This is a genomic window from Micromonospora sp. NPDC005205 (assembly GCF_040608275.1).
Lineage (GTDB): Bacteria > Actinomycetota > Actinomycetes > Mycobacteriales > Micromonosporaceae > Micromonospora.
Map to the genome: position 1 here is coordinate 66,077 of NZ_JBEXHV010000003.1, position 224,020 is coordinate 290,096.

The window sequence follows — 224,020 nt, forward strand, 5'->3', positions numbered from 1 at the left end:
CCAGCACGGCCGGGGGCATCAAGGTGTCCACGTTCTTCCTGCTGGCGTTCACCATCTGGGCGGAGCTGCGCGGTGAGCCCGACGTGACGATCGGGCACCGGCGGGTGGCCACCGCGAGCCAGCGGCAGGCGATCACAGTGGCGCTGCTCAGCGTCGCGTTGGTGATGGCCGGAACCATGCTGTTGCTGCTGCTCACCGAGGGCGTCCGCTTCGTCGCGGCCCTGTTCGAGATCACCTCGGCCTTCAGCACCACCGGTCTGACCATCGGTCTGGCCGCCGAACTGCCGCCCGGCGGCCAAGTGGCGCTGACCGTGCTGATGTTCATCGGCCGCGTCGGGACGCTCACCCTCGGGTCGGCGATCGCCCTGAACACCCGACGCCGGCTCTACCGCTATCCCCAGGAGCAACCCATTGTCGGCTAGGGCGTGGTTCGGAGGTGTCGGCCGGCCCGCACACCGGCGACACGCCATTGGAAGCAGGGAGGGCCGAGGTGTCGGCTAGACGGGCGGACAGCGGCGGCATCGTGGTGATCGGGCTGGGTCGATTCGGTTGCCACCTGGCCGGGTCGCTGAGCCGGATGGACCGCGAGGTGTTGGCGATCGACCGCAGCCCGGCGAAGGTGCAGCGGTGGTCGGCGCAGCTCGACCGGGTGGTTCAGGCCGACGCGACCGAGGAGGGAGCGCTGCGGCAGCTGGGCATCACCACTTTCGGGCGGGCGGTGGTGGCCATCGGGGCTTCGGTGGAGGCGAGTGTGCTCACCGTGTTGGCGCTGGTCGAGCTGGGCGTACCCGAGATCTGGGCGCGGGCCACCTCGCAGAAGCACGCCAAGATCCTGGCGTCGGTGGGCGCCCACCACGTGATCTTCCCGGAGGCGGAGACCGGGGACCGGGTCGCGCACCTGCTCGTCAGCCGGTTGCTCAACTTCATCGAGTTCGACGACGACTTCGCCATCGCCACCGTCCGGGTGCCGCAGTCCCTGGTCGGGCGCACCCTGATCGACCTGAGACCGGAGGAGCGCTTCGGGGTACGCGTGATCGGCGCCAAGCTGCCGGGCGAACGCTTCCGGTACACCTCCGACGACACCACGCTTCCCCAGGGCGGGGTGCTCATCGTCGAGGGTGGGATCGACCAGGTGCAGCGATTCGCGGGGATGCGCTGACCTGCTCCGGCCCCTACCGATCTCGCCCGTCGGACCAACTGGACCGACGGCCCCCTGAGCATGGCGACACGGTGGCCTGCTCACTTTCGATGACCACGCGGCCCCTTGGTCACCTTCACACTTTTCCCGGGCCACCACCGGCGGCCTTCGCGGGCTTCGCCGGGGCCTTCGGAGGCTTCGGTGGCTTGGCCTTCGACGCGCCGCCGCCCGCGCCGGAGCCGCCGCGTGCCGTCGTCTTCTTCGGCGGGGCCTTCACCGTGGCGGCCTTGGCCGGCGGGGCCGTGGAGGGCGCGCTGCCGGCGACGCCGGAAACCCGAACCCCGCAGGTCGCCTCGCCGAGTCGGAACTCGACAGGCAACGGGTTCGCCCCGCTGTACTTGCCGGTGAGGGTCACCTTCTCGGCCGCACCGGGGGCCAGCGTGGTGCGTTGGGCCGCCGGTCGGATCAGCACCGTGCTCCCCTGCTGGTGCACCGGCGCGGGCTCCGCCTTCGTCACCTTCTGCTGCCCGGGGAAGGTGAAGCTCATGGCCCAGTCGCGCAGCTCACGGCCACCGGTGTTGGTCAGGGTCAGCTCGGCGGAGAAGTCAGTGCCGGAGTCGGTGCGCAACGCGTACGCCACCTCGCAGGGCGCCGCCGTCGGCAACCCCATCCGAGCCTCGGTCGTCGGCCGGTCCTCTCCGCTGGCCGGGCTGCGCGAGGTGAACCCCCACATCGCCCCGGTGACAGCGATCAGCCCGACGGCGGCCACGCCGGCCTCCACCCGCCGACGCCGGGTCACCCGCTGCTGCGTCCGACGGTTACGGGTCCGCGACAGCGGCAACGCGTCGGTCGCCGCCGACCAGGGCAGGATGGTGGTACGCGCACTGCCGAGCATCGCCGCGTCCAGCGGGCCGGCAGCCGGGGAGACCGGCACCGCCGCGAGCATGCCGGCCGCCTCGGCGAGCGTCCGGGTCAGCTCGGCGGTGGCCGGCCGGTCCGCGGGACGCTTGGCCAGGCAGCGTCCGACCAGGTCGGCCACCCCGTCGGGCAGCCCCGGGACGGTGGGCATCGGCTCCGGGTCGTTGTACATGTGGGCGCGCAGCATCTGGGTGGTAGTGCTGGCCAGCCACGGCAGTCGACCGGTGAGCATCCGGTAGAGCAGCAGCCCAACGGCGTACACGTCGGTGGCCGGGGAGACCTGGCCGTTGTCCAGCCGCTCCGGGGCGAGGTACGCGGGAGTGCCCAACAGCGCGCCGTCCGGGCCCTTCTCACTCTCCCCGACGAGCGCGGAGATGCCGAAGTCGACCACCTTGACGCCGGTCGAGGTGAGCATGACGTTGCCCGGGGTGACGTCGCGGTGCACCACTCCGCGAGCGTGCGCGGTGGCCAGCGCGGAGCTGACCTCGGCGCCGATGGTCACCGCCTCCCGCCACGGCAGTTTGCTCTCCCGACCCAGCCGGCTGGCCAGCGAAGCGCCGTCGACAAGCTCCATCACCACGTACGGCACGGTGAGACCGACCTGCTCGGACTCGCCGTAGTCGTACACGTTGGTGATGTTGGGGTGGCAGAGCCGCGCGGCGGCCTGCGCCTCGATCCGGATGCGGTGGCGGAAGGCCCGGTCGCTGGCCAGCCGGGAGGCCAACACCTTCACCGCGACCTGGCGACCCAGCACCTCGTCGTAGCCACGCCAGACCACCGACATGCCACCCGCGCCGAGCTGCTCGATCAGCCGGTACCGCTCATCGAGCAACTGCGCGCCGTTCCGGTCCCCACCGCCCATGGTGAGCGATGTTGCCCAGTAACGGCCCGCCTACACCTGGAGTATCGGAATCGGTCAGGATTGTCACCCGATCAGGCGGTGGCCAGCAGTTGGTCAACCGGGGCGTAGTCGTCTGTCAACACCATCGCCTGACCGACGAAGTCCGTCAGCGCCGCACCGGACAGCAGGCTGACCTTCGGGTCCACCTCGGCCAGCCGGGCCCGGACGGCTTCCAGCGGCAACGGCGCGTCGGAGCCGACGATGAGGAAGTTGGAGCCCTGCTCCTCGGCGAGCGCTTCCGGGGGCGCGATCAACGCGACGTGCCCGAACTCGGCGGCCACCGTGGCCAACTCGGCGCGGATGAACCGCAGCGGCGGGTAGTCGATGACGTTCTGCACGTACACGCCGCCGGGGCGGGTCACCCGCCGGACGTCGGCGGCCATCTCCCGGGTGGCCAGGTGCCAGGGCACCACCAGGTGCCCGAACGCGTCGCCGACCACCAGGTCACGGCTGTCGGTCGGCTCGGCGGAAACCAGCATCCGGGCGTCGCCCACCACCGCCCGCAGGTCCGGCCCCGGCCGTACGCCCAGCTCCTGCTCACCCAGCTCGACCAGCCCGCCGTCGATCTCGAACACCAGGTTGTCGGTGCCCGGTCGGGTCGCGGTCAGGTAGCGCGGCACCGTGAACCCACCGCCGCCCAGGTGCAGCGCGTCCAGGCGCTGACCGGCCGGCGCGGCGACGTCGCCGACCGCGCCGATCCACTTCGTGTACGCGTACTCCAGGTGTTTCGGGTCGGCGAGGTCCACGTACGAGTGCTGGGCGGAGTTGAGCAGCAGCGTCCGTCCGCTGGGCCGGGAGGGGTCCGCGGTGACCCGGGCGCAGTGGTACGCCGTCTCGATGTCGCACGGGTTGGGCGCCACTGTGCTCAGCCCCGCCCCGGCCAGGCCGAGCACGGCCAGCGCGGCCCGGGCCCGGGCCGGACCGGGCAGTTCGGTGGGCTCCTCTCGGCGCAGGTACCAGCCGAGGCCGATGCCGACCAGCCCGAGGGCGAGCGCCAGGGCCAGCAGGATGACGGTGCTGCGCAGCGCGGCGACCAGCACGAACCCGGTCAGCAGGGTCGCGGTGATGCCGCCCAGGGTGCCGATCCCGGAGAGTCGACCGACCACCTGGCCGGTGCGGCGCAGGTCGGCCAACTGGAGCTTCACGACCAACGGGGTGACCGCGGCCAGCAGCGCGGCCGGCACGAACACCGCCAACGCCACCAACAGCAGGATCGCGCTGGCCGCACCGCCGCGCAGCACCTCACCGGCGTACCGGACCACGGGCAGCGTGATCGCGGTGGCGATGCCGGCCAGCACCAACGCCGGCGCGAGCAGGCCGCGCGGGTCACGCCGGTCGGCCAGCCAGCCGCCGGTCCACGCCCCGTAGGCGATCGCGGCCAACGCGATGCCGATCACGGAGCTGGTCACCTGAAGGGTCACCCCGACGTACGGGCCGACCAGGCGCAGCGCGACGGTCTCCAGCACCAGCACGGCACCGCTGGAGAAGAAGACCAGGAACGCGGCCAGGCCGTTGGGCAGCGCCCGGCCGGTGATCGGCACGGGCTGGGCCGGGGGCGCCGGAAGGGCCGCTACGTCGGACGGTGGGGAGCTCATCGTCGCGATGGTACGCAGCGAAGCTGGTGCTCCGGGTCAGTACATCGAGAGATGAACATGGTTCGTGTGGGACGCCGCCGGAGAGCCGCTTCCACTGTACGAGCGCCAGCCGGTGCCGGGATGCCAGATCTGCCGGTACCAGATCACGTAGAGCACGCCCAGCCGATCGGCGTTGCGTACGTGCCAGGCGGCCAGGCTGTCCCCGTACGCCTTGTCGCCGCCCGTCGCGTTCTTGTCCTCGAAGCCGTTCGTGGCGGCCGAGAAGTCGCAGGCACGGCCCTTCGGATGCTCGCCGCCGCCACCACTGCGCTTGCAGGAGACGTGCCGCTTGTAGCCGGCCGCCTGGGTCTGCTTGAGCGCGTTGAGGGTGCGCGGAGTGATGCACCCGGAGGTCGTCGGGTCCTTCACCGAGCAGGATTCCGACGGCCAGGACCCGTCGGAGTTACGCGGGGCCGGCTTCGCCGAGGTGGAGCTGCCACCACTGAAACCGTTGCTGCCGCCGGAGCTGACCTCGGCGAGCGCCTCCTCGGCTTCCTTCTTCTTCTTCGCCATCACGGCGAGTTGCTTCTGCTGCTCGCGAACCTCGGCGTCCATTGCCACCTTGGCCTGCTGCGCCTGCTGCCGGGCCTCGGTGAGGTCACGCAGCCGCTTGCTGTCCCGCTGAGCCATCAGGTCGAGGTCGCCCGCGCGTTCCAGGAACGCCTCCGGCGTGGCCGTGTTGAGCAGCATCGAGACAGCGCTCAGCCGACCCACCCGGTACGACTGGGCGGCCACCTCACCCACCTGGCTGGTGAGCCCGACCAGCCGACCCTCGATCGTCGTCAGCTCGCCGGCCAGCGCGGTCTGGCGACGCTTGGAGTTGTCCAGCTTGGCCTTGGCCTCGATGTGGCCCCTGGCGGTCAGCTCCAGCGCGTCCCGCAGCTTCTTGCTGCCACCCTCGTCCGGCTCCGCGTACGCGGGCACCGCGGCACCGCCGAGCACCAGCGCGACGGCGGCGAGCACGGCGAACAGAGCGCGGCGACCCAGCCGCGGGCTGAACCTGTTCCTGGGCACGAAAGCGTCCTTCCGTCGACCGCCGGCCCCCGATTGAACGCTGCATGGCGACGCCGGTCGGCGGCCCGCTGGCGGAGACCGCCGGTCACGATACCGGATCGTGGGCGGGTGACCAGCCTGCTGAACCTCAGGCTGCCTCGATGTCGACGCAGCGTTCCAGCGCGGTCGCGCAGCGCGCGGATCAGGGGCTGAGGAGCGCCTCGCGCACGTCGGCCCAGACCTGCTCGTTGGCGGCGACGAGCAGACCGCGGCCGTCGTCGGCGGGGTGGTAGTCGACGCCGTCGAATCGGCGGGCGACGCCCCCGGCGGCACGGACCAGCACGGTGCCCGGGCCGTGGTCCCAGGGCAGGGTGCGCCAGAAGAGGACGAACTGCTGCTCGCCGGTGAGGATGTCCAGGTACTCCCGACCGGCGCAGTGCTGGCCGGGCAGCAGCTCACCGAGCCGCCGCCCGCCGGCGCGGACCCGGTCGCGGGTCTCCGGCGGCAGGAACCGGGTCATCGCCGCGCCGCGCAGCTCGCCGAGCGGCGGCACCGAGCCGGTGCCGTCCACCGGTCGACCGTTGAGCAGGGTGCCCTCGTCCGCCGAGCCGGCGGCGAGAGTGCCGGCCAGCGGGTCGAGGATCCAGCCGGCGGCCGGTCGCCCGTCGGTTAGCAGCGACACCATCAGGGCGAACGGCCGGCGACCGGCGGCGAAGTTGGCGGTCCCGTCGACCGGGTCGACCAGCCAGACGTCCCCGCCGTCGCGGAGGTGCCGCAGCAACCCCGGATCGTCGGCGACACCCTCCTCGCCGACCACCTTCGAGCCCGGCCGCAGCCGGCGCAGCCCCGCCGAGAGCAGTTCCTCGGCCCGGCGGTCCGCGACGGTGACCACCTCACCGGGCGCCTTCTCCGACACGTCATCGTCGTCGAGCTTGCGGAACAGTGGCAGCACGACCTGGTCGGCGGCCTCCCAGAGCAGGCCGCTGACGTCGTCCAGCAGGGTGTCAGCCACGCGGCGGCAACTTGACCACGCTGACGAAGAACTCGTCGATCTGACGGACCACCGAGATGAAGCGCTCGAAGTCCACCGGCTTGGTCACGTAGGCGTTGGCGTGCAGCTGGTAGCTGCGCAGGATGTCCTCGTCGGCCTGCGAGGTCGTGAGCACCACCACCGGGATCCGGCGCAGGTTCGGGTCTTTCTTGATCTCTTCCAGCACCTCCCGGCCGTCGCGCCGGGGCAGGTTGAGGTCGAGCAGGATCAGGTCGGGCGCCGTCACGTCGGCGTACTGACCTTCCCGGCGCAGGTAGGCGAGCGCCTCGGCCCCGTCGGAGACGACGGTCAGCCGGTTACGCAGCTTGTGTTCCTCGAACGCCTCCTGGGTCATCAGCACGTCACCCGGGTCGTCCTCGACGAGCAGGACCTCGATCGGGCTCTTGCCGTCCGCCGGCGCGGTCATCCCACCGTCTCCTTCATGTCACCCGTTCTACCGCTTTCCAGCGTCCGGTCGGCCCGGTCCGGCTGGTCCGGTCCGTCGGCCTGCTCCGTCAGCGCTGCCGGAGCCTCGGTCGAGGGTGCCGCGTCACCATCGGTCGGCTCCCCCGCGGAATCGGCGGCGGCAGCCGCCGCGACGTCCTCGGGAAGTGCCGGCAGGGTGAAGCGGATCGCGGTGCCCTCGGGCACGTCGGTGTCCACCCAGACGCGGCCGCCGTGGTACTCGACGATCTTCTTGACGATCGCCAACCCGATGCCGGTGCCCGGGTACGCGTCCTTCGAGTGCAGCCGCTGAAAGATCACGAAGATCTTGTCGGCGAACTCCGGCTCGATCCCGATGCCGTTGTCCTGGCAGGTGATCTCCCACTCGGCACCCACAAGGCGGGCCGAGACGTGCACCTTCGACGGCACGTCCGGGCGGCGGAACTTGATCGAGTTGCTCACCAGGTTGGCCAGCAAATTGGTGAGCAGCGGTTCCTCACCCGAGATCGTCGGCAGCTCGGCCCAGGTCAACTCGGCGTCCGCGTACTGCCGGGCGGCCTCGGTCTGGCCGGCCACGTCGCCCATCACCTTGTTGAGGTCGACCTCGACGAAGCCGGTGGTGAGCCGCCCGATCCGGGAGAACGCGAGCAGGTCGTTGATCAGGCGCTGCATCCGTTGCGCGCCGTCCACGGCGAAGGCGATGTACTGGTCGGCCCGCTCGTCGAGCTGCCCGGCGTAACGGCGCTGGAGCAACTGGCAGAAGCTGGCGACCTTACGCAGCGGCTCCTGCAGGTCGTGCGAGGCCACGTACGCGAACTGCTCCAGGTCCCGGTTGGAACGGGTCAACTCCTCGGCCTGCTTCTGGAGCTGACTGTTCACCCACTCGATGCGCTCGCGGGCGGCCCGGACCTCGGCCAGGTCGGCGGCGATCTTCTGCCGCATCGCATCCACGTCCTCGCCGAGCTGGATGAACTCCGGCGGGCCAACGGTGGCGATGCGGTGCTGGTAGTCGCCTTCGGCGACCTCGCGGACCTGGTTGGCGAGGGCGGTCAGCGGCCGTACCACCATCCGGTCCAGCGAGAGCAGCAGCACCGCACCGGCGATGACCACCACCAGGGCGGCCACGATCAGCAGGACGACCAGCGCGTTGCTGCTGGTACGCACGTTGGCTGCGGTCTGCTCCCGGGCGGCCAGGACCTCCTCCTGGAGGTCGTTCACCGCCGAGCGCACCTCGTCGAACTGTTGCCGGGCCGATTCGGTGACCAACGCCTGCCCGGCGCTGGTGCCGCTCTGCTCGGTGGTGACGATCACCGGCTCCGCTACCGACCGCCGCCACTGCGTGACACGCTCCTCGACGGTCCGCAGCTCCTGGCTGATCCCCGGATAGTCGTCGAGCAACGACCGCATCGAGGCGGTCACGCTCTGCTCCTGGGCGAGCCCTTCCCGGTACGGGCTCAGGTCGTCCTGGTTGCCGCTGACCGCGTACCCGCGGATCGCCGTCTCCTGGTCGAGCAACGCGTTGAGCAGTTCCTGGGACTGCACCCGCAACGGGCCGGTCTCGTTCAGCACCGCGTCGATCTGGGTGCGGTTGCGGGCGGCCACCGCCGCTTCCGCGCTGGCCAGCCCGATCAACAGAAAGCCCACGACGGAGAGCAGGGTGATCACCCGGCGGCGGAGACTCCAGCCGCCGATGACCGGCCTCACCGGCCACCGCCCCGGCTGACAAGCAGCATGGCCACGTCGTCGGCGAGCGGACCACCGTTGAGCCGCTCGGCCCGCCCGACCAGCCACGCCGGCAGCTCGGGCAGCGACACCGAACGGTTGGCCGGCTCGCCCAGCAAGCCACTGAGGCCCGGCACGTCGAGCCGTTCGTTGCCGGCACCCACCCGCCCCTCGATCAAGCCGTCGGTGTACATCAACAGGGACCAGTCATCGGTGTCGAACTCCAGGTCGTAGGCGATCGGCCGGCGAGGTCGTACGCCCAGCAGCAGGCCGCCGGGCGCGGGCACCGGGGCGACCCGGCCGCCGGAGAGCAGCAGCGGTGGCGGGTGCCCGGCCAGTCGGACGGTGGCCCGGTTGGCGTCCAGGTCCAGTCTGACGGTGGCCACCGTCGCGAAGATCTCCTGGAGGCGGCGCTCACTCATCAGCACCTGCTCCAGGGCGGGCAGCACCTCGTCGTCCGGCACCCGGGCGAGCACCAGGGCGCGCCAGGCCACCCGCAGCTCGACCCCGAGCGCGGCCTCGTCCACCCCGTGCCCACAGACGTCGCCGACGATCAGGTCGAGGCGGTCCGGGTGGGTCTGCACCACGTCGAAGAAGTCCCCGCCGATCAGGGCGGCGTGCCGGCCCGGCCGGTAGAAGGTGTGCACCGCCACCTGGTCGGTGGTCATCAGCGGTTGGGGCAGCAGACCGCGTTCGAGTCGGGCCGACTCGGCCTGGCGCAGCTCGACCTCGCGCAGCCGGCGGGCATTCTCGTCGGCGCGCTTACGCTCCACGGCGTAGCGCAGCGCCCGGGTCAGCAGCACCCCGTCGACCTGGCCCTTGACCAGGTAGTCCTGGGCGCCCTCAGCGACCGCCACGACGCCCAGGTGCTCGTCGGTGCGGCCGGTCAGCACGCAGACCGCAGCCCCGCTGGACATCTCCAACACCTGGCGCAGCCCGTCCAGCCCCTGCGCGTCGGGCAGACCCAGGTCGAGCAGGACGCAGTCGACGTCGTTGATCCGCTGCCGCGCCTCCCGCAGGCTGGTGGCGACCAGCAGGTCGATCATCGAGTTCGTCTCGGCCAGCAGCTCACCGACCAGGAAGGCGTCGCCCTCGTCGTCCTCCACCAGCAGCACCCGCAGCCGCTCACCCGGCGGCAGGTTGGCGTGCCGCGCCAGACCACCGTGCGGGTACGGCACAACTGGGGAACCGGCCGAGCCGGCCCCCCGGTGCGGCCGGGTCACCGCCGCGAGACGCGGGAGTTCGCTGGTGATGTCGGGCTCCTTCCGAGTGCCCCGCTGATCCTGTATTAGACAACGGTCGCACACAACACGATGCCTCCGGCGCGGGCGGGGATGGAGCGCATCACTGCCCGGCCGCGGACAAACCGGGCGGCTGATGGACGCCTGACGTACCGGCCATCCCCTCCGCGGCCACCGACGGGCAGGATGATCCCACCCCAGGCCCCACCACCCCCCGAGGAGTTCCCGTGGGAGCACCCACCACCCCGGCCACGACGGGCACGCCACCCCGTCCGGTCCCGGGCGTACCCCTTGCCGACCGCGCGTTGACCCGGCCGCGCCGGCGGCTCGTGGCCGCCGCGGCGGCTCTGGTCGCGCTGGCCGCGGTCGGCGCCGGCAGTCTGCTCGACCTGCGCACCCCCGCCCCGAAGTCGGCCGATGCCCCGGCGGGCGCGTTCAGCGCCGGCCGGGCGTACGAGGACGTCCAGGTGATCGCCGCCCGGTCGCACGTCGCCGGCAGCCCGGCCAACGAGCAGGTCCGCGCTCACCTTGAGCAGCAGTTGCGGGGGCTGGGCCTGGAGACCGAGGTGCAGGACACCGTGGCACCGGAGGCCGGTCAGCTCAGCGGGGCGGCGGGAGGGGCGACGCTGGCCCGGGTCCGCAACGTGGTGGCCCGGATGCCGGGCACCGACTCGACGGGCCGGGTCTTCCTGGTCGCCCACTACGACTCGGTGCAGACCGGGCCGGGCGGCAACGACGACGCGGCCGGCACGTCGACGATCCTGGAGGTGGCCCGCGCGCTGACCACCGGTCCCCGACCGCGCAACGACATTGTCTTCGTCCTGACCGACGCCGAGGAGGCGTGCCTCTGCGGCGCGTCCGCGTTCGCCGCCAGCCACCCGCTGGCCGCCGACGGCGGTGTGGTGCTGAACCTGGAGGCGCGGGGCTCCACCGGGCCCGTGATCATGTTCGAGACGTCCCGGAACAACGCGAAGCTGGTGGACATCTTCGGCCGGGCCGCCCCACACCCGGTCGGCACCTCGTTCGCTGTGGAGATCTACCGCGCGCTGCCCAACGACACCGACTTCACCGCCTTCCTCGATCAGAAGTTCATCGGGCTGAACTCGGCGTACATCGACGGGGGCGCGATCTACCACACACCGTTGGACACCCCGGCCGCCATGGACCGGGGCAGCCTCCAACAGCACGGGGACAACGCGTTGGGCCTCGCCCGGGAGTTCGGTGGCACCGACCTGACCGACCTGCGCTCCGGGCACGACGCCACCTACTTCCCCGTCCCCGGCGGGCTGGTCCGCTACCCCGGCTGGCTCACAGTGCCGCTGGCCCTGCTCGCGGTGGCACTGGTGGCCGCCCTGGGCTGGCTGACCCGCCGCAGCGGCCGGGCCAGCACCGGCCGGCTGGCCGCCGGCTTCGCGCTGGCCCTGGTGCCGATCGTCGCCGCGCCGGTCGCCGCCCAACTGCTCTGGCTGGCGATCACCACGATCCGACCGGGGTACGCGGAACTGCTCGACCCGTACCGGCCGATCTGGTACCGGCTGGCCGTCCTGGCGCTCGCCGCCGCCATCCTGTTCACCTGGTACGCGCTGACCCGCCGCCGGATCGGCCCGGCCGCGTTGGCCGTCGGCGGGCTGGCCTGGCTGGCAGTGCTCGGGGTGCTGCTCGCCGTGGCGGTGCCGGGTGGGGCGTACCTCACCACAGTGCCGGCGCTGGCCGGCGCCCTCGGCGGGCTCGTCGCGCTGCGTACCCGGCAGACCGGACCGTGGCCGGTGGTGGCGGTGACGGCCGCCGCGGCAGTGGGTGTGGTCATCCTGCTGCCCACCGTGGTGCTGCTCTTCCCCGCGCTGGGGATGGCCATGGGCGGGGTGGCCGCGCTGGTCGCGGTGCTGCTCGGCCTGGTCGCCCTGCCGGTGGTCGACCTGCTGCACCCGCAGGCCGGCGGCCAGCGTGGCCTGCTCGCGCTGCGGGCCAGGCGGCTCGCGGTGCTGCCGGCCGGCGCCGCCGCCGTGGCGGCGGTGGTGCTCGCCGGGGTCGGCCTGGGCGTCGACCGCTTCGACGCCGCCCACCCCGCTCCCACCCACCTGATGTACGCCCTGGACGCCGGCACCGGCCAGGCCCGTTGGCTCAGCCACGAGAGCGACCCGCAGCCGTGGACGGACGGCTACGTGGACGGGGTCACCGATGTCGGCGACGACTTCCCCGGGCTCGGCGACGGTGAGTTGCGGGCCGGGCCGGCGCAGTCGGCGAACCTGCCGGCGCCGAAGCTGGAGGTGGTGGCCGACGCCACCGCGGGCGGCGAGCGCACGCTGCGGCTGCGGCTCACCCCGCAGCGGGTGGCCCGGCTCGCCACCCTGCACGTCGACACGTCGACCGCCACCGTGCTGCGCGCCGACGTGGCGGGGCGGTCGGTGCCGGTGGAGCCCCGCGCCGGGAAGTGGGGCTTCGGGCTGGTGTTCCACGCCCCGCCGGCGGAGGGCATCGAGGTCGTGCTGACAGTGCGCCCGATCGCCGGGCAGGTGTCGCTGCGGGCGATGGACGCCAGTGACGGGTTGGACGCGCTGCCCGGCTTCCGCCCCCGGCCGCCGGCCGTCGGCGTCGTCGGGTCGCACAGCTCGGAGATGCTGGCGGTCGCCCGCACCTATCCCCTCTGACGGTTGGAGGTGGTCCGGCTAGTGATTCGTCGCCGGACCACCTCCTCCTCCGGTCAGCTCACCGGCTCCGGTTGGCCGGCACCGATCCGGTGCCAGCGATTACCGTCGTGGTCGGTGAAGGTGAGCTCCACCAGAACGGTGTCGGCCGGGCGCAGCCGATGCTCCGCCGCGACGGTGACGAAGAGGTCGTGCACGTCGCGGCCGGCAATCCGTCGGACCTGTTTCGCCGCCGCCAGCCCGACCGGCGGGGCGTCCGAATCGTCGGGCGGGGCGAGCCGGGCCAGCACCACCACGTCCAGCACCGGGGCGTCGCTCTCGTTGGCCACCGCGACCCGTAGCACCGAGGTGCCACGAATCTCGGCCACCGCCGAGACCAGCCGAGCCTGGGTGGCCCGGACCCGCAGATCGTCGTCGCGACGGGCACGGATTTCCCGTCGCAATCCGAGGTAGACGAAGAGCACGCTGGCAATGGAGCCGACCGCGCCGAACCAGTCCGGCACGGAACCCCAGTCGACGACGTCCTGGATTGGTGACCAGTTCATAAGTCCATCGTGGATGCCCGTGTCGAGTGCCACGCACGGCGGATCGGCCGGAATCAGCGGCGAATTGGGAATTCCGGCGCTGATTTTGGTCAGCCTGGTGGCCTGAACGGAGAGTGTGCAACCCAGTACGGGGATGGATACGCTTGCGGTCGACATGGTGCGGATGGCAATCCCTCCGACTGTCCATCAGATGGACAGGATCTTTCGCCGCCGCCCCATTGTGAATTCGCCACCGAAGGGGGACCGCATTGACTGCGGACGTTCCACCCGAGGATGCCGGCGTGCCTCGGCCTGCGTACGACCGGCCGAGTCGGGTCTCCGTCGATCCACCGCTCGGGCGACTGGACAGCCCGCTGCACGGGCGTGACGACCTGATCGACGAGATCATTCAGCCGGGGAAAGATGCCGGGGGCCGACCCGCGGTGCACATCCTGTGCGGCATGGGCGGGTCCGGCAAGAGCCACGTCGCGCTGGAGATCGCCCGTCGGGCCCGCGCCGACGGCCGGACGGTCTGGTGGGTGCAGGCCGGGCGGCTCAACTCCGGGATGCGGGAGGTGGTCAGCCAACTCGGCGCGTCGGAGACCCAGGTCGACCAGGCCTGGGCCGGCATGATCAGCGCCACCGACCTGGTGTGGCGCTACCTCAACCAGGCCGCGCAGCCCTGGCTGTTGATCTTCGACAGTGCGGACGAGCCCGCCAGCCTGGGCCCCACCGACGGAGTGCTCGCCGACGGCACCGGCTGGCTTCGCAGCCCGGAAGCCGAAGACGGCATGGTCATCGTGACCAGCCGGGACGGCAACCGGGCCACCTGGGGCACCTGGTCGGTGCTGCACCAGGTGCGTCCACTCGACGCCGAGGCCGGCGCGAAGGTGCTCATCGACCGGGCCGGCGCCCAGGCCGGCGGCCTGGCCGACGCCCGGGAGCTCGCCCGGGAGCTGGGCGGGCTGCCTCTCGCCCTGCGCGCCGCCGGCAACTACCTGAGGTCGGTAAACGCCAGCCCGGTCTGGCGCGGCTCATCCACGATCACCACCTTCGCCGAGTACCGCACCGCTGTGCAGCGTCGGTTCCGCTCACCCCGCGACGCCGCCGACGTCGACCTCGACGAGTCCCTCGGCCTGGAGATCGTCCGCGAGGTCGACGACATCTCACTGGACCTGCTGGCCCGCCGCCAACTCCAACAGAGCCGACCATTGCTCAACGTGCTGGCCTGCCTGAGCATCTCCCCGGTGCCCTACGAGGTGGTGCTCAAGCCGGCCATCCTGGCCGAGTCGCCGCTCTTCAAGGGGCTCACCGGCCGGCAGCGGGTGAAGGTGCTGGAGGGCATCGGCAACCTGGCCCTGGTCGACTTCGACGTGCAGGAGGAGGTCACCGATCCTGCGTTCGCGCACGTGCTCTCGCTGCACCCACTGGTGCACGCGATGTTCCGCGACCGCGACGAGGTGCGTGAGCAGATCGCCGAATACCACGGGTTGGTCATGAAGCTGCTGCTCGCCGCCACCGCAGGGCAGAACCCGGACGACTCCGCAGCCTGGACCAACTGGGACGTGCTGGTGCCGCACCTGGTCGAGGCCGTGCGGGAATACCTCGTGCCGCAGAAACACAAGCACGACCCCGAGACGGTACGCCGCGCGCTGGAGCTGACCCGACTCACCGCCCGCTACCTCATCGCGATCGGCCTACCGGGCTCGGCCTTCGACATCCTCGACCCGATCGTGCGCGGTTGCACCGCGTACGACCACGACCTGGACCGGCCGCAGGTGCTGGCGCTGCGCCACGAACTGGGCCGCACCTGGCTGGAGCGCAACCAGCCGGAGATGGCCGACCGGGTGCTCCGCGAGGTGATCGCCGACCGCACCAGGGTGCTGGGCAGCGACGACGCCGACACCCTCGCCAGCCGGCACAAGCTCACCAAGGCGATCATGGCGCAGCGGCAGTGGCCGGAGGCCGAGGTGGAGCTGCGGCAGATCGTCGCCGCCGAGGATCAGGTACGCGGCCCGGAACACTGGGACACCATGATCGTGCGGCACAGCCTGGCGCTGGCGGTGCTGGCCCAGCAACGGGCGCCCGAGGCCGAGGAGATGCTGCACGCCATCCTGGAGGTCCGCTACCGGTTGTGGCCGCTCAACCAACCGGAGACCTGGCAGGCCCGGCACACGCTGGCCCGCTGCATGCAGGCGCAGGACCGGTTCGCCGAGGCGGAAGCCGAGCTGCGCGCCACCCTGGCCACTGTGGAACCCCGGCACGCCGACCGCAGCGAGGTGCTCGCGATCCGATCCACCCTGGCCCTGGTGCTGCTGCTCGAGGAGCAGGTCGACGCGGCGATCGAGGTGTACGAGCAGTTGCTGGCCGACCGCCGGCGACTCCTCGGCGACACCCACCTGGACACCCTCCAGGTGGAGCACGCGCTGCGCCGGCTGCGCGACGGCGACTGACCGGTGCAGTGCGGCGCGGCCGGTCAGTGCGGCGCGGCCGGTCAGTGCGGCGCGGCCGGTCAGTGCGGCGCGGCCGGTCAGTGCGGCGCGGCCGGGCCCAGGTCGCTCGGGTCGGTGTTGCCACCACAGATGATCACTGCCACGCGCTCCCCCGGCTGCGGCACGTACGCGCCGCCGACCAGCGCGGCCAACGCGGCGGCGCCACCCAACTCGGCGGCGACCCGCAGCTCCGACCAGAGCAGCCGGCGCGCCCGCACCAGGTCCTCGTCGCGGACCAGCACGGACACCACCTCGGTCCGACGGGCGGTGTCGAAGGCGATCTCGCCGATCCGCCGGGCACCCAACGAATCGGTGGCGATGCCACCCACCTCGATGTCGACCGGACGACCCGCCTTCAGGGCCGAGTGCAGGGTGGGGATCTGCTCCGGCTCGACCGCCACGACCCGTACCGAGCCACCGAACCAACTGGCGATGCCGGACACCAACCCGCCGCCACCGACCGCCACCAGCACGGTGTCGATCCCGTCCACCTGCCGCTCCAACTCGCGGCCGACGGTGCCCTGACCGGCCACCACCTCCGGCTGGTCGTACGCGTGCACCACCAGCGCGCCGGTCTCTGCGGCCCGCTGCGTGCTCGCGGCCAGGGCCTCGGCGTAGTGCTGGCCGACCTGGCGCACCTGTGCGCCCAGCCCGGCCAACCGCTGCACCTTCACCGGCGAGGCGGTGACCGGCACGAAGACCTCCGCCGGCACGCCCAACGACCGGGCCGCGTACGCGACGGCGAGGCCATGGTTGCCGCCCGACGCGGCGATCACCCCGGCCGAGGGCAGGGACCCCTGGAGCATCCGGTTGAACGCGCCGCGCGGCTTGAACGAGCCGGTGTGCTGATGCAGCTCCAACTTGAGACTGAGCTGCCCCGGCACACCCAGATCGGCGCCGTCGACGGAGATGACCGGGGTTTCCCGGACCCGCCCCTCGACAAGGGCCGCGGCCGCCTCGACGTCGCTTCTGTCCACCATGGGGAAACGCCCTTCACTACGACCAGAGGGCCAGTCGACCATCGTCGGTAAGCCCGACGAAACATCCTATGGAGATCCGTCGGCCATCCGACGCCTGACGCACCGTGTGATAGTGCCGCGGATCAAACAGAAAGCCCTCCCCGAGCGTGGGGCGCAACGTCAACGACTGCGTGTCGGCGACGACCGCCTCCTGGAAGCCGTACCCGCCGGGGATCCGCAGCGGCTCGTCGTCCGGCTGCCAGCGCCGCCGCCACAGCACCGTCTCACCACCGGCCGGTGGCACCCGGATGTAGATGTTGAACGCCAACTGGGCCACCACCTCGCTGTCGAGCAGCCGGCCCGCGTACTCCCGTACCGCGTCGTCGAAGTGCACCTGGAGCCCCGCGTTGATCTCGCGGACGACGCCGACGTGCATCTCCCGACCCTGCCGACGCCCAGGTGCCACATCCGGCCAGGCACCGCGGAACGCAGCCAGGCACAGGTCCCGGGGCGAGTCCGACACGCCCAGCGTGGACCAGCTCTTCTCGGCCGCGCTGGCCGCGTCCCAGTAGTCCTCGCGGAGCTCCCCGGCGGACCGGTGGTCGTTGATGGCCGGACCGAACTTGGCGACGACGGGAAAGACCCGGCTCTCGTCGTAGCGGTCCATCGGCGCGTTGGCGAGGGCGGCGGTGATCGCCTGACAGCGCGCCACGGAGAGCAACCCCGGCACCCGAACGGCGGCCAGCCGCCCCGCGATGAGCCCGGCGACATCCGCTCGGGTGATCGATTCTGATTCGACGGCGACGAACAAGGGATCGGTAGTGCTCGAATGCTGCACGGCGGTCCTCCCGTAACGAAGATCCCTCACCGGACTTGTCGCGCCCCCCGACCCGCGCACCGTGCAATGTACAAACCGCAGGCAAGACAAGGTATCCGTAGTTCCGGGCGACGTGGCGCGGCCACCGCTACCATCGGCGCAACCGGGGTAAGTGACACCGAACCGTACGGCGGAAGCTTTCCACCGATCGGGGAATGGTGACGATTCTCGGCGTGACGCATGATGCGACTAGTTCGAACGCTGACAAGGAGTTCGAGATGGCAGGCGCCGGCCCGACGGATCTTGACATGCACGTCGACCGCCTGGAAATGGCGCGTCGAATAGCCCGGGAAATGATCGAGTCCGACCATCTGGCCCTGGAGCTCGCCGTCAGGCAGCGTCCACAGTGCTGGTCCCGACGCCCGGCCGGCCACGGCACCCGAGCCGACACCCTCGCGGGCTGACCCCTCCTCCCGCAACAGCGGATACTCCGGCGATGCCCCGGTCACCGCCGGGCCGATGCCGTGATCATGTGATGAGAAGTAGGTCAAACTCGCTCCTGGAACCTACTTTTCATCACATGATCATGGGTCGATCGAATGAGTCGGCAAGCGGCACCGAGCCTCGTAGCGTTCCGGGGATGAGCACGGGCGACGAGCGTGACGTGGTCCGGCGCGGGTACGACTCGCTCTCCTACCACTATCGATCGGACGACGCTGACGACGGCCAGTACGCTCCCTGGCTCGCCGGCCTACACCAGCGCCTACCTGCCTCAGCAGCGGTCCTCGACCTCGGGTGCGACTGTGGGGTGCCGGTTGCCCGATTCCTCACCAACGCTGGACACCGCGTGACAGGTGTCGATATCAGCGACGTGCAGATCGAGCGGGCGCGCCGCCTGGTGCCCAACGGCACCTTTCTCCGCGCCGACGCCACCCGGCTCGACCTGCCGCCAGCCTCCTTCGATGCCGTGGTCTGCCTGTACGCAGTCATCCACATGCCCCTGGCCGATCAACCGCAGCTCATCGAGAGCATCGCCACCTGGTTACGCCCCGGCGGCTGGCTGCTCGCCACCGTCGGCAACAGCGCCTGGACAGGCACCGACGACAACTGGCTCGATGGCAACGCCACCATGTGGTGGAGCCAAGCCGACGTCTCCAGTTACCGCTCATGGCTGCGACAGGCGGGGCTGGCAATCATCGCCGAGGACTTCGTCCCCGAGGGCGGCAGCGGGCACAACTCCTTCTGGGCACAGCGCCCAGAGAACTGACCAGGCCCGCGCCGCTGCTGCTCAGCCTGGCAATGCCCACGCTCCTCGTCGCCAGCCACTGACCGTCGCTGCTCCCATCAGATCAGCCGTTGGATGCGGACCTTCGGGCGCTCGTTTCGCAGGTGGCCGTGTTTGTGCTGGCGAATCTGCTCGTCCCAGACGTCCTGGTCGTAGTCGGGGTCCGGCGGGATCCACTTGTGGGAGCCGTCGCTGTAGTGGAACTTTTCGTCATCCGCACGAAGGATGCTCACCGCGTCCAACCCAGGAAGCGACAGTGCAGATGGCCGGCCGGAACGTGGGCCAGGTCCTGGGCGGCGTCAACCAACTGGGCGGCCAGGTAAAGGGCCAGCGACACCGGGGCTCCGTGGTACTCGGCTTGCAACTCCCGGCGGCGGGTATGGCAAGGCCAGTCGGCACCACAGCCAGCGCAGATCCAGGCCGGGATGATCGCGAGGTGGCTCGTCATTGCGTTTCGTCCTGCCTCGGCCAGTGACGGCGACTGATCGGGATCCGGTGGCGGCTTCTACACGGCAGGTCGGAACCGCAGCGACAGATGCGTCGCCAGTGCTGCCAGGACCAGATTGGTCGGTGGCGGCGCGCCAGGGTGAGCGCCACTGCGATGACGTACTCGTCGTAGGACACCCGCTGGTTGTTCGCCGCCCTTCGCTGCCGATCGTCGAGATCCCCAGCTGCACGGGCGAAGCCTCCGGTTGAGGCAGCATCGTTCGGTCTGGTCACTGTGCCTCCCGCCGACGCCTGGGGTTCCGTGGGCACCCGGCCAGCCGTGTCCGGAGACAGGGCACCCACGGCAAGGACGACCCGGCCGCCAAGCTGGGTAGCCCCACGAGCCAACTTAGGACGCAATGTGCGCAGGGTCAACAGCTACGACACATAGCGTTGTAAGTCGAGCCGAAGATGTGGTTCTCTTGCACCAGCCGCCAAGCTGGGAGCACCACCTATGTCTGAAGCTGCCTATCTACAGGTCGCCCGAGATATCCGCGAGCAGATCAGCTCCGGCACGTTGAAGCCGGGCGACAAGCTGCCGTCCTTCGCCGCCCTGTGCGAGCGCTATGACGTCAGCAACACCGTGATCCGCGCCTCGATGCTCGTACTCAAAGCCGAAGGCTTGATCGACGGGCGCCAGGGCAAGGGCGTGTACGTCGCCAACCCGCCTCACGAATAGACCACGGCACAGCAGGCCGAGCGCCCCCACACGTTCTCGGCCCTTAACTGGTCCGCAGACGGCAGGCCAGAGGAATGCCGTCCGCGGGTCGTCGGCCGCGTGTGGGACCCGAATGCTCCGGGCACATTCGAAGCGTGTCCGGCCGGACAGCGGTCGTCGCGTTCGGCGCTGATGTGCGATCCTCAGGCGGGGATGCCGAGGACCAAGAGGTGAGCCATGATCGACAAGTTCACGGTTCCACTGCTGACCCCCTTCGAGGCCGCCACACACCTGCAGATCCCCGAGCGGACCATGCGTCGCTGGCTACACCAGGACGCTGCAGGATCGCCGCTCGTACACAGCGTCAGGCCTGAGCGTCGAGGCTGGCCGTCAGTGCCCTTCATCGCGCTGGTCGAGGCTTACGTACTACGCGCTTTACGCGATCTGGGGCTTTCCCCGCACAGAATCGCTGAAGCGGCAGCAACGGTTAGAACCCAGTTCGGCACCGAGTACGGTCTGGCAACCCGCAAGATCGCAACCGACGGCATCGACGTGTTCGTGCACTATCTCGACAGCGACGAGATCGCCCGCGCACCCGACGGGCAGATGCCGATTCGACAGGTCGTCGAGAACTACCTGCAGTACATCGCATGGGACGACGACGGCTTCGCCAGGAGGCTGACCCTGCGGCGCTACGACCCCGCTGTCGCCCAGGTCGTCATCGACCCACGGTTTGCGTGGGGGGCCCCCATCGTCGAGTCCGCCAAGGTCACCGTTGACACGATCCTCGGCATGTGGAGAGGCGGAGAAAGTCCCGATGTCGTTGCCAGCGAATACGGACTGAGCGTTGAGCAGGTCGAAGCGCTCATCCGAGTCGCCGCCTGAGTTTTTCGCTGACCGCTGCCTGGGCAAACAGGCACCGGCGTTGCTGGTCAACCTGGGTTGGGTTGTTCACGTAGTTAGTGATCATTTTCCAGACGACGCTCAGGCGGTCAGCGATCCCGAATGGATCGAGTACGGGCTGCAGCGCGGGTGGTCACTTCTTACTCAAGACGAACGGATCTCCACGCAGCCGGCGGTCAAGGCGCTACTACGCGAGTACGGCGGGTGCATCCACTGCCTTGACAGCGCGAACCTCGCGATCCAGGCGCGGGTCGCTCGATTCGAAATCCAGCGTGGTGCCATCCATCAGAACGCTCGGGATCGGCGGGTGGGCTTCTTCCTTGTGCGCGAGCGCGGAGCTCCACGGCGCAAGCGGTAGCCGCAGAGCTTGACTGGCTGCTACGGCTCGCCGACGCAACCTGCCGTGATCGCAGCGACAGGTCGGGGGTCGTGCCTTCGCTACTTCCAGCGGAAGTGGACGAAGAGGCGGCCGAAGTTCTTCGAGTCCTTCTCGACGCGGTGGTAGAGCTGCTTGACGTCCTTCTGGTCGAGGAACCGCAGCACCCGCTTCTTGAGCTGGCCGGACCCCTTGCCGGGGATGATCTCGACGAGGGTGGCCTTCTTCGCCACCGCCTCGTCCATGATCCCGCGCAACGCCCGGTCGATGTCCTGGCCCTTGTTGAAGATCTCGTGCAGGTCCAGCTTGAGCTTCATGCCGCAGCCCCCGGCCGGTCAGGTCCCATGTCCGCCATCCTAGGCACGTCCGCCAGGTCGTCCGACGACGACGAAGGGGCGGCCCCGAAGGGCCGCCCCTGCCACGTCGACCCGCACGCTCAGCGCCGGCCGCCCACTCGGGTCTCCACCCGCTCCAGCGCGGTCCGGTAGTCGTCGTTGGCCGCGTACATCGCTGCGGCGATCCGCAGGTGCCGCAGCGCGTCGGTGTGCCGGTTCAGCCGCTCCAGCGTCCGACCGAGCACGTGGTGCGCGTAGTGGTCGCTCGGGTCCCGTTCGACCAGCTCACGCAGGTGCTCCTCGGCCCTGTTGAGCTGGGCCGACTGGAAGTACGCCCGGGCCAGCAGTTGCCGGACCGCAGCGTTGCCGGGTTCGGCGTCGATGATCGGCTCCAGCAGTCGGGCTGCACCGCTGGGGTCACCGGTCTCGAAGAACATGGTCGCCCGCCGGTAGTCCGCCAGAAGATCCATCTGCCACCTCCTCGGGTCGCACCGTCACCTGTTCCGACGCTGGCACAACACCGGACGTTTGGCGACTGTTCCCGGGGTCGAGATCGGGTCACTTCCGGCCGCCGATGGGCCGCCGAAGAGGCGTCGAATGGTCAGGTGCGGGCGTTGCGTCGTCCGGCGGACAGTTCCCAGGCGCGCACTCCGCCGACGATTCCGGCGGTGTTGGGCACCACCACCACGTCGTCGCCCATCCGGGCCAGCTGCTCGGGCCGGATCAGTCGGGAGTTGCCCCCACCCAGGTAGAGCCGGTCCCAGCGGAACACCGGGCGCAGCCCGTCCACCACCTGCCGGATCCGACGGGACCAGAAGGCGTCGCCGAGCCGCCGCCGTTCCGGCTCGCCGACGTACGTGTCGTAGGTGGTGCCCCAGCGCACCGGCGCGTGCGACAGCTCCAGGTGCGGTGCGAGCACCCCGCCGTCGAAGAGCGCGCTGCCCAGCCCCGTCCCCAGGGTCAGCACCAGCTCGCAGCCGGTGCCGGCGACCACTCCGGCACCGTGCACCTCGGCGTCGTTGAGCACCAGCGCCGGCACCCCGAACGCGTCGGCCAGCGCGCCGCGCGCGTCCCAGCCGGACCACTCGGCCAGCAGGTCCGGGTCGACCCGACTGCGGGGGCCGCTGCGGGTCACGTAGTGCGGCGTGCTCACGACCACTCCGTGCCGGATCATCCCGGGTACGCCGACAGTGAGCCGGTCCGCCGTTGGCAGGCGCCCGCCGAGATCCCGCAGGGTCCGGACAAACAGCGCGGGCGGCAACGGGTACGGGGTGGGCACCCGCAACGGCCGGGCCCGCATCGTTCCCGCCTCGTCGAGCACGGACGCCTTGATGCCCCCGCCGCCGCAGTCGATCGCCAGTGTGGTCACCACGTCGTTGAGTCTGCCCGCTGGGGAGCAGTGATATGCAGGCGGCCGGATAGGCTGCCGTCCTGATGAGCGCCACGATGATCGTCAAGGACCTGGCCGCCGGGCACGGCGACCGCCCGCTCTTCGCCGGATTGGACCTGGTGGTCGCCCCCGGCGACGTGGTCGGGCTGGTCGGGCCGAACGGGGCCGGCAAGTCGACGCTGCTGCGTACCCTCGCCGGGTTGTTGCCGGTCGAGGCCGGCAGCGTGCGACTCAGCCCGCCCACCGCGAGCGTCGGACACCTGCCGCAGGAGCCGGAACGGCGGCCGGGCGAGACGGTACGGGACTTCCTGGCCCGCAGGACCGGGGTGACCGCCGCGCAGGCGGCGTTGGACGCGGCGACCGAGGCGCTGACCGCCGGGGCGGCGGGCGCCGACGACGCGTACGGCGACGCGCTGGAGCGCTGGCTCGCCCTCGGCGGCGCGGACCTGGACGAGCGCGCCGAGCAGGTGAGCGCCGACCTGGGGCTCGCGGTCGACCTGGACCACCCGACGACCGGGCTCTCCGGCGGTCAGGCGGCCCGGGCCGGGCTGGCGTCGCTGCTGCTCAGCCGGTACGACGTGTTCCTGCTCGACGAGCCGACCAACGACCTGGACCTGGCCGGGCTGGAACGGCTGGAGGAGTTCGTCACCGGGCTGCGCGCCGGCACGGTGCTGGTCAGCCACGACCGGGAGTTCCTGACCCGCACGGTGACCCGGGTGTTGGAGCTGGACCTGTCGCAGCAGCAGGTCAACCACTACGGCGGTGGCTACGCGGCCTACCTGGAGGAGCGCGAGGTGGCCCGTCGGCACGCCCGCGCGGACTTCGAGGAGTACGCGGAGACCAAGGCTGGGCTGGAGGCTCGGGCCCGGACCCAGCGTGGCTGGATGGAGAAGGGCGTGAAGAACGCCCGCCGCAAGGCCACCGACAACGACAAGATCGGCCGCAAGTTCCGAGCCGAGTCGAGCGAGAAGCAGGCCGCCAAGGCCAAGCAGACCGATCGGCTGATCGAACGGCTCGACGTGGTCGAGGAGCCCCGCAAGGAGTGGGAGCTGCGCATGGAGATCGCCGCCGCGCCCCGCGCCGGCGCCGTCGTGGCCACGCTGCGCGGAGCCGTGGTACGCCGTGGTGGCTTCACCCTCGGCCCGGTGGACCTCCAGATCGACTGGGCGGACCGGGTCGCGGTGACCGGGGCGAACGGCTCGGGCAAGTCCACCCTGCTGGCCGCGCTGCTCGGCCGGCTGCCGCTGGACGAGGGCACCGCCTCGCTCGGGCCCGGCGTGGTGATCGGCGAGGTGGACCAGGCCCGCGGGCTGTTCCTCGGCGACATGCCGCTGATCGACGCGTTCGAGGCGGCCGTACCCCACCTGTCGCCGGCGGACGCGCGGACCCTGCTGGCCAAGTTCGGCCTGCGGGCGGCGCACGTGCCCCGACCGGCGGCCACCCTCTCCCCCGGTGAGCGGACCCGGGCCGCGCTGGCCCTGCTCCAGGGCCGTGGGGTGAACCTGCTGGTGCTGGACGAGCCCACCAACCACCTGGACCTGCCCGCCATCGAGCAGCTCGAATCGGCGCTGGCCAGCTACCCCGGAACGCTGCTGCTGGTCACCCACGACCGGCGGATGCTGGCGGCCATCGAGACCAACCGGCGACTGCGGGTCGACTCCGGGCGGATCGCCGAGGATTGATCCGTGTCCGCGGGCCGGCGCGGGGTGAGAATGACGCCATGCTCAAGTGGGAGTACGCCCTGCTGGTCCGCCGCCGCCAGGCCGCGACCACCGACCTCGGCTGGGAGGTCGTCTTCGTCTGGTACGGCCCGGACGGCTCGATGGTCGACGTGACGCCGTACGGCGACACCTCGCTGGCCCACCTGAACCGGGCCGGCGACCAGGGCTGGGAGTTGGTCGCGATGAGCGAGGACCCGTCCCTGCCCGGCAACCACGAACTGCACCGCTACCACCTGAAGCGGCCGAAGCCCGCCGACCCGCCACCCCGCCAGCGAATGCGCGGCGGCCGACGCACCGTCTCCGGCTGATCCGACCGCTCCGGGCCGAGGCGGCCGGCGCGAGACCCGTGCCCGCGCGAGACCCGTGCCCGCGCGAGACCCGTGCCCGCGCGAGACCCGTGCCCGCGCGAGACCCGTGCCCGCGCGAGACCCGTGCCCGCGCGAAGCCCGTGCCCGCGCGAAGCCCGTGCCCGCGCGAAGCCCGTGCCCGCGCGAAGCCCGTGCCCGCGCGAAGCCCGTGCCCGCGTTGACCGTGATGTCGTGGAGTCATCGTGATGACTGTGTGGCATCACGATGACTGCGACTCGGCCCGCGACCCGCGACCCGCGCGTGGGCGGACCTCGCCTCAGCGGGCGGCGAGGTGGACGAGTGGGGCATAACGGGCGGGATTGCGGGTAACGCGCGGCGGGAGGTGGCCCGAATGGTCGCTTTGGCACAGACTCCGCCCTCGGCCGACCGGCTGCGGGCGATCGATGATTTCCTCGCCCAGGCATGGGCGGATCAGGTCCGCCACGATGATCGGTTGCGGGACCTGGCGGTCGAGGTGCGGTTCGACCGGGGGGTGGCGCATCTGAGCGGCCAGGTGGCCGAGCCCGCCCAGCTACGGCTGGTGCGGGAGCTGGTCGGACGGCTGGCCGGTGTCTACGGCGTCTGGTGCCGGGTCGGCATCGGCGGGCGGGCGCCGGTGGTGGTGGACCTCGGTTGTGGGCCGACCAAGCAGTGGTCGAGCAACCTGGGGCTGGACATCTACCCGGCGCCCGGAGTGGATGCGGTGGCGGACCTGTCCGGCTCGCTGCCGCTCGCCGACAACTCGGTGGACGTCCTCTTCGCGGTGCACATCCTGGAGCACCTGATCGACTTCCTGCCGCTGGTCGACGAGTGTCACCGGGTGCTCCGCCCCGGTGGGGTGCTGCACGTGATGAGCCCCTGGTGGGGGCATGTGAACGCGGTGGCCGACCCGACTCACGTCCGGCTGATGGACGTGCAGACGTTCAAGGGGATCTGCCAGCTGCGGCCACCGGGCACGCCGCGCTGGTACCCACTGCACGCGGGCTGCGACGGCGCCTCGATCTTCGCCGACCTGACGCCCCTTCCCCCGGACGCCGACCCGGCACCCCAGTCCCACCTGGCCCGCTTCTTCGACTAGCGGGTCTGGGTGGACTCGCGGAGTTCCAGGCGGTGGGGGGCGCGGAGTTCCTGGGCGGGGCCGGTGCGGTCACCGTCCAGGCGGTTGGCGAGAAGTTGGACGGCCAGGCGGGCGACCTGCTCCTTCGCCGGGGCGACGGTGCTCAGGGTCGGGGTGGCGAACCTGCCGTCCTCAATGTCGTCGAAGCCGGCCACCGCCACGTCCTCGGGGACCCGCAGGCCAGCCTCGTGCAGCGCCCGCAGGGCACCGAGGGCCAGTGTGTCGTTGAAGCAGAAGACGGCGTCGGGGCGTACACCGGAGGTGAGTAGGCCCCGCATCGCGGCCGCGCCGTCCGCGCGGTGCCAAGCCGGCGCGGACGCCACCAGGGACTGGTCGTGGTCGAGCCCGGCGGCGCGCAGCGCGTAGCGGTAGCCGGCCAGGCGCAGCCGGGCGCTGGCACCCCCGTCGGTGCGCTGCGAGCCGACGGCCGCAATGCGGCGGCGACCCGACTGGATCAGGTGGCTCGTGATCTCCCGGGCCGCTGCCACGTTGTCGATCACCACGCGATCCGCCGAGCACTGTTCGATCCGCTCGCCGAGCAGCACCATCGGGGTGCCGTCCAGACCGGCCAGGTCCGCCGCGGTGAGCGCCGACGGACTGAGGATGAGCCCGTCGATCAGGTGGTCGGTGATACCGGCGGCGAGCACCCGTTCCTGGTCACGCCGGCCGCCGGTCTGGTCGATGAGCACCGTCCAGCCGTGCTCGGCGGCGGCGCTGACCACGTGACGGGCCAGCTCGGCGAAGTACGGGATGTCGAGTTCCGGAACCGCCAGCGCGATCACGCCGGTGCGTCCCTTGCGGAGGTGACGGGCGGAGAGGTTCGGCCGGTAGTTGAGTTCGACGATCGCCTCCTCGACCCGGGCGCGGGTGTCCGGTCGCACGTGCACGTGGCCGTTCACGACGTTCGAGACGGTCTTGACGGAGACGCCGGCCCGTTCCGCAACGTCCTTGAGTCTGTGCCGCACGCCGCAACCTCCCCGATGGACCCAGCGCACCATAGCTGCGCGGGTCGCGCGGAAGGGCCCCGCCGATCGGGCCCTTCCGCACCTTCGGGTCAGGCAGTCGGCTCACGGGGGGTCGGAGCGACGGCGGGCTCGTGCTGGGCCAGCCGGTTGCGGCGGTACCCGTAGCCGAAGTAGATCAGCGCGCCGAGCAGCATCCAGGCCAGGAACCGCAGCCAGGTCTCCACTGACAGGTTGAGCATCAGGTAGAAGCAGGCCAACGCCGAGACGATCGGCAGCACCGGTGAGAACGGCACCCGGAACGGCCGCTCCAGGTCCGGCCGCTTGCGGCGCAGGATCGGCACCGCCAGCGAGACGAGGACGAACGCGCAGAGCGCGCCGATGCTGACCAGGTCGGCCAGCGCGGACAGCGGCAGGAAGCCGGCCAGCAGCGCGACCGCCACCGTCATGATCGCCGAAATCCGGTACGGGGTGCCCCAGCGCGGGTGCACCTTCGCGATCGAGGGCGGGATCAAGCCGTCCCGGGCGATGGCGAAGCCGATCCGCCCCATCGCCACCAGGTCGACCAGGATGACGCTGGTCAGGCCCGCGACAGCGGCGATGGAGACCAGCACTGCGGCCCAACCCGCGCCGACCGACTCGAAGGCCGACGCGATCGGGGCGCCCCGGTCGATCTCGGTGTACGGCACCATCCCGACCACCACCAGCGAGACGCCGATGTAGAGCACAGTGGAGATCAGCAGCGTGCCGAGCAGACCCAGGGTGAGGTCCCGCTTGGGCTTGCGCGTCTCCTCGCCCAGGTTGGCCACGGCCTCGAAGCCGGTGTACGCGAAGAAGACCACGGCGGCGGCGCTGAGCACCCCGACGAAGCCGAAGACCGACGGCTCAAGCCCGAAGAGCGCCTGCGTGACCGGCTGCTTGATGCCGTCGTCGCCGCTCCCGGCGGGCTCGGCCGGCGGGATGAACGGGGTGAGGTTGGCGGCCTTGACGAAGAACAGCCCGGCTACCACCACGAAGACGCAGATGGCCACCTTGACCAGCACCAGCAGGTTGGTGATCCGGGCGGATTCCCGGATGCCGACGATCGCCACGACGCCGAGGATCAGCACGATGGCGATGGCGCCCACGTTGACGGTGCTGCCCTCCTCGCCGAACCATCGGGTCGGCAGGTCGAGCAGTTCGGCGAGGTAGCCGGACCAGCCTCGGGCCACCACCGCGGCGCCGAGCGCGAACTCCAGCAGCAGGTCCCAGCCGATGATCCAGGCGACGATCTCGCCCATCGTGGCGTAGGCGTAGGTGTAGGCGCTGCCGGCGGTCGGCACGCTGGAGGCCAGCTCGGCGTAGCAGAGGGCGGCGAGCAGGGCCACCACGCCGGCGATGGCGAAGGAGATCACCACGCCCGGCCCGGCGCTGTCCCGGGCCTCGATCCCGGTGAGCGTGAAGATGCCGGTGCCGATCACGATGCCGATGCCGAATCCGGTGAGGTCGATCGCGCCGAGCCGTCGCTTCAGCCCCAACTGGCCGTCGCTGCCGTCCGCCTCACCCTGGGCTATCACGTCCTTGATTGGTTTTGTGCGCAGCACGGACACCCGGTCACCCCTTCCACCGTGCGACCACCCCGTGGCGGCCGGTGACCGGCGTTGCTACCCAACGGAGCGATTGGTCAACCACGAACTCTTGCGGCGTCGGCCAGATTGTGAAAATTTCCTACCAGCAACGCGGAGATCGACGGCGAATCTTGCCGCGCACCGCGCGAAACATCCGGGAGCCCCAACGAAGGGACACACCGCATGAAAGCCACCCGACTCGGAGTCGCCGGGCTGGTCACAGCCCTGCTCGGTACGTTCGTCACCGCCACCCCCGCGAGCGCCGCGCCCAGCGCGGCCGACACCACCACCACCACATGCGCCACCGACCCGGCCACCCCGAAACGGCAGTTCCGGGCCATGTGGATCTCGTCGGTGGTCAACATCGACTGGCCCAGCAAGGCGTCCCAGACCAGCCCCGACCGGATCGCCGCGCAGCAGACCGAGTACCGCGAGCTGCTCGACCTGGCCGGGCGACTGAACCACAACGCCGTCGTGGTGCAGGTCCGGCCCACCGCCGACGCGCTCTGGCCCTCGCCGTACGAGCCCTGGTCGGAGTACCTGACCGGGGTACGCGGCCAGGACCCGGGCTGGGACCCACTGGCCTTCCTGGTCGACGAGTCGCACAAGCGGAACCTGGAGTTCCACGCCTGGTTCAACCCGTACCGCGTCTCCATGCCGGCCCCCGGTGGCGCCGGCGCGGACCTCGCCCAGCTCGCCCCCGGCCACCCGGCTCAGCAGCACCCCGACTGGACCTTCGCCTACCCACCGGCCGGCGTGGCCGGCAGCCGGCTCTACTACAACCCCGGAATCCCCGAGGTACGCGAGTTCGTCCAGACCGCCATGATGGACGCCGTCAAGCGGTACGACATCGACGGTGTCCACTTCGACGACTACTTCTACCCCTACCCCAGCGGCACGTACCAGGTGCCGGACGATGCGACCTTCGCGGCCCACAACCGGGGCTTCACCGACCGGGCCGACTGGCGGCGGGACAACATCAACCTGTTGATCCAGGAGATGAACGGCAAGATCAAGGCGGCGAAGCCGTGGGTGAAGTTCGGCGTCAGCCCGTTCGGCATCTGGCGCAACAAGACCGCCGACCCGCTCGGTTCGGACACCACCGGCAGCCAGTCGTACGACATCATCTCCGCCGACACCCGTAAGTGGATCAAGCAGGAGTGGATCGACTACGTGGTGCCGCAGCTCTACTGGTACATCGGCCAGTACCCGGCCGCCGACTACGCACGCCTCGTGCCGTGGTGGGCCGAGACGGTGCGCGGCACCCGCGTGCAGCTCTACATCGGCCAGGCCGACTACAAGAGCGGAGACCCGGCGTACGGGCCGTACTGGCAGAACCCGCGTGAGCTGTCCGACCACCTGACGCTCAACCGGTCGTACCCGGAGGTGCAGGGCAACGTGCACTTCTCCGCGGTGCAGGTGCGGGCCAACCGGCTCGGCGCCACCGACATCTACGCGGGTGAGCACTACTCCCGACCGGCGCTGGTGCCGGCCATGCCCCACCTGCCGGCCCGGCCGCTGCTCTTTCCGGTGGTCACCAAGGCGACCCGGCAGGCCGACGGCGTCCGGCTCACCTGGCGGCAGCCCGCCGACGGCGTCGGCCCGCTCGGCACCGCCACCTCGTACGCGATCTACCGATTCGACGGCACCACGCTGCCCGGCCGGTGCGCCACTGCCGACGCCGCGCACCTGGTCGACACTGTCCGGGCCACGCCCGGCAGCGTCCAGTCCTGGGTGGACACGTCGGCCGAGCCCGGCCGGCGCTACACCTACCAGTTGACCGCGGTGGACCGGTCGGCCAACGAGAGCGCCGCCAGCCCGCCGGCATTCGTCCTGCGCTGACCGTCTCTCTGAATGCCCCGGACGCCTCGCGCGTCCGGGGCATTCGTCTGTTTCGACGTATGTCACCAATAGTTGGCGATGCGCATACCACCTAGTTGATCAGCTGATCGACACTCATCGACATCCGGTAACCCGCCGGTAACTTCCGTCCCACCCGCTCACCCCCGCGGAGGTAACCCGTGCCCCGACGTCTCGCCACCCTGCTCGCCTCGGGCGCGTCAGCGCTGCTCGCCACCCTCGCCATCGCCTCACCCGCCGCCGCCGTCACCCCCGCCCAGAAGCTCTCCGTGCTGTCCAGCTGGACCCAGACCAGCGCGTCCAGCTACAACTCGTGGAACAGCGCCCGGGTCAACCGGGCGCCCTGGGCCGAGTACAACTTCAACTGGTCCACCGACTACTGCTCGTCCAGCCCGGACAACCCGCTCGGCTTCACCTTCAACCTGGGCTGCTACCGGCACGACTTCGGCTACCGCAACTACAAGGCGGTCGGCCAGTTCTCCGCAAACAAGTCCCGCCTCGACAACGCCTTCTACGAGGACCTGAAGCGTGTCTGCACCACGTACAACTCGGTCGTCCGACCGGCCTGCTACAGCCTGGCCTGGACCTACTACCAGGCGGTCAGCATCTTCGGTTCGGTAGCGGCCGTCCAGCAGGCCGACATCGACCGCGCCGCCCGCATGAAGGCCCAAGCCGAAGCCAACGCCGCAACCCACTAACCCCCACCCCCCGCACTCCCCACCCCACGCCCTCGCGCCCCCACGCCCTCGCGCCCTCGCGCCTCGCCCGCCCGCCCGCCCGCCCGCCCGCCCGCGATCTTGCACTTTCGGTTGTCGGTTTGCCGCTTTGGCACCGGTTCCTCACGACAGAAAGTGCAAGATCGGCGGGGCAGGGCGGGGGCGCGGGGGCGCGGGGGCCGGCGCGAGGGCGCGGGGCCCGGGGGAGGAGGGCAGGGGCGAGGGAGGGCAGGGGCGAGGCAGGGCAGGGCTGGGCGGGTGGGGTTAGGCGCGTTCGGTTCGGGTGGCTGGGTGGCGGTCGGGGTCGGCGGGACGGCGGGGGGTTGGTTGGGACAGGCCGGTGCTGAAGCGGGTCGAGTCCGCCGCCAGGTCCGGGTGTTCCACGTCGAGTGCCAGCGCCGCGGCCTCGTCCAGCCCCAGCTCCGCACCCTCGCCGTACGCGTCGTCGAAGGCCGCGTCGCCCAGCACCGCGCGCAACTCCCCCTGCTGCTCGGCCCAGTAACCGCCGAAGATGCCGGGGGTGGCCCGCATGCTCGCCCGGGTGGCCTGCGCCGCTCCGAACAGGCGGGCGGCGGTCAACCGCTCCCCGCCGATCGCGCAGCGCACCGCTACCGCGTTCAAGGTGTCGCACGCCCGCCCGTGGTAGCCGTGACCCATCCGGGAGCGCAACGCCACCAGCAGATGCTCGTGTGCGGCGATCACGTCGCCGCGGGCCAGCGCGACCATGCCGAGCAGCATGTCCACCGAACGCCGTCCCCGCTCCACGGGCCGGGCCGCCTCCACCGGACGCACCGCGCCCAGCAGCTCCGCGGCCTCCTCCAGGGCACCCCGCCGCCACAGCAGCTCGGCCAGGCTGAAGACCGCGAACAGAGCCTCGCCGACCACGTCCTGCCCGTGCGCCCAGTCGATGACCTCCCGGCACACCCGTTCGGCCTCGGCGAACTGCCCCATGTCGACAAGCGGTGCCGCCCGGCCGGCGAGCACCCGAGCCAGCAACCCGGCGTCGCCGGCCTGCCGGGCCGCCGCCTCCGCCCGCTGGGAGAAGCGCAGTTCCTCGGCGAACTCACCGTCGGCGCTGGCATGCAGCGAATGCATGTGGTACGCCGCCGCCAGCTCCGCCTCCGGGATCCGCTCCCCCGTCTCCGCGATCCGTCCGTACAGCCGGAACAGCCACAGCCGCCCCTCGCGGGCCAGGCCCCGCTCCAGCCACCACTGGTCCAGCCCACCCGCCAGGCCGAGCCCGGCACGGGCGCTGCCGCCGGTGGCGCACCACCGCAGCGCGGCGCGCAGCTCCCCGGCCAGTGGATCGAGGGCATACAGCGACAGCGTCACCGGCCGGCCGTCCTGGCCCAGGTGGGCCCGGTCCAACGCGTGGGCCGACCAGGCCACGTGCCGGTCCCGGGCGGCCTGCTCCTCGCCCGCCTCGGCCAGCCGTCGCGCCGCGTACGCCCGGATGGGGTCGAGCATCCGGTAGGTGCTGCCGGAGGCCCGCGGCTCGGCCAACACCATCGACTTGTCCACCAGGACCGACAGCGGGTCCAGCGGATCGTCACCCAGCAGCCACTCCACAGTCGCCAGATCCACCGGGCCGGCGAAGACCGCCAGCCACCGCAGCAGGCGGGCGGCCCGGGGCCCCAGCGTCCGGTAGGACCAGGTGACGGTGGCCTGCATGGTCAGATGCCGTTCGGTGGCCGAGCGCTGCACCGCTCGGCTGGCCGGTGAGGGTGGCGACGCTCCGGCCGCTGCGGCGACCAGGTCCACGGTGTCCTGCTGGTTGCCGGACCAGCCCCGCTCCACCGGCGGCGGATCCGGGTCCTCCCGGCCGGCGTCCAGGGTGCCGAGGACGTCGTCCAGGCGCTCGGCGAGCTGACCGACCGAGAGCACCCGTAGCCGGGCGGCGGCCAGCTCGATGGCGAGCGGCAGGCCGTCCAACCGCTGCACGACCCGACGCAGGTCGGCGGACTCGGCCGGGTCCGGCTGCCGACCACCACGGGCCGCCGCCGTACGGTCCAGCAGCAGCGCCACCGCGTCGCTCTCCGCGCCGTCCGCGCGCGGGTCAACAGAAAGCGGCGGAATCCGCCACACCACCTCGCCGGGCAGGCTGAACGACTCGCGACTGGTGGCCAGCACCCGTACGCCGCTTCCACCGGACAGCAGCCGCGCGATCACCTCGGCGCAGGCGGCAGGTTGGGTGTCACAGGTGTCCAGTACGACCAGCATCCGACGGCCGGCCGCGTACTCGACGAGGGTGTCCAGCATCGGCCGACCGGGCTCGGGACGCAGGCCGAGCACGGCGGCGATGGCGAACGCCACCAACCCCGGGTCGGTCACCGAGGCGATGTCGACGAACCAGACCCCGTCCGGGTAGGCCTCGACGACTCCGCTGGCCAACTCCACCGCAAGCCGGGTCTTGCCCGCGCCGCCGGCGCCCAGCACGGTGACCAGGCGGTTCTGACGCACCAGCAGGCTCAGCTCGATGCGCTCGGCCTGCCGGCCGACGAACGAGGTGACCTGGGTGGGCAGGTTGTGCGCCACCGCGTCGGCGGTGCGGGGCCGGGGGAACTGTCGCTCCAGACCCGGTGCGACCAGTTGGAACAGCCGTTCACGGTCGTCAAAGCCGCGTAGCCGGTGCAGCCCCAGGTCGAGCAGGGTCGCACCCGGCGGCATCGGCTCGGCCCGACGGGCGGTGGACGCCGTGCAGAGCACCTGCCCGCCGTGCGCGGCGGCCGCCACCCGGGCGGCCCGGTGCACCTCGGCGCTGGCGTACTCGCCGTCGCGTGGCTCGGCATAGCCGGTGTGCAGGCCCATCCGCACCCGGGGCGCGGCCTCGGGGGTGGGCCAGTCATGGCTGGAGAGTGCCCGCTGAGCGGTCAGGCACGCGGTCATCGCCGCGGAAGCTTCCTCGAAGGCCAGGAAGAACGAGTCGCCCTCGGTCAGCAGCTCCGCGCCACCGGTGCTGGCCAGCGTGCGGCGCAGCAGCCGTCGATGCTCGGCGAGCACCGGGCGGTAGTCCGGGCCGAGCAGCTGAGCCAGCCGTGTAGAGCCCTCGATATCAGTGAATACGAAGGTCACCCAACCGCTCGGGAGCTGGATCCGTGGCGACATGCGAGGAACCTCCGCCCGTGACGTCGGGTTCATGCTGCCTGAGTCCGAACGATCACACATCGTGAGAACGGCCGGGCAAGTGCCGCCAACGTGCCACTCGGACCCGCTCCCGAACAAGGCTGGCCCACCAGGCGGCGGCGAATTGGCCCGATCAGCAGCCGCAGGCGCCGCCGCAGCAGCCACCACCACCACCAGCGGCGGGTGCCGGGGCACCACCACTGCGACCGGTGACTGCGACCGCGGAAAGAAGCTTGACCGTGTCGGCGTGTCCCTGAGGGCAGCTGGCCGGCTCACCGGCCGCCGCCATCGAACGGTTGACCTCGAAGGTGTCGCCGCAGGCGCGGCAGCGGAACTCGTACCGGGGCATGCCACCCAGGGTACGTGGATCTGACGGTTCGCGGAGCATGGGTGATACTCGACAGGTGGTGGACGGCGAGGACGACACGCGTGTGCAACCGTTACGACCGGCCGCGCCGCTGGACGGGCCGCTCGAAGGCTCCGGGGCCGCGCCCGACCAGGCGCGCAAGGTGCCCCGCCCCCGCCGCCCCTGGCTGAGCGGGCGTTCCGCCGGCGCGCCGAGCACGCCAGCGACCACCACGCCACCAGTCGCCACGGCGGTTCCGCCAGCGGCGAAGTCCTCCGCAGCCGACTCCGCCGGGTCCGAACCGGACTCGCGCGCCGCCGGCCCGGAGGTCCCGGCCGAATCTGTCCCGACCGCAAGCCCCGCAGCCGACCCCCTGGCCGCGGCATCCAACGCCGAGACGGGCAAGGCCAAGGACGCGAAGGCCGAAGCCGGTAAGGCCGACACCCCCGAGGCCAAGGACGCGAAGGCCGACGCCGCGGAGGCGGACGGCAGCGCCAGTGGCCCGGCCTCGTCGAAGGCGGCCGGCGCGTCGAGCGCCGACGCGCCCGCCGACGACGCGAAGACCGACGCCGCAGATCCGGCGAAGACCACTGTGGATGAGATCCCGGCCGTGCCGGCGTCCGACCCGGCCCGCCGACGGCGGGTGCAGTTCGCGCACGCGGTACGGCTGCCGCCCCGTCGGGCAGCAGCCGCAGCGACGCAGGCGACCCGTGCGTGGGCGCGCCGGCCGAGTGGTCGGCTGACCCTGCCCGGTGTCTTCCTGCTGGCACTGGTGGCAGCGACCGGCGCGGTGGGAGCGCTGCTCGTACCGGCCACGATCCGTGCACCGCGCCCGGTCGCCGTCGACGCCTCGGCCGCGCCGAGCGGGGTGGCAGCGCCTGGGATGCCGTCCGGCCTGCCGACCAGCCCGCTGCCCACCGGGCCGCTGCCGACCGGACCACTGCCGACCCTTCCGCTGCCCTCCGGCGGGTTGCCCGGCAACGGGCTGCCGACCGGGTCGGTGATCGGTGGCCGACCATCGGATGCCCTGGCCGGCTGGGCGCAGCAGGTCGGTGCCAAGGTCGGTGTCCCGGCGGTAGCCATGCAGGCGTACGGCTACGCCGAACTGGTGCTCGCCCAGACCAACCGCAGCTGTGCGCTGAGCTGGACCACGCTGGCCGCGATCGGAAAGGTCGAATCGGATCACGGGTCGACCAACGGGGCCCAGTTGGGGCAGGACGGCAAGGCGGTGCCCAACATCTTCGGGCTGCCGCTGGACGGCAAGGACGGCCGGATGCGGATCATCGACACCGACCGTGGGGCGCTCGACGGGAACTCGACCCTCGACCGCGCCATCGGGCCGATGCAGTTCATCCCGACCACCTGGCAGGAGATCGGCGCGGACGCGGACAACGACGGCGTCAAGGACCCGCACGACCTGGACGACGCGGCACTGGCAGCGGGGAACTACCTCTGCAAGGGCGGCCGGAACCTGAGCATCGCGGGCGACTGGTGGAACGCGATCCTCTCCTACAACGACGTACGGCGGTACGCCCAGGACGTCTACGACACCGCGAACCGGTACGGACGGGCCAGTCGGTAGTGAAGTGATCGTCTCGATACGTTGGAGAACTGGACACTTCCCCCGGGCCTCTGTTAGCGGCAAGCTAGACGGGTGATGGTGCGCGAGTGGGACCCCAGGACCGCGTCGTCCGCCGAGATCGCGTCGCTGTTGGCCACGCTGAACGCGGTCCTGGCGGCCGATCTGCCGCAGGATCCGCCCTGGCGGGAGGCTTCGCTGCGGGAGTACCTCGCCGAGGTGATGCCCGGCGAGCGGCGGATCTCCTGGATCGCCCAGGCCGAGCCGACGGATCCGGGCGACACGGGCGCTGTGATCGGCCAGGTGCACGTACTCCTTCTGGGTGACATCGGCGTGCTCGAGGTGCTGGTGCACCCGTCCGCGCGGCGCACCGGCCTCGGCCGTGACCTGGTGCTGCGCGCCGCGCGCCGGGTCTACCAGGAGGGTTTCCAGTCGATCGGGGTCGAGGTTGTCGGCGACACGCCGGCGGTTGGGTTCTACGAGTCGCTCGGCTTCACCAGGGAGTACGTGGAGACGCGCAGCGTGCTCGACCTGACGGCGGTGGACTGGGCCGAGTTGGCCGAGATGGCCACCGGCATCGGGGCGGGCTACCAGTTGGAGTTCTTCCCGGGCGGGCCGCCGGACGACCTGATCGAGGCGTACGCGCGGGCCAAGGCCGAGGTTCGCGACGTCGACGACGGTGAGCTGCGCCCCAGCTCCTACGACCCGGAGCGACTGCGGGACAGCCTCGACACGCTGCACCGGCGGGGCATGAAGCCGTACATCGTGCTCGCCCGGCACGAGCAGAGCGGCGAGGTGGCCGGTCTGACCGAGGTGGTGGTGCCGGCGCAGCACCCGACCCGCGCCGACCAGTACGACACGATCGTCGCGCAGGATCACCGGGGCTACGGCATCGATCGGGCGATCAAGGCGCGGATGCTGCTGGAGTTGCGCTCCGCCGAGCCGGAGCTGATCGAGGTGCAGACCTGGAACGCGCAGGCCAACGAGGCGATGTTGAAGGTCAACGCTGAGCTGGGCTACCGCCCCGACCGGGACTGGTGCGAATACAGCGTCGACGTCGCTGAGCTGGTGCACCGCCTCGATCCACCGCGCTGAGAAATTCACGAAACTGTCCAATAGGGGATGGACGGTGGACAGTCGCGCACCTTAACGTGCGTTGACCCCCATCCACCCATCGTGGAGGCCCTATGCGCCCGCGCCGCTCATTCGCCGTGCTCGCGACCGCCACCGCCGCCGTGACAGTCACGGCGCTCGGCGTCGCACCCACCGCGGCCAGCGCCGCGCCCACCGACCTGTTCATCTCGGAGTACGTCGAGGGTTCGTCGAACAACAAGGCGATCGAGCTGTTCAACGGCACGGGCGCCGCCGTCGACCTGGCGGCCGGTGGCTACCAGTTGCAGCTCTACTTCAACGGCTCCACCACGGCCACCACTATCGCCCTGACCGGCAGTGTGGCGGCCGGTGACGCGTTCGTGTTCGCCAGCGCCTCGGCCGGGGCCGCCATCCTCGCCCAGGCTGACCAGACCACCGGGGCGAGCCTCTTCAACGGTGACGACGCGATAGTGCTGCGCCGGGGCACCGCAGTGCTCGACTCGATCGGCCAGGTGGGCGTCGACCCGGGCACCGAGTGGGGCGCTGGCGTCACCAGCACCGCGGACAACACCCTGCGCCGGCTGGCGAGCGTGGCCGCCGGTGACACCGACCCGTCGGACGCGTTCGACCCCGCCGCACAGTGGGCCGGATTCCCCGTCGACACCTTCGACGGGCTGGGCGCGCACACAGTGGACGGCGGCGGCCCGGTCGACGTGCCCGCCACGCTGACCTGCGGCGGGCCGCTGGTCACCGCCGCCGGCACTGCCGCGAGCCGCGAGGTGACCGCCGCCGACCCCGACGACACGATCGTCGACCTGGCGGTGACCGCGATCAGCCCGAGCCCGACCTCCGGCTCGATCACCCGTACCGCGTTCACCCCCGCCGACGGGGTGGGCGGCACCGCCCGCGCCACGGTCGGTGTGAGCGCCGACCTCGCCGCCGGGGCGTACACCGTCACAGTGACCACGACCGACGCGGGCGGTGGCACCGCGAGTTGCGCGCTGGCGGTGCAGGTGACCCGGGAGCTGACCGTCGGAGAGGTGCAGGGTCCGACCACCGACACCGAGGCCGGTCCGAGCGACCGGTCACCGCTCGCACCGGCGAGCGGCAACGGCACGAGCAGCGCCCTGTACGACGTACGCGGCGTGATCACCCAGTTGACCCTCGCCCGCACCTCGGCCGGAGCGGAGCAGCACGGCTTCTTCCTGCAGAGCCGCGTTGGTGACACCGACGGCGATCCGACCAGCTCCGACGGCATCTTCGTGTTCATGGGTACGTTCACCTCGCTGATCGGCGGTTACGTGCCGACGGTCGGCGACGAGGTCGTGCTGCGGGCCCGGGTGTCGGAGTACTACAACTTCACCCAGCTCTCCGGCGCGTCGCTGGTCCGCCTGATCGGCGGCGGGCTGGTCGTGGACACCGCGGTCGCGGTGGCCGACGCGGTGCCGCCGGCCGTGCTGACGGACGCGCAGCGCTTCTGGGAGCGGCACGAGGGCTCCCGGATGCGGGTACGCGCGGGCAGCGGCGCGGTGAGCGGCCGGGACGTCTTCTCCTCCACCGCCGACGCGGAGCTGTGGGTGGTCGACCGCGACGACCCGCTGCTGGACCGCGCCGATCCGTACTCCCGGCGGGTCTTCCGTGACTCGCACCCGCTGGACAACGACCCGACCCGCCGCTTCGACGACGGCAACGGCCAGCGGACGCTGCTGGGCAGCATGGGCGTGAAGGCCACCGCCGGGGACAGCGCCGCGCTGCTCCCGCCGGCGCACACCTTCGACACGTTGCGGGCGGACGCGGTGGGCGGGGTCTACTACTCGTTCGAGAAGTACGGCGTCCAGGTCGAGCGGGCGGAGTTCGCCGCCGGGGCCGACCCGTCGAAGAACAACCCGCCCAAGCCGGCCGACCGGTCGCAGGAGGTGGCCGTGGCCACCTACAACGTGGAGAACCTGTACGACTACCGCGACGACCCGTTCGACGGCTGCGACTTCGCCGGTAACGCCGGCTGCGTGGGGGTCTCCCCGCCGTTCGACTACGTCCCGGCCAGCGAGGCGGAATACCGCGAGCAACTGGCCGCCCTCGCCGATCAGATCGTCAAGGACCTGCACGCACCGGACCTGATCCTGGTGCAGGAGGCCGAGGACCAGGACATCTGCACGATCTCCGGGGCGGCGCTGAGCTGCGGCGACACCAACAACGCCGATGGCGCCCCGGACAGCATCCAGGAGTTGGCGCTCGCGGTGGCGGCGGCCGGTGGGCCCGCGTACGCCGCCGCCTATGACCGGACCGGCGCGGACGCTCGCGGTATCACCGCGGCCTTCCTTTACCGCACGGACCGGGTGTCGCTGGCGGACGCGACGGCGGCGGACCCCCTGCTGGGGACGACACCGACCGTTCAGTACCGGGCTGCGGGGCTGCCGACCAACGCCGACGTGCAGAACCCGAAGGCCCTCAACGCGGTGCTGCCGGCGGACGTGGACACCTCGACCGGTCGGGACGGCAGCAACGTCTTCACCCGTGCTCCGCAGCTGGGCAAGTTCAGCGTGGCGGCGGCGCCCGGCTCGACCGAGCGGTTCACCCTGTACGCGCTCAGCAACCACTACTCGTCCGGCCCGGACAGCCGGGTCGGGCAGCGGCGTGAGCAGGCGCGTTACGGTGCGGCGATCGTCACCGCGATCGAGGAGGCCGACCAGACCGCCCGGGTGGTCTACGGCGGGGACCTGAACGTCTTCCCCCGCCCGGACGATCCCATCGCGACCGGAGAGCAGCCCACGCCGTCGGACCAGCTCGCCCCGCTCTACGAGGCGGGCCTGCGCAACCTGTGGGACGACCTCGTCGCGGACGCGCCGGCCTCGGCCTACTCGTACAGCTTCGAGGGGCACGCTCAGACTCTCGACCACCTGTTCGTCAACGACGCGCTCCACAGCGACCTGGTGCAGGTGCGGGCGGCGCACATCAACGCCGACTGGCCGGCGGAGTTCGCCGGTGACGGGTCGCGAGGTTCCAGTGACCACGACCCGCAGGTGGCGCGGTTCCGGTCCCGGGCGTCGTTGACAGTGGCCGACTCGGCGGTGGCCGAGGGCAATCAGGGCACCCGGCAGCTCACCTTCACCGCGACCGTGTCTCGGCCGCTGTCCCAGTCGGTGCTGCTCTGCGCCGCGACCGTCGGCCTCACGGCGCAGGTGGGCTCGGACTTCGACCCGTACGCCGGCTGCAAGGTGTTGGCCGCCGGGCAGACGTCGGTGGCGTTCCCGGTGTCGGTGCGCGGTGACCGCAAGCGGGAGGCGGACGAGAAGTTGACGTTGCTGGTGGCCGGCGTGCCCGGTCTGCGGCTGGCTGATCCACTCGCGACCGGAACGATCACCAACGACGACTGATTCTGAAGTGGTCGTCGACGGCCCGCCGAACCCCGCCCGGGGGCGGCGGGCCGTCGTCCGTTCTGCCGGTCAGTCGTACCGCCAGCGCTGTGGCGGTGGTGGATCGCCGCGGTGCTTGGCTACCCGCACCTCCCATTGGCTTCGCCGACGCATTGCGTCACGGACCTGCCGGTTGCGGTAGAACGTCTCGGGTGGGCGGGCCAGCCCGTAGATGTCCGCCCACCACTCTCCCGGCTTCGGGTCGAGAATGGTGTCCAGGTGCGTCGGGTAGCGGCGCCCCGCGCCGTCACGCGTGTCTTCCCAGTCCCGCATCGGCTTGAGCACCCGGCCGAGGTCGTCGACGACGGCCAGCCGACACCCGACGACGTCGATGATCCGGCAGAGCAGCTCGATGCTCGGAACAGTCCGACCGCCCTCGATGCGGCCGATGGTGGCGTGGTGCACCCCTGCCCGTCGGGCCAGCTCACGTTGGCTGAGGTCGGCGTGGCGACGGACCGCCCGGACGATGCCAACGACCGGCCATAGGGTGTCGGAGGGCTCGCTCGGTAGGTCGTCCATGCCTCCACCGTCCCGGCTCGCCCCGTTTCTCGCAGTCCCGTTCGGCTGGCCTGTGGACAACGGAAGGACCTGTGGACAACGGGACATCCGTCATCGTGGCGAGGGTGGCTTCCGCTCAGGCGACGAAGTCGTGGGCTTTGAGCAGCACGTCGTCCGCGCGACGGAGCGGGGAGGCAATCCCCGACCTATCCCCTTTGCTCTGCACCCTGATACGCGCCACCCCGACGGCCCTTCTGAAGCGCGCCACCCCGACGGCCCCTCTGAAGCGCGCCACCCCGACGGCCCCTCTCGTGCGCCACCCCCGACACGCTTTGTCCCTGCTGATACGCGCCATCCTGGTCAGCGCCGGCCTAAAGACCGTGGCCGGCGCATCCGCGGGTGCAGAGCAAAGGCAGTCGTGGAGACATCGGAGCCAGCGATCCGCACAGTCAGGAGCCGGGATGCGCCGCGGTCAGGAGCCGGGATGCGCCGCGGTCAGGAGCCCGCACCCGCTGCGGTCAGGAGCCCGAACACGGCACAGTCGGGAGCCGGGATCCGGCTGACAAGAACTGGACCCCGCGCGAGCCGGGCCCCAGCGGTCACGGCCGCGTCAAGGTCCACCGGCGCGCCACGATCGGCGCACAGCGGGAGAGGACGGCCGCGGACGGGCCGCTCAGTAGCGCTGGCGGAGCAGGCCAGCGGCCTCCACGGCCCAGTAGGTGAGGATGACCTGCGCACCGGCCCGCTTGATCGAGGTGAGCGTCTCCAGCATCACCCGCTCGCGGTCGATCCAGCCGTTCGCGGCGGCCGCCTCGACCATCGCGTACTCGCCGGAGACCTGATAGGCGGCGACCGGGACGTCCACCGCGGCCCGCACCGCCGACACCACGTCGAGGTAGGGCAGCGCCGGCTTGACCATCACCAGGTCGGCGCCCTCGGCCACGTCCAACGCGACCTCGCGCAGCGACTCACGCAGATTGGCCGGGTCCTGCTGGTAGGTACGCCGGTCGCCCTCCAGCGCCGACTCCACCGCCTCCCGGAACGGGCCGTAGAAGGCGGAGGCGTACTTCACCGCGTACGCCAGCACGGAGACGTCCTGGTGCCCGGCGGCGTCGAGGGCCCGGCGTACCACGCCGACCTGGCCGTCCATCATCCCGGACGGCCCGACCATGCCGACCCCGGCGGCGGCCTGGGCCACCGCCATGTCGGCGTACGCGGCCAGGGTCGAGTCGTTGTCGACCTCACCGTCGGGGGTGAGCAGCCCACAGTGCCCGTGCGAGGTGAACTCGTCGAGGCACAGGTCACTCATCACCACTGTGGCGTCGCCCACCTCGGCCACCACGTCGCGGATGGCGACGTTGAGGATGCCGTTCGGGTCGATGCCGCCGGAGCCGGTCGGGTCCCGCTGCTCCGGCACGCCGAAGAGCATGATCCCGCCGACACCGGCCTGGACCGCCTCGGCCGCCGCCTTGCGGAGCGAGTCCCGGGAGTGCTGGAGCACCCCCGGGAGCGACCCGATGGCGCGGGGCTCGGTCAGCCCCTCCTTGACGAACATCGGCACGACAAGCTCGGCCGGGTCGACCCGGGTCTCTGACACCAGCCGGCGGACCGCCGGGTTGCGGCGCAGCCGGCGGGGCCGGATCTCGGGGTACGACATGGCAGGCCCTCCTCGAACGACTACCGGAAGCGCAGAGCGGTCGGGCCCTGCACCTTCGAGCCACGGCGCTGCTTGGCCGGCATGGCGGCCAGCTTCTCCCGCAGTTCGACGGCGTAGGCGGCAAGCGCCTCCACCAGGTCGGGCACCGAGGCGTGCGGCGGCTGGACGTCGACGCGCAGGCCGAACTCCGTCGCGGTCTCCGCCGTCTTGGGCCCAATGACGGCAACAACGGTCCGGGCGTGCGGCTTCCCGGCGATGCCGACCAGGTTGCGCACGGTGGAGGACGAGGTGAAGAGCACCGCGTCGAACCCGCCCGACTTGATCGCGTCGCGGATCTCGGCGGGCGGCGGAGCGGCCCGCACCGTCCGGTACGCGGTCACGTCGTCGACCTCCCAGCCGCGCTCGGTGAGCCCGGCGGCGAGCGTCTCGGTGGCGATGTCGGCGCGCGGCAGCAGCACCCGGCCCACCGGGTCGAGGATCTCGTCGTGCGGCGAGAACTCGGCCAGCAGGCCCTCCGAGGACTGCTCCCCGGCGGGGATCAGCTCCGGCTGGATGCCGAACGCGCGGACCGAGTCCGCGGTGGCCTCACCGATGCAGGCGATCTTGACGCCGCCGAAGTGCCGGGCGTCGAGGCCGTGCTCGGCGAACTTCTCCCAGACCGCGCGGACCGCGTTCACCGACGTGAAGATCACCCAGGCGTACCGGCCGTCGACAAGGCCCTTGACCGCCCGCTCCATCTGCGCCGGGGTACGCGGCGGCTCGACCGCGATCGTCGGCACCTCGCACGGAATGGCCCCGTACGCGCGCAGTCGAGCGCTCATCGCGCCGGCCTGCTCCTTGGTCCGGGGTACGAGCACCTTCCAGCCGTACAGCGGGCGGTTCTCCCACCAGCTCAGCTTGTCGCGCTGCCCCACGCCGACACCGACGGTGAGCACCACCCGGCCGGTGAAGCCGAGCGCGGCGGCCACGAAGCTGTCCACTGTCGACGTGGTCGTGTACTGGGTCTCGCCGGTGCCGTCGCCGGTCACGCCGACGCCGGTGGTGCCGTCGACCCCGGCGGCGAGCAGCCCGTCCCGGACGGCGGCGAGGTCACCGGCGTCCACGGCGAGCGCGAGCGAACCCCGGCCGACGGCCGTGGCCAGTGCCTCGAAGTCCAGCACGCTGACGTCCTCGACGTCGGCGGCCGTACGCACACCCGGCAGCGGGACCCCGGCGTAGGTGGCCACACCCTCGGCCTGGCCGACGCCGGGCACCACCTCGAAGTGGGCGGCGGTGCGGGCCACCGCCTGCACCTCCTTGACCACCGAGTCGTGCCCGAACGGGTCGCCGGCGACCAGGTGCACCGCGTTCAGCCCGGAGCGGGCCGCGGAGATGAGCACCTTCGCCACGTCCCCCGGCGCGCCCTCGGCCGGGGTGAACTCGGCATCAGCGGAGGCCTCGGCGCGCACAACGGCGAGCAACGACTCCGGGACTCCCCGGTCGTAGATCACCTGGTCTGCGTCGACCAGGGCGTCGTGGGCCCGACGGGTCAGCAGGCCCGGGTCACCGGGGCCAGCCCCGACGAACGCGATACGGCCGACGGGCTTACGGGTGCGGGTCATTCTGTGCTCCCAAATTGCTGGGTCCCCGGGCCGGTGTGTCCTTCGTGGCCGAGGATCGAGTCGGCGCCGAGGTCGAGGAGTTCGGCGGCGAGTGCCTTACCGATCTCCGCCGCGTCGGCGGGCGTTCCGGTGCGGGACAGCCGGAGGTCACGAGTGCCGTCCGGGCTGATCACCGCCCCGCGCAGGTAGATCTCATCGCCGGTCTCGCCTTCGGCGAGTTCGGCATAGGCGGCGACGGGTGCGCTGCACCCGGCCTCCAGGGTTGCCAGAAACGCACGTTCCGCGGTGACCGCGGAACGCGACGGTGCGTGGTCGAGCACGGCGAGCAGCTCGACCAGGTCCCGGTCGTCGACCCGGCACTCCACGGCCAACGCGCCCTGAGCGGGAGCGGGCAGCATGAGCATCGGGTCCAGCGACTCGGTGATCACGTCGAGTCGGCCAAGTCGGGCCAGACCGGCCCGTGCCAGGACGACGGCGTCGAGATCGGCTTCGGGGCCGAGCACCCGCCCCAGGCGGGTGTCGACGTTGCCGCGGATCGGGGTGACCTCCAGTTGCAGGCCGAGGGCGTGCAACTGGGCGATCCGACGCAGCGCGCCGGTGCCCACAGTGGCCCCGGGCGGCAATTCGGCGAGCGTTCGGCCTTCGCGGGCCACCAACGCGTCGCGCGGGTCCTGCCGGGCCGGCACCGCCGCGATGTGCAGCCCACCGGCGGCGGCCGTGGGCAGGTCCTTGTACGAGTGCACCGCGAAGTCGATCGTCCCGGCGGTCAGCGCGTCACGCAGTGCGGAGACGAACACCCCGACGCCCAGCCGGTGCACCGGCGCGTTGGAGCGGTCGCCTGCGGTGACCACCTCGACCAGCTCGACGGGGCGACCGGTGGCGACGGTCAACGCCTCGGCGACCTGGCCGGACTGGGCCATCGCCAGGGCGCTGCCCCGGGTGCCGAGGCGCAGTGGGGCGGTCATCGCGCACCTCCGCTGGGTGGGGTGGGCTCGGCGGCGTCGGCTCCGGACAACGGGTCGGTGCCGGGGAGCGCCATGCCGAGGTCGGGGGTCAGCACGTCCGGGACGGTGTCCACCGGCGAGGTCTGCGGCACCTCGAGGTCGAACAGCTCGCGCAGCAGTGCCGCGTACTGGTCGCCGCCGGGCTCCGCGGCCAACTGGCGGACCTTGACTGTGGGCTGGTGAAGCAGCCGCTGCACGACCCGGTGCACCGTGCGGGCCACCTCGGCCCGCAGGTCGTCGCCGAGGTCGGGGCGACGCTGGGCCAGTCGGCGCAGCTCGGCGGTGACCACGTCGTCGGCCCGGCCGCGCAGCGCGGCCACCGTGGGTGCCACGTCGGCACCGCGCAGCCAGGTGAGGAAGCCCTCCACCTCGCCGAGGACGATGCGTTCGACGGCTGCGGCGTCGGCAGCCGCCGGACCGTCGGCGAGCAGTGCCGCCATCCGGTCGATGTCGATCACCTCGACGCCGGGCAGCTCGGCGACGCCCTCCTCGACGTCGCGCGGAACGGCAAGGTCGAGCAGGACCAACGGGCCCCGGGACCTGTCGCGTTCGGCCAGCGCCGCGGTAACCACCGACCGGGTGAGGACCGGTTCGGTGGACGCGGTGGCGGCCACTACGATGTCCACTGTGGAGAGGGTGTCGGCCAGCTCGGTCATCGGCGCGGCACTCGCCCCGTACGACTCGGCGAGCCGGACGGCCCGGTCGGCGCCCCGGTTGCTGACGGTGAGCGGCCCGGCGCCCAGCCGGGACAGCGTGGCCACCCCGAGCGAACCCATCGCACCGGCGCCGACCACCAGGGCCGGGTGGCCGACGAGGTCGCCGTCGAGGTGCCCGGCGGCCAGCTCCAGGGCGGCGGTGACGACGCTCTGGCCGGCCCGGTCGATGCCGGTCTCGGCGTGGGCCCGCTTGCCGACCCGCAACGCCTGCTGCATCAGCTCGTGCAGCAGCCGGCCGGCCGAGTCGGCGCCGGTGGCCCAGTGGTACGCGTCACGCAGCTGGCCGAGGATCTGCGCCTCGCCCACCACCATCGAGTCCAGACCGGTGGCGACCCGGAAGACGTGGTCCACGGCCGCTGTGTCGTAGTGCACGTACAGGTGGCTGGCGAGCGCGGTCGGCGAGCTGCCGGCCTGCTCGGCCAGCACGGCGCAGACGTCGCCGAGCCCACCGTGGAAACCGGACACGGCGGCGTAGACCTCCACCCGGTTGCAGGTGGAGACGATCACCGCCTCGGCCACGTACGGCTGGGCTACCAGGCGGTCCAGTGTGCGGGTCAGGTCGGCGGGGGGCACGGCCAGCTGCTCCAGCGTGGCGACCGGGGCGGTCCGATAGGACGCGCCGACGACGAGCAGTTTCACGTGCCTATCGCCTCCTGGGTATCGGTGGCCGCGAACCCGCCCGGCAGGGCCGTGAGAGCGGACCCGCCGGTTGCGGGCAGCGCGGTCAGCGACGCCTTGCGGTGCTCGTGGAAGGACAGAATCTGCAGCTCGATGGCGAGGTCGACCTTGCGCACGTCGACCCCCTCCGGAACCGAGAGTACGCACGGCGCGAAGTTGAGGATGCTCGTCACGCCGACGGCGACCAGTTGGTCGGCGACCTGCTGGGCGGCGGCGGCCGGGGTGGCGATCACGCCGATCGCGAGGGATTCCTCCGCGGCGACCGTCGGCAGGTCGTCAACATGCCTGACCACCAGGCCGTTGATCTCCTCACCGACCCGTGAGCGATCGGCGTCGAGCAGTGCGGCGATCCGGAAGCCCCGGCTGGCGAAGCCGTCGTAGCCGGCCAGAGCGTGACCGAGATTACCCACGCCGACCAGGGCGACCGCCCGACGTTGGGTGAGCCCGAGCACATATTCGATCTGCTCGATCAGCAGCGCGACGTCGTAGCCGACGCCCCGTGTGCCGTACGAGCCGAGGTGGGAAAGGTCTTTGCGGAGCTTGGCGGAGTTGACCCCGGCGGCGGCGGAGAGACCCTCGCTGGAGACCGTCTCGTGCCCGGTGTCGGCGAGGTTGTGCAGCGCGCGCAGGTACTCCGGGAGCCGAGCGACGGTCGCCTCGGGCAGATCCGGGAGCGCCGGTACGGCACCGGCGCTGCCGGGCGCGCCTGGGTGACGGTGCTGACTCATGAGACTCCGTGCGGTGCGATCCTCGGCCAACTCCGCTGGTCGGCCGTTTGTGGACTCCCGCTGGCGACCGAGATTGCCGGCTGTGCTAGCAGGGCGCGTCGGAGTCACAGCGTAGGCGCTTGTGAAGACGTGCACAAATCGCGATCTTGTCGCTGCGTGGCGCGACCTCACCAGCCCCTCCATTCCACAAGATCGATTGAACGGCCTGGTCCGCTCACCGCCCGGGCGATTATTGCTCAATCCCGACTTCTCTGACCAATCCCGCGCCGGCCCTGGCCCGGGTCCACCGCCACGCCCCGCGATCTTGCACTTACTGCTCTCGCTTCTCGCCCATTCAGGGGCAATTCACCAACACAAACTGCAAGATCGACGCCAAAGGGCGGGGTGGGGCGGGGTGGGGTGGGGGTAGCACTACGGCGGAGAGGCGGGGTTTCGGGATGGGGTCGGCGAGGTCACATGCCTAGCCTTTGAGCATGACCGCCGTTGCCGCCACCAGCGCCCGACCGCCGCTGGCACCGAGCATTCCCCGCCAGCTCTTCGTCGACTCCGGGTACGTGCTGCTCGGCCTGCCCCTGGGGCTGACCAGCTTCATCGTCCTCGTCGTCGGCCTGTCGGTGGGCGTCGGCCTGGTCGTCACGGTGATCGGCCTGCCGATCCTCAGCGGAACGCTGTACGCCGCCCGTGGCCTGGCCGACATCGAGCGGCTGCGGATGGCCGCTGTGCTCCGGCAGCCCCGGATCCGGCCGAACTACCGGCTGCCCGAGGCGGGCGCGAACGCCTGGCGTCGGATCTTCGTGCCGATCCGGGACGCCCAGTCCTGGCTCGACCTGGCGCACGGCATCCTGCGGTCGATCGCAGCGGTGGGCACCTTCGTGGTCACGTTGTCCTGGTGGGCCGCGGCGATCGCTGGCTCGCTCTACTGGGCCTACGACTGGGCCATCCCCCACCCGTCCGGTGAGGGTGACCAGGATCTGGCGCAGATCCTCGGCCTGGGCGACTCGACCACCGCCCGGATCGGGCTGAACACCGCGCTCGGGGTGTTCTTCCTGATCACCCTGCCGATCGTGGTGCGGGGCTGCGCACTGCTCCAGGCGAGTTTCGCAAAGGCCATGCTGACCGGGGTGGCCGAGATGCGCGACCGGATCACAGTGCTGGAGGAGCAGAAGCGGGCCGCCGTGTCCGCCGAGGCCTCCGCGCTGCGCCGGTTGGAGCGTGACATCCACGACGGTCCCCAGCAGCGCCTGGTCCGGCTGGCGATGGACCTCAGCCGGGCCCGGATGCAGCTCGCCTCGGACCCGGACGCGGCCGGCAAGACCATCGACGAGGCGGTCAGCCAGACCCGGGACACGCTTGCCGAGCTGCGGGCGTTGTCCCGGGGCATCGCCCCGCCGATCCTGGTCGACCGGGGCCTGCCCAGCGCCCTGGCCGCGATCGCCGGCCGCGGGCTGATCCCGATCGAGCTCCAGGTGGACCCGCAGCTCGGCACCCCGGCCGGGCGGCTCGACCCGGCGGTGGAGAACACCGCGTACTTCGTGGTATCCGAGGCGCTGACGAACGTCGCCAAGCACAGCCGGGCCACCGAGGCCACTGTGACGGTGACCCGGCAGGGCTCCCACCTGCAGGTGTGGGTGGGCGACGACGGGCAGGGCGGCGCGCACCTGGCGAAGGGGCACGGGTTGGCCGGCATCGCCGACCGGGTCCGGGCCGCGGGTGGCGAACTGATGGTGGCCAGCCCGACCGGTGGCCCCACCGAGATCCGCGCCGAGCTGCCGCTGTGAGCGCGAGGAGTGAGCCGGGTCTGCGAGCCCCGCAGTCGCGAACCAAGAAGATGCTGTGAGCGCGAGGAGTGAGCCGGGTCTGCGAGCGAACCAAGAAGATGCCGTGAGCCGCCGGAAGCCGCCGCGATGGTGAGCGACGTGGTAGACACCACAGCCATGCGCATCGTGATCGCCGACGACGCCGTCCTGCTCCGGGAGGGGCTGGTCCGGCTGCTGACCGAGAGTGGGCACCAGGTGGTGGCCGCCGTCGGGGACGGTGACGCCCTGGTCGAGGCGGTGGTCGAGCACCGGCCCGACGTGTCGATCGTCGACGTCCGGATGCCCCCGTCGCACACCGACGAGGGGCTGCGGGCTGCGGTGGAGGCCCGCCGGCTGGTGCCGCGTACGCCGATCCTGGTGCTCTCCCAGTACGTCGAGGTCTCGTACGCCGATGATCTGCTCGCGACCACCGGCGGCGCCGGCGGCGGGATCGGCTACCTGCTCAAGGACCGGGTGGCCGCGATCGACGAGTTCCTGGACGCGCTGCGCCGGGTGGCGGGCGGCGGCACGGTGCTCGACCCGGAGGTGGTCGGTCAGCTCTTCGCCCGACGCCGCCGTGACGACCCGCTGCGGGAGCTGACCCCCCGCGAGCGCGAGGTGCTCGCTCTGATGGCCGAGGGGCGCTCGAACACCGCGATCGCGCGCGCCCTGGTGGTCAGCGACGGCGCGGTGGAGAAGCACGTGCGCAACATCTTCACCAAGCTCACCCTGCCGCCGGACACCGAACAGCACCGGCGGGTGCTGGCCGTCCTCACCTACCTGCGGAACTGACCTCCCGGGCCAGGGCCACCGCGTCGGTGAGGGTGTCGGCGACCGGGTGACCGGAGGCGCGCAGCCGGCCCGGGTCGGTGAACCCGCCGGTGTAGAGCACGGCACGGCCGCCGACCGCGAGCGCCGCGTCGGCGTCGTCGATGGAGTCGCCGATCAGCACCACCGAGGCGCCGTCCACGCCCAGTTCGGCCAGGTGCAGCTGGAGCGACTCGGCCTTGTAGCCGCCGCCGACCGTGGCCCGCAGCCCGTCAACGCGGGTGAAGTGGCTGGTCAGACCGTACGTGTGCACGGTCGGGACCAGTTCCTCGTGAAACCACATGGAGAGCAGGCTCTGGGTGCCCGGCCAGGAGGCCATCGCGCCGCGTGCGTCGGCGGCCAGCTCACAGGTGGTCAACCCGGTGCGGTACGCGTCGTGGAAGATCTTGTCCAGGCGACCGAACTCGTCGTCGTCCACTGCCTGCCCGAGCACGTCGGCGTAGTACTCGGCGATCGGCCTGCGGAACCGCACCCGGTGCTCGTCCGATGTGACAGTCGGCCCACCCAGGCTCGCGAACACGACGTTGGTGGCGGACACCACCAGGCTGAGGTCGTTGAGCAGGGTGCCGTTCCAGTCCCAGACGAGGTGCGGGTGCGCGGAGGTCATCCGAGCACCATAGGCACTCCTCAGAGCTGCGGCGTGGTCAGGTCCCGCAGCAGCCGGTCCTCCTCGACCCGCCAGTAGCCGTGCTCCTTGCCGTCGAGCATGACCACCGGTAGCCGGTCCCCGTACTCCCGCTCCAGCCCCTCGTCGCCGGTGACGTCCCACTCGACCCACTTGTCGCCGGTGACCGCGACCACCCGGTCGAGCGCCGCCTTGGCGTCGTCGCACAGGTGGCAGCCGGGTCGGGTGATCAGGGCGAGTCGGGCGTCACTGGCCATCGGTTACCTCCGTGCGGTCGGTCGGCGGCGCCGACCGGAGTTGGGTCTTGCGTACCTTGCCGATCGCCGAGTGCGGCAGGGCGTCGACGAACTCGACAGCGGTCGGGCACTTGAACCGGGCCAGGTTCCGGGCGCAGTGGGCGAGCAGTTCCTCGCTGGTCACCGGTCGGCCCTGCACCGGCACCACGTACGCCCGCACAGTCTCGCCGGTCCGCGGGTGTGGCACACCCAGTACCGCCGACTCGACCACCCCGGGGTGCCCGGCGAGCACCAGCTCGACCTCGTGCGGGTAGACGTTGAACCCGTTGACCAGGATCAACTCGCCGAGCCGGTCGACCAGGAAGAGGTCACCGTCCTCGTCGGCGTACGCGATGTCACCGGTGCCCCACCAACCATCGGCGTCCGGGCCGCCCCGACCGTCGGGCCAGTAGCCGGTGAAGAGGTTCGGGCCGGACACCACGATCTGCCCCGGGTCGGTGCCCGGAGCCACGTCGGAGATGTCCAGCTCGTCGGGGTCGTCGTCGGGGACGGCCAGCCCGTCCCGCCACAGGTCCGTCCCGTCGGCGCCGACCAGGCGCAGCCGCACCCCGGGCAGCGGCCGGCCGATCGAACCCGGCTTGGCCACGCCGCCGACCAGGGTGGAGGTGAGCACCGGCGCGGTCTCGGTGAGGCCGTACCCGATGTGGACCTGATGCCCGGTGACCTCGGTGAAGCGCGCCGCGACAGCGGGTTCGAGCGGTGCCGCGCCGCAGACCGCCACCCGCACCGACGCGGTCGCCGCGCGGGCCGTGGCCGCGCCGGCCCAGGTCAGGAACATCGACGGTACGCCGACCAGCACGCTGACCCGGTGCCGCGCGACCTCGTCCAGCCCCGCCGTCGGGCCTGGCTCGTCGAGCAGCACACCCGTCGCGCCGTGGTGCACGACCGCGCCGAGCCCCGAGTTGAGCCCGTACGCGTGGAACAGCGGCAACGCCAGGAGAACGGTGTCGGTCGGCCCGACCACCGGCGGCTCGATCCCGGCGACCTGTTCGTGGTTGGCGAGCAGGGCCTGGTGCGAGAGCATCGCCCCCTTGGGTCGTCCCTCGGTGCCGGAGGTGTAGAGCAGGACAGCCAGGTCGGTGCCGCCGCGTCGCGGGCGGGGTGCTGGTCCGGACGTGTCGGCGGTCGGTGGCGTGCCGTGCACCGAGGCGAGCGCGGGCAGTTCGGCGGCCACGTCGGCGACCAGGCCTCGAACGTGGTCTGTGGCGATGAGCACCGACGCGCCGGAGTCGGCGAGCACGTGCCGTAGCTCCGGGGCGGTGAGGCCGGGGTTGACCGGCACGGTGACCAGCCCGGCGCGGAGGGCGCCGAGCCAGGCGATCACGAAGTCCGGTGTGTTGGGCAGCGCGATGGCGACGCGTGGCGGCGTACCGCCGGGATCGGTGGGTGGCGCGGCGGCGGACAGGCCGCGGGCGGCGGCGTCCACAGCGGTGTCCAGTTCGGACCAGCTCACTGTGTGTTCACGCCAGTGCAGCGCGGGCCGGTCGGCGCTGTCGAGAGCCGCCCGGCGGACCCGGTCGGCGAGGTTCGGCGCGGGGCTTTCCGAGGCGTCCTGCACGGTGATCGAGTCTGGCACAGCGGGCCCGGGCGGGCCACGCCCGATGGTGGTGCGCCACGCCCGGAGGACGACACCGCGACAGTCCCATGTACGGGACTGTCCGGTGTGCCACCGGCGATCAGATCAGGTCCTGTCGATGGGACGTGCGACGCTGACCAAGGGCGGTTCGGCCGCCCCCGTCCGGCCGGCCGGCGCGGTGGGTCAGCCGAACGGGCGGAAAGCCTCCGACCTGGGGATCCATCCTGGAACACCGAGCCGACGGAAAGTCAATCGCACACGACGGACAACCGGTCCGCCACCGGTGCGACGGAGCGGGAAATACTTCCGCCTTGTGTAACGGACTTGCCACGCGCGGGTGACGTTGGCCCTATCATCACTCGGGTCGGCTCACCCCATTTGCCGTGAGTCGACACCCCTCAGCCCGAGGAGGCCCCCGTGCCTGTGAGCGCATTGGACCAGCACCTCCACGGGAATTGCCGCGCGTCGGCAACTCCCGTGACCGTCCTGCCCGACCGGTCACCCGGCCGGTCCGCCCCGACGAGACCCAGACCCGCCCGCCCGGCGACCGACGGGACGGGGGCGACGCGATGACCACCTTCGGATACGCGGAACGTCCGGTCGGCCTGACCGGTCAACCCGCCCGCTCCCACGTCAACGAGCGGCCCGCGGCCCGTGCCCCGTCCGACGAACAGCACGGCGGCGCCGTGCGGGGTGACGGCGCGGCGCAGCGGATCCGCAGCCGGCCACACCACAACGAGCCACCGCCGCGACCCGCGGTGCCCGGTGGAAACGCGAAGCCGGCCGGCGGCCGGGTCGCCGTACCGCCGCGACCCACGATGCCTGTGCAGGGTCGTCGGGTAAGCGACACACCGGCGGTCACCACCGACCCGGCGGCGGGCGAGACAGCGGTGATCCCGGCGGTGCCGGCCACCACCGCGACCACCCCGACCGGTTTCCCGAGCCGCCCGGACCCGTCCGACCCGGCGACCGAGGTCTGGACGCTGATCGAGCGGGCCCAGGCCGGTGAGTCCGAGGCGTTCGGTCTGATCTACGACCGCTACGTGGACACCGTCTTCCGGTTCGTCTACTTCCGGGTCGGCAACCGGCAACTCGCCGAGGACCTCACCTCGGACACCTTCCTGCGCGCGCTCAAGCGGATCGGCAGCTTCACCTGGCAGGGCCGCGACCTCGGCGCCTGGCTGGTGACGATCGCCCGTAACCTCGTCGCGGACCACTTCAAGTCGGGCCGGTACCGGCTGGAGGTCACCACCGGCGACGTGCTCGACGCCGACCGGGAGGACCGGGGCCCGGAGGGCAGCCCGGAGGCGGCGGTGGTGGAGCACATCACCAACGTCGCGCTCCTCACCGCTGTCAAGCAGCTCAACCCGGAGCAGCAGGAGTGCATCGTGCTCCGCTTCCTCCAGGGCTTCTCGGTCGCCGAGACGGCCCGCGCGATGGGCAAGAACGAGGGAGCCATCAAGGCCCTCCAGTACCGCGCCGTCCGCGCCCTGGCCCGGCTGCTGCCCGACGGCTTCCAGCCGTAGTTTGTTACGGCGGGACCGACGGACGTCGATCAACGTCTGCGCAGCTCAAAGTCGGTCCCGCCCGGTGATGACCATCACTTTCTGTAATTTCCGCCCCGCCCGGCCCGTAACCCGTGCCCGGTCCGCCGCGTTTCTCCGGGTGCGACCGGTGGATGTCCCGGCAGGCCCGGGTCACCGAGGTCCGACCGGCATGCCGGCGGCACCTCACCTCCGTGGTGTCACACTGCCGCCCGGTCGCTGGCAACGACGGCGGCCGACCGGCCGTGACCAGCGAGAGGAGGTGCCTGCGGTGGACAACACCCTCTTCTCCCGCCGGCGCGCGGAGCGCTTCGCGCAGCTTCTCGACGAGGCCAACGGCGCTCGACGACACCACGTGCGATCCCGGGTGGACGGCCAACTGGCGCCGCTCGTCGCAGTGGGTCAGCGGCTCAGCGTCGACCCCCCGGCTGTCGAGGTGGACCAGGACTTCCGTACCGGCCTGCGGGCGATGCTGCTCGCAACCGCCGAGCGGGAAGGGCTGGGCAGCACGCCGGCGGCGGTCAGCGAACCGGCCGCCACCACCACCCGCGGGCGGCTGCTGCCGGCGGTCACCGCACGGCGGGCCCGAGCCCGGGGCGCGATCCTGGTCGGCATCGCCGCCGGGGCCATCGCCGTCTCCGGAATCTCCGCCGCCAGCGAGAACGCGGTGCCCGGTGACGCGCTGTACGGCATGAAGCGCTCCACCGAACGGGCACAGCTCGCCCTGGCCAGCTCCGACATCAGCAGAGGCCAACTCTTCCTGGACTTCGCCCGGACCAGAGTCGGCGAAGCCGCCAAGCTGCGCGGCGACCGGATCGGCTACAGCGCGGTCCTCGACGACATGGACGCCGACAGCCGGCAGGGAGTTCGCCTGCTGACCTCCGCCGCCGTGCAGCGGGCCGAGCCGGGCAGCCTGGACACTCTCAACACCTTCGTGTCGAGCCAGCGCCGGGCCGTACGTGGTCTGCTCGACGGGAGCACCCGGGTCGACCGGGAACGGACCCAGCGGTCGCTGGTGTTGCTGGACAGCATCCGGGAACGCTCGGACGACCTGCGCGCTGCGATCGCCTGCGGCCTGCCGGCACCGACCGCCAGCGACGCCCTCGGGCCGAACCCGAACACCTGCCCCGGGGCCCGCTGACCCGCGTCCCCATACCGCACGTCCGACCGGCCGCGCCACAGTTCGCTGTGTGCCCGGCCGGTCGCCCGTCTACGGCGGATACGCTCGCGGGGGAGCATCCGTCGTACCGGTGAGGAAGGGATTCGCGTGGCGCGCAGCCGTAAGGTGACGGTCAGCACCGACGCCGAGGGGCACACCGCAGCCTGGGCGGAGACCGACCTGGCCCCGGTCAGCGCACCCGATCCGAGCGCCGCGGCGTTCTTCGACGTGGACAACACGATGATGCAGGGCGCGTCGATCTACTGGTTCGCCCGTGGGCTCGCCTCCCGAAACTACGTGACGACCGCCGACCTGGCCCGATTCGCCTGGCAGCAGCTCCGCTTCCGGCTGCTGGCCCGGGAGCACGCCGGTGACATGTCACTGGCCAAGGAGGCCGCGCTGGCCTTCGTGCAGGGCTGGCGGGTCAACGAGGTCGAACACCTCGCCGAGGAGATCTTCGACGAGATGATGGCCCCCCGGATCTGGGCCGGCACCCACCAGCTCGCGCAGCGTCACCTGGACGGCGGTCAGCGGGTCTGGCTGGTCAGCGCCGCCCCCGTCGAGATCGGCCGGGTGATCGCCGCCCGGCTCGGCCTGACCGGTGCCATCGGCACTGTGGCCGAGGTGCTGGACGGGGCGTACACCGGACGGTTGGTGGGTGACCTGATGCACGGGCCGGCCAAGGCTGAGGCGGTCACCCAGCTCGCCGCCGTGGAAGGGCTCGACCTGTCCCGCTGCGCGGCCTACAGCGATTCGGCGAACGACCTGCCGCTGCTCCGCGCGGTGGGCCGGGCGGTGGCAGTCAACCCGGACGGCACCCTGCTGCGGCAGGCCCGCCAGCACGGCTGGGAGGTGCGGGACTTCCGCAGCGGTCGCCGGGCTGCCAAGATCGCCGTACCGTCGACGGCGGCCGCCGGGCTGGTCGCGGGCGCGGTCACCGCCGGCCTGGCCCTCCAGCGCCGCCGCCGAGCCGGCTGACCTCACGCGACACGTCGCGCGCCGGCTGGTTCAGGGGCCGAACGGGTCGGGCCGTCGCTCCAGCAGCGTGTGCAGGGTCTGCTGGATGGTCTCCCGCACCTGGTCGGCGAGGTTGAAGACCACCAGCGGGTCGTCCGCCGAGTCGGTCAGGTGGGCGGTGGGGATCGGCGGGCAGAACTCGATCAGCCACTTACTGGGTAGCGGCACCATGCCCAGCGGGCCGAGCAGCGGGAACGTCGGCGTGACCGGGAAGTAGGGCAGCTTCAGCAGCCGCGCCAGGGGCTTGATGTCGGCGAGCATCGGGTAGATCTCCTCGCCGCCGACGATGGCGACGGGCACGATCGGGGTTCCGGTACGCAGTGCCGCCGAGACGAACCCGCCCCGCCCGAAGCGTTGCAGCTTGTACCGGTCCGCGTAGAGCTTGCCAATGCCCTTGAAGCCCTCGGGGAACACACCGACCAGATCGCCGCCGCTGAGCAGCCGCTCGGCGTCCGGGTTGCAGGCCACGGTGCCGCCGGTCTTGCGGGCCAACTCAGAGACCACCGGCATCCGGAAGACCAGGTCGGCGCCGAGCAGCCGCAGGTAGCGGTGGGCGGGATGCTTGTCGTGCAGCGCCGCCGAGAGGATCAGCGCGTCCAGTGCCACAGTCCCGGAGTGGTTGCCGACCACGAGCGCGGGCCCGTCCACCGGGACGTGCTCCACCCCACTGACCTCGGTGCGGAACCAGTCGCGGTGGAGCAGCCGCAGCAGCGGGTGGAAGACCGCGTCGGTCAGCTCCGAGTCGAACCCGAATTCGTCGACCTCGTAGTCACCGGAGAGCCGCCGGCGCAGGAACGCCAACCCGTTCGCGACCTTGCGGTCCCAGTGGTCCCCGGGCCGGTCCGACACCGCCGACTCGGTGCCGCCGGACAACCCACCGTCGACCCCGTCGGCCGGAGTCGGAGCTGGGGCCGGCGGTGCGGCCGGAGCCGGGGCCGGCGGTGTACTCGGGGTCGGGGCCGGAGGTGCGGTCGAGGCCGGCGGTGCGGCCGGGGTCGGCGCGGCCTGCGCGGCCTGCGCGGCCGGTCGATGTCCGTTGCGCCGCGCCGGCTCCGCGTCCGGAGCGGGCATCTGCTCGGGTACGTCAAAACGCCCGACCGACTGCGGGTCGCGCCCCTCCTCGAAGCCGCTCATGATGCCGCCTCGGTTCGCGACTGCGGGGCTCGCAAGACCGGCTCGCTCCTCGCGCTCATGATGACCGCTCCCGGACCGCTGAGCGCACCTGCCGGATGCCGTCCAGGACGAGTTGCTCGGCGGCGGCCAGCTGATCCCGGGTGACCACCACCCCACCGTGGTGGGCCCGGATGAAATCCTCGAACGCCGCGGCTGTCGACCGGGGCGTGAAGCCGTACTCCTGCTCGAGCCGGCTGGTGTCGACCACCCGGCCGTGCACGAAGAGGTCGACCTGGTCCAGGCCGTAGCGGCCGAAGCCCATGGTGCGGGCCAGCGCGGCGGCCCCGGAGAGACCCGGCTCCAGCACCGGCACGGCGACCCGGCCGGCGCGCCGGATCGCCTGGGAGAGCGACAGCACGCCGGGGCCGGCGACGTTGTAGGTGCCGGGATGGTCCTCCACGATCGACCGGTGCAGCACCTCCAACGCGTCGTCGAAGTGCAGGAACTGCAGGCGGGGGTCACGGCCGAAGACGGTCGGCACGAACGGCTGCGAGAAGTAGCGGGTCAGCGTGGTGTCCGCGGTCGAGCCGATGAACGGGGCGAAGCGCAGCACCGTCGCGGTGACGTCGGACCGACGGCGGCGGAAGCCGCGCACGTACCCCTCAAGGTCGAGGATGTCGCGGCCGAAACCGCCGCGCGGCACCTCGCGGGGTTCGGTCTCCTCGGTGAAGACCGCCGGGTCCCGGAACGACACCCCGTAGGCGGCGGTCGACGAGCGGACCACGAGCTTGCGCAGTCGCGGCGCCCGCTGGCAGGCGGCGAGCATCTGCATGCTGCCGATGACGTTCTGGTCCTTCATCCCGGACCGGCCGCCGTGCTGCGGGTCGGGTGAGGTGACGAGCGCGAGGTGCACCACCGCGTCGACGTCCAGGTCGGCGAGGAGGCCACCGAGGGAACCGTTGTCGACGCGGATCCGTTCGACCCGGTCCAGCAGGTCGGTGAACTCGATGCCGGAGTCCGGTGCGTCGACCCCGATGACTCGTTCGATGCGTGGGTCGGCGGCCAGTCGGGCCGCCACGTGGGCTCCCAGGTAACGACCCACTCCGGTGACGACGACGACCCCCGGAGCACCTGAGGTGCCACCGGGGGTCATCTGACGCACCTACGCCGGCAGGATGGACCGAGCCGGGACGACCACGGCCTGATCACCTGAGCCTCCGGAAGTCGACAGTTTGGCAAGTGACGCCGAACGCCGGGCCTGAGCCCGGCGGCGATCACTTGCCGAGACGGCGACGCTGGACGCGGGTCTTGCGCAGCAGCTTGCGGTGCTTCTTCTTAGCCATGCGCTTACGGCGCTTCTTGACCACCGAGCCCATACGACAGCCTTTCGATACAACGTGCGGGGCGGACCGGATGACACCACGCAGGTGGCGACGGCGACCGCTTGCGGACAACGGACCGGACCAGTCTGGGCGGCGGGGCGCACCGGTGGGGTCTCGGTCGGGTTCCAGGGTAGCCGCAGGGCCTCAGCCGGACCAACGCGCCCCCGCCGCAGCCGCCTCTGGCGCACGACCGCAGGACGCGCGAGCTGACTCCTCACGCCCACCGACGCCGGTCAACCGACGATCGGAGGGTGAGGCGGTGGCTCAGGCGGTCTCCTGAAAGGCACCCCGGAGATATTCGTGCACCGCATGCTCGGGCACCCGGAATGACCGACCGACCCGGACGGCGGTGAGCTCACCGCTGTGCACAAGGCGATAGACGGTCATCTTCGACACCCGCATGACCGTCGCCACCTCCGCAACGGTCAGGAACTTGACCTCCGACAGCCGTCCGTCGGACTGTGACCCGGCCATGGCTCACCGACCCATCCCATGCCCGGCGCGTGCCAACCCGACGGATGCTCCGGGCCGGGCCGACGACGCGCGTGTTACCAGTACGGTAGCGGGGCGGTTGTGACCGGCGCGATCCCTTCCTGCAACTGATCATGCTCAGGTGGCCGGTTCACCCGATCCGTGCTCCCGGTATCCGCCCGTCCGCGTCCGTCGTCCGGTTGTTCCTTTGCCGCTCATTCGGTGCGCAGCGCGACCACCGGGTCGAGACGGCCGGCGCGCTGCGCGGGAACCACCCCGAAGACGATGCCCACCACCGCCGAAACCCCGAAGGCGAGCGCCAACGACCACCAGGTGATCGCCGCCGGGATCGGCGACAGCGCGTCGACAAGCAGGGCGCTGCCCACGCCCAGCGCCATCCCGGTCAACCCGCCGATCGTGGTGAGCAGCACCGCCTCCAGCAGGAACTGCACCCCGATGTCGCGGGGACGGGCCCCGACGGCCTTGCGCAGCCCGATCTCCCGGGTCCGCTCCCGGACGCTGACCAGCATGATGTTGGAGACGCCCACCCCGCCGACGAGCAGCGAGATGCCGGCGATGGCCGCCAGCACACCGGTGAGGACACCGAGGATGTCGCCGAGCACGCCGAGGATCTGCTGCTGGGTGACGGCGCTGAACTCGGTGTCCGGGTGGCGGCGGTTCAGCTCGGCGACGATCCGTTCGCCCAGCTCGTCGATCCGCTCCCGGTCCGGCGCCTTCACCGCGATGCCGTCGACCCGCTGGGTGCCCCAGAGTCGTTGCGCGGCGGTCACCGGCACGTGCACCTCGTCGTCCCGGTCGACGCCGAGGCTCTGCCCGAGGGGCGCGAAGACACCGATCACCCGGAACCGCACCCCGGCCAGCGCCACCTGCTGGCCGAGCGGGTCCCGGTCGGGGAAGAGCGCACGGGCGACCGAGTCACCGAGCACCGCCACCCGGCGGCTGGTGTCCACGTCGGTGCCGGTGAGGTAACGTCCCCGCGCCAGCGAACGGGTGAACACCGCCGGGGTCGTCTCCAGGACGCCCTGCACGGTGGTGAAGTCGGAACGGGCGCCGGCCCGCGCGGTCGCCCCCGAGGCGACGGTGACCGCCACCCGATCGGGGTCGCCGACCACCCGGGTGACGGCGTCCACGTCCTTGAGGGTCAGCGGCGAGACGACTGGCGCGTTGCCCACCTCGATGCGGCCGGGGACGACCAGCAACAGGTTGGAGCCGAGCCCTTCGACCTGTTGCTCGACCTTCTGCTTGGTGCCGGTGCCGATCGCCACCAGCAGCACCACCGAGGCCACCCCGATGATCACCCCGAGCATCGTCAGCGCGCTACGCATCCGGTTGGCCCGCAGGGCGTCCAGCGCCACCCGCCACGCCTCGGCGACTCTCACGCCGTACCTCCGGGCCGCTCGACCCCGCGCGCGCCCGCAGCGCTCTCACGCGCCTCGCCCGGGTCGGCCTCGGGCCGCTCGACCTCGCGCGGAAGGCGCCCGGTGGCTCCGGCGGCGCCACCGGAGCCACCGGACGGGTGCCCCGGACCGCTTCCGGACGCGGACCGGGGCTCCGCGCTGGGAGCGGGGACCAGTGTCGCAGGTCGACCGTGATCAACGGACGGCGGTCGATCATGACCGGAGCGCGGGTCGCCGCTGTCCGCCACCACCACCCCGTCGCGCATGGTGATCCGACGATGGGCGCGGGCTGCCACCTCCTGATCGTGGGTGACCATCACCAGGGCCACCCCCGACTCCACGTTCAGTTGTTCCAACAGCCCCAGCACGGCAGCGCCGGTGGCACTGTCCAGGTTGCCCGTGGGTTCGTCGGCCAGCAGCACCGTCGGCTCGGTGACCAGCGCGCGGGCGATCGCCACTCGCTGCTGCTCACCGCCGGACATCTGGTTGGGCCGGTGGTCCAGCCGGTGCCCGAGGCCGACCCGGCCCAGCATCGCCGCGGCCCGCTCCCGCCGCTGCCGGGCCGGGACTCCCCGGTAGACCAGAGGCAACGCCACGTTCTCCACCGCCGAGGTACGCGGCAACAGATGGAACGCCTGGAAGACGAAGCCGATGGTCTCGTTGCGCAGGGTCGCCATCTCCGGTGGGGCGAGGGCGTTGACGTCGCGTCCGCCGATCACCAGACGGCCACCGGTGGGCCGGTCCAGCCCGCCTAGGAGGTGCATGAGGGTGGACTTGCCCGAGCCGGACGGGCCGACCAGGGCCACGTAGTCCCCCGGCTGCACGGTGAGCGACACCCCGCGCAGCGCCTCCACCGACACCCCGTCGAGCTGGTACGTCCGGGACACGTCCACCGCCTCGATCGCCGGAACGCGCTCCCCTGCCGGCGGATCGCCGCGCGGATCCGCGACTGCGGGTGCGCTCACCGGACTTCCTGGCCGTCGCGGACCTGGTCGGCGCCGCGCACCACGATCCGGTCGCCGGGCTGCACGCCGTTGAGGATCTGCACCAGGTCGGACCCCTGGACGCCAACGGTCACCGACGCCCGGCCCGCCTTGCCGTCACGGACCACCCAGACCGCGTCCCGGCCGTCGGCGGAGAACACCGCCGACGCGGGGACCGTCACCGCGTCGACGGCCTCGCGTACCCGCAGGTGCACGATCGCGTTCATGCCGGGGCGGGGCATCGGAGCGGGCTCGTCCTCGGCCAGCTTTCCGGCGCCCAGCGCCAGGCGGACCCGGTAGGTGACGCCGCCCTGCGCGGAGTTGGTGGGCAGCACGTCGACCGAGCGGACGACCGCGTCGTAGCTGGCGCCGGTGACGGCGTCCAACTCGACGGTGGCCGGCACGCCGGCCTTGACCAGCAGCACGTCGGTCTCGTCCACCTCGGCGAGCAGACCCAACTGCCCGGTGTCGACAACGGTCAGCACCGGGGTGCCGGCGGTGACCTGACCACCGACCGCGACGTCGTCGTCCACGCCGGGGGGCGGCCCACCCTGGCTGGGGGCCAGCACGGACGGGTCGAGGCCGGCCGCCTGCGCACCACCGGCCTGCTCCAACAGCCCGGCCAGACCAGCATTCGCCCCACCGCCGGCCCGGGTGCCGCCGGGCTGCACCACCCCGGCGATCGGGGCGCGCAGGGTCAGCGCGTCGACTGTCGCCTTCGCCAGGTCGTACGCCTGCTGGGCCTGGAGCCGTTGCGCCGCGGAGAGCGCGCCGACGGCGGAACTCAACCCGTTGATCCCCCGCTGCACGGAGCGGACCGCCTGGTCGGCGCTGCGCGCGGCGGCAGCGTACTGGCGTTGCGCGGACGTCACCTGGGTGAGCAGCGCGTCGCGCAGTTGCGGGTCGGCGATCTTCTCGGCCGCCTTGCGGGCCGCGTCGAACGCCTCGTCGGCGGCCTTGTCGGTGCCACGCCGGCTGCTGGTCAGGCTGCCCGCGCCGACGCCTCGGCCGGCGCGCTTCGCGGCGGCCAGCGCCTCCTTGGCCTGACGGAGACGCTGTTGCGCGCTCGGCGAGTCGACCACCGCCAGCACCTGACCGCGCTTGACCCGCTGTCCGGGTTGGACGCGCAGGCTGGAGAGGGTGCCGTCGGCGGGAGCGGTGAGGGTGGCGGCGGCGCGGGCGGTGACCGTGGCGGGTGCGTCGATCACCTCGGTGACCGGGTTCCGGGTGGCCGACGCCAGCGCGAGATCGGGGCCTCCGTCGCCGCAGGAGGCGGCGGTGGTGGCGGTGAGGACGACGACGGCGGTCAGGGCGATGAGCAGGCGGGGCCGCATGGTGCTGGCGGGCCGTGACGACTGGGAACGGCGCACCCATCGATGGTACGGCGCACCGCCGCACCACCTGCGAGCTGCGTCAGGCGGCGGTGGCGCGGACGTACGCCACGCACTCGTCGTGCAGCGTCGACCACTGCTCACCGAACGCCTTCTCGGAGGCCGCCTCGATGGTCCTGCCGTCGTGCACCACGGTCTTGAAGAAGGTGAGCAGCCGCAGCGGCCCGTACCTGTCGACGAGGTGCCGAACGGCCAGGTAGCCGATGCCGTAGCTGGCGGCGACCCGTTCGGCGGAGGCGTCGTCGGCGGGGTTGACGCCCTCCAACTTGCCGTCCCAGCCGCCCCGGACCATCTTGCGCACGTCGGCGATCCCCTCGTACCGGTCGACCGCCTGACCGCCGGCACCGGCGAACTCGGCCAGGCCCTCGACCAACCACCAGGTGAGCTTGCCCGGGTAGCCGCGCTCCGGCAGCGACGCCGCGTGGGTCAGCTCGTGCCGCAGCAGGTCGTCGGTGCCGCTGTTGGTGAGCCCTTCGGCGTTGAGCACCACCTCGTGGTGGCCGCCGCCCACCGTCACCGCGTAACCGCCGGTCCATTCCGGACGTTCCCCGCCGTACCAGCGTTGCCACTCGGTGCGCCCCGCGTAGAAGATCCGGTACCGGTCCGGAGGTGAGCCGGTCACCGCGTACCCGTCGGCGACCTTCGCCGCCGCCTCCGCCTGCGCGAGCAGGCCGGGCAGCTTGCCGCGCAGGGCCGGGGTGGTGGCGACGATGGTCCGCGCGCCGATGGCGACCGCCAGGTTGCTGATCTCCCACGGTCGGGTGCCGGTCTCCACCGACTTGGATTCCTCCATGGCGACCATCCGGGGCTGGTCGCCGTTCTCCCGCCACCGCGTGCCGATCAACACCGGGCTGGGCCGGCAGTTCGGCGTGACGAAGCAGTACTGGAAGCGCACCAGCAGCCGCCACTCGCCGGGCTTGCCGATGATCGGCACGGGCAGGCCACTCGGCTCCGCCCGCCAGCCGGTCACCTTGAGCTCGCGCAGTGCGGCGAAGCGTCGGCGCAGGTCGTTGTGGGCGGCGGGATCGGCGACAGCGAGGAACCCGGCGCGGTCGCCGCCCAGGAGTGCCGCTGACTGCCGGTGGAGCTGGGCGGTGATCCGGTCGGACAGCCCCCGGGCCACGGCGGTGGCCGGGTCGTCGGCCGCCGAGGCGCCGACCCGGCTGACAGTGGCGCGCGAGCCTGTCTCCCGGATCACTCCGACGACGAGCGCCGCCGGCAGGCCGCAGCCCAGCAGCAGGACGACCACCACGAGCACCGTCCACAGCGGCCAGAGCCGCCGCGGTGCTGGCTGCTGCACCTCGTCAGTCACCCGCCGAAGGGTACGACCACTACCTGGACGCGGCGAGGCCGCCCCGGACCGATCGGCCCGGTGGCTCGTTCACCCGCCGGTGCGCGGCCACGAGCGGAACGAGATGTCCATGCTCGCGACCAACTGGTGGTACGAGCGGTCGACGTCACGGGGCAGACCGAAGCCGCCGGCGGCCTCCAGGGTCACGAAGCCGTGCAGGGCGCTGCGCAGCGCGCGGGTCGCGTCCACCGCGTCGTCGCCGGTGAGCCCGTACCCGCGCAGCACCGCGAAGACGGCACCGACGGCCCGTTCGCCGGCCTCGACGTGTTCCGGGTCGGCCGGGTCCGGCACCCGCTGGGTGGTCGGGTAGCGGCCGGGGTGCCGGAGGGCGTAGCCACGGTAGGCGTCCGCCATGGCCCGGAGCGCGTCGCCACCGGAGCGGCCGACGGCGGCGGTGGTCATTTCGGTGGCCAGTTCGGCGGTCGCCAGGGCGGCCAGTTTCTGGGTCAACGCGTCCGCCCCCCGTACGTGCTTGTAGAGGCTGGGCAGCGCCACGCCGAGCCGGCTGGCGAGCGCGGCGAGGGTGAGCTGCTCGAAGCCGACCTCGTCGGCCAGCCGGGCCGCCTCCCGTACGACGGTCTGCTGGTTGAGGCCGACCCTAGGCACCGGCGCACACCGCCAGGAAGCCGAGCAGTTCCTCGGCGGTGCGTTGCGGCCGGTCGGCGTGCGGGTAGTGGCCGGACTCCTCGATCATCCGAGCTTCGGCGGTGCCGAAGAGCCGCCGGGCGGCCCGCGCCTCGGCTCCCGGGTCGGGGAAGTCCGGGTCCTTGGAGCCCATCAGCACCAGCACCGGTTGCCGCACCTGCGGGGCACGGGCGGTCCAGTGCGGCTCGGCCGGTGCGATCACGCCGCGCGTCGCGGCCATCCGACCGGGCTCGCGCAGGTTGGCCACCATCGAGCGGCGGTACGCCGCGTCGTCGACGGGCCGGTGCACCGGGAAGAGGGTGTTGTGGAACATCCCGAACAGTCGAGGGCTGTGCAGCACCGACCACATCGCCATCCGCAGCAGCGGGTTGAGCTTCGGCTGACCGACGAACGCGCCGATCTGCACGATGCCGGTGACCAGTTCGGGTGCGTCGGTGGCGGCGAAGACCACCGCCGCCGCGGCGGACGAGCTGCCGACCAGCACGGCCGGACCAGCGTCGAGGTCGCGGACCACGGCCAGCAGGTCCGCGCCGACCGCCGCCGGGGCGTACGTGGGCCAGCCGGCGCTGGACTCGCCGTGCCCCCGGACGTCGACCGAGGCGACCCGGTGACCGGCGGCCACCAGTAGCGGCACGAGGTGCCGGAAGCTCGCCCTGTTCTCGCCCATGCCGTGCGCGAGGACCACCAACGGCCCCTCGCCCCGCGCCTCGTACGCGATGTGTCCACCGTCCCGCCGCACCTGGCTAGCTGTCATAGCCTTAAAGCTAAGCTGCTTAGCCAAGGTTGGCAAGCCGGATACCCGAAACGGGCCGGCAGTGACCCGAGGGATCACCGCCGGCCCGTCGGCCGAACCGGGGGAACTACTTCTTGGAGATCAGGGCACGGCCGAAGAAGACCAGGTTGGCGGGGCGCTCGGCGAGCCGGCGCATCAGGTAGCCGTACCACTCGTCGCCGTACGGGACGTAGGTGCGCACCGTGTAGCCCTCGCCGGCCAACCGGGCCTGCTCCTCGGGGCGGATGCCGTAGAGCATCTGGAACTCGAAGCGCTCGGGACCCCTGTCGAACCACCGGGCCCGGTCCTCACCGATGGCGATCATCCGCGGGTCGTGGGTGGCCAGCATCGGGTAACCGTCGCCGGACATCAGGATGTTCATGCAGCGCACGTACGACTTGTCCACCTCACGGGCCGACTGGTACGCCACCGACTCCGGCTCCTTGTAGGCGCCCTTGCACAGCCGCACCCGGGACCCGGCCGAGGAGAGCTCCCGGCAGTCCGACTCGGTCCGCCGCAGGTACGCCTGGAGCACCGCGCCGGTCGACGGGAAGTCCTTGCGCAGCCGGCTCAGCACCTCCAACGTCGAGTCGGTGGTGGTGTGGTCCTCCATGTCCAGGGTGACAGTGGTGCCCGCCGCGTCGGCCGCCGCGCAGATCGCCCGCGCGTTGTCGTACGCCAACTGCTCGTCGAACATCTGGCCGAGGGCGGAGAGCTTCACGCTCACCTCGGCGGCCGGGGTGAGCCCAGCGGCACCGAGCATCCTCAGCAGTTTCAGGTATTCGTCCCGGGTGGCGGTGGCCTGCTCGGGGCGGACGGTGTCCTCACCGAGGTGGTCGAGGGTGACCGCGAGGCCGTCGTCGACGAGCCCGCGGGTCGCGCGCAACGCGTCGTCGGTGGCGGCGCCGGCGACGAACCGGCGGACGACGTCCCGGGTGTACGGGGCAGTCGCGACGAGCCGCTCGACCTGGGATGACCGGGAGGCGGCGAGGATGACGGAACGGAGCATGAGCCGAGCGTAACGCCCCTGCGAGGGGCTTCGCCGAGGGGCGGCCGGGCCACCTCGACCCGGGGGCGGGGCGGCGGCGGTGGCGTCGATCGGCTACAACGATGCCGTGGAACAACGCCCCCGCCGCCGACTCCGCTCGGCCTCCGTGCAGCTCGGCGCGCTCACCGCTCTCGCGCTCGCTCTCTCCGGCTGCAACATGACCTCGGACGACGACGATGACGACGACTGCGCCCTCGGGCCGGTCGGCGGCGGCGGCACCGTCGCGCTGGCGATGCGGGTCAGCGACCCGGCCGCCGGTCGCTCCGCCCCGGAGCCGACCACCGCCGCCCTGCCCGAACGCGGTGGATTCGGCACCCACCTCGCCTCCTGCGGCGGCTGACGTGCGCCGCGAGACGGTCACGCCGCGCCCCGACTGGGACGCCACCATCCGGTCGCAGGGTCTGGTCTACGTCGACACCGAGCTGCCCGACGGCGGGATCATGTCGTATTGGGACGAGACCGCCGCGTACGCGTTCGACCTGGACGAGGTGCTGCGGCTGGAGGAGGCCACCGAGGAGCTGCACCGGATGTCGGTGGCCGCCGCCGAGCACGTGGTGACGCAGCGCCGGTACGCCGAGTTCGGCATCCCGGAGTGGGCGGCCGAGGCGGTGGCCCGGTCGCTGCGGGAGGCGCCACCGACCCTGTACGGGCGCTTCGACCTCGCGTACGACGGCACCTGGCCTCCGAAGATGTTGGAGTACAACGCGGACACCCCCACCGCGCTTGTCGAGGCGAGCATCATCCAGTGGTACTGGCTGGAGCAGACCCGGCCGGAGCTGGACCAGTGGAACAGCCTGCACGAGCGACTGGTCGGCGCCTGGGCCAAGATCGGTGCGGGGCTGCACGACCCCCTGGTGCACGTGCTCTGGTCGAACGAGGAGGAGTCCGGCGAGGACCACATGACCGCCGGCTACCTCGCCGAGACCGCCCGGCAGGCCGGTCTGAGCGTCGAGCTCCAACCCATCCAGGAGATCGGCTGGGACGGCCGACGCTTCGTCGACGCCGACGATCGCCCGGTGACCACCTGCTTCAAGCTCTACCCGTGGGAGTGGATGCTGGCCGAGCCGTACGGGCCGGCGGCCCTGGCCCCGGGCACCCCGACCACCTGGATCGAGCCGGCCTGGAAACTGCTGCTCTCCAACAAGGCACTGCTCGCTGTCCTCTGGGAGCTGTACCCCGGCCACGAGCTCCTGCTCCCGGCGTACCTCGACTCGCCGCGCGGCATGACGGAGTACGTCGCCAAGCCGCTGCTCGGCCGCGAAGGCGGTTCGGTACGCATCGTCACCGCCGATGAGGAGATCACCAACCCGGGGATCTACGGCGACGAGGGCTGGTGTTACCAGGAGTTCCGGGCGTTGCCGCAGTTCGCCGGCAACCGGATGGTTCTGGGCAGCTGGATCGTCGACGGCGAGTCGGCGGGCGTGGGCGTGCGGGAGAGCGCCAGTCTGATCACTGACGGCTACGCGCGGTTCCTGCCGCACTACATCGACGCGCCGCGCACCCGCTGAGTCGTCTACCGTTGGGGGTGTGAACTTCGACGCGTACGCCCGGACCGGCGTTGACCTGGTCAACGCCCGCCTGGACGACCTCGACGACCTGCGGGCCCTCTTCCCCGACGAGAACGCCTGGATGCGCGACGAGGTCGCGGACCGGGACGTGGCGATCTTCCGCCGGGCGCAGAAACGGTTGCGCGACGTCTTCGAGTACGGCACCTCGGGGCGGGACGCCCAGGCGGTCACCGAGCTGAACGCGCTGCTCGAGGCGTTCCCGGTGCAGCCGCGCATCTCCGGGCACGACTCCAGCGACTGGCACATGCACGTCACCAGCCGGGGTGCCTCGGTCAGCGCCGAATACCTGGCCGGCGCGGCCTGGGGCCTGTCGGTCTGGCTCTGCGAGTACGGCAGCGCCCGGTTCGGGGTCTGCGCCGACGAGCGGTGCGGCAACGTCTACCTGGACACGTCGTCCAACTGCTGCCGGCGGTTCTGCTCGGAACGCTGCGCCACCCGCTCGCACGTCGCCGCGCACCGGGCCCGTAAGCGGGCGGCGGTCGGCGAGCAGGTGACCGTCGCCCCGCAGCAGACCTCCGCCACCGACTCCCTCTCACCGGTCAGCTGACCGACACCGCCCGATCGTGGGCGGGCGGGTCAGGCGTCGACAGGTGACGGCGCGGTCAGGTGCTGGCGGGCGAACTCCAGCGCGGCGCGCAGGTCCGCCTCGCGCACCGCGCGGCTCTTCGCGCCCCGGGTGGCGACCTCCACCGCCACCGCCCCGGTGAAACCCCGGCCAGCCAGCGAGGAGAGCAGCTCCCCGCAGGGCTGGGTGCCACGCCCGGGCACCAGGTGCTCGTCGCGGCCCTCGCCGGTGCCGTCACCGAGGTGCACGTGCGCCAGCCCGGCGCCCATCCGGTCGGCCATCTCCAGGGGGTCGCTGTGCGAGGCCGCGCAGTGCGACAGATCCAGGGTGTACGACGGGTACCCGGCGTCGGTCGGGTCCCAACCGGGCACGTACGGGACGAACTGCCGGCCCGCCATCCGCACCGGGTACATGTTCTCCACAGCGAAGCGCAGCCCGGTGAACCGGTCCGCGACGGTGGCCAGACCCTCGGCGAAATTGCGCGCGTAGTCGCGCTGCCAGGTGAACGGTGGGTGCACCACGACGGTCGGCGCGCCCAGCGTCTCGGCCAGCTCGGCGGCCTTGCGCAGGCGCTCCCACGGGTCCGGGCTCCACACCCGCTGGGTGACCAGCAGGCAGGGCGCGTGCACCGAGAGCACCGGCACGTCGTAGTGCGCGGAGAGGCCGCGCAGCGCACCCGCGTCCTGGCTGACCACGTCGGTCCAGACCATCACCTCGACGCCGTCGTAGCCGAGCGCCGCGGCCAGTTGGAACGCCGCCGCGGTCGGCTCGGGAAAGACCGACGAGCTGGACAGGAGCACGGGAACGCGGGAAGTCACATCAGCCAGCGTAGCCCGGCAGCGCCGCGGGCATCGTGACGAGCGCCGGCAAACCGGCCGAAACCGGCCGCCGGATCAGATCGGCTCCAGTTGATCGAGTCGACGGAGGATGACGCCCTCCCGCAGCGCCCACGGGCAGATGTCCAGCGAGTCCAGATCCAGGCGGCGCATCACCGCCTCGGCGACCACGGCACCGGCCAGCAACTGGTGGGCCCGACCCGCGCTGACCCCCTCCAACTCCATCAACTGCGCCGGCGGGATGTGCCTGATGAAACCGATCACCTGCCGCAGACCGGCCCGGGTGAGGCTGCGTCGCGCCCACAGCCCGGCACCGGACGGGGCGGCCCCGGCAAGTCGGGCCAGCGTGCGGAACGTTTTCGAGGTGGCCACCGTCCGGTCCCAGCCGACCTGGGTGATCTGGTCGACGACCTTGTCCAGCCGGCTGTCCACGTACTCCCGGAGCTTCTCGACGGCCTCCGCCGACGGCGGGGCCGCGCTGGCCGGGTCGACCCGCAGCCGCTCGCGGGTCAGCCGGCCGGCACCGAGCGGCAGGGAGACCGCGACGTCCGGGTCCTCGTCGATGCCGGCGGCGATCTCCAACGAGCCGCCACCGATGTCGAGCACCAGCAGCCGGCCGGCCGACCAGCCGAACCACCGCCGGACGGCCAGGAACGTCGACCGCGCCTCGTCCGCCCCGGAGAGCACCGCCAGGCGTACGCCGGTCTCGTCCCGGACCCGGGCCAGCACCTCGGCCGCGTTCGTGGCGTCGCGCACCGCGGACGTGGCGAAAGCGATCAGGTCGGCGGCCTCCAGCCCGGCGGCCGCCGCCTTGGCCATGCCCACGGCCTTGACCAGGCCGTCGGCGCCCGCCTCGGTCAGCTCGCCGTCGGGGCCGATCTGCTCGGCCAGCCGGAGCACCACCTTCTCGGAGTGCGCAGGCCACGGGTGCGCGCCGTGGTGCGCGTCCACCACGAGGAGATGCACCGTGTTGGATCCGACGTCGAGGACACCCAGTCGCATGGTGAAGACAGTAGGCGCAACACGTTTGCGCGGCTCACCGGCCTGCGGACGTCACCGCGCGTACGCTGGGCCGAGTGACGATGGAGCTCCGTGTGCTGGTGGACGACCCGGGTGACCCGCGCAGCCGCGAGGTGCCCCTGGACTTCCCTCGGGAATGGATCGAGTTCACCGACCCGGCCGACGAGACGCACCTGATCCGGGCCGACCTGACCTGGCTGCTCTCCCGCTGGACCTGCATCTTCGGCAAGGGCTGCCACGGCATCATCGCCGGCCGGGCCGCCGACGGGTGTTGCTCGCACGGCGCGTTCTTCACCGACTCGGACGACGAGAAGCGGGTTCGCAACGCCGTCCGGCGGCTCACCCCGTCGACCTGGCAGCACTTCCGGCGCGGGTTCAAGAACTGGACCGACGAGGACACCATCGACGGCAAGAACGCGGCCCGCCGCACCGCCACCCAGAGCCCCGACGCTCCGTGCGTGTTCCTCAACGACGCCGACTTCGCCGGCGGTGGCGGTTGCGCCCTGCACGCCCAGGCGCTGCGCGACGGGGTGCACCCGTTGGAATACAAGCCGGACGTCTGCTGGCAACTGCCGATCCGCCGCGATCAGGACTGGGTGAAGCGGCCGGACGACAGCAAGGTGCTGGTCTCCACCCTGTCCGAGTTCGACCGGCGGGGCTGGGGAGCCGGCGGGCACGACCTGGACTGGTGGTGCACCTCCTCGACGGACGCGCACGTCGGCACCGAGCCGATGTACCTGTCGTACGCCCCGGAGTTGACCGCGCTGATCGGCGCTGCCGCCTACGGGCGGCTGGCCGAGCTGTGCGCTACCAGGACGAAGCAGGGCATGATCGCCCCGCACCCGGCCGACCAACTCTAGCGGATCTTGGTAGCATTCCTGCTACCATTTTTGGCATGGCCATGACACTGCGACTTGACGACGACCGTGAACGGCGACTCCGTCTCGTTGCGGACGAAGAGGCACGGTCGATGCACGCCGTCATCGTCACCGCGATCGACGACTACCTGGCACGGCGGAACGCCAAGGAGTTCGGCGGCCTCGCAGACGAGATCATCGAGCGTCACGCCGCGTTGCTCGCTCGCCTGGCGGAGTGATGACGGAAATCCGTTACCCCACGCTCGCTGACGTGGCGGGCATCGCCCGGAAGCTGGGCGTGGGGATCAGGGACGCCGGGCTGGTGGAGTCGGCGGTAGCTCGGCCACAGACCAACCTGTTCGGCGAAGACGCCTACCCGGATGTGTGGACAAAGGCCGCGGCACTGCTCCACTCCCTGGTCAACAACCATCCGTTCGTGGACGGCAACAAGCGGATCGGCTGGATCGTCGCCATCGCCTTCCTGCTCCAGAACGGCGCCGTCACCATCGCTCAACTCGACGACACCAACCAGGACATCGCGCACGACCTGGTCATTGGCGTGGCCGAGAGCCGCCTCACGGAGGTGGCGGAGATCGCCGCAGCCTTACGCAAGCTGTTCTGACCCGCGTCCGGCGGTCGTCGCTCAGCGCAGGGCGTCGTCGACAAGCGTGCGAGCGCTGCGCTGGGCCGCGTCGGCGATCAGGGGGTCGCCGTCCAGCACCCCGGCGACGAGCCCGCCGTCCAACAGCAGGGTGAGCTGCTGGGCGAGCAGTTCCGGGTCGGCCGCGCCCGCCCGGCGGGCCAGCTCGGTCACCCAGGCACGGACCACTGTCTTGTGCTCGACCGTCCGGGCGTGCACCGGCCCAGCGGCGGACGACTCGGCCGCGGTGTTGATGAACGCGCAGCCGTGGTAGCCCTCCCGGCGACAGGCGCCGGTCAGCGCGTCGAACATCCCCACCAGTTGGTCGCGTGGCTCGTCGCCGGCATCCCGGGCCGCGGACCGCAACGCGCCGAACCACGCCTGGTCGACCCGATCGAGGTACGCCAGCACGAGGTCGTCCTTGCGCGGGAAGTGCTTGTAGAGCGTCGCCTTGGCCACGCCCGACTCGGCGATCACCGTGTCCACCCCCACGCCGCGCGGCCCGTGCGCGTAGAAGAGCCGGAACGCGGTGTCCAGGATCCGGTCCCTGGCCGAGCCGGCCGGAGTGCGGGGCGCGGGCATCGGTGCTCCCTCGTTCTGCTGATGACAGCCCTGATCCTATAGACGGCTTCGTCTACGGAGGCAGTGCCCTCGGCTCCGGCGACCCCGCGAGGGCCGCGCGACTACGGCACGACGGCCTCGCGACGACCTCGCGGACGAGGGGCGGGACATGGGTCCGGGGCGCTTTGGAGCTGAATCGCTTGTGACATCAGCGGAAGACACCGACTGGCGGCGGCGGATGACTCGTTTGTGACATCAGCTCCAAAGGACTGCCAACCGCACTGCCGCCCCTCCGGGCGTCCAGTGAGGGCTGCACGCCGACACCTCTGCGACTCGACGGGAGGGCTGCGGTAGACAGACCTGTCTGTTAGCCTGCTTGCGATCGGCACGAGCCGATTCGATGCCCCGACGGAGGATCGATCGACATGCGTATCGCAGTTCTCGGCACCGGCTCGGTCGGTCGAGCCATCGCCGCCCGCACGGCGGAGTTGGGTCATCAGGTGACCATCGGCACCCGCGACGTCGCGGCCATCCGGGCCGGCGACCACGCTCACTGGGCGGCGCAGCACCCCGAGGTCGGCCTGGCGACCCTCGCCGAAGCCGCAGGCGGCGCCGAGCTGGTGGTGAACGCCACAAACGGCAACGGCTCGCTCCCGGCACTGGCCGCAGCCGGCGCACCGAACCTGGCCGGCAAGGTTCTGCTCGACATCGCCAACCCGCTCGACTTCGGTGCGGGTTTTCCACCCACCCTGTCGGTGCTCAACACCGACTCCCTCGCCGAACGCATCCAGCGCGAGTTTCCACAGACCAGGGTGGTCAAATCCCTCAACACGGTGACCGCCGAGCTGATGGTGCACCCGCATCAGCTCGCCGAAGGTGCGCACAGTGTCTTCGTCTCCGGCGACGACGCGGAGGCCAAGCGGATCGTCACCGGACTGCTCGTCAGCTTCGGCCACACCGACGTGATCGACCTCGGCGACCTCTCCACCGCGCGGGGCACCGAGATGCTGCTGCCGCTCTGGTTGCGGCTCTACGGTCGACTCGACACCGCGAACTTCAACATCAAGGTCGTCCGCTGACCGAGCGGAAACAGCCCGAAGGGGGCCTGCGTCGAGCGCAGACCCCCTTCGCGTACGCCGATCACGGCTCGAACTTGTAGCCCAGACCCCGCACCGTGACGATGAAGCGCGGCGCGGACGGCTCCGGTTCGATCTTGGAGCGCAGCCGCTTGACGTGCACGTCGAGCGTCTTGGTGTCACCCACGTAGTCGGCGCCCCAGACCCGGTCGATGAGCTGGCCGCGGGTGAGCACCCGGCCCGCGTTGCGCAGCAGCAGCTCCAGCAACTCGAATTCCTTCAGCGGCAGCTGCACTGCCCCGCCGTCGACTGTCACCACGTGCCGCTCGATGTCCATCCGCACCGGGCCGGCGGCGAGCGTCGGCGCACCCGCCTCGGCCGCCTCCGGGCTCTGCCGGCGCAGCACCGCCCGGATCCGGGCGACAAGCTCCCGCGGCGAGTACGGCTTCGTGACGTAGTCGTCGGCGCCGATCTCCAGCCCGACCACCTTGTCGATCTCGCTGTCCCGGGCGGTGACCATGATGATCGGCACGGCGGAGCGCTGCCGCAGTTGCCGGCAGACCTCGGTCCCCGACATCTCGGGCAACATCAGGTCGAGCAGCACGATGTCGGCGCCGGTCCGGTCGAACTCGGTGAGGGCGTCGGTGCCGGTCGCGGCGACCGAAACCTCAAAGCCCTCCTTACGGAGCATGTACGACAAGGCGTCGGAGAACGACTCCTCGTCCTCGACCACGAGAACGCGGCTCAACGGGGATTTCCTTTCCATCTGCTGTCAGACCTGCCGTAGCCCAGTCGGACCGGACTCGATCCCAACCGGCGGCAGTGTCGCCAGGAGGTCATCCGGTGGACTGGCGGGCAGCCGGAGGGTGAACGTCGATCCACCACCAAGAGTGCTCGACACCTCGACCCGTCCGCCATGGTTGCTCGCAATGTGTTTCACGATCGCCAGGCCGAGCCCGGTGCCGCCGGTGGCACGCGAGCGGGCCTGGTCGGCCCGGTAGAACCGCTCGAAGATCCGGTCCACGTCGGTGGGGGCGATACCGATGCCCTGGTCGGCGACGGCGACCTCGACGTGCTCGTCGTCGCCCCGCAGGGTCACCCGCACCGTGGTGTCCTCGCCCGAGTAGTTGATGGCGTTCTCCACCAGGTTCGCCACCGCCGTGGCGAGTTGGGAGTCGCTGCCGTACACGGTCAGGCCACGTTGCCCGTCCACGGTCACCGCGACACCCCGGGCGGAGGCCGTGGTGCGGGTCCGGTCGACCACCTCGGCGATCACCCAGTCCAGCGCGACCGGTTCCGGTGGCGGCTGCGGCTCAGCCCCCTGCAACCGGGTCAGTTCCAGCAACTCCTGCACCAGCCGACCCAGCCGGGTCGACTCGTGCTGGATCCGTTCGGCGAACCGACGGGCGGCCACCAGGTCCTCGGAGAGGTCGGGCGCCGCGGCGTCGGCCGGCTCGGTCGCGTCCAGCAACGCCTCGGCGAGCAGTTGCAGGGCACCGATCGGGGTCTTCAGCTCGTGGCTCACGTTCGCCACGAAGTCGCGTCGTACCCGGGTCAGCCGGTGCGACTCGGTCACGTCGACCGCCTCGACCGCGATGAACCCGTTGCCGAGACCCATTGCCCGCAGGTGCACGCCGAGCGGGTTCTCCCCCGCGCTGTCGCGGCCTCGGGGCAGGTCCAGCTCGATCTCGCGCCGTACGCCGGTGCGTCGCACCTGCCCGGCGAGGGTACGGATCAGCGGGTGCGCGGCGATGGAGCCGGGTGTGCTGCCGGTACGCAGCAGCCCCATCGCGCGGGCGGCCGGGTTGATCAGAACGGGGACATCGTCGTTGTCCAGAACCACGACACCGGCCCGGAGGGAATCGATCGTCCGACGACCGAGCCCGGCCTGCTGCTCGTCGACTATCGCGGGCCTCCCCCTGTTCCAGCGGAAGCTGACGCTCCCCGTCGACGTGGAGCGACCGTCCCGCCTCGGCAGGAACCGGGGCAGCAGCAAGCCGGCGGCCATCCCGGCCACCAACGCCACGGCCACCACGACCGCCACCGTCCACTCCACCCGGCGATCGTAGGGTCATTGTTAACCTGGCTACCACACAGAACGGGACGAACTACCCTCACTTACGGAAGTGTTCACCCCCACGTCTGGCGTCGTTCACCGTGGTTCATCCGGGATCCGTCCGAGCGCCCTACCGTTGGCGTCGCACCTGCTCAACCCCCTGCGCCGGCACCCGTCGGCGGCGACCGACCACAGGACGTGATGATGCGCGACGAGTTCCGGGCCGACCTCCAGATCGTCAGCCAACTGCTGGTGGACATGGCGGAGGGCGTCCGCGCCGCCATGCGCCAGGCCACCCGGGCCCTGCTCACCGCCGACCGGCAGGCCGCCGAGACGGTCATCGAGCGGGACGCCGAGATCGACGACCTCTACCGGCACGTCGAGGAGCGGGTCTGTGACCTGCTCGCCCGACAGGCGCCGGTCGCCTCCGACCTCCGGGCGATGATCACCGCGCTGCACGTGGCCGCTGATCTGGAGCGGATGGGCGACCTCGCCGAGCACGTGGCGAAGACCGCGCTGCGCCGGCACCCCTCTCCCGCCGTCCCGGCCGAACTGCGAACGGTCTTCACCGAGATGTCCGAGATCGCCGACCGGATGGCCGTCAAGATCGGTTCGGTGCTGGCGAAGCCCGACGCCGACCTCGCCGGCGAGCTGGACCGCGACGACGACGCCATGGACGAGCTGCACAAGAACCTGTTCGCCGTGCTGCTCGGCGACGACTGGCCGTACGGGGTGGAGACGGCGATCGACGCCACCCTGCTGGGCCGCTTCTACGAGCGCTTCGCCGACCACGCGGTGAACGCCGGCGAGCACGTGATCTACCTGATCACCGGGGAGAGCGCGCCCAGCAGTAACTGACCGGCAGGCAGGGGGCCCCTCACCATCGCTGTTCGCGATGACGAGGGGCCCCCTTTTTCTGGTGGCTCAGCTCTTGGTGGCTCAGCGCCCCTGGTTGGCCACCGCCGCGGCGGCTGCCTTCGCGGCGGTCGGGTCGAGGTAGGTGCCGCCCAGGGTGAGCGGACGCAGCTGCGGGTCGAGGTCGTAGCGCAGCGGGATGCCCGTCGGGATGTTCAGCTTGGCGATCGCCTCGTCGGAGATCTGGTCGAGGTGCTTGACCAGGGCGCGCAGCGAGTTGCCGTGCGCGGCCACCAGCACCGTCCGGCCGGCCAGGATGTCCGGCACGATCGAGTCGTACCAGTAGGGCAGCATCCGGTCGACGACGTCCTTGAGGCACTCGGTGCGCGGCATCAGCTCGGTCGGCAGCAGCGCGTAGCGCGGGTCACCCACCTGCGACCACTCGTCGTTGTCGTCGATCGGCGGCGGCGGCGTGTCGTACGACCGGCGCCAGAGCATGAACTGCTCCTCGCCGTACTCGTCGAGGGTCTGCTTCTTGTCCTTGCCCTGCAGGGCGCCGTAGTGCCGCTCGTTGAGCCGCCACGACCGGCGCACGGCGATCCAGTGCCGGTCGGCGGCGTTGAGCGCCAGCTCGGCGGTGCGGATCGCCCGGCGCATCAGGCTGGTGTGCACGACGTCCGGCAGCAGGCTGTGCTCGCGCATCAGCTCGCCGCCGCGCCGCGCCTCGCCCTCGCCCTTCGCGGTCAGGTCGACGTCCACCCAGCCGGTGAAGAGGTTCTTGGCATTCCAGTCGCTCTCACCGTGTCGCAGCAGGACCAGCGTCCCGACGGTGGGCCCTTCGCTCGCAGTCATGCGGATCATCCTGCCTCAACCGCCCGGCGGACACGCGGGCAGCCGTCGTGACGACCACCACGTGAAAAAGCTGATGACCAGCGGATCCGGCCGCCACTAGGGTTGTAAGGCACGCCAGTCAGATCGGTCATTACTTGCAAGCGGGGCGCCATATGCGGACGATGCGGAGTTGGTTCCGGGACACCACCGGCGGCTTACCGACCACCTTCTGGTACCTGTGGTCGGGCACCCTGATCAACCGACTCGGCTCGTTCGTCCTCGTCTTCCTCGCCATCTACCTGACCCAGGAACGTGGCTTCTCGGCCTCGCAGGCCGGCCTGGTGATCGGCCTCTGGGGTGTCGGCGGGGCGTTCGGCACCACCGTTGGCGGCACCCTCGCCGACCGGTGGGGCCGCCGTCCGACGCTGCTCACCGCCCACGTGGGCGCGGCGGCCATGATGCTCGGGCTCGGGCTGGCCCGGGATCTCTGGGCGGTGGCGCTGGGCGCGCTGCTGCTCGGCATGTTCGCCGAGGCGGCCCGGCCCGCATTCGGGGCGATGATGATCGACGTGGTGCCGGCGAAGGACCGGCTGCGCGCCTTCTCGCTCAACTACTGGGCGATCAACCTCGGTTTCGCCTGCGCCGCCGTCCTCGCCGGCCTCGCCGCCCAGGCCGACTACCTGCTGCTGTTCGTGGTCGACGCCGCCACCATGCTGATCACCGCGTTGATCATCTTCAGCAAGGTGCCGGAGACCCGACAGGCCGGCCCCGCCACCGCCGTCACGGCAGCGGCTCCGCGCGGCGCCCTGCGCACCATCCTCAACGACCGGGTCTACCTCGGCTTCGTGGCACTCAACCTGTTCGCCGCGCTGGTGTTCCTTCAACACATCTCGATGCTGCCGATCGCGATGGGCGACGACGGTCTGAGTCCCGCCACCTACGGCACGGTGATCGCGCTCAACGGCATCCTCATCGTGGTCGGCCAGCTCTTCGTGCCCCGACTGATCCTGGGTCGGAGCCGCTCACACGTGCTCGCGCTGGCGTCAGTGGTGATGGGGGTGGGGTTCGGACTGACGGCGTTCGCCGGCACCCCCTGGTTCTACGGGCTGACCGTGCTGATCTGGACGGTCGGCGAGATGCTGAACTCGCCCTCCAACTCCACGCTGATCGCCGAGTTGTCCCCGGCCGAACTGCGCGGGCGCTACCAGGGTGTGTTCTCCCTCTCGTGGCAGATCGCCGGGGCCAGCGCGCCGATCCTCGGTGGCCTGGTGCGCGAGCACGCCGGAAACGACACCCTCTGGTACGGCTGCGCCGCGCTCGGCCTGCTGACCGCGGTGGCCCACCTGGTGTCCGGGCCGGCCCGGGAACGGCGTGCGACAGCGCTGCGCCACTCCGGCGAGGCACTGGCACCGACGACCGTCTCCCGCGCGGCACAGCCCGCCGAGGCGTAACGAGTGGCGCGGCGGTGCCGGTTTTCCTACTGTGCAGGTTGAATAGTTAACAACCTGAACTGTCGGGAGGTCGGGTGCACGCCCTGCGGCGCTGGTGGCACGACACCGCAGGCGGACTACCCGCCACCTTCTGGTACCTCTGGGCCGGCCTGCTGATCAACCGGGCCGGCGCGTTCGCCATGCTCTTCCTCTCGCTCTACCTCACCGACGTACGCGGCGCGAGCGAGGCGCTGGCCGGCACCGTGGTCGGCGCGTACGGGGCCGGGGGGGCAGCCGGCGTGCTGCTCGGCGGGGTGCTCGCCGACCGGTGGGGCCGCCGGGCGACCCTGCTCGCCGCGCACCTGGCCACTGTCGGCCTGATGGTGGCACTGGCCTTCACCCGACCCCTGCTGCTGATCGCGGTGCTCTCCGCGCTGATCGGCGTGGTCCACTCGATGCCCAGCCCGGCGTTCGTGGCGGCGATCGTCGACGTGGTGCCCGCCGAACGCCGCTCGCGCGCGTTCAACCTTCAGTTCTGGGCGTTCAACCTGGGCATGGCGGTCGCCTCGCTGCTCGCCGGGGTGCTGGCCGAGGCGAGCTTCACCGCGCTCTTCCTGGTCGACGCGGGCGCCACACTGACCGCCGCCGCCGTGATCGCCTGGAAGGTGCCCGAAACTCTGCGGCTGGCCCAGCCAGCGGCCGGACCCGCGCCCACCACCAGCGCGGCACCGAAATCCGTCCGGGCCCGTCGGCCCGGACTGCACACCGCGCTCACCGACCGCACCTTCCTGATCTTCGTCGGGCTCACCTTCGTGCTGGCCGTACTCACCATGCAGACGTCGACCATCATGCCGCTGGCCATGCGCGCGGACGGCCTGGGCCCATCGGCGTACGGGCTGGTGGTGGCGCTCGGCGGCGCGCTGATCGTGGTCGGGCAGTTGTTCGTGCCCCGGCTGATCGACAGGCACCGCAAGGACGTGGTGCTGGCCGCCTCCACGGCGCTGCTCGCGCTCGGTTTCGGGGCGCTCGCCATCGCCGACGAACTGGCCATCTACCTGGGTGCCGCTGTGGTCTGGACGGTCGGCTCGATGCTCGCCGCCCCGCCCAACGCGCAGATCAACGCGGACCTGGCGCCACCGCTGCTGCGAGCCCGCTACCAGTCGGTCTTCTACCTGACGTTCCCCGCCGCGGCGTTCGTCGCGCCCACCCTCGGCGGGGTGAGCCTCCAGCACCTCGGCGATCGGCACTGGCTGATCGTGGGCGGGCTGGGTCTGCTGGCCGCGCTCGGACACCTGCTCGCCGGACCACCCCGGGAGCGGCACGTCGCCGCGCTGCGCCGGGTTGTCGACCCGGAGCCGACAACCGACGCGGACCGCGTACCGATCGGATGACCGACGCAAAGCGCCCACCACGTCCCTGAGGTCGTGGTGGGCGCTCGAAGGCGGGGCCGGCGGCGGCGGGCAACACTCACCCCCGTAAGCATCGCCCGCTCACGCCGCCGGTCCAAACAGGTGGGAACCGTCCCCCAACGGTTATTCCACCCGTCCCCTCGCGCCTCGTCTGGTGCGCGGATCTGATCGATCCGCCGCTCCCCCGAACGTTTCCAAACGTGGCGCGGTGCAATAAAGCTAGTTCGCCCGGATTCTGGATTCAACCCAGAACGGCTGTCTCGCCGGTCACAACTGACGAGTATCCGCTGCTCCAGCCTCGTCCGTTGGCAACAGCCGGGTACCCGTCGGCCATTCCCGCAAACACCTCAACCGTCTTCCCGATCGGGTGACTCGGTCCGGAAGAAGCTGCTCTGACGGCCGTTCCGCAACTGTTCCTGATAAATCAGGTTCAGCCGCCGCAGGTCAAACGTGTAGAACCACTCATCCCAGGTGATCTCGCGAATCCGGCCACTTTCCCGGTATCCGGGAATGTTGAAGGTCAACACACCCGCCCGGCCATCCCGCTCGGTGCCGGCGATGGTCGCCGGCTTGGCCCCACGTTCCCGGGCCCACCGCTGGATCACCTCGTGGTTCGCCGTGATCAAACTCCGTCCCGGCCGCTCCGGCCGGTCCGTGATCGACGAGATCACCTGCGAACTGCGAACCGACCGCCCCGTACCCCGTCCGGTCCGGATCCCGCCGGCCGCCGTCCCGCCACCGGCCGACGGCGTCAACGTGCGCTTGGCCGCCGCGCTCTTGGCCGGTGCGGTGCGCTTCGCTGTCGTACGCTTCGCCGCCGCGCCCTTGGCCGGTGCGGTGCGCTTCGTCGCCGCGCTCTTGGCCGGCGTCGCGCGCTTCGCTGCCGGCCGCGCCGGCGCCTTCTTCGCCGGTGCCTTGCGCGCGGGCGCCGTACGCGCCGTCGCTGTCTTGCGGGCCGCCGTGCTCTTCCGCGCCGCAGCGGTCTTCCGGGCGGCGGTGGTCCTGCTCGCGGCCGTGGTCCTGCTCGCGGCCGTGGTCTTGCGGGCGGCCGTGGTCTTGCGGGCGGCCGTCGACGTCGCCGCTGTGGTCCTCTTCGCGGCCGTCGCCTTCTTCGCAGGTGCCCTCTTCACCGCCGCCGTCGACTTCCGCCCGGCTGTCGCCTTCGTAGCGGCGGCCCGCTTCGCGGGCGCGCTCTTGTTCGCCGGCGCGGCCTTCGCGCGGCTCGACGCCGGCCTGGCCGCCGACTTCCTGGTGGCGGCGGCCCGACCCGCCGACGCCCTGGTGCCGGCGGCCCGACCCGACGGGCCCGTGCTGCTCCGACCCGCGCCGGCCCGCATCGAACGCACCAACTGTTTCACCAGCTCCGGCTTGCGCAGAGCGGAGATCCCGGAGACGCCGCGTTTGCGCAGCTGCCCACGGATATCGTCCACCCGCATCCGGGAAATCTCCGACTCGGAGACTCCGGGCGTACCCGGCGTCTGATTGCCGGCCTGTCGCTTCGTCCTGGTCGCAGTCGCGCCGCGACCTGAGCTGTTCCGCTGAGCCATGGGACGCTCCGCTCCTTGGCACTCCGTCATCGGCGCGCGGGGGTCCCTTGCCGCACCGCGCGGAGCGGCATACCCGTCAGGAGCACTCCGAACCACCGCCAACTCGCCGTAGCGCCCCGCCCGCGCCGATCTTGCGTTTTCGGTCGCGGAAAAGCGAGGAATGCCCCCCTACGTCGGGACAGTAAGTGCAAGATCGCGGCTGAACAAGGTCGATCATGGAGTTGTGGTGCCCGTTTTAGTGTGATGCGAGGACTTTGTCACCCACCACAACTCCATGATCGGCGGGGCGGGGTGCGCGGGGCGGCGGGGTGCGGCGGGGCGGGGTGCGCGAGGCGGGGCGGGGTCAGGTTGGGTCGGGGGCGGGGGCGGTGGCGGAGGGTTCGAAGAGGTGGGCGAAGGCGGCCAGGTTGGCTGTCGACTCGCCCCGCTTCACCCGCCACTCGTACTCACGCCGGATCGAACTGCCGAAGCCGATCTCCAGCATCGTGTCGAACGACTCGTCGGCGTACGTGAGTACCGCGCCGAACAGTCGGTCCAACTCGTCGGCGTCCACGCCGGCCGGGTTGACCCGACCGGTGAGGTACACGTCGCCGACCGCGTCGGTGGAGAAGGAGACGCCGTACATCCGGGCGTTGCGCTGCAACAGCCAGGCCCACAGCTCCTCGCGGCGCTCGTCCGGCTGGCGCATCACGAACGCCTCGATCCGCAGCGCGTGCTCGCCGACGATCAGGTTGCAGATCGTCTTGAGTTTGTGGGTGCCTGGCAGCGTCACCGCGTACGAGCCGGGGCCGGTCGACTCCCAGGCCAGGTCCCGCTCGGCGCAGACCGATTCGATCAGGGTCGCAAGATCGCTCTTCGGGCTCACCGGACCCACTCTACGACCGACCCGGCTCACGCACCCGGTGACAACCGGGCCCCGGGGGTCACCAGGAGCAGGAGAGCGCCGGGCCACCCGCCAGGTCCGCCGCGAGCCGGGCTCGGTGCCCGGCGATGGCCTCGCCGTAGACCCCGAGCAGGCCAGCGACCGTGCGTTCCCAGGAGAAGTGCCGGGCGTGCTGCTCGGCACCTCGGGCCAGCACCGACCGCAGCGCCCGGTTCGGCAGCAGGCTGCCCATCGCACGGGCCCAGTCGACCGGGTCGTGACCATCGATCAGTACGCCACTGACCTGGTCCCGCACGGCGGTGACCAGCCCTCCGACGGCGGCGGCCAGCACCGGCGTACCGCAGGCCTGCGCCTCCAGGGCGACCAGCCCGAACGACTCGTTGTGCGACGGCACCGCGACCAGGTCCGCCGCCCGGTACAGGGCCGGAAGGTCGTCCCCGGTGAGCGGCGGCAGGAACCGCACCCCGTCGCTGACGCCGAGCTTGGCGGCCAACTCGATCAGGGCGGTTGGCCGATCCAGCCCACTGCCGCTGGGTCCGCCGCAGATCACCACGGTCACCTGATCGGCCAGCGCCGGATCGCGCTCCCGCAACGCGGCGATCGCGCGGATCAGCACGTCGGGGGCCTTGAGCGGCTGGATCCGACCGACGAAGGCAACCACGTACCCGTCGACTGGAAGCCCCAGCCGGCGACGGCCCTGGCGGGCGGCCGCGGACCTGTCGCCCGGCGCGGGCCGGAACCGGGCCAGGTCGACACCCGGCTGCACGACGGACACCCGGGTCGGGTCGGCGTCGTACCGGTCGAGCAGGTCGCTGGCCTCGACCCGGGTGTTGGCGACCAGCCGGTCCGCCTCGGCGACGACCTGTTCCTCGCCGATGACCCGGGCCTTGGGCTCCGGCCGGTCCCCGGCCGCGAGCTGGGCGTTCTTGACCTTCGCGAGGGTGTGCGCGGTGTGCACCAGCGGCACCCCCCAGCGCTCCTTGGCCAGCCAACCGACCTGGCCGGAGAGCCAGTAGTGGGAGTGGATCAGGTCGTAGTGGCCGGGCGGACGGGACGCCTCGGCGCGCAGCACCCCGGCGGTGAAGGCGCAGAGCTGACCGGGCAGCTCCTCCTTGGTGAGGCCCTCCAGGGGGCCGGAGGTGATGTGTCGAACCTGCACGCCGGGCGCCATCTCGACCACCGGGGGGAGGTCACCGGAGGTGGCCCGGGTGAAGATCTCCACCTCCACGTTGGCCTCGGCGAGACGCCGGGCGACTTCGAGGATGTAGACGTTCATCCCCCCGGCATCACCCGTGCCGGGCTGATGCAGGGGGGAGGTGTGTACCGACAGGGTCGCGATGCGGCGAGGCCGGGGCCACGGTTGGGCACCTCGCTGACGCCCGACACCGGTGTGCATTTCCGCCACATCCGCTCCTTCTTCACGGTTGATGCCGTCTCGCACGACCGGCGCTTCTCGGTCAACCTGTACGCCGGACGTCATCTTCCCCATCGGGCTTCGGAAATTCCCCGGCGCGGCCCCTCGGCGTGACGGACCTCATCACCGAACACGCGCCCAGGACTGCCGCACGCCCGGTCGGGGCGGGTCGTACGCCCGGGGTGACAATGTCGGGATGACCTCAGTCGCCATCGTCACCGGAGCGTCCAGCGGAATCGGCGCGGCCACCGCCCGCCGGCTCGCCGCCGAGGGCTTCCACGTGCTCGCCGCCGCCCGCCGCGCCGAACGGCTCACCGAGCTGGTCGCCGACATCACCGCCGCCGGTGGGCAGGCCACCGCCGTGACCTGCGACGTCACCTCGGACGAGTCGGTGGCCCGGCTGGCCGAGGCCGCCGCCCAGGCACCCGGGCCGGTCACCCTGCTGGTCAACAACGCCGGCGGAGCACGCGGGCTGGACCCGGTGGAGTCCGGCTCGGTCGCCGACTGGCAGTGGATGTACGACGTGAACGTCCTCGGCACCCTGCGGGTCACCCAGGCGCTGCTGCCGGCGCTGGAAGCCTCCGGCTCCGGCACCATCGTGGTGGTCTCCTCCACCGCCGGCCTGACCGTGTACGAGGGCGGGGGCGGCTACACCGCCGCGAAGCACGCGCAGACCGCCATCGCCGGCACGCTCCGCCTGGAGCTGTGCGGCCGGCCGCTGCGGGTCATCGAGATCGACCCGGGCATGGTGAAGACCGACGAGTTCGGACTGGTCCGCTTCGAGGGCGACGCGGAACGGGCCGCAGCCGTCTACGCCGGGGTGCCGGGGCCGCTGGTCGCCGAGGACGTCGCCGACTGCATCGCCTGGTGCGCCACCCGTCCCGAGCACGTCAACATCGACCGGCTGGTGGTCCGGCCCAGGGCACAGGCCGCCCAGCACAAGGTGCACCGGATCTAGCAATGCTGCGCGAGCAGTGAGCCGGGTTCGCGCGCCCCGCAGTCGCGAACGGAGATTGACCTTGAGGTCGACATGAGCCCTGCGGCGCGGCGCCGGCCGGTCGGCGTGGTCACGCGCGGCACGACGAACCCGAACCGGCTCCGTCGGGTCGACAACTGGATCGTCGCCACCTGCGCCGACCGGTTGTTGACGGCGGACGACCCCCTGGTGGTCGACCTCGGCTACGGCGCCACCCCGGTGACCGCTGTGGAGTTGCGCGCTCGACTGGCGGCCGGGGTCCGCCCGGACGTACGGCTGGTCGGGTTGGAGATCGACGCGGCCCGGGTGGCGGCCGCGGCGCCAGCCGCCGACCCACCCGGGCTGACATTCGCCCGGGGTGGGTTCGAGTTGGCCGGGCTCCGGCCGGTGCTGGTCCGCGCGTTCAACGTGCTGCGACAGTACGACGAGAGCGAGGTCGCCGAAGCCTGGCAGTCGATGACCGCCGCGCTCGCTCCCGGCGGAGCGCTCGTCGAGGGCACATGTGACGAGTTGGGGCGGCTCGCCAGTTGGCTGCTGATCGACGCCGACGGCCCGCGGACACTGACCCTGGCCGCGAAGCTCACCACGCTGGGCAGCCCTGCCGAGCTGGCCGAGCGGCTACCCAAGGCGCTGATCCACCGCAACGTTCCGGGTGAGCCGGTGCACGCGCTGATCCGCGCCCTGGACGACGCCTGGCAGGCCGCCGCCCCGTACGCCACCTTCGGCCCCCGCCAACGTTGGCTGCACGCGGTGACCCGCCTCCGCGAAACCGGCTGGCCCATCCTCGGCAACCCCACTCGCTGGCGCCAGGGCGAACTAACCCTCCCCTGGCCCCTCCCCTAACCGCCCCGCCCCTCGCCCCGCCCCGCCCGTCGCCCGTCGCCCGTCGCCCGTCGCCCGTCGCCCGTCGCCCGTCGATCATGGAGTTGTGGTGGGTGCTTTAACCATCTAGAAGGCAAATGTCCCCCACCACAACTCCATGATCGACGCGGTCAGGCGGTCAGGCGGTCAGGCGGGCGAGGCGGGGCGCGTGGGGCTGTCGCTGCGGCACAGGGCACGCGCACGCCACACGCCGATCTTGCACTTTCGGTCGACGGTTCGTTCTCTTATAGGGCCTATGTCCCAGCAGGAACTGCAAGATCGCCGGGTGGGGCCGGGGCCTGGGCGGCGGGGCTGGAACCGGGCGGGCCGGGCGGGGGCCTGAACGGGCTGGGCTGGGACCGGGCGGGCCGGGCTGGGACCGGGGCCGGAACGAGGCCGTGGCGGGCGGACCGGGGCCGGGCTGGGACCGGGCGGGCCGGGCTGGGACCGGGGCCGGAACGAGGCCGTGGCGGGCGGGCCGGGACCGGGGCTGGGCCGGGGACGCGCGGGGTGAGGTGAGGCGGGGCGGGGCCGGGGTACGGCCGTGGCACGCCGGGGGTGGTGGGGTGGGTTAGAGGGTGCAGTTGATGAGGACTGGTTCGGGATGCAGGGTCACGCCGAAGCGGGCGTGGACCTGGTCGCGGATGGTGCGGGCCAGGGTGAGCAGGTCGCTGGTGTGGGCGGTGCCGCTGCGGTTGGTCAACGCCAGGGTGTGCTTGCTGGAGATGGCCACTCCACCCTCGCCGGGATGACCCTTGGTGAAGCCGGCCTTGTCGATCAGCCAGGCGGCGCTCACCTTGACCAGGCCGTCCGCCCCGGGCCAGGCGGGCGGGTCGCCCAGCTCGGCGGAGCGTTCGAGGAGCTGTTCGTACGTCGCGCGGTCGAGCACCGGGTTGGTGAAGAAGGAGCCGACCGAGCGAGTGTCCGGGTCGTTGGCGTCGAGCACCATTCCCTTGCCCGCCCGCAGCCGCAGCACCACCGTCCGGGCGTCGGCCAGCGGCACCTGCTCGCCCACCTCGACACCGAGGGCTCGGGCCAGCTCGGCGTAGCGCACCGGCCCGGAGAGCGGAGACCTGGTGAGTCGGAAGTCGACCGAGAGCACCACCCAGCGGTCCACGTACTTGAAGATGCTGCCCCGGTAGGCGAAGCCGCACCAGGCTGCGGGGATGACCTGGCGGGTGCCCTCGACCCGGTCGTACACCTCGACGCCGGTGATCGTCTCGGCGACCTCCTGGCCGTACGCGCCGACGTTCTGGATCGGGGTGGCACCGGTCGAGCCGGGGATGCCGGACAGGCACTCCAGCCCGGCCCAGCCGTTGGCGACAGTGGCAGCGACGAGGTCGTCCCACGGCTCGCCGGCGTCGACTCGTACGGTGACCGAGGTCGTGTCCTCGGCGATGACCCGCATGCCACGGGAGCGCACCAGCACGACGGTGCCGGGGAAGCCGGCGTCGCCGATCACCACGTTGCTGCCTCCGGCCAGGATCAGGACCGGCTCCGTCGCGGCGCGTACCGCCTGGACGAGCTCGTCGGCGCTGCCGGCGGCCACGATCCGCTCGGCCGGTCCACCCGTTCGCAGGGTGGTGTAGCCGGCGAGTGGACCGGGGATGGCACGATCGGCGTCGGTTGTCGGCTGGGCGGAGGCGTCTGGCACGCCCTTCACCTTAGGCTGACAAGTAGCCGTGGCACCCACTGGTCGCCCGGCACCCCCGGGAGGATGGCGATGAGCAGACTGCAGGGCAGCAAGGATTTCTGGATCGGGGCGCTCCGGACGGAGGGTCCGGCTTTCGCGGCAGCGGTGGCCGAGGCGCCGCCGGAGACACCGGTGCTGTCCTGTCCGGGCTGGACGGTCAACGACCTCACACTGCACCTGGCCGGCTTCTACCACTGGGTGTCGTCGTTCGCTGGTTCCGGCCAGACGCGCCAACCGCCTCGGTGGGAGAAGGTCGAGGCCGACCCGGGTGTGAACGCGCTGCAGCTGTGGCAGCAGGGTTACGACCGGATGATGACCCTCTTCGACGGGCTCGACCCCGAGGCACCGGCGTGGAACTGGGCCCCGCAGCCGAAGAAGGCCGGTTTCTGGCCGCGACGGACGGCGCACGAGACGGCTGTGCACCGCTGGGATGCCCAGCTCGCCATCGCCGCCGGCGACCCGGTGGAGGCGAAACTCGCGGCCGACGGGGTGAGTGAGGTGCTGGACACCTGGCTGCCGGCGGGCCGGCGGCAGGTGCCGGGTGACTGGCACGGGGTGGTGCAGCTCTGCGCGACCGACGCGGCCCAGGAGTGGTATCTGCGGTTGCGGGGCGAGGGGGTGGCGCTGCTCGACACCGCGACCATCTTCGACCACGACGATCACCACGCGCGCGCCCAGGTCAGCGGCACCGCGAGCGACCTGTTGCTGGCGCTCTGGGGGCGGGTGAGCTTCGAGACGCTGGACGTCGTCGGTGACCGCAGGCTGTTGGACGGTCTGCGCACCGGCTGAGCGACGCACCACGAACGAGGGCGTCACCCCCATTGGGGGTGGCGCCCTTCGTCGATGTCGGGGGTTGCCTCGCCTGCCGGACGCCGCACTGGCGGTGAGCGTTCATCACGGGACCACAACGCCGAGAGAGCGCTCTCTTGACAGTGGGTTGGCGACACACCACAGTGTCGTGAGAGCGCTCTCTTAGCCATCTGCCATCACCCGCCCGCCTTGAGAGAGGTCGATAAACCATGGCTGTCTTCCCGCGCCGCCGCCTCGCCGCGGTGGCCCTCGTCGCCACCACCGCCCTGCTCGTCACCGCTGGCTGCGGCGGCGGCGACGAGCCGGGCGACGGACCGGTCACCCTGACCGTCGACGTCTTCGGCCAGTTCGGCTACGAGCAGCTCTACCAGGAGTACATGACAGCGAACCCCGGCGTGAAGGTCGTCGAGCGCGGCACCGGCACCAACCTCGACGAGTACTCGCCGAAGCTCACCCAGTGGCTCGCCGCCGGCCGGGGCGCCGGCGACGTGGTGGCCATCGAGGAGGGCCTTCTTGTCGAGTACAAGGCCAATCCGGCGAACTTCGTCAACCTGCTGGACCACGGTGCCGCCGAACTCAAGGGCAACTTCCTGGAGTGGAAGTGGAACGCCGGCCTGACCGCCGACGGCAAGCAGCTCATCGGCCTCGGTACCGACGTCGGCGGGATCGCCATGTGCTACCGCAAGGACCTTTTCCAGAAGGCCGGCCTGCCCACCGAGCGTGACGAGGTCTCCAAGCTCTGGCCGACCTGGCCGGACTACATCGCCACCGGTGAGAAGTTCGTCGCGGCCAAGACCGGGGCGTCCTTCCTCGACGCGGCCACCAACACCTTCAACACCATCCTGCTCCAGACCGCCGGCAACAGCAGCGGCTACAGCTACTACGACACCAGCGAGAAGCTGGTCGTCGACAGCAACCCGGCCGTGCGACAGGCCTACGACACCACAATGGACATCATCGACTCGGGCCTCTCCGGCAAGTACGGCTCCTGGTCCGAGGAGTGGGTGTCCGCCTTCAAACAGTCGAAGTTCGCCACCATCGCCTGCCCCGCCTGGATGACCGGTGTCATCGAGCAGAACTCCGGACCGAGCGCCCAGGGCAAGTGGGACATCGCCCGGGTGCCCGGCAACGGCGGCAACTGGGGCGGATCGCACCTCGCCGTGCCCAAGCAGAGCAAGCACCAGGCCGAGGCGATCAAGCTGGCCAAGTTCCTGACCAGCGCCAAGGGTCAGATCGGCGCGTTCAAGGCCAAGGGCCCGCTGCCGTCGTCGCCGCAGGCCCTCGACGACCCGGCGATCACCGGCGCGACCAACGCGTACTTCTCGGGGGCACCGGTCGGAGCCATCTTCGGCACCGGCGCGAAGAGCCTGAAGCCGGTCTACATGGGCCCGAAGAACCAGGCCGTACGGACCGAGGTGGAGAACGCCGTACGGACCGTGGAGCTGGGTCAGCGCAGCCCCGCGCAGGGCTGGACCGACGCGGTGACCAACGCGAAGAAGGCCGCCGCCAAGTAGCCCAACCAGCGTGCGGGCGGGCTCCGACGACAGGAGTCCCGCCCGCACGGCGGAAAGGAGTTTCCGGGCATGACCGTCCAGCTCGACGCCCGCCCGCCGGTCGTACCGGCACCCCAGCGCCCGTCAGGTCGGCTCAGCCGGCTCGACACCCGGTTCTCGCCGTACCTCTACATCGCCCCGTTCTTCCTGATCTTCGGCGTCTTCGGGGCGTACCCGCTGGCGTACACCTTCTGGGTCTCGCTGCACGACTGGGACCTGCTCGGAGTCGACCACCCCTTTGTCGGGGCGGAGAACTACACCCGGCTGCTGGCCGACGCCGACTTCTGGCACGCGCTGGTCAACACGCTGGGGATCTTCGTGATCTCGACCGTCCCGCAACTGCTCGCCGCGCTCTGGCTGGCCAACCTGCTCAACCGCGGCCTGCGGGCGCGTACCGGCTGGCGGATGGCCGTGCTCGTCCCCAACGTCACGTCCACGGCCGCGGTGGCGATCGTCTTCGGGGTGCTCTTCGGCCGCGAATTCGGCATGATCAACTGGATGCTCGACCTGGTCGGGCTGGACGCGATCGAGTGGAAGTCCAACCGGCTGGCGTCCTGGGTGGCCATCTCCGCCATGGTCGACTGGCGGTGGACCGGCTACAACGCGCTGATCCTGCTGGCCGCGATGCAGGCCATCCCCCGCGACCTGTACGAGGCCGCGGCGATCGACGGCGCCAGCCGGGCCCGACAGTTCTGGTCGGTCACCGTGCCGCTGCTCAAGCCGACGATCATCTTCTGCACCATCATCGCCACCATCGGCGGTCTGCAACTCTTCACCGAGCCCCGGATGTTCAACTCCGGCACCAACCCGATCCGCGGCGGGCCGCTGCGCGAGTCGCAGACGCTGACCATGTACATGTTCGAGAACGCCTTCGCCCCGCACTACAACTTCGGGTACGGCTCGGCAGTGGCCTGGCTGCTCTTCGCGCTCATCGCGATCGTCGCGGCGGTCAACGTGCTCATCCTGCGTCGCCTCGGTGGCGGGGACCGATCGCAGAAGGGAGCGGCGCGATGAGCCGACTCTGGCGGGCCAGCCCGCTCACCTACCTCGCCCTGGTCGTCGCCGCCGGCCTGTCGGTCTTTCCGATCTGGTGGATGTTCGTCGTCGCCAGCCGCAGCAACGACGCGATGGGCCAACTCCCACCCCCGGTCACCCCCGGCGGCAACCTGGGCGCGAACATCGCCCGCCTGTTCGACAACAGCGACGCGTACTTCCTGACCGGCCTGATCAACTCGGCGGTCGTCGCCACCACGGTGACCGTCTCCGTGGTGTTCTTCTCCAGCCTGGCCGGGTTCGCCTTCGCCAAGCTCAGGTTCCGCGGCCGTAACGCCATGCTGCTGGTGATCATCGCGACCATGATGGTGCCGACGCAGCTCGGCGTGATCCCGCTCTACCTGCTCATGAGCAAGCTGCACTGGAACGACCGACTGCCCGCGGTCATCGTCCCGGTGCTGGTCACCGGGTTCGGGGTGTTCATGATGAGGCAGTACGCCGGCCAGGCCATCAGCGACGAACTGATCGAGGCCGCCCGCATGGACGGCTGCGGGACCGCCCGGATCTGGTGGCACGTCGTGGTGCCCGCCCTGCGTCCCGCCGCCGCCGTCCTCGGTCTGCTCACCTTCATGACCACCTGGAACGACTTCCTCTGGCCGTACGCTGTACTGAACGACCCGGCGAATCCAACAGTGCAACTGTCCCTACGCGCACTGTCGGACGGGTATTACCAGGACATGTCGCAGGTGTTCACCGGAACGGCCATCGCGACGCTGCCCCTGCTACTGGTCTTCGTGTTGTTCGGCCGGCAGATCATCGGCGGAATCATGGAAGGTGCGGTCAAGGCGTGAACGAGCGGAGCGAGTCAACCAACCGACCCGGCAACGAGATCCGGTTTCCCGAACACTTCCTCTGGGGGACGGCCACCGCCGCGTACCAGATCGAGGGTGCGGCCCGCGACGACGGTCGCGGTCCGTCCATCTGGGACACCTTCAGCCGTACGCCCGGCAAGGTGTACCAGGGTCACACCGGCGACGTCGCCTGCGACCACTACCACCGGTACGCCGACGATGTGGCGCTGATGGCCGAGCTGGGCCTGCGGGCGTACCGGTTCTCGGTGGCCTGGCCGCGGATCCAGCCCGACGGCACCGGCCCCGCCAACCCCCGTGGACTGGACTTCTACGACCGACTCACCGACACGCTGCTCGACCGGGGAATCGACCCGATCGTCACCCTCTACCACTGGGACCTGCCGCAGGCCCTGGGCGACCGGGGTGGCTGGACCAACCGGGACACCGCCGAACACTTCGCCACCTACGCCACAGCGGTGTACGCCCGCCTCGGCGACCGGATCGACGTGTGGACCACGCTGAACGAGCCGTGGTGCTCGGCCTACCTCGGTTACGCCAACGGCCTGCACGCTCCCGGCGAGCAGGATCCGGCGGCGGCCTTCACCGCCGTACACCATCTGCTGTTGGGGCACGGCCTGGCGGCGCGGGCGTTGCGGGCGGCCGGCGCGCGCAGCGTGGGCGTCACCGTCAACCCGGCCGACGTACGCCCGGCCGACCCGCAGAGCGCGGCCGACGCCGCCGCGGTCCGCCTGGTCGACGGCCTGCACAACCGGATCTTCCTCGACCCGCTGCTGGCCGGCGGCTACCCGGACGACGTCCGCGAGCACGTGGCCCGGATCGTCGAGCCGACGTTCATCCGCGACGGCGACGAGAAGGTGATCGCCGCCCCGATCGACCTGCTCGGCATCAACTACTACGCCCCGACCTACGTCGCCGGTCGGCCCGACGGCGGCGGCAACGGCGCGTACCCGGGCACCGAGGGCGCTGTGCACTTCCTGCCACCGGCCGGGCCGCTCACCGACATGGGTTGGATGATCGAACCGACCGGGCTCACCCGGCTGCTGGAGCGGATCGCCGCCGACTACCCAGGTGTGCCGCTGCTGATCACCGAGAACGGCGCGGCGTTCCCCGACAAGCCCGGCGCCGACTCGCCCGACGGCCCGACGCAGGTGATCGACGCCGATCGCATCGCCTACCTCGACGGGCACCTCCGCGCGGCGCACGAGGCGATCTCCCGGGGCGTGGACCTGCGCGGTTATCTCGTATGGTCATTCCTGGACAACTTCGAGTGGGCGGAGGGTTACCGCAAGCGGTTCGGGATCGTGCACGTCGACTACCTGACCCAGCGGCGCACACCGAAGGCCAGCGCCCGGTGGTACCAGGAGGTGATCTCCCGGAACGGGCTGTGACGAGCGGGGGAAAAGCGCGATGACGACGGCGCAACGGCCGACGCTCGAAGCGGTGGCAGCGCGGGCCGGGGTGTCCCGCGCCACCGTTTCCCGGGTGGTCAACGGCTCCACCACCGTCGCCGAGCCGATCCGCGAGGCGGTCACCCGGGCGGTCGCCGAGTTGGGGTACGTCCCCAACCTGGCGGCCCGCAGCCTGGTCACCCAGCGCACCGACTCGATCGCCCTGGTCATGCCGGAGGCGGCCACCCGGGTCTTCTCCGACGACCAGGTCTTCCCCGGCATCATCCGGGGCGTCAGCCAGGAGCTGGAGGCGGCCGACAAGCAGTTGGTGCTGATGCTCGCCGGCTCGCCGGCCGGGCACCAGCGGGTCGAGCGGTACACCACCGGCCGGCACGTCGACGGCGTGCTCTTCGCGTCGCTGCACGGTGCCGACCCGCTGCCCGGCACGCTGGCCCGACTCGGCATCCCGGTGGTGGTCAGCGGCCGGCCGCTCGGCGACGTGCCCGTCCCGTACGTCGACGTCGACCACGTGGCCGGGGTGACCGCGGCCGTCCGGCACATGATCGACAGCGGTCGTCGACGGATCGCGACCATCGCCGGACCACAGGACATGGTCGCCGGGATCGAACGGCTCAGCGGCTACCGCAGCACGGTCGCCGACGCGGGGCTGCCCGAGCTGATCGCCATCGGTGACTTCACCAGGGAATCCGGGTCGGCGGCGATGCGCAGCCTGCTCGCCGAGCATCCCGACCTCGACGGCGTCTTCGCCGCCTCCGACCTGATGGCGCACGCCGCCCTGCGGACGCTGCGCGAGGCAGGTCGGCGGGTGCCCGACGACGTGGCGGTGGTCGGCTTCGACGACATCGAGACCGCCGCCTACACCGAGCCGCCGCTGACCACCGTCCGGCAGCCGATCGTGGAGCTCGGCCGCCGGATGACCCGCCAACTGCTCCGGCTGGCCGCCGGGGAGGAGATCGAGCAGGCGATCATGCTTCCCACCGAGCTGATCCGCCGCGCCTCCGCCTGACCGCGCCTCCGCCTGGGAGCACCACCGCACCCGCCCCGCCCGCCGCGCCGGACCTGCCCTGCAAGATCCGCACAACTTCAGGGAAATAGTGGTCTTCGAGCCCCGGGAGGCCACTATTTCCCTGAAGTTGCTGCCTGCTGGTCGGTGGCCGGCTGCGGGAGCACACGGTTAATGCGTCGCTCCGGCGGACGATCTTGGTTAGCCTCGCCGACATGCCGGATCCTGTCGCACTGCTCAGCCGCTCCCACCAACCCGCCGAGGTCGAGGCCGTCGTCGCGGCCGTACGGACGGGGGCCTGACATGGGCATTCGTGTGGCGCAGCCCGACGATGCCCCGGGCGTGGTGGCGCTGCGGGCGATCGTCTTCCCGTACCAGGTGCGCGGCGTCGAGTCCACCCGGAAGATGATCGCCGAGCCGGTACCGGGCAGGGACTGGGCCGCCTTCGTGGCCGAGGTCGACGGCCAGGTTGTCGGATGGGTGACGGCGCAACGCAACGACTCGACCTCGACGGCCGGCTTCGGTGACATCTCCCTCCTGCACGTCCATCCGGAGCACCGGCGGCGCGGCATCGGCACCGCGCTGCTGACGACCGCGACGGGTCACCTCGCACCGCTGGGCGTCCGCCGGCTGCGCGCCTTCGCCCAGCCGGAGGCGCTGCCGTTCGCCCGTCGGCACGGCTACGAGCCCAGTCGCGAGCTGCGCTTCTCGGCGCTCGAACTGAATCCGGCCCCCGCGCTGCCGGAGCCGCCCCCGGGCGTACGGCTGCTCCCGATCTCCGACCTCGACCCGCATCGCCTCTACGTGGCGGACGTGGCCTCGGCGCTGGACGAGCCGGGCGACGTGCCGGTCGACTCGATCAGCTACGAGAGCTGGCAGTACGACGTCTGGGACAACCTGGGCCTGGACAAGGAGTCCAGCACCGCTGTCGAAGTCGACGGGGAGGTGGCCGCCTTCAGCCTGGTGAAGCGGGACGGGGACCGGATGTGGTCGGACTTCACCGGCAGTCTCCCGGCGTACCGGGGGCGGGGCCTCGCCCGGCTCGCCAAGACGGCAGCGCTGCACCGGGCCGCCGCGAACGGCGTGCGCGTCGCGTACACCTCGAACGACGAGGCGAACGGGCCGATGCTCGCGATCAACACCCGGCTGGGTTACCGCCCGGTGGCAGCCGAGTGGTCCTGCCTGTCCGACCTGACCTGACCTGACGGCACACCCTGCGTCGATCTTGCACTTCCTGTCCCGACAAGAGGGACAAAGACCCTCATGTCGACAACCGAAACTGCAAGATCGGCGGGGCGGGGGCGGGGCCCGGGCGGGCGCGGGCGGGGGCGAGGGCGGGGTCAGGGTGTTTCGGAGATCTTGCGGGCGGTGGCGTACGTGTCGGCGCCTAGGAGGACCAGGCGGGCTTCGGTGACCGTGGCGGGGGTGGCCGCGCGCAGCACCGCCAGCGCCTGACCGACAGCGTCGTCGAGCGGCCAGCCGTAGATGCCGGCCGAGATCAGCGGGAAGGCCACAGTGCTCGCGCCCAACTCGTCGGCCACCCGGAGGCTGTTGGCGTAGCAGTCGCGCAGCAGCGCCGAGCGGTCCTCGCCTGCCGACCAGACCGGCCCGACGGTGTGGATCACCCAGCGGGCCGGCAGCTCCCCGGCAGTCGTTGCCACCGCCTGGCCGGTGGGCAGGCCCCTGCCGTAGCGGGACGCCCGCAGTGCCCGGCACTCGGCCAGGATGGCCGGCCCGCCGCGCCGGTGGATGGCACCGTCGACCCCACCGCCACCGAGCAGGGACGAGTTCGCGGCGTTCACGATGGCGTCCACCCGCTGGGTGGTGATGTCGCCCTCGACCAGGCTGATCTCCATGTCAGCTCTCCTCGATCGGCTGGCCGAGCGAGCGACGGGCCAGCAACGTGGCACCGGCGACCGCTGCCGGCATGATCAGCACGGCGCCGAGCGGGATCAGGAAGCAGAGGAAGACGGCCACTCCGAAGCCGAGCGCGGTGGGTCGGTCGGCCTTCAGGATCGTCCGGCGCTGCGGCAGCCGCATACCGCGCCGGTAGAACGGCGCCCCGACCAGCTCCACGGCGAGGAACCACCCGCCCACGGCCGCCCCGATGACCGGGACGACCGTCTGGCCGACCACCGGGATGAAGCCCGCGAGGAAGAGCGGGATGCCGACCAACGCCGTGAGCGCCAGCAGGCGTACCGAGTCGGCGAGGCTACGGCGCAGCGACGACCAGAAGGGCACGTCCACAGCGCCCGGCGTGCCGCCGTACCGCTGCTCGACCTGCTCGGAGATCTTCTCGTAGAACGGGTCCCCGATGACCAGGGTGACGGCGGTGAAGGTGAGCACGCCAAGCAGGCCGCCGACCCCCAGGAAGGCCAACCCGGCGATCACCCGGACCAGGCTGCGCCCGGTGCTCGACCAGTCGTCGGCGAACGGGGTGACCAGCGCGGCGAGATCGTCCACGAAGTACACCAGTGTGGCGAGCGCGGCCAGGAAGAGCACGCCGGAGATCAACGCCGGCACGATGCCGAGCAGCATCAGCCCCGGGCTGCGGACGTAGAGGCCCAACCCACGCAGGAGCAGCCCCGCCCCGGCGAGGAAGCGTCCGACGACCCCGGTCACCGGGCTGGCGATTCTGCTGGCATCCACGATCGAGCAGCCTAACCAGAGGTGATCGGATCCGCCGGGCGGAGCGCTAGCAGCGAGCCGCCGCTTACACATCAACCGGTTGACGGACGGCAGCGATCCACCGGGGACGCCGAGGTTCGTCGCTGACCGGTCGATTCGCCGGCGGGCCACCGCGACCACCCTTGAGGGGTACGAAGTCAGCGGCGGCGAAAGGCGACACGATGCCGGTCATCGAGGTGACCCACCTGAAGAAGCGGTACGGCGACCTGGTGGCGGTGGACGACGTGTCGCTCACCGTGGAGGCCGGGGAGATCTTCGGCGTCCTCGGCCCGAACGGCGCCGGCAAGACCACCACTGTGGAGTGTGTGGCCGGGCTGCGTGTCCCCGACGGGGGCGGGGTGTCGGTCCTCGGGCTCGACCCCCGCCGGGACGCGGCCCAGCTACGCCAGCGGGTCGGGGTGCAACTCCAGGAGAGCCAACTGCCGGACCGGTTGCGGGTGGCCGAGGCACTGGAGCTGTACGCCTCGTTCTACCGCAACCCGGCCGACCCGACCGAGCTGATCGACAAGCTGGGCCTCGGCGACAAGCGGAACACGGCGTACAAGAAGCTCTCCGGCGGCCAGAAGCAGCGGCTCTCCATCGCGCTGGCCCTGGTCGGCAACCCGGAGATCGCCATCCTCGACGAGCTGACCACCGGGCTGGACCCGCAGGCCCGCCGGGACACCTGGGGCCTCATCGAACAGGTCCGCGACAGCGGGGTGACCATCGTGCTGGTCACCCACTTCATGGAGGAGGCCGAGCGGCTCTGCGACCGGGTCGCGGTGATCGACCGGGGGCGGGTGGTCGCCCTGGACAGCCCGGCAGGCCTGGTGTCGACGGTGGCTCCGGAACAGCGGATCCGGTTCCGGCCCTCAGCTCCGCTCGACGACCGACTCCTCACCGACCTGCCCGAAGTGTCCGCCGTGCAGCGAACCGGCAGCCAGGTGGTGGTGACCGGAACCGGCGAGCTGCTGCACGCCGTCACGTCGGTGCTCGCCCGTCACCAGATCGTCGCGGCAGACCTGCGGCTGGAGCAGTCCACCCTCGACGACGCCTTCGTCGAGCTGACCGGGCACCGGCCCGCCAACTGAGAGGAAGCACAATGCACGCCTTCCGCCAGATCCTGAAGGTCGAGGCGCGGCTCTACCTGCGGGACCTACCGACGCTGCTCACCATAGTCGGGCTGCCCACACTGATCCTGGTGGTGCTCGGGTTGATTCCCTCGCTCCGCGAGCCGGATCCGAACTTCGACGGGCAGAACTTCGTCAATTACTTCGCCCCGTCGCTGTTGGTGGTCACCCTGGCCATGGTGGGGGTGAACGCGATGCCAATGGCGCTGGCCACCTACCGGGAACGCGGCGTGCTGCGTCGGCTGGCGACCACTCCGGCGCACCCGGGCGCTCTGCTCGCCGCCCAACTGGTGGTGGCCCTGGCCGCGATCCTGGCCAGCGCGTTGCTGCTCATCGTCGTCGGCCGGTTGGCGTTCAAGGTGCCGCTCCCCCGGCACCCGTTCGGCTTCACCCTGGCGTTCGTCCTCGGCACGGCGGCGCTGCTGGCGCTCGGCCTGCTGGTCGCCGCCGTGGCCAAAACCACTAAGGCGGCACAGGCCCTGGCCGTCCCACTGTTCCTGCTCACCATGTTCTTCGGCGGGGTCTACCTCCCCCGGTTCCTGCTCCCCGATGTCGTGGCGCGGATCGGCGACTACACGCCGCCCGGGGTGCAGGCGCTCCTCGACGCCTGGACCGGCACTGCGCCACAGCCGCTGCACCTGGGAATAATGGCGGTGATCGCCGTGGCGGCCGGCGCCGGCGCGGCGAAACTGTTCCGCTGGGAGTGAGCGGAGATGCGATGACCAGCAGCGGTGGGCACGACCGTCTGACCAGATGGCGAGAGCACGAGGCGATCCTTTACCGCGTCTTCCCCTTCGGCGGGCTGACTCTGGGCACCCTGCTGGCCCTCGTCGCACCGGCACCTAACCAGCCCGGGGCGCTGCCCACCCTCGCCGTCGCCGTGGCGGCCGGAGGCTGGGTCGCCTGGTTCGTCACAGTGCACCCCGGCTGGCAGAGCCGGCGCAGACCGATGGCGGTCTACTACGCCGGGCTGCTCACGTTCGCCGCCGCGCTGGTGGCCGTCAGCCCGTGGTACGGCTTCTTCGCCTGGATCGGCTACATCCACGCCTTTCCGGTGCTGCCCGGGCGCTGGCGCGTCGCGGGCGTGGTCACCACGGCCACCCTGGTCGCCACGTCGCAGGGCGGTGGTCTGTCGGTCGTGGCGTCGCACCTGCCGCTCTGGCTGTTGCTGGTGCTGTTCAACCTGGTGGTGGCCGGCTCGGCGAGCTGGTTCGCGGTGATCGCCGAACAGGAGGACGCCAGGCGCAAGCGGTTGGTGGCGGAACTCGGTGAGACCAACCGCCAGCTCACCGAGACGGTGAATGAGAACGCCGGGCTGCACGCCCAACTGCTCACCCAGGCCCGGGAGGCCGGCGTGCTGGACGAGCGGCAACGAATGGCGCGGGAGATCCACGACACCCTGGCGCAGGGATTGACCGGCATCATCACTCAACTGGAGGCGGCCGAGCAGAGCCGCGACCGGTCGGCCGACTGGCGCCGGCACGTCGACAACGCGCTCGCCCTGGCTCGGGAGAGCCTCACCGAGGCCCGCCGCTCGGTACAGGCGGTCCGCCCGGAACCGTTGGAGACGGCCCGGCTACCGGACGCCCTCGTCGATCTGGGCGGGCGTTGGTCGGCCCTGAACGGGGTACGGGCCGACGTGGCCACCACCGGCACGCCCCGCCCGCTGCACCCGGAGGTGGAGGTGACCCTGCTACGGGCCGCCCAGGAAGCGCTGTCAAACGTGGCCCGGCACGCCGCCGCGTCGCGGGTCGGGCTGACCCTGTCGTACATGGCGGACGTGGTCACGCTCGACGTCCGTGACGACGGGGCCGGCTTCGACGTCGCCGACCAGCCAGCGCCCCGTGAGCCGGGCGGCGGGTACGGGTTGACCGCCATGCGGCAACGGGTGACAAGGGTCGGTGGCGAGTTGGCAGTCGAATCCGAGCCGGGCAACGGCACCGCCATCTCGGCGTCCGTCCCCGCGCTACCCGGAGGTGCCGGTTGACCGCCCCGGTTCGGCTGCTGATCGTCGACGATCACCCGGTGGTGCGGGACGGCCTGCGGGGGATGTTCACCGGTGACCCCGATTTCGAGGTGGTGGGCGAGGCGGCGGACGGCTCGGAGGCGTTGGCCCTGGTCGCGTCGCTGCGACCCGACGTGGTGCTGATGGACCTGCGGATGCCCGGCATGGACGGGGTGACCGCCATCGGCAGGCTGGCTCGCACCGGCAGCACCGCCCGGGTGCTGGTGCTCACCACCTACGACACGGACGCGGACGTGCTGCCGGCGATTGAGGCAGGTGCGACCGGTTACCTGCTCAAGGACACACCTCGGGAGGATCTGGTTCGGGCGGTCCGGGCCGCGGCCCGGGGCGAGTCGGTGCTGGCGCCGAGCGTCGCCGGCAGGCTGATGGGTCGGCTGCGCGCTCCCGCCGAGGAACCGCTCAGTCAACGGGAGCTTGAGGTGCTCACCCTGGTGGCCCGGGGCGCCTCCAACCGGGAGGCGGCGAACCGCCTGTTCATCAGCGAGGCCACCGTCAAGACGCACCTGCTGCACCTGTACGCCAAGCTCGGGGTCAACGACCGGGCCGCCGCGGTGGCCACCGCGTACGACCGGGGGTTGCTGACGCCCGGCGGGCGGTGAGCGGCACCGGGCAGGATGGGCGGATGCGCGCGTCCCGACTGATCTCGTTGCTGTTGCTGTTGCAGTCGCGCGGGTCGATGACAGCGGGCGAGCTGGCACGGGAGCTGGAGATCTCCGAGCGGACCGTCTATCGGGACGTTCTGGCGCTCTCCGCGGCGGGCGTGCCGGTCTACGCCGACCGGGGGCGGGCCGGCGGCTACCGCCTGCTCGGGGGGTACCGCACCCGGCTGACCGGGCTGACCCGGGACGAGGCGGAGGCGCTCTTCCTCGCCGGGCTGCCCGGACCGGCCGGCGAGATGGGGCTCGCCGACGCCGTCGCGTCCGCCGAGCTGAAGGTGCTCGCCGCGCTGCCACCCGCCCTGCGCGACGCGCCGGCCCGGGCCGGGCAGCGGTTCCACCTGGACGTACCGGGCTGGTTCCGGCAGAGCACGCCACCGCCCTGGCTGCCCGAGCTGGCCCGGGCGGTCTGGGGCGACACCGTGGTGGAGCTGCGCTACCGACGCGGCGACCAGGAGGTGACCCGCCAGGTCCAGCCGTACGGCCTGGTGCTCAAGAGTGGGGTCTGGTATCTGGTCGGCCGCGTCGGCGACGATGTGCGCACCTACCGGGTGGACCGGGTCACCGGGGTCGAGGTGGGCGAGGAGAGCTTCGACCGCGACGAGGGCTTCGACCTGGCCGGGCACTGGCGCGAGCAGGCCGGGTCGTTCCTGCGGACCATGCTGCGGGCCGAGGTCGCCGTCCGGCTGAGCCCCGCCGGCCTGCGCCAGCTCCGGCACCTGGTCGATGCCCCCAACGTGTACGACGAACTGGTCGCCACCGCCGACGAGCCCGACGGGCAGGGGTGGGTCGTAACCCGGCTGCCGGTCGAGTCCGTCCAGGTGGCGTACCACCAACTGCTGGGGCTCGGCCCCGAGGTCGAGGTCATCGACCCACCCGAGCTGCGGCGGTTGTTCGCGGAGAGCGCCGAGCGGCTCGCCGCGCTCTACCGGTAGCCGGTCACGTCCGCCGGCTTGCCCGCGTCGACCACCTCGGTGATGTAGCGGAAACCCTCAGGTTGGCTGCCGTCGAGGTCGGTGAAGCCGTACACCTTGGACAGGCTGCCGGCGTCGACGGACCTGCCGTTCCAGCGGGCCTTCTCCTCGTCAGCGGCGAGCGCGGCCACCGCCCGGCCGACGAAGGCCGGGGTCTCCGAGATGAGGAAGTTCGGGTCGGTGGCGGCCCCGTCGCGCCAGTTCTCCTCGGTCACGCCGAAGTGCTCCAGCATCGCCTCGGAACGGATCCAGCCGGGGGTCAGTGCCACGGCCGTGCAGCCGTGCGGCTTCAGTTCGTGCGCCTGACTGAAGGCGAGCCGGTTGACCGAGACCTTCGCCAGGTCGTAGAAGACCGACAGCCGGTAGTTCTCGTCGTTGTACGCCTTGGTGCCGTCGCCCATCTCCACCACCAGGCCACCGGGCTTGCGGATCAGCAGCGGCAGGGCGAAGTGGCTGGTGATGATGTGCGTGTCGACGGCCAGTCGCAGGGTACGGAAGCCGGCGTCGAGCGGTTGCTCCCAGACCGGCTTGTCCCAGGTGACCAGTGGGTCGCCGCCCCAGATGTCGTTCACCAGCACGTCGAGTTGGCCGTGCTCGGCGTCGATCCGGGCGACCAGGTCGCGGACCTGATCGGGCACCAGGTGGTCGACCTGGACGGCGATGCCGGTGCCGCCGGCCGCGCTGACCAGCTCGGCGGTCTCCTCGATGGTCTCCGGTCGATCCATCTCGGAGCGGCCGGCCCGTGAGCTACGACCGGTGGCGTAGACAGTGGCCCCGGCCGCGCCGAGCTGAACGGCGATCTGCCGCCCGGCGCCACGGGTGGCACCGGCGACGAGCGCGATCTTTCCGGTTAGCGGTTGTGTCATGCCTGCGACGTTGTCAGGGATGACACAACCGACGTCCGAATTCGGTACTCGATCTAGTCGACCAGTCGGACCCGGACCCGGCGGTTGGCCCGGCCCTTGCTCTCCACCTTCACCACCTGGACCTTGCCGATCTGGGCGGTGGAGGCGACGTGGGTGCCGCCGTCGGCCTGCACGTCCAGCCCGACGATGTCGACGATCCGGACCTCCTGCTCATCCGGCGGGATGAGGTTGGACTGGGTACGGATGATGTCCGGCAGGGCCAGCGCCTCGGTGCGCGGCAGCACCCGGGTGGCGACCGAGCGGTCGGCGGCCACCTCGGCGTTGACCAGCTCCTCGATGCGACTCTTGAAGTCCGGGGGCACCTCGGGGAGGTTGAAGTCCATCCGAGCCTCGCCCGGTTCCATCGAGTTGCCGGTCACGAGCGCGCCGAAGTCGCGGAACACCACACCGCAGAGCACGTGCAGCCCGGAGTGGGTACGCATCAGCCGGGTGCGGCGCTCGTCCTCCACCGCGCCGACGACCTCGGTGCCGACCGGCGGCAGCGGGTCACCCTCGGCGGGAATCAGGTAGGGGTCGTCGCCCTTGCGGGTGCCGACGATCCGGGTCTGCACGCCCTGCCAGAGCAACACACCGTGGTCGGGTGGTTGGCCACCACCGCCCGGGTAGAACGCCGAACGGTCCAACACGATGCCCTGCTCGGCATCGGAGTGCAGGACCGTGCACGTCCATTCGCGCACTGTCGGATCGGCAAGGTCCAGCCGGTGCGTCCGGCCGTGCTGTGTGACGCCCATGACAGGGCAGGTTACTCGTTAAGGAAGCCGGAGATGCGGTCCCGCAGATCGGCGCGTTCCGACCAGAGCACGCCGGGCCGGTCGTACACGTGCAGGGTGGCCTGGGGAAGCGCCACGGCGAGCCGCTCCGCGACCTCGACCGGGTGCAGGTCGTCGCCCGCGCAACCGATCACCAGCGCCGGTGCGGTGACCGCCGTCAGGTCACCGATCTGGCGCAGCGGTGTCTGGTCGGTAAGCGTGGCCAGACCGTCGGCGAGACCGTCGCGGAGCAGTTGGTCGAGCCGTTGTCGCAGGTAGGCCCAGCCGGCCGGGGTGTTACGCACCGCCGGGGGCAACTCCAGCGTGACGATGTCGGCTACCGCCGAGGCGTCGCCGCTCTCCACCGCCTCCAGCAGGTCGGTGATGCGCTCCCGGGCGGCCGGCCCGCGTGGCTCGTCGAGGACCGCCGGCAGGAAGAAGACCAGCTTGTCGAAACGCTCCGGGCTCTCCACCAGGAGTCGGCAGAGGGCACCCGCGCCGAGACTCGCGCCGAACGCCCGGCTGGCGCCGCCAAGGTCGGCGATCGCCCGCAGATCCCGGGCCAGGTCCAGATAGTCCCACGGCCCGTCCGGGGCTTCGGAACGGCCGTGACCGCGGAACTGGAAGAACACCTTGCGACCGTTCACCCCACTGCCGAACGGTCGGGTGGTGGCGATGCCGTTGCCCAACCCGTGCGCGAACACGGTGACCGGATCACCGGTGCCGGTGACCAGCCGTTCCAGCCGCACGCCGTGCGGGGTGGTGATCAGCTCGGTCTCCGGCTCCGGCAGCGCCGGCCGGCCGGTACGCGGCCCACCCGGCCCGGGACCCCAGGTGCGGGGCCCGCTGTCGGGTGGGGGCGGCCAGCGAAAACCTCTCACCAGAACCCTTTGCCGTCACCGAGTTCGCGGAGGCCGATTCGGACATCGAGCAGGTAGATCAGACCGGCGGCGATGCCGACCAGTCCGAAGAGACTGATCGGACCGAAGCCGAGCAGGGTGAGCACGAGGCAGACCGCCAGGATGGCGATCCAGCCGCCCTTGGGCAGCGTCCCGATGGCGGGGAAGGCGTCGGAGCGCTGCGTGATCGCGTGCACCAGGGCGACACCCTGAACGATCAGCGCGAAGACGAGCAGGATCAGCTGGATCACTTCACGGACGGCGAAGGCGAAGATCGGCGCGGCGTTGGCCATGCCGGCCAGTTTATGTCCACGACCCCGGCTACGTCCGACAAGGACGCCACCGGGGTCGCGGCCACGTGAACTACTCGGCTGCCGGACGGGTCCGCTTGGTGGCCCGGGGAAGCTTCGCCGACGGGGCCTCGACCGGCTTGGCGGCCTTCGGCGCGCGGGCGGCCTTCTTGACGGCGGCCGGCTTGGCCTCGGCGATCTCCGCCACGTCGGCCGGGGTCGGCGCGTCGGTGGGGGCCGCAGCGGTGGGGGTGGCGGCAGCGGTGGGGGTGGCGGCCGGCGCCACGGCCTCGGTGGCCTCGATGTCGGCGTTGACCGTCTCGGCGGCCTCCAGCACGCCGGCACCGACGACCCGCTCGCCCCGGGCGACCAGCGCGCCGTACGCCGCGAACGCGCGCTCCTGGGCGACCTGGGCGCTCGCGACCACCAGGGCGGCGTTGCGGGTCGCGGCGGCGCGCAGCTTGTCGATGTCGGCGGCCTCGCGCAGCTTCGCCAGGTCGGCGGTCTCGTTGGCGGTGCGCAGCGTCTCGGTGGCCTTCTGCTTCAGCTCGAAGCCGGTCAGCACGGCCCGGCCGCCCAGGTCGGCGACGACCCGGGTGCTGAGGACGCCGACCACGGCCGGCAGCTTGCGCAACTGCTCGATGGCCAGCTCACCGGCGCCGGCTGCGGCGTAGATCGGGGCGGGGATGCGGTTGGTCTTCGGCTCGCTCATGACGTCTCCTCTTCGGCCGCCTCGGCGGCCTTCTTCTTCTGGGGGATGCTGGTGCTGCCCGGGGCGGGAGCGGTGCCCGCCTCGGTGACGGCGACCGACTCGAGCACGGCCTCGGTCGGGGTGCCGCCGACGGTGGTGGGGCCGGTGGCGGCCACGTTGGCCAGGTCGGCGGCCTGGCTGGCGGGCTGGTCGGCGGCCTGGTCGGCCTGCGCCGTCTCGGCTTCGGCCAGCCGGGTGTTCTCCCGGCGGAACGTCTCGTAGATCTGACTGAGCGACTGCTTCTGCGCCATCGTCAGGTCGGCGTCCACGGCGATGGCGGCGAGCACCCCGTGACCTTCCTTGTCGTCGAGCAGACCGGCGCGCAGGTACATCGCCGGCGTGGAGACCCGCAGCGCGCTCGCCAGTTGCTGGAGCACCTCGGCGCTGGGCTTGCGCAGGCCGCGCTCGATCTGGCTGAGGTACGGGTTGCTGACCCCCGCCTGCTCGGCGAGCTGCCGTAGCGAGATCTTGGCGTTGCGCCGAAGATCGCGGATGAACCCGCCGACATCGGGAAGGTCCTTGGGTGTGGCCATGGCAGCGACGCTAACCGCCCGCGCTAGCTGTTGCAAGCAAAACGCTAACCATAGTTAGCAAGGTCTCAGGACCCCGTTTGCGCGCCGCTCAACCGATCCGTACGGTCCGTCCGTGGACAAGATCACAGTCAATGGAGCAAGCATCGCGTACGACGAGGCCGGCACCGGTTCGCCCGTCGTCCTGCTGCACGCCGGCATCGCCGACCGGCGGATGTGGCGGGGGCAGGTGTCCGCGCTCGCCACCCGGCACCGGGTGATCGTCCCGGACCTGCGCGGCTACGGAGACTCCGAGCTCCCACCGACCCCGTTCACGCACCACGACGACGTGGCCGGGCTGCTGGACGCGCTCGACCTGCCCCGGGCTGCCCTGGTCGGCTGCTCCTTCGGTGGGGCGGTCGCCATCGACACCGCGCTGGCCCACCCCGACCGGGTGAGCGCGCTCGCGCTGTTCGACACGGCGGTCTCCGGGAACGAGTGGTCCGACGAGGCGAACGACCTCTGGGACGACCTGGTCGGCGAGGTCGACCCGGACGACTTCGTCGCCGGTGCGGCCGGTGAGGTGCGGTTCTGGGTGGTCGGCCCGCGACGCCAGCCGGAGGACGTCGACCCGGAGCTGGTCGCGTTCGCGCAGGAGATGGACCAGCGTGCCCTCGCCGCGGAGCTGGCGCTCGGCGCGGTCGAGGTGGGAGAGCTGTCGCCACCGGCGATCGGTCGTCTCGGTGAGCTGAAGATCCCCGTCCTGGTCACCGCCGGCGCGGCCGACGTGCCGGACATCAGTCGGCTCGCCGACCGGATCGCCGCCGAGGTCCCCGGCGCGGTACGACTGCCCGACGTGCCGGACGCCGCCCACCTGCTGCCGCTGGAGCGCCCGGAGCCGGTCAACGCCGCACTGCTCGACTTCCTGAGCTAGAGCGCGCTCACCAGAGCGGGCGGACCGCCCCGACCGGTACCCCACCACCGAAGAGCGGCACCTCGGCGTACTCGGTCAGCACCGGAGCATCCACGCCGAGCCGGCGCAGCGCGGAGACCAGTACCGGCATCCGGGCCCGGTCGGCGCCGTCGTCGATCTTCAACGCGACGGCGCCGACGCCCGGCAGCGCCACGGCGATCACGCCCTCGGCACCGACCTTGGCCAGCGCACCCGGGACACCACGCATCAGCCGCGTGTCGTCGGCCTGGGTGCCACCCACGATCTCCGGGTACGCCCGCATCGCGTCGGCCACCGTGCGCGGCACCGAGCCGGGCTCGGCGTCGACCAGCCGGAGGTACGCCCCGGCCAGACCGGCCAGCGACACCGCGAGGACCGGCGCGCCGCAACCGTCGACCCCCACCGCCGCCGCCTGCTCGCCGGTGAACTCCTCGATGGCGGCCCGCAGCCGCTGCTGAAGCGGGTGCTCCGGCCGCCAGTAGCCCTCCCGCGACCATCCGGCGGCCTCGCAGGTCAGCAGCATCCCGCTGTGCTTGCCGGAGCAGTTCATCTGCACCCGGGTCGGGCCGCCACCGGCCCGCAGCACCGCCTCCCGGGCCGCGGCCCCCACCGGCAGGTCGGGCGGGCAGTGCAGCGCCGACGCGTCCAGCCCGGCGCGCTCCAGCAGCGCACCGACCCGGGCCAGGTGGAACTCCTCGCCGGCGTGGCTCGCCGAGACCAGCGCCACGTCGGCCGGGTCGGTCAGGGCCAGGCCGGCCCGGAGCATCCCGATCGTCTGCATCGGCTTGCTGGCCGAGCGGGGAAAGATCGGCGAGGTCACGTCCCCGGCGGACGCCACCGCGACACCGGCGGCGTCAAGCACCACCACCGAGCCGCGGTGCGCACCCTCCACGAACCCGGACCGGACCACCTCGGCGAGCGGCGCGCCACCCTCGTACGTCTTCGTCACGCGCTGGACGGTACCGACGGTCCGGGGGTGCCCGGCGGCGGGGTGACCAGGAGGTCCACCGCCCGGGTGACAGGGGCGCGGGACAGACCTGCCCTTACAGCCCGAGCAGTTCGCGAGCCTCGATGGTGGTCAATGGCGGGCGCTGGGCGAGCTGGGCGAAACCCACCGCGCGGGCCACCAGTTGCATGTTCGACTCCACCGGACGGCCCTTCGCGTACGTCACGGTGTCCTCCATGCCGACCCGCAGGTGCCCGCCGGTCGACAGAGCGGCCAGCATCACCGGGATCGTGCTGCGGCCGACGCCGGTGGCCGAGAAGGTGGTGCCCTCGGGCAGGTCCCGCAGCATCCGGTGGGCCGCGACGAGGGTCTCGGTGGTGCCCGGCATCCCGCCCGGCACGCCCATCACGAAGTCGACGTGCACGTGCCCGCCGGCCGGCAGCCCGTACTTGCCGAGCAACCGCTGCAACGCGGACAGGTGGCCGAGGTCGAAGATCTCGTACTCCGGCACGATCCCGCGTTCCTGCATCCGGGTGTGCAGGTCGACGATGAACTCCCAGCGGTTGAGGAAGACGTCGTCGCCGAAGTTGACAGTGCCCATGGTGCAGGAGGCCATGTCCGGACGGGCGTCGAGCACGGCGAGCCGGGCGGCCTCCGGGTCGGTCACCGCGCCACCGGAGGAGAGCTGCACGATCAGGTCGGTGCTCTCCCGCAGCGCCGCCACGGTGTCGGCCAGCCGCACCGGGTCGAGCGTCGGTCGGGCCTCGTCGTCGCGGATGTGGACGTGGATCACGGCGGCGCCGAGCGCCTCGCACTCCTTGGCGGTGAGCAGCAACTCGTCGAGGGTCACCGGCAGCGCCGGCACCTCCGCCTTGGCCGACTCAGCGCCGGTCGGGGCCACCGTGATCAACGTCCCTGTCGTCATGCCGGCGATCCTAGACGGCCCGCTCAGGAGGGGTCGATCGCCGCCGCGGTCTCGCCGATCAGCAACGCGGCGTCGTCCGGGACGTTCCGCTTCACCACCGCGAGCGCGACCTGGCCCAGCTCGTGGTGCAGCACGGCGGTGCCGACGAAGCCGACCGCCCGGCCATCGAGCGTCACCGGCGTACCGGCCACCGGCGGCTGATCGGTGGTCACCCCGTCCAGATGCAGCAGTACGAGGCGACGCGGCGGCCGGCCCATGTTGTGCACCCGCGCCACCGTCTCCTGCCCCCGGTAGCAACCCTTGTCCAGATGCACCGCCGGGGCGATCAGGTCGACCTCGGCCGGAATGGTCCGGTGGTCGGTGTCCACCCCGACCCGGGGCTGCCGGGCGGCCACCCGGATCGCCTCGTACGCCCACAGCCCCGCGAGCGGCACGCCGGCGCCGCGCAACTCCGCCACCACCTGGTCCATCGCCGACCGGGGCACCAGCAGGTCCACCCCGAGCGGACCACGTCGGGCCCAGCCGCCGATCGGCAGCGGTCGTACGTCGTACCGTGCGCTCGCCCGTGGTGGCACGGCACCGTGCGGGAACTTCGGACCCGGCACCGCGACCACGTCCGGTGCGGCGAGCCCGGTCACGCCGAGCGTGCCGAGCGCCTCCATGGCAGCGGGCCCCACCAGCGACAACAGCGCGCGCTCGGCCGTCGCGTCGCGTGGCTCGACCTTGCTGAAGAACCGCATCTTCTCCAGGTAGGTCAGCAGGCCCTCGGTCGCACCGGGCTCGGTGTCGAGCCAGGCGGTCTCGCCGTCCTCGGCGACCATGGCGTGCTGCTCGACGTGGCCGTGCGGCGACAGCACCAGCAACTCGGTGCCCTCGCCCGCGGAGAGCGCGGTCAGGTGCTGCGAGGTGACAGTGTGCAGCCAGCTGGCCCGCTCTTCCCCGGGCACCGCGATGACCCCCCGGTGCGACCTGTCGACCAGCCCGACAGCGGTGTCGAGGGTGCGCTGCTCGCGCAGCGGGTCGCCGTAGTGCGCGGCCACCCCCCGCACCCCGGCCGCGACGTGTGCCGGATCCGGCTGGTCACGGCTGGCCTCGTCGATGCTCTCGACTGCCACCGCGCCCGCGATGTCGATCATTTTTCGTCCCCGTTCTCGCAGCGTACGCAGACGCCGAAGAGTGACACGTGCCCGATGTCCACCCGGAACCCGCGCTGCGCGGCCAACTGGTCGGCGAGCGGGCGGAGCAGCTCCGGATCGATCTCGTCGATCGCGCCACACTCCCGGCAGACCAGGTGGACGTGTTGGTGCTCACCGGCGGCGTGATAGGTCGGTGAGCCGTGCGACAGGTGCGTGTGGGTGACCAGACCGAGCCGTTCCAGCAGCTCGAGCGTGCGGTAGATGGTGGTGATGTTGACGCCGGCGGCCACCTCCCGGACTGCGGTGTGCACCTGCTCCGGGGTGGCGTGGCCCAGATCGAGCACCGCCTGGAGGACGAGCTGCCGCTGGGCCGTCAGCCGCAGCCCACGGGCCCGCAGCATTTCCGCGAGGGAGGATTCGGACACGCTCCGATCATAGTTCGGCCACCAGACTGTTCCCCGCACCGCGATCGATCACCGCTACGCTCGCGGTCATGGTGACGTCGTCCGTCGGCAATGTCCCGGCTGCTCCCAGCCCGCGGATCGCCGTGCTCGGGCGGGGCCTCATCGCGACCGACGAGCCCGTGCTCCGCGGCGACGACCTGGGCGTTCTGCACGGCGACGGGCTCTTCGAGTCCATGCACCTGCGCCAGGGCCGGCCGTGGTTGCCCGACGAGCACCTGGCCCGAATGACCACGGCCGCGGCGGCCGTCGACCTGGGTCTGCCCCCCGCCGACGCGCTCATCGACCTGCTCGACACGGTGCGTGCGGGCTGGCCCGCACCGGTGGAGGGCGCGCTACGACTGGTCTGCACCCGGGGCTCCGAGGCCGGCGGTCCGCCGACCGTCTACGCCACGCTGACCGAGGTGCCGGCGTCGTCGCGGGCGGCCCGGCAGAACGGGATCACGGTGGCCACCCTGCCGTTGGGGGTGCCCGCCGACGCGCGTACCGGGCTCGACTGGCTGCCGGCAGGGATCAAATCCACGTCGTACGCGGTCAACAGCGCCGCCCGCCGCTGGGCACAGCGGGCCGGCGTGGACGACGTGCTCTGGGTCTCCTCCGACGGGTACGCCCTGGAGGGGCCGATCGCGAACGTGGTGTGGCTCACCGAGGGCACGCTCTGCACCGTGCCGGCCGCGACCACCGGCATCCTGCCCGGCACGACAGCGGCCTGGCTGCTCGCCCACGCTCACGAGCTGGGCCTGGACGCCGCCGAACGGATGGTCACGCCAGCCGAGCTGCACGCCGCCGACGGGGTCTGGTTCAGCTCGTCCGTGCGCGGGCTCGCCGAAATCCGAGAGCTGGACGGGGTGCGCCGGAGCCCTTGCCCGCGCACCCCCGCCCTGCACTCACTGCTGGGCTTCCCCGTCGGGTAGCGGTCAGCCGCCGACCCGGACGAGTCGGGCGGAGAGGTGCGGGCTGAGCCCGTACCCCATGGCGGCCATCTCCTGGGCGTAGAGCAGCGCACCCTCGACGATGCCGAAGAGCCGGTGCCCGCCGGTGACCTCCTTGGCGGTCGGAGTCCGGATCACCGCGTCGGTGGCGAACTCGAGCTGCGTGCCGGTGCGCTTGCCCAGGTGCAGCTCCATCACCCCGGTCGGGGTGGTGATCAGCGCCTCCAGCTCGTCGGTCGCCCGCCCGTCCACCAGCACCGGTCGCCACCAGCCCGCCTCGCGGCCGGCCGGACGGACCGGCTTGCTCTGCTCGTCGAGGATCCACGCACGCGACTCGTAGTGCAGGAACGGTCGGCCGTCGTGGCTGATCCGGATCTCCTGCGCGTAGTCGAAGTCCTCGATGGTGGGAAAGCCGCCCTTGCCCCGACCGCGCCACAGACCGATGTACGGCAGCAGGGCGTCCAGCGCGGGGTGCAGCTTCGGCCCGACCCGCAGGTCGTGGCTCTCCTCGAACGGGTACTCCTCGACCGGCGGCGCGTTCAGCCACGGCGGCTGCAGCGGGTTCTCGCTCATCAGCGTCACCTCACCTCTTTCGTTCGCGACTGCGGGGCTCGCAAGCCCGGCTCACTCCTCGCGCTCACCAGCGTCCTCTCGAAATGCGTACGGCAAGGTAGACCAGGCCACCGGCGAGCCCGCCCAGGCCAGCGACCAGCAGGCTGACAAACCCGATCTCGGTAACCATCCCGGCCATCCTATGCTGGGCCACATGGCCCGCAATCTCGTCGTGAAGGCCACCGCAGGGGCGGACGCCCCGGAGCGGTGCGCGCAGGCATTCACCGTCGCCGCGACGGCGGTAGCGGCCGGGGTGGACGTCTCGCTCTGGCTGACCGGTGAGTCCACCTGGTTCGCGCTGCCCGGTCGCGCCCAGCAGTTCGACCTGCCGCACTCCGCGCCCCTGGCCGAGTTGTTGCACGTCATCCTGACCAGCGGCCGGGTGACCGCCTGCACGCAGTGCGCGGCCCGTCGGGAGATCGGCCCGGACGACGTACTCCCCGGCGTCCGGATCGCCGGTGCGGCGGTCTTCGTCGAGGAGGCGTTGGCCGAGGGCGCGCAGGCGCTCGTCTACTGACCGCACGACGGCGGCCTGTCGACCCGAGCGGAGTGTCGATACCGACCCGACATCTCGGACGACTGCCTACGATTCGGATGTGACCGAGGCGGCGGAGAGGTTCTTCGAGACACTGCCGTCGCGCGCAGCCGAGGTTCTGGGCGGCCTGGCCGACGGCACCCTCCAGATCGACCTCGGCGACGGCCACCGCACCGAACACTGGCTGGTCCGGATGCGGCCCGGGTCGGTGCAGGTCACCCGGGAGCGTGGGCCGGCCGACGCGATCTGGTACAGCAGCGCCGCCCTCTTCGACCGGCTGATCAGCGGCGAGGCCCAGGGGGTCGCGGCGGTACTGCGCAACGAGAGCACGTTCAGCGGGAACGTGGTGCTCTTCCTCGCCTTCCGCCGGTTCTTTCCGAACCCGCCCGGCACCCGCGACCCCCGCGAAACGGCCCGCCGAGCAGCCGGGCGACTTCGGTGAAGGACCTCGTCAGCATCCTGGACGGCAACACCTTCCTGGTCAGCGACCGGCGTGGCGACATCGAACCGTCCTACGACTTCCCCACCGGGCTGTTCTCCTTCGACACCCGCTTCCTGTCCACGTGGGTGCTCACCCTGGACGGCGAACGGCTGCACGCCCTCTCCATCGACGATGCCGAGTCGTACCGCACCCGGTTCTTCCTCGCCCCCGGCGAACCCACGCACTATCTGGACGCCAAGGCGTCGGTGATCCGCAGCCGGGCGATAGTGGGCAGCTTCGAGGAGGAGCTGACAGTGCTGAACCACCTCGGCGCGGAGGTCGAGTGCACCCTCCGGATCGAGATCGGGGCCGATTTCGCCGACCTGTTCGAGATCAAGAACTCTCGGCAGAAGCGGGGACGGACCACGATCACGGTCGCCGAGAACGAATTGCGGCTGTCGTACCGGCGGGAGGCGTTCCACCGGGAGATGGTGGTCAGCACCACCGCGCCGGCGCAGGTCGACGACACCGGAATGACCTTCCGGATCCGGATAGCCAGCAACGACAGCTGGACCACCAGACTGCACGTGTCCAGCGTCGTCTTCGGTGCACGGGGCGAGGACATCCGGGCCACCCTGCCGTACGGCGGCAGCCGCAGCGCGGACGCGATCCGGGCCGAACAGCAGGAGCTCATCGACCGGGCGCCGAAGCTCGGCTGCGACTGCGAGCCGCTGGCCGGGGCGTACCGGCGCAGCCTCAACGACCTGGCCGCGCTGCGCTACGAGTCGATCGCCCTGGGCGTACGGCTGATCGCCGCAGGACTCCCCTGGTTCATGACCCTGTTCGGCCGGGACAGCATCATCACCTCGTTGCAGGTGCTGCCGTTCCTGCCGGAACTGGTCCCGCCGACCATCCTGATGCTGGCCGGACTACAGGGGCAGCGGGTGGACGACTTCCGGGACGAGGAACCCGGCAAGATCCTGCACGAGCTGCGGTACGGGGAGACCGCCGGCTTCGAGGAGCAGCCACACTCGCCGTACTACGGGTCGGCCGACTCGACGCCCCTGTTCATCATCCTGGTCGACGAGTACGAGCGGTGGACCGGCGACGCGGCACTCGTCCGCAAGCTGGAACCGCAGATCCGCGCGGCGCTGGAGTGGATCGACACCTACGGTGACCTGCTCGGCACCGGTTACCTCTGGTACCAGACCCGCAACCCGGAGACCGGCCTGCAGAACCAGTGCTGGAAGGACTCCTGGGACGCCATCTCGTACGCCGACGGTCAACTGCCCGATTTTCCGCGGGCCACCTGCGAGTTGCAGGGCTACGCCTACGACGCGAAGGTCCGGGCCGCCCGGCTGGCTCGGACCTTCTGGAACGACCCGGAGTTCGCCGACGAGTTGGAGCGGCAGGCCGCCGACCTGAAACGGCGGTTCGACCGCGACTTCTGGATCGCCGACCGCGAGCACTACGCGCTCGCGCTGGACGCCGACGGCCGGCAGGTGGACGCGCTGACCTCGAACATCGGGCACCTGCTGTGGAGCGGCATCGTGGACGAGTCCCGCGCCGGCAAGGTGGTCGAGCACCTGCTCGGGCCACGACTGTTCTCCGGCTGGGGGGTGCGGACGCTCGCTTCGGACGAGGGGCGGTACAACCCGATCGGCTACCACGTGGGCACCGTCTGGCCGTTCGACAACTCGATCATCGCCTGGGGCTTGTGGCGGTACGGCTTCCGGGAGGAGGCCGGGTTGCTCTGCGAGACGATGCTGGCCGCGTCCCGGTACTTCGAGGGTCGGCTGCCGGAGGCGTTCGCCGGCTACGCCCGTGACCTCACCGACTATCCGGTGGAGTACCCGACCGCATGCAGCCCGCAGGCCTGGTCGGCAGGCACCCCGCTGCTGCTGCTGCGGGTGATGCTGGGGTTGCAGCCGCAGGGCGAGCACCTGATCATCGACCCCGCCGTGCCACCGGGCATGGGCCGCGTGGAGCTGCTGGACATCCCCGGCCGGTGGGGCAAGGTCGACGCGTTGGGCCGCAGCCGTGGCCCCGAGGACCAGCCGGACGGCCGCTGACAGGCCCGGCTCAGCTCGGGCAGCCGACGGTGGCGGCGAGTCGGGTGGCGTCCGGGCTGATCTCGGCCAGCACCGTGACCCCACCGCTGCGATACGCGTACACCGGGGGTTGGTCCAGCAGTGGGACGTTGCCGGCCAGCGGGGCGAGGGCGACCGTCGAGGCCGCCGGGCCCTGACCGTTGACGAACCAGGCGGTACGGGCGAGCCCGCCGCCCGGGCAGGGCGCGGTGGCCAACTCCGGCGCGGCGTCGCCCGGCCGGTCGAGGGCTTTCAGCGCGGCGGTCAGCGCGACGGCCTCCGGGCCGGCAGCGGTGGCCGGAGCCGGCGTGTAGCCGGCGCCGACGGGCCGGCAACCGGTGTCGACGACCAGTCGCACCCGGCCGTCGACGGTCGGCCGACCCTCGACGGCCACGAAGTCTCCAGCGTCGGCGCGCAGCTCGGGGCCGTCCACCCCGGGCCCGACCCCGGCCCGCCAGCTTGCCGGCAGCCGCTCGGCGATGCCGGCCAGCACGGCCCGCTCGTCACCGGTGGCAGCGAGCACCCCGACCTCGCGCCGCAACCTCGCCCCGTCGGCGAACGGGGTGACCCGGCAGCCGGACGCGACCCGCGCCGGGCTCAGTTCCAGCAGTCCGGCCGCACCGGCCGCGCGAGCCAACTCGCCGACCGCCCGGTCGACCACCGGGCCAGCCTGATCGAGGGAACGCTGCTCGCGGACTGTCGGCGGGTCGTTGCGCACCGATATCCAGGTGAGCCCGGCCAGAAGCACCGCCCAGGCCACTGTCACAGCCAGCAGCCAACGCCGCCGCGACCGGGCCGGTGTCGGCGCGGCGGGGCCGGCCGAAGAGGCCCAACCCGTCTGGACAGCACCGCTCACCCGGCCATGGTGTCACGCGCCCGCTGCCGGGCCGGCAGCGGAGGCGGTCGGCCCGACGGAGCGACAGCGGGTCAGTGGTCGTTCAGCCGGGGCGGCGGGTCGAGCCGGTAGCCGACGCCCCGCACGGTGTGCACCTGCGGGCCGCCCGGTAGACCCCGCAGCCTGCGGCGAAGCCGCCTGACGGTGGATTGCAGCGCTGCGGTGTCAGCGCCACCCAACGCGGCGACGCAGAGCCGTTCGTAGCTCCACACCACCAGCGGTGGGCCGATGAGCAGAGTGAGCAACTCCCGTTCGGTGGGGGTCAGCGGGAGCACCTCGCCGCGCCAGGTGACCCGATGTCCGGCCCGGTCGACGACCAGCTCACCCCACTTCACCAGGCCCCGCGCCTCGTTGAGTGGAAGGACCGTGGGACTGACCAGCGCCGGACCCGCCGGCGACGACAACAGCTCGCGTAGCTCGGTCAGATCGGAACAGCTGAGCACCGGGGCACGCCCGTCGAGTTGGCTCAGCACCCGCTCCCGCAGCGACATGTCGGTGCCCACGCAGAGGACGATGGGGACCGCTACGTCGGACCCGCCGCTTTCATCCCTGAAATTCACCAGTAGATAGTGACGCACGCCGATGGATTTCGGCACCCGCCCCCGGCGTGCCGGCACGCCGAGGACAAACGACCGGGGCCGGCCACCCCCGGGAGGGTGACCGGCCCCGGTCGATCAGAGCAGTGGGTCAGGCGACGGTGACGGCAACCTCGTTGACGCCTCGGCCGGCAGTGACGGCGGTGTCGCCATTGCCGTGCCGGGACAACGCCCGCAGCGTCCAGGAACCCGGTGCGGCGAAGAACCGGAACTGCCCGGCGGACGAGGTGACCACCTCGGCGGTGAACTCACCTGTCGAATCGAGCAGCCGGACGTACGCGCCGGGCACCGGCTCGGCCTCGGCGGAACGGACGATGCCGGTGATCACGGTTTCCTTTTCCAGGTCCAGGCTGGCCGGCAGCGGCGCGGCCTGGTCAGGTGCGGCGCAACCCGCGGCGGTGGGAAGAGTCATGATCATGCCTCCCCGGGTTCGTCGCCGAGCGCGACCGGCACACCGACCAGCGAGCCGTACTCGGTCCAGGAGCCGTCGTAGTTCTTGACGTTGCGGTGACCCAGCAGCTCTTGGAGCACGAACCAGGTGTGCGACGAGCGCTCACCGATCCGGCAGTACGCGATGGTCTCCCTGCCGTCGTCGAGCCCCGCGTCGCCGTAGATCCTGCGCAGCTCGTCGTCGGACCGGAAGGTGCCGTCCTCGTTGGCCGCCTTGGACCACGGCACGCTGATTGCGGTGGGGATGTGGCCGGCCCGCTGCGCCTGCTCCTGCGGCAGGTGGGCGGGGGCGAGCAGGCGACCGGCGAACTCGTCGGGGCTGCGCACGTCGACCAGGTTCTTGGTGCCGATCGCCGCGACGACCTCGTCGCGGAACGCCCGGATCGAGGTGTCCGGCTCCTGCGCGACGTACTGCGTCGCCGGGCGGGACACCGCGTCGGTGACGAGCGGACGGGCGTCCAGCTCCCACTTCTTACGGCCGCCGTCGAGCAGCTTCACGTCCCGGTGGCCGTAGAGCTTGAAGTACCAGTAGGCGTACGCGGCGAACCAGTTGTTGTTGCCGCCGTACAGGACGACGACGTCGTCGTTGCTGATGCCCCGCTCGGAGAGCAGCGCCTCGAACTGCGACTTGTTGACGAAGTCCCGGCGGACCTGGTCCTGGAGGTCCGTCTTCCAGTCAATCTTGATGGCGCCGGCGATGTGGCCGGTCTCGTAGGCCGAGGTGTCCTCGTCGACCTCGACGAAGACGACGCCCGGGGCGTCGAGGTTCTTCTCGGCCCACTCGGCCGAAACGAGTGCGGTGTCGCGACTCATCGAATCACTCCCTGGTGAGGATGGATGGTGAGCCAACGCGCGGAGATCGATGGATGCAACTGTCGCACCACGCGCGGGACCCAGCGGAAGGACGGGATCACGGGTTCGTGCGACGGCGCCGCTGCCGGGCGTTCGGTGGGATGACCGGAGGGTGTGAGAACCCTGTGCCGGTGGCCGCCGTCAGGCGGCCGGAGACAGCCCCGCCGTCAGATGACGGGGCGACACAGGCAGGTGGCCACGCGGCACAGGTCGACCGCGCGCCGTTTGGTGAGGTGGGTCCCCATGGCCAGGGAGCTTACCAGTCAGTGACCGCGCTGCCACTGGGCCGACCACCATCCGGGAATCGCCGGGATCGCCGGGGATTCCCGGCGTCCCACCGCGCCTCCGGTGTCAGCCAGCGGAGTTGATCGGGACGTTCTTCGCGTCGACGGTGACCGCCAGCCCATCCGGCAGCGGACGGACCTCGCGGACCGCGAGCTGGAACGGCAGCTCCGGCAGGGGCACGTCGATGGAGATGCTCTTGGCGTAGTTGCTCAGGAAGGCTCGGGCCAGCGGCAGGTTCGGCAGACCGGCGGCGTCCAGGTCGTTGAACCGCAGGGCGACAGCGCCGTTGTCGGCGACAGTGACGTCGGCGGTGCCGCTGATGGTGAGCTTCTGACCGAGGATGTCGGCCGGGGCCGTGACGGTGAGCTTGCCGTTCTGCTCGCCGAGGGTGAGACCTGGGCGCTTCAGCAGCGCGGCCAGACTCTCGTAGCTGATCGTGCCGGCGCCGTTGACGGTGTCCGCCACGATGTCACCCTGGCCGGTGCGCAGGGTGTCCAGCGAGGCCCGCACCTTGCGGGCGGTCACGTCGAGCACCGGGAGCCGAACGGCTTCGCCCTCGACCGGGGCCTGCACGTCCCGCAGGTTGATGGTGATCCGCTGGTAACGACCATCAAGCACCTGGGTGAGGAACGGAGTCCCGCCCACCTCCACCTCAGGAGCGGCGGACTGCGCGCCCTGCTTGGTGATCTCCTGACGGACACGGTCGGCGATCATCCGCTCGGCGACCCCGACCGCGACCCGGTCGGCGACCACCAGCAACCCCGCCAGCAGCAGGAGCAGCACGAACAGCCCGATGAGCAGCTTGCGGCCACGCCGTCGGGGTCGCGCCTGGTCCACCGGATAGTCCTGCGCCACGCCGCCTCCTGTCTCCGCCCGTCGCGCCGCGACGGGTCGTTCATACCGACGCCGCAGGGCGGCGCACCCGTAGGTACCCGACCGGCCCAGCGCTCAACCGCGACTCAGAGGAAGAGCATGCACATCGCGTACGCGGCGGGCGCCGCCAGGGCGAAGCCGCCGAGCGGGCCCTGCATGTGCCGGGCCACCCACATCGTGGGCGGTTCGCCGGCCATCAACCGGCCCGCCTCCGCGTACCCCACGGCGAGATCGGAGAGGACGGCGGTGACCGCCGCGACCAGGCCGATCACGGCGGCCCGGGTCGGCGTGAAGGGAGCCACCAGGTAGCTGCCGAGGAGGGCGCTGGTCAGCGTGCCGACCATCGCGCCGGCCACCACGCCGGCGGCGCCCCGGGGCACCTGCGGTGCGAGCCGGGGCCAGGGCAGGACGGCGTCGGTGAGCCGGGCGACGGTGAGCGCGACACCGCTCGCGGTCAGGCAGACGGTGATCGCCTGGGTGCCGGCCGGGATCCGGCTGAGCACGATCAGGGTGCCGAAGGCCACCACCCCGACCACGATGAGCAGTGTGGAACCGAGGGAGTCGGTGACGCGGACCCGGTCGACGCGACGAACCAGTTGACCGAGCACCGCGGCGAGGAACCCACCGGCGGCCAGGTAGCCCAGCGGCGCCAGCCCGGCGACGTCGGTCCGCACCGCCGCGATGTCGACCAGCGCCGCGACAACGGCGCTGATCCCGGCGACCACCAACAGCGCGGGCGGACGCATCGCCATCGTCCAGGCGAGCACGAAGAGCAGTTGGACGCCGAAGACGATGAAGGCGAACGGCAGCCGGTGACCGGGACCCGACGTCTGCGCGCCGAGCACCAGCCCGACGCCGAGCAGGGCGGCGAAGCCGGCGATGGTCAGCGCCAGTTGACGGTGCACCGCGACCGGGGGAATGACCTCCTCTTCCGGCTCGTCGATCTCGTCTTCGGATCGGCGGGCCGGCTCGCCGGAGCGGCGGGCACGGCGCGGCCCACCCCGTTCGCGGCGGTCGCCATCGGTGGTGGCCGGACCGGTACGCGGCGCGGGCGGTTGGCCGCGCGTCGCTGCGGCGGCCGGGCCCGGTTGGGGCCCGGCGGGCCACGATTCGCGGCCGGCCTCGGGCGAGGTGGAGGGGAACACGACCCGATCGTGCCAGACCGACGGCCCGACGCGGTGGTCAAGGGTTTCAGCGACGTTAAAAACCGGGCCACGATCAGGGGCAAGCTAGACAAACGGGAAATGGCCTGACGGCGCGGCCGAGGCGATCGGTTAGGCTCAACGCGTTACCCGCCCGTCAGCGACGCCGGGACCACGCAATTTCTCAGCGCACTCCTTGATGAGTGCGACTGGTCGCGTGCGGCCTCGCGCCGCCGGGACGGAGGTGATCGTGGAGATCCTGCTGCTGGTGACCGCGCGCGCAGGTGAACCGTCGGCTGTGCTGCCGGCGCTAGACCTGCTACCGCACTCGGTCCGCACCGCGCCGCGTGACGTTCGCACACTGGTCGCGGGCCCCAGCCCCGACGCGGTGATGGTGGATGCCCGATCGGAGTTGAGCGAGGCCCGGGCGACCTGCCGGATGTTGCACGCCACCGGGCTCGGCGTGCCGTTGGTCGCGGTGGTGACCGAGGCCGGCCTGATCGCACTCAACGCCGACTGGGGCGTGGACGACGTCATCCTCGCCTCGGCCGGCCCCGCCGAGGTCGAGGCACGGCTGCGGTTGGCTGTGGGCCGGCTCAGCAACGCGACCGCTGGCGCGGGTGGCTCGATCCGGGCCGGCGAGTTGACCATCGACCCGGACACCTACGCGGCCAAGCTCAAGGGCCGCCCGCTCGACCTCACCTACAAGGAGTTCGAGCTGCTCAAGTTCCTGGCCCAGCACCCGGGCCGGGTGTTCACCCGGGACCAGCTCCTGCGCGAGGTCTGGGGCTACGACTACTTCGGCGGCACCCGCACGGTGGACGTGCACGTCCGGCGACTGCGCGCCAAGCTCGGCTCGGAGTACGAGTCGATGATCGGCACCGTTCGCCAGGTCGGCTACAAGTTCGTCGTGCCCCCGTCGCGGTCGCTTGCCGAGGCGGAGCACGCGCCCCTTCCGGTCTGATCCGGAGACGACTCCGGGCGATTTCCCATATGCCCTTTTTGCGCAGCTTGGCAGCTCTATTCTGACTGCCGGGTTTGTCGGAGAAAGGGGCGACGGTGCGCGCACTGACCACGGGGGCGACGGGCCGGCGTGACCGGCAAACCAGGCGGAAGCCGTGACGCGGGGCAGCACCACCGCCCGGGCCGCGGGGATCGTGACGCTGGTGGTGGCGGGGCTGCTCGGCTCCGCGTACATGCTGGGCCGCAGCCTCGTCCCCGACCAGACGCCGCGGCATTCCACCGGTGTCACCACGAGCGCCGACGGACCGCACTACGCCGACCAACCCAGCGTCGGCGAGCCGGGCGGAGCCCCGAGCGCCAGCGCCAGCGCGAGCGCGGTTCAGACCGGCCCGGCCGAGACGGGCCAGGACGGGTCCGGACGGGTGGCCGGAGGCGACAACCTGTTCGGCGCGCACGCCACCACCGGCACCCCGCGGCTCGCGCTGACCTTCGACGACGGGCCGGACCCGCGCTACACGCCGCAGGTCCTCGCCCTCCTGCGCGAATACGACGTGCGCGCCACGTTCTGCGTCGTCGGCGAGAACGCGCAGAGCCACCCCGACCTGATCCAGTCGATCGTGGACGACGGGCACACCCTGTGCAACCACTCCTGGCACCACGACGTCGGCCTGGGCACCCGGTCGGCCGACGCGATCCGCTCCGACCTTCTGCGCACCAACGCGGCGATCCGGGCGGCGGTGCCGAACGCGCCGATCGTCTGGTACCGCCAGCCGGGCGGAGCCTGGACGTACCCGGTGGTGTCGGTGGCGCGGCAGCTCGGCATGACCCCGCTGCACTGGTCGGTGGATCCGTCGGACTGGGAGCTACCCGGCGCCACCAAGATCACCGCGACGGTGCTGAGCCAGGCCGCGCCGGGCTCGGTGGTGCTGCTGCACGACGCCGGTGGGGACCGACAGGGCACGATGGACGCGCTGCGCCGCATCCTGCCCGACCTGACCGCCCGGTTCGAGCTGGAGGCACTCCCCACCGACCCGACGTGAGCCGGGGCTTTACGGCGACGCTCCGGGCGTCACGACACGCAACGGATACGGTGGCGGGATGAGCAGCGCGGAGCCGACCAGCGACCAGGTGACCCGGAGCGACCAGCTGGCGCAGGCGGAGATCGCCGACGTACTCGCCCTCGCCGGCGCCGCAGGTGACACGGACGGAGCCGACCCGCTCGACGAACACGTCCTGCTGCGGCTGCGCGACCCCGACGCCCCCGCCGTGCATCTCATCGCCCGCGCCGACGACGGCACCCTCACCGGGTACGCGCACCTGGACACCACCGACCCGGTCGGTGGAATCGGGGTGGAGCTGGTCGTGCACCCCGCGTACCGGCGGCGGGGCACCGGGCGGGCGCTCGCCCGGGGCGTACTCGCCTCGGCCACCGGGCCGCTGCGGGCGTGGGCGCACGGCGACCACCCCTCGGCCGCCGCGCTCGCCGTCGACCTCGGCTTCGCCCGCGCCCGGGTGCTCTGGCAGCTGCGCCGGCCGTTGGCGGCCCCGCTGGGTGAGCCGCGCCTGCCCGACGGGGTGGCGCTGCGCGCGTTCCGGCCCGGGGCGGACGACGCGGCCTGGTTGGCCCTCAACGCACGGGCCTTCGCCGAGCACCCCGAACAGGGCCGGTGGACGTCGGACGACCTACGGGTCCGCCTCGCCGAGCCGTGGTTCGATCCGGCAGGCTTCCTGCTCGCCGAAGAGACCGCGACCGGCCGACTGCTTGGTTTCCACTGGACCAAGGTGCACGAGCGGCCGGGGTCGGCCCGGATCGGCGAGGTGTACGTCCTGGGGGTGGAGCCGACCGCGCACGGTGGCGGGCTGGGCCGGGCCCTGACCACCGCCGGGTTGGCACACCTGCGGGACAAGCGTGGCCTCGACCGGGTGATGCTCTTCGTGGACGACTCGAACACCGGAGCCGTCGCGCTCTACGAGCGGCTGGGCTTCGCCCGCTGGTCCGCGCACATCAACTACCACCTGGGCTGACCGTCGGCCGCCGCTCCGACCGCGTCACCGATGGGTAACGGGCGAGCGTCGGCGGGATAACGCCGAACCGGAAATATACCCATACTTCCGACAGGTGTATCCCGGTTCACTTAACGGACAACTCACCCTCAGCAAGCGGTCACCTCAGGGGCCGCACGTGTTCACCCTGCGTTCACTTGCGACCGGCGAACCGGCTACCTGGCACTTCTAACTTTCGTGTCAGCCGGTCAGTGCCGGTCCTCGGGCCCCGGGATCGGGGCGCCAAGTCAGACGCGAAGGGAAACCCCTCAGGTGAAGCTCCAGCGGTACGGCACTATTGCCTGCCTCGCTCTTGCCGCGACGCTCGGCCTCAGTGCATGCGGCTCGGACAACAACGAGCCCGCCTCCGGCGCGAGCGCCTCGGGCTCGGCCGCCGCGGTCGACTGCGCTACCGGCACGCTGAATGCCCAGGGCTCGTCGGCGCAGAAGAACGCCATGGCCGAGTGGATCAAGGCGTACCAGCAGAAGTGCCAGGGCACCACGATCAACTACGAGGCTTCCGGCTCGGGTGCCGGCATCCAGGCGTTCATCGCCGGGACCGCCGACTTCGCCGGCTCCGACTCCGCGCTCAAGCCGGAGGAGCAGCCGCAGGCGGACGCCAAGTGCGTCGGTGGCAAGGCCATCCACCTGCCGATGGTGATCGGCCCCGTGGCCGTCGCCTACAACGTCAGCGGCGTGGACAACCTCCAGCTCAAGCCGGCCACCCTGGCGAAGATCTTCGCTGGCAAGGTCACCAAGTGGGACGACGCCACGATCAAGGCCGACAACCCGGAAGCCAAGCTCCCGGCGACCACGATCCAGACCGTCCACCGTTCGGACGAGTCGGGCACCACCGACAACTTCACCAAGTACCTCTCGAAGACCGCTGAGAGCGACTGGACCCTGGGCAACGCCAAGGCGTGGAAGGCCCCGGGCGGCACCGGAGCCAAGGGCTCGGACGGCGTGGCCAGCCGGGTCAAGGGCGCCGACGGCTCCATCGGCTACATGGAGTGGTCGTTCGCCGAGAACGCCGGTCTGAAGATGTCGAAGATCGGCAACGGCAACGGCGAGTTCGCCGCGCTGACCGCCGAGGCGGCCGGCAAGACCATCGCGGGCGCTGCCATCGAGGGTCAGGGCGACGACCTCAAGCTGAAGATCGACTACAACACCAAGGAGGCCGGGGCGTACCCGATCGTCCTGGCCACGTACGAGATCGTCTGCAGCAAGGGCCTCGCGGCCGACAAGCTGAAGCTGGTCAAGGGCCTGCTGGGCCACGCCGCCAGCGCCGAGGGCCAGGCCTCTCTCACCGAGCTGGGCTACGCCCCGCTGCCGGAGACGGTCCGCACCAAGGTCGAGACCGCGGTCAAGAACCTCTCCTGACCCGATTCCACACCTCCGCAACCGAATCGAGCGAGCAGATGGGTGAAACCCCTCACCGCTCGGCCGACGCCGGCACCGGCGGGACGCGCGTGACCCAGAGTCACGAGTGGCCCGCCGGTGCCTCGGCGCGTGTGGCCGAGGCACCAGTCAGCACCCGTTCCCCGGGCGGCACCGGGCTGGGCGGCGGCGGCGCGCTGCCGCGCAGCCGCAAGTTCGGCGCCGAGCGGGCCTTCCGCGGCCTCACCCTGGCCGCCGGCACCGCCGTTCTGGTCATCATCGCCGCCATCGCGATCTTCCTGGTCGCCAAGGCGGTGCCGGCCCTACGCGCCAACACCGAGAACTTCTGGTCCTACGAGGGCTGGTCCCCCAACGACACCGAGCCGAAGTTCGGCATCGGTGCGCTGGCCTTCGGCACCGTGCTCAGCTCGGCGCTCGCCCTGCTCATCGCGGTGCCGGTGGCGCTCGGCATCGCGCTCTACCTCTCGCACTACGCGCCGCGCCGGTTGGGCACCGCGCTCGGCTTCCTTGTCGACCTGCTGGCCGCCGTACCGAGCGTGGTCTTCGGCCTCTGGGGGCGGGACGTGTTCAGCAGCCCCGTCCGGGACTTCTCGGTCTGGCTGAACCAGCACTTCGGCTGGATCCCGCTCTTCGGTGGCGACGGCCCCTTCGGGGCGTCCGTCATGCTCGGCGCCCTGGTGCTCGCGATCATGGTGCTGCCGATCATCACCTCGCTCTCCCGCGAGGTGTTCCTCCAGACGCCGACGGCGAACGAGGAGGCCGCCCTCGCCCTGGGCGCCACCCGCTGGGAGATGCTCCGCACCGCGGTGCTCCCCTACGGCCGTCCCGGCATCATCGCCGCGATGATGCTCGGCCTCGGTCGTGCGCTCGGCGAGACCATCGCCCTGGCGCTGACCCTCGGCATCACCTTCGGCATCTCGTTCAACCTGATCCAGAACGGCGGCAACACCATCGCCGCCAACATCGCCAACGCGTTCGGCGAGGCGAACGAGACCGGCCGGGGCGCGCTCATCGCCTCCGGTCTGGTGCTGTTCACCATCACGCTGATCGTCAACATCACGGCGCGGGCGATCATCTACCGCCGCCGGGAGTTCACGGAGTCGGCCGCATGACCACAACCGCCACCTCCCACCGCACCCGGCCGCCGGCCCAGCCCGACTCGCTGCGGGCAAAGCGACTTCCCTGGTACGCCGCCCCGGCCATCGCCGTGGCAGCCCTGGCGCTCTCCGCCGTGGTCGTCTACGGCACCGGCATCGGCGGCCCGGTCCTCGTGGTCGTCCTTGGCGCGATCCTCTACCTGGTCGGCCTCTTCGCCGCCGCCAACGCGGTCGAAGGACGCCGATCGGCCCGCAACCGCACCTGGAGCGCACTGATCCACTCCGCCTTCGTGCTGGCGGTGCTGCCGCTCGTGTCGGTGGTCTGGACGCTGGTCAGCAAGGGTGCCGACCGACTGGACGTCAACTTCTTCCAGACCTCGATGAACAACATCGGGGCCCGGGACGCCAACGGCGGCGCGTACCACGCGATCGTCGGCACGCTGGAGCAGGTCGGTATCGCCACCCTGATCACCGTCCCGCTCGGCGTTCTCTGCGCGATCTACATCGTCGAGTACGGGCGGGGCAAGTTCGCCTTCGCGATCCGGTTCTTCGTGGACGTGATGACCGGCATCCCGTCGATCGTCTCCGGCCTCTTCGTGCTGGCGTTCTGGGTGCTCATCGTGTCGCCGTGGTTCAACGACGGTCGGCCCAGCTTCTCCGGCTTCGCCGCCGCGCTCGCGCTGAGCGTGCTCATGCTGCCCACCATCGTCCGGTCCACCGAGGAGATGCTCCGCCTCGTACCGGCGCCACTGCGCGAGGGCGCGTACGCGCTCGGCGTACCCAAGTGGAAGACGATCCTGCGGGTGGTCCTGCCGACGGCGCTGCCCGGCATCGTCACCGGCGTCATGCTCGCCATCGCCCGCGCGGCCGGCGAGACCGCCCCGGTGCTGCTGGTCGCCGGTGGTGGCGCCGCGATCAACACCAACCCCTTCGAGAACAACCAGTCGTCGCTGTCCCTCTTCGTCTACCAGCAGGCCGGCGACGCGTCGAAGTACGCCCCGGCACGGGCGTGGACCGCGGCACTCACCCTGGTCGCCCTCGTGCTCATCCTGACGATCGCGGCGAAGCTGCTGGCCCGTCGCAACAGGCTCAGCCGATGAACCCCGGAGGTACCACCATGGCCAAGCGCGTCTCCGCCTCGAACGTCACCGCGTACTACGGCAGCTTCAAGGCGATCGAGAACATCAACCTGACGGTCGAGCCGAAGACGGTCACCGCTCTCATCGGGCCGTCCGGTTGCGGCAAGTCGACGTTCCTGCGGTCGATCAACCGGATGCACGAGGTGCTGCCGGGGGCCCGGGTCGAGGGCAGCCTGACCATCGACGACCAGGACATCTACGACCGGGACGTGGACGTCACAGCGGTCCGGCGCACCATCGGCATGGTCTTCCAGCGGCCGAACCCGTTCCCCACCATGAGCATCTTCGAGAACGTGGTGGCCGGGCTGAAGCTCAACGGGGTCCGCAAGAAGTCGATCCTGGAGGACGCGGCCGAGAAGGCGCTGCGCTCGGCGAACCTGTGGGACGAGGTCAAGGACCGGCTGGGCAAGCCCGGCGCGGGCCTCTCCGGCGGTCAGCAGCAGCGGCTCTGCATCGCCCGGACCATCGCGGTCGAGCCGCAGGTCGTCCTGATGGACGAGCCGTGCTCCGCCCTGGACCCGATCTCCACGCTGGCGATCGAGGACCTGATGTTCCAACTCAAGGACAAGTTCACGATCATCATCGTGACGCACAACATGCAGCAGGCAGCGCGTGTCTCGGACCGGACCGCCTTCTTCTCGATCGAGAAGACCGGCGACCCGGGCCGACTGATCGAGTACGACAACACCCAGAAGATCTTCAGCAACCCGAGCGTGAAGAAGACCGAGGACTACATCACCGGCCGCTTCGGCTGAGCCGACCTCGTCCGGTCACCGGCGCCCCGCCTCCCCGGCGTGGGCGCCGGTGCCATGTCCGCCGCCGACACCCCCCGGCCGGCCGGTGGGCCCCGTGGTGCGGCCGGCCATCACGCCGCCGGCCCCGTCCCAAGATCGCGGTGGCGGGCATCGAGGGCGCGCAGACAACGAACGGGGCCGGGCCGAGACTGCGGCACGGTGTGTGGGCTCAGCCCAGGACGAAGCGGGGTTCACCGTCCGGGGGCAGGTCCAGGCGTGGGATGACCGGAGTGACGGCGTCCCGATCGGCCGCCGCCCGCGCCACCCCGGCCAGGTCACCAGCAGCCGCCACCTGGGCCAGCGTGACCAGGGTCGGTGGCAGCATCGTCAGCTCGCCGGCCTGCGCGCGGGCCAGCGCGTCCGCCGGGCGGATCCACAGGGTGTGGTCGGCCTCGCCGGAGACGTCGCGGGTCCGCTGGCCCGCCGGCAACAGGGCGACGAAGAAGTACGTGTCGAAGCGGCGCGGCTCGAACTCGGGAGTGATCCACCGACTCCAGGGCAGCAGCAGGTCCGACCGAAGCGTGAGCTGACGGTCGGCGAGCAGCGCCGCGAAGCCCAGCCGGCGTCCCTCCAGGTCCTGTCGGGCCGCCTCCCAGTCGTCGCCGCTGACGTCGCCCACCACGGTCTCCCGGTCCGGGCCCGCGAGCAGCACACCGGCCTCTTCGAAGACCTCCCGCGCTGCCGCGCAGACCACCGCCTGCGCGGCCTCCGGGGCCACTCCGAGACGGTCCGCCCACTCGCCCGGCGTCGGGCCGGCCCAGTCCAGGTGCGCCTCCGAGTCGGAGCGGTCCACCCCACCTCCGGGGAAGGCGTACATCCCGCCGAAGGTCATCGCCGCGACCCGGCGGATGACGTACACCTCGAAGTCGGCGTCGGTCGGACGCAGCAGCAACACGGTGGCCGCGACCCGCGGCGTCGCCGGAGTGCCGCCCTCGGCCTGGAACCGGCGGGCGTGCTCGACCAGGGCGGCCGGGGCGGGGAAGCCGTCACTGTCGATCGTCATGCCCGCGAGCCTAGTTCCCGCCTGGGGAACGCCAGCCGCGCGCTGGGCGGTCGGCTCGGTCGGCGATTCGAGCGTGATGACCCTGAGACATCAACATGTCTCAGAGTCATCACGCTCATGACGGCGTCAGGCCCGGAAGCGCCGGGCCGGGATGTGGTCGCGTCGCAGGCCGGGCAGCGGGCGGTTCACCTGGCTGGGCTAGCGTTCCGGCATGACTCGTTGGGGCATCCTGGCCACCGGCCACATCGCCAGCCGTTTCGCCGAAGACCTCCGGCTGGTGCCGGACGCCGAGTTGGTCGCGGTCGGTTCCCGCGCCGCGGAGAGCGCACAGCGCTTCGCGGACACGTACGGCGCGAAGCGCGCCTACGGCTCCTGGGTGGAGCTGGCCGCCGACCCGGAGGTGGACGCGATCTACGTGGCGACCCCGCACTCCGCGCACTACGAGGCGGCGATGACCTGCCTCACCGCCGGTCGGGCTGTGCTGTTGGAGAAGCCGTTCACCCTCGACCTGGCCACCAGCACCGAGTTGGTGGAGACCGCCCGCGCCGCCGGTGTCTTCCTGATGGAGGCCATGTGGATGCGGTTGAATCCGATGATCCTGCGGGTCGTCGAGCTGATCGCGGACGGGGCGATCGGCTCGGTTACCGGCGTCCGGGCCGACTTCGGGGTGGCCGGGCCGTTCCCGCCGGAGCACCGGATGCGCAACGCGGCGCTGGGCGGGGGCGCCCTGCTCGACCTGGGGATCTACCCGATCAGCCTGGCCCACCTGCTGCTCGGGGTGCCGCAGCACATCAGGTCCTGGGCGCAGCTCGGCCCCGAGGGGACGGACGAGAACACCGGCATGCTGTTCGGCTACGACACCGGAGCCCTGGCGACCCTGAGCTGCGGCATGGTCGGGCTGAGCGGGCAGACCGCCTCGATCACCGGCACCACGGGGCGGATCGACCTGCCCGAGCCGTTCTTCCGGCCGGGTTCGGTGACCCTGCACCGGGCCGGCGCGGAGCCGGAGACGATCGTCGCCGACGGGGCAGGCAACGGCTACCAGTACGAGGCGATCGAGGTGCAGCGCTGCCTGGCCGCCGGACTGACCGAGAGCCCGGCGGTGCCGCACGCCACGACCCTCGAGGTGATGACCCTGCTGGACACGGTCCGCGAGCAGATCGGCGTGCGCTACGAGTGAGGGTGGTGCCCCAGGCGCCGTAACCGCGCGACCGCCTTCAGCGTGCAGAAGCGCCTGGCACGGCCACGATTGACTCGCGTGGCAGAGCGACGAGGTCCCGCGAAGCCTCGCCGGTCACTGCGACCACTGTGGTGGCCTGCCGCCCGGCTTCGTTGGTCTGCCGACTGAGCAGCAGGCCGTCAGCGTTGACGCCGAGAACGTTCCAGAACTCGCGGTTGTCGCGGGGCAGTTCGACGACGCGCTCAACGACACGTCCGTCGGCGGCCACCCGCAACACTCCGGTGGAGATGCCATCGGAGGTGCCCACCCCGAGGAGGTATCCGCCGGCGTCGGGGTCCACGAGGACCGACCCTGGGAAGAGACTCTCATTCTGGGCAAGGACCGCCGAGGCGTCGATGGAGACACTTCGCCCGGTCGCTTCACCGATGGCAGAGACCGTGAGCGTCAGCACCCGTATGGGCTCGGGTTGCTGGTCGCGGTCACGGGAAACGATCTTCCCCTCATCGGTCACCGCGAGGGGGGTACGAGCGGGCGGGATCACGGCCGGAGTCCTGCTGCCGGTGAGGACGTCCACGAGCGTGTAGGTGTTGTCATCACCTTCGCGGAAGTCACCAACCAACAGGCGCTTCGAGTCTGCGGACCAGACCCAGGCGGCCATGCGGCGGCCGGTTTCGGACGGCGGGAACGCCATCGTCCGGGTGCCGGTGAGGTCACGTACCACGTAACCGTCGCCCGCCGGGTAACCGACCCAACGACCGTCTGGCGACAAGCTCAGCAGCATGGCAGACGAACCCGGGTTGCGGTCCTCACCGGGGATGACGAACTGGCGGTCGCCCACCACCACAAGCCAAGGGCAACCCGACCGACATCCGGCATAGGCGAAGCTGGCCCGACCCACCGCTCCGGGCGGCAGGGCGGGTGCCGCCGGCGGCGGGCTGAGCGTGGGCACCGGCGTGGAGGCCGCTGTCGTCACCTCGGTCACCTGGTTGCCTGGCGAGCCCGTGGGCATTGGCGGACGCAGTGTCACCCAGGTGCCGACAGCGACGACGGCTACCGCGGCCGCCAACGCGGGGGCGGCAAGCATTGTTCGCCGCCTACGGTGCCCCACTGCCAATGCCCGCTCCGGGTCGGAGTAGTTCCGGGCATCGTCAGCCAACTCTCGGTAGACGGTACGGAAGTCGTCGTTCACTGATCCGCCTCCGCAGTGGTGGACTGGTTGGACAGACCGGGGCTGAGCCGCCGCAGGGTGACCAGCGCGTCGTGGCTGTGCCGCTTGACGGTCCCGACGGCACAGCCGAGTCGGCGCGCGGTCTCAACCTCCGACAGGTCCTCGAAGTACCTGAGGAACAGCACGGCGCGCTGCCTCGGCGGCAGGGACGCCAGGGCCGCCGCCAACACTTCACGTTGGGCGACCTCGTGCGCCACATCGCCCCGCGCGGGACGATCAGGTGCTCCGCCAAGGAGCTCGCCATGGGTACGGCGGCGCCGCCACGAGCGCAACTGATTGAGCATCGCCTTCCGGACGTAAGCGGCCGGGTTCCCGCCGGCTTCCACCCGTCGCCAGTGCACTGCTGTACGAGCGAGCGCCTCCTGCAGCAGGTCCTCGGCCGCTTGGTGATCGCCGGTGAGTAGGTAGGCGGCCCGGGACAGGGCGGCACCGTGAGCGTCCGCGAACTCCTGGAAACCCGAGTAACGGTCGGCACGACTCACACGACGCCCTCCTGTCACAACCCTCAACCTGATAAACGCACCTGGCATCAATTTGGGTTGCGTGATTCGACGGGCCACCGGCGGGCACGGTTTGCGGGAGGGGCTCCCTTCCCAACGTGAGACGTCGGGAAGGGAGCCCCTCAAGCCGCGCGGACCGGACGGGTGGGTCAGCCGAAGAGCGGCCGGACCAGCAGGTACGTGACGCACGCGATCAGCGCCGCGGCCGGGAACGTGATGATCCAGGCGAGCACGATGTTGCCGGCCACGTTCCAGCGAACCGCGGAGAGTCGCTTGGTCGCGCCCACACCCATGATCGCCGAGGTGATGGTGTGGGTGGTGGAGATCGGGGCCTTCAGGACCAGGGCGTTGAAGTAGAGCACCGCGCTGGCGACGGTCTCGGCGGCGAAGCCCTCCGGCGGACCCAGGTCGATGATCTTGCGACCGAGGGTGCGGATGATCCGCCAGCCGCCGGCGTAGGTGCCGAGGGCGAGCATCGTCGCCGAGGTCCAGAACACCCAGCCCGGGATGTGCGTCTTGCTCTCCTGGAAACCGCCGGTGTAGAGCGCCAGCACCACGATGCCCATGGTCTTGGCGGCGTCCTGCATGCCGTGGCCGACCGACATGGCGGCCGCCGAGGCGGTCTGCGCCAAACGGAAGCCCCGGTTGAGCTTGCCCGGCTGTCCCTTTCGGAACAGCCACAGGATGGCCAGCATCAGCAGGTAACCGAGGGTGAGGCCGACGATCGGCGACAGCACCATCGGCAGCAGCACCTTCACGCCGATGTTGCCCCACTGCACGATGCCGCCGGTGGAGAGCAGGGTGGCGCCGACCAGGCCGCCGAAGAGCGCGTGCGAGGACGACGAGGGCAGACCGAAGTACCAGGTGATCAGGTTCCAGGCGATCGCTCCGAGCACCCCGGCGAAGACCACGCCGAGGCTGCTCACCCCGGTGGGGAGGGTGACCAGACCGTCACCGACGGTCTTGGCGACGCCGGCGCCGAAGTGGGCGCCGATGAAGTTGCCGACCGCGGCGAGCCCGAGGGCGATCCGCGGTGTCAGCGCCCGGGTGGAGACGCTTGTGGCGATCGCGTTGGCGGCGTCGTGGAAGCCGTTGGTGTAGTCGAACGCCAGGGCCACCGCGATCACCGCCAGCACGGCGATGAGTTCAGGGGACACCGGCTCAGGACTCCTTGACGGCGATGGTCTCGACGGTGTTGGCCACGTGCTCGAAGGCGTCGCAGGCAGCCTCCAGCTCGTCGGCGACCTCCTTCATCTTCAGCACCGTCAACGCGTCGTACTCACCCGAGAAGAGGCGGACGAGCAGCTGCCGGTTGATCCGGTCGCCTTCGTTCTCCAGCCGGTTGCACTCGATCCAGTAGTCCTCGAGGTCCTTCATCGACTTCAGCCGGGGCATCGCGTCGGCGGTCAGCTTGGCCTGCTGGTCGAGCACGTTGACCATCTCGTGCAGCTCGCGGGGCAGCGCCGGAAGCTCGGTCAACCCGTACAGGTAGAGCAGGTCGCCCACCGCTTCCAGGTGGTCCATCACGTCGTCCAGCAACGAGCCGAGCCGGTAGATGTCCTCCCGGTCGAACGGGGTGATGAAGGTCGAGTTGATCTTCTTGTACAGGTCGTGGGTGATCTGGTCGCTGTCGTGCTCGACCTCGGTGAGCCGCTCGCTGACGGACTGCACGTCCACGCCGGGCAGGGCCAGTTCGTTGAGCAGCGCGGTGCCCCGGACCAGGTTCTGCGCGGCCCTGGTGAAGAGCTCGTAGAAGGCGCCCTCGGTGGGGCGGAAGGAAAACTTCACAGCACAGACCTCGTCGCGTCGGTGGAAGGGTGGCGGTGCCCGAGAGCGCCCGCTCGGTGAATGCTAGGAAACGGCGGAACCGGGAATTCGCCGGCCCACCCCTGGCCAGGCGTCATTCACCGTTCGTTCACCTGCCGTTCATCTCGGCCGCCCCACCAGCACCCGCTCCCCCAGCCAGGAGGCGCTTCCGCTCCCGCGCCACGTCGAAATCGGCAGCCGGATACCCCAGTTCGAGCGTGTCGAACGTCTCACGCAGCAGGTGGGCCACCGCCCAGTCCCGGTACCACTTGCGGTCCGCCGGCACCACGAACCAGGGTGCGGCGTCCGTGCCGCACCGGCTCAGGGCCTCGGCGTACGCAGCCTGATAGTCGTCCCAGTGCCCCCGCGAGTCGATGTCGGAGGGGTTGTACTTCCAGTGCTTACGCGGGTCGGTGAGCCGATCCATCAAGCGCTTGCCCTGCTCGGCGTACGAGATGTGCAGCATCACCTTGATCAGGGTGACGCCGCCCTCGGTCAGCTCCTGCTCGAACGAGTTGATCTCGTCATAGCGGGCTCGCCAGGTCGTCTCCGGCACCAGCGAGCCGACCCGGGCGATCAACACGTCCTCGTAGTGCGAACGGTTGAACATCCCCACGTAGCCCTGCGGTGGCAGCTCCCGACGGATCCGCCAGAGGAAGTCGTGCCGCAACTCCTGGCGGGTCGGCGGCCCGAACGAGCGGATGTGCAGGCCCAGCGGGTTCATCGCGCCGGCCACCCGCTTGATCGTGCCGTCCTTGCCGCCGCAGTCCATGGCCTGGAGCACCAGCAGCACCCGCTGCGCCGGCCGCTCCGACCCGGTCTTGGCCATCGCGAAGAGCATCTCCTGCTGCCGGCCCAGCTCCTCGCCGACCAGTTCCACCTGCTCCCGCGCCCAGGTCTTACGGTGCTCGCCGCGGCCTGCGGGCTCCGGTAGGCCGGGCATTGACCGCGGGTCGATCGCGCCGAGATCCACCGGCGCGGTGACCCGCAGCAGGTCCCGCACGGAACCGCCCTCGGGTGCCACGACCTGCCCTTGCTGGGGTGCGCTCATGCACGGATCATCGCCCACCCACCGCCGTTCCGCCCGCCGAGGCCCACCTCCGAACCTGGCCCGCCGATCGACACCGACCGACCTGCGCCCACGGCGAGCACCGGTTTGCCGGGCCGTCTCGGGGCAGCCGGCGAGCCCGCTCGGCGGGAGGATGTAGTCCGGGACGCCGACCGGAAGGGGTGGTGGGTCGTGCGGGAGCTGGCGACGGAGTTCGAGGCCGAGCGGGGCCGGTTGCTCGCGGTGGCCCACCGGATGCTGGGCAGCCGCAGCGAGGCGGAGGACGCCGTACAGGAGACCTGGCTGCGCTACGCCGGGGCGCTGGCCGACCCGGCGGCCCGCGCCGAGATCAGGGAGCTGTCCGCCTGGCTGACCACCACCTGCGCTCGGATCTGCCTGGACGTGCTCCGCTCGGCCCGGGTCCGCCGGGAGGCGTACCCGGGGCAGTGGCTGCCGGAGCCGGTGGTGAGCCCATTGGGCGGCCGGCCCCCGGCCGACGGCTACGCGCCCGACCCGGCGGAGCGGGCGGTTCGCACCGACGAGGTCGGCACGGCGCTGCTGGTGGTGCTGGAGCGGCTCGCGCCGGAGCAACGGGTCGCCCTCGTCCTGCACGACGTGTTCGCACTGCCGTTCGCCCGGGTCGCGGGGGTGCTCGGCACCACCGAGGTGGCGGCCCGGCAGCTCGCCTCCCGGGCCCGGCGGGCGGTCACCTCGCCGGACGTCCCCCGGCACACCGCCGACCCGGCCGAGCAGCGTCGGGTGCTCAAGGCGTTCGTCGCAGCCACCGAGTCCGGCGAGTTGGATCAGCTGCTTCAGGTGCTCGCGCCGGACGTGGTCTTCGTCGGCGACTCGGGCGGGCACTTCCCGGCCGCCCGCTGGCCGGTGCTCGGCGCGGACCCCGTGGCTCGCCTCACGCTCGGCCTGTTCGGCCGGACCGGCCGGTACACCGGCCGGGTGCTGGCTCGACCCGTGCTCGTCGACGGCATTCTCGGCCTCCAGCTGGAGACCACGCACAGCGACGGGCGACCGATCCGCCTGGTCACCGCGTTCGCTGTCGACCAGGGCCGGATCAGCGCCATCTACAACCAGCTCAACCCGGAGAAACTGACCGACCTGCCGCCACTGGGCGCCGACGACGGCTGGCCGCCACGCTGGTGAGCCGGCCAGACCGGCCCGTGCGGCCTCAGACCACCAGGGCCAACCACTTGCGGTACGCGGTGGCGAACGGCTCGGTGCCGTCGCCGAGCGCCCTCAGCAGCCGCTGTGCCGCAGCCTCGGCCTCGGCCACCACGTCGTCCGGGTAGCCGAACCGGGCCCGGTGCTCGGCGAACTCGTCCTCGTCGAGCAGCTCCACCAGGCCGGTGGCCCGACGCCTGACGACATCCAGATCCAGGTCGATCAGGTGGACCGTGTCGTCGGACTCCCAGCGGGCCGGGGTGGTGATGTCGCAGTAGACCTCGCTGGTGCGGGGCGGGGGGTTGAACATGCCCGTCCACCAGGCGCGGTGTGGCACCAACAGCACGAACGGGATCTTCTCCACCGAGGGCCGGCCGTGGTAGACCGACTCGGTGCCCTCGGGCACGCCGAGCCAGACGCCGAGATCGTCCTCGGTGAGTCGACGGGCCGGGTAGTCGCGGTGGGCGCTGCCGTCGTACTTGCGGTAGATCACTCGGACCATGTCGCTCGGCATGATTCGCACCCTAACCGATACAGCCCAACGCGTCGTAGCGTGGCCGTAACCGGACGGGGTCGACCGCGACACCCCGCCCCGGTCGGCATCGCGCCACGCGGCGGATGGGCGCGGTCGGTGTCGGCGGCGCCGGGTACCGTCGCACGGTGACTCCGCCCCGCACCGCCACCGGTTCCGCCACCCCGTCGGCCCGTGCCAAGGGCCGGCGGCGGGGTGCCCGACCCAGTGGCACCGAACTGCTGGCGGCGGCGGTCGGCGCGGTGCCCGGCGGCGCGGAGCGCCCCGGCCAACTGCAGATGACCACGGCGATCGAGGAGTGCGTGGCCGGCGGCGAGCATCTGCTCGTGCAGGCCGGCACCGGCACCGGCAAGTCGCTGGCGTACCTCGCGCCGGCGCTCACTGTGGACGGTCCGGTGGTGGTCTCCACTGCCACCCTGGCGTTGCAGTCGCAGCTGGTCGACCACGACCTGCCCCGGCTCGCCGACGCGGTCGAGCCGGTGCTCGGCCGTCGGCCCACCTTCGCCGTACTCAAGGGCCGCCATCACTACCTCTGCCTCGCCCGACTGGACAACTCCACCGAGGAGGAGCCGGAGGACACCCTCTTCGACGCCCCCGCGGCGCGCCCCGGCGGCGGGGTGAAGTGGCTCGGTGAGGCGGGCCGGCTGGGCAAGCAGGTCGAGCGGCTGCGCGACTGGGCCGAGAAGACCGCCACCGGCGACCGGGACGAGCTGGACCCGGGCGTCGAGGACCAGGCCTGGCGGCTGGTGTCGATGCCGGCCCGCGAGTGCGTCGGCGCGGCCCGTTGCCCGTTCGGGCAGGAGTGCTTCGCCGAGGCGTCGCGGGCCCGCGCCCGGGAGGCCGACATCGTGGTGACCAACCACAGCCTGCTCGCTGTCGACATGCTCGCCGACCGGCACATCGTGCCGCCGCACAAGCTGCTCATCGTCGACGAGGCGCACGAGCTGGCCGACCGGGTCTCCTCCGCCGCCCAGGCGGAGCTGGTGCCCGAGCTGATCGACCGGACCACCCGGCGGGCCCGTACGCTGCTGCGCCCGGAGACCGCCGAGGCGCTCACCGCCGCCGGGGACGCCCTCGCGGTCGGGCTGGCCGAGGCGCCGGCCGGGCGGATCACCGCGGGGCTGCCGACGCCACTGCGGGAGGCGTGCACGCTGCTCGACGCGGCGACCCGCTCCGCCCTGGACGCGATCGGCGACATCAAGGCCGACGACCCCGACCCGGTCCGTAAGCAGCAGGCCAAGGCCGCCCTGGACGAGCTCTCCACCACCGCGCAGCGGCTACTGGAGGAGGGCGACCACGACGTGGCCTGGGTGGAGAAGAACGACAGCGGCAACCGCCGGGCGCTGGTGGTCGCGCCGCTGTCGGTGGCCGGCACCCTCGCCACCCACCTGTACGACGAACGCACCGTCGTGGCCACCTCGGCGACCCTGGCGCTGGGCGGCCGGTTCGACACGGTCGCCCGCGCCCTCGGACTGGACGCGCCACCGCCCGCCCCGCCGACCCCCGCCGCGGCCGCACAGGCCGCCCGCACCGGCCCCGGCCGGCCGGCTGCCGAAGCGCCCGGCCGTCGCCTCGCCGGCGAGGTCACCCCGAACGCCGTCGTCCCGGCCACCGAGGGCCCCGGGTGGCGGTCACTCGACGTCGGTTCGCCGTTCGACTACGCCCGGCAGGGCATCCTGTACGTCGCTGCGCACCTCCCCCGCCCCAGCGTCTCCGGGTTGCCCGAGGCTGCCGGGGAGGAACTGCTCGGGCTGGTCGAGGCGCTCGGTGGTCGTACTCTCGGGCTCTTTTCCTCCCGGCGGGCCGCGCAGCAGGCGGCGGAGCTGTTGCGTGCGCGGACCGACCTGCCGGTCCTGCTCCAGGGCGAGGAGGCGCTGCCGCTGCTGGTGCGTCGCTTCCGCGAGGAGCGCGCCAGCTGCCTGTTCGGGGTGATGTCGCTCTGGCAGGGGGTGGACGTGCCGGGCGACGCCTGTCAGCTCGTCGTCATCGACCGGCTGCCCTTCCCCCGCCCGGACGAACCACTGGCGGCGGCCCGCGCGGCGGCGGTGGACGCGGGCGGCGGCTCCGGCTTCGCGGCGGTGAGCGTGCCGATCGCGGCGGTGAGGCTGGCGCAGGGCGTGGGCCGGCTGATCCGGGCGACCGGCGACAAGGGCGTGGTCGCGGTGCTCGACTCCCGACTGGAGACGGCGCGGGGCTACGGGCCGTTCCTGCGCCGCTCGCTGCCCCCGTTCTGGTACACGACCCGCCCAGAGGTGGCCCGAGGCGCCCTGGAACGCCTCGCCAAGTCCTGACCCTCGCCACGCCGCGCCGGGCCGCTCTGGCCGGCCCACGATCGCGCTACAACAAGGAAAGAGTGGTCTCCCGCTGGCGGGAGGCCACTCTTTCCTTGATCCTGCGTGATCGCGGCCCTAGGGGGCCTGGGAGGCGACGACCACGGCGTCGGGCGGGGTGTCCGGCACCCTGCGGGCGGCGAGCCGGCGGACCGCGGTGTTCAGCACCGCGATGAGCGGCACGGAGACCAGCGCGCCGGTGATGCCCGCGAGTACGACGCCGGCGGCGATACCGATGATCACCGCGAGCGGGTGTAGGGCGACCGCCCGGCCCATGATCAGCGGCTGGAGCACGTGCCCCTCGATCTGCTGCACGCCGATCACCGCGCCCAGGATGATCAACGCGGTGACCGGGCCGCTGTCGACGAGGGCCACCAGCACCGCCACGCCACCGGAGAGCGCCGCACCGACGATCGGGATGAACGCGCCGAGGAAGACCAGCGCGGCCAGCGGGAAGGCGAACGGGATGTCGAAGACGACCAGGAAGATGCCGATGCCGACAGCGTCGATGAAGGCGACAAGCACTGTCGCGCGGACGTAGGCGCCGAGCGTGTGCCAGGAGGCGCGGCCCGCGTCGTCGACCTTCCACCGGGCGGCCACCGGCAGCAGCCGGACCAGGAAGCGCCAGATCCGGTTGCCGTCGCGCAGGAAGAAAAACGTCGCGAAGAGCACCAGCAGCGTGCCGGTCAGCACCTCGGCCAGCGTCGCGGCGGTGCTCAGCGCGCCACTGGTGAATTTCGAGGTGTTGTCGTTGATCCAGGCCTGCGCCTCGTCGATGTAGCGGTCGAGTTGGGTGTCGGAGAGGTGCAGTGGGCCCGTCTTCAGCCAGTTCTGGATCTGCCGGACACCCTCCGACGACTTCTCGCTCAGCTCCGGTACACCACGGATGAACTCGTTGACCACCAGCGTCAGCGTGCCGATCACCGCGGCCAGGCCGCCGACCAGCACCACCGCGGTCGCCAGCGACCGGGGGAACCGGACTCGCAGCAGCCAGCCCACCGCCGGCGCGAGCAGCGCGGAGAGCAGCAGCGCGATGGCCAGCGGAATGATCACGATCTTGATCGTGCCGACGATCCGCAGCAGCGCCCAGGCCACCACGCCGATCACGATCAGTCGCCAGCACCACGCGGCGGCGATCCGCAGCCCGTGCGGAACGTCCGCGTCGTCCCGGCTGGAGGTGGAGCTGTGCAGGTCCACCGGAGGTTCAGCGCCGTAGACAGTGGCGCTCGGCGGCGCGGTCGGCCCCGGCACGGCCGGCGACGCCACCCGAGCCGCCTCCGACGCGTCGGTCAACGCGTCACTCACGGCGCCCTCGTCGGCAGGCGCCGACTCCTGTCGTGACTGGTAGGCGCGGCGAAGCCGCCCGCGTACCCGCTCGAAGCGGCTCAAGCGCACCTCCTGGCAGAGAAAACCGGCCCGCCGACGGCGACAGGTCGGACAGCATACGTCCGTTCCCAACACCGTAGGGCGGTTCCGCCACACAATGCCCCGACCACCTCCGGCGTAACCACCGGCCGGCCACCGTCGGCCACACGGTAGCGTCTGCGACGTGACCGCCGACAACGATCTCGACGCCGGCCTGCCGATCCGCCTGCTGCACGACCGCGTGCTGGTGCGGATGGAGGGCAGCGAGGGCGAACGCCGCTCCACCGCTGGCATCGTCATTCCGGCCACCGCAGCGGTCGGCAAGCGCCTCGCCTGGGCCACCGCGGTCGGGGTGGGGCCTAACGTGCGCGCCATCGTCTCCGGCGACCGGGTGCTCTTCGACCCGGACGAGCGCTCCGAGGTCGAGCTGCACGGCCGCGGTTACGTGCTGCTGCGGGAGCGGGACGTGCACGCCGTGGCCGCCGAGCGGATCGAGAACGACTCGACCGGCCTCTACCTCTGACGCACCTCCCTCGGCCGCTACCTCTGACGCACCTCCCTCGGCCATCAGGCCCCGTCGCGCACCGTTTGCCCAGCCGCACGACGGGAAGCCATCCGGCGACCGTGGCCCTGGGGAGGGACGATGCCGGTATTCGTGAAGAAGCTCTTGACCTGGGGCAGTGTCGCGTTCCTGATCTACTTCATGGCCTTTCGGCCGGACGGCGCCGCGCAGATGTTCCGGGCGATCGGAGCAGCGCTGATCGCAATGTTCCAGGGCCTCGGTGACTTCCTAACCTCGCTGATGACCTGACGCCCAGCCACGCCACGCCACGCCACGCCGATCATGGAGTTGTGGTGCCGGACAAAGTCCACAAGTAGTGCCAAGCCAGGCACCACAACTCCATGATCGACCGGAGTCGGCCGCGATCTTGCACTTACTGTCCTGGCGTAGAGGGCATTCCACGCTTTTCGACGACCGAAACTGCAAGATCGGCGCGTGCGAGGGCGAGGGCGGGGGCGGGGGCGGGGCGAGCAAGCCCCGCCTTGCCTTGCCGCGCTGCTTCGGTTGGGCGGTAGCTGGCGGTGTCAGGGGTGCGTTGGCGGCCAGGGAGAGGCCGGGCGCAGGCCGGGCCGACCGGGCGGGGCGTAACCCATCGGGGCCGGGGCGGGAGCCAGCACCACCGGGATCGGCACCACCGGCTCGTCCGGCGCGTCCACTGCGCGCTCGGTGCCGTCCGGGAAGCGCAGGTGGTAGCGGCTGCCGTCCCAGACCCCCGCCGGGGCCTGCGGGTCCCGACCCACGAAGAACGACCGGTATCCGGTGATCGCGTCCAGCAGTTCCCGCTCCTCGCGGGCGGTCCGCTCCTGGTCGGCGGGTTTGCGGTCCAGGCCGCGCAGCGCTCCGTCGCGCAGCAGGGCCAGTCGGGTGGCGGCGGACTGGTAACCCCGCATCGCCCGCACCCCGGCGTCGCCGGCCACCCGCCGCGCCCAACTGCGGGCTGCGTGCCGCCGGCCGAGACTGCTCAGCGCGGCCACCTCGGGCGGGCTGAGCCAGCCGGCGCGTACGTAGTCGGGCAGGACCCGCTCGGTGAGTCGCCCCTCCCAGGCGCGCAGCCACAGCGCCAGCCCCACGGTGCCGAAGAAGACCGGCACCATGAGGCCCAGGAAGCCGTACAGCATGATCATGGCCTCGCCGGTGGCCTGGGTCAGCGTGGGCAGCAGGTTCCACGTGCCGTGCAGCATCATCGCCAGCAGCAGGCCGGCGACCGGGGCGAGCACCCGGATGCGCCGGTCCGCCGTCCGGGAGGCGATGCCCAACCCCACACCGGTCATCGAGGTGAAGAGGGGATGGGCGAACCCGAACAGCAGGATCCGCAGGATGAAGATCGCGATGACCTGCTGGATGCCGGTGGCCGGGCCGTACCGGTCGGCGCCGGACGCGTAGCCCAACCCGCCCAGGTAGAGGATGTTCTCCACCATCGCGAAGCCGACCGCGGCGAGCCCGCAGTAGACCAGGCCGTCGGTGATCCCCGACCACTCGCGCCGGCGGAACACCAGCAGCAGGATCGGGCCCAGCGCCTTGGTCAGCTCTTCGATGAACGGCGCCACCAGTACCCCGGTGAGCGCCGACGGCAGGCCCCAGTCGGCGAAGCGGTTGGCCGCGAAGTCGTTGACGGTGAGCGAGGCGGCGGTGGAGACGAACGCCCCCCAGGCGAAGCAGAAGATCAGATACTTCAACGGCTCCGGTTCGTACCGGTCCAGCCAGAGGAAGCAGCCGACCAGCACCGGCACCGGCAGAATGGCGGCGACCACCCCGATCAGCAGGGCCTGCGCACCGAGCGACTGGCCGAGCGTGAAGACCATGAAGACCGCGCACGCCGCGATCAACAGCACCACCCCGGCCAGCACCAGGAACCGCCGCCAGCCCAGTCGGCGCAGCGGCATTCGCGGCGTCTCACCCATGGGAGGGCCGGCGGGCGCGGGCGGGGCGGCGGGCGCAGGCGGCAGCGGTGAACCGGGCGGGGTGTCGGCCATGCGGTCAGCGTAGCCATCCGCCGCCGGCTGGTTCGGTCGCATCGGTAGCCGCTATGCTGCCGGCAGGTCACGAGCGCCAGCGTCAAGCCCCGGCTTGCTGGCCGGCAACCCTCGTCGAGTTCGCGGTGGGGTGCCCCGGGTGATGACCGGGCCCAGCCCGATCGGTGTGCTGGGCAAGCGCGGACCCCGTCCCGATGTCGCACCCGGGGTCCCTGACCCCGGAGGTTCCGGCGTGTCCGTCACTCTCGTACCCTCGCTGCCCAGCCTGCCCACCGTGCCGTCCGCGTCGCTCGACGTCCTCGGCGTGCCCGGCGAGATCAACCTGGACTACGCGGCCACTGCGCCGTGCGCACGGGCCGCAGCCGACGCGGTGGCAGAGCTGCTGCCCTGGTACGCCAGCGTGCATCGCGGAGCGGGAGCGCTGTCGCGGCGCTGCACCCTCGAGTACGAGCAGGCCCGGCAGACGATCGGGGACTTCTTCGGCGCTCGCGCCGACGATCATGTGATCTTCACCCGCAACACCACCGACGCGCTCAACCTGCTGGCACGGGCCGTGCCGGCCGGCACCACCGTTGTCACATTCGCCGGCGAACACCACGCCAACCTGCTGCCCTGGCCGCGCGGGTCGGTGCGGCTGCCGGTGCCCAGCGACCCCGAGGGGGCGGTACGCGATCTCGCCGCCGCCCTCACCGAGCTGCGCCGGGGCAGCAGCCCGGCGTTGCCGGTGCTGGTTGCGGTGACCGGTGCGAGCAACGTGACGGGTGAGCGGTGGCCGGTCGCCGAACTGGCGCGGGTGGCGCACCGGCACGGTGCCCGGATCGTGCTCGACGCCGCGCAGCTCGCCCCGCACGCCCCGGTCGACCTGCTCGCGCTCGACGTCGACTACCTGGCCGTGTCCGGCCACAAGCTGTACGCGCCGTTCGGCGCGGGCGTGCTGATCGGTCGCGCCGACTGGCTGGACGCCGCCCCGCCCTACCTGGCCGGCGGTGGCGCCACCAGCCACGTCGGGCCGGCCACCCACGACGTGACCTGGGCGACCGGCCCGGCCCGACACGAGGGCGGCACCCCGAACCTGCTCGGAGCGGTCGCGCTGGCGGCGGTGTGCAGGGCGCTCGACGAGGCGGACCAGGGCGCGCTGGCCGCCCACGAGCAGGCCCTGCTGGCCCGGCTACGGACCGGCCTCGCCGCCCTGCCGCACGTCGTCGAGCTGCGCACCTTCGGCCCGGACGCGCCCCGGGTCGGCATCGTCTCGTTCGTGGTCGCCGGCTGGGACTCCACCGAGGTGGCCACCCGGCTGGCCGCCGAGCACCACATCGGCGTACGGGACGGGTTGTTCTGTGCCCACCCCCTGGCCCGGCGTCTGCTCGGCGAGGCGGCGGGGCGTACCGGCCGGCGGGACCTGCCGTCCACCGCGCTGCGGGCCAGCATCGGGCTGGGCAGCACGGCCGACGAGGTGGACCGGCTGCTCGCGGCCCTGGCCGAACTGGCCTGAGGCTCGCCCGGCGGTCGTTCCCGCTCAGCCGACCGGCGGGGCGGTGGGTGGCTTCGGCGTCTCGCCGGGCTCGGCGGGCTCACCGACCGGGCGCTCCTGCTCCCCGAAGGCGGTGCGGATCCACCGGTTCGCCTCCTCCTGCTCGATGCCGGAGGCGACAAGCAGGTCGCTCGCTGTCGTCCGGATCTGGGCGATCACCACGCTGCCGGAGAACCCCACCCCGGCGCCGTACGCCCGGCTGGACTCGCTGACCGCCCGCAGCGACCGCTCCCGGGCCTCCTCCGGCTCCTCACCGGCGGCGAACTCGTGCTTGAGCAGCCGGACCGACTCGGCGAGGTGACCGATCGCGTCCGGCATCGGATCGGGTACCGGTTCCTCGTCCTCGACCAGCGTGACGGACCGGCGGATCAGGGTGCCGCTGTTGCGCATCGCCCGGTCGATCGGGTCGGCGGCCTCGGCGTAGTGGGTCAGTTCGTCGCGGCGGTGCCAGCGGGCCGGGGAGAGGGTGGCGGTCTCCTTCGCCCCCTCGATCGCCTCGCCCAGCGTGGCCAGCTCCTCCTTGTTGTTGCGCAGCCTCTCCAGTGCGGCCTGGATGGTGGCGCGGTCCCGGTTGCGCAGCCCGTCGGCGGTGGCGTCGAGCTGGGCGGCGAGCAGGTCCAGGGCGGGGCGGGCCGCCCGGTTGATCACCCGGAGTGGGTTCAGTGGCAGCAGCACCGCCGTGACCAGCAGCGCGATCCCACCGCCGAGGAACGCGTCGACGAAGCGGGGGATCTCCAGGTTCTGGGTCGACGGGCTCAGCGTCACGATCAGCACCGCCGTGGCCGCCGCCTGGATGACGATGGCCACGCTCGCTCCGGCGAAGATGGTGAGCAGGATCGCCACGGTGACCACCAGGCCGAGCTGCCACGCCCCGGTGCCGAGCAGGTAGATCAGGAGGTCGCCGACGGCCACCCCGACCCCCACCCCGACGATCAGCTCCACCGTCCGGCGGAACCGCTGACCGACCGACGCGGCCAGGGTGCCGACCGCGGAGATCGGCGCGAAGACCGGTTGCGGGTTGCCGAGCACCTTGTGCGAGATCAGGTACGCGAGCCCGGCGGCGAGCCCGGCCTGCACCGCGAGTCCGCCGGCCATCCGTACCCGGTGCAGCCGATCGTGCAGGGTGGCCCGGCTGCGGTGGCGCAGTTGCTCGGTGGCCTCGGCGATCCGTGCGCCGTCGATGTCCACCAAACCGTCGCGCAGCGCGGTACGTCGCACCATCGGCTGTCGCTTGTCCCGGGCCACGGCCATGGGCGCGACTACCCGTGGTGGCCCCGCTGAACCCTCCCCACCCGCGCGTCGCGGGCGGATGCGGCAGACTCGGGCGGTGGTTGATCTGTTGGACCGGTGGCGGGCGGCGGCCCGGGGTGCCGGCGCGAGGCCCGAGCCGGAGACCACCAGGGCTGGCGAGCAGTTGATCGCCCGCTGGCGGGAGCCGCATCGGCACTACCACACGGTGGCCCACCTGGCGGCGGTGCTCGATGTGGTGGACCAGCACGCCGACCTGGCCGCCCGGGCCGATGCGGTCCGGCTGGCGGCCTGGTTCCACGACGCGGTCTACGACCCCCGGGCCAACGGCGACGCCAACGAACGGGACAGCGCCGCGCTGGCCGAGAGCGTGCTCACCGGGCTCGGGGTGCCAGGGCCCACGGTGGCCGAGGTGCGCCGGCTGGTGCTGCTCACCGCCGGGCACGCTGTGGCACCGGGCGACCGGGACGGCGTACTGCTCTGCGACGCGGACCTGGCCGTGCTGGCCGCGCCGCCGGCCAGCTACGAGCGTTACGCGGCGGCGATCCGCCGGGAGTACGCCCACGTGCCGGAGCCGGCCTTCCGGGCTGGGCGGGCCGCCGTGCTGACCGGCCTGCTGTCGCTGCCGGCGCTGTTCCGGTCGCCACCGCTGGCGAGCCGGTGGGAAGAGCCCGCCCGGGACAATGTGCGCCGCGAGCTGGCCACCCTCACCGGGGCACCGGAGAACGCGGGTTGACCAGGTGCTTCGGCCGACGCAGGTCGGCGGCGCGGAGTAACCGGACCAGCTCCCGGCTCGGCACCACCTGGGCACCGAGCCACACCGCCGCCGCGAACCGGTCCGCCGGGATGTCGTAGTGGTCCCGGTCGAAGCCGCGTCGGGGCGCGCCGAGCGCCTCGGCGAAGACGTGCAGCTCGGCGTACGAGACGTCACTGATCAGGTGCGACCAGAGCCGACCGCGCCACGGCCAGGCCGGCCGGTCCAGGTAGAGCATGGTGCCAAGTTAACCCGCTCAGTCGATCATGTTGATGATCGCCCGGTACCGCCCTAACCTCGGCTGCATGGCCCCCACCGCGCTCCTCGACGACCTGCGCGCCGCGCTCGGTGACGACGCCGTGCTCACCGACCCGGACCTGCTGCGCCTGCACCAGCGGGACGAGGCCGACCTGTGCGCCGCCGGCGTCCCGCTGGTGGTGACCCGCCCGCGCGACACCGAGCAGGTGGTCGCCGTGATCCAGGCGGCGGCGCGGCACGGCGTACCGGTGGTGCCGCAGGGCGCACGGACCGGGCTGGCCGGCGCGGCGAACGCGGTGGACGGCGCTGTGGTGCTCAGCACCGTCGCGATGACCGAGATCCGGGAGATCGACCCGGTGAGCCGGATCGCCGTGGTCCAACCGGGGGTGGTCAACGCGGCCCTGGCCGGGGCGGTGGCGAAACAGGGCCTCTGGTACCCGCCGGACCCCGGCTCCTGGCAGTCGTCGACGATCGGCGGCAACGTGGCCACCAACGCCGGCGGCATGTGCTGTGTGAAATACGGAGTGACCACCGAGTACGTGCTTGGCCTGGAGGTGGTGCTCGCCTCCGGTGAGGTGCTGCGCACCGGCCGGCGTACGGCCAAGGGGGTGGCCGGCTACGACCTGACCCGACTGTTCGTCGGTTCGGAGGGCACCCTCGGCGTGATCACCGAGGTGACAGTGGCGCTGCGTCCCGCCCCGGCTGACTCACTGACCCTGGTGGCGGTCTTCGGATCCACCGCCACGGCCGGCGCGGCGGTGGCCGAGATCGCGGCTCGCGGGCTCACCCCCAGCCTGCTGGAGTTACTGGACCAGACCCACCTGCGGGCGATCGAGGCGTACCGACCGATGGGGTTGCGGACCGACGCGCAGGCCCTGTTGCTGGCCGCCGCCGACACCGGCTCCCGGGCGGCGGACGACCTGGCCGTGCTGGCGGAGGTGTGCGAGGCCGTCGGCGCCGACGAGGTCTACGCGGCCACCGACGCGGTGGAGGCGGCGGCGCTGCTCCAGGCTCGCCGGCTGGCCCACCCGGCCATGGAGAAGTTCGCGGCGGACGCCTACCCGGGCGGCATCGGCGGTCTGGTGATCGACGACGTGGCGGTGCCGCGCGGCGCGCTCGCCGCGCTCCTGGACGGGGTCGCCCGGATCGCGGCCGAGTGTGAGGTGCCGATCGGCGTGGTGGGGCACGCCGGGGACGGCAACATGCACCCGAACATCGTTGTCGACCGGGCCGACCCGGCGAGCGTGGAGCGGGGTCGGCGGGCCTTCGACGAGATCATGCGGCTCGGCCTGGACCTGGGCGGCACGTGCACCGGCGAGCACGGGGTGGGGCTGCTCAAGCGGGACTGGCTGGCCCGGGAGATCGGGCCGGTCGGTGTCCGGGTGCATCAGGCGATCAAGTCGGCGCTCGACCCGGCCGGCCTGCTCAACCCGGGCAAGGTGCTCTGACCGGCTGCGGTCAGCCCTTGACCTCGGCCGGGGTCGCCTGGGTGAGCAGCAGCAGGATCTCCCCGGCGACCGGCGTGAGCTCCTCGCCCGGGCAGTCCTGCGAGGTGATCAGCCCGGTCGAGGTGATGAGGCTGGACGTCAGCGCGTCGATGCAGGTTGTCCGGTACCGCCGGGCCTGATCGGTCTCGTCGGCCAGCTTCGGGTTGGCGAGCAGCACCTGGAGCCGTTCGGTCAGCTCCGGTGCGAGGGTGCCCCGGGAGGTCACGCCGTCGCCGGCGCAGTCGACGCACTGCCACGCGCCGTTCCGCTCGACGCTCAGGGTGCGCATCGGCCCGTCCTCCCCGAGCCGCTGGAGCAGGCTGACCTGACCGGCGGCGACGGTGGTGGGGATCTCCAGCTGCGAGCCGCCGCCCGCCGTGCCGGGGGTTGGTTGCGCCACCGGGGTGCTCGGCTTGTCTCCGTCGAAGAGGGAGCACCCGGTCAGGGCACCGGCGAGCGCGACGGCGAGCAAGGGTAGGAGCAGATGAGGGCGCGCGCGGGCTAGCACGCGCGGAAACCTACCCCACCGTAGGTAGCGTCCGAAACCACCATCCGGGCCGGTATCGATGGTTACCCATCGGTAACGTCGCAATTCGTCATCGAGCGGACGAGCGCAGCTCCGCCTGGTTGTCGTCGCCCCGGTCGGCCGCGTAACCCCTGACGTCCGGAGCGCCGAGACGGGCCGCGTCCGCCGTCGCGTCGTCCGGCATCAACTGGGACTGCCGCTCCGCCTCCACCCGAACCCGGTAGTGCTCGACCTCCCGCGCCCGGGTGGCCGCGTCCCAACCGAGCACCGCCCCCATCAACTCGGCGGTGTGCTCCGCCGACTCCAGCCCCCGGTGGCTGGTCTCGAACGAGATGCGGGTCCGCCGGGTCAGCACGTCCTCCAGGTGCAACGCGCCCTCGGCCCGCGCCGCGTACGCGACCTCGGCCGCCAGATACTCCGGAGCACCAGCCAGCGGGGACGCCAGCAGAGGATCGGCGTCGACCAGCGCCAGAAGGTCCAGGGTGAGGGTGCCGTACCGCTCCAGCAGGTGCTCCACCACGCCCACCGGCACGCCGTGCCGGCGGGCCAGGTCGGCCCGGTCCCGCCACATGGCCGGGTAGCCGTCGGCGCCGAGCAGAGGCAGGTCGGCGGTGCGCGACGAGCGAGCGCCACCGAGTCGGCGAGCGGCCCGGTCGACCACGTCGGACGCCATCACCCGGTACGTCGTGTACTTGCCGCCGGCGACCAGCAGCAGCCCGAGCATCGGCTCGAAGACCGCGTGCTCCCGGGAGAGCTTCGAGGTCGAGTCGGCCTCGCCGGCCAGCAGCGGACGCAGCCCGGCGTACACGCCCTCGATGTCGGCGGTGGTCAGCGGCCGTTCCAGCACGGTGTTGACCTGCTGGAGGAGGTAGTCGATGTCGCGGGCCGAGGCGGCCGGGTGGGAACGGTCCAGCCGCCAGTCGGTGTCAGTGGTGCCGATGATCCAGTGCCCGCCCCAGGGGATGACGAAGAGCACCGAACTCGCCGTACGCAGGATGAGCCCCGTCTCGCCGGTGATCGCCGAGCGGGGCACCACCAGGTGCACCCCCTTGGAGGCGCGCACCCGGATGCCGGGTCGCAGGCCGACGTCGTTCAGCATCCGGGACATGTCGTCGCTCCACACGCCGGTGGCGGCGATGACGGTGCGGGCCTGCACCTCGAACTCCGCGTCCGGCGATCCCGGTGGCGCCTCCAGGTCCCGGACGCGGACGCCGGTCACCTCGCGCGCCTGCCGGATCAGCCCGACGGCGCGGGCACTGCTCACCACTGTGGCGCCGAGGCTGGCCGCGGTGCGGGCCAGTGTGACAACCAGCCGGGCGTCGTCGACCTGCCCGTCGTAGTAGCGGATCGCCCCGGCCAGCGCGTCGGCCCGCAGACTCGGGAAGATCCGCCGGGCGCCTTCCCGGGTCAGGTGACGGTGCAGGGGCATCCCCCGACCACCGCCGAAAATCCCGGCGAAGGCGTCGTACGCGGCCACCCCGGCGCCGTAGTACGAGCGCCGGAAGACCCGGGCCGGCAGGTCCCGCAGGCCCCGCCCGGCCGGCAGCGGCACCATGATCGGCACCGGGCGTACCAGGTGCGGCGCGAGCCGGGTGGCCAGCAGGCCGCGCTCGGTGAGCGCCTCGTGGACCAGGTGGAACTCCAACTGCTCCAGATACCGCAGGCCACCGTGGATGAGTTTGCTGGACCGGCTGGAGGTCCCGGCGGCAAGGTCACGTGCCTCGACCAGCGCCACCTTCAGGCCACGGGACGCAGCGTCCAGGGCGGCACCGGCTCCGGTCACCCCGCCCCCGATGACCAGCACGTCGAAGCGCTCGGCACGAAGTCGACGCAGGTCGGACGCACGGCGGACCGGTGAGAGCTGACCGGCGACGGATCGGGAGACATTGGGGTCGCGCACCTGTCCACCGTAACCGTCGAGCCACCGTGTCGACATTCGCCGCCCGGCCCGCACCGCGCCTACCTGCTCCGGAGCGCACGACACGTCCCGCCACCCGATCCCGGCCGACCCATCTGCACGGTTCCTCGACGCCTCGGAACCCGACGGTCGGGTCGAAACCCATCCTCGTAGTCGTAAGGTTCTCGGATGCAAGGTCAACCTGCGTACCAGGGCCCCAGCGATCGCAGTTCCCCGTGGCCGGTGGTCGCGGCCGTCCTGGTCGGCTGCTGGACGGTTGCGGTCACAGTGGGCACCCAGACCGGTGGCTGGCTCACCGATCAGGTGCTGCTGGGCTTCGGACGGGACCGGCTCGGCTGGCTCTGGCCGGTGCTCGGCCTGGCCACCGTCGTGCTGGCCGGCACGCCCGCCCTCCTGCTGGCAGTCCTGCCCCGGTCGGGCGCGGTTCGGGCCACCGGGCGGGCCTGGTTGATCGGGGCGATCGCGCTCGGCGTGCTCACAGTGCTGCGGGCCGTGCCGCCGGTGCACCATGAGGCGTACCTCGCCGCGCTGGCCGCCGCCGCGTCCCTCAGCGCGCTCGCCGTGCGCTGGTCGGCGCGCCGGTGGGCGTACCCCGGGCTGGTTGGCTCGGTCGGCGGCCCGGCACCCACCGGAAGCGGCGACACCACGCGGCCCGAGGCCACCGCAGGCGCCGACACCACGCGGCCCGAGGCCGCCAGAGACGGCGACGCCACCCCGCCCGAGGCCACCGGAGACGCCGACACCACGCCGCCCGAGGCCAACGGAGGCGCGGAGTCGGTCGGACGGCGCGCGCGCCGTATCGGCCCGGTGCCGCTGCTCGCGGTGGCCGCCGGGTTGGCGATGCTGCTGCCGTGGGCCTGGCTGGGCGCGCTCGGTGGCCTCCTGGAGACCGCTCTCGCGCTGGTGGCGGCCGCCGCGCTCGGGCTGCTTGCCGCGACTCTGCTGGACGCCCCCTTCTGGGCCCAGTTCGCTGTTGGGCGACCACCCCGGCCGGCTCGGCTGGTGCTGGTCGGCGGTCTGGTCGCCGGGGTGGCGTTGCTGTTGCTCGCGGCCGGGACCGGGCAGTCCGGCGCGCAGTTGCCCGCGCTGCTGACCCTGCCGCCGGTGGGTTTCGCGCTGGCCGCGCTCTGGGCCGCGACCTGGCGGCCCAACGCCGAGCCGGCCGAGGCCGCGCCTCGGGCCGCGACCCGACGGCCCACAACCGACCCGGCTGAGGCCGTGCGCGCCGGCCGAGCGGCGACCGGCTGGCTCGTGGGCCTGGCCGCGCTCGGTCCGCTGGCCTTCAGCGACCCGGAGGAGATCAGCCTGCTGCTGGTCGGCACCCGGGACATCCCGTTCTGGGTGGCGGCCGCCGCCGGCGTCGGGCTCGCCGTCGCGGTCCTGGTCGCCATCGGGTACGCGGTGCTGCTCGCCCGGCCGACGGCCCGCACCCCGAGCAGGCGCGTCGCCGCGCTGGCGGCCGTGGTGCTGCTGGTGGCGTTCGGGGCGGTCGACCTCGGCCCCGGCCAGCCGGGCCTGTACGGCGAGCGGCTGTTCGTGGTGCTGCGTACGCAGGCCGACCTGAGCGGTCTCCCGGCCGCCGCGCCGGGCCGGCCCGGACGGGACGCCCGCGCGGCGGAGGTCTACCGGCGGCTGGTGACGACCGCCGAGCAGAGCCAGGGCGACCTGCTCCGGGGGTTGAACCGGCTGCGGCTCGACCCGGTGTCGTACTACCTGGTCAACGCGGTCGAGGTGGACGGCGGCCCGGCGGTGCGGGCCTGGCTCGCCCGCCGACCTGAGGTGGCGCGGGTGCTGGTCAGCCAGCGCCTGCGACCGTTGCCGGCCCCGGCCGGGCAGAGCCGGGGCACCCTGCCCAAGCCGACCGGCCCGGAGTGGAACATCCGTCAGATCGGCGCCGACCGGGTGTGGTCCCAACTTCGGGTCACCGGCGCGGGCATCGTGGTCGGCAGCTCCGACTCGGGGGTGGACGGCGGCCATCCGGCGCTCCGAGCCGGGTTCCGTGGTGGGGACGACTCCTGGTTCGACCCGTGGGACGACACCCGGAGCCCGACCGACCAGGGCGGGCACGGCACCCACACGGTGGGCAGCGCGGTCGGGCGGGACGGCATCGGGGTGGCCCCGGACGCGCAGTGGGTGGGCTGCGTGAACCTGGACCGCAACCTCGGCAGCCCCGCGCACTACCTGGACTGTCTCCAGTTCATGTTGGCGCCCTTCCCGGCCGGCGGCGACCCGTTCACCGACGGCCGTCCGGAGCGCGCCCCGCAGGTGCTGACCAACTCGTGGGGCTGCCCGCCCATCGAGGGTTGCGACCAGCGCGTTCTGCGGCCGGCCACCGCCGCCCTCGACGCCGCCGGGATCTTCGTGGTCGCCGCGGCCGGTAACACCGGCCCGTGGTGCGCGTCGATCGACGATCCGCCCGCCCCCTACCCGGATGTGCTGACAGTGGGCGCGGTGGACGACCAGCGGCGCGTCGCCGAGTTCTCGTCGCGCGGGCCGGTGCCGGGCGGCTCGGGTAAACCGGACGTGCTGGCACCGGGGGTGGGTGTGGTGTCGGCCATGCCGGGCGGCACGTACGCCGAGCTGGACGGCACGTCGATGGCGACGCCGCAGGTGGCCGGGGTGGTCGCGCTGATGTGGTCGGCGAACCCGGCGCTGGTCGGCGACGTGACCCGGACCCGGCAGATCCTGCGGGACACCGCCACTGAGGTGACGCCCACCTATCGCTCCGACAGTCCCTCCGACGCCTGCGGCGCTCCGGCGAACGTCACCGGCGCCGGCGAGGTCGACGCCTACGCCGCCGTTCGCGCCGCCCAGGGGTGATCGTCGCCCCACGGGCGAGGATGCGGCTGGACATCCGGTGATCTAGGGTCGGCGACCATGGACGCCGAGATCACCGTCACCAAGCTGACCGCCGACCTGGTCACCAGCGTCGTACAGCTCTGCCAGCAGGCGCTCGACCTGCCCGAGGACTCCGCCGAGGCGGCTTCCATCGTGGACGTGCTCTGGACCCGGGCCGCCGCCGCCGACCGGCCCGTGGTCGGGCTGGGCGCGTACCGAGGTGCGGACCTGGTGGGGGTGCTGATCTGCTCGGTGTCGTCGGTCGAGCCGGGGATCGGCCACGTCGACCTGGTCGCGGTCCTTGCGGACCAGCGGCGTCGGGGCGTCGGCCGGGCGCTGCTCCAGCGGGCCGAGCGGGTGCTCGCCGACCGTGGGGCGACCGAGGTGCTGCTGGCCGGGAACCCGCCGTACTACGCGTGGCCGGGGATCGACGTCCGCTACACGCCGGCGGTCTGCGCCGCCCTCGCGCTGGGCTACCAGCAGGACCGGACGGCCTGGAACATGACCGCGGACCTGTCGTACGACGGGTCGCCGGCACTGCGGTCCACCGAGGCGACGGAGCGGCGGCTGGCCGACCAGGGCATCACGGTACGCCGGGCGGAGCTGGCGGACCTTCCAGCGTTGGCCGCGTTCGCCCGGTCCACCTTCGGCGGAACGTGGGACGGTGAGCTGGCCGGTTCGGTGGGGCGCGCCGACGCCGGTTGCCACCTGGCGGAGCGGGACGGCGAGGTGCTCGGCTTCGCCGCGTACGGGTCGTCCCGGCCGAGCTGGTTCGGGCCGATGGGCACCGCACCGGCCGCGGAGGGGTCGGGCATCGGTGGGGTGCTGTTGCGGCGCTGCCTGCGCGACCAGCGGGCGGCGGGGCTGGACCGGGCACAGATCGGCTGGGTAGGACCGGTGCCGTTCTACTCGGGCAGCGCGGGTGCGCGGATCGAGCGGGTCTTCTTCCTGTACCGGCGGACCCTGTCCGGGGGATAACCGGGGCAAACAGGACATAGATCCATTCGCCCGCATCGGCCAACGACGCCCCCTACCGTTTCGGTAGAGGAGGCAGCCATGACCACGGATGACAACCAGACCGAGGACGGCCCGCCGATCACCTGGAAACCGGTGGGTGAACTCCCCGGCCAACTGCCGTTCGACAGGCTCGACTACGGCGACGCCGAGCAACTGGCCGAGATGACCACCGACGGCGAGCCGCCGGTGGCCGAGGAGTCGCAGGAGATGGTGGACGCACCGATCCAGCTGCTCCCGCCGTACAGCCGGGCACACAAGCGGCGCAACCAGCGCCCACTGCCGACCTGACGACGAACGGGGCGGACCGCGTCAGCGGCCCGCCCCGTTCGGTGTCGGAACTGGACTCAGAAGTCCATGTCCCCGCCACCCGGGCCAGCCGGGGCAGCCGGGGTCTTCTCCGGCTTGTCCGCGACAACAGCCTCGGTGGTGAGGAAGAGCGCCGCGATGGAAGCGGCGTTCTGCAGCGCCGAACGCGTCACCTTGGCCGGGTCGATGATGCCCGCGGCCAGCAGGTCGACGTACTCGCCGTTGGCGGCGTTCAGACCGTGACCCGCTTCGAGGTTACGGACCTTCTCCACCACGACGCCGCCCTCAAGGCCGGCGTTGACGGCGATCTGCCGCAGCGGGGCGTCCAGCGCGACCTTGACGATGTTCGCACCGGTCGCCTCGTCGCCGACCAGGTCGAGCTTGTCGAAGGCGGTCTTGCCGGCCTGCACCAGCGCGACGCCGCCACCCGGGACGATGCCCTCTTCGACGGCCGCCTTCGCGTTGCGAACGGCGTCCTCGATGCGGTGCTTGCGCTCCTTGAGCTCGACCTCGGTGGCCGCGCCGACCTTGATGACCGCGACGCCGCCGGCCAGCTTGGCCAGCCGCTCCTGCAGCTTCTCGCGGTCGTAGTCGGAGTCGCTCTTGTCGATCTCGGCCCGGATCTGGTTGACCCGGCCCTGGATCTGCTCGGCGTCACCGGCACCGTCGACGATGGTGGTCTCGTCCTTGGTCACCACGACCTTGCGGGCGCGGCCCAGCATGTCGACGGTCGCGGCGTCGAGCTTGAGGCCGACCTCCTCGCTGATGACCTGGCCACCGGCGAGGATGGCGATGTCGGTCAGCATGGCCTTGCGGCGGTCACCGAAGCCCGGTGCCTTGACGGCGACCGACTTGAAGGTGCCACGGACCTTGTTGACAACCAGGGTGGCGAGGGCCTCGCCCTCCAGGTCCTCGGCGATGATCAGCAGCGGCTTGCCCGACTGCATGACCTTCTCCAGGATCGGGAGCAGGTCCTTCACCGACGAGATCTTGCTGTTGGCGATCAGGATGTACGGGTCGTCGAAGACGGCCTCCATACGCTCCGGGTCGGTCATGAAGTAGGCCGAGATGTAGCCCTTGTCGAAGCGCATGCCCTCGGTGAGCTCCAGCTCCAGCCCGAAGGTGTTGCTCTCCTCGACGGTGATGACGCCTTCCTTGCCGACCTTGTCCATCGCCTCGGCGATGATCTCGCCGACGGTGCTGTCACCAGCGGAGATGGAGGCGGTGGAGGCGATCTGCTCCTTGGTCTCGACGTCCTTGGCGAGCTTGGACAGCTCCTCCGAGACGCTCGCGACGGCAGCCTCGATGCCCCGCTTCAGGGCCATCGGGTTGGCGCCGGCGGCCACGTTACGCAGGCCCTCGCGAACCAGGGCCTGGGCCAGGACGGTCGCCGTCGTCGTGCCGTCACCGGCAACGTCGTCGGTCTTCTTGGCGACCTCCTTGACCAGCTCAGCGCCGATCTTCTCGTACGGGTCCTCGAGCTCGATCTCCTTGGCGATGCTCACACCATCGTTGGTGATGGTGGGGGCACCCCACTTCTTCTCGAGCACGACGTTGCGGCCCTTGGGGCCGAGGGTCACCTTTACGGCGTCAGCGAGCTGGTTCATGCCACGCTCGAGGCCGCGGCGCGCCTCTTCGTCGAACGCGATCATCTTTGCCATACGGTGTTGTCCTCCTGGACACTCACGGCCACCCGAGTGTGTGTCCCGGATGGGCCGCCTGGTGTACACACTCGGGACGTCGCCACCAGGCGACGACGACGTCCTTCGGCCGGGCCGGATAGCCCGCGACGACCGGCCATGTGCTGCCCCGGTGTCTCCACACCGGCACAACCTGGCCCCACCGTCCCGACCGTTGGCACTCACGGTACGCGAGTGCCAATGACTTGTTTAGCACTCTCCCCTGCCGAGTGCAAGCACGATGCCGCCGCTCAGCCGAGTTCCGCGGCCAGTCCAGCGCTGTTCACCGGCGCCTCATGGGCACGCTGCTCGACGTACGTCACCAGCAGACCGACCATCTGGGCGAGGTGGGCCGGCAGGGCCAACACCGCGGTGATAGCGATCACGACCACCGCCCCGGCTGCGGTACCCGCCGAGGAGAACGGGTCCGTTCCGAGCGCGCCGGTGCCGATCCCTTCCAGGGCACCGGGGATCAGCGTGCCGACGATCACCGCCACGGCCACCAGGGCCACCCGTCCGAGCAGCAGGCCAAGCCGGTCGTGGAACATCCGGAACGATCGACCGATCGGGTTGTGCCGTTCGAAGAGATAGACCGGGCCGGCCATGCTCAGCGCGAAGGCCAGGTAAATGCCCGGCAGTACGCAGAAGCAGACACCGACGCCGATGAGCAGACTGACCAGCAGGGTCCACGCCCACAGCCCGAGTGCCCGACGCAGGCCGTAGCGCAGCGCGGACTCCAGGCTGGCCGGCTGACCGGCCGCCTGCTGGGTGATCACCCAGGTGCCGGCGGCCCACCCGACGGCCTGCACCAACCCGACGACCAGGCTGCCGCCGAGCAACAGGACCAGGAGGCTCAGCAGTTCGGCGACGAAATTGTCCGGCAGCGCGGGGGTCGACGTCGATCCGGCCTGGGCGGACCACTTCGCCGACGGGTCCAGCCCGAGGGAGACCACCGAGAGCACCGCCGCGGGCAGCACCTGGGTGAGCAGCATGATCGGCACCAACTGCCGCCAGCCCCGGCGCAGCGCTCCCCCGCACCGGTTGAACCAGCCGCCGATACCCGCGCCGGGCGGCGTGACCAGGGCGTCGTTCGGGTCGGACCCGTAACCGGGCGGATACCAGCCGACCGGCGGCCCCGGGTACCACGGCTGCCCGCCGTAGGGACCCGACCCGGGCGGGTAGCCCCCGGTGGGCGGGAACGCCCAGCCCTGCGGTGGCGGGGCCGCACCCCAGGCACCCTGCGCGGGATCCCAGCCGGGCTGCGGACCGGCGGGGCCGGCCGGGGGCGTGCCCGGCCCCCAGCCGGGCGGCGGACCGGCGTGACCGGGGCTGCCGGCGGGCGAGGACGGGTCCGGCTCCCCCGGCCCGGAGGACGGAGTGGGCGGGGGTGGCTGGTCGGTCATGAACGCTCCTCAGCATCGGCTGGAACGGTTCACGATCTTCCCGGGTGCGCGCCCCTGCCGCAGCCCCGACTCACGGGGCCGATCGGCCAGGAAAGCTCAGTCGATGACGCGTACGTGCTCTGCCTGTGGGCCCTTCTGGCCCTGGGTGATCTCGAACTCGACCCGCTGACCGTCGTCCAGCGCCTTGTAGCCGTCCATTTCGATCGCGGAGAAGTGGACAAAAACGTCCTGCCCGCCGTCGACGGCGATGAAGCCGTAGCCCTTTTCGGCGTTGAACCACTTCACGGAGCCCTGTGCCACTGTGCACTTCCCTCACTCTGCCCGGCGTTGCCTGACTCGGCGCACGGCACGGCCGGGCGCCCCGGACCACCGACTCAGCGATCGATGACCGCCATTGAGAAAGGTGATCGAAATCGCACGCTACACGAGGACTGACGGCCGCGCACGGCCACAAAACAGACACACTCCGAGGCGCACCGGCCGCGCTGATCGGCCGGGTTCCCGAGCCACCGGATTCGCCCGCGTCATTGCGAGATGCAGGGACGGTCGCCGGGCGACCCCGAGATGACGGCGATCGGGCCCAGCTCGCGAAACGCCATCCCTGCCCTGTGGTAGGCATGCGGACATGACCACCGACATGGGCCCGCCGGCAGTGCGGCTCGCGGAGATCCGCCGGGTCCGGCCGGAGGACGCCGCCCGGATGCGGGCGCTGCGCCTGGAGATGCTGGCCGACGCGCCGTTGGCCTTCCTGGAGACCCTGGCGGACGCGGCGGCCCGACCGCACAACGAGTTCGCCGCCCGGGTCGCGTACACCTCGGCCGGTGCCGGTAACGCGCAGTTCGTCGCCGACCCTGGCGGCCGGCTGGTCGGGCACGCCGGTGGTACGACCCACCCGAACGAACCGGGACTGACCGTGATCTACGCCGTGTACGTCACGCCGACCTGGCGCGGCAGTGGCCTACTCGGCGAGCTGATCGACGGGGTGGCCGCCTGGTCGCGGGCCTGTGGCCGGCCGGAACTGCTGCTGGAGGTGGTGGTCGGCAACGACCGCGCCTACCACGCCTACCAGCGCCTGGGCTTCAAGGACACCGGGGTACGGGTCCCCCACCCGAACATCCCAGCCCTGACCGAGCTACAGATGCGCAGACCCGCCTAGAACAGAGAACCATCCCAAGGCAGAACCACTGGGATGCCCTAAAAAAGCCGGCAGCGACGCCACCGCCGTGCCCACGGCGGGTTTCCGGGGCAGCCCGACCCGCGCAGGGATCAAGCCTGACCGCCCGGAGCGGGTCGGGCTGCCCCGGAAACCCCCACCGCAACCACTACACGTGACGCCGCGACTGAACGATCCGGAACCGGTTGGCGACGTACGCCCCGTCGGTCAGCGCCGAGTTGGCCGCCGCGTTGGCTCCACTGCCGTGGAAGTCGGAGAACGCCGCCGACTGGTTCACGAAGACACCGCCGGTGAGGTTGCAGGACAGGTGCACCCCGACCTCGACCGCCACCGCCTCGGTGGCGTCCAGCACCGCCTCGTCGGTCGAGTAGACACCGGCGGTGAGCGCGCCCTTCTCGCCGACCGTCCGGCGCAGCAGCTCCAGGCTGTGCGTGGTCGAGTCGGTGGCGATGGCGAACGAGATCGGCCCGAACCATTCCCGGCCGTACGTTTCCGAGTCGTCCGCGGTCAGCTGCACGATCGTCGGGGTACGCACCACCGCGTCGGCGTACGACGGGTGGGCCACGGCCCGCGACTCCAGCACCGGCTCGCCGACCTTGGTCACCTCGGCCAGCCGCTCCAGCACCCCGTCGTTGACGATGGCGCCGGTCAGCTCCACAGCCCGGGCCGGGTCGGCGGTGAGCTTGCCGACGGCGGCGGCGATCCCGCCGGCCACCTCGTCGAAGCTCTTGTGCCCCTGGTCGGTCTCGATGCCGCCGGCCGGGATGAGGATGTTCTGTGAGGTGGTGCACATCTGCCCGCTGTAGAGGGTCAGCGTGAACCCGAGGTTGCGGCACATGCCGGCGAAGTCGTCGGTGGAGTCGACGACGACGGTGTTGAGGCCGGCCTTCTCGGTGTAGACCGATGCCTGCCGGGCGTGCGTCTCCAGCCAGTCGCCGTACTCGGTGGAGCCGGTGAAGTCGACGATCCGGATGGCCCGGTGCAGAGCCAGGTCACTCGCGAGCTTCTCACCGGGCGCCTCGGCCGCCAGCATGATCAGGTTCGGGTCGAACCCGGCCTCGGCGAGCACCTCCCGGGCGTACTTCACGGTGATGGCCAGCGGCAGCACCGCGCGCGGGTGCGGCTTGACGATCACCGGGTTGCCGGTGACCAGCGAGGCGAACAGCCCGGGGTACGAGTTCCAGGTCGGGAAGGTGTTGCAGCCGATCACCAGCGCCACCCCACGCGGCACCACGTGGAACGTCTTGGTCATCCGCAGCGGGTCACCCTTGCCGGCGGCCTTCTCCCAACCCGCCGTGCCCGGGTGCCGGGTCATCTCGGCGTACGCGTACGCCAGCGCCTCCAGCGCCCGGTCCAGCGCGTGCGCGCCACCGGCCTGGAAGGCCATCACGAACGCCTGCCCGCTGGTGAACTGCACAGCGTTGGCCAGCTCGAAGATGTGCTTGTGCAGCCGGTCGAGGATCTCCAGGCAGACGCCCACCCGGGCCTGCGGGCCGGCGTCGCGCCACGCCGGCAGCGCGGCGGAGGCGGCGTCGATCAGCTCACCGGGGCCGGCGTGTGGGTAACGCACCGCCAACTCCACCCCGAACGGGCTCGTCTCGGTGGCGACCCGAACGCCAGCGCCGGGTTGGTCGAGCGGAAAGTCACCGCCGAGGTACGCCTCGAAGGCGGCCTTCCCGTCGGCGGCGGCAGTCTCGCCGTACACCCGGGGACTGGGGGATTCGGGATAGGCGGACCAGTAGCCCCGCTCCGTGATCGCGGTCAGCGCACGGTTGAGGGTGTCGGCGTGCCTGTCGTACAGGGGATGCGGGGTCTCCGTCATGCCCGCCATCATGCCTGAGTCAGGTCCGCGAGCAGTAGCGCCGATACCCGTCAGAGGGTGAGCTGCCAGTCGGTCCACTGGTCCACCGGTCGGAAGCCGAGCTGCTCGTTGATCGACACCATGTAGCTGTTGCTGGCAGCGTTGAAGGTGTCGATCACCTGTACCGCCGGCTCGTGGGTGAGCAGGTGGTGCAGGTTCTCCGCCTTGGCGATGAGGCCGAGCCGGTGCCCACGGTGGGCCGGGTCGACGATGGTGATCTGCTGGAACGCGTGCCAGTCGGCGGCAGCGCCCACGTCCAGCAGGGTCCAGGCGACCAGTCGGCCGGACGCCTCGTGCCGCATCCCGAGGTGGTAGCACCGCCGGCCCCGGGCGTCCAGCGCCCGTTCGTTGCCGCGGATCCGCTCGGCGTCCACCTGCTCCGGTTCCCACTGCACGTCGCCCATGGGCGCGTCCATCAACAACCGGCCGTCCAGGTAGGCGATGTCGGCGACGTACTCCTGTGGGGTGGAGCCCTGCCAGCAGACCGAGTGATAGCCCTTGGCTCGGGGTTGCGCCTCGGCGAGCGCCGCCCGCAGAGCGAGCCGGTCGATGTCGCCGACGTCGAGCCGTCGGCGTACCTCGGCGAGAGCGGGCTGGGCTCCGGTCGCGGCGGCGAACGCGTCACCGGCCACGCTTCGGGCCGGCCCGCCGGGCAGCGCGGAGACGGTCATCGCCACCACCCGCTTGCGGCCGTGCTCACGGAGCAGGCGCAGCCCGTACTCGTGCAGGGCACGGCCAACGCCCCGGCGCCGCAGCTGCGGATGCACCAGCAGCTCGGCGGTGGCGTTGTCGGTGTTGTCGAGCTGCGGCAGGTCCAGTTGGAGGTAGCCGGCCGGCACGCCGTCCAGACGGGCCAGCGCCCAGAGCGACCGGGTGCCGGGCATCGGCGTGTGGAACAACGCGTCGAAGCGGCGCCGGCAGGAGGGCGGGAAGTCCGGCAGGTCGGCGTCGTTGGCCGCCGACCCGATCCGGTACGCCTCGTCGACCGACGTCCGGTCGGCGCCGTCGAACGACGCGATGGTGATGCTCATGCCGGTGAGCGTGCACCGTACAAAAGCGATCGGGCCAGCGAATTACTCGCTGGCCCGATCGAACGTTGGTCGGGAGGGACACTCGCACAACGCCTCCGGCGTTGGGTCGCAAGAACTTCAAAAGTCTTCGGCGAAATGCCCTCCCGCACGGAGCATCTTGCGCCGTCCGGTTCCTGCCGTCAAGTCCGTAGCGGCGGGTTTTCCACACTCACAGCGAAAACCCAGTTACCGACTGATCCACTCGGCCCCGGTGCCGGGCGGGCCGTTCAGCCCAGGAGGCCGGCGTCGCGGGCCGCCCGCAGCGAGGGCTTGATGTGGTGGGTCGGCCCGACCTGGCCGGCCACCGCGTCGATGGTCTTCAGACCCTCGCCGGTGTTGAACACGACGGTCTCGGCCGTCGGGTCGAGCCGACCGGACTCGACCAGCTTGCGCAGCACCGCCACTGTGACCCCACCAGCGGTTTCCGCGAAGACCCCGGTGGTACGGGCCAGATCGCGGATGCCCGCGCGGATCTCGTCGTCGTCGGCGTACTCCATCCAGCCGCCGGTGCGGCGGACCGCCTCCAGGGCGTAGAGGCCGGCCGCCGGGTCGCCGATGTTGAGTGACTTGGCGATGCCGGTGGGCTTGACCGGAACGATCGTGTCGGTCTCGCCGTGCAGTGCGACGGCGATCGGGTTGCAGCCGGCGGACTGCGCCCCGAAGACCTTCCAGCCGTCGGCCGGCGCTTCGACCAGGCCGATCTCCACCAGCTCGGAGAACGCCTTGTCAATCTTGGTGAGCAGCTCGCCGCTGGCCATCGGGATGACCACCTGCGCCGGGATCCGCCAGCCGAGCTGCTCGGCCACCTCGTAGCCGAGGGTCTTGGAGCCCTCCGCGTAGTACGGCCGGACGTTCACGTTGACGAACGCGGTGTCCTCGAATTCGTCGGTCTCCACCAGCTCACCGCAGAGCCGGTTGACATCGTCGTACGAGCCGTCGATGGCGACCAGCTCGCCGCCGTAGACGGCGGTGGTGATGACCTTGCCCTGTTCCAGGTCGCTGGGGATGAAGACCACCGAGGGCACCCCGGCGCGGGCCGCGTGGGCGGCCACCGAGTTGGCCAGGTTGCCGGTCGACGCGCAGGCGAACCGGCTGAAGCCGAGGGCCTTGGCGGCGGTGAGCGCCACCGAGACGACCCGGTCCTTGAACGAGTGGGTGGGGTTGGCGCTGTCGTCCTTGACCCAGAGCGGCGCGGTGATGCCCAGCTCGGCGGCGAGGTGCGGGGCCGCCACCAGTGGGGTCAGGCCCGGGTCGAGGGTGACCCGGGTGGCCGGGTCCTGACCGGCGGGGAGCAGTGCGGCGTACCGCCAGATGTTGTTCGGGCCGGCCTCGATCTGCTCGCGGGTGACGGTGGCCAGCGCGGCGGTGTCGTAGTCCACTTCCAGCGGGCCGAAACACTCGTAACAGGCGTGCTGGGCGGCGAGCGGGTAGCGGGCCGAACAGGCACGGCAGACCAGGGCGCGGGCGGGGCTGGCAGCGGTGTCGATGCCGGAGGCGACGAGCGTCGACGTCATGTCGAGAGTCCTCTCATCTTTCCCCGCATCGCACGGTGCGGCGGGGACGGAATTGGCACCTGCCCCGCGGGTCGCTCAGCGGTGAGCGCGCGGGGTGGTTGCCGGGGCGTCGTCGGGCCGTATCCCTCAGCCCCTCTGGATGAGGTATTCAGTTGTGGCGTCGAGTCTAGGACAACGCTGTCGGCCCCTGCTACCACTGATCCCAGCTATTGGGTCAGCGGAAACTCACCGCGACGGGGTCGGTCACCGCGATCGGGTCCGTCACCGAGCTCGGCCGGGGCAGCGCCGTGGCCCGGGGGCGGGCGGCGAGGTTCGCGGCGATCAGGGCGGCGATCGTGATGGCGGCCCCGACCAGCTCGACGGGCTCCGGGCGGTAGCCGCGGGCGATCTGCACCGCGAAGGTGGTCACCGGGACCAGGTTCATGAACAGCGCGGCGTTGGCGGCACCGAGTCGCTGTACGCCGGTGTTCCAGGCCAGGACCGCGATCACGGCACCCACCAGCACGGCGTACGCCAGTTGCGGGGCGACCGCCACGAGGTCGGCGGCGGCCGGCGCGTGCTGCCAGCCGAAGGCGTCGGCGCCGATGCTCAGGACGAGCATGGCGGCCGTGCCGGCGAGCGCGGTCAGTGTGGTGAAGCGCAGCGGCGACCACTCGCCGAACCGGCTGGCGCCGTGGGTGTAGATGCCCCAACCCAGCACCGCGCCGATCATCATGAGCCCACCGAGACCGAACTGGCCGAGCCCGGCCAGGCTCCCGCGCGTGATCACCAGACCGACGCCGAGGAGCGCCACCAGGGAGAGGGCCAACAGGACCGGCTTCGGGCGTACGCCGTCGCGAGCCCAGCGGACCAGCTGGGTGATCACCGGGGTGGTGGCCACGAAGAGGGAGATCTGCTGCGGGGCGGCGTGTTCGAGCGCCAGGTTGGTGAGCAGGTTGAAGCCCGCGAAGCCGACCACTCCGAGCACCACCACCTCCAGCGCCCGGCCGCCGTGGCGGAGCGCGCCGGCACCCTCGCGGAGCAGCAGGATGGCGACCAGGACGACGGCGGCCAGCAGGTAGCGCGCGGTGGTCAGGTTGAGCGGGTCGACCCGGTGAAGCGCGCTGGCCAGGATCGGGAACATCACGCCCCAGCCGAGCACGGCGACCAGTGGGTACGCGGTGGCGCGGGATCGCATCGGCAACTCCAATGTTCGAGTATCGTCGAACCAACGAGACTGACCATAGGGCTTCGTTCGAAGGTTGTCGAACAAGGGTTACACTGGTCACATGGAGCCGCACGAACCCGACCTGACCGCCGTACCGGTCACCAACGTGTTGGCCGCACTCGCCGACGACGTGCGGCTACAGATCGTCCGGGCGCTCGCCGAGGGCGGCGAGTCCGCCTGCGGCAGTTTCGACTTCGGCGTCTCCAAGGCGACCCGCAGCCACCACCTCAAGGTGCTGCGCGAGGCGGGGCTGACCCGGACCCGGGCGGCCGGCACCAGCCGACTGGTCCGGCTCCGCCGGGACGAGCTGGACAAGCTCTACCCCGGCCTGCTGGACGCGGTCCTCACCCAGCGCCCGCCGGCCTGACCCCGCCCCGCCTTTGCTCGGCGGCTGCGGTCCGCGTGGCCGCACCAGCGGGTTGGCGGCGGCACGTGACCTCGGCGGTCGGGACATGTCCCCGACGCTCGCTGTGGAGCTGAGTCGTCCACGACATCAGCGCAGAGGTGGCGCCGCGACCGGGAGTGTCGGGGCGGCACCGGGCCGGGGCACACATCGGCCGACCCCTTGACCGGGCGCGCCGCCGAAGCCGCCTCGTCGAGGCTTCGGCGGCGCGCGGTTCGGGTCTGATCAGACGGACACCCTGCCGGGCTCGGCCGCCGAAGCCGAGACCGAAGGGCTGTCGGTACGACGCCGGGCGAGCAGCGTGTCGAGGGCCCAGGCACCCGGGCCGAGCGCCGCGACCAGCAGGAACGCCCAGCAGAAGAGCGCCGCCAGCTCGCCTCCGTTGTGCAGCGGCAGCAGGGCATCCGGTTGGTGCACCACGAAGTAGGCGTACGCCATCGAGCCGGAGGCGAGCAGCGCGGCGGGTCGGGCGAAGAGCCCGACCAGCACCAGTACGCCGCAGACCAACTGGATCAGGGCGGCCCACCAGCCCGGCCAGGTGCCGAACGGTACCGCCTTGCCAGTCATCGGGTTGCCGCCGAACAACCCGAACACCGAGGACAGGCCGTGCAACGTGAACAGCAGACCGATCACGATGCGGAACAGGGACAGGGTCGGCCCGCCGAGCCGAGAGACGTTCATAGCACCTCCATCGAGGATATTGAATGGGTCTCAATGATCCTGAGGCACGCGGGCATCGAAAGTCATAACTTCCTTGCTGGTGGGAAAATCCCTCCTGAAAATGGTAGGACGTTTCCTCAGCCGGCCCGCCCTCTCTCCGCGATCTTGCGTTTTCTGTCCCGACACAAGGGACGCATCGCTTCATACCGACAGCGGAAAGTGCAAGATTGCCGTAGAAGCGCGTTCTCGCGCGGAGGCGTTCCAGGTCGGCGCTTACGCATCGGCCCATCAGGCGAACGCGGGGCGGCAACTCTGATGTGGTGTCGTCTCGCGGACTGCGGCAATTTTGCGGGGCAGCGACGAGGCGACGGTGTCCGATAGTGTCCGGCCAAACACACGGAGCGAGAGCCTCTCGCCTGTCAGCCGGAGGGGCCACATGGCGAGCATTGAGGAAGTCAAGGCCGCACTCGCTCAGGCCGCCGAGCAGGGCAACAGCACCCAGCAGCAGATCCGCGCGGCCATCGAGGCGACTGAGCAGACGCTGGCCCGGCTACGAGCGGTTGCCGCTGGCACCGGCCACCCGACGATCGCCGAGGCCATTTCGCGTGGCGAGCAGAGCAAGCAACGTCTCGTCGAAGCGATGGTCCTGCTCCAAGGCAGCTCACAGGCCGCGCGCAACTACATGAATGTACTTGGCTGATCAACGGACCCGCGAGCCTAGAAGAAGAGGAGGTTGCGATTCACCAGAAGTCTCGACTGCTGACAACCTGAGCACCCTAGCTCGACAAGGTGGTGCCCCACCGCAGCCTGCACTGCGGGCGTAGCTGGTCGTCAGCTCTCCGACGAAGCCACTGTGGGTTGTTTTTGTCGCTGGCCTTCCTCAGTCCCGCGACGCGAGTTGGGCTGCCTCCGCGAGCAGCGCCTCCAACTCGGCGTCAGCAAGAGCCTCGTCAGTGAAGACCTTCTGGACCGTTGCCGCTTGGATCCGTCCGATCATTTCCTGACTGATCGCATAGTCACGCGAGGGGTCGATGGTCGAGAGGATCAACGACTCGGCGTCCTCAGCTCGAATCTCAGGGCCACCCTCGTACTGGGCACGCAGATCTGCGACAAACCGGATCACTCCGGCTGGGTCTGCGGTCTCGCCAAATCGTCGGTCGACCGCAACGAAGAACAAAGCGGCAAGGAACCTGGGGAAGCCGTCCCAGCCGTCGGCATCGAGCCGGGCACCGACGGACTCGTTGGCAGCGTAGTCACTCCGGATCATCGTCCGGACGTAATCGATCAGGTCAGGCTTGATCATCGCTGTCCCGTCTCCTCGCTCGTCGAGTTTGGCCATAGTTCCACATCGCCTTGGCGATCACCGCCAGGGCACCCGCCGCCATCACCAACGCCGTCACAGGGTTGTCGATCTGAGCAGACTCCTGAGCTGGTCCGTGCGAGGCCGTGCTAGTGCTTGATCCGCCGCGATTGTCCTGTCTGAGGAACTTGTAGAACTGGTTCGCGCCACTTTCACTGCTTTTCAAGGCGTCTTCGGTGTCGTCCGCTTTCTGGACCTGCCGCCGCCACAGGATGTCGGCTTTGCTACCGCGGGCTTCCGCCTCGGTGACCAGGCGCTCGCCCGAGGGCGCGGAAGCGTCGACAGACGGTTCGATGGGTGCGACCCCGGGGGCGATGACGTTCACGTAGGCGCTGATGTGCCGGGCGGCATCCGCCAGCAACCGCGCGTACCGACCCGCTTTGTCCCTGGCGACTTCGGCATCTGCGGCGGCGTCCGCCAGCCGTTGGTTGGTGCCGCCTCGACGAACCTCGGCTAGATGCGCGAGCGCCTGTTCGGCGTCTGCCTGTGCACGAGATGCAGTCACAGCAGCGCTGTCGAGGTTCGCTCGTATCGCCACAAGGTGCGCGACTACCTCGCCAACGCTGGTCACCCGAGTTGAGAGCGGTAGTCGCCTACCTTCTCGACAACGGCATCGAAGCGTCGGCGAGTCGGTCCGACCTCAGCTTGGGCGGAACTGAGCGCGCTGTGAGTGCGGGTTACCTCAGCATGCTGGCTGCCCCGAAGGACTCGGGCCGCTTCACCGGTGGCTGATTCAGCTTGAGTAATCGCTCGATCGAGGGTTCGGCGACCTTGGCGGGCCGACTCGATGGCAGCACCAAGGGTCGCCTTCAGATCTGCGATGCTCATCTGGCCACCCGTCCCCGCTCGAAGCACATCGGGGATACGGTATCGGAGATCGACGCATATCGCAGTCCCGAATCAATCACCCTAATCAGCCACGAAGACACCGAGCCCCTGATGGCCGTACAACTCGCCAGTCTCGATCAGGATCGTGATGGCCTGCCGGACCGTCGACTGGCTACGCACTTCGTAGATATCCGCCAACTCCTTGGTCGAGGGCAGCTTGTGACCTGGCGGCCACTCGCCGTCGGCAATGCGCTTCCTGATGTCAGCGATGATCCGTCGGTAGTGCGGCTCGAACTTTCGTGGTGAGGGCATGCGAGGTACTCCCAGCTAGGCACGCCCATCTGACCACAACCACGCGAGATACCTCAAGCGCATCGTTGACTTTACTGGCATTATCGGTAAAGCTGCGGATGGAGCTTCCAGCTAGGCACTGGGTGGTTCCCCCGCCGGGGCGGCACCCCCCCTGTGCTGCCCCGGCACCCCCGTTAGCCCTTGAGAGGAGTCCATCCGTGACCGTGTCGGAGACCGAGACGGAAGTGCCGGCCGCGAGCGCGATCTGGTCCGTGGAGCAGGTGACGGCCGAGCTGCGCGAGACGTACCTCGCCGTCGCCGCCGCTGCTGTGCTGCTGGAACGGACCGGCGCGGGTTGCGCTCATCCGGCGATCCGGCTGGCGCGCCGCAGCGGCGAGGACGCACTCGACCTGGCCGGCGACGCCGAGCGGCAGCTCAGCGACGGCGTTCACCTGCTCCGGGCCGACGCCGGCCACCAGGATCGGGCCACCATCGGCGCTCTGGTCGAGGTGCTGGACACCGTGCGGGAGCAGTTGGCTGGCGCACGCGCCCGGATCGGTGCGCTCCCGGCCCGGATCGCCAGCGCCGGGCAGCAGCTGATCGGCCCCGAACAGCACGACCGGCCCAGCGACCCGGCGACCGAGACGGCAGCCGGGCAGTGGCACCGGGCCGCCGACCATCTCGGGCTGATGACCGAGAGCTTGTCAACGGCGGTCGCCGCGCTCACGTCGTACACCGATGGGTTGTCCGGCGCGGAACCCGCCACCACCTGAAACCTGCCCGCGGACCTCCGTGGGAGGAAAAGGCCCGGGGTGGGTGCCGGGCTCCGGCCGGTACGTCACGCGCGGTCGTGCCGGCCGACCCCGCCCGCCCCGGTGCCGCCTGGTACCAGCATCGACCGAAAAGAGGTCAACACCGTTGCGTCAGGCCGAGCGGCCGTTCGTCAACCCGCACTGCCTTGTCGATCATGGAGTTGTGGTGGGTGACAAATAATCCTCAAGATGAGCAAATCAGGCACCAAAACTCCATGATCGACAAGGTCGGGGGCAACCTCTCCGCGATCTTGCACTTTCTGTCCTGGCATAGGGGGCATCCCGCCTGTATCGACTGCCGAAAATGCAAGATCGGCACGACCCTCCGGCTCGGTGCAAATTGATCTGCCAGGAAGCCTGTTACCAGTCTCGGCAGGGGTTGCCGCTACGCCTCACGCCCTACGGCAACGGTGATGAAAGGCGGTTCAGTAGTGATCTACCAGACCATGCGGCGCCTGCTCCCCCAGCACGTCCGTGCTGCCACCTTCGACGTCCGCCGGTGGCGCGGCCTCGACCCCACACAGGTGTACGGCTACCTCACCCTTGTCGCCGACGAACTGGAACGGCTCACCCGGGATCTCGCCACCGCACACGCCGAGGGTGAACGCATCCGCCAGGCCCTGCGGCAGTGGCAGTCACGGCACACCGACTGTCGGCACACCTCGACCGCCCCGAACAGCAGGTGGCCCCGGTGACCGAACCGCACTGGATCATTCACCTGCCGACCACTCTGCGGAGGGTCGACGATGCGGCGGCGCTGGCCATGGCGCTGCGCCACTCTCTTGGCCACGTGCTCGCCATCGACTTCGGTGAGACGACGCTCAGCGAGGAGGACCGGCAGTTGGTGCGTACCCGGGTCTGGTGCGACACCAGGCTCGACGGGACCGGCCGCTGCGGGCACCCGGCCAACCACGACGGACCCTGCCTGGCACCGTAAGGCGGGCCTCGGCGGGTCGTTTCTGGGCCGGATCGGCGCCGGGCGCCAGCGAGACGCCTCCATACGCGAGGATCGGTGGATGATCTCTCCCAGCACCCCGGCCGGGTCACGGTTCGGCGCAGCGGTCTTGGCGACTCTCGTGCTCGGCGGCTGCACTCGTGACCATGAAGGCCAGGGTGGGGACCCGAGCGGACCGCCGCCCGCCGCGTCGAGGTCGGAAGCAGGCCCGACCGCCAGCACCGAGCCGCCGGCCGGGTGCCCGGCCAGCGGCGTCCGGATCCGGTCGACCGGCGGGGACGCCGCGATGGGCCTGCGCGCCCTCGGTCTGGAACTGGTCAACTGCGGCGAGAGCCCCTACCAGCTCAACGGGTACCCGGTGCTGCACGTGTTCGACGAGGAGCGCGAGCCGGTCATGCTGCGGGTGGTCAACGGCGCCAAGGAGATCACCTCGGGCTTCGACCAGCCGGCCCGGCCGGTCACCCTCCTCGCCGGGGAGCGGGCCACCGCCGTGGTGCTCTGGCGCAACCTGGTCACCGACTCGACGGTGGTGGCCACCAACGGCGAGTTCCTGACGGTGGCGCCCGCCGCCGGGCAGCCGGAGCAGGAGGTCGACCCGGACGGGCCGATCGACCTCGGCAACACCGGCCGGATCGGCGTCAGCGCCTGGAAGAAGGCTACGACGTGATGTCCTTGCGGGTGAAGCGCCAGAACGCCAGCCCCCAGAACAGCGTCGCGTAGCTGACCGCCGATATGCAGCCGCGCACCACATCGTCGGTCTGCACCGGAGTCGACAGCAGACCCAGCCAGGCGGTGCTGAAGTGGGTCGGCAGGAAGTCACGCAGCGCACCCAGGGCGGTGATCTGGTCCAGGATGCTGGACAGGATCCAGAGCAGAACCGCACCACCCACCGCGCCCAGCGCGGCGTCCGTGATCACCGACAGCAGGAACGCCAGACCGGCCACCACCAGCAGTACGACCGCCAGGTAGCCCAGCACGGCCAACAAGCGGAGCAACCCCTCGGTGGGTTCCAGCTCGGCGGCGACTGTGCTGCGTAGCGGCGACCAGCCGTAGCGCAGGGTGCCGGCCAGCAACGCGGTGCCTGCCAACAGCAGCAGGGCCAGTCCCGAGTACGCGAGCGCGACCACCAGCTTCACCGTCAGCAACCGCGCCCGGGGCACCGGGATCGCCAGCAGATACCGCAGGCTGCCCCAGCTCGCCTCACTGGCCACCGTGTCGCCGCAGAACAGCGCGACGACCACCACCAGCAGGAACGACGCCGACACGAAGATCGAGAACAGGGTGAAGTTGAGCCCGCCCGAGGTGGCCAGGTCGACCAGGCTGGCGAACTCGTTGTTGCCGTTGTCGTCGTCGCCACCGGAGTTGAACTGGAACGCGATCAGGATGATCAGCGGCAGCAGCACCATGAACCCGAGCGCCAACTGGGTCCGCCGCCGGGACGCCTGTCGACGGAACTCCGCCATGAACGGCATGGTGGCCGACGGCCGGTAGCCACGGGCCTCACCCGCGTCAGTAATAACCATCACCGGTCACCGCTTCCCCGAGAGTTCTCGCCCACCAGGGCGAGGAACGCGTCCTCCAGGCGCCGCCGGGGCACCACCCGGTCCACCCCGATGCCGGCGCGCACCAACTCCGCCACCACCTCGCTGCGGGCCGTGCCGTTGGTGTCGACAACCAGTTGGCCGTCGCTCTCCGGCAACACGGTGACCCCGTGCAGCCGGTCCAGCACCGCCCGCGCCGCCACCGGGTCGGTGACGTCGAAGAGCACGCTCGGCGACTCGCCCACGATCTCCTCCACCGGCCCGGACGCCACGATCCGACCCTTGTTCACCACCACCGCGTGCGTGCAGGTCTGCTCCACCTCGGCCAGCAGGTGACTGGAGACCAGCACCGCCCGGCCGTCAGTGGCGTACCGCTGGAGCACCCGGCGCATCTCGGCGATCTGCGGCGGGTCGAGCCCGTCGGTTGGCTCGTCCAACACCAGCAGTTCGGGGAGACCGAGCATGGCCTGGGCGATGGCGAGCCGCTGGCGCATACCGTGGCTGTAGTTCTTGATCCTCCGGTGCACCGAGTCACCCAGCCCGGCGATCTCCAGCGCCGCGTCGAACTGCGCGTCCTCCCACGGCCGCCCGGTGGCCCGCCAGTACGCCTTCAGGTTGTCCAGGCCCGACAGGTGCGGCAGGAAGCCCGGCCCCTCCACCAGCGCCCCGATCCGGGACAGCACCGGCGAGCCGGGCACCAGCCGACGACCGAAGACGTAGATCTCCCCGGCGGTCGGCTGGGTCAGCCCCATCAGCACCCGCAGGGTGGTGGTCTTACCGGCACCGTTCGGCCCGAGGAGACCCACGACCTGACCCGGGTGCACCTCGAAGTCCACGTTCGACACGGCGACGAAGCCGTCGGCGTACTCCTTGCGCAGCGCGCGCACGGCCAGCGGGGTGTCCGCGTACTCCGGGTGCACCGAGCGGTCCTGGCGGCGGTGCCGGCGGCGGACCAGGGCGACGACCACGACGAGCCCGATCACGATGGCGGCGAGCAGACCCGCGAGCACCCAGCGCCAGATCGTCGCCGCGGTGGGGATCGGCTCACCGCTGACCGTGGGCAGGCTGACCGCACCGTCAGCGGCAACCGTGTAGACGGTCGGCGCGGCCGGCGTGGTGTACGCCTGGTCGGAGGTGGCCACCACCAGGCGCAGCCGGTGCCCGGCCTCCACCCGGCGGACGATCCCGGGCAGCGTCACGGTGACCGGGCGGGCGTCCTGCACCTGCTGCGGCAGGCCGGTGAGCCGGATCGGGGCGACCAGGCCGTTCGGCAGGGTGGCCGCCCCGTCCTTGTCGACGTCGTAGAGCTTGACGAACAGCACCGCCTCGCCGGTCGGCGACGCGGCCCGCACTGTGACTGTGGGCGCACCGGCGACGTCCACGGCCTCGGTCAGCGGTGTGGACTCGAACTGGGCGTGCTGGCCGGGCACGTCACCGGCCACGCCGTCCAGCAGCGAGGCGAGCCCGCCCGCGAACGGAATCGAGGAGATGGCGGCCGGGTTGCCGTTCGGCGGGTTCGCGATCGGCTGCGCCGGGCCGGCGACCGTCACCTCCCGGCGGGCGTTGCCGGCGAGGCCCGGGTAGTCGGCGCGGCGGAAACCGGTGGCGACGAGACCCCTGTCGAGCGCGTCGAAGCCGGCGATCCGCGACCAGGTGAAGTCGTCGCCGGGCGCGTCCCCCTCGCCCTTGACGTAGTGGTCGAGCCACTGGACGGTCAGGAACTTCACCCGGTCGGAGTCCGACCGGGGCCCGCTGCCGCCGTCGTGCCCGCCGGTGAACCAGGCGACCCGTACCGGGGTGCCGGCGGCGGCGATGCCCCGCGCGTTCGCGTCCGCCTCACCGAGCGGGAAGAGGGTGTCCGCCTCGCCCTGCACCAGCAGGGTGGGGGCCTTGATCCGGTCCAGCACACCGGCCGGGCTGGAGCGGCGCAGCAGGTCCACGGCGGCCTGGTCGGCGCGACCGGTGGTGGCGATCCGGAGGTACGCGGCGCAGACGTCGGCGGCGAACCGACCGCAGGACGGGTCGGCGGCACCCGCCGGGGCGCCACCGGGACCGGTGCCAGGGCCGGCCCCCGGCCCGGGGCTGGGCGGGCCGGCCGACGCCGGTGCGCCCTGTGGCTGGGCGGCGACCGCTCCGGAGAGCCCCGCCGGGCCGGAGCCCACGTTGCCGCCCCCGCCGAAGAAGAGGCCGGCCCAGCCCTTCTTGAACACGCCCTCGGTCGGCGCTCCGCCGGTGCTCTCCGGCAGGAACGCACGGGACAGGTCGTTCCAAGTGATCATGGGCACGATCGCGTCGACCCGTCGGTCCTGGGCGGCCAGCAACAACGCCAACCCACCGCCGTACGAGCCGCCGACCACACCGACCTTCGGGTCGCCGGCCGCGTCGGTGCGCACCTCCGGCCGGGCGGCCAGCCAGTCCAGCAGTCGCTCGGCGTCGCGCACCTCGTAGTCCGGGTTGTCCAGGTGGATCTCACCGCCGCTGCGGCCGAAACCCCGCGCGGTCCAGGTGAGCACCGCGTAGCCGCGCCCGGCGAACTCCTCCGCGTCGGAGCGCACCGACTCCTTCGTGCCGCCGAACCCGTGCGCCAGCAGCACCGCCGGCACCTTCCGACCGGACGAGGCGTCGTCCGGCAGATAGAAGGTGGTGTCCAGGTTCACCGGTTCGTCACCGGACGGTCCGGAGCGGACGGTGAGCATCGCGCTCTCGGTGCGTACGCCCGGTCCCTGCGGCCACACCGCCCAGGTCACGGCGGCGGCCAACAGCACGACGACCACCGCGGCGGCGATCGCCCGGCGGCGGGTGGGCAGGGCACGCCGGAACCACGCGGCCGGCGACGGCGATGTCATGCGGCACACGGTACGGCCCACAGCCTGAGCGTTGGCTGAGATCCGCCGTACGTCCGTCCGGTTGCCCCGATCGGTGCCCGACGGGGTGCGAGCGCGCACCGTCCGACGCGGCACAGTGAGTTGAGTTCGGATCCCGTGAATTCCGATCTTCCGCAGATATCCACCTCGATCCCTCCATGTCACACCCACAGCGGACACGGAGCGTGGCGGTAACGCGGACAAATGGTGACATGACTCGAAGTGACGCGAACCTGACTCCCCGAGTGAGGTCTGACCAGGCGGCGGTTCGATTAGTTTTCCGGTCCGGTGCACGGGACTTGTCGGCCAGCCCGACGCCGCGCCGATCAGCGCCCCACGCCGGAGGAGACACACATGACAGTCCCCGCGCCGCGGGCCCGTCGACGGCCGTCCACGCTGGGCCGGCTGCTGCCCCTGCTGCTCATCGGAGCGCTGCTGGCACCGTTGGGCCTGCTCGTCACGTCGAACTGGCGGCAGGTCACCGACGACCGGGACCTCGCCGCCCGGGAACGGCTCGGCGTGCAGTACCTCACCGCGCTGGCGGCGGTCACCGACGCCCTCGTGGAGGCCCAGTCCAACGCGGTGAACGGTCGCCCCGTCGCCGGGGAGGCGTTGAACGAGGCTGTCGAGAAGGTCGCCGCGGTGGACGCCCGTATCGGCAAGGAGCTGCTCAGCCAGGAACGCTGGGCCGGCGTACGGGCCAAGCTGGAGGCGCTGCGCGGCCGCAGCGCCACCGACCCCGAGGCCGCCTACACCGCGTACGGCGAGGTCTCCGACCTGCTGCTGGCCCTGCACCGGAAGGTCCGGGAGAGTTCCGGGCTGGTCCGTGACCCCGAGGCCGACTCGTTCTTCCTCCAGGACAGCGCCGGCCAGGAGCTTCCCGAGGCGGTGATCGGCGCCGGTCGGCTGGCCGACCTGTCCACGCTTGTCGCCCGCCGGCCCGCCGCCGAGCAACCGCGCGGCCTGCTGGAGTTGACCGGCCTGCGGGTGTCCGCCCTGGCCCCCGCCGCGGACCTCGTCGACAACCTGCGCTCGGCAGTGGACGGTTCGGAGAGCACCGACCTCGGTGCCAACGTGCTGACCCCACTGGACACCTACCAGCGTTCGGTGGAGGCGCTCGCCGGGTACAGCCTGCCGGCCAAGGACACCGGCGTGGTCGACCCGGGCCAGTTGAGTGCCGCCGCGCTCAGCTCGCACCGCTCCGCCCGCCAGCTTCAGCCGGTCATCCTCACCGAACTGGACTCCCTGCTGGCCGAGCGCATCGATCGGCTCGACCGGGACCGCTGGCTGACCGCCGGGGCGGGTGTCGTCGCCCTCCTGCTGCTGGGCTGGCTCGCCGCGTTGCTGGTCGCCGCCGGTCGCCGGGCACAACGGCGGGCCGCCCTGGCCGCAACCCACGCGGAGAGCCCCGACTCCCCGCCGCAGCGCGACCCGTGGCAACCGCCCGCCGACGAGGCACGTGCGCTGCAACCGGTCGGCGCGACCCGTGACCCGGAGACCGCACAGTGGGGGGCGTTCGATGCTGCTCGGTAGGCTCCGGATCCGCGGCAAGCTCGCGCTGCTCGTGGTGATTCCGCTGCTCAGCATGGTCGGCCTGGCCGTGCCGGTGATGCTCGACCGGGTCGCCGCGGCACAGCGGGCCGGCGACACCGCCGAACGGGTCCGGCTCGCCAGCCGGGTCGGCAGCCTGGTCCAGGACCTCCAGCAGGAACGCATCCTCTCCGTCGGCTTCCTCCTCGGCCGGGTCGAGCGCGGTGAGCTGGTCCGTAAGTCCGCCGACGTGGACGACCGGGTGGCCGACCTGCGGGCGGAGCGGAGCGACGCGCTGACCGAGCAGGTCGACCGCGCCCTCGACGGCGTGTCCCGCCTCGTCGAGCTGCGCACCGCCGTCCTGGCCGGTGCCGCCAAGCCGATGCAGGTGATGGACGCGTTCGGCCCGGTCAACAAGGGGATCATCGAGTCGCTGCGGCTGGTGGTCGGGGTGGACACCGACACGTTGCCGGGCCGTCAGGTGCTCGCCCTCGACGGGCTGCTCCGCTCCGACGAGGGCCTGGGCACCTGCGCCACCCTGAGCCTGTTGGTCAAGGCGATCGGCACCCCGGACACCACTGCCGGGTACGTGGCGTGCATCGCCGCGCTCATGGTCGACAACTCGCGCTTCCGCAGCCTGATCACGCCCGAGCAGCTCAAGGTGGCCCAGCTCAACGACGCAGCCGTGGCCGCGCGTACCAGCCCCGACTTCCTGGTCAGGAGCGCTCGGGATCCGGCCGCCGCTGTCCGTCCCGTACCGATAGAGGCGCTCTTCCCGGCCGTCCGCACGATGATCCGGCTCGGTCAGTTCGTCGAGAAGAAGCTGATCGCCGACGTGCTCGCCGAGGTGACGGCCGAGCAGCGGCGCGCGCTGACCGCCGCGTACCTGGTCGGTGCCGCGGCGGTGTTGATCCTGACGCTGGTGGTGCTGCTCAGCGTGGCGGTGGCCCGGACGGTGGCCCGACCACTGACCCGACTCACCCGCTCGGCCGACCGGGTCGCCCGGGTCGCCGAGGCGGAGCTGGTCCGGGTCACCGACGACGAGGTGGAGAGACACCAGGCGGTCCGGCTGGAGCCGGTGGACATCCGCGCCAACGACGAGATCGGCGACCTGGCGCGGGCCTTCGACCGGGTGCAGAACACCGCGGCGCAGCTGGTCGAGCGGCAGGTCGCCGGCCGACGCAACGTGGCGCAGATGTTCGGCCACGTCGGACGGCGTACCCAGAACCTGGTGGGTCGGCAGATCGCGCTGATCGACCGGCTGGAGCAGCAGGAGGCCGACCCGGGCCGCCTGGAGCACCTGTACCGACTCGACCACATCTCCAGCCGGTTGCGGCGAAACGCCGGCAGCCTCGTGGTGCTCTCCGGCTCGGCCGGGGCCGACGCGCACACCGCGCCGGTGCCGCTGGCCGACGTGGTCCGGTTGGCGCTCGGTGAGATCGAGGACTACACCCGGGTGGAGGTGCAGGTCCCGGCGGGCGTCTCGGCCGCGCCGGCGGTGGTCGGTGACCTCGTCCTGACGCTGGCCGAGCTGATGGAGAACGCCACCGTCTTCTCCCCGCCGCACACACGGGTGCTGGTGGCCGCCGAGACGTCCGGCCTCGGCGTACGTCTCACAGTGGTGGACCACGGCATCGGCATGAGCGAGCAACGCCTGGCCGAGGAGAACGCCCGGTTGACCCGCCGGGAACGTCTCGACCTGGCCCCGACCGAGGTGCTCGGCCTCTTCGTGGTGGGCCGGTTGGCCCGTCGGCACGGCTGGCAGGTCGCCCTGGCCGCCACCGGCGGCGGAGGCGTGACCGCACAACTGGAGATCCCGTCGACGTCGCTGGTGCTGCGCCGCGCCGACCGCGCCGGAGCCACTGTGGCCCGCGCCGTGGTGCCGGACCGGGACCGGCGTACGACGGCGACGCCCAACCCCGAGCACGAAGCGCGGCCCAGCGCGGTGGCCATCGCCGCGCCCGCCCGCTTCGACTCGGACCTGCTGAGCCGGGCCACCCTCAGCCTGGACACCGGCCCGTCCTGGAACGCGTTCGGTCGGGGTCAGCCGGAGCAGGCCGCCCCGGAACCCCCGGACCCGGAGCCGGAGCCGGTGAGCAAGCCGGGCGGGCCACGGGTGCGGCAGCGGGTGCCCGGCGCCACGCTGCACGCCACCGCTCCGGCGACCCGGCCGGTGGACGCCACCAGCGCTGACCCCGCCGCCGCCCGTGCGCTGGTCGAGGCCTTCCAAGCCGGTGTACGCCGCGCCGAACTGCTCGTGGCACCGGGCCTCGACCGCGCGTCGACGCGGACGGCCGGCGACCCGTCGGCCGGCGCCGGGGCGGCCGTGGTGGACTTGGGCTCGACCGTCGACCTGCCCAGCACCCCGGGAGGCGCCGGCCCCATGGTGCCGCGTGGTGGTGGCTCGACCGATGCCGCACCGGAGCGGCCCCTGTTGAGCCGACGGGTGCCGGGAGCGAACCTCACGGCCATCCCGGTCTGCCAGCCGCCCAGCACCGACCTCGGTGACCCGGCCGAGGTTCGCGACCTCATCAGCGAGTTCGAGGCGGGCGTCGCCCGCGCTCTGCGCGAAGTCAGCCCCGACCACCGGAACGAAGAAGGATCATCACGGTGACCAGCCCCTTCCTGCACGACAACGTCGAACAGAGTCAGCCCAGCGCCAATGGGGACCTCAGCCCGGAGGCCCGTACGTTCAACTGGTTGCTGGACTCCTTCACCTCCAGCACCGCCGGGGTCCTGGAGGCGATCGCGGTCTCCTCGGACGGCCTGCTGATGGCCATGTCGGCGATCAAGGATCGGTCCAACGCGGAGCGGTTGGCCGCCGTCGTGTCCGGGATGACCAGCCTCGCCGGTGGTGCCGCCAGTTGGTACGCCCTCGGCGGCCTGAACCGGGTGATCGTCGACATGGCCGACGGCTACCTGCTGATCAGCGCGATCAGCAGCGGTTCCGTGCTCGGGGTGGTCGCCGACCGTTCGGCGAACCTGGGCACCGTCGCGTACGAGATGACGCTCTTCGCCGGGCGGGCCGGTGGCGCCCTGACCCCGCGACTGATCGTCGAGTTGAAGAACGCCGTTCAGCAGTGACCCCCGACGTCGCCGGTGAGGATCCGGACCCGGACCCGAGAGTTCGGATCCGGCCGTACCTGCGCACGTCACCCCCGACCGGGGTGGGCGCGGCGGCGACACCGGCGCTGCCCGAGCCGGAGCCGGACGCGGACCAGCCGAGCGGTCCCCGTCCGTTCGTGCTCACCTCCGGGCGGGTCGCGGGTGCCGACCCGGCGATCGGGTTGGAGACCCAGGTGACCGCCCGCATGGACAGCGGCTGGTGGGCCGGCCCACCGGGCGCGCTGCTGGCACCGGAACTTCAGACCATCATCGCGCTCTGCGCCGAGCCGATCTCGGTGGCCGAGATCTCGGCCCGGGCCCGACTGCACTTCGGCGTGACGCGGGTCCTGGTCGGCGACCTACGCGCCGCCGGGCACCTGGACGTGCACGTGACCGACACCGACGACGCTGTCGACCCCGATCTCATCCTGCGAGTGATTGATGGACTCCGTGCGATCTCCTGAATGGCCGGTCGCCCCGCTCGGCGGGGTCGCCGCGAACAGCGCCACCGCCCGTTACGGCATGTCCCCGGGCACCGGGCCGATAGTCGGGCGGGCCGGCCCGCCGCCGACCGCACCGCCTCCGTACCGGCCCCCGTCCGGGGCGGGGTCCAGCCCTTCGACAGGTAAGCCGGCCGCACCGCCGATCCCGGTCAAGATCCTGGTCGCCGGCGGGTTCGGGGTGGGCAAGACCACCACAGTGGGTGCCATCTCCGAGATCGCGCCCCTGACCACCGAGGCCGAGATGACCACCGCCGGGATCGGGGTGGACGACCCGGGTGCCCGGTCCACCAAGACCACCACCACTGTGGCGATGGATTTCGGCTGCGTGACGATCGACCGCAGTCTGAAGCTCTACCTGTTCGGCACGCCGGGGCAGACCCGGTTCGGCTTCATGTGGGACGACCTGGCCCGGGGTGCGCTCGGCGCGCTGGTGGTGGTGGACAGCGCCCGGCTGGACGACTGCTTCCCGGCCATCGACTTCTTCGAGCGGGCCGGTCTGCCGTTCGTCGTCGGGGTCAACGCCTTCGACGGGCGACTGGCCCTGGAGCTCGGCGAGATCCGTTGGGCGCTGGCCATCGGTGATCATGTGCCCCTGGTGCAGTTCGATGCCCGCGACCGGCTCTCGGTGCGGGACGCACTACTGATCGTCCTGGACCGCGCGCTGGACCGCGCCACCCGGGACAGGAGGGCCTGAGCCGACCAGCTCCGGCCGTGGCGGGAAGAGGTGATCTGATGAGGGGCGACCTGGACGAGACGCTGGCCCGGCTGGCCCGACGTGAGGAGGCGTCGCGCCGTCGGGCCGCCGACCGTGACGACACCACAGCACCGTCGGGCCCGCCCGGCCTCGGCGGCGACACCCGCAACGCCCGGTCGGGCCGGCACGCGGGGGTGGAGACGCCGAGCGAGGTGGCCGGATGGGGGCCTGTCGAGGAGGTGGCCGAGGCGGTCCGCCAGGTCGTCGGGGCCTACCCCGGGCTGGCGGTGACAGTGCAGGTGGAGCACGCCGGTCGGACGTACCCGATGCGGGTCTCCTGGGACGGGCCTGCCGTCACTGTCGGACCGGTTCCCCCGCCGACTCCGGTGGAACCCCCGCCGGTCTGGCCGCTCTCCGGCCGGACGGTGCCCGCCTGGGCGCCCGGTCCGGACGGGTTGACGCCGGACCCGGCGGCCCGGTTGGCCGAGCTGATCCGAAGCGACCCGACGCTGCTGGACGAGTTGGATCCGCGGCGCTGACCGGCGGGGCTGGCTGACGGCGGCTACGGTCGGGCAGTGGCGCAACCCGACCTGACCTTGACGGCGAGCCTGCGGCCGGCGGCGCTGGACGCCCGACGGGGCATCGTGCGCCTGCACCCGGAGGCACTGACAGCGCTGGGGCTGCGCCCCGGCGACCCGGTCCGCCTTGTCGGCCGCCGGGAGACCGCCGGGATCGCGGCGGCGGCCGGGCCGGGCGCGAGCAGCGCCCTGCTGTACGCCGACGACCTGACGTTGGGCAACCTGGGTCTGCGCGACGGGGGTCAGGTGCAGGTGAGCCCGGTGCCGTTGGTCCCGGCGAGCCGGGTCGTCCTGGCCGGGCCGGTGGGGGTCGTCGCGGCGGTCAGCCCGGAGATGCTCCGGCTCGCCCTGCTGGGCAAGGTGCTCACCGCCGGGGACGACGTGTCGCTGCTGCCGCAGGACGTACTGCCGGACGCCTCGGTCCGCAGCCTGGTCGAGGCGGCGCGACGCAGCCTCGCCAACACCGTCGGTTTCGCCTGGACCAGCACGCTGCTCAGCGTGGTCGAGGTCGAGCCGGCGGCCGGCGCGCTGGTCACCATGGGCACAGCGGTCGCCTGGGAGCACGGTGCGACGACCCACGGCGGGCCCGCCCCGGCCGGCACCGCGTCGACCCGGCCGGTTGCGAGCGCCGACGCCGTTGCGGCGGACGACGCGCCCGACGTGGACGAGCTGCCCGGGCTGCGGGCCCAGGCCGAGGAGCTGACCGAGCTGCTGGACCTCGGCTTCCACCACCGGGAGGTGCTGGGTCGGCTCGGCACCACCATCTCGTTGGGGGTGTTGCTCGTGGGTCCGGCGGGCTCCGGAAAGTCGGCCCTGGTCCGAGCCGTGGCCGCCCGGGTCGGTGCCCGCGTCCACCCGCTCTGGGCGCCGGAGGTGGCCGCCCTGTCCAGTCAGGCCGCCGCGGAGCGGTTGCGCGTCGCGGCATCGGCGGCCCGGGCCGAAGGGCCCGCGGTACTGCTGGTCACCGACGTCGAGGCGCTCGCGCCGGCCGACGATCCACCTCCGGTGGCGACGGTGTTCCGGCAGGTGCTCGCGGAGAGCATCCGCGCCGGCGTCGCGGTGGTCTGCACCACCGGCCGACCGGAGGCGGTCGACCCCGCACTGCGCGCGCCCGACCTGCTGTCGCTGCGGATCAGCGTCCCGCTCCCGGATCAGGCACTGCGCCGCGAACAACTCACCGTGCTGACCCGGCAGGTGCCGCTGGCCGACGACGTCCGGCTGGACGAGGTGGCCGCGCGTACCCCCGGGTTCGTCGCGGCGGACCTGGCCGCCCTGGTCCGGGAGGCCGGGGTACGCGCGGCGCTGCGGCAGAAGTCCGCCGAGACGCCGACGGTGTCGATGGCCGATTTCTCCGCCGCCCGGGAGGTGGTCCGGCCCACCACGATGGCGGCTTCCACGCTGGATCTGGCCTCGGTGACCCTGGACGACGTGGGTGGCCTGGACGAGGTCAAGCAGACGCTGACCGAATCGGTGCTGTGGCCGCTGACCTACCCGGACACCTTCGCCCGGCTCGGCGTGCAGCCGCCGCGCGGTGTGCTGCTCTACGGGCCACCGGGCTGCGGCAAGACCTACCTGGTCACCGCGCTGGCCGGGTCGGGGCGGGCCAACGTGCTGTCGGTCAAGGGGGCCGAACTGCTCTCCAAGTGGGTCGGTGAGAGCGAACGCGCGGTCCGCGAACTGTTCCGTCGGGCCCGGGAGGCGGCCCCCACGCTGATCTTCCTGGACGAGGTGGACGCGCTGGCCCCGGTACGCGGCCAGGCCACCGACGGGGGCACCACGGACCGGGTGGTCGCCGCCCTGCTCACCGAGTTGGACGGGGTGGAGACGCTGCGCAACGTGGTGGTCGTCGGTGCGACGAACCGGCCGGACCTGGTCGACCCGGCGCTGCTGCGGCCGGGCCGGTTGGAGCGGCTGGTCTACGTGCCACCCCCGGACGGGCCCGCCCGCGCGGAGATCCTGCGGGCCGCGTCCCGGCAGGTGCCGCTGGCACCGGACGTCGACCTGCCGGCTCTCGGCGACGAGTTGACCGGCTTCTCCGCCGCGGACTGCGCGGCGCTGATCCGCGAGGCGGCGCTCGCCGCGATGCGGGAGTCGCTCGCCGCCGCCACGGTCACCGCCCAGCACGTGTCGACCGCGCGGGCCCGGGTACGACCATCGCTGGACCCGGTCCAGGTCAAGTGGCTCGCCCACTACGCCGCCAACCGGGAGTGATCAGACCTGCACAACCTTTCGTCGCGCCCAGAACGTTCCTAAGACGTCACATTCCTCAGTGGAGTCATCCACTACGACGTCAGGTGGTGTTCCTTGCGCAAGCTGCTCTCTCTTCTCATCGTCCCCCTCGTGGCGGCGGCGACCCTGGTCTCGGTCGGTGCACCAACGGCGGCTCATCCGACGAAGCCGTTCCCCGCCCGGATCGCGCTGCCGAACGGGTTCACCCCGGAAGGACTGACGATCGGTCGGGGCACCACCGTCTTCGTGGGGTCCATTCTTGACGGTGCCGTGTGGCGGGGTGACTTACGCACCGGGCGCGGCTCGGTGCTGATCCCCGGCACACCCGGCACCGACAAGGCGGGCCTCAAGCTCGACCCCCAGGGCCGGCTCTGGACCGCCGACTTCTCCGGCGGGGGCGCGAGCGTGTACGACGCGGACACCGGCACCAGGCTGGCCCACTACCAGTTCACCGATGTTCCGGGCAGCTACGTCAACGACCTCGTGATCACCCAGCGAGCGGTCTTCTTCACCGACTCCGCGCGGCAGGTGCTGTACGTGGTGCCCCTGGGCCCGGGTGGTCGCCTTCCAGCCCCCACCGCCTTCCGGGTGCTGCAGCTCAGCGGTCCGGCGGGCACTCCAGACGTCTACCACAACGGGATCGTGGCGCTGCCGGACGGCGACCTGCTGGTCGCGCAGATGCTCACCGGTCAGCTCGTGCGCGTCGACCCGCGTACCGGCGGCAGCCGCCTCGTCGACCTGGGCGGCTACTCGGTGGACCGGGCCGACGGGCTGGTCCTGCGCGGACGCACCCTCTACGTGATCCGGAACCTGACCAACGTCATCGCTGTGGTCCGGCTGAACGCCGGCTACACCGCCGGAGTGGTGCAGCGGGAGATCACCGGCCCGCAGCTGCGTTCGCCGGCCACCGGCGACCTGCTCGGCTCGGCGTTGTACGTGGTGAACGGTCGGTTCGACGTGGAGTCCACGCCCAGCACCGACTACGACATCGTTCGGCTGCCGGCCTGACCCAGGCGGTCGGCGGCGACCCGTTGTGGTCGTCGCCGGCCCGACGGCCAGCTCAGAAGGCGGGCGGCGTCGAATCGAGGCAGATCTCGGCGCGTACCTTGCCGTCGTCCTCGCGCAGTTTCGCGCCACACTTCCGCAGGACCGCGACCGCGCCGATGTTGTCCGGGGTCGTCTCGGCGACGACCGCTTGCATACCAGCCCGCGCGGCGGCGTTCAGCAGCTCCCGCAGGGCGGCCGCGCCGATCCCCTGCCCCCGTGCCGAGCGCCCGAGCCACATCCCGGTCTCCACAGTGCCGGGCTCGTCACAGCGCGTCATCCGCACCATGCCCATCACCTCGCCGCCGACGAGGATGGCGTACATCTGCGAACCGGTCGGGCCGTCCAGCCCGCCGTAGCTCGCCCGGTGGAATTCGCGGAACGCCTCGCGACGGGCGAGCGACCAGCCGGCGGGTGCCTCGACCGGGGGCATCACGTCACCCGGCTCCGCCTCCGCCGCCGCTACGGAGAGCAACGGCTCCAGGTTGCTCTCGTCCACCGGCTCCAGCCGGACCGCACCCGCCACGTGCCGCAGTCTGCCGCCCTCATCGGCCGAAGTCCACCCCATTGGCCATCCACTGGCGGTCCGGACAGCGGTACCGGCCGGTCGGGCGGCCACGGTGTTCCACATCACGCTCTGTTGTCACCCGACCGGGTGTCGCAGGCCCAAAACGCCTACCCGAACTCGCAGAACACCACCGAGGCGTCGTCGCTGGACTTGTGTCGGCGCAGTCGGTCGGGGTGGTCGCGCTCGGCGTTGCGCACCCGGTCGATCAACGCCCCCGGACCGTCGGCGCTCAGCAGGTCGAGCAGACCAGCCCAGTCGGTCAGCGCGAACTGCTCCACCGCACTGGACGCGCCGTCACTGAGCAGCGCCGCCCGCCGCAGCGCACCGGGACCACGCCGGGGCGCGGTCCCGGTGACAGCGTGGAAGGCAGCGTCCGGGTCGGAGGCCGCCACCCAGTAGCCGTGGGTGCGGTTCATCCGCTCCCGCTGGACGCTCACGGCGTGCCGGAACCGGGTGACCGGGTCCGTCGCACCGCCTGGCAGGACGGCCACTGTCTCCCGCAGCTCCGCCATCGCCGCGTCCAACCGGTTGTCGGTGACCGCGCTGACCTGCCCGTCGACGTCAAGGACCAGCGGGCTGTCGCAGAGCACCAGGTAGTCCACCTGGTCGCCACAGTCCCGCAGGAGGCAGACCGTGCTGGACGGGGTGCCCGGGTGGTCGAGGTCGCACTGCCCGCCGTGGTCGGCGCGTACGGCGAGGATGGCCGCCGCCAGGTTGCTCGTCAGCCGGGCCGCCGGGCGCACCGCCTCGGCGACGCCGATCCGGGCCGCCAGGTGCCGGACGTACCACTCTGGCCCGTGCACGCAGCCGGTCTCGAAGCCGTCCGGCACCGTCGCGCCGTCCAGGACACCGACCAGCGGGCCGAACCGGAAGACCAGGTCCTCGTTGACCGGGCGGCCCGGGGCCGGCGCGGACGCGGAACGTACCCGCATCACCAGCGCCGGCCCCGGCAGACCGGTCGGGTCAACGCTGTCGAAAGTCGTCGACGGCCGCATGCGTCTCTCCCTGCAACTGACCGGCGGCCGAGCGGCCCTGGTCGCGTACCGTGGACACGCCCTGCTGGGCGTTGGACCGGACCGACTGCGCCGCCTGCTGGGCGGGCTCCCGCAGGTTGTCCTGCATCTGGTGGCCAACCTGGCTCGCCTGCTCGCGCAGCTCACCGGAGTGCTCACTCACCATGTTCCGCGCGCGCCCGGCGAGTTGCCGCTCACGTCCGCTCGGCGGGATCAGGGAAGCCGCCAGCAAACCGACTCCGAAGGCGACCAGGCCGGTGGCCATCGGGTTGCCCTGAGCCTGCTCGCGGGACTGCTGCCCGAGTGAACGGGTTTCGTCGCGTACCGAACCGGCCGCGTGCGACATCCGTTGGCCGGTTTCCTGGCCCAGGTGGTTCGAGCTGCCCATCATCTTCTCCTTCGCTCGGGTGAAAGCCCCGCGGGCCTGCCCGACGCGGTCACCGGCGATCCGACGCGGGTTGACCCTGTCGGTCAGCGCGTCGACGTCACTGCTCAACTCGTTGCGGGTGGTCTCGATCTCCCGCCGGATCCGATCCGGATCACTGGACATGACCTGTTCCCTCCCGACTCGTTCACCGACCCCGCAGGGCGTCCGGCAACTCCCGGGCAGTCTGCTTCGTCCGGGGCAGAACCGCACGAGCCCGCTTCAGCTGGGTCCGGGCGTTGATGAAGAGGCCACCGGCCACGGCGGCCCAGAGGACCGCGACGATCAGCGCCGCCCACCCCTGGTCCATCGTGTTGGACAGCCCCCACCAGACGGCGTACGACACGAAGAGCACAGCCAGGAATCCGGCCAGCCCGGCGGCGCCGAACATTCCGCCCGACTTGCCCACCTGGGTGGCTTCCTCGCGGAGCTCGGCCTTGGCCAGTTCGACCTCCTTGCGCACCAGAGTGGACATGTCCCGGGTCACGTCGCCGATCAGGTCGCCGACCGACGCCTGGGTCCGCTCCTTCTCCGGGGCGCTCACGGTGCCACCCCGCCGGGCAGGTCCCGCGCCTGCGCACCGGCAGGCGAGACGTTCTGCGCCCGCGCCGTACCCACGTACGGCTGCTGACCGGCGTCCGCCGGTACACCCTGCCCGGATGACGGGGCACGGGACGGACCTGCGGACTGACCGTTGCCCGAGGCCGGTGCGGTCAGGCCACGGGTGAGCCGCCCGACCAGCAGCCCGGCCACCGCCGCGCCCGCGAGGAACGTCGTCGGATGCTGCCGCGCGTACGTGCGCACCTCGTCGAGCACCTCGCCGGGTTCGCGCTCGTCGAGCCAACCGGCGGCCTGCTGGGCGGCGTCGGCCGCCTTGCGTACCACCTGACCGGCCAACCCGGAGTCGCCGTCCCGTTCGGCCATCGAACTGAGGTTCTGACCCAGGTCACGCAGGCCCGCGGCGGCCCGCCGCTGCTGCGTCTGTGCCTGATCACGAAGCTGCCCGGTGGCCTCACCTGTCAACTGCTGGGCCTGTCGCCGCGCCTCCGCGGCCACCTGACCGCCCTGCTCAGCTGCGGTATGGGCGACCTGCCCCCCGGCCTGGGCGGCCTGCTGGCCGACGCGCGACGCTTCCTGGCGGGCCTGCTGTCCTGTGCCGCTCTGGTTCGTTGCCGTCATGCCCCGCTCCTTTCCTGGGCCCGAGGTCGCGTGCGACCCCGGAACTCCTCCCGCGTACCCGCCGGGCCACCCGCCATGCGACCGCAACAGGCCCGCCCCGGCCCGCCGACCACCTCCGCGATCTTGCACATTCTGTCCCGACAAAAACCCCAAAGGCTGCTAATCAACAACAGCAAGTGCAAGATCGCCGGGGCAACGGGGTGAGGGGTGAGGGCGGGGTGAGGGCGGGCGGGGGGTTAGCGGCGGCGGTTGCGGGCTCGGGAGGAGCGCAGGCGACGGAGGCGGCTGATCAGCACCGGGTCGGCAGCGAGGGCTGCCGGATTGTCCAGCAGGCCGTTGAGCAGCTGGTAGTACCGGGTCGACGAGATTCCGAAGGTGTCCCGGACGGCCTGCTCCTTGGCACCGGCGTGCCGCCACCACTGCTGCTCGAAGGCGAGGATGGCCCGCTCCCGCTCGGTCAGCCCCGCCGCCGGATCGGCGGGCGGCGCCGCCTCGGCGGCGGGCGGCGCCGCCTCGGCGGCGGGCGGCGCCGCCTCGGCGGCGGGGGGCGCGTCGGCGGCGGCGGGGGGCGCGTCGGCGGTCTCGATGGACGGCGCCGGTCGGGGGTTCGGGACTGTCGGCCCGGCAGCACCCGCAGGCTCACCCGGACGAGCGTCGGTGGACGGCTCGGGGGCGGCCGGGGAGGTGTCGGCGGACATGTCGTTCAGCCTAGTCAGCGGCGACCAGGGACGCAGCAGGCGGCGCGGCCGGTCCGTACCGCCGGGAACCCCGACGGCCGGGCCGGCCGCGCCGCGTCACTTCGGTCCGGTCAGGTGATGTCGCGGCGGCGCATAGTCCAGAGCGCCGCCCCGAGGATCACCAGCACCGATACCGAGAGCAGGACCGAGGACTGCTGCCACGTGATGTCCATCGTGGCCGGTTTGCACTCCCCGTAGTAGGTCGCGTTGCAGGAGTTCCAGTCCTGCAGCGTGACCGTCTTCGTCATCCAGGCCAGGATGTACGTGGGCAGCAGCCAGGCCTCGGCGAACCGCACGCCCGCCATTCCCAGCAGGATGCCCAGACCGAACTGGCCGACGACCATCACCGCCACCACGCCACCGAGGGCCATCGCGGTGTGCCGACCCAACGAGGCGAGGGCGAAGCCGATGGTGGTGATCACCAGCACCAGCGCCACTCCGCGCAGACCGGTCAGCAGGAACGACTGCCAGACCCCGGAGGTCATCTTCTCGGTGCTGCCCCGGAACGTGGCGACCGCCCAGAACCCGGCGAACCACAGCACCGCGGCCGGGAGCGTCACCGCCAGGATGCCAGTGAGCAGCGCAGCCAGCTTGGTGAGCAGTACGGTGAGCCGCTTCGGCCGCCAGAGCAGCAGGTTCATCATGCCGCCGGTGCTCCACTCGGCCCCGACGAAGGACGCGCCGATGACGAACCCGACCAGCGCGAGGATCGCCGCGAACGGGATCAACGTCTCGTCGAACGTCTTCTTGAAGTCGAACGTCGAGGGCAGGAACCAGTCGGCCTGGATCTGGTCCCGGGACGGGGCGGTGATCACCGAGCAGTCGTCCGGGTAGCGGCCGTCAGTCGCCGTACCGGCCGTCTTGGCCTTCTCGCACTCCGCGCGTTCCTGTTCGCTCCAGCGCACCTGCTCCTGATACTGCTGGTCGGCCTGACGTTCGGCCCGAGCGAGCTGAGCGGCGTCGATCTTCTGGTTGGTGAAGAACACCCCGACCACCACCGCGACCAGCACCAGCAGGCCGAGCAGCGTCGAGTAGCGGGTGAAGCGCCGCTTGGTGAGCCGGCGCAGCTCCGTACGAAAGAGGCTCACGCGCCCCACCCTCCCCCGGCGGGACCGGGCTGACCCGTCCCGCCAACCTTCGTGGACTCGTCGACCTGCCGGTGCTGACCGGGTACCGGCGCGGTGGCGGTCAGTTCGAGGAAGACGCTCTCCAGATCGACGGCGATCGGCGCCAACTCGCTGACGTAGAGGTTCTTCTCGGCGAGCAGCCGCGTCACAGCAGCCGGCTTGTCGACGCCGGTCAGCATCAGGTGGTCCGGGTGACCGGTGACCCGGATTCCCGCCTGGGTCAGCGCCTCGGTGGCCACCGGCAGGTCGCTGACCGCCTCCAGCCGGATCCGGACCGCGCCGGACGAGTGCTGCGCGAGCACCTCGTCGACGGGACCGAACGCGACCCGCCGGCCCAGCGAGATGATGGTGACCGAGTCGCAGATCAGCTGGATCTCACCGAGGATGTGGCTGGACAGCACCACAGTCATTCCGGACTCGGCGAGGGTGCGCATCAGCGTGCGCATCTCCCGGATGCCGCCCGGGTCGAGGCCGTTGGCCGGCTCGTCGAGGATGAGCAGCTTCGGGTTCTTCAGCAGGGCCGAGGCCACGGCGAGCCGCTGCTTCATGCCCAACGAGTACGTCTTGACCCGCTCGCCGGCCCTGTCGCGCAGCCCGACGAGTTCCAGGACCTCGTCGACGCGGACGGCCGGCACCTCGCCCGCACCGGCGAGCAGGGACAGTGTGTCCCGGGCCGTGAAGTGCGGGAAGAACTGCGGGCTCTCCACTATCGCGCCGACCTGGCCGGCGACCGCGGGCAGCGCGTCGGGAACCTCGTGCCCGAGCAGCGCCATCCGGCCGCCGTCGGGTCGGATCAGGCCGAGCAGGGTACGCAGCGTGGTGGTCTTGCCGGACCCGTTGGGACCCAGGAAGCCGTGCACCTGCCCCGCGTCGACCCGCATGTCGAAGCCGTCGAGCGCGTTGCGGGTGCCGCGTCGACGACTCTTGTACGTCTTACGTAGACCTTCGATCTCCAGGACAGCTGGCAAGCTGCACCTCCCCCGATGTGTGGGCGTGACAGCCGACACCATACGCGGTATGCAGGAGCGCGCAATACCCGGTATGCATCGACTCGCCGATCAGGCTAATTCATCGACGGAGCGTGACCCCTCAGGCGCAGATGACCTGTACGCCGGCAGCGCGGAACGCGTCCACCACCTCCGGCGCGGCACCGGAGTCGGTCACCAGCGTCTCCACCCGCTCGACCGGGCAGATCCGGGCGAAGGCGTGACCGCCCAGCTTGGACGAGTCCGCGATGATCACCACGCGCTTGGCGCGGGCCACCATCAGGTTGTTCATCGCCGCCTCCCCCTCGTGGTGGGCGGCGGCGCCGAGCTGCGGGTCGATCGCGTCCACGCCGAGCAGGGCGACGTCCAGGGTGACCTCGCGCAGCAGCGCCCCGCCCAGTGGGCCGACCAGTTCGAACGACTTCGGCCGCACCACGCCGCCGGCCACCACGACCTTCATCCGGGACCGGACCAGCAGCTCGTTGGCGATGTTCAGCGCGTTCGTCACCACGGTGAGCTGGGCACCCTCGGCGCTGGTGTTCAGATCCGGTCGGACGGCGAGCGCCCTCGCCACCTCGGTACTGGTGGTGCCGCCGTTCAGGCCGACCACGGTGCCCGGCGTGACGAGCGCGGCGGCGGCGGCCCCGATCCGCTGCTTCTCGGCCGAGTGCTTGGCCGTCTTGTAGCGCAGCGGCAGGTCGTACGACACGCCGTTGGCGACCGCGCCGCCCCGGGTCCTCGTGATCATCTGCTGCTGCGCGAGCTGGTCGAAGTCACGCCGGATGGTGGCCTGGGAGACGTCCAGCCGCTCGGCTGCCGCCTCGACGCTGACCCGGCCGTTGTCGGTCAGCATTTCGAGCAGGGCGTTCCATCTGGCGTACCGGTCCACCGCGGGGGCCCTCCCAGCAACTGCACGGACGGTGATTGATTGCGTGCACACTAGTGCGCGAAACTAGGCTGGCGCAAAAGACTGACCTGCGCGATCGGCCGGCCGGTTGCCATGGTCACCCGCATTCGCGCAGAATAACGCGCGAAATGCGGGTCTAACGAGCCGTATTGCGCACCGATCGGCCCTGCGAGGAGTTTCCCATGGCGTACGTGGACGCGGAGATCGCGAGCCAACCCGACTGCTGGCGGGAGGCGGCCCGGCTGGCCGAGGTCGTGCGCGGTGACCTGCCGCGCCCCGGGGAGCGGGTCGCCGTCGTCGGTTGCGGCACGTCGTGGTTCATGGCGATGGCGTACGCGGCCCGCCGCGAGCAGGCCGGCCAGGGTGAGACCGACGCGTTCCAGGCGTCCGAGTTCCCCGCCGGCCGCCGCTACGACCGGCTGATCGCGATCACCCGTTCCGGCACCACCACCGAGGTGCTGGAGCTGCTCGCCGCGCTGCGCGGACAAACACCCACCACAGTGATCGTCGGCGACCCCGCGTCCCCAGCGGTCGGGCTGGCCACCGCCACCGTCGCCCTGCCCTTCGCCGACGAACGGTCGGTGGTGCAGACCCGCTTCGCGACCACCGCGCTGGCCCTGCTCAGGGCCCAGCTCGGCGACCCGGTGACAGCGCTCGCCGCCGACGCCGAGGTGGCGGTGCGGTCCCCGCTGCCGATCGACCCGGCCACCATCGAGCAGGTCACCTTCCTCGGTCGGGGGTGGACGGTCGGGCTGGCCCAGGAGGCGGCGCTGAAGTGCCGCGAGGCGGCCACCTTCTGGGCCGAGGCGTACCCGGCGATGGACTACCGGCACGGTCCCATCTCGGTCGCCGCGCCGGGCCGGCTGGTCTGGGCGTTCGGTGAGCTGCCCGACGGGCTGCCTGAGGATGTGGCGGCCACCGGCGCTGCCTTCGTGCACAGCCGCACGCACGGCTGGCGCACGGTGCTGGGCAGTTGGTCTGCCGGCCGTACCCCGGTCGACCCGATGGCCGACCTGATCCTGGCCCAGCGCTTCGCGGTCGCGCTGGCCACCAGCCGGGGCCTCGACCCGGACGCGCCCCGCCACCTGACCCGGTCCGTGGTGTTGGCGTGAGCGCGAGGAGTGAGCCGGGGTTGCGAGCCCCGCAGTCGCGAACCGAGGTGGCGCCGTGAGCGCGAGGAGTGAGCCGGGGTTGCGAGCCCCGCAGTCGCGAACCGAGGTGGCGCCGTGAGCGACGACCGCGTGGTCGTTGCGCTGGACGTCGGCGGCACCGGCATGAAGTGCGCCCTGGTCAGACCGGACGGCGTCGTGGTGGGCACCGAACGGCACCCCACCGACGCCGCACGCGGCCCGGCCGCCGTGGTCGGCACCATCCTGGACGTGGCCGGTGGGCTGGCCGACAAGGCCCGCGCCGACGGGCTCACCCCGATCGCGGTGGGCATCGCCGTGCCCGGGGTGGTGGACGAGGCACGCGGCGTCGCGGTCTGGTCGGCGAACGTGGGCTTCCGGGACGTACCCCTGCGGGACCTGACCGTGCAGCGGCTCGGCCTGCCGACGGCGCTCGGCCACGACGTGCGTGTCGGTGGTCTCGCCGAAGCCCGGCTCGGCGCCGGACGCGGCACCGGGCACGTGCTGTTCGTGGCCATCGGCACCGGCATCGCCGCCGCGCACGTCGTCGACGGCACGGCCGCGGTGGGGGCCCACGGCGCCGCCGGGGAGATCGGCCACATCCTGGTCCGGCCCGACGGTCCGCGCTGCGGCTGCGGCCGCCCCGGCTGCCTGGAGGCGGTCGCGTCGGCCGCCGCGATCGGCCGCCGCTACGCCGAACTCGCCGGCGACACCGCCGACGCCCTGGTGACCGCGGCCGAGGTGGCCGACCGGGCAGCGGCCGGTGAACCACTCGCCGGCCAGGTCTGGCAGGAGGCGATCGAGGCGCTCGCCGATGGCCTCGCGAGCGGGCAGGCGCTGTTCGACGTGGCGACGATAGTGCTCGGCGGCGGCCTGGCCCAGGCCGGGGACCGGCTGCTGACGCCGCTGCGGGCGGCGCTGCACGAACGGATGACCTTTCACCGGGAGCCGCAGCTGGTCGCGGCAGCCCTCGGCGACGAGGCCGGTTGCCTCGGTGCCGCCCTGCTCGCCCTGGACGCCGTGGGTGTCCGTGACCATCAGGAGAAGCGATGACCGTACGGGTGAACGGCCGAGTGGTGACCCCGACCGGAGTCGTCCGACAGGGCTGCGTCGAGTGGGACGGTGATCGGATCACAGCGGTGGCCGAGTATCCGTCGGTGCGCGACGGGCACTGGATCGTGCCCGGCTTCGTGGACATGCACACGCACGGCGGTGGCGGGCACACCTTCACCACCGGGGACGCCGACGAGGCCCGCGCGGCGGCCGACTTCCACCTCGCCCACGGCACCACCACGCTGCTGGCCAGCCTGGTCAGCTCGCCCTTTCCGCTGATGCGGACGGCCACCGAGGCGTTCGCCCCGTTGGTCGAGGAGGGCGTGTTGGCGGGAGTCCACTTCGAGGGGCCGTACCTGTCGGCCACCCGCTGCGGCGCACAGAACCCGGAGTACCTGCGCGACCCGTCGACCGACGAGCTGACCGAGCTGATCGAGCTGGGCCGGGGCGCGATCCGGATGGTCACCCTCGCCCCGGAACGCGACGGCGCGCTGGAGGCGATCAAGCTGCTCACCGCGCAGCGGGTGGTGGCGGCGGTGGGCCACACCGACGCCACGTACGAGCAGACCCGTGCCGCGGTCGCCGCCGGCGCCAGCGTCGGCACCCACCTGTTCAACGGGATGCGACCGGTGCACCACCGTGAGCCCGGGCCGGTGGTGGCCCTGCTCGACGCGCCCACAGTGATCTGCGAGCTGGTCGCCGACGGGGTGCACCTGCACGACGGCATGCTGACCTTCGTCACCGCGACCGCCGGCCCGGACCGCGCAGCGTTGATCACCGACGCGATGGCCGCCGCCGGAATGCCCGACGGCGAGTACGAGTTGGGCGGCCAGGCCGTCACCGTCGCTGACGGGGTGGCCCGACTCGCCCGCGACGGCGCGATCGCCGGCAGCACGCTGACCATGGACGCCGCGCTGCGGCACGCCGTGAACGCCGGAATCCCGATCGCCGACGCCGCACGGATGGTGGCCACCACCCCGGCGCGAGCCATCGGTCTGGGCGACCGGGTCGGAGCCCTCCAGGTGGGCCTGCGCGCCGATCTGGTGGTGCTCGACGACGACCTCAACGTGGTGCGGGTGCTGCGTGCCGGCTCCTGGGTGGAGTGACGCCAGGAACCAGGCTGGGTCTCAGCTCAGGCTGGGGACGTCGACGCCGAGGATGGCCTGCTCGTCGGGGCGGTGCACCAGCACGTCGGACAGGTACGACTGGACCGCGTGGCGCATCCCGACGTCCCGGCCGGCCTGCTCGGAGAGCAGCCACTTGTGCTCGATGATCTGGGCGAACAGTTCCTGCGGCTCCAGCTTGCGGCGCAGGTGCGCGGGAACGGCCCGGACCACCGGCTCGAAGACCTCGGTGAGCCAGCGGTGGGCCGCCTGCTGCTCGTCGATCAGGTCGCTCTCGGCACGGTAGGCGTCCAGGTCGTTGAGCAGCTTGCGGGCCTGGTTCTCCTCGGCGTCCAGCCCGGTCAGCCGCAGCAGCCGCCGGGTGTGGTAGCCGGCATCGACGACCTTCGGCCGAACCAGGAAACGCCCACCGTCGATGGTCGACATGGCCACCTCGGCGACGTCGAAGCCCAGCTCGTTGAGGCGGCGGATCCGGCCCTCGATGTCGCGCCGGGCCTCCCGCTCGATCGCCTGCTCATAGGTGATCTCGTGCCAGAGCCGCTCGTAGCGCTGCACGACCTCCTCGCACACCACCTCCGGGTCGATGGACTCGTGCAGCAGGCCAGCGGCCTGCAGGTCCAGCGCCTCACCGAAGATGTTCACCCGGGCGATCTCCAGGTCCTCACCGCGCTGACCGTTGGAGAGCGCGTTGTGCAGAGCGCCTGTCTCGGCGTCCACCAGGTAGGCGGCGAAGGCACCGGCGTCCCGTCGGAACAGCGTGTTCGACAGTGAGCAGTCGCCCCAGAAGAAGCCGGTCAGGTGCATCCGCACGATCAGGGCGGCGAGCGCGTCGAGCAGCCGGCTCATCGTTTCCGGGCGGAGGGTGTGCGAGAAGAGCGCCCGGTACGGCAGCGAGAACTGCAGGTGCCGGGTGATCAGCACCGATTCGAGCGGCTCCCCGTCCTCGGTCTGCCGGTCGGCGACGACCGCGACCGCCTCGACCGACGGGAAGTCGATCCGCTCCAGGGCCCGGAGCAGGTCGTACTCCCGCTCGGCGATCCGCTCGCGGGTCTCCTTGAACGCGTACACGTAGTCGCCCAAACGGACGAAACGGACGATGTGCCGGGAGATGCCCTGCGGCAGCGCCACCAGGTGCTGGGCAGGCCACTCCTCCAGCGGTGTCGACCAGGGCAGGTCGAGCAGCGCCGGGTCCACGAGAGCAGACGTGATCCGCACGGGCACAAGCATGACTGGTCGTCCCCCTCATCCGCCTCTGATCGTGGTTGGGCCCACAGCGCCGCACACCCCGGCCTCGCGCCGGGCCGGTAGCGTGGTCGCGTGCTCAAACCCACAGCGGTACGACGTGACCTGCGGCTACGGCCCGTTCGCCCGGCCGGCTGGTGGTTCGACGCGCTTCTACTGGTCGGTCTGGTCGGGTTGACGGTGGCGCTCGCCGCCGACCAGCTCTTCGGATTGGACCGGGCGGTCGCCGACTGGGCCGACGGGCACCGGCCGGCGGCCGCGTACTGGGTCGCCCGGGTGCTGAACTTCCTCGGCCAGGGCACCCCGCTGACCCTGATCGGCGTCGGGCTGGGCGTGCTGCTGGCCGTCCGGCTGCGGTCGGTACGGCCGATCCTGCTGCCGGTGGTCGGGTTCGTGATCACCACCTTCACGATCGGTCCGCTGAAGGTCTGGACCGCGCGGGCGGCACCGAGCGCCAGCGTCAAGGAGCCGTTCCTGGCACCCGAGCAGACCCTGCCGCTGTTCCACGACGACCTGCCGGTGCGGTTCGCCCAGTCCTACCCGTCGGGCCACGTCGCCAACGCGATCGTCTGGTACGGGGTCATCGCGCTGCTGCTCGCCCCACTGGCCCGCACTTTCGGCCGGCAACTCCCGAGCCGGCTCGTCACCGTGATCCGCGTCGTACCGCCGCTGGTCGTCCTCACCACCACCACCTACCTCGGCTGGCACTGGCTGACCGACTCGGTCGCCGGGCTGCTGCTGGGCCTGCTCCTGGACCGGCTGCTGCACCGGGTGCCCTGGGACGATCTGCCGCTCCCCGGCCGGTTACGCGCGTGGGACCGGCCGTTCACCTCGTACCCCTAGGTTCTGATTCATGGATCAACTGGCGCGGCGGCTGGGCGTACCCGATGCGGTTGTCATCGGGTTGGGCTCAATGCTGGGCGCTGGCGTCTTCGTGGTCTTCGGCCCGGCGGTGGCGGCGGCCGGCGGTGCCGGCCTGCTGCCCGCGCTGGCGCTGGCCGGCTTCGTGGCCTTCTGCAACGCGACCAGTTCGGCGCGGCTGGCGGCCCGGTACCCGGAGTCCGGCGGCACCTACGTCTACGGCCGGGAGCGCCTCGGGCCCTTCGCCGGTTTCCTGGCCGGTTGGGGCTTCGTGGTCGGCAAGACGGCGAGCTGCGCGGCGATGGCGTTGACCGTCGGGGCGTACCTCTGGCCGGGCCAGGCCCGACTGGTAGCCGTCGGCGCGGTGCTCGCGGTGACCGCGGTGAACCTTCGCGGCATCGGCAAGACCGCCACCGTGACCAGGGCGTTGGTCGCGCTGGTGCTGGCGGTGCTGGCAGTGGTCACCGTCGTCGGCCTGGTCGGTGGGCCGGTGCATCTGGGCCGGCTCGGCGAGCCCGGCGGCTCGGCGCGGGGCGTGCTCACCGCCGCCGGGTTGCTGTTCTTCGCCTTCGCCGGGTACGCCCGGATCGCCACGCTGGGCGAGGAGGTCCGCGATCCGCAGCGGACCATCCCGCGCGCGGTGCCGCTGGCGCTCGGGGTGGTGCTCGTGATCTACCTGGTGCTGGCGGCGGTCACCCTCGGCGTGCTCGGCGCCGACCGGCTGGCCGGATCCGCCGCGCCCCTGGTCGACGTGGTGACCGCCGCCGGGCTGCCCGGCCTGGCGTGGGTGGTCCGCGCCGGCGCCACCATCGCGGTCGTCGGGGTGCTGCTGTCCCTGGTCGCCGGGGTCGGTCGGACCACCCTCGCCATGGCCCGCCGCCGTGATCTGCCCGGTGCGCTGGCAGCGGTGCACCCGGTGCACCAGGTGCCGCACCGCGCCGAACTGGCGGTGGCCGCCGTGGTGATCGTGGTGGTGCTGCTCGGTGACGTACGCGACGCGATCGGCTTCTCCAGCTGCACGGTGCTGGTCTACTACGCGATCACCAACGCGTCTGCGCTCACCCTGGGGCGGGACCCGGACCGGCGGTTGCCGGTCCGGGTGCTCGCCGTTCTCGGGCTGGTCGGGTGCCTGCTGCTCGCGGTCAACCTGCCGCTGAGCAGCGTGATCGCCGGCTTCGGTGTGCTCGCCGTCGGTGCCGCCTTCCACGCCCTGCGGGCCCGCCGCTGACCCTGGCAGACGGCCGGAGTCAGCGGCTCAACCGTTGGTAGCGGCGCACGGCCAGCGGGGCGAACGTCGCGATCAGCAACACCGGCCACAGCACCGCCAACAGCATCGCGTGCTCCGCCGGCCAGGAGTCACCACCCAGGCCCGGGTTGCCGAACAGTTCGCGGATCGCCGCGACGGTGGCCGACAGCGGATTCCACTCCGAGATCGTCCCGATGACCGACGGCATCAGCTCGGGCGACACGAAGACGTTGGAGATCGCGGTCAGCGGAAACGCCGCCGGAAAGACGATGACGCCGACGGTGTCCGGATTGCGGACCAGAAGCGCCAGGTAGATCCCCATCCAGGTGATGGCGACCCGCAGCAGCAGGAGGAGCCCGACGGCGAGCAACGCCCTGCCCACACCCTCGCGCCACTGCCATCCGACGAGCAGGCCACACACCAGGAGGGTGGACATCTCCAGCAGTGCGCGCAGCAGGTCGGCGGCGCTACGACCTGTCATCAGGGCGGACCGTGCCATCGGCATCGACCGGAACCGGTCGACCACACCCCGGCTGAGGTCCAGCGCCACGCCGGTCGCTGTGGCCCCCAACCCGTAGAGCATCGTCATCACGAAGACCCCGGGCAGCAGGAACTCGCGGTAGTCGCCACCACCCGGCACCTGCATGCCGCTGCCGAACACGTACCCGAAGACCAGCACGAACATGATCGGCAGCGAGAAGTAGAGGATCAGCTCCTCCGGCGCGCGAACCACGTGGGTCATGTTCCGCCTGGTCATCGTCCAACCGTCGACGATCGCCGTCGTCATGCCATCTCCACAGTTCGTCCGGCCCCGACCGGCTCGCGGGCCTCATCCGGCCGGTGCCCGGTCAGGTGCAGGAATGCCTCGTCCAACGTCGCGCGCCGCAGGCCGATGTCCTCGACAGCGATCCCGGCGTCGTCCAGCGCGCGAACCACGTCGACCAGGCCGGCGACGCGATCGACCACCGGCACGCTGAGCCGTCGAACCTCCCTGTCGAGTTCGGGCTCCGCACCGCAGATCCGCGCGACGAGGCGGGCCGCCTGGCTCAGCTCGGCCGCGTCGCGGACCACCACCTCGATCCGGTCGCCGCCGGTCATCGCCTTGAGTTGGTCCGGTGATCCCTCGGCCACAACCCGACCGGCGTCGATCACCGAGATCCGGTCGGCGAGCTGATCGGCCTCCTCCAGGTACTGCGTGGTGAGCAGGACCGTCGTCCCGTCCGCCACGAGACCTCGGACCAGGTCCCACACCTGGTTGCGGCTGCGCGGGTCCAGGCCGGTCGTCGGCTCGTCCAGGAACAACACCCGCGGCGTACGGATCAGACTGGCGGCGAGGTCCAACCGGCGACGCATCCCACCCGAGTACTCACCGGCGGACCGGCTCGCCGCCTCGTCCAGCCCGAACCGTTCCAGCAGCTCATCGGCGCGTCGGCGGGTCTCCCGTCGGCCGAGCCGGAACAGCCGGCCGAACAGCTCCAGGTTCTGCCGGCCGCTGAGGATCTCGTCGACCGCGGCGTACTGCCCGGTCAGCCCGATCCGGGCGCGCACCTCGTCCGGCTGGCGCAGCACGTCGTACCCGGCCACCGTGGCCCTTCCCGTGTCGAAGCGCAGCAGCGTGGTGAGGATCCGTACGGCAGTCGTCTTGCCCGCGCCGTTCGGTCCCAGCAGTCCGTGGACCGTGCCGGGCGGCACGGTCAGGTCGAACGTGTCGAGCGCCCTGGTCGGGCCGTACCGCTTGCCCAGACCCTCGGCGACCACCTCGAATGTCGTCATGCCCCCACGGTGCGGCCCGACGCTGACCGGTCACGCACCGCCCGCTGACGGCGGCGCACCGGCCTTCTCCGCCTCGGTGATCTCCTTCAGGACGAGAACGATCTCCGCGCGGGCGGCCTCGCCGACGTACCAGCCGGTGAGCCCACCGGCCAACGCCTCCTCGCAGAACCGCCTCGCGGCGGCCAGGTCCCCTCGTACCCGGGCCACCTGGGCGAGGCCGAGCCGCGCGCTGGCCACGAACTCGGGCGCGCCGCTGCCCTGCGCGAGGAGCAGCGAACCGGTGAAGTCGTCGTGCGCCGCCGCGAGGTCACCGGCGCGCAGCCTGATCTCGCCCCGGGTACGCAGCATGTCGGCCTGGTCGACGGCCGATCCGAGTGCCTCGACCAGCCTCATGGCCTCGTCCATGTGGGCGCCGGCGGTCTCCGCATCGCCCTGCAGGGCGGCCAGTTCGCCGAGCGCACCGAGCGTGATCATGGTGCCCCACCGGTCCCCGGTGCCGCGGAAGCCGTCGAGCGCTGTGGTCAGCGCGGTCCTGGCCCGGTCACGTTGGTCGCTCCACATCAGGGCCGCGCCGCTGCCCATCGCGCCGAGCGCGTTGATCCACGCGTCCTCCGGGCCGACCAGCCGCCGCAGCTCCCCCATCAGCTCGTCGACATCCTCGGCGCCGCCGGACGGCGGCCCGGTCGAGATCCCCGACAGGTACAGCAGGAACGGCTGTCGCGGCGTCCGGTCGAGACTGCGGATCACGGACGACTGCGTCCCGACCGCCGGCAGGTGGCCGACGCCTGCGAGCGAGGCGTTGTAGACGCAGAGGGCGAACTCCTCACCCATCCCCGGCGGTGCCTCGGTGCCGAGCAGTTCGAGGACGTCCGCGGCGAGCCGCGCCCCTTCCCCGCGCATGCCGCCCAGCCACCAGTAGAACGACAGGGCCGCGACCATCCCGGCCGCGCCGGACGCGTCGCCGGCCGCTGTGGCCCGACGCAACGCCGCGTGCAGGTTGTCCCGCTCGGCGTCCAGCAGTCGCAGCCAGTGCAGTTGCTCCGCGCACCGGAGGTGGTCGCTGGCGGTCCAGGCGAACTCCAGGAAGTACGCGGTGTGCGCGCGACGCAGTTGGTCGGCCTCGCCGGCCTCGGCGAGACGCTCGGCGCAGAAGGCCCGCACCGTTTCGAGCATCCGGTACCGGCCACCCGTCATCTCCACGAAGGACTTGTCGACCAGACCGGTGAGCGCGTCGAAGAACTCGGCGGTGGGCAGGCCACAGACCCGCTCGGCCGCCTCCAGCGTGGCCCCACCGGCGAAGACGGTCAGCCGTCGGGCCACTTCCCGTTCGGCGTCGTCGAGCAGATCCCAACTCCACTCGACCACGGCCCGCAGGGTGCGGTGTCGCGGCGACGCGGCCCGGTTGCCCGTCGACAACAGCCGGAACCGGTCGTCGAGACGGGCGGCCACCTCGGCGACGGGCAACGCCCGCAGCCGCGCGGCGGCCAACTCGATCGCCAGCGGCAGGCCGTCCAGGCTTCGGCAGATCCGCAGCACCATCTCGACGTTGGCCGGCGTGACGGTGAAGTCGGGCGCGACGTCGGCGGCCCGTTGGGCGAAGAGGTCAACCGCCGCGTAGTCGTCGGCGTCCGGCGCGGACGCCCCGAGCGGTGGCAGGCTGAGCCCGGACAGCGGGCACAGCGCCTCACCGGCCAACCCCAGCGGCTCCCGACTGGTGGCCAGGACGCGCAACGCCGGGCACGCGCTCAGCAACCGGGCCGCCAGCCGGGCCGCGTCGACGAGGACGTGCTCGCAGTTGTCGAGCACCAGCAGCAGCCGCCGCTCGGCCAGCGCCTCGATCAACCGGTCGGTGGTCTGCCAGCCCGGCTCGGCCGGGGCGCGCAGGCCCGCGTCGCGCAGGCCGAGGGCGCTCAGCACCGCCTGCGGGACATCAGGACCGTCGGCCAGCCCGGCCAGCTCGACGAGACGGACCTCCCCGTCGACCCGGCCGGCCGCCTCGATCGCCAGGCGCGTCTTGCCCGCGCCCCCGGGACCGGTGAGGGTGACGAGCCGCCGCTCTCCGAGCAGGTCGCCGACGCGCTTGAGCTCCTCCTCGCGCCCGACGAAGGTGGTGAGTTGGCTCGGCAGCACCGGTTCGGCCGGCCCGCGTTCCGCACCACGCAGCACCGCCAGGTGAACGGCGGCCAGCTCCGCCGACGGGTCGACGCCGAGCTGCTCGGCCAGCGTGTGCCGGGCGTCCTCGTACTCGGCCAGCGCCTCCGCCGGCCGACCCAGTGCCGCCAGGGCACGCATCAGCTGGCCCCGCGAGCGCTCCCGCAGGGGATGCGCGACGACCACCTCCCGCAACTCCGCGATCAGGGCGCTCTGTGCGCCCAACGCCAGGTCCGCCTCGATCCGATCCTCGATGGCGGCCAACCGCAGCTCGTCCAGCCGGGCCGCCTGGGCGGGCGCGCCGGCTGCGCCGATGGCATCGGCCAGGGCGGGACCGCGCCACAGCTCCAGCGCCTCGCGCAACACCGCCGCCGCGCGGGGCCAGTCGCCGTCGACGAGCGCGCGGCGTCCCGACTCGGCGAGCCGTTCAAAGCGGTACGCGTCGACGTCGTCGGGATCCACCGCCAAGCGGTAACCGGCCGGGTGGAACTCGACCGGGTCGTGCCCGGCGGGCAGTGCCTGGCGCAGTCGCGACACCTGGGACTGGAGCGCGTTGGCCGCACCTCGGGGCGGGTGCTCGCCGTACAGGCCGTCGATCAGTCGGTCGGCGGAGACGACCCGACCCGCGTCGAGCAGGAGCAGCGCCAGCAGGGCGCGCAGCCGAGGGCCGCCCACGGGGACCTCTCGCCCGTCGGCCAGCACGACCTGGGTCGGACCCAGGATGCGGAAACGCATGCCATGGATTGTCGCCCACTGCCGGCCGGTTCCTGCTGACCGATCAACCGCTGAGCGCGCGGCGAAGGTCCTTCATCAGCAGCAACAGGTGCATGGAGTCGGTAGGGCTGGCCTCGAACTTCGCCAGACCCTGGTAGAAGTCGCGGGCGGCTTCTGCCTCGCAGTGAATGAGCACCGCGCGTACGCCGATGACCTCGGAGGCGGCGGCTATCCGCCGCAGTGCGTCGACCACCAGGGCTCGGCCCAGCCCAACGCCCTGGGCGCTGCGGTCGACCCCGAGCCGAGTCAGGATCACCACCGGTTGTTGGTAGCGGCCCGCCCCCTGCTGCAGGCGAGGCGAGGCGTCGGCGGGGGCGACGCTGCCGGCAGCCAGGGCGTAGTAGCCTGCCACTCGCTGATCGGGGCGCTCGTTGTCCCGCACCACGTACACCCGGGACAAGCCCGCCCGGTGGGCTTGCAGGGCATGCTCGGCCAACCACACCGACTGCGCGCGGGAGCCGCAGTCGAACCCGGTCACCGCGAACTCGGCCGACAGCGGCTCGACCGCCGAGAAGCGGGAACTCACCGTGGCGCACCATCAGTCGGCGGGTCGAGCACCGTCGGACCGGTCAACAGTTCCCGCAGCCCGGCCACGTCCTGCGCCGGCCCTTGCAACGCCTCGTCGAAGACCCGCCAGGCGTCTTCGTCCAGCAGGAACGCCCGCCGGTCGGCGAGCACATCCGCCGCGGCCTCGGTCGCCGCCTTCAACACGAACGTCGAGACGCTGTCCCCGGCGGCTTGACTGGCCGCTTCCAGCAACGCCTTCTGCTGCTCATCCACCCGCAGGTGCAGCCGCTCTGCCTTCGCACTCACACCGTGAGTGTACGCACAACGTACGCCACTGCAAGTCGACTACCTGACCTGTGCGTGCCGCACCGGCCGCCCCCGGCTGGCGTCAGCTCACCTCGCCGGGCCCGTCATGCCGGCGGGTCAGCTCACGTTCGTCGGGTTGAACACCGTTGGTCGTCGAGGGCGTGTCTCCACCCGAAGGGACGGGATGTGCCGCGTTGGCCCCCGGGCCCGTCTGCCCCGGCACGGGGGGAGACGCCGCCGCCGGGGTGTGCACTCCGCCGTGGACCGACCCGGCCGGTCGGGTTACCGGCTCCGGGTAGGCCGGCGGGGCGCACTGGCGCGTCAGCCAGTCCAGCCCGCGCCGCCGGGCGACGACGGTCAGTCGGTCGCCGGCGAAGATCACCTGGCGGGGGTCGAGGTCCTTCCACCAGATGGTCCTGGCACCGCCGGCCGGGGTGCGGGCGATCAACCGGACCTGCCCGTCCCGGTTGACCGCGTCCAACGGTCGACCGTCCAGCTCGGAGCCGGGGGCGACCGGCACCTCGGCGACCGGGAGCGCGTGCCGGTCGACCGGGATGGTGCTGATCACGGCGCGTTCGGTGAGCGCCCCGATGAAGGCCGGGGCGGCCAGGTAGGAGACCGAGCGGGACACCCCGAGCGCGAAGGTCTCCTCCACCCGTTCGGCGAAGTCACCGTCGAAGAGCCGCAGCACCACGCGCAGGTCGGCGCGGAGGTCGCGGGCGGCGAGGGCCGCCTCCAGGTTGGCCACGTCGTCGGTGGACGCCACCACCAGCGCCTGACAGTCGGCCACCGAGGCGGAGGCGAGTGTCTCCGGCAACGCGGCGTCGCCGACGATCAGCGGCACCTCCAGTTGGCGGGCCAGGGCGGCGCCACGCGGCTCCGGGTCCTTGTCGATGGCCACCACCTCGACGTCGTACTCGCGTAGCTGCGCCATCACCCGGGTGCCGACGTTGCCCAGACCGATCACCACCACGTGCCCGACCCGCGCGGGTTGCAGGCGGCCGGTGTGCAGGGCCAGTCGGGCGTTGACGATGCCGTCCACGACGACGGCGGTGATCAGTGGGATCAGCGCCAAGCCGGCCAGGTTGAGCACCACCTGCATGATCTGGGCGTCCGCCGCCTTGGTGGTGTCCGGGTCGGCGCCACTGAGCGTGGTGACCAGCGTCAGGTACAGCGCCTCCAGCGGAGAGACGTCCTCGGCCCGGGAGATCAGCGCCCCCAGCACCGCGATCAGCGCGAGCACCACCATCACCGCAATGCCGATCTTTCGGGTGGCGAAGCCGCGTACCGCCCCCACCACCACCGAGATCGGACGACGCCGCCGACGCGCCCGGACCAACCGGCGGGCGGCGACCTCGGTGCCCGGCGGCTGACCGGTCGCCTCGGCCAGCACCAGGTCGGCCCCGGCCTGCTCGGCCGGCAGCAGCTCCACCCCCCGCGCCTCGCTGAGGTGCGCCAACGCGCAGACCACGTCCTGCGGTCGGACGTCGGCCCGACGCGCCACCCGCAGCGTCTTGTCCCGGTGTTGGAAGGAGCTCGGGTCGACCTCGTTGAGCGCGGCGGCCACGAAGGCCGGCGCGGCCATCTCGGCGTCGGAGAGCACCTCGACCGGGGCCTTGAGCAGCTTGCGCACGCCGTCGGCGAGGGTGCCGTTGAACATCCGCAGCACCTGGCGAACCCGCTGGTCGACGGCCTGGGCGCAGAGCGCGGCGTGCAGGTTGCCCACGTCGTCCTGGTGCAACAGGGCCAGCCCGGTCGCGCCGGCCAGACCGGCGGCCTCGAAGGTGGCCACGTCAAGCCGGTCCGAGCGGACCACCCGGACCCCGCGCAGCCCGGCCACGTCCGGCCCGTTGCTGCGGTAACGCTCCGGCACCACGACTGTCACCCGGGCCCCACCGACCGGCAGCTCGGATTCGAGCATCGCCCGGGCCACGTAGTAGGCGAGCGCGTCCTTGCCACAGATCACGTAGTGCGGGCGCGGATCACCGACGGACCGCAGTCGCCAGTTCCACTCGACCGCCCGTCGCGCCCGGTCCCGCCACGGCTCCGCCATGCCCGGATCGTAATCAGCACGGCCACCCTGGGCGACCCCGTCCGGATCATCCCCGGGCCAGGTATGTCCGCCCCGGCGACGGGTAGAGCAGCGGCATGCAGACGTTCCTCCCGTACCCGGGCTTCCTGGCCAGCGCCCGCACGCTGGACCAGAAGCGGCTCGGCAAGCAGCGGGTGGAGGCCATCCAGGTGCTGCGCGGGCTCACCCGACCCGGGTACGGCTGGCGCAACCACCCGGCCGTGAAGATGTGGGCCGGGTACGAGGAGGCGCTCGTCCGCTACGGGCTGGACATGTGCGCGGTCTGGACCGAACCGGGGCGGGCCGACACCTGCGCCACCACGATGACCGTCGACCTTGCCGACGCCTGCGGGCCCGGCGTGGTACGCACCCAGGACGAGCTGGCCCGAGCGGGTGAGCTGCCACCGTGGCTGGGCCGCGACGACCTGCACCTCAGTCACCGCTCGTCGCTGCTGCGCAAGGACCCGACGCACTACCGCCCGCTGTTCGGCGACGACGTGCCGGAGGACCTGGAGTACGTCTGGCCGGCCTCCGACCGTCCCCGCCGTTGCTTGCCAGCCGACTGAGCCGAGGTGGGGCAGACTGGGCCCATGGCGCTGTCGCAAGTGGTAGGTCGACTGATCGGCGTAAGGCAGCACCAGGTGGACCCGGGCGGCGGTGGCGCCGACCGGGTGCCGCGACCGACCACGGCGCTGGTGGTGGGTGGCGGCATCGCCGGGATGTCGGCGGCGGTGGTGTTGGCCGAGCGGGGTGTGGCGGTCACAGTGCTGGAGGCGGCACCCACCCTCGGTGGTCGGCTGGGCGCCTGGCCCGAGGCGCTCGCCGACGGCAGCCAGCAGAACGAGCACGGCTTCCACGCGTTCTTCCGGCAGTACTACAACTGGCGGTCCATCCTCCGCCGGGTCGACAGTGACCTGGGCTTTCTCAAGCCGATTCCGGGCTACCCGATTCTCAGCGAGCAGTGGCCGACCGAGGAGTTCGGCAGGTTGCCGCCCGCGCCACCGGCGAACCTGCTGGCGCTGCTGCTGCGCAGCCCCAGCCTGCGCCTGGCCGACCTGCGACTGATGGACCGGGACGCGGCGCTGCCGCTGCTCAGCTACGACCCGGTGCGCACCTACGCGGACCTGGACGACACCACAGCCGACGAGTTGCTGGCGTCGCTGCGACTGCCGGACCGGGCTCGGGCGATGCTGTTCGAGGTCTTCTCGCACTCGTTCTTCAACCATGAGGCGGAGATGTCGGCCGCCGAGATGGTCGCCCAGTTCCACTTCTATCTGCTCGGCAACCCGGAGGGGCTGGCCTTCGACTGCCCCGACGAGGACTACGCCACGGCGATCTGGGAGCCGCTGACCCGGCACGTGGAGAAGCACGGTGGCCGGGTCCTCACCGGCTGCGCCGCCACCGGGGTGCACCACGATGGCGAGGGGTGGCGGGTGACGACCACCGACGGCGGCAGCCATCCGGCGGGTCACATCGTGCTCGCCGTCGACCCGCCGGCGCTCGCCGCGCTGGTGGCGGCCTCCCCGGACCTGGCCGAGCAGGCACCCGAGCTGGCGGCACGGATGCCGGCCTTCGGCACCCCCGGCCCGCCGTACGCGGTGGCGCGGTACTGGTGTGACGGGGACGTGTCCGCCGAGCGGGCGGTGTTCAGCGGCGTGTCCCGTCAGCCCACTCTGGACTCGGTGACGCTCTACCACCGGCTGGAGAACGAGTCGCGGCGCTGGGCGCAGCAGACCGGCGGCTCCGTCGTCGAGCTGCACGCGTACGCCTGCGAGCCCGGCGTGCCGGCCGAGGAGCTGGCCGAGCGGATGCGCCGCGAGCTGGTCGCGCTCTGGCCGGAGGCCGGCGACCTGCGGGTCCGCGAGCTGCGGGCCCGGGTGGAGGCGCAGGCGCCGGCTTTCACGCCGGGCAGCCACGCATGGCGACCGGGGGTACGCACCGACGCGACCGGCCTCTACCTGGCCGGCGACGGCATCGCCACGGACTTCCCGAGCGCGTTGATGGAACGCTCGGCCGCGACCGGGATCATCGCCGCGAACCACATTCTGCGCGCCGAGGGTGGCGCGGCCGAGCCGGTGCTCTCGATCCGACCGCGTGGCCTGCTGGCCGGCCGCACGAAGCCAAATCGACAAAACATGACATAAGCCACGGTACGCTGCCGTACGCTCGAATGATCAACCGTCGATCGGCCGGGCGGGAGGGCAGCGGGAGATGTCACCACTGCACCGCGCCGGCGCGGAGAACGACTCGTCGACGGACGAGATCGGCCGCGACGACGCGTACCCGCTGATCCGCGACGAGCGCGCCTGCATCGTCACAGCGCTCCGGCTGGGCTGGTGGATGGCGGACGCCTACCACCACGGGCAGCACGCGGAGCCCAGCGCCTTCGTCGAGGCCCGCCCGGCCGTACCGCCGGCCAAACTCTCAAACCTCACCGAGATGTCCGCCCACCGTCGGATGCGGATGTACCTCGACGGGGTGGACGTCGCCCTGGCCCAGATCGCCGACCTCACCCGGCACACCGGGCCGGCACCCGACACGTCGGCCGCCCGGGCCCTGCTCCCCGACCTGGGCCAGCCCGACCCCGCCGACCCGGTGCCGCTGCTGCTCGCCCTCGACGACCTCAACGTGGAGGTGCTGCGCTGGGCGATGGCCGCCAACCACCGGGTCGGGCTCGCCTACCGACTGGGCCGGTCAGTGGCCGACACCGTCCGAGCCGGCGACGTCACGCAGTTGCTGCGGCAGTTCGGCGGCCGGCAGGTCCAGATCAGCCGGTGGCTGGACGAGTTGGCCAGCGTGCTGCCGCCGTACTCGGCCGCTGTGGTGCGCCGCTCGCTGGCCGCCTGGGCGAGCGCTGTCGACCGCGCCGGTCACGGGGATCCGACCGAGCCGACGCCCGCCACCCTCAGCCGGGCGCTGCGCGGCCAGGGCGACCTCTGGCGCGACGTGCTCACCGGCGGCCTGCACCCGCGCGACCTGCTCGACGAGGAGGACTACGCGGTGATCGCCCGGAACCTGATCATCCGAGACCGGCGACTGGTGGCGCAGGCGGCCCGAGGCATCTTCTGGCCGGTGCTCGTACCCCTGCTGCTCGTGCTCTTCGCGGTCGTCGGGGTGAGTGCCGCCGCGGCCGCCGGCTCACCGACCACCCGGGCCACAGTGGCCCTGGTGGGCCTCGGCGCCGGGCTGGCCGCGATCTGGCGGTCGGTCTCCGGGCCCGCGCTGTCCGTCGCCGGTGAGGTCAACCGGCCGCTGCTGGACAGCGAACTCACCGCACGGATGGCACTGCGGCTGAACCGGCCGCTGACCACCGCCCAGGTCTCGGCCAAAGCAGTTCCCCGCACGCGCCGCCAGCGGCGTCCCGACGGGGCCAGCCGATCGAAATACGTTGCCCGTGCCTCCCGGGTCGACCTACCGTGAGCGCGCACTGTCAACCACCACCGCGGGAGCAGCTCATGACGATGTGGCACATCAGCATCGTGCTGTCGACGCTGCCCGGTGACGGTTACCGAGCGGAAGGTCCCCGGGCGGGCCGGCCCGACTGACGCGCGTCCGTACGCGCTGAGCCGCCCCGTCCGACAGCCGGACCGGGCGGCTTCTTGCTGTCCGTCACCATCTGGAAAGGAGTCCCGGTGGATGCCGTCCTCGTCATCAACGCCGACCTCGGCCCGCTGCACCGGGTCACCGTCCAACACGCCGTCCGGATGCTCTGCCGCCGGGTGGCCGAGATCCACGAGGCCGAGCCGGACCGGGTGATCGGGGTCTTCCCGATGCCCCGGGTGGTGCGGCTGGTCCGCTTCGTCGTCACCCGGTGGAGGTTCAACTCCGGGCCGGCCTGGTCGCGGGCCGGTGTGCTGCGCCGCGACGACAGGTGCTGCGCGTACTGCGGCGGCCCGGCCTCCACCATCGACCACATCCTGCCCCGCTCGCGCGGCGGCCGGAACACCTGGCGGAACACCACCGCCGCCTGTTACGCCTGCAACCAGCGCAAGGGGGACCGGACGCCGGCGGAGGCGGGCATGCCGCTTCGCCGGGAGCCGGTGAACCCGGGCTGGGCGGCGCTGACCGGGCGGTGACGGACCGGCCGGCGGGAACGGGGGGCCGCGTCCCGGGTACGACCCGGGCGCGGCACCCGCCGGCCCCCGATCAGGCGGCGCGTTCCTTGACCTTCGCCCTCAACTGGCCGTTGGGGCACTGAACCCGGATCTCGCTGCGGTGCTCCGGGGAGGTCAGCTCGACCACGATCTGCTTTGCCGGCCCCGGGTCGTACCCCTCGGCCCGGAAACCGGGTGCGAGCACCACGGTGAGCACCTCGACCGACTTTCCCACGCAGCGGGCGGTGACCGTTCCGCCGAGCGCGTCGACCGGTACGCCGACGCCAGGTGTCGGGGTCGGCGCGGCCGAGGTCGGGGGCGGTCCCGCGGTGGTGGCCGTCGGGCCCGGGACCGCTGTCACGCCCGGACCGGCCGGAGAGTTGGTCCGGACGGCGGGCGAGCTTCTCCTGGTCGTCGGTACGACGACCGGTCCGGCATCGGCCACGTCGGTCGGGTCCTCGGTGCGGGGCATCCCCACCGTGGTGGTGCCGGGGCCGCTGCTGGTCGGCGTGGCGCTCTGTCCCTGTCGATTGCTGAAGTCACCGAGCGACCCGGCGAGCGCCACGGCGGCGATCACAGCCCCGCCGACCGTCAGAATGGCTCGCCCTCGACGCCACGGCCCGCGCCTCATCCGCACCGCCGAATCACCAGTCGTTCCGGCACCCTCCGCCCTGGCTCTGGTCGGCCCGGTCCCGGTCTGCTCGGTGCCGGCCAGCTCGGGGCTGGTCTGCTCGGCGCTGGTCTGCTCGGTGCCGGTCTGCTCGGTGCCGGCCAGCTCGGTGCCGGTCTGCTCGGTGCCGGTAGGGCTGGTCTGCCTGGTTACGTCGGCCGCCGGTTGGGCGGGGACGGCAGCCGCCTCGGGGGCGGCCCCGCTGGCGGCGGCGAGCAGGATGCGGGCCGCGTCGGTGGCCGGCGGCCGATCGGCGGGGTCGGCGGCCAGGCACCAGCGGTAGAGCCGGTGCACCTCGGGCGGCACGCCGTCGATCGCGGGCAGCGGGTCCGGTTCGACGGGCGTGTGCGCGCGGACCATCCGGGTCTGCGCCTCGGCGGGCCACGGCAACCGGCCGGTGAGCACCCGGTACAGCAGCAGGCCGAGGGCGTACACGTCGCTGGCCGGCCGCACCTCGCCAGCCTGCAACCGCTCCGGCGCCAGGTACGCCGGCGTGCCCATCAGCCGCCCCTCGAAGTCGATCTCCGGCGCGCCGACGGCAGCCGCGATGCCGAAGTCGAGCACCTTCGCACCGGTCGGCGTGAGCATCACGTTGGCCGGCTTGATGTCGCGGTGCACCAACCCCTGGTCGTGCGCTGCGGCGAGCGCCGAAGCCACCTCGGCGCACACCCTCAGACCGGCGCGCGGGGGCAGCGGCCCGACCACCAACCGGCGCTCCACTGTGTGACCGCCGAGCAACTCCATCACCACGAACGGAACCTCGGCGCCGTCCACCACCGACTCGCCGTAGTCGTAGACGCTGGTGACGTGCGGATGCGACAGCCGAGCCGCGGCCTTGGCCTCGCCCCGGATCCGCTGCCGGGCGTCGGTGTCCGAGGCGACCAGCACCTTCACCGCAACGTCCCGTTCGAGCACCTCGTCGTACGCCCGATGCACCGCCGACATGCCGCCACTGCCGAGGCGCTCGAGGAGCCGGTAGCGGCCCGCAAGCAACTGATCACGCTGCACGACGGACAGCCTGCCGTACCGACCTGAGTCGTGGATACCCGGGATCGAGGTGTTGCGATGGGTGGGAGCGGGTTGCGGCTACCGTCCGCGCAGATCCGGGTGGGCGCGCAGGAACGCCTCGCCCCGACGGGCGTTGCGGACGACCGACACGATCAGCACCACCCAGAGCACCAGCAGCAACCCACCGATCATCGCGTGGAACGGCGCGAACCCCACGAAGACCTGACCGACGCTCGTCATCAGCAAACCGGCGCACAGCACCGCGAAGTACCGTTGATTGACGAACTGTCTGGCGGTTTCCACGAGCAGACCCGGGTCTTCATCGGCCTCCGGTGCGTCGCGTCGAACCTGCCGATCCAGCCGACGACGGCGCGACCAACCGAGCCCGATCAGGGGCGAGTGTCGTGCCGATCGGTAACGGCCGGTGCGTACGACCCAGACGGCTGCGGCCACCTCGACGATGACTCCGAGGATCACCAGGACGAGTCCCAGGTTGCTGGCCCAGCCCGGCGGGTCACCGTCGAAGATGCCGGTGTTCCGGCCACCCATCGCGACACCGACCGCGAGCGCGCCGACAACTGCGGGCAGCAGCACGAAAGCAAGAATCAGACGAAGTCGCCGGCCGCTCCGGTCCGGGTTCGTCGCCGTCTCGTCCATAGTGGTCCCCCGATCGCCGCGGGGAGGGGATCTACCCATCGACGACGGCGGCCGAACCCTGCCGACTCAGGCGTCGGTCGGGGGCCGCCAGGCGAAGCGGGGCGTACGCCGCTCGGTCACCGCCGCGACCCCTTCCCGGGCCTCGCCGGTCGTCGTCACCTTCCGGTGCCACCAGGCGATCCGCGCGGGCTCGGCGCGACCGTCGATGATCTCCTTGGCGGCGGCGATGCTCAGCGGGGACCGCATGGCGATCGTCGTCGTCAGTTCGTCCACCCGCGCGGCGAGCCGGTCGACCGGTAGCAGTTCGTCGACCAGGCCGATCCGCAGGGCGCGCTCAGCGTCGACCAGTTCGGCGGTGAACAGCAGGTGCTTGGCGGCGGACGGGCCGACGAGCCGGGCCAGCCGGCGCGTCGTCGGCGCCGGATAGACAAGCCCGAGCCGGGCCGGCGGTACGCCGAAACGGGCGTCGTCGGCGGCGATCCGCAGGTCGCAGGCGACTGCGAGCTGGGCCCCACCGCCGACGCAGGCACCCCGGATGGCCGCGATCGTCGGCTTGCCGAACCGGGCCAGCCGTTCCTCGGCGGCCACCGCGATGCTGGCGTCACCGGCGTCCAGCAACTCGGCCAGGTCACCGAGGTCCGCGCCCGCGCAGAAGGCGTCACCGGCACCGGTGAGCACCAACGACCGTACGGCCGGGTCGGACTCCAGCCGGTCGAGCAGTTCGGGGAGCTGACGCCACATGGCCGCGGTCATGGCGTTCCGCCGGGCCGGGTTGCTGATGACTACGGTGGCGACCGGCCCGGTCACCTCGACTGTCAACTCCGCGTCCGACACATCGGCCCCTTCCCGGCGTCACCTGTGCGGCGCCGCCGATCTGCCCGCCAGCGTCGTCGCCCCGCTGCCGCGACCATAACGACGCGGGCCCGACGACCACCGTGAGGGGTAGCCGTCGGGCCCGCGCGTGAGCCGTCAGGTCAGGAGACGTTGATCGCGGTGTCGTCGACCACGAACGACGTCTGGAGCGAGGAGTCCTCGACGCCCGTGAACTTCAGGCTGACAGTCTGACCGGCGTACGACGCCAGCGAGAAGGACTTCTGGCTGTAGCCGGTGGCCTTGTTCAGGTTCGAGTAGGTCGCCAGGGTGGCCAGAACCGTTCCGCTCGAGTTGAGCACCTGCACGTTGAGCTTGTCGTAGGCGACGCTGCTGGTGGTCTCGGCGGAGTCGATGTGCAACCAGAAGCTGAGGGCGTACGACGCGCAGCCGGCCGGCAGGCTCACCGACTGGGCGAGCGTCTCGGTGCGGGTGCTGCCGTACCCGTTCAGCCATGCCTTGTACGACCCGGTGCGAGCTGCCTGGCTGCTGGAGTTGGTGATGACGCCGGAGCTTGCCGTCCAGCCGGTCGCGCCGGATTCGAAGCCCGGGTTGGCCAGCTTCTGCCCCGGCGCGGTGCAGCCACCACCGGTGCCGTTCACGGTCAACGTGTAGGTGGCGCTGCGGGTGACAGCTCCCGCGCCGTTGACGGTGACCGAGTAGGTGCCGGCCGGGGTGCTCGCCGAGGTGCTGATGGTGAGGGTGGACGAGCCGCCCGAGGTCACCGAGGCGGGGCTGAACGCGGCGCTCGCCCCGCTGGGCAGGCCGGACGCGGAGAACGTCACCGTCTGCGCCGAGCCACTGGTGGTGGCGGTCGACACGGTGGTGGCGGCGGAGCTGCCCGGGTTGACCGAACCGGCGGTCGGCGAGAGCGACACCGAGAAGTCGTTGCCGGTCGAGCAGGCGGAGTCGCTGCCGGCCACGTTCACCGCGGTCCAGGCTGCCTGCACGGCCTTGTACTCGGTGGAGCAGCTGCCGTACAGGTCGGTGGCCGCCCGCAGGCTGTAGGCGCGGGCGGTGTTCGCCGGGTTGCTGGTGCTGACGTACGACGTGTTGGAGGTGAAGTAGACGTCAAGCGCCCGGTACCAGATTTTCTCGGCCTTGGCCCGGCCGATGCCGGTCACCGCGGGGGCGGAACCGCAGACCGGGGAGGTGCCGTACGAGGTGGCGCCGGTGCCCTCGGCCAGGTTGAAGAAGAAGTGGTTGGCCACGCCGGAGGAGTAATGCACGTCCTTGTTCTTGGTGCTGGTGGACCAGCAACTGTCGGACGAGCCGTCCAGCGACGGGTTGTACATGTAGCGCAGCGGCGTGCCGTTGTTGTTGATGTTGATCTTCTCACCGACCTGGTAGTCGCCCGGGTCGCTCGGCGCGGCGGCGTAGAACTCCACCATGTTGCCGAAGATGTCGCTGGTGGCCTCGTTGAGGCCGCCGGATTCGCCGGAGTAGACCAGGCCGGCCAGCGCCTCGGTGACACCGTGGCTCATCTCGTGCCCAGCCACGTCCAGCGAGACCAGGGGGCGGGAGTTGCCCGAGCCGTCACCGTAGGTCATCTGGGCGCCGTCCCAGAAGGCGTTGACGTAGTTGTTGCCGTAGTGCACCCGGCTCGGCACGCCGCTGCCGTTGCCGAAGATGCCGTTACGGCCGTGCGTGTTCTTGAAGTAGTCGAACGTCTTGGCGGCGCCGAAGTGCGCGTCCACCGCGGCGGACTGCCGACTGGAGGTGGCTCCGGTGCCCCAGGCGTTGTCGGCGTCGGTGAAGGTGGTGCAGCTCGACGTGCCGTTGTTCATGTCACAGGTGCGGCCGTTGCCACGCAACGGGTCGATCATCTGGTACGTGCTGCCGGAGAGCGTCGTGTCGATGCTGACCGTGCCGGTGTAGATGCCCTGGCCGCTGCCGGTCACCGACTCGATCTCGTCGTACGACCCGACGGTCGCGCCGGTGGTGGCGTCGGTGATCACGTGCAGCCGGGACGGGGTCTGCCCGTCGGGCTGCCACCCGCTGACCACGGTCTCCCAGGCCAGTCGACCCTGCCCGGAACTGGCGTCCACGAACAGTTCCGGCGTGCCCACCGCCTCGGCCTTACCGGCGAACCGGGCGCTGGCGGCCTTCTTCGCGGCCGCCGCGGTGGTCCTGGCCGAGGTGGCGAGGGTCAGCGGCGCGGCCAACCCGACCGAACTGCCGGCGTACGTGCCGTTCGGCGCGGTGTGGATGACGAAGTCACCGCCGTACACCCGCAGGCCCTGGTAGGTCCTGGTGTAGCGGGTGTGGGCCGCGCCGCTGGGGTCGACCTTGGTGCTGCGCACCTGGTAGGCCTCGGCGCTCGAACCCTGGACGGCGCCGGGGTTCGCTCGTAGGACGGTTGCCGCTCGGGCCGCGGCGGAGGCGTCCGGCGCGGGAGAGGTGGGCGGGGCCGCGTGCGCCGGGGTGATGACGCAGGTCAGCAGGCCGCTGGTGAGCAGCACTGCGCTGACGGCGGCAAGAGCTCTTTTCACGTGCGCTCCTGAGAGGAGAAGGATGTGACGGAGGTAGTCACGCATGTACATATAACTATGTGTTGAAGAAAAGAGAAGGTCTAAACCGATGTCAGACATCTACATTGACCGTTCGGATGAGTGGCTTGACGAGGGAACCAGTACCTTCCCCAGCACGTCCGACGGACATGAGACCCGCCTCGACAGCCGGCGTCACGTTCGCCCTACTGGGCGCGCTCCTGACCGGCTGCACCAGCGCTGACCGGGCCGGGAGCATCCCTGACCAGCCGCCGAACAGCCCCGGCACGAACCTGTCCGCTCCGACCACCGGCGCTCCGCCCCCGACCGCCGCCCCCACGGCAAGCGCCGGGGCCAGCGCTGCGGCCCCCCGAGTGACGTTGCGAATCTCCGGCGGCTTCGCCGGGCGCGGTGACTCCATCGCGGTCGAGCCGGACGGTAGGTGGACCGTGACGGACCGGGCCGGCAGCCGGCGCAACGGCCGGCTCTCACCTGCCGATCAGGCCACCCTCGCGGGCCTGACCGCCGACCCCCGGCTCGCCAGCGAGGCGCAGCGACCCACCACCGCGACCAACTGCGCGGACGTGATGAACTACCGCCTCACCGTGGCCAGCAACGACACCGCGTACGTCGACTGCCCGACCGACGAGCCGCCACCGCCTGCCACCCAGGCGGTGGTCAAGCTGCTCCTGCGGACCACCGCGGCCTAAATCAGATAGTCCGGGGGCAGGCCGGTGCCCCGCAGCTCCGGCGGTAGGTGGGCCACGTCGTTGACGGCGATCAGATTCGGCGGGCCGGCCGCGCTGTACCGGATGACGGTCAGCCCCGCGTTGTGCGCGTTCAAGCCCAGCCAGCGCCACTCCGGCGCGTCGAGGGCGTGCCGCACCAGCCAGGCGATCAGGAAACTGTGCGTGACGACCAGCTCGCGGACCGGTTCGCCGCCGGCGGGACCCTCGGCGACCGGGCCGGCGAACCGTCGCACCGCGTCCGCCGTCACTCGCGGCCCGCCGGCCCGCTCGGCCGCCGAGAACTGCGTCAGGAACTCGGCGTACGCGGGCGGCAGCCCAGCCGGGTCCGTGTCGTGTGGGAGGTGGTCGCCGGCCAGCTCCGTCTCGTACACCGGAACGTCGGGCAGCGACTTGGCGACCAGCTCGGCGGTCTGCGCGGCCCGGCGCAGCGGCCCGTGGTGGACGGCGGCGAACCGCCGGGCCCCCAGGCGTTCGCCCAGCAGGGTGGCCTGCCGCCGGCCGCGCTCCGACAGGCCGGTATCCGGTTCGCCGGCGTCCGGCCCACTCGGCTCGGAGAGATCCTGCTCGGCGTGTCGGGTCAGGTACAGCAGTCGGGTCACCATGATCCCCACCTCAACACACCGGGAGGTACGAGTTCGACCCCGTACCTCCCGGTCCTAACGCCGCGGCCCGGCTGATCGCACGCCCTCTACGCCCGGGGGAACATCTGGCCGATGCGGATCCGGTTGCCGAACGGGTCCCGGATGCCGAAGTCGATCCCGTACGGGCGCTCGGTCGGCTCGTCCGTGATCTCGACGCCCTTCGCCACAAGATCCTCGTGCGTCTTGCGGGCATCGTCAGTGGTCATGAAGAGGTACCCGCCGAGGGCACCCTTGGTGAGCAGCTCCCGGACCTGCTCGGCGGTGGCCGGGTCCAGCGCGGGCGGGCCGGGCTTCTCCAACAGGATCTCGCGCTCCGGGTCGCCGGGCAGGTTGACAGTGAGCCACCGCATGAAGCCGAGGTCCTGGTCGGTGTTGACCTCCATGCCGAGCTTGTTGACGTAGAAGTCAAGCGCGGCGTCCTGGTCGAGGACGTAGATCTGGGAGCGGCTGATCGCGTTCATCGTCATGCCCATGACGCTAGACGTAGCCCCTGACCTGCTGCTTATCCAAAACTGCTTGGTCGGGTCCAGGCTTTGGTGAAGCACGACGGCACGTTGGCCGGCGCGACGCGCTGACGCCGGAAATCCGAGGGCGACTCCCCGACGATCTGCCGGAACGTCCGGCTGAACGTGCCCAGGCTGCCAAAGCCGACGGCGTAACAGATGTCCGTGACGTCCCGATCGGTCTCCATCAGCAACGACATCGCCCGCTCCACCCGGCGGCGTTGCAGGTAGCGGTGTGGGGTCTCACCGAAGGTGGCCCGGAAGGTACGGATGAAGTGCGCCTGCGAGACGTGCGCGATCCGGGCCAACGCGGGGATGTCCAGAGGCTCGGCGTACGCCCGGTCCATCGCGTCCCGGGCGCGCAGCATCGCCCGGTTCGACTCCTCCACCGCCCGACTCATCTGTCCCCGCCCCGCTCCGCGCTGCTCGGCCCCAGGTTACCGTCGGGCACCGTGTCGTCCGATGTGGGACACCGTGCGCCAGCAGCGACACCGAACCGGTACGGCCGAGCTGTCACTTTCGGCTGTAGAAGTCGGCGGCCTCACCAGCGCGTGCCGGCGCGTTGATCTTCAAGGACTTTCCGTGATCTTGATGCTCGGTGCACCCACGGGGAGGAACGATGTGGCGTCCTTGTGATTCCCCCGTTGACCGCCGCCTGATGGCGGGACGGAGGCACGATAGCGAACTTGGTCGAGGTCCGGTTGCCCCTCGGGGCAACCGGCAGAGGCACAGCAGCGCCGATCGGAAAGGTCTGATGTAATTGGAGCCCCCGGCCGGGATCGAACCGGCGACATCTCGCTTACAAGGCGAGTGCTCTGGCCAGCTGAGCTACAGGGGCGCGCGCGTCGAGGTCAGCATAGCGACTGATCTCCGGTAATCCCGATCGCGAGGCCTCCCGAGCACGGGAATCGTCAACAACCCGACGCAGACTCGTTCGCCATGGCGTCGATTGATGTCTGACCGTGCCCGAGTGACCGGAATGCGTAGCCCGACTGGTGGGCTGGGCGACCCCCGCCTTGGCAGCAGGGGGAAACGCGTTTACGGTTCACACACGGACGACGACCGGGCGCCCCCGCGACCGAGCGCCGTCCGATGACCGGCACGGACACGTGCCGGTTGCTCCTTCACTCGGATCGTCCGGCACGTTCCTGCCGGTGAAAGGAAGCGCTTCACCATGGCTACTGTCACCTATTCCAAGGCATCCCGGGTCTACCCGGGCCAAGAGCGTCCCGCCGTCAACGAGCTGGACCTTGAGATCGGCGACGGGGAGTTCCTCGTCCTGGTCGGCCCCTCCGGTTGCGGTAAGTCCACCAGCCTGCGGATGCTCGCCGGCCTGGAGGACGTGGACGCCGGTTCGATCTACATCGACCAGCGTGACGTCACCCACCTTCCCCCGAAGGCCCGCGACATCGCGATGGTCTTCCAGAACTACGCGCTCTACCCGCACATGACGGTGTACGAGAACATGGCGTTCGCCCTCAAACTGCGCAAGACCTCCAAGTCGGAGATCGACCGGCGGGTCAAGGAGGCGGCCGCGCTGCTGCAGCTGGAGGAGTACCTCAGCCGTAAGCCGAAGGCGCTCTCCGGTGGTCAGCGTCAGCGTGTCGCGATGGGCCGGGCGATCGTCCGCGAGCCGCAGGTCTTCCTCATGGACGAGCCGCTGTCGAACCTCGACGCCAAGCTCCGCGTGCAGACCCGTACCCAGATCGCGTCCCTGCAGGCCAAGCTGGGCGTCACCACTGTCTACGTCACGCACGACCAGGTCGAGGCCATGACCATGGGTCACCGGGTCGCGGTGCTGCTCGACGGTGTTCTCCAGCAGGTGGACACCCCGCGGGCGCTCTACGACACCCCGGCCAACGTCTTCGTCGCCGGTTTCATGGGCTCCCCCGCCATGAACATCAAGACCGTTCCGCTGAACGAGCGGGGTGCCGAGTTCGCCGAGCTGCAGATCCCGCTGACCCGGGAGCAGGTCGAGGCGGCCCGCGCCGAGGGTGGCGACGGCAACGTCACCGTGGGCTTCCGCCCGGAGGACTGCGAGCTGGTCAGCCCGACCGAGGGCGGCATGCCGGTGGTGGTCGAGCTGGTCGAGGACCTCGGCTCGGACGCCAACGTCTACGGCCACGCCGCGCTGGGTGGCAACTCGGAGCGCTTCGTCGTCCGCACCGACCGGCGCAACATGCCGAACATGGGTGACACCGTGTTCGTCAGGCCGGTTGTCGGTCGCAGCCACTTCTTCCACGCCGCCACCGGTGGCCGGATCTGACGTAACGCCTTTACCGACAGGGGCGGTCCGCTTCGGCGGGCCGCCCCTGTCGTCGTACCGAAAACGGTTCTTCAGCCTGCCTGGGCACCTGACGACGAAGGCCCCCTCCCGCGCTCGGCGGGAGGGGGCCTTCGTTCGACGTGCGCTACAGCTCGACGGAGCGCCGGCGGGCGACCTCGGCCAGGGCGACCGCCGCCGCCACACTGGCGTTGAGCGACTCGACCTCAGAGATCATCGGGATGCTGACGGTCAGGTCGCAGGTCTCCCCGACCAGGCGGGAAAGACCGCGTCCCTCGGAACCGACCACCACCACCAGCGGACCGACGGCGGCCTCCAGGTTGTAGAGGTCGGTGTCGCCGTCGGCGTCCAGGCCGACGACCATGAAGCCGGCGTCCCGGCACGCCTTCAGCGACCGGGTCAGGTTGGTCACCTGCGCGACCGGCACCCGTGCGGCCGCCCCGGCGCTGGTCCGCCAGGCGGTCGCGGTGATCCCGGCGGCACGACGCTCGGGTACGAAGACACCCTGCGCGCCGAACGCGGCAGCCGAACGGATCACGGCGCCCAAATTGCGCGGGTCGGTCACACCGTCCAGCGCGACCAGCAGCGGGGCCTGCTGCTCCAGGGCAGCGGCGACCATGTCCTCGAACGGCTGGTACGCGAAGGGCGGCACCTGCAAACCGACGCCCTGGTGCAGCACCCCGCCGGTCATCCGGTCCAACTCGGCGCGGCTGATCTCGAGGTTGGCGATGCCCCGGTCGGCGGCGGTCCGGATGATCTCGTTGACCCGGTCGTCCATGTCGATGCCCTGGGCCGTGTAGAGCGCCGTCGCCGGCACGTTGGCGCGCAGCGCCTCCAGCACCGGGTTACGCCCGACCAGCAGCTCCGGGGTGTCCTTGGACGGGTTCGACTTGCGCCCCGGCGCGACCCGGGGGCCGGACCGCCCGCTGGGCTTGCCGCCCCGTCCGCCGGTGGCAGCACCCCGGCCCACCGGTACGCCCCGACCGCCGCCCCTGCCCCAGGTGGTGTCCTTGGAGCCGGGCTGACCGATCTTGGGGGCGCGCCCCTCCTCGGCCGCCGCGCGGCGCTCCTTGTCCTGCTTCCAGGCGGTGCGCTGGGGCAGCTTCTCGGTGCCCGAGTAGCCCTTGTGCCACGGCCGCTCGTCCGCGGGCAGGGTGCGACCCCGCCCGGCCAACGAATCCTTGTTCTTGCCGCCGGTGCCCTTGGGGGCGCCTGCCTTCGACGTCAGTCGCCGGCCACGGCGCTGCGAGTTGCCGGCCATCAGTCCTGCTCTCCAATAGTCCAACGGGGGCCCTGGGGGGTGTCCTCGACCACCACGCCGGCCAGCTTGAGCTGGTCACGCACGGCGTCCGCGGCAGCCCAGTCCTTGCGGCCCCGCGCCTGCGCACGCTGCTCCAGGGCCAGCGCGATCAGGGAGTCCACCACGGCACGAAGATCGTCCGATCGGCCGCCGCCGGTCCAGGCCGGGTCGAGGGGGTCGATCCCGAGAATATCCAGCATTGCCCGCACCACGGCCAGCGTGGTGCGGACGGTCACATCGTCGCCGACGCTCAGCGCGGTGTTGCCGTCCCGAATGTGCTGTTGCAGCACGGCCAGCGCGGCGGACGTGTTGAGGTCGTCGTCCATCGCCGCGACGAAGCCGGCGGGCAGCTCACCGAGCTGCCCGGCGCCCACCCGCTCGGCGGCCCGCTGCACGAAACCCTCGATCCGCCGGTACGCGGTGGCCGCGTCGCGCAGCGAATCCTCCGAGTAGTCGATCACCGAGCGGTAGTGCGCGGCGGCGTAGTAGTAGCGCAGCTCCACCGGCCGCACCCCGAGCGAGTCCACGTACGCCAGGCCCAGCGCGTTGCCGGCGGACTTGCCCATCTTGGCCCCGCCGATGCTCAGCAGCCCGTGGTGCACCCAGTAGCGGGCGAACGGCAACCCGGCCGCCTGAGACTGGGCGATCTCGTTCTCGTGGTGCGGGAACGTCAGATCCAGGCCACCGCCGTGGATGTCGAACTCAGGGCCGAGATAGCGCCAGCACATCGCCGAGCACTCGATGTGCCAGCCCGGACGGCCCAGACCCCACGGTGAAGGCCAGTACGCGTCCGCCGGCTCGTCCGGTTTGGCACCCTTCCACAGCGCGAAGTCGCGCGGATCCCGCTTGCCCCGATCCGGGGCGTCCCCAGCGGACTGCATGGCGTCCGGAGACTGACCCGACAGCGACCCGTACGCCGGCCAGGACGCCACGTCGAAGTAGACGTCGCCGGAGCCGTCACTCGCCGGGTACGCATGCCCGTCGGCGATCAACTTCGTGATCAGCTCGTGCATCTCGGGGATGTGCCCGGTGGCGCGCGGCTCGTAGGTGGGCGCCAGCACGTTCAACGACCGGTACGACTCGGCGAGCAGCAGCTCGTTGGCGTACGCGATCGACCAGAACGGACGACCCTGCTCGCCGGCCTTGACCAGGATCTTGTCGTCGATGTCGGTCAGGTTGCGAATGAAGGTGACCTCGTAGCCGGCGGCCAACAGCCAACGACGCAGGACGTCATAGTTGACGCCGGAGCGAAGGTGACCGATGTGCGGCGGAGCCTGAAGGGTGAGACCACACAGGTAGACCCCCACCTTGCCGGCTTCCCGCGGGACGAAGTCCCGCACCGATCGGGTGGCGGTGTCATACAGGCGTAGCGTCACCGTACAAGGGTAGCTGTCCGTGCCTGTCCGGGTCCGCCGGTGCCGGGTCGTACGCTGCCAGGCGTGGATGCGACCGCACGCTCCGGTGGCTCCGGTGACCCGCCAGCCAACCCCACCACCCCCGCCGACCCGGCCCTCCACCGGGCTTCCGGGCCGGCCGACGCGGTTGCGGGGCGGGGTGGGGAGACGTCGCAGACGCTGGACCGGGGGTTGCGGCTGCTGCACCTGGTCGCCGACGTCTCCGGCGGTCTGACCGTCACCGAGGCCGCGAATCGGCTCGGCATTGGCCGGGCCGCCGTCTACCGACTGGTCACTGCGCTGACCGGGCACGGCATGCTGCGTCGCGACGGAGACGGTCGGCTGCGCCTCGGTGCCGGGTTGCTGCATCTGGCCCGACGGGCCCAGCCGCTGCTCGCCGAGGGTGCGCTGCCCGCGCTACGCCGCCTCGCCGAGCAGGCCGGCGCGACCGCACACCTGACCGTCGTCGAAGGTGGTGAGGGCGTCGCCCTGGCCGTGGTCGAGCCGAGCTGGACGTCGTTCCACGTCGCGTACCGGGCCGGGGCACGACACCCACTGGAGCGGGGGGCGGCCGGACGGGCGATCCTTGCCGGTCGCGCCGGGTCGGCCGAGCCGCTCAGTAGCAGCGGAGAGTTGCAGGCCGGGGCGTACGGGGTGGCCGCACCGGTGCTCGGCGTACCCGGCCTGGAGGCCAGCGTCGGCGTGGTCGCGCTCGCCCCGCTGGACGTCGACTCCATCGGCCCCGAGGTGCTGGCCGCCGCCCGCGCGATCGCCACCGCCCTCAGCTGACCTCTGACCGCCGCGCGCTCGCCGCGCGCCCCGCCCCGGCTTGATCAACTCGGGTTCACGTAAGTCGCGGTGTCCCAGAGCCAGCGACCGCCCGACTTTCAGGAACGCGAGTGGATCACCGCCCGTGGGCGGCCCGAATGCCTGATTGGTCGGCCGCCCTGGCCGGTGCCATAGCACGATTGGCTGGCGGATTCGTGGTTGTCCACAGGGCTGGCGGCACCCGCGGGCCGGGTTGTCCACAGGGGTTTCGGAGGCCAGTCGGTGGTCGGCAGGCTGCGTGGCATGCCCCCACGTCCGCATCGCCCCGATGCCCTGACCTGGCAGGTCTTCCGCGGCTCCGACGCTGTCCGAGGCGGCCTGCTCACCGAACATCAGTTGCGCAACTCCGCCTGGGTGCGGTTGCGCCACGACATCTACGCCGATGCGCGGTTGGATCGGGACCACGCCCTAGCGTGTCGCGCCGCCCTCCTCCGACTACCGCCCGGCGTGGTGGTCGGCGGTCCGTCGGCCGCCTACCTGCACGGCGTCCAACACGCCGCGAGCTTCACCGACGACGTCCACGTCCTCGTACCCCGATCGTTACGGGTCGGCTCACAGCGCGGCCTCCGCGTGCACGTCAACGCCATCACTCCGCTCACGGCGAGCGAGACCGCTGAGCCGACGGCGTCAACCACGCGACGACCGGCAGGCACAAGACGACCACCAGACGCAGGACGACAGCCAGAAGCGAGCTGTCCGTCGACCCCAGGGAACCAGCCAGACGCAGGACGACCACCAGACGCAGGACGAATGCCGGTCGCCGGACGACCGCCGAGCGCGGGGGGTCCACGTGATGCAGCGCGACCCACGGGAGTGGGCCGCCCACCTGCCGGCGGAAGGTCACCACGCCCAGCACGGCAGCTGTCCCGCCCGGCGGCCGTGTCCGTCGGAGCCGCGGGCTTGGTGGTGGCCGGCCGGGGCGGTGGATGGGCGGCGGGCGGGCCGCCCAGGACCAGGGAGCGGGACCTCCCGATCCCCCGGTCAGATCCCGGGCGGGCCGCTTGGGAGACGGCTGTCTGGCTCGACCCGATCCGGGCGGTCGCCATCGTCGATTCGCTGCTCGGTCAGGGGCTTGCCGACCGCGACACGCTCAGCACCATGGCTGCCCGCAACGCTGACCGCCCCGGTGGCCGACGAGCGCGCTGGGTGTTTGACCTGGCCGACGGCGGAGCCGAGTCTCCGCCCGAATCGCACCTGCGGGTGCGGTTGGTGCTGGGCGGGCTACCGCGCCCGGCGGTTCAACATCCGGTGCGCCTGCCCACCGGCGTTGTTCTGCATCCCGATCTGGCCTGGCCGCAATACCGGGTGGCGGTGGAGTACGACGGAGAGTGGCACTCCGGCGTGGAGCAACTGCACCGCGATCGCCGTCGGCTGAATCAACTGGTCGGCGCAGGTTGGCTGGTCCTGCACGTGACCAGCCGACGGCTGCACGGCGAGTTTCCGACGGTGCTTCGAGAGGTACGCGAGGCGCTGGTCAGCCGAGGCTGGCGACTGGGATCGTCCAGATGACCGGGATCAACTCGGGTTTCTGGAAACCGCGCCATCCTCCAAGGCACCAACACC

General features: G+C 71.6%; 219 protein-coding genes, 1 tRNA gene and 2 riboswitches (1 of these 222 only partly in view). Of the genes, 98 read left to right on the plus strand and 122 right to left on the minus strand.

The features are described from left to right. Both ABZU43_RS07645 and ABZU43_RS07650 read left to right on the plus strand, forming a co-directional pair. A protein-coding gene (locus tag ABZU43_RS07645; RefSeq protein WP_355005717.1) for a potassium transporter TrkG crosses the window boundary here: on the plus strand, positions 1–422 show its final stretch. 913 nt of this gene lie to the left of the window's left edge; the window shows 422 of its 1,335 coding nt (coding positions 914–1,335); its start codon lies off the left edge, out of view; its stop codon occupies positions 420–422. A gap of 68 nt (positions 423–490) precedes the next feature. Further along, complete coding sequence (locus ABZU43_RS07650; RefSeq protein ID WP_355005718.1) at positions 491–1,159, plus strand: TrkA family potassium uptake protein; 669 nt, start codon at positions 491–493, stop codon at positions 1,157–1,159. Between the two features lie 115 nt (positions 1,160–1,274). Here the strand turns inward: ABZU43_RS07650 and ABZU43_RS07655 are convergent, their stop codons facing one another. From ABZU43_RS07655 to ABZU43_RS07685, 7 genes are all read right to left on the minus strand, one after another. Then, positions 1,275–2,918 (minus strand): serine/threonine-protein kinase, encoded by a 1,644-nt coding sequence (locus ABZU43_RS07655; protein WP_355005719.1) that lies wholly within the window; start codon positions 2,916–2,918, stop codon positions 1,275–1,277. 71 nt (positions 2,919–2,989) lie between these two features. Further along, complete coding sequence (locus tag ABZU43_RS07660) at positions 2,990–4,552, minus strand: fused MFS/spermidine synthase (protein ID WP_355005720.1); 1,563 nt, start codon at positions 4,550–4,552, stop codon at positions 2,990–2,992. 36 nt (positions 4,553–4,588) lie between these two features. Further along, entirely contained in the window at positions 4,589–5,605 is a 1,017-nt protein-coding gene (locus ABZU43_RS07665; RefSeq protein ID WP_355005721.1) for a hypothetical protein, read from the minus strand. 181 nt (positions 5,606–5,786) lie between these two features. Next, positions 5,787–6,596 (minus strand): inositol monophosphatase, encoded by an 810-nt coding sequence (locus ABZU43_RS07670; protein WP_355005722.1) that lies wholly within the window; start codon positions 6,594–6,596, stop codon positions 5,787–5,789. Then, the gene (locus tag ABZU43_RS07675; RefSeq protein WP_355005723.1) at positions 6,589–7,041 is read right to left on the minus strand and encodes a response regulator; all 453 of its coding nucleotides are present in this window, start codon (positions 7,039–7,041) and stop codon (positions 6,589–6,591) included. The genes ABZU43_RS07670 and ABZU43_RS07675 overlap by 8 nt, the downstream gene beginning before the upstream one ends. After that, positions 7,038–8,762, minus strand: a complete 1,725-nt coding sequence (locus ABZU43_RS07680) for an ATP-binding protein (protein ID WP_355005724.1) — start codon at positions 8,760–8,762, stop codon at positions 7,038–7,040. The genes ABZU43_RS07675 and ABZU43_RS07680 overlap by 4 nt, the downstream gene beginning before the upstream one ends. Further along, a complete protein-coding gene (locus ABZU43_RS07685) occupies positions 8,759–9,958 on the minus strand; it encodes a fused response regulator/phosphatase (RefSeq protein ID WP_355005725.1) in 1,200 nt (399 codons plus the stop codon). The genes ABZU43_RS07680 and ABZU43_RS07685 overlap by 4 nt, the downstream gene beginning before the upstream one ends. Positions 9,959–10,350: 392 nt before the next feature. Between ABZU43_RS07685 and ABZU43_RS07690 the strand changes: the two genes are divergently transcribed. Beyond that, the gene (locus ABZU43_RS07690) at positions 10,351–12,669 is read left to right on the plus strand and encodes a M28 family peptidase (protein ID WP_355006075.1); all 2,319 of its coding nucleotides are present in this window, start codon (positions 10,351–10,353) and stop codon (positions 12,667–12,669) included. A gap of 53 nt (positions 12,670–12,722) precedes the next feature. Here ABZU43_RS07690 and ABZU43_RS07695 read toward each other — a convergent pair whose 3' ends face one another. Beyond that, positions 12,723–13,211: a hypothetical protein gene (locus tag ABZU43_RS07695; RefSeq protein WP_355005726.1), complete on the minus strand. Its 489-nt coding sequence runs from the start codon at positions 13,209–13,211 to the stop codon at positions 12,723–12,725. Between the two features lie 281 nt (positions 13,212–13,492). On the opposite strand from ABZU43_RS07695, the gene ABZU43_RS07700 reads away from it, so the two are divergent. Next, positions 13,493–15,643, plus strand: a complete 2,151-nt coding sequence (locus ABZU43_RS07700) for a tetratricopeptide repeat protein (RefSeq protein WP_355005727.1) — start codon at positions 13,493–13,495, stop codon at positions 15,641–15,643. Positions 15,644–15,720: 77 nt separating this feature from the next. Here the strand turns inward: ABZU43_RS07700 and ABZU43_RS07705 are convergent, their stop codons facing one another. Both ABZU43_RS07705 and ABZU43_RS07710 read right to left on the minus strand, forming a co-directional pair. Continuing rightward, positions 15,721–16,662: a threonine/serine dehydratase gene (locus ABZU43_RS07705; protein ID WP_355005728.1), complete on the minus strand. Its 942-nt coding sequence runs from the start codon at positions 16,660–16,662 to the stop codon at positions 15,721–15,723. Positions 16,663–16,678: 16 nt separating this feature from the next. Beyond that, on the minus strand, positions 16,679–17,479 hold the full coding sequence (locus ABZU43_RS07710; protein WP_355005729.1) for a proline hydroxylase: 801 nt from the start codon (positions 17,477–17,479) through the stop codon (positions 16,679–16,681). Positions 17,480–17,673: 194 nt separating this feature from the next. Between ABZU43_RS07710 and ABZU43_RS07715 the strand changes: the two genes are divergently transcribed. Together ABZU43_RS07715 and ABZU43_RS07720 are read left to right on the plus strand one after the other, a co-directional pair. Then, entirely contained in the window at positions 17,674–17,922 is a 249-nt protein-coding gene (locus tag ABZU43_RS07715; protein ID WP_355005730.1) for a hypothetical protein, read from the plus strand. 176 nt (positions 17,923–18,098) lie between these two features. Further along, positions 18,099–18,725 carry a class I SAM-dependent methyltransferase gene (locus tag ABZU43_RS07720; RefSeq protein ID WP_355005731.1) on the plus strand — a complete coding sequence of 209 codons (627 nt, stop codon included), beginning with the start codon at positions 18,099–18,101 and terminating at the stop codon, positions 18,723–18,725. Between the two features lie 77 nt (positions 18,726–18,802). On the opposite strand, the gene ABZU43_RS07725 is transcribed toward ABZU43_RS07720, so the two are convergent. Together ABZU43_RS07725 and ABZU43_RS07730 are read right to left on the minus strand one after the other, a co-directional pair. Further along, positions 18,803–18,976 carry a hypothetical protein gene (locus ABZU43_RS07725; RefSeq protein ID WP_355005732.1) on the minus strand — a complete coding sequence of 58 codons (174 nt, stop codon included), beginning with the start codon at positions 18,974–18,976 and terminating at the stop codon, positions 18,803–18,805. Next, entirely contained in the window at positions 18,973–19,191 is a 219-nt protein-coding gene (locus ABZU43_RS07730; RefSeq protein ID WP_355005733.1) for a flavin reductase, read from the minus strand. The genes ABZU43_RS07725 and ABZU43_RS07730 overlap by 4 nt, the downstream gene beginning before the upstream one ends. A gap of 492 nt (positions 19,192–19,683) precedes the next feature. Here ABZU43_RS07730 and ABZU43_RS07735 point away from each other — a divergent pair, with 492 nt between their 5' ends. From ABZU43_RS07735 to ABZU43_RS07745, 3 genes are all read left to right on the plus strand, one after another. Then, positions 19,684–19,908 (plus strand): winged helix-turn-helix domain-containing protein, encoded by a 225-nt coding sequence (locus ABZU43_RS07735; protein ID WP_355005734.1) that lies wholly within the window; start codon positions 19,684–19,686, stop codon positions 19,906–19,908. 216 nt (positions 19,909–20,124) lie between these two features. After that, positions 20,125–20,772, plus strand: coding sequence for a DUF433 domain-containing protein (locus tag ABZU43_RS07740; RefSeq protein WP_088987489.1), 648 nt, complete (start codon positions 20,125–20,127; stop codon positions 20,770–20,772). 40 nt (positions 20,773–20,812) lie between these two features. After that, positions 20,813–21,148 (plus strand): hypothetical protein, encoded by a 336-nt coding sequence (locus ABZU43_RS07745; protein WP_355005735.1) that lies wholly within the window; start codon positions 20,813–20,815, stop codon positions 21,146–21,148. An 80-nt stretch (positions 21,149–21,228) separates the two neighbouring features. Here ABZU43_RS07745 and ABZU43_RS07750 read toward each other — a convergent pair whose 3' ends face one another. The 3 genes from ABZU43_RS07750 to ABZU43_RS07760 form a co-directional block, all read right to left on the minus strand. After that, positions 21,229–21,483 (minus strand): Smr/MutS family protein, encoded by a 255-nt coding sequence (locus tag ABZU43_RS07750; RefSeq protein ID WP_007465523.1) that lies wholly within the window; start codon positions 21,481–21,483, stop codon positions 21,229–21,231. A gap of 119 nt (positions 21,484–21,602) precedes the next feature. Beyond that, on the minus strand, positions 21,603–21,971 hold the full coding sequence (locus ABZU43_RS07755) for a tetratricopeptide repeat protein (RefSeq protein ID WP_355005736.1): 369 nt from the start codon (positions 21,969–21,971) through the stop codon (positions 21,603–21,605). Between the two features lie 131 nt (positions 21,972–22,102). After that, a complete protein-coding gene (locus ABZU43_RS07760; protein WP_355005737.1) occupies positions 22,103–22,873 on the minus strand; it encodes an ROK family protein in 771 nt (256 codons plus the stop codon). A gap of 62 nt (positions 22,874–22,935) precedes the next feature. Between ABZU43_RS07760 and ABZU43_RS07765 the strand changes: the two genes are divergently transcribed. The 3 genes from ABZU43_RS07765 (at position 22,936) to ABZU43_RS07775 (ending at position 26,037) form a co-directional block, all read left to right on the plus strand. Further along, positions 22,936–24,573 (plus strand): ABC-F family ATP-binding cassette domain-containing protein, encoded by a 1,638-nt coding sequence (locus tag ABZU43_RS07765; protein ID WP_355005738.1) that lies wholly within the window; start codon positions 22,936–22,938, stop codon positions 24,571–24,573. A gap of 38 nt (positions 24,574–24,611) precedes the next feature. Further along, positions 24,612–24,920 (plus strand): hypothetical protein, encoded by a 309-nt coding sequence (locus ABZU43_RS07770; protein WP_355005739.1) that lies wholly within the window; start codon positions 24,612–24,614, stop codon positions 24,918–24,920. A gap of 391 nt (positions 24,921–25,311) precedes the next feature. Beyond that, entirely contained in the window at positions 25,312–26,037 is a 726-nt protein-coding gene (locus tag ABZU43_RS07775) for a methyltransferase domain-containing protein (RefSeq protein WP_355005740.1), read from the plus strand. On the opposite strand, the gene ABZU43_RS07780 is transcribed toward ABZU43_RS07775, so the two are convergent. After that, positions 26,034–27,041 (minus strand): LacI family DNA-binding transcriptional regulator, encoded by a 1,008-nt coding sequence (locus ABZU43_RS07780; protein ID WP_355005741.1) that lies wholly within the window; start codon positions 27,039–27,041, stop codon positions 26,034–26,036. The genes ABZU43_RS07775 and ABZU43_RS07780 overlap by 4 nt on opposite strands. 89 nt (positions 27,042–27,130) lie before the next feature. Beyond that, complete coding sequence (locus ABZU43_RS07785) at positions 27,131–28,627, minus strand: amino acid permease (protein WP_355005742.1); 1,497 nt, start codon at positions 28,625–28,627, stop codon at positions 27,131–27,133. 201 nt (positions 28,628–28,828) lie between these two features. Here ABZU43_RS07785 and ABZU43_RS07790 point away from each other — a divergent pair, with 201 nt between their 5' ends. Both ABZU43_RS07790 and ABZU43_RS07795 read left to right on the plus strand, forming a co-directional pair. Further along, the gene (locus ABZU43_RS07790; protein WP_355005743.1) at positions 28,829–30,487 is read left to right on the plus strand and encodes a family 10 glycosylhydrolase; all 1,659 of its coding nucleotides are present in this window, start codon (positions 28,829–28,831) and stop codon (positions 30,485–30,487) included. Between the two features lie 179 nt (positions 30,488–30,666). Further along, the gene (locus ABZU43_RS07795; RefSeq protein ID WP_355005744.1) at positions 30,667–31,203 is read left to right on the plus strand and encodes a phospholipase; all 537 of its coding nucleotides are present in this window, start codon (positions 30,667–30,669) and stop codon (positions 31,201–31,203) included. Between the two features lie 282 nt (positions 31,204–31,485). On the opposite strand, the gene ABZU43_RS07800 is transcribed toward ABZU43_RS07795, so the two are convergent. Together ABZU43_RS07800 and ABZU43_RS07805 are read right to left on the minus strand one after the other, a co-directional pair. Continuing rightward, the gene (locus ABZU43_RS07800; protein WP_355005745.1) at positions 31,486–34,326 is read right to left on the minus strand and encodes an NB-ARC domain-containing protein; all 2,841 of its coding nucleotides are present in this window, start codon (positions 34,324–34,326) and stop codon (positions 31,486–31,488) included. A gap of 151 nt (positions 34,327–34,477) precedes the next feature. Further along, the gene (locus tag ABZU43_RS07805; protein WP_112670364.1) at positions 34,478–34,693 is read right to left on the minus strand and encodes a zinc ribbon domain-containing protein; all 216 of its coding nucleotides are present in this window, start codon (positions 34,691–34,693) and stop codon (positions 34,478–34,480) included. Between the two features lie 37 nt (positions 34,694–34,730). On the opposite strand from ABZU43_RS07805, the gene ABZU43_RS07810 reads away from it, so the two are divergent. The 3 genes from ABZU43_RS07810 to ABZU43_RS07820 all read left to right on the plus strand — a co-directional run bounded on the left by ABZU43_RS07810 (position 34,731) and on the right by ABZU43_RS07820 (position 40,735). Then, positions 34,731–36,272, plus strand: coding sequence for a lytic murein transglycosylase (locus ABZU43_RS07810; protein ID WP_355005746.1), 1,542 nt, complete (start codon positions 34,731–34,733; stop codon positions 36,270–36,272). 75 nt (positions 36,273–36,347) lie between these two features. After that, a complete protein-coding gene (locus tag ABZU43_RS07815) occupies positions 36,348–37,364 on the plus strand; it encodes a GNAT family N-acetyltransferase (protein ID WP_355006076.1) in 1,017 nt (338 codons plus the stop codon). Positions 37,365–37,456: 92 nt separating this feature from the next. Further along, complete coding sequence (locus ABZU43_RS07820) at positions 37,457–40,735, plus strand: lamin tail domain-containing protein (protein ID WP_355005747.1); 3,279 nt, start codon at positions 37,457–37,459, stop codon at positions 40,733–40,735. A gap of 69 nt (positions 40,736–40,804) precedes the next feature. Here ABZU43_RS07820 and ABZU43_RS07825 read toward each other — a convergent pair whose 3' ends face one another. The 6 genes from ABZU43_RS07825 to ABZU43_RS07850 all read right to left on the minus strand — a co-directional run bounded on the left by ABZU43_RS07825 (position 40,805) and on the right by ABZU43_RS07850 (position 47,656). After that, on the minus strand, positions 40,805–41,293 hold the full coding sequence (locus ABZU43_RS07825; RefSeq protein WP_355005748.1) for a helix-turn-helix transcriptional regulator: 489 nt from the start codon (positions 41,291–41,293) through the stop codon (positions 40,805–40,807). Positions 41,294–41,945: 652 nt separating this feature from the next. Next, entirely contained in the window at positions 41,946–42,929 is a 984-nt protein-coding gene (gene hemB, locus ABZU43_RS07830) for a porphobilinogen synthase (RefSeq protein ID WP_355005749.1), read from the minus strand. Positions 42,930–42,949: 20 nt separating this feature from the next. Next, positions 42,950–44,530 (minus strand): uroporphyrinogen-III synthase, encoded by a 1,581-nt coding sequence (locus tag ABZU43_RS07835; RefSeq protein WP_355005750.1) that lies wholly within the window; start codon positions 44,528–44,530, stop codon positions 42,950–42,952. After that, entirely contained in the window at positions 44,527–45,495 is a 969-nt protein-coding gene (gene hemC, locus ABZU43_RS07840; protein WP_355005751.1) for a hydroxymethylbilane synthase, read from the minus strand. Before hemC ends, ABZU43_RS07835 begins: the two co-directional genes overlap by 4 nt. Next, positions 45,492–46,889 carry a glutamyl-tRNA reductase gene (locus ABZU43_RS07845; RefSeq protein WP_355005752.1) on the minus strand — a complete coding sequence of 466 codons (1,398 nt, stop codon included), beginning with the start codon at positions 46,887–46,889 and terminating at the stop codon, positions 45,492–45,494. The genes hemC and ABZU43_RS07845 overlap by 4 nt, the downstream gene beginning before the upstream one ends. Next, entirely contained in the window at positions 46,886–47,656 is a 771-nt protein-coding gene (locus ABZU43_RS07850; RefSeq protein WP_355005753.1) for a redox-sensing transcriptional repressor Rex, read from the minus strand. The genes ABZU43_RS07845 and ABZU43_RS07850 overlap by 4 nt, the downstream gene beginning before the upstream one ends. Before the next feature lie 473 nt (positions 47,657–48,129). On the opposite strand from ABZU43_RS07850, the gene ABZU43_RS07855 reads away from it, so the two are divergent. Together ABZU43_RS07855 and ABZU43_RS07860 are read left to right on the plus strand one after the other, a co-directional pair. Beyond that, the gene (locus ABZU43_RS07855) at positions 48,130–49,434 is read left to right on the plus strand and encodes a sensor histidine kinase (protein ID WP_355005754.1); all 1,305 of its coding nucleotides are present in this window, start codon (positions 48,130–48,132) and stop codon (positions 49,432–49,434) included. Between the two features lie 156 nt (positions 49,435–49,590). Next, a complete protein-coding gene (locus tag ABZU43_RS07860) occupies positions 49,591–50,244 on the plus strand; it encodes a response regulator transcription factor (protein ID WP_030329744.1) in 654 nt (217 codons plus the stop codon). Here the strand turns inward: ABZU43_RS07860 and ABZU43_RS07865 are convergent. From ABZU43_RS07865 to ABZU43_RS07875, 3 genes are read right to left on the minus strand one after another with little or no spacing between them, the layout of a single operon-like run. Then, entirely contained in the window at positions 50,225–50,887 is a 663-nt protein-coding gene (locus tag ABZU43_RS07865; protein ID WP_355005755.1) for an HAD hydrolase-like protein, read from the minus strand. The genes ABZU43_RS07860 and ABZU43_RS07865 overlap by 20 nt on opposite strands. Positions 50,888–50,907: 20 nt before the next feature. After that, on the minus strand, positions 50,908–51,162 hold the full coding sequence (locus ABZU43_RS07870) for a glutaredoxin family protein (protein WP_030490173.1): 255 nt from the start codon (positions 51,160–51,162) through the stop codon (positions 50,908–50,910). Continuing rightward, positions 51,152–52,759 carry an AMP-binding protein gene (locus tag ABZU43_RS07875; protein ID WP_355005756.1) on the minus strand — a complete coding sequence of 536 codons (1,608 nt, stop codon included), beginning with the start codon at positions 52,757–52,759 and terminating at the stop codon, positions 51,152–51,154. Before ABZU43_RS07875 ends, ABZU43_RS07870 begins: the two co-directional genes overlap by 11 nt. Before the next feature lie 587 nt (positions 52,760–53,346). Here ABZU43_RS07875 and ABZU43_RS07880 point away from each other — a divergent pair. The 3 genes from ABZU43_RS07880 to ABZU43_RS07890 all read left to right on the plus strand — a co-directional run bounded on the left by ABZU43_RS07880 (position 53,347) and on the right by ABZU43_RS07890 (position 56,458). After that, positions 53,347–54,303, plus strand: a complete 957-nt coding sequence (locus tag ABZU43_RS07880) for an ECF subfamily RNA polymerase sigma factor, BldN family (RefSeq protein WP_355005757.1) — start codon at positions 53,347–53,349, stop codon at positions 54,301–54,303. Between the two features lie 289 nt (positions 54,304–54,592). After that, a complete protein-coding gene (locus tag ABZU43_RS07885; protein WP_355005758.1) occupies positions 54,593–55,462 on the plus strand; it encodes a DUF5667 domain-containing protein in 870 nt (289 codons plus the stop codon). Positions 55,463–55,588: 126 nt separating this feature from the next. Next, positions 55,589–56,458, plus strand: coding sequence for an HAD-IB family hydrolase (locus ABZU43_RS07890; RefSeq protein ID WP_355005759.1), 870 nt, complete (start codon positions 55,589–55,591; stop codon positions 56,456–56,458). 30 nt (positions 56,459–56,488) lie between these two features. Here ABZU43_RS07890 and ABZU43_RS07895 read toward each other — a convergent pair whose 3' ends face one another. The 11 genes from ABZU43_RS07895 to ABZU43_RS07945 form a co-directional block, all read right to left on the minus strand. Beyond that, positions 56,489–57,370: a lysophospholipid acyltransferase family protein gene (locus tag ABZU43_RS07895; RefSeq protein ID WP_355006077.1), complete on the minus strand. Its 882-nt coding sequence runs from the start codon at positions 57,368–57,370 to the stop codon at positions 56,489–56,491. A 316-nt stretch (positions 57,371–57,686) separates the two neighbouring features. After that, a complete protein-coding gene (locus ABZU43_RS07900) occupies positions 57,687–58,763 on the minus strand; it encodes an NAD-dependent epimerase/dehydratase family protein (protein ID WP_355005760.1) in 1,077 nt (358 codons plus the stop codon). A 121-nt stretch (positions 58,764–58,884) separates the two neighbouring features. Then, on the minus strand, positions 58,885–58,986 hold the full coding sequence (locus ABZU43_RS07905; protein ID WP_007465623.1) for an AURKAIP1/COX24 domain-containing protein: 102 nt from the start codon (positions 58,984–58,986) through the stop codon (positions 58,885–58,887). Positions 58,987–59,256: 270 nt separating this feature from the next. Beyond that, positions 59,257–59,466 carry a helix-turn-helix domain-containing protein gene (locus ABZU43_RS07910; protein WP_007465625.1) on the minus strand — a complete coding sequence of 70 codons (210 nt, stop codon included), beginning with the start codon at positions 59,464–59,466 and terminating at the stop codon, positions 59,257–59,259. 212 nt (positions 59,467–59,678) lie between these two features. After that, on the minus strand, positions 59,679–60,863 hold the full coding sequence (locus ABZU43_RS07915) for an ABC transporter permease (RefSeq protein ID WP_355005761.1): 1,185 nt from the start codon (positions 60,861–60,863) through the stop codon (positions 59,679–59,681). Then, complete coding sequence (locus ABZU43_RS07920; RefSeq protein WP_355005762.1) at positions 60,860–61,846, minus strand: ABC transporter ATP-binding protein; 987 nt, start codon at positions 61,844–61,846, stop codon at positions 60,860–60,862. The genes ABZU43_RS07915 and ABZU43_RS07920 overlap by 4 nt, the downstream gene beginning before the upstream one ends. After that, positions 61,843–63,198, minus strand: a complete 1,356-nt coding sequence (locus ABZU43_RS07925; RefSeq protein WP_355006078.1) for an efflux RND transporter periplasmic adaptor subunit — start codon at positions 63,196–63,198, stop codon at positions 61,843–61,845. Before ABZU43_RS07925 ends, ABZU43_RS07920 begins: the two co-directional genes overlap by 4 nt. Before the next feature lie 79 nt (positions 63,199–63,277). After that, positions 63,278–64,567, minus strand: a complete 1,290-nt coding sequence (locus ABZU43_RS07930; RefSeq protein ID WP_355005763.1) for a hypothetical protein — start codon at positions 64,565–64,567, stop codon at positions 63,278–63,280. Positions 64,568–64,636: 69 nt separating this feature from the next. Then, positions 64,637–65,212, minus strand: coding sequence for a WHG domain-containing protein (locus ABZU43_RS07935; protein WP_355005764.1), 576 nt, complete (start codon positions 65,210–65,212; stop codon positions 64,637–64,639). Beyond that, complete coding sequence (locus ABZU43_RS07940) at positions 65,205–66,005, minus strand: alpha/beta hydrolase (protein WP_355005765.1); 801 nt, start codon at positions 66,003–66,005, stop codon at positions 65,205–65,207. The genes ABZU43_RS07935 and ABZU43_RS07940 overlap by 8 nt, the downstream gene beginning before the upstream one ends. Positions 66,006–66,111: 106 nt before the next feature. Beyond that, positions 66,112–67,032, minus strand: a complete 921-nt coding sequence (locus ABZU43_RS07945; RefSeq protein WP_355005766.1) for a proline dehydrogenase family protein — start codon at positions 67,030–67,032, stop codon at positions 66,112–66,114. A 106-nt stretch (positions 67,033–67,138) separates the two neighbouring features. Between ABZU43_RS07945 and ABZU43_RS07950 the strand changes: the two genes are divergently transcribed. From ABZU43_RS07950 to ABZU43_RS07960, 3 genes are read left to right on the plus strand one after another with little or no spacing between them, the layout of a single operon-like run. Continuing rightward, positions 67,139–67,411, plus strand: a complete 273-nt coding sequence (locus tag ABZU43_RS07950; protein WP_355005767.1) for a hypothetical protein — start codon at positions 67,139–67,141, stop codon at positions 67,409–67,411. A 1-nt stretch (position 67,412) separates the two neighbouring features. Then, complete coding sequence (locus ABZU43_RS07955; RefSeq protein ID WP_355005768.1) at positions 67,413–68,579, plus strand: glutathionylspermidine synthase family protein; 1,167 nt, start codon at positions 67,413–67,415, stop codon at positions 68,577–68,579. A gap of 19 nt (positions 68,580–68,598) precedes the next feature. Further along, the gene (locus tag ABZU43_RS07960) at positions 68,599–69,186 is read left to right on the plus strand and encodes a CGNR zinc finger domain-containing protein (protein WP_355005769.1); all 588 of its coding nucleotides are present in this window, start codon (positions 68,599–68,601) and stop codon (positions 69,184–69,186) included. A gap of 29 nt (positions 69,187–69,215) precedes the next feature. Here the strand turns inward: ABZU43_RS07960 and ABZU43_RS07965 are convergent, their stop codons facing one another. Continuing rightward, positions 69,216–70,022, minus strand: a complete 807-nt coding sequence (locus tag ABZU43_RS07965; RefSeq protein ID WP_355005770.1) for a sugar phosphate isomerase/epimerase — start codon at positions 70,020–70,022, stop codon at positions 69,216–69,218. 75 nt (positions 70,023–70,097) lie between these two features. Beyond that, on the minus strand, positions 70,098–71,042 hold the full coding sequence (locus ABZU43_RS07970; RefSeq protein WP_355005771.1) for a Ppx/GppA phosphatase family protein: 945 nt from the start codon (positions 71,040–71,042) through the stop codon (positions 70,098–70,100). Positions 71,043–71,122: 80 nt separating this feature from the next. Between ABZU43_RS07970 and ABZU43_RS07975 the strand changes: the two genes are divergently transcribed. From ABZU43_RS07975 to ABZU43_RS07985, 3 genes are read left to right on the plus strand one after another with little or no spacing between them, the layout of a single operon-like run. Then, positions 71,123–71,920 carry a hypothetical protein gene (locus ABZU43_RS07975; protein WP_355006079.1) on the plus strand — a complete coding sequence of 266 codons (798 nt, stop codon included), beginning with the start codon at positions 71,123–71,125 and terminating at the stop codon, positions 71,918–71,920. Positions 71,921–71,955: 35 nt separating this feature from the next. After that, positions 71,956–72,156 carry a hypothetical protein gene (locus ABZU43_RS07980; protein WP_355005772.1) on the plus strand — a complete coding sequence of 67 codons (201 nt, stop codon included), beginning with the start codon at positions 71,956–71,958 and terminating at the stop codon, positions 72,154–72,156. Beyond that, the gene (locus ABZU43_RS07985) at positions 72,156–72,539 is read left to right on the plus strand and encodes a type II toxin-antitoxin system death-on-curing family toxin (RefSeq protein WP_355005773.1); all 384 of its coding nucleotides are present in this window, start codon (positions 72,156–72,158) and stop codon (positions 72,537–72,539) included. The genes ABZU43_RS07980 and ABZU43_RS07985 overlap by 1 nt, the downstream gene beginning before the upstream one ends. 21 nt (positions 72,540–72,560) lie before the next feature. On the opposite strand, the gene ABZU43_RS07990 is transcribed toward ABZU43_RS07985, so the two are convergent. Further along, a complete protein-coding gene (locus ABZU43_RS07990; RefSeq protein ID WP_355005774.1) occupies positions 72,561–73,139 on the minus strand; it encodes a TetR/AcrR family transcriptional regulator in 579 nt (192 codons plus the stop codon). 404 nt (positions 73,140–73,543) lie between these two features. Here ABZU43_RS07990 and ABZU43_RS07995 point away from each other — a divergent pair, with 404 nt between their 5' ends. Further along, a complete protein-coding gene (locus ABZU43_RS07995) occupies positions 73,544–74,197 on the plus strand; it encodes an NAD(P)-binding domain-containing protein (RefSeq protein WP_355005775.1) in 654 nt (217 codons plus the stop codon). 61 nt (positions 74,198–74,258) lie between these two features. Here ABZU43_RS07995 and ABZU43_RS08000 read toward each other — a convergent pair whose 3' ends face one another. Both ABZU43_RS08000 and ABZU43_RS08005 read right to left on the minus strand, forming a co-directional pair. Beyond that, complete coding sequence (locus ABZU43_RS08000) at positions 74,259–74,942, minus strand: response regulator transcription factor (protein ID WP_328369886.1); 684 nt, start codon at positions 74,940–74,942, stop codon at positions 74,259–74,261. A 24-nt stretch (positions 74,943–74,966) separates the two neighbouring features. Next, complete coding sequence (locus ABZU43_RS08005) at positions 74,967–76,250, minus strand: ATP-binding protein (RefSeq protein WP_355005776.1); 1,284 nt, start codon at positions 76,248–76,250, stop codon at positions 74,967–74,969. A 204-nt stretch (positions 76,251–76,454) separates the two neighbouring features. Between ABZU43_RS08005 and phoU the strand changes: the two genes are divergently transcribed. Continuing rightward, positions 76,455–77,108 carry a phosphate signaling complex protein PhoU gene (gene phoU, locus ABZU43_RS08010; RefSeq protein WP_091403559.1) on the plus strand — a complete coding sequence of 218 codons (654 nt, stop codon included), beginning with the start codon at positions 76,455–76,457 and terminating at the stop codon, positions 77,106–77,108. 81 nt (positions 77,109–77,189) lie between these two features. Here phoU and ABZU43_RS08015 read toward each other — a convergent pair whose 3' ends face one another. After that, positions 77,190–77,957 (minus strand): phosphoglyceromutase, encoded by a 768-nt coding sequence (locus ABZU43_RS08015; RefSeq protein ID WP_355005777.1) that lies wholly within the window; start codon positions 77,955–77,957, stop codon positions 77,190–77,192. 152 nt (positions 77,958–78,109) lie between these two features. On the opposite strand from ABZU43_RS08015, the gene ABZU43_RS08020 reads away from it, so the two are divergent. Together ABZU43_RS08020 and ABZU43_RS08025 are read left to right on the plus strand one after the other, a co-directional pair. Next, the gene (locus ABZU43_RS08020; RefSeq protein ID WP_355005778.1) at positions 78,110–79,387 is read left to right on the plus strand and encodes an MFS transporter; all 1,278 of its coding nucleotides are present in this window, start codon (positions 78,110–78,112) and stop codon (positions 79,385–79,387) included. 74 nt (positions 79,388–79,461) lie between these two features. Then, the gene (locus tag ABZU43_RS08025) at positions 79,462–80,757 is read left to right on the plus strand and encodes an MFS transporter (protein WP_355005779.1); all 1,296 of its coding nucleotides are present in this window, start codon (positions 79,462–79,464) and stop codon (positions 80,755–80,757) included. 365 nt (positions 80,758–81,122) lie between these two features. On the opposite strand, the gene ABZU43_RS08030 is transcribed toward ABZU43_RS08025, so the two are convergent. The 3 genes from ABZU43_RS08030 to mshA form a co-directional block, all read right to left on the minus strand. Next, a complete protein-coding gene (locus tag ABZU43_RS08030) occupies positions 81,123–82,211 on the minus strand; it encodes a hypothetical protein (RefSeq protein ID WP_355005780.1) in 1,089 nt (362 codons plus the stop codon). 454 nt (positions 82,212–82,665) lie between these two features. Then, the gene (locus ABZU43_RS08035; RefSeq protein WP_355005781.1) at positions 82,666–83,187 is read right to left on the minus strand and encodes a YbjN domain-containing protein; all 522 of its coding nucleotides are present in this window, start codon (positions 83,185–83,187) and stop codon (positions 82,666–82,668) included. Between the two features lie 58 nt (positions 83,188–83,245). Beyond that, the gene (gene mshA, locus ABZU43_RS08040; RefSeq protein ID WP_355005782.1) at positions 83,246–84,610 is read right to left on the minus strand and encodes a D-inositol-3-phosphate glycosyltransferase; all 1,365 of its coding nucleotides are present in this window, start codon (positions 84,608–84,610) and stop codon (positions 83,246–83,248) included. On the opposite strand from mshA, the gene ABZU43_RS08045 reads away from it, so the two are divergent. The 3 genes from ABZU43_RS08045 (at position 84,566) to ABZU43_RS08055 (ending at position 86,438) form a co-directional block, all read left to right on the plus strand. After that, entirely contained in the window at positions 84,566–84,733 is a 168-nt protein-coding gene (locus ABZU43_RS08045) for a hypothetical protein (protein WP_355006098.1), read from the plus strand. The two genes, mshA and ABZU43_RS08045, sit on opposite strands and share 45 nt — an antisense overlap. An 82-nt stretch (positions 84,734–84,815) precedes the next feature. Beyond that, positions 84,816–85,577: an SDR family oxidoreductase gene (locus tag ABZU43_RS08050; protein ID WP_355005783.1), complete on the plus strand. Its 762-nt coding sequence runs from the start codon at positions 84,816–84,818 to the stop codon at positions 85,575–85,577. 72 nt (positions 85,578–85,649) lie between these two features. Next, positions 85,650–86,438, plus strand: coding sequence for a class I SAM-dependent methyltransferase (locus ABZU43_RS08055; RefSeq protein WP_355005784.1), 789 nt, complete (start codon positions 85,650–85,652; stop codon positions 86,436–86,438). 589 nt (positions 86,439–87,027) lie between these two features. On the opposite strand, the gene ABZU43_RS08060 is transcribed toward ABZU43_RS08055, so the two are convergent. Beyond that, a complete protein-coding gene (locus tag ABZU43_RS08060; protein ID WP_355005785.1) occupies positions 87,028–88,110 on the minus strand; it encodes a UDP-N-acetylmuramate dehydrogenase in 1,083 nt (360 codons plus the stop codon). A 69-nt stretch (positions 88,111–88,179) separates the two neighbouring features. Here ABZU43_RS08060 and ABZU43_RS08065 point away from each other — a divergent pair, with 69 nt between their 5' ends. The 7 genes from ABZU43_RS08065 (at position 88,180) to ABZU43_RS08095 (ending at position 95,989) form a co-directional block, all read left to right on the plus strand. Further along, on the plus strand, positions 88,180–88,938 hold the full coding sequence (locus tag ABZU43_RS08065) for a maleylpyruvate isomerase family mycothiol-dependent enzyme (protein ID WP_355005786.1): 759 nt from the start codon (positions 88,180–88,182) through the stop codon (positions 88,936–88,938). Between the two features lie 230 nt (positions 88,939–89,168). After that, a complete protein-coding gene (locus ABZU43_RS08070; RefSeq protein WP_355005787.1) occupies positions 89,169–90,473 on the plus strand; it encodes an extracellular solute-binding protein in 1,305 nt (434 codons plus the stop codon). Positions 90,474–90,542: 69 nt separating this feature from the next. Continuing rightward, on the plus strand, positions 90,543–91,526 hold the full coding sequence (locus ABZU43_RS08075; protein WP_355005788.1) for a sugar ABC transporter permease: 984 nt from the start codon (positions 90,543–90,545) through the stop codon (positions 91,524–91,526). Continuing rightward, positions 91,523–92,356 carry a carbohydrate ABC transporter permease gene (locus ABZU43_RS08080; protein WP_355005789.1) on the plus strand — a complete coding sequence of 278 codons (834 nt, stop codon included), beginning with the start codon at positions 91,523–91,525 and terminating at the stop codon, positions 92,354–92,356. The genes ABZU43_RS08075 and ABZU43_RS08080 overlap by 4 nt, the downstream gene beginning before the upstream one ends. Then, positions 92,353–93,765 carry a GH1 family beta-glucosidase gene (locus tag ABZU43_RS08085; protein WP_355005790.1) on the plus strand — a complete coding sequence of 471 codons (1,413 nt, stop codon included), beginning with the start codon at positions 92,353–92,355 and terminating at the stop codon, positions 93,763–93,765. The genes ABZU43_RS08080 and ABZU43_RS08085 overlap by 4 nt, the downstream gene beginning before the upstream one ends. Before the next feature lie 19 nt (positions 93,766–93,784). Continuing rightward, positions 93,785–94,792: a LacI family DNA-binding transcriptional regulator gene (locus ABZU43_RS08090; protein WP_355005791.1), complete on the plus strand. Its 1,008-nt coding sequence runs from the start codon at positions 93,785–93,787 to the stop codon at positions 94,790–94,792. A 300-nt stretch (positions 94,793–95,092) separates the two neighbouring features. Further along, positions 95,093–95,989 carry a GNAT family N-acetyltransferase gene (locus ABZU43_RS08095; RefSeq protein WP_355005792.1) on the plus strand — a complete coding sequence of 299 codons (897 nt, stop codon included), beginning with the start codon at positions 95,093–95,095 and terminating at the stop codon, positions 95,987–95,989. A 140-nt stretch (positions 95,990–96,129) separates the two neighbouring features. On the opposite strand, the gene ABZU43_RS08100 is transcribed toward ABZU43_RS08095, so the two are convergent. Continuing rightward, positions 96,130–96,645 carry an O-acetyl-ADP-ribose deacetylase gene (locus tag ABZU43_RS08100; RefSeq protein ID WP_355005793.1) on the minus strand — a complete coding sequence of 172 codons (516 nt, stop codon included), beginning with the start codon at positions 96,643–96,645 and terminating at the stop codon, positions 96,130–96,132. Position 96,646: 1 nt separating this feature from the next. Continuing rightward, positions 96,647–97,438 (minus strand): EI24 domain-containing protein, encoded by a 792-nt coding sequence (locus ABZU43_RS08105; protein WP_355005794.1) that lies wholly within the window; start codon positions 97,436–97,438, stop codon positions 96,647–96,649. A gap of 200 nt (positions 97,439–97,638) precedes the next feature. Here ABZU43_RS08105 and ABZU43_RS08110 point away from each other — a divergent pair, with 200 nt between their 5' ends. The 5 genes from ABZU43_RS08110 to ABZU43_RS08130 are packed head-to-tail and all read left to right on the plus strand — an operon-like array spanning position 97,639 to position 102,203. Beyond that, positions 97,639–98,547: an ABC transporter ATP-binding protein gene (locus tag ABZU43_RS08110; protein WP_355005795.1), complete on the plus strand. Its 909-nt coding sequence runs from the start codon at positions 97,639–97,641 to the stop codon at positions 98,545–98,547. A gap of 11 nt (positions 98,548–98,558) precedes the next feature. Then, a complete protein-coding gene (locus ABZU43_RS08115) occupies positions 98,559–99,293 on the plus strand; it encodes an ABC transporter permease (protein WP_355005796.1) in 735 nt (244 codons plus the stop codon). An 11-nt stretch (positions 99,294–99,304) separates the two neighbouring features. Continuing rightward, positions 99,305–100,573, plus strand: a complete 1,269-nt coding sequence (locus tag ABZU43_RS08120) for a sensor histidine kinase (protein WP_355005797.1) — start codon at positions 99,305–99,307, stop codon at positions 100,571–100,573. Beyond that, on the plus strand, positions 100,570–101,211 hold the full coding sequence (locus tag ABZU43_RS08125; RefSeq protein WP_355005798.1) for a response regulator transcription factor: 642 nt from the start codon (positions 100,570–100,572) through the stop codon (positions 101,209–101,211). Before ABZU43_RS08120 ends, ABZU43_RS08125 begins: the two co-directional genes overlap by 4 nt. A gap of 23 nt (positions 101,212–101,234) precedes the next feature. Beyond that, the gene (locus ABZU43_RS08130; protein ID WP_355005799.1) at positions 101,235–102,203 is read left to right on the plus strand and encodes a YafY family protein; all 969 of its coding nucleotides are present in this window, start codon (positions 101,235–101,237) and stop codon (positions 102,201–102,203) included. Here the strand turns inward: ABZU43_RS08130 and ABZU43_RS08135 are convergent. The 6 genes from ABZU43_RS08135 to ABZU43_RS08160 all read right to left on the minus strand — a co-directional run bounded on the left by ABZU43_RS08135 (position 102,194) and on the right by ABZU43_RS08160 (position 106,390). Then, on the minus strand, positions 102,194–103,108 hold the full coding sequence (locus tag ABZU43_RS08135; protein ID WP_355005800.1) for an SDR family oxidoreductase: 915 nt from the start codon (positions 103,106–103,108) through the stop codon (positions 102,194–102,196). The two genes, ABZU43_RS08130 and ABZU43_RS08135, sit on opposite strands and share 10 nt — an antisense overlap. A 53-nt stretch (positions 103,109–103,161) precedes the next feature. Beyond that, positions 103,162–103,899, minus strand: coding sequence for an alanyl-tRNA editing protein (locus tag ABZU43_RS08140; protein WP_355005801.1), 738 nt, complete (start codon positions 103,897–103,899; stop codon positions 103,162–103,164). An 11-nt stretch (positions 103,900–103,910) separates the two neighbouring features. Beyond that, positions 103,911–104,798 (minus strand): alpha/beta hydrolase, encoded by an 888-nt coding sequence (locus tag ABZU43_RS08145; protein ID WP_355005802.1) that lies wholly within the window; start codon positions 104,796–104,798, stop codon positions 103,911–103,913. Continuing rightward, the gene (locus ABZU43_RS08150) at positions 104,795–105,109 is read right to left on the minus strand and encodes a DUF2516 family protein (protein WP_334507220.1); all 315 of its coding nucleotides are present in this window, start codon (positions 105,107–105,109) and stop codon (positions 104,795–104,797) included. The genes ABZU43_RS08145 and ABZU43_RS08150 overlap by 4 nt, the downstream gene beginning before the upstream one ends. A gap of 70 nt (positions 105,110–105,179) precedes the next feature. Continuing rightward, positions 105,180–105,818, minus strand: a complete 639-nt coding sequence (locus ABZU43_RS08155) for a hypothetical protein (RefSeq protein ID WP_355005803.1) — start codon at positions 105,816–105,818, stop codon at positions 105,180–105,182. Continuing rightward, positions 105,815–106,390 carry a helix-turn-helix transcriptional regulator gene (locus tag ABZU43_RS08160; protein ID WP_355005804.1) on the minus strand — a complete coding sequence of 192 codons (576 nt, stop codon included), beginning with the start codon at positions 106,388–106,390 and terminating at the stop codon, positions 105,815–105,817. Before ABZU43_RS08160 ends, ABZU43_RS08155 begins: the two co-directional genes overlap by 4 nt. A gap of 112 nt (positions 106,391–106,502) precedes the next feature. Here ABZU43_RS08160 and ABZU43_RS08165 point away from each other — a divergent pair, with 112 nt between their 5' ends. Then, the gene (locus ABZU43_RS08165; RefSeq protein WP_355005805.1) at positions 106,503–107,300 is read left to right on the plus strand and encodes an alpha/beta hydrolase; all 798 of its coding nucleotides are present in this window, start codon (positions 106,503–106,505) and stop codon (positions 107,298–107,300) included. Positions 107,301–107,307: 7 nt separating this feature from the next. Here the strand turns inward: ABZU43_RS08165 and ABZU43_RS08170 are convergent, their stop codons facing one another. The 4 genes from ABZU43_RS08170 to ABZU43_RS08185 all read right to left on the minus strand — a co-directional run bounded on the left by ABZU43_RS08170 (position 107,308) and on the right by ABZU43_RS08185 (position 110,750). Next, complete coding sequence (locus tag ABZU43_RS08170) at positions 107,308–108,267, minus strand: asparaginase (protein WP_355005806.1); 960 nt, start codon at positions 108,265–108,267, stop codon at positions 107,308–107,310. A gap of 94 nt (positions 108,268–108,361) precedes the next feature. Continuing rightward, positions 108,362–109,189, minus strand: a complete 828-nt coding sequence (locus ABZU43_RS08175) for a 3-keto-5-aminohexanoate cleavage protein (RefSeq protein WP_355005807.1) — start codon at positions 109,187–109,189, stop codon at positions 108,362–108,364. 23 nt (positions 109,190–109,212) lie between these two features. Beyond that, positions 109,213–110,325 (minus strand): folate-binding protein, encoded by a 1,113-nt coding sequence (locus ABZU43_RS08180; protein WP_355005808.1) that lies wholly within the window; start codon positions 110,323–110,325, stop codon positions 109,213–109,215. Next, entirely contained in the window at positions 110,322–110,750 is a 429-nt protein-coding gene (locus tag ABZU43_RS08185; protein ID WP_091402843.1) for a Fur family transcriptional regulator, read from the minus strand. Before ABZU43_RS08185 ends, ABZU43_RS08180 begins: the two co-directional genes overlap by 4 nt. 68 nt (positions 110,751–110,818) lie before the next feature. Here ABZU43_RS08185 and ABZU43_RS08190 point away from each other — a divergent pair, with 68 nt between their 5' ends. Continuing rightward, positions 110,819–111,700, plus strand: a complete 882-nt coding sequence (locus tag ABZU43_RS08190) for an aminotransferase class IV (protein WP_355005809.1) — start codon at positions 110,819–110,821, stop codon at positions 111,698–111,700. Positions 111,701–111,703: 3 nt separating this feature from the next. On the opposite strand, the gene ABZU43_RS08195 is transcribed toward ABZU43_RS08190, so the two are convergent. Further along, positions 111,704–112,294: an FABP family protein gene (locus ABZU43_RS08195; protein ID WP_355006080.1), complete on the minus strand. Its 591-nt coding sequence runs from the start codon at positions 112,292–112,294 to the stop codon at positions 111,704–111,706. A gap of 61 nt (positions 112,295–112,355) precedes the next feature. Next, positions 112,356–112,460: a small membrane protein MtfM gene (gene mtfM, locus ABZU43_RS08200; protein WP_030327764.1), complete on the minus strand. Its 105-nt coding sequence runs from the start codon at positions 112,458–112,460 to the stop codon at positions 112,356–112,358. Between the two features lie 12 nt (positions 112,461–112,472). Between mtfM and ABZU43_RS08205 the strand changes: the two genes are divergently transcribed. The 3 genes from ABZU43_RS08205 to ABZU43_RS08215 all read left to right on the plus strand — a co-directional run bounded on the left by ABZU43_RS08205 (position 112,473) and on the right by ABZU43_RS08215 (position 115,358). Then, positions 112,473–112,847, plus strand: a complete 375-nt coding sequence (locus tag ABZU43_RS08205) for a DsrE family protein (RefSeq protein ID WP_124820325.1) — start codon at positions 112,473–112,475, stop codon at positions 112,845–112,847. A 79-nt stretch (positions 112,848–112,926) separates the two neighbouring features. Then, positions 112,927–113,307 carry an SCP2 sterol-binding domain-containing protein gene (locus tag ABZU43_RS08210; RefSeq protein ID WP_355005810.1) on the plus strand — a complete coding sequence of 127 codons (381 nt, stop codon included), beginning with the start codon at positions 112,927–112,929 and terminating at the stop codon, positions 113,305–113,307. Beyond that, the gene (locus tag ABZU43_RS08215; RefSeq protein WP_355005811.1) at positions 113,304–115,358 is read left to right on the plus strand and encodes a glycogen debranching N-terminal domain-containing protein; all 2,055 of its coding nucleotides are present in this window, start codon (positions 113,304–113,306) and stop codon (positions 115,356–115,358) included. Before ABZU43_RS08210 ends, ABZU43_RS08215 begins: the two co-directional genes overlap by 4 nt. Before the next feature lie 10 nt (positions 115,359–115,368). Here the strand turns inward: ABZU43_RS08215 and ABZU43_RS08220 are convergent, their stop codons facing one another. The 7 genes from ABZU43_RS08220 to ABZU43_RS08250 form a co-directional block, all read right to left on the minus strand. After that, a complete protein-coding gene (locus ABZU43_RS08220) occupies positions 115,369–116,232 on the minus strand; it encodes a hypothetical protein (RefSeq protein WP_355005812.1) in 864 nt (287 codons plus the stop codon). Positions 116,233–116,303: 71 nt separating this feature from the next. Beyond that, the gene (locus ABZU43_RS08225) at positions 116,304–116,762 is read right to left on the minus strand and encodes a winged helix-turn-helix domain-containing protein (RefSeq protein WP_355006081.1); all 459 of its coding nucleotides are present in this window, start codon (positions 116,760–116,762) and stop codon (positions 116,304–116,306) included. Positions 116,763–116,958: 196 nt separating this feature from the next. Then, on the minus strand, positions 116,959–117,279 hold the full coding sequence (locus ABZU43_RS08230) for a DUF1416 domain-containing protein (RefSeq protein ID WP_355005813.1): 321 nt from the start codon (positions 117,277–117,279) through the stop codon (positions 116,959–116,961). A 2-nt stretch (positions 117,280–117,281) separates the two neighbouring features. Continuing rightward, on the minus strand, positions 117,282–118,130 hold the full coding sequence (locus tag ABZU43_RS08235) for a sulfurtransferase (RefSeq protein WP_355005814.1): 849 nt from the start codon (positions 118,128–118,130) through the stop codon (positions 117,282–117,284). 206 nt (positions 118,131–118,336) lie between these two features. Beyond that, positions 118,337–118,414 (minus strand): Ms5788A family Cys-rich leader peptide, encoded by a 78-nt coding sequence (locus tag ABZU43_RS08240; protein WP_310503780.1) that lies wholly within the window; start codon positions 118,412–118,414, stop codon positions 118,337–118,339. A gap of 106 nt (positions 118,415–118,520) precedes the next feature. After that, positions 118,521–119,309 (minus strand): DUF2993 domain-containing protein, encoded by a 789-nt coding sequence (locus ABZU43_RS08245; RefSeq protein WP_355005815.1) that lies wholly within the window; start codon positions 119,307–119,309, stop codon positions 118,521–118,523. 104 nt (positions 119,310–119,413) lie between these two features. Continuing rightward, positions 119,414–120,472 carry a hypothetical protein gene (locus ABZU43_RS08250; protein WP_355005816.1) on the minus strand — a complete coding sequence of 353 codons (1,059 nt, stop codon included), beginning with the start codon at positions 120,470–120,472 and terminating at the stop codon, positions 119,414–119,416. 241 nt (positions 120,473–120,713) lie between these two features. Here ABZU43_RS08250 and ABZU43_RS08255 point away from each other — a divergent pair, with 241 nt between their 5' ends. From ABZU43_RS08255 to pstB, 7 genes are all read left to right on the plus strand, one after another. Beyond that, entirely contained in the window at positions 120,714–121,433 is a 720-nt protein-coding gene (locus ABZU43_RS08255; protein ID WP_184188346.1) for a response regulator transcription factor, read from the plus strand. Between the two features lie 232 nt (positions 121,434–121,665). Beyond that, positions 121,666–122,472 carry a polysaccharide deacetylase family protein gene (locus ABZU43_RS08260; protein WP_355006082.1) on the plus strand — a complete coding sequence of 269 codons (807 nt, stop codon included), beginning with the start codon at positions 121,666–121,668 and terminating at the stop codon, positions 122,470–122,472. Positions 122,473–122,530: 58 nt separating this feature from the next. Beyond that, positions 122,531–123,457: a mycothiol synthase gene (mshD, locus tag ABZU43_RS08265; RefSeq protein ID WP_355005817.1), complete on the plus strand. Its 927-nt coding sequence runs from the start codon at positions 122,531–122,533 to the stop codon at positions 123,455–123,457. A 291-nt stretch (positions 123,458–123,748) separates the two neighbouring features. Beyond that, on the plus strand, positions 123,749–124,855 hold the full coding sequence (pstS, locus tag ABZU43_RS08270; RefSeq protein ID WP_355005818.1) for a phosphate ABC transporter substrate-binding protein PstS: 1,107 nt from the start codon (positions 123,749–123,751) through the stop codon (positions 124,853–124,855). Positions 124,856–124,893: 38 nt separating this feature from the next. Beyond that, positions 124,894–125,985, plus strand: a complete 1,092-nt coding sequence (gene pstC, locus ABZU43_RS08275; protein WP_355005819.1) for a phosphate ABC transporter permease subunit PstC — start codon at positions 124,894–124,896, stop codon at positions 125,983–125,985. After that, positions 125,982–127,070, plus strand: a complete 1,089-nt coding sequence (pstA, locus tag ABZU43_RS08280; protein ID WP_355005820.1) for a phosphate ABC transporter permease PstA — start codon at positions 125,982–125,984, stop codon at positions 127,068–127,070. The genes pstC and pstA overlap by 4 nt, the downstream gene beginning before the upstream one ends. A 17-nt stretch (positions 127,071–127,087) precedes the next feature. Then, positions 127,088–127,864: a phosphate ABC transporter ATP-binding protein PstB gene (gene pstB / locus ABZU43_RS08285; protein WP_355006083.1), complete on the plus strand. Its 777-nt coding sequence runs from the start codon at positions 127,088–127,090 to the stop codon at positions 127,862–127,864. A 208-nt stretch (positions 127,865–128,072) separates the two neighbouring features. Here the strand turns inward: pstB and ABZU43_RS08290 are convergent, their stop codons facing one another. After that, entirely contained in the window at positions 128,073–128,906 is an 834-nt protein-coding gene (locus ABZU43_RS08290) for an NUDIX hydrolase (RefSeq protein ID WP_355005821.1), read from the minus strand. 211 nt (positions 128,907–129,117) lie between these two features. On the opposite strand from ABZU43_RS08290, the gene ABZU43_RS08295 reads away from it, so the two are divergent. After that, the gene (locus ABZU43_RS08295) at positions 129,118–130,086 is read left to right on the plus strand and encodes a Gfo/Idh/MocA family oxidoreductase (protein WP_355005822.1); all 969 of its coding nucleotides are present in this window, start codon (positions 129,118–129,120) and stop codon (positions 130,084–130,086) included. Between the two features lie 37 nt (positions 130,087–130,123). Here ABZU43_RS08295 and ABZU43_RS08300 read toward each other — a convergent pair whose 3' ends face one another. The 5 genes from ABZU43_RS08300 to ABZU43_RS08320 all read right to left on the minus strand — a co-directional run bounded on the left by ABZU43_RS08300 (position 130,124) and on the right by ABZU43_RS08320 (position 134,671). Continuing rightward, positions 130,124–130,924 (minus strand): hypothetical protein, encoded by an 801-nt coding sequence (locus ABZU43_RS08300; protein WP_355005823.1) that lies wholly within the window; start codon positions 130,922–130,924, stop codon positions 130,124–130,126. A gap of 347 nt (positions 130,925–131,271) precedes the next feature. Continuing rightward, positions 131,272–131,796 carry a SigE family RNA polymerase sigma factor gene (locus ABZU43_RS08305; RefSeq protein ID WP_355005824.1) on the minus strand — a complete coding sequence of 175 codons (525 nt, stop codon included), beginning with the start codon at positions 131,794–131,796 and terminating at the stop codon, positions 131,272–131,274. 167 nt (positions 131,797–131,963) lie between these two features. Continuing rightward, the gene (locus tag ABZU43_RS08310; protein WP_355005825.1) at positions 131,964–132,971 is read right to left on the minus strand and encodes an inorganic phosphate transporter; all 1,008 of its coding nucleotides are present in this window, start codon (positions 132,969–132,971) and stop codon (positions 131,964–131,966) included. Between the two features lie 4 nt (positions 132,972–132,975). After that, complete coding sequence (locus tag ABZU43_RS08315; RefSeq protein WP_053655020.1) at positions 132,976–133,602, minus strand: DUF47 family protein; 627 nt, start codon at positions 133,600–133,602, stop codon at positions 132,976–132,978. 127 nt (positions 133,603–133,729) lie between these two features. After that, complete coding sequence (locus ABZU43_RS08320) at positions 133,730–134,671, minus strand: PPK2 family polyphosphate kinase (protein WP_355005826.1); 942 nt, start codon at positions 134,669–134,671, stop codon at positions 133,730–133,732. 189 nt (positions 134,672–134,860) lie between these two features. Here ABZU43_RS08320 and sigJ point away from each other — a divergent pair, with 189 nt between their 5' ends. Further along, positions 134,861–135,826: an RNA polymerase sigma factor SigJ gene (sigJ, locus tag ABZU43_RS08325; RefSeq protein ID WP_355005827.1), complete on the plus strand. Its 966-nt coding sequence runs from the start codon at positions 134,861–134,863 to the stop codon at positions 135,824–135,826. Positions 135,827–135,851: 25 nt separating this feature from the next. Here sigJ and ABZU43_RS08330 read toward each other — a convergent pair whose 3' ends face one another. Then, positions 135,852–136,358 (minus strand): DUF402 domain-containing protein, encoded by a 507-nt coding sequence (locus ABZU43_RS08330; protein WP_355005828.1) that lies wholly within the window; start codon positions 136,356–136,358, stop codon positions 135,852–135,854. Positions 136,359–136,462: 104 nt separating this feature from the next. On the opposite strand from ABZU43_RS08330, the gene ABZU43_RS08335 reads away from it, so the two are divergent. Continuing rightward, the gene (locus ABZU43_RS08335) at positions 136,463–138,667 is read left to right on the plus strand and encodes an ATP-dependent DNA helicase (RefSeq protein ID WP_355005829.1); all 2,205 of its coding nucleotides are present in this window, start codon (positions 136,463–136,465) and stop codon (positions 138,665–138,667) included. Between the two features lie 117 nt (positions 138,668–138,784). Here the strand turns inward: ABZU43_RS08335 and ABZU43_RS08340 are convergent, their stop codons facing one another. Next, positions 138,785–140,095, minus strand: a complete 1,311-nt coding sequence (locus tag ABZU43_RS08340; protein WP_355005830.1) for an AI-2E family transporter — start codon at positions 140,093–140,095, stop codon at positions 138,785–138,787. A gap of 160 nt (positions 140,096–140,255) precedes the next feature. Here ABZU43_RS08340 and ABZU43_RS08345 point away from each other — a divergent pair, with 160 nt between their 5' ends. Together ABZU43_RS08345 and ABZU43_RS08350 are read left to right on the plus strand one after the other, a co-directional pair. Then, positions 140,256–140,594 carry a co-chaperone GroES gene (locus tag ABZU43_RS08345; protein ID WP_091402887.1) on the plus strand — a complete coding sequence of 113 codons (339 nt, stop codon included), beginning with the start codon at positions 140,256–140,258 and terminating at the stop codon, positions 140,592–140,594. A gap of 120 nt (positions 140,595–140,714) precedes the next feature. After that, on the plus strand, positions 140,715–140,882 hold the full coding sequence (locus ABZU43_RS08350; RefSeq protein WP_167337262.1) for a hypothetical protein: 168 nt from the start codon (positions 140,715–140,717) through the stop codon (positions 140,880–140,882). A 275-nt stretch (positions 140,883–141,157) separates the two neighbouring features. Here the strand turns inward: ABZU43_RS08350 and ABZU43_RS08355 are convergent, their stop codons facing one another. After that, positions 141,158–142,648: a PrsW family intramembrane metalloprotease gene (locus ABZU43_RS08355; protein WP_355005831.1), complete on the minus strand. Its 1,491-nt coding sequence runs from the start codon at positions 142,646–142,648 to the stop codon at positions 141,158–141,160. 23 nt (positions 142,649–142,671) lie between these two features. Beyond that, a riboswitch (SAM riboswitch) is annotated at positions 142,672–142,792 on the plus strand. 46 nt (positions 142,793–142,838) lie between these two features. On the opposite strand from ABZU43_RS08355, the gene ABZU43_RS08360 reads away from it, so the two are divergent. After that, complete coding sequence (locus ABZU43_RS08360) at positions 142,839–144,098, plus strand: aminotransferase class V-fold PLP-dependent enzyme (RefSeq protein ID WP_355005832.1); 1,260 nt, start codon at positions 142,839–142,841, stop codon at positions 144,096–144,098. A 24-nt stretch (positions 144,099–144,122) separates the two neighbouring features. On the opposite strand, the gene ABZU43_RS08365 is transcribed toward ABZU43_RS08360, so the two are convergent. Further along, positions 144,123–145,358 (minus strand): FUSC family protein, encoded by a 1,236-nt coding sequence (locus ABZU43_RS08365; RefSeq protein ID WP_355005833.1) that lies wholly within the window; start codon positions 145,356–145,358, stop codon positions 144,123–144,125. Between the two features lie 106 nt (positions 145,359–145,464). On the opposite strand from ABZU43_RS08365, the gene ABZU43_RS08370 reads away from it, so the two are divergent. Then, positions 145,465–146,121: a metal-dependent phosphohydrolase gene (locus ABZU43_RS08370; protein WP_355005834.1), complete on the plus strand. Its 657-nt coding sequence runs from the start codon at positions 145,465–145,467 to the stop codon at positions 146,119–146,121. On the opposite strand, the gene ABZU43_RS08375 is transcribed toward ABZU43_RS08370, so the two are convergent. Next, entirely contained in the window at positions 146,093–146,377 is a 285-nt protein-coding gene (locus ABZU43_RS08375) for a DUF4031 domain-containing protein (protein ID WP_355005835.1), read from the minus strand. The two genes, ABZU43_RS08370 and ABZU43_RS08375, sit on opposite strands and share 29 nt — an antisense overlap. Before the next feature lie 67 nt (positions 146,378–146,444). Between ABZU43_RS08375 and ABZU43_RS08380 the strand changes: the two genes are divergently transcribed. Continuing rightward, positions 146,445–147,845: an FAD-linked oxidase C-terminal domain-containing protein gene (locus tag ABZU43_RS08380; RefSeq protein WP_355005836.1), complete on the plus strand. Its 1,401-nt coding sequence runs from the start codon at positions 146,445–146,447 to the stop codon at positions 147,843–147,845. Between the two features lie 10 nt (positions 147,846–147,855). On the opposite strand, the gene ABZU43_RS08385 is transcribed toward ABZU43_RS08380, so the two are convergent. Both ABZU43_RS08385 and ABZU43_RS08390 read right to left on the minus strand, forming a co-directional pair. Further along, complete coding sequence (locus ABZU43_RS08385) at positions 147,856–148,392, minus strand: hypothetical protein (RefSeq protein ID WP_355005837.1); 537 nt, start codon at positions 148,390–148,392, stop codon at positions 147,856–147,858. Between the two features lie 88 nt (positions 148,393–148,480). Continuing rightward, positions 148,481–150,346: a glycerol-3-phosphate dehydrogenase/oxidase gene (locus tag ABZU43_RS08390; protein ID WP_355005838.1), complete on the minus strand. Its 1,866-nt coding sequence runs from the start codon at positions 150,344–150,346 to the stop codon at positions 148,481–148,483. Between the two features lie 150 nt (positions 150,347–150,496). Here ABZU43_RS08390 and ABZU43_RS08395 point away from each other — a divergent pair, with 150 nt between their 5' ends. The 3 genes from ABZU43_RS08395 to ABZU43_RS08405 all read left to right on the plus strand — a co-directional run bounded on the left by ABZU43_RS08395 (position 150,497) and on the right by ABZU43_RS08405 (position 154,471). Beyond that, on the plus strand, positions 150,497–153,148 hold the full coding sequence (locus ABZU43_RS08395; protein WP_355005839.1) for a S8 family serine peptidase: 2,652 nt from the start codon (positions 150,497–150,499) through the stop codon (positions 153,146–153,148). 57 nt (positions 153,149–153,205) lie between these two features. Then, positions 153,206–154,144 (plus strand): GNAT family N-acetyltransferase, encoded by a 939-nt coding sequence (locus ABZU43_RS08400; protein WP_355005840.1) that lies wholly within the window; start codon positions 153,206–153,208, stop codon positions 154,142–154,144. A 78-nt stretch (positions 154,145–154,222) separates the two neighbouring features. After that, the gene (locus tag ABZU43_RS08405; protein ID WP_355005841.1) at positions 154,223–154,471 is read left to right on the plus strand and encodes a hypothetical protein; all 249 of its coding nucleotides are present in this window, start codon (positions 154,223–154,225) and stop codon (positions 154,469–154,471) included. A 56-nt stretch (positions 154,472–154,527) separates the two neighbouring features. Here ABZU43_RS08405 and groL read toward each other — a convergent pair whose 3' ends face one another. The 3 genes from groL to ABZU43_RS08420 form a co-directional block, all read right to left on the minus strand. Further along, positions 154,528–156,150, minus strand: a complete 1,623-nt coding sequence (groL, locus tag ABZU43_RS08410; RefSeq protein WP_355005842.1) for a chaperonin GroEL — start codon at positions 156,148–156,150, stop codon at positions 154,528–154,530. A gap of 269 nt (positions 156,151–156,419) precedes the next feature. Continuing rightward, positions 156,420–157,571: a hypothetical protein gene (locus ABZU43_RS08415; RefSeq protein ID WP_355005843.1), complete on the minus strand. Its 1,152-nt coding sequence runs from the start codon at positions 157,569–157,571 to the stop codon at positions 156,420–156,422. Between the two features lie 96 nt (positions 157,572–157,667). Then, positions 157,668–157,871 (minus strand): cold-shock protein, encoded by a 204-nt coding sequence (locus ABZU43_RS08420; RefSeq protein ID WP_355005844.1) that lies wholly within the window; start codon positions 157,869–157,871, stop codon positions 157,668–157,670. Positions 157,872–158,196: 325 nt separating this feature from the next. On the opposite strand from ABZU43_RS08420, the gene ABZU43_RS08425 reads away from it, so the two are divergent. Further along, complete coding sequence (locus tag ABZU43_RS08425) at positions 158,197–158,727, plus strand: GNAT family N-acetyltransferase (protein ID WP_355005845.1); 531 nt, start codon at positions 158,197–158,199, stop codon at positions 158,725–158,727. Positions 158,728–158,893: 166 nt separating this feature from the next. On the opposite strand, the gene paaN is transcribed toward ABZU43_RS08425, so the two are convergent. The 4 genes from paaN to ABZU43_RS08445 all read right to left on the minus strand — a co-directional run bounded on the left by paaN (position 158,894) and on the right by ABZU43_RS08445 (position 164,367). Further along, positions 158,894–160,567, minus strand: a complete 1,674-nt coding sequence (gene paaN / locus ABZU43_RS08430; protein WP_355005846.1) for a phenylacetic acid degradation protein PaaN — start codon at positions 160,565–160,567, stop codon at positions 158,894–158,896. 50 nt (positions 160,568–160,617) lie between these two features. Continuing rightward, positions 160,618–161,637, minus strand: coding sequence for a GNAT family N-acetyltransferase (locus tag ABZU43_RS08435; RefSeq protein WP_355005847.1), 1,020 nt, complete (start codon positions 161,635–161,637; stop codon positions 160,618–160,620). Between the two features lie 266 nt (positions 161,638–161,903). Continuing rightward, positions 161,904–163,190, minus strand: coding sequence for a threonine synthase (gene thrC, locus ABZU43_RS08440; RefSeq protein WP_355005848.1), 1,287 nt, complete (start codon positions 163,188–163,190; stop codon positions 161,904–161,906). A 10-nt stretch (positions 163,191–163,200) separates the two neighbouring features. Beyond that, positions 163,201–163,336, minus strand: a riboswitch (SAM riboswitch). A gap of 68 nt (positions 163,337–163,404) precedes the next feature. Beyond that, entirely contained in the window at positions 163,405–164,367 is a 963-nt protein-coding gene (locus ABZU43_RS08445; RefSeq protein ID WP_355005849.1) for a DMT family transporter, read from the minus strand. A 91-nt stretch (positions 164,368–164,458) separates the two neighbouring features. On the opposite strand from ABZU43_RS08445, the gene ABZU43_RS08450 reads away from it, so the two are divergent. Then, positions 164,459–164,764: a metalloregulator ArsR/SmtB family transcription factor gene (locus ABZU43_RS08450; protein WP_355005850.1), complete on the plus strand. Its 306-nt coding sequence runs from the start codon at positions 164,459–164,461 to the stop codon at positions 164,762–164,764. 261 nt (positions 164,765–165,025) lie between these two features. Here the strand turns inward: ABZU43_RS08450 and ABZU43_RS08455 are convergent, their stop codons facing one another. Further along, positions 165,026–165,481 carry a DoxX family protein gene (locus ABZU43_RS08455; protein ID WP_355005851.1) on the minus strand — a complete coding sequence of 152 codons (456 nt, stop codon included), beginning with the start codon at positions 165,479–165,481 and terminating at the stop codon, positions 165,026–165,028. A 415-nt stretch (positions 165,482–165,896) separates the two neighbouring features. Here ABZU43_RS08455 and ABZU43_RS08460 point away from each other — a divergent pair, with 415 nt between their 5' ends. After that, positions 165,897–166,160 carry a hypothetical protein gene (locus ABZU43_RS08460; RefSeq protein WP_355005852.1) on the plus strand — a complete coding sequence of 88 codons (264 nt, stop codon included), beginning with the start codon at positions 165,897–165,899 and terminating at the stop codon, positions 166,158–166,160. A gap of 180 nt (positions 166,161–166,340) precedes the next feature. Here the strand turns inward: ABZU43_RS08460 and ABZU43_RS08465 are convergent, their stop codons facing one another. The 3 genes from ABZU43_RS08465 to ABZU43_RS08475 form a co-directional block, all read right to left on the minus strand. Further along, the gene (locus ABZU43_RS08465) at positions 166,341–166,763 is read right to left on the minus strand and encodes a hypothetical protein (RefSeq protein ID WP_355005853.1); all 423 of its coding nucleotides are present in this window, start codon (positions 166,761–166,763) and stop codon (positions 166,341–166,343) included. Then, entirely contained in the window at positions 166,750–167,391 is a 642-nt protein-coding gene (locus tag ABZU43_RS08470; protein WP_355005854.1) for a hypothetical protein, read from the minus strand. Before ABZU43_RS08470 ends, ABZU43_RS08465 begins: the two co-directional genes overlap by 14 nt. Positions 167,392–167,729: 338 nt before the next feature. Next, positions 167,730–167,960 (minus strand): winged helix-turn-helix domain-containing protein, encoded by a 231-nt coding sequence (locus tag ABZU43_RS08475; protein WP_355005855.1) that lies wholly within the window; start codon positions 167,958–167,960, stop codon positions 167,730–167,732. Between the two features lie 197 nt (positions 167,961–168,157). Between ABZU43_RS08475 and ABZU43_RS08480 the strand changes: the two genes are divergently transcribed. From ABZU43_RS08480 to ABZU43_RS08495, 4 genes are all read left to right on the plus strand, one after another. Further along, the gene (locus tag ABZU43_RS08480; protein WP_355005856.1) at positions 168,158–168,712 is read left to right on the plus strand and encodes a hypothetical protein; all 555 of its coding nucleotides are present in this window, start codon (positions 168,158–168,160) and stop codon (positions 168,710–168,712) included. Positions 168,713–169,164: 452 nt separating this feature from the next. Beyond that, positions 169,165–169,446: a DivIVA domain-containing protein gene (locus ABZU43_RS08485; protein ID WP_355005857.1), complete on the plus strand. Its 282-nt coding sequence runs from the start codon at positions 169,165–169,167 to the stop codon at positions 169,444–169,446. Then, on the plus strand, positions 169,434–169,688 hold the full coding sequence (locus ABZU43_RS08490; RefSeq protein WP_355005858.1) for a hypothetical protein: 255 nt from the start codon (positions 169,434–169,436) through the stop codon (positions 169,686–169,688). The genes ABZU43_RS08485 and ABZU43_RS08490 overlap by 13 nt, the downstream gene beginning before the upstream one ends. A 79-nt stretch (positions 169,689–169,767) precedes the next feature. Then, complete coding sequence (locus tag ABZU43_RS08495) at positions 169,768–170,373, plus strand: DUF4232 domain-containing protein (RefSeq protein WP_355005859.1); 606 nt, start codon at positions 169,768–169,770, stop codon at positions 170,371–170,373. On the opposite strand, the gene ABZU43_RS08500 is transcribed toward ABZU43_RS08495, so the two are convergent. Next, positions 170,363–171,229 (minus strand): ABC transporter permease subunit, encoded by an 867-nt coding sequence (locus ABZU43_RS08500; protein WP_355005860.1) that lies wholly within the window; start codon positions 171,227–171,229, stop codon positions 170,363–170,365. The genes ABZU43_RS08495 and ABZU43_RS08500 overlap by 11 nt on opposite strands. Next, positions 171,229–174,093 (minus strand): alpha/beta fold hydrolase, encoded by a 2,865-nt coding sequence (locus ABZU43_RS08505; protein WP_355005861.1) that lies wholly within the window; start codon positions 174,091–174,093, stop codon positions 171,229–171,231. The genes ABZU43_RS08500 and ABZU43_RS08505 overlap by 1 nt, the downstream gene beginning before the upstream one ends. Positions 174,094–174,465: 372 nt before the next feature. Here ABZU43_RS08505 and ABZU43_RS08510 point away from each other — a divergent pair, with 372 nt between their 5' ends. From ABZU43_RS08510 to ABZU43_RS08545, 8 genes are all read left to right on the plus strand, one after another. Then, positions 174,466–175,644 carry a hypothetical protein gene (locus ABZU43_RS08510; protein ID WP_355005862.1) on the plus strand — a complete coding sequence of 393 codons (1,179 nt, stop codon included), beginning with the start codon at positions 174,466–174,468 and terminating at the stop codon, positions 175,642–175,644. Next, positions 175,631–178,255 carry a nitrate- and nitrite sensing domain-containing protein gene (locus ABZU43_RS08515; RefSeq protein WP_355005863.1) on the plus strand — a complete coding sequence of 875 codons (2,625 nt, stop codon included), beginning with the start codon at positions 175,631–175,633 and terminating at the stop codon, positions 178,253–178,255. The genes ABZU43_RS08510 and ABZU43_RS08515 overlap by 14 nt, the downstream gene beginning before the upstream one ends. Further along, a complete protein-coding gene (locus ABZU43_RS08520; RefSeq protein WP_355005864.1) occupies positions 178,252–178,725 on the plus strand; it encodes a roadblock/LC7 domain-containing protein in 474 nt (157 codons plus the stop codon). Before ABZU43_RS08515 ends, ABZU43_RS08520 begins: the two co-directional genes overlap by 4 nt. Next, positions 178,722–179,210: a DUF742 domain-containing protein gene (locus tag ABZU43_RS08525; protein ID WP_355005865.1), complete on the plus strand. Its 489-nt coding sequence runs from the start codon at positions 178,722–178,724 to the stop codon at positions 179,208–179,210. Before ABZU43_RS08520 ends, ABZU43_RS08525 begins: the two co-directional genes overlap by 4 nt. Further along, positions 179,188–179,943: an ATP/GTP-binding protein gene (locus ABZU43_RS08530; RefSeq protein WP_355005866.1), complete on the plus strand. Its 756-nt coding sequence runs from the start codon at positions 179,188–179,190 to the stop codon at positions 179,941–179,943. The genes ABZU43_RS08525 and ABZU43_RS08530 overlap by 23 nt, the downstream gene beginning before the upstream one ends. A gap of 38 nt (positions 179,944–179,981) precedes the next feature. Further along, positions 179,982–180,482 carry a hypothetical protein gene (locus tag ABZU43_RS08535; protein ID WP_355005867.1) on the plus strand — a complete coding sequence of 167 codons (501 nt, stop codon included), beginning with the start codon at positions 179,982–179,984 and terminating at the stop codon, positions 180,480–180,482. 36 nt (positions 180,483–180,518) lie between these two features. Then, positions 180,519–182,732, plus strand: a complete 2,214-nt coding sequence (locus ABZU43_RS08540) for an AAA family ATPase (RefSeq protein WP_355005868.1) — start codon at positions 180,519–180,521, stop codon at positions 182,730–182,732. A gap of 93 nt (positions 182,733–182,825) precedes the next feature. After that, on the plus strand, positions 182,826–183,758 hold the full coding sequence (locus ABZU43_RS08545) for a superoxide dismutase (protein WP_355005869.1): 933 nt from the start codon (positions 182,826–182,828) through the stop codon (positions 183,756–183,758). A 52-nt stretch (positions 183,759–183,810) separates the two neighbouring features. Here ABZU43_RS08545 and ABZU43_RS08550 read toward each other — a convergent pair whose 3' ends face one another. From ABZU43_RS08550 to ABZU43_RS08590, 9 genes are all read right to left on the minus strand, one after another. Then, positions 183,811–184,320, minus strand: a complete 510-nt coding sequence (locus ABZU43_RS08550; RefSeq protein ID WP_355005870.1) for a GNAT family N-acetyltransferase — start codon at positions 184,318–184,320, stop codon at positions 183,811–183,813. 149 nt (positions 184,321–184,469) lie between these two features. Further along, entirely contained in the window at positions 184,470–185,357 is an 888-nt protein-coding gene (locus ABZU43_RS08555) for a hypothetical protein (protein ID WP_355005871.1), read from the minus strand. Continuing rightward, a complete protein-coding gene (locus ABZU43_RS08560; RefSeq protein WP_355005872.1) occupies positions 185,326–185,925 on the minus strand; it encodes a DUF3618 domain-containing protein in 600 nt (199 codons plus the stop codon). The genes ABZU43_RS08555 and ABZU43_RS08560 overlap by 32 nt, the downstream gene beginning before the upstream one ends. A gap of 22 nt (positions 185,926–185,947) precedes the next feature. Further along, positions 185,948–186,343, minus strand: coding sequence for a phage holin family protein (locus tag ABZU43_RS08565; RefSeq protein ID WP_355005873.1), 396 nt, complete (start codon positions 186,341–186,343; stop codon positions 185,948–185,950). After that, entirely contained in the window at positions 186,340–186,978 is a 639-nt protein-coding gene (locus tag ABZU43_RS08570; RefSeq protein WP_355005874.1) for a hypothetical protein, read from the minus strand. The genes ABZU43_RS08565 and ABZU43_RS08570 overlap by 4 nt, the downstream gene beginning before the upstream one ends. 236 nt (positions 186,979–187,214) lie before the next feature. Continuing rightward, a complete protein-coding gene (locus ABZU43_RS08575; RefSeq protein WP_355005875.1) occupies positions 187,215–187,676 on the minus strand; it encodes a DUF3263 domain-containing protein in 462 nt (153 codons plus the stop codon). A 110-nt stretch (positions 187,677–187,786) separates the two neighbouring features. Continuing rightward, a complete protein-coding gene (locus tag ABZU43_RS08580; RefSeq protein ID WP_355005876.1) occupies positions 187,787–188,803 on the minus strand; it encodes an ABC transporter permease subunit in 1,017 nt (338 codons plus the stop codon). Further along, a complete protein-coding gene (locus tag ABZU43_RS08585) occupies positions 188,800–189,810 on the minus strand; it encodes an ATP-binding cassette domain-containing protein (protein WP_355005877.1) in 1,011 nt (336 codons plus the stop codon). Before ABZU43_RS08585 ends, ABZU43_RS08580 begins: the two co-directional genes overlap by 4 nt. 121 nt (positions 189,811–189,931) lie before the next feature. After that, positions 189,932–190,717, minus strand: coding sequence for a DeoR/GlpR family DNA-binding transcription regulator (locus ABZU43_RS08590; RefSeq protein ID WP_091403015.1), 786 nt, complete (start codon positions 190,715–190,717; stop codon positions 189,932–189,934). A 200-nt stretch (positions 190,718–190,917) separates the two neighbouring features. Between ABZU43_RS08590 and ABZU43_RS08595 the strand changes: the two genes are divergently transcribed. The 3 genes from ABZU43_RS08595 (at position 190,918) to nagA (ending at position 194,021) form a co-directional block, all read left to right on the plus strand. Then, positions 190,918–191,847 (plus strand): sugar isomerase, encoded by a 930-nt coding sequence (locus tag ABZU43_RS08595; RefSeq protein ID WP_355005878.1) that lies wholly within the window; start codon positions 190,918–190,920, stop codon positions 191,845–191,847. Positions 191,848–191,961: 114 nt separating this feature from the next. Beyond that, positions 191,962–192,915, plus strand: a complete 954-nt coding sequence (locus ABZU43_RS08600; RefSeq protein WP_355005879.1) for an ROK family protein — start codon at positions 191,962–191,964, stop codon at positions 192,913–192,915. After that, positions 192,912–194,021 (plus strand): N-acetylglucosamine-6-phosphate deacetylase, encoded by a 1,110-nt coding sequence (gene nagA / locus ABZU43_RS08605; RefSeq protein ID WP_355005880.1) that lies wholly within the window; start codon positions 192,912–192,914, stop codon positions 194,019–194,021. Before ABZU43_RS08600 ends, nagA begins: the two co-directional genes overlap by 4 nt. Positions 194,022–194,042: 21 nt before the next feature. On the opposite strand, the gene ABZU43_RS08610 is transcribed toward nagA, so the two are convergent. Further along, the gene (locus tag ABZU43_RS08610; RefSeq protein ID WP_355005881.1) at positions 194,043–195,266 is read right to left on the minus strand and encodes a DUF4032 domain-containing protein; all 1,224 of its coding nucleotides are present in this window, start codon (positions 195,264–195,266) and stop codon (positions 194,043–194,045) included. A 120-nt stretch (positions 195,267–195,386) separates the two neighbouring features. Here ABZU43_RS08610 and ABZU43_RS08615 point away from each other — a divergent pair, with 120 nt between their 5' ends. Then, a complete protein-coding gene (locus ABZU43_RS08615) occupies positions 195,387–196,124 on the plus strand; it encodes a phosphatase PAP2 family protein (protein ID WP_355006084.1) in 738 nt (245 codons plus the stop codon). A 10-nt stretch (positions 196,125–196,134) separates the two neighbouring features. Next, complete coding sequence (locus ABZU43_RS08620) at positions 196,135–197,370, plus strand: APC family permease (RefSeq protein WP_355005882.1); 1,236 nt, start codon at positions 196,135–196,137, stop codon at positions 197,368–197,370. Positions 197,371–197,389: 19 nt separating this feature from the next. Here the strand turns inward: ABZU43_RS08620 and ABZU43_RS08625 are convergent, their stop codons facing one another. The 6 genes from ABZU43_RS08625 to ABZU43_RS08650 all read right to left on the minus strand — a co-directional run bounded on the left by ABZU43_RS08625 (position 197,390) and on the right by ABZU43_RS08650 (position 204,952). Further along, positions 197,390–198,175: an ABC transporter permease gene (locus tag ABZU43_RS08625; RefSeq protein WP_355005883.1), complete on the minus strand. Its 786-nt coding sequence runs from the start codon at positions 198,173–198,175 to the stop codon at positions 197,390–197,392. Further along, positions 198,172–199,161: an ATP-binding cassette domain-containing protein gene (locus ABZU43_RS08630; RefSeq protein ID WP_355005884.1), complete on the minus strand. Its 990-nt coding sequence runs from the start codon at positions 199,159–199,161 to the stop codon at positions 198,172–198,174. Before ABZU43_RS08630 ends, ABZU43_RS08625 begins: the two co-directional genes overlap by 4 nt. A gap of 30 nt (positions 199,162–199,191) precedes the next feature. Then, entirely contained in the window at positions 199,192–202,047 is a 2,856-nt protein-coding gene (locus ABZU43_RS08635) for a BTAD domain-containing putative transcriptional regulator (RefSeq protein WP_355005885.1), read from the minus strand. Positions 202,048–202,090: 43 nt separating this feature from the next. Beyond that, positions 202,091–202,612 carry a GNAT family N-acetyltransferase gene (locus ABZU43_RS08640; protein ID WP_355005886.1) on the minus strand — a complete coding sequence of 174 codons (522 nt, stop codon included), beginning with the start codon at positions 202,610–202,612 and terminating at the stop codon, positions 202,091–202,093. Continuing rightward, positions 202,609–202,899 carry a DUF1778 domain-containing protein gene (locus ABZU43_RS08645; protein WP_355005887.1) on the minus strand — a complete coding sequence of 97 codons (291 nt, stop codon included), beginning with the start codon at positions 202,897–202,899 and terminating at the stop codon, positions 202,609–202,611. Before ABZU43_RS08645 ends, ABZU43_RS08640 begins: the two co-directional genes overlap by 4 nt. Positions 202,900–202,981: 82 nt before the next feature. Next, positions 202,982–204,952 (minus strand): NAD-binding protein, encoded by a 1,971-nt coding sequence (locus tag ABZU43_RS08650; protein WP_355005888.1) that lies wholly within the window; start codon positions 204,950–204,952, stop codon positions 202,982–202,984. A gap of 95 nt (positions 204,953–205,047) precedes the next feature. On the opposite strand from ABZU43_RS08650, the gene ABZU43_RS08655 reads away from it, so the two are divergent. The 4 genes from ABZU43_RS08655 (at position 205,048) to ABZU43_RS08670 (ending at position 209,046) form a co-directional block, all read left to right on the plus strand. Continuing rightward, on the plus strand, positions 205,048–205,536 hold the full coding sequence (locus ABZU43_RS08655) for an MSMEG_6728 family protein (RefSeq protein WP_355005889.1): 489 nt from the start codon (positions 205,048–205,050) through the stop codon (positions 205,534–205,536). A 24-nt stretch (positions 205,537–205,560) separates the two neighbouring features. Further along, positions 205,561–207,114: an FAD-dependent oxidoreductase gene (locus ABZU43_RS08660; RefSeq protein ID WP_355005890.1), complete on the plus strand. Its 1,554-nt coding sequence runs from the start codon at positions 205,561–205,563 to the stop codon at positions 207,112–207,114. A 67-nt stretch (positions 207,115–207,181) separates the two neighbouring features. Continuing rightward, on the plus strand, positions 207,182–208,390 hold the full coding sequence (locus tag ABZU43_RS08665; RefSeq protein WP_355005891.1) for a hypothetical protein: 1,209 nt from the start codon (positions 207,182–207,184) through the stop codon (positions 208,388–208,390). A 212-nt stretch (positions 208,391–208,602) separates the two neighbouring features. Next, positions 208,603–209,046, plus strand: coding sequence for an HNH endonuclease (locus ABZU43_RS08670; protein ID WP_238676588.1), 444 nt, complete (start codon positions 208,603–208,605; stop codon positions 209,044–209,046). A 70-nt stretch (positions 209,047–209,116) separates the two neighbouring features. Here ABZU43_RS08670 and ABZU43_RS08675 read toward each other — a convergent pair whose 3' ends face one another. The 4 genes from ABZU43_RS08675 to ABZU43_RS08690 all read right to left on the minus strand — a co-directional run bounded on the left by ABZU43_RS08675 (position 209,117) and on the right by ABZU43_RS08690 (position 214,761). Then, positions 209,117–210,742, minus strand: coding sequence for a serine/threonine-protein kinase (locus ABZU43_RS08675; protein ID WP_355005892.1), 1,626 nt, complete (start codon positions 210,740–210,742; stop codon positions 209,117–209,119). A gap of 78 nt (positions 210,743–210,820) precedes the next feature. Continuing rightward, positions 210,821–211,399 (minus strand): hypothetical protein, encoded by a 579-nt coding sequence (locus tag ABZU43_RS08680; protein WP_355005893.1) that lies wholly within the window; start codon positions 211,397–211,399, stop codon positions 210,821–210,823. Between the two features lie 66 nt (positions 211,400–211,465). Then, positions 211,466–212,233, minus strand: coding sequence for an enoyl-CoA hydratase/isomerase family protein (locus ABZU43_RS08685; RefSeq protein WP_355005894.1), 768 nt, complete (start codon positions 212,231–212,233; stop codon positions 211,466–211,468). Positions 212,234–212,373: 140 nt separating this feature from the next. Continuing rightward, positions 212,374–214,761 carry a M4 family metallopeptidase gene (locus ABZU43_RS08690; protein ID WP_355005895.1) on the minus strand — a complete coding sequence of 796 codons (2,388 nt, stop codon included), beginning with the start codon at positions 214,759–214,761 and terminating at the stop codon, positions 212,374–212,376. Positions 214,762–214,928: 167 nt separating this feature from the next. On the opposite strand from ABZU43_RS08690, the gene ABZU43_RS08695 reads away from it, so the two are divergent. Then, positions 214,929–215,468 carry a hypothetical protein gene (locus tag ABZU43_RS08695; protein WP_355005896.1) on the plus strand — a complete coding sequence of 180 codons (540 nt, stop codon included), beginning with the start codon at positions 214,929–214,931 and terminating at the stop codon, positions 215,466–215,468. Here the strand turns inward: ABZU43_RS08695 and ABZU43_RS08700 are convergent. The 4 genes from ABZU43_RS08700 to ABZU43_RS08715 form a co-directional block, all read right to left on the minus strand. Next, positions 215,465–216,109: a histidine phosphatase family protein gene (locus tag ABZU43_RS08700; protein ID WP_355005897.1), complete on the minus strand. Its 645-nt coding sequence runs from the start codon at positions 216,107–216,109 to the stop codon at positions 215,465–215,467. The two genes, ABZU43_RS08695 and ABZU43_RS08700, sit on opposite strands and share 4 nt — an antisense overlap. 86 nt (positions 216,110–216,195) lie before the next feature. Further along, positions 216,196–216,615: a VOC family protein gene (locus tag ABZU43_RS08705; RefSeq protein ID WP_088952055.1), complete on the minus strand. Its 420-nt coding sequence runs from the start codon at positions 216,613–216,615 to the stop codon at positions 216,196–216,198. Between the two features lie 35 nt (positions 216,616–216,650). Further along, positions 216,651–217,052 (minus strand): AraC family transcriptional regulator, encoded by a 402-nt coding sequence (locus ABZU43_RS08710; protein WP_355005898.1) that lies wholly within the window; start codon positions 217,050–217,052, stop codon positions 216,651–216,653. A 360-nt stretch (positions 217,053–217,412) separates the two neighbouring features. Continuing rightward, positions 217,413–217,489 (minus strand) — tRNA-Thr (locus ABZU43_RS08715). A 336-nt stretch (positions 217,490–217,825) separates the two neighbouring features. Between ABZU43_RS08715 and ugpC the strand changes: the two genes are divergently transcribed. Beyond that, positions 217,826–218,917, plus strand: a complete 1,092-nt coding sequence (gene ugpC / locus ABZU43_RS08720) for a sn-glycerol-3-phosphate ABC transporter ATP-binding protein UgpC (RefSeq protein WP_355005899.1) — start codon at positions 217,826–217,828, stop codon at positions 218,915–218,917. Positions 218,918–219,062: 145 nt separating this feature from the next. Here the strand turns inward: ugpC and rlmB are convergent, their stop codons facing one another. Continuing rightward, on the minus strand, positions 219,063–220,196 hold the full coding sequence (gene rlmB, locus ABZU43_RS08725) for a 23S rRNA (guanosine(2251)-2'-O)-methyltransferase RlmB (RefSeq protein WP_355005900.1): 1,134 nt from the start codon (positions 220,194–220,196) through the stop codon (positions 219,063–219,065). Then, positions 220,196–221,611 carry a cysteine--tRNA ligase gene (cysS, locus tag ABZU43_RS08730; RefSeq protein ID WP_355005901.1) on the minus strand — a complete coding sequence of 472 codons (1,416 nt, stop codon included), beginning with the start codon at positions 221,609–221,611 and terminating at the stop codon, positions 220,196–220,198. The genes rlmB and cysS overlap by 1 nt, the downstream gene beginning before the upstream one ends. Before the next feature lie 198 nt (positions 221,612–221,809). Here cysS and ABZU43_RS08735 point away from each other — a divergent pair, with 198 nt between their 5' ends. After that, the gene (locus tag ABZU43_RS08735) at positions 221,810–222,418 is read left to right on the plus strand and encodes a helix-turn-helix domain-containing protein (protein WP_355006085.1); all 609 of its coding nucleotides are present in this window, start codon (positions 221,810–221,812) and stop codon (positions 222,416–222,418) included. A gap of 1,137 nt (positions 222,419–223,555) precedes the next feature. Continuing rightward, entirely contained in the window at positions 223,556–223,966 is a 411-nt protein-coding gene (locus tag ABZU43_RS08740) for a DUF559 domain-containing protein (RefSeq protein WP_355005902.1), read from the plus strand. Positions 223,967–224,020: the final 54 nt, after the last annotated feature.

What these genes read in the sequence shown, in the direction of transcription:
- ABZU43_RS07655 (WP_355005719.1), bottom strand. Translation starts at nt 2,918, where the DNA reads ATGGGCGGTGGGGACCGGAACGGCGCGCAGTTGCTCGATGAGCGGTAC.
- ABZU43_RS07660 (WP_355005720.1), bottom strand. Translation starts at nt 4,552, where the DNA reads ATGAGCTCCCCACCGTCCGACGTAGCGGCCCTTCCGGCGCCCCCGGCC.
- ABZU43_RS07675 (WP_355005723.1), bottom strand. Translation starts at nt 7,041, where the DNA reads ATGACCGCGCCGGCGGACGGCAAGAGCCCGATCGAGGTCCTGCTCGTC.
- ABZU43_RS07695 (WP_355005726.1), bottom strand. Translation starts at nt 13,211, where the DNA reads ATGAACTGGTCACCAATCCAGGACGTCGTCGACTGGGGTTCCGTGCCG.
- ABZU43_RS07705 (WP_355005728.1), bottom strand. Translation starts at nt 16,662, where the DNA reads ATGGTGGACAGAAGCGACGTCGAGGCGGCCGCGGCCCTTGTCGAGGGG.
- ABZU43_RS07715 (WP_355005730.1), top strand. Translation starts at nt 17,674, where the DNA reads ATGGTGACGATTCTCGGCGTGACGCATGATGCGACTAGTTCGAACGCT.
- ABZU43_RS07720 (WP_355005731.1), top strand. Translation starts at nt 18,099, where the DNA reads ATGAGCACGGGCGACGAGCGTGACGTGGTCCGGCGCGGGTACGACTCG.
- ABZU43_RS07730 (WP_355005733.1), bottom strand. Translation starts at nt 19,191, where the DNA reads ATGACGAGCCACCTCGCGATCATCCCGGCCTGGATCTGCGCTGGCTGT.
- ABZU43_RS07735 (WP_355005734.1), top strand. Translation starts at nt 19,684, where the DNA reads ATGTCTGAAGCTGCCTATCTACAGGTCGCCCGAGATATCCGCGAGCAG.
- ABZU43_RS07740 (WP_088987489.1), top strand. Translation starts at nt 20,125, where the DNA reads ATGATCGACAAGTTCACGGTTCCACTGCTGACCCCCTTCGAGGCCGCC.
- ABZU43_RS07750 (WP_007465523.1), bottom strand. Translation starts at nt 21,483, where the DNA reads ATGAAGCTCAAGCTGGACCTGCACGAGATCTTCAACAAGGGCCAGGAC.
- ABZU43_RS07755 (WP_355005736.1), bottom strand. Translation starts at nt 21,971, where the DNA reads ATGGATCTTCTGGCGGACTACCGGCGGGCGACCATGTTCTTCGAGACC.
- ABZU43_RS07765 (WP_355005738.1), top strand. Translation starts at nt 22,936, where the DNA reads ATGAGCGCCACGATGATCGTCAAGGACCTGGCCGCCGGGCACGGCGAC.
- ABZU43_RS07770 (WP_355005739.1), top strand. Translation starts at nt 24,612, where the DNA reads ATGCTCAAGTGGGAGTACGCCCTGCTGGTCCGCCGCCGCCAGGCCGCG.
- ABZU43_RS07775 (WP_355005740.1), top strand. Translation starts at nt 25,312, where the DNA reads ATGGTCGCTTTGGCACAGACTCCGCCCTCGGCCGACCGGCTGCGGGCG.
- ABZU43_RS07790 (WP_355005743.1), top strand. Translation starts at nt 28,829, where the DNA reads ATGAAAGCCACCCGACTCGGAGTCGCCGGGCTGGTCACAGCCCTGCTC.
- ABZU43_RS07800 (WP_355005745.1), bottom strand. Translation starts at nt 34,326, where the DNA reads ATGTCGCCACGGATCCAGCTCCCGAGCGGTTGGGTGACCTTCGTATTC.
- ABZU43_RS07805 (WP_112670364.1), bottom strand. Translation starts at nt 34,693, where the DNA reads ATGCCCCGGTACGAGTTCCGCTGCCGCGCCTGCGGCGACACCTTCGAG.
- ABZU43_RS07810 (WP_355005746.1), top strand. Translation starts at nt 34,731, where the DNA reads ATGGGTGATACTCGACAGGTGGTGGACGGCGAGGACGACACGCGTGTG.
- ABZU43_RS07815 (WP_355006076.1), top strand. Translation starts at nt 36,348, where the DNA reads ATGGTGCGCGAGTGGGACCCCAGGACCGCGTCGTCCGCCGAGATCGCG.
- ABZU43_RS07820 (WP_355005747.1), top strand. Translation starts at nt 37,457, where the DNA reads ATGCGCCCGCGCCGCTCATTCGCCGTGCTCGCGACCGCCACCGCCGCC.
- ABZU43_RS07825 (WP_355005748.1), bottom strand. Translation starts at nt 41,293, where the DNA reads ATGGACGACCTACCGAGCGAGCCCTCCGACACCCTATGGCCGGTCGTT.
- hemB (WP_355005749.1), bottom strand. Translation starts at nt 42,929, where the DNA reads ATGTCGTACCCCGAGATCCGGCCCCGCCGGCTGCGCCGCAACCCGGCG.
- ABZU43_RS07835 (WP_355005750.1), bottom strand. Translation starts at nt 44,530, where the DNA reads ATGACCCGCACCCGTAAGCCCGTCGGCCGTATCGCGTTCGTCGGGGCT.
- hemC (WP_355005751.1), bottom strand. Translation starts at nt 45,495, where the DNA reads ATGACCGCCCCACTGCGCCTCGGCACCCGGGGCAGCGCCCTGGCGATG.
- ABZU43_RS07850 (WP_355005753.1), bottom strand. Translation starts at nt 47,656, where the DNA reads ATGAGTCAGCACCGTCACCCAGGCGCGCCCGGCAGCGCCGGTGCCGTA.
- ABZU43_RS07855 (WP_355005754.1), top strand. Translation starts at nt 48,130, where the DNA reads ATGACCGCCGTTGCCGCCACCAGCGCCCGACCGCCGCTGGCACCGAGC.
- ABZU43_RS07860 (WP_030329744.1), top strand. Translation starts at nt 49,591, where the DNA reads ATGCGCATCGTGATCGCCGACGACGCCGTCCTGCTCCGGGAGGGGCTG.
- ABZU43_RS07865 (WP_355005755.1), bottom strand. Translation starts at nt 50,887, where the DNA reads ATGACCTCCGCGCACCCGCACCTCGTCTGGGACTGGAACGGCACCCTG.
- ABZU43_RS07870 (WP_030490173.1), bottom strand. Translation starts at nt 51,162, where the DNA reads ATGGCCAGTGACGCCCGACTCGCCCTGATCACCCGACCCGGCTGCCAC.
- ABZU43_RS07880 (WP_355005757.1), top strand. Translation starts at nt 53,347, where the DNA reads ATGACCACCTTCGGATACGCGGAACGTCCGGTCGGCCTGACCGGTCAA.
- ABZU43_RS07900 (WP_355005760.1), bottom strand. Translation starts at nt 58,763, where the DNA reads ATGACCCCCGGTGGCACCTCAGGTGCTCCGGGGGTCGTCGTCGTCACC.
- ABZU43_RS07905 (WP_007465623.1), bottom strand. Translation starts at nt 58,986, where the DNA reads ATGGGCTCGGTGGTCAAGAAGCGCCGTAAGCGCATGGCTAAGAAGAAG.
- ABZU43_RS07910 (WP_007465625.1), bottom strand. Translation starts at nt 59,466, where the DNA reads ATGGCCGGGTCACAGTCCGACGGACGGCTGTCGGAGGTCAAGTTCCTG.
- ABZU43_RS07925 (WP_355006078.1), bottom strand. Translation starts at nt 63,198, where the DNA reads ATGCGGCCCCGCCTGCTCATCGCCCTGACCGCCGTCGTCGTCCTCACC.
- ABZU43_RS07940 (WP_355005765.1), bottom strand. Translation starts at nt 66,005, where the DNA reads ATGACAGCTAGCCAGGTGCGGCGGGACGGTGGACACATCGCGTACGAG.
- ABZU43_RS07945 (WP_355005766.1), bottom strand. Translation starts at nt 67,032, where the DNA reads ATGCTCCGTTCCGTCATCCTCGCCGCCTCCCGGTCATCCCAGGTCGAG.
- ABZU43_RS07970 (WP_355005771.1), bottom strand. Translation starts at nt 71,042, where the DNA reads ATGCGACTGGGTGTCCTCGACGTCGGATCCAACACGGTGCATCTCCTC.
- ABZU43_RS07975 (WP_355006079.1), top strand. Translation starts at nt 71,123, where the DNA reads ATGGAGCTCCGTGTGCTGGTGGACGACCCGGGTGACCCGCGCAGCCGC.
- ABZU43_RS07980 (WP_355005772.1), top strand. Translation starts at nt 71,956, where the DNA reads ATGGCCATGACACTGCGACTTGACGACGACCGTGAACGGCGACTCCGT.
- ABZU43_RS07985 (WP_355005773.1), top strand. Translation starts at nt 72,156, where the DNA reads ATGACGGAAATCCGTTACCCCACGCTCGCTGACGTGGCGGGCATCGCC.
- ABZU43_RS07990 (WP_355005774.1), bottom strand. Translation starts at nt 73,139, where the DNA reads ATGCCCGCGCCCCGCACTCCGGCCGGCTCGGCCAGGGACCGGATCCTG.
- ABZU43_RS07995 (WP_355005775.1), top strand. Translation starts at nt 73,544, where the DNA reads ATGCGTATCGCAGTTCTCGGCACCGGCTCGGTCGGTCGAGCCATCGCC.
- phoU (WP_091403559.1), top strand. Translation starts at nt 76,455, where the DNA reads ATGCGCGACGAGTTCCGGGCCGACCTCCAGATCGTCAGCCAACTGCTG.
- ABZU43_RS08015 (WP_355005777.1), bottom strand. Translation starts at nt 77,957, where the DNA reads ATGACTGCGAGCGAAGGGCCCACCGTCGGGACGCTGGTCCTGCTGCGA.
- ABZU43_RS08020 (WP_355005778.1), top strand. Translation starts at nt 78,110, where the DNA reads ATGCGGACGATGCGGAGTTGGTTCCGGGACACCACCGGCGGCTTACCG.
- ABZU43_RS08030 (WP_355005780.1), bottom strand. Translation starts at nt 82,211, where the DNA reads ATGCGGGTGGACGATATCCGTGGGCAGCTGCGCAAACGCGGCGTCTCC.
- ABZU43_RS08050 (WP_355005783.1), top strand. Translation starts at nt 84,816, where the DNA reads ATGACCTCAGTCGCCATCGTCACCGGAGCGTCCAGCGGAATCGGCGCG.
- ABZU43_RS08055 (WP_355005784.1), top strand. Translation starts at nt 85,650, where the DNA reads ATGAGCCCTGCGGCGCGGCGCCGGCCGGTCGGCGTGGTCACGCGCGGC.
- ABZU43_RS08065 (WP_355005786.1), top strand. Translation starts at nt 88,180, where the DNA reads ATGAGCAGACTGCAGGGCAGCAAGGATTTCTGGATCGGGGCGCTCCGG.
- ABZU43_RS08070 (WP_355005787.1), top strand. Translation starts at nt 89,169, where the DNA reads ATGGCTGTCTTCCCGCGCCGCCGCCTCGCCGCGGTGGCCCTCGTCGCC.
- ABZU43_RS08075 (WP_355005788.1), top strand. Translation starts at nt 90,543, where the DNA reads ATGACCGTCCAGCTCGACGCCCGCCCGCCGGTCGTACCGGCACCCCAG.
- ABZU43_RS08080 (WP_355005789.1), top strand. Translation starts at nt 91,523, where the DNA reads ATGAGCCGACTCTGGCGGGCCAGCCCGCTCACCTACCTCGCCCTGGTC.
- ABZU43_RS08090 (WP_355005791.1), top strand. Translation starts at nt 93,785, where the DNA reads ATGACGACGGCGCAACGGCCGACGCTCGAAGCGGTGGCAGCGCGGGCC.
- ABZU43_RS08095 (WP_355005792.1), top strand. Translation starts at nt 95,093, where the DNA reads ATGGGCATTCGTGTGGCGCAGCCCGACGATGCCCCGGGCGTGGTGGCG.
- ABZU43_RS08100 (WP_355005793.1), bottom strand. Translation starts at nt 96,645, where the DNA reads ATGGAGATCAGCCTGGTCGAGGGCGACATCACCACCCAGCGGGTGGAC.
- ABZU43_RS08110 (WP_355005795.1), top strand. Translation starts at nt 97,639, where the DNA reads ATGCCGGTCATCGAGGTGACCCACCTGAAGAAGCGGTACGGCGACCTG.
- ABZU43_RS08115 (WP_355005796.1), top strand. Translation starts at nt 98,559, where the DNA reads ATGCACGCCTTCCGCCAGATCCTGAAGGTCGAGGCGCGGCTCTACCTG.
- ABZU43_RS08120 (WP_355005797.1), top strand. Translation starts at nt 99,305, where the DNA reads ATGACCAGCAGCGGTGGGCACGACCGTCTGACCAGATGGCGAGAGCAC.
- ABZU43_RS08130 (WP_355005799.1), top strand. Translation starts at nt 101,235, where the DNA reads ATGCGCGCGTCCCGACTGATCTCGTTGCTGTTGCTGTTGCAGTCGCGC.
- ABZU43_RS08135 (WP_355005800.1), bottom strand. Translation starts at nt 103,108, where the DNA reads ATGACACAACCGCTAACCGGAAAGATCGCGCTCGTCGCCGGTGCCACC.
- ABZU43_RS08140 (WP_355005801.1), bottom strand. Translation starts at nt 103,899, where the DNA reads ATGGGCGTCACACAGCACGGCCGGACGCACCGGCTGGACCTTGCCGAT.
- ABZU43_RS08150 (WP_334507220.1), bottom strand. Translation starts at nt 105,109, where the DNA reads ATGGCCAACGCCGCGCCGATCTTCGCCTTCGCCGTCCGTGAAGTGATC.
- ABZU43_RS08155 (WP_355005803.1), bottom strand. Translation starts at nt 105,818, where the DNA reads ATGAGCGAGCCGAAGACCAACCGCATCCCCGCCCCGATCTACGCCGCA.
- ABZU43_RS08160 (WP_355005804.1), bottom strand. Translation starts at nt 106,390, where the DNA reads ATGGCCACACCCAAGGACCTTCCCGATGTCGGCGGGTTCATCCGCGAT.
- ABZU43_RS08175 (WP_355005807.1), bottom strand. Translation starts at nt 109,189, where the DNA reads ATGACGACAGGGACGTTGATCACGGTGGCCCCGACCGGCGCTGAGTCG.
- ABZU43_RS08180 (WP_355005808.1), bottom strand. Translation starts at nt 110,325, where the DNA reads ATGATCGACATCGCGGGCGCGGTGGCAGTCGAGAGCATCGACGAGGCC.
- ABZU43_RS08190 (WP_355005809.1), top strand. Translation starts at nt 110,819, where the DNA reads ATGGTGACGTCGTCCGTCGGCAATGTCCCGGCTGCTCCCAGCCCGCGG.
- mtfM (WP_030327764.1), bottom strand. Translation starts at nt 112,460, where the DNA reads ATGGTTACCGAGATCGGGTTTGTCAGCCTGCTGGTCGCTGGCCTGGGC.
- ABZU43_RS08205 (WP_124820325.1), top strand. Translation starts at nt 112,473, where the DNA reads ATGCTGGGCCACATGGCCCGCAATCTCGTCGTGAAGGCCACCGCAGGG.
- ABZU43_RS08225 (WP_355006081.1), bottom strand. Translation starts at nt 116,762, where the DNA reads ATGTCGCTGCGGGAGCGGGTGCTGAGCCAACTCGACGGGCGTGCCCCG.
- ABZU43_RS08230 (WP_355005813.1), bottom strand. Translation starts at nt 117,279, where the DNA reads ATGACTCTTCCCACCGCCGCGGGTTGCGCCGCACCTGACCAGGCCGCG.
- ABZU43_RS08235 (WP_355005814.1), bottom strand. Translation starts at nt 118,130, where the DNA reads ATGAGTCGCGACACCGCACTCGTTTCGGCCGAGTGGGCCGAGAAGAAC.
- ABZU43_RS08240 (WP_310503780.1), bottom strand. Translation starts at nt 118,414, where the DNA reads ATGGGGACCCACCTCACCAAACGGCGCGCGGTCGACCTGTGCCGCGTG.
- ABZU43_RS08260 (WP_355006082.1), top strand. Translation starts at nt 121,666, where the DNA reads ATGCTGGGCCGCAGCCTCGTCCCCGACCAGACGCCGCGGCATTCCACC.
- mshD (WP_355005817.1), top strand. Translation starts at nt 122,531, where the DNA reads ATGAGCAGCGCGGAGCCGACCAGCGACCAGGTGACCCGGAGCGACCAG.
- pstC (WP_355005819.1), top strand. Translation starts at nt 124,894, where the DNA reads ATGGGTGAAACCCCTCACCGCTCGGCCGACGCCGGCACCGGCGGGACG.
- pstA (WP_355005820.1), top strand. Translation starts at nt 125,982, where the DNA reads ATGACCACAACCGCCACCTCCCACCGCACCCGGCCGCCGGCCCAGCCC.
- pstB (WP_355006083.1), top strand. Translation starts at nt 127,088, where the DNA reads ATGGCCAAGCGCGTCTCCGCCTCGAACGTCACCGCGTACTACGGCAGC.
- ABZU43_RS08290 (WP_355005821.1), bottom strand. Translation starts at nt 128,906, where the DNA reads ATGACGATCGACAGTGACGGCTTCCCCGCCCCGGCCGCCCTGGTCGAG.
- ABZU43_RS08295 (WP_355005822.1), top strand. Translation starts at nt 129,118, where the DNA reads ATGACTCGTTGGGGCATCCTGGCCACCGGCCACATCGCCAGCCGTTTC.
- ABZU43_RS08320 (WP_355005826.1), bottom strand. Translation starts at nt 134,671, where the DNA reads ATGAGCGCACCCCAGCAAGGGCAGGTCGTGGCACCCGAGGGCGGTTCC.
- ABZU43_RS08330 (WP_355005828.1), bottom strand. Translation starts at nt 136,358, where the DNA reads ATGCCGAGCGACATGGTCCGAGTGATCTACCGCAAGTACGACGGCAGC.
- ABZU43_RS08335 (WP_355005829.1), top strand. Translation starts at nt 136,463, where the DNA reads ATGGGCGCGGTCGGTGTCGGCGGCGCCGGGTACCGTCGCACGGTGACT.
- ABZU43_RS08350 (WP_167337262.1), top strand. Translation starts at nt 140,715, where the DNA reads ATGCCGGTATTCGTGAAGAAGCTCTTGACCTGGGGCAGTGTCGCGTTC.
- ABZU43_RS08355 (WP_355005831.1), bottom strand. Translation starts at nt 142,648, where the DNA reads ATGCGACCGAACCAGCCGGCGGCGGATGGCTACGCTGACCGCATGGCC.
- ABZU43_RS08365 (WP_355005833.1), bottom strand. Translation starts at nt 145,358, where the DNA reads ATGGTGCGACGTACCGCGCTGCGCGACGGTTTGGTGGACATCGACGGC.
- ABZU43_RS08375 (WP_355005835.1), bottom strand. Translation starts at nt 146,377, where the DNA reads ATGCTCTACCTGGACCGGCCGGCCTGGCCGTGGCGCGGTCGGCTCTGG.
- ABZU43_RS08380 (WP_355005836.1), top strand. Translation starts at nt 146,445, where the DNA reads ATGGCCCCCACCGCGCTCCTCGACGACCTGCGCGCCGCGCTCGGTGAC.
- ABZU43_RS08390 (WP_355005838.1), bottom strand. Translation starts at nt 150,346, where the DNA reads ATGTCGACACGGTGGCTCGACGGTTACGGTGGACAGGTGCGCGACCCC.
- ABZU43_RS08395 (WP_355005839.1), top strand. Translation starts at nt 150,497, where the DNA reads ATGCAAGGTCAACCTGCGTACCAGGGCCCCAGCGATCGCAGTTCCCCG.
- ABZU43_RS08400 (WP_355005840.1), top strand. Translation starts at nt 153,206, where the DNA reads ATGGACGCCGAGATCACCGTCACCAAGCTGACCGCCGACCTGGTCACC.
- ABZU43_RS08405 (WP_355005841.1), top strand. Translation starts at nt 154,223, where the DNA reads ATGACCACGGATGACAACCAGACCGAGGACGGCCCGCCGATCACCTGG.
- groL (WP_355005842.1), bottom strand. Translation starts at nt 156,150, where the DNA reads ATGGCAAAGATGATCGCGTTCGACGAAGAGGCGCGCCGCGGCCTCGAG.
- ABZU43_RS08415 (WP_355005843.1), bottom strand. Translation starts at nt 157,571, where the DNA reads ATGACCGACCAGCCACCCCCGCCCACTCCGTCCTCCGGGCCGGGGGAG.
- ABZU43_RS08425 (WP_355005845.1), top strand. Translation starts at nt 158,197, where the DNA reads ATGACCACCGACATGGGCCCGCCGGCAGTGCGGCTCGCGGAGATCCGC.
- paaN (WP_355005846.1), bottom strand. Translation starts at nt 160,567, where the DNA reads ATGACGGAGACCCCGCATCCCCTGTACGACAGGCACGCCGACACCCTC.
- ABZU43_RS08435 (WP_355005847.1), bottom strand. Translation starts at nt 161,637, where the DNA reads ATGAGCATCACCATCGCGTCGTTCGACGGCGCCGACCGGACGTCGGTC.
- thrC (WP_355005848.1), bottom strand. Translation starts at nt 163,190, where the DNA reads ATGACGTCGACGCTCGTCGCCTCCGGCATCGACACCGCTGCCAGCCCC.
- ABZU43_RS08445 (WP_355005849.1), bottom strand. Translation starts at nt 164,367, where the DNA reads ATGCGATCCCGCGCCACCGCGTACCCACTGGTCGCCGTGCTCGGCTGG.
- ABZU43_RS08450 (WP_355005850.1), top strand. Translation starts at nt 164,459, where the DNA reads ATGGAGCCGCACGAACCCGACCTGACCGCCGTACCGGTCACCAACGTG.
- ABZU43_RS08455 (WP_355005851.1), bottom strand. Translation starts at nt 165,481, where the DNA reads ATGAACGTCTCTCGGCTCGGCGGGCCGACCCTGTCCCTGTTCCGCATC.
- ABZU43_RS08460 (WP_355005852.1), top strand. Translation starts at nt 165,897, where the DNA reads ATGGCGAGCATTGAGGAAGTCAAGGCCGCACTCGCTCAGGCCGCCGAG.
- ABZU43_RS08465 (WP_355005853.1), bottom strand. Translation starts at nt 166,763, where the DNA reads ATGATCAAGCCTGACCTGATCGATTACGTCCGGACGATGATCCGGAGT.
- ABZU43_RS08475 (WP_355005855.1), bottom strand. Translation starts at nt 167,960, where the DNA reads ATGCCCTCACCACGAAAGTTCGAGCCGCACTACCGACGGATCATCGCT.
- ABZU43_RS08485 (WP_355005857.1), top strand. Translation starts at nt 169,165, where the DNA reads ATGAAAGGCGGTTCAGTAGTGATCTACCAGACCATGCGGCGCCTGCTC.
- ABZU43_RS08495 (WP_355005859.1), top strand. Translation starts at nt 169,768, where the DNA reads ATGATCTCTCCCAGCACCCCGGCCGGGTCACGGTTCGGCGCAGCGGTC.
- ABZU43_RS08500 (WP_355005860.1), bottom strand. Translation starts at nt 171,229, where the DNA reads ATGGTTATTACTGACGCGGGTGAGGCCCGTGGCTACCGGCCGTCGGCC.
- ABZU43_RS08505 (WP_355005861.1), bottom strand. Translation starts at nt 174,093, where the DNA reads ATGACATCGCCGTCGCCGGCCGCGTGGTTCCGGCGTGCCCTGCCCACC.
- ABZU43_RS08510 (WP_355005862.1), top strand. Translation starts at nt 174,466, where the DNA reads ATGACAGTCCCCGCGCCGCGGGCCCGTCGACGGCCGTCCACGCTGGGC.
- ABZU43_RS08515 (WP_355005863.1), top strand. Translation starts at nt 175,631, where the DNA reads ATGCTGCTCGGTAGGCTCCGGATCCGCGGCAAGCTCGCGCTGCTCGTG.
- ABZU43_RS08530 (WP_355005866.1), top strand. Translation starts at nt 179,188, where the DNA reads ATGGACTCCGTGCGATCTCCTGAATGGCCGGTCGCCCCGCTCGGCGGG.
- ABZU43_RS08535 (WP_355005867.1), top strand. Translation starts at nt 179,982, where the DNA reads ATGAGGGGCGACCTGGACGAGACGCTGGCCCGGCTGGCCCGACGTGAG.
- ABZU43_RS08555 (WP_355005871.1), bottom strand. Translation starts at nt 185,357, where the DNA reads ATGCGGCCGTCGACGACTTTCGACAGCGTTGACCCGACCGGTCTGCCG.
- ABZU43_RS08560 (WP_355005872.1), bottom strand. Translation starts at nt 185,925, where the DNA reads ATGTCCAGTGATCCGGATCGGATCCGGCGGGAGATCGAGACCACCCGC.
- ABZU43_RS08570 (WP_355005874.1), bottom strand. Translation starts at nt 186,978, where the DNA reads ATGACGGCAACGAACCAGAGCGGCACAGGACAGCAGGCCCGCCAGGAA.
- ABZU43_RS08575 (WP_355005875.1), bottom strand. Translation starts at nt 187,676, where the DNA reads ATGTCCGCCGACACCTCCCCGGCCGCCCCCGAGCCGTCCACCGACGCT.
- ABZU43_RS08595 (WP_355005878.1), top strand. Translation starts at nt 190,918, where the DNA reads ATGGCGTACGTGGACGCGGAGATCGCGAGCCAACCCGACTGCTGGCGG.
- nagA (WP_355005880.1), top strand. Translation starts at nt 192,912, where the DNA reads ATGACCGTACGGGTGAACGGCCGAGTGGTGACCCCGACCGGAGTCGTC.
- ABZU43_RS08610 (WP_355005881.1), bottom strand. Translation starts at nt 195,266, where the DNA reads ATGCTTGTGCCCGTGCGGATCACGTCTGCTCTCGTGGACCCGGCGCTG.
- ABZU43_RS08620 (WP_355005882.1), top strand. Translation starts at nt 196,135, where the DNA reads ATGGATCAACTGGCGCGGCGGCTGGGCGTACCCGATGCGGTTGTCATC.
- ABZU43_RS08625 (WP_355005883.1), bottom strand. Translation starts at nt 198,175, where the DNA reads ATGACGACGGCGATCGTCGACGGTTGGACGATGACCAGGCGGAACATG.
- ABZU43_RS08630 (WP_355005884.1), bottom strand. Translation starts at nt 199,161, where the DNA reads ATGACGACATTCGAGGTGGTCGCCGAGGGTCTGGGCAAGCGGTACGGC.
- ABZU43_RS08635 (WP_355005885.1), bottom strand. Translation starts at nt 202,047, where the DNA reads ATGCGTTTCCGCATCCTGGGTCCGACCCAGGTCGTGCTGGCCGACGGG.
- ABZU43_RS08650 (WP_355005888.1), bottom strand. Translation starts at nt 204,952, where the DNA reads ATGGCGGAGCCGTGGCGGGACCGGGCGCGACGGGCGGTCGAGTGGAAC.
- ABZU43_RS08655 (WP_355005889.1), top strand. Translation starts at nt 205,048, where the DNA reads ATGCAGACGTTCCTCCCGTACCCGGGCTTCCTGGCCAGCGCCCGCACG.
- ABZU43_RS08660 (WP_355005890.1), top strand. Translation starts at nt 205,561, where the DNA reads ATGGCGCTGTCGCAAGTGGTAGGTCGACTGATCGGCGTAAGGCAGCAC.
- ABZU43_RS08665 (WP_355005891.1), top strand. Translation starts at nt 207,182, where the DNA reads ATGTCACCACTGCACCGCGCCGGCGCGGAGAACGACTCGTCGACGGAC.
- ABZU43_RS08680 (WP_355005893.1), bottom strand. Translation starts at nt 211,399, where the DNA reads ATGGACGAGACGGCGACGAACCCGGACCGGAGCGGCCGGCGACTTCGT.
- ABZU43_RS08695 (WP_355005896.1), top strand. Translation starts at nt 214,929, where the DNA reads ATGAGACCCGCCTCGACAGCCGGCGTCACGTTCGCCCTACTGGGCGCG.
- ABZU43_RS08700 (WP_355005897.1), bottom strand. Translation starts at nt 216,109, where the DNA reads ATGGTGACCCGACTGCTGTACCTGACCCGACACGCCGAGCAGGATCTC.
- ABZU43_RS08705 (WP_088952055.1), bottom strand. Translation starts at nt 216,615, where the DNA reads ATGACGATGAACGCGATCAGCCGCTCCCAGATCTACGTCCTCGACCAG.
- ABZU43_RS08710 (WP_355005898.1), bottom strand. Translation starts at nt 217,052, where the DNA reads ATGAGTCGGGCGGTGGAGGAGTCGAACCGGGCGATGCTGCGCGCCCGG.
- ugpC (WP_355005899.1), top strand. Translation starts at nt 217,826, where the DNA reads ATGGCTACTGTCACCTATTCCAAGGCATCCCGGGTCTACCCGGGCCAA.
- rlmB (WP_355005900.1), bottom strand. Translation starts at nt 220,196, where the DNA reads ATGGCCGGCAACTCGCAGCGCCGTGGCCGGCGACTGACGTCGAAGGCA.
- ABZU43_RS08740 (WP_355005902.1), top strand. Translation starts at nt 223,556, where the DNA reads ATGGCTGCCCGCAACGCTGACCGCCCCGGTGGCCGACGAGCGCGCTGG.